This is a genomic window from Agrococcus sp. ARC_14, assembly GCF_022436485.1.
In the GTDB taxonomy this organism is placed as follows: domain Bacteria; phylum Actinomycetota; class Actinomycetes; order Actinomycetales; family Microbacteriaceae; genus Agrococcus.
Genome location: NZ_JAKUDO010000001.1, coordinates 1,062,618 through 1,285,094, shown reverse-complemented (window position 1 = coordinate 1,285,094; position 222,477 = coordinate 1,062,618). Strand labels below are relative to the sequence as shown.

Annotated in this window: 225 protein-coding genes, 3 tRNA genes and 1 pseudogene (2 of these 229 running past the window's edge); 88 read left to right on the top strand and 141 right to left on the bottom strand. The window is 70.9% G+C overall.

Annotated elements, in window-relative coordinates:
• Positions 1-1,543, top strand: partial view of an SMC family ATPase gene (locus tag MKD51_RS06440; protein WP_240239483.1) — the 3' portion only. It extends 1,430 nt beyond the left edge of the window; 1,543 of the gene's 2,973 nt are visible here — the last part of the coding sequence; the start codon falls outside the window, past its left edge; it ends in the stop codon at positions 1,541-1,543.
• 65 nt (positions 1,544-1,608) lie between these two features.
• Positions 1,609-2,775 carry an LOG family protein gene (locus MKD51_RS06435; protein WP_240239481.1) on the top strand — a complete coding sequence of 389 codons (1,167 nt, stop codon included), beginning with the start codon at positions 1,609-1,611 and terminating at the stop codon, positions 2,773-2,775.
• Between the two features lie 13 nt (positions 2,776-2,788).
• Here MKD51_RS06435 and MKD51_RS06430 read toward each other — a convergent pair whose 3' ends face one another.
• On the bottom strand, positions 2,789-3,493 hold the full coding sequence (locus tag MKD51_RS06430; RefSeq protein WP_240239472.1) for a hypothetical protein: 705 nt from the start codon (positions 3,491-3,493) through the stop codon (positions 2,789-2,791).
• Between the two features lie 99 nt (positions 3,494-3,592).
• Between MKD51_RS06430 and MKD51_RS06425 the strand changes: the two genes are divergently transcribed.
• Positions 3,593-4,078, top strand: coding sequence for a general stress protein (locus tag MKD51_RS06425; protein WP_240239470.1), 486 nt, complete (start codon positions 3,593-3,595; stop codon positions 4,076-4,078).
• A 59-nt stretch (positions 4,079-4,137) separates the two neighbouring features.
• On the opposite strand, the gene MKD51_RS06420 is transcribed toward MKD51_RS06425, so the two are convergent.
• Together MKD51_RS06420 and MKD51_RS06415 are read right to left on the bottom strand one after the other, a co-directional pair.
• On the bottom strand, positions 4,138-5,568 hold the full coding sequence (locus tag MKD51_RS06420) for a DHA2 family efflux MFS transporter permease subunit (RefSeq protein ID WP_240239468.1): 1,431 nt from the start codon (positions 5,566-5,568) through the stop codon (positions 4,138-4,140).
• Between the two features lie 158 nt (positions 5,569-5,726).
• Positions 5,727-6,134 carry a VOC family protein gene (locus tag MKD51_RS06415; RefSeq protein WP_240239458.1) on the bottom strand — a complete coding sequence of 136 codons (408 nt, stop codon included), beginning with the start codon at positions 6,132-6,134 and terminating at the stop codon, positions 5,727-5,729.
• Positions 6,135-6,232: 98 nt separating this feature from the next.
• On the opposite strand from MKD51_RS06415, the gene MKD51_RS06410 reads away from it, so the two are divergent.
• From MKD51_RS06410 to MKD51_RS06390, 5 genes are all read left to right on the top strand, one after another.
• On the top strand, positions 6,233-6,874 hold the full coding sequence (locus MKD51_RS06410; protein ID WP_240239456.1) for a TetR/AcrR family transcriptional regulator: 642 nt from the start codon (positions 6,233-6,235) through the stop codon (positions 6,872-6,874).
• On the top strand, positions 6,871-7,929 hold the full coding sequence (locus MKD51_RS06405; RefSeq protein ID WP_240239454.1) for an FUSC family protein: 1,059 nt from the start codon (positions 6,871-6,873) through the stop codon (positions 7,927-7,929). Before MKD51_RS06410 ends, MKD51_RS06405 begins: the two co-directional genes overlap by 4 nt.
• Positions 7,930-7,969: 40 nt before the next feature.
• Entirely contained in the window at positions 7,970-8,590 is a 621-nt protein-coding gene (locus tag MKD51_RS06400) for a CDP-alcohol phosphatidyltransferase family protein (RefSeq protein WP_240239452.1), read from the top strand.
• On the top strand, positions 8,587-9,045 hold the full coding sequence (locus MKD51_RS06395; RefSeq protein WP_240239450.1) for a hypothetical protein: 459 nt from the start codon (positions 8,587-8,589) through the stop codon (positions 9,043-9,045). Before MKD51_RS06400 ends, MKD51_RS06395 begins: the two co-directional genes overlap by 4 nt.
• A 66-nt stretch (positions 9,046-9,111) precedes the next feature.
• A complete protein-coding gene (locus MKD51_RS06390) occupies positions 9,112-9,786 on the top strand; it encodes a DsbA family oxidoreductase (RefSeq protein WP_240239448.1) in 675 nt (224 codons plus the stop codon).
• Here MKD51_RS06390 and MKD51_RS06385 read toward each other — a convergent pair.
• The 3 genes from MKD51_RS06385 to MKD51_RS06375 all read right to left on the bottom strand — a co-directional run bounded on the left by MKD51_RS06385 (position 9,725) and on the right by MKD51_RS06375 (position 13,459).
• Positions 9,725-10,531, bottom strand: coding sequence for a class I SAM-dependent methyltransferase (locus MKD51_RS06385; protein WP_240239446.1), 807 nt, complete (start codon positions 10,529-10,531; stop codon positions 9,725-9,727). The genes MKD51_RS06390 and MKD51_RS06385 overlap by 62 nt on opposite strands.
• 20 nt (positions 10,532-10,551) lie before the next feature.
• Positions 10,552-12,684, bottom strand: a complete 2,133-nt coding sequence (locus tag MKD51_RS06380) for a DEAD/DEAH box helicase (protein WP_240239444.1) — start codon at positions 12,682-12,684, stop codon at positions 10,552-10,554.
• A gap of 286 nt (positions 12,685-12,970) precedes the next feature.
• The gene (locus MKD51_RS06375; protein WP_240239442.1) at positions 12,971-13,459 is read right to left on the bottom strand and encodes an SRPBCC family protein; all 489 of its coding nucleotides are present in this window, start codon (positions 13,457-13,459) and stop codon (positions 12,971-12,973) included.
• 146 nt (positions 13,460-13,605) lie between these two features.
• Between MKD51_RS06375 and MKD51_RS06370 the strand changes: the two genes are divergently transcribed.
• Together MKD51_RS06370 and MKD51_RS06365 are read left to right on the top strand one after the other, a co-directional pair.
• On the top strand, positions 13,606-14,028 hold the full coding sequence (locus tag MKD51_RS06370) for an Hsp20/alpha crystallin family protein (protein WP_240239440.1): 423 nt from the start codon (positions 13,606-13,608) through the stop codon (positions 14,026-14,028).
• 7 nt (positions 14,029-14,035) lie between these two features.
• Positions 14,036-14,341: a biopolymer transporter Tol gene (locus MKD51_RS06365; RefSeq protein ID WP_240239438.1), complete on the top strand. Its 306-nt coding sequence runs from the start codon at positions 14,036-14,038 to the stop codon at positions 14,339-14,341.
• 48 nt (positions 14,342-14,389) lie between these two features.
• Here the strand turns inward: MKD51_RS06365 and MKD51_RS06360 are convergent, their stop codons facing one another.
• On the bottom strand, positions 14,390-14,839 hold the full coding sequence (locus tag MKD51_RS06360) for a YdeI/OmpD-associated family protein (protein WP_240239436.1): 450 nt from the start codon (positions 14,837-14,839) through the stop codon (positions 14,390-14,392).
• An 84-nt stretch (positions 14,840-14,923) separates the two neighbouring features.
• On the opposite strand from MKD51_RS06360, the gene thpR reads away from it, so the two are divergent.
• The gene (gene thpR / locus MKD51_RS06355) at positions 14,924-15,475 is read left to right on the top strand and encodes an RNA 2',3'-cyclic phosphodiesterase (RefSeq protein ID WP_240239434.1); all 552 of its coding nucleotides are present in this window, start codon (positions 14,924-14,926) and stop codon (positions 15,473-15,475) included.
• 47 nt (positions 15,476-15,522) lie between these two features.
• Positions 15,523-16,311, top strand: coding sequence for a TIGR02206 family membrane protein (locus tag MKD51_RS06350; RefSeq protein ID WP_240239432.1), 789 nt, complete (start codon positions 15,523-15,525; stop codon positions 16,309-16,311).
• 26 nt (positions 16,312-16,337) lie between these two features.
• Here MKD51_RS06350 and MKD51_RS06345 read toward each other — a convergent pair whose 3' ends face one another.
• The gene (locus MKD51_RS06345; protein WP_240239430.1) at positions 16,338-17,576 is read right to left on the bottom strand and encodes a saccharopine dehydrogenase C-terminal domain-containing protein; all 1,239 of its coding nucleotides are present in this window, start codon (positions 17,574-17,576) and stop codon (positions 16,338-16,340) included.
• 181 nt (positions 17,577-17,757) lie between these two features.
• Between MKD51_RS06345 and MKD51_RS06340 the strand changes: the two genes are divergently transcribed.
• The 4 genes from MKD51_RS06340 to MKD51_RS06325 are packed head-to-tail and all read left to right on the top strand — an operon-like array spanning position 17,758 to position 21,487.
• A complete protein-coding gene (locus tag MKD51_RS06340) occupies positions 17,758-19,272 on the top strand; it encodes an APC family permease (protein WP_240239428.1) in 1,515 nt (504 codons plus the stop codon).
• Positions 19,269-19,685, top strand: a complete 417-nt coding sequence (locus MKD51_RS06335; RefSeq protein ID WP_240239426.1) for a universal stress protein — start codon at positions 19,269-19,271, stop codon at positions 19,683-19,685. The genes MKD51_RS06340 and MKD51_RS06335 overlap by 4 nt, the downstream gene beginning before the upstream one ends.
• A 15-nt stretch (positions 19,686-19,700) precedes the next feature.
• Positions 19,701-21,041 (top strand): aspartate aminotransferase family protein, encoded by a 1,341-nt coding sequence (locus tag MKD51_RS06330; protein ID WP_240239424.1) that lies wholly within the window; start codon positions 19,701-19,703, stop codon positions 21,039-21,041.
• Complete coding sequence (locus tag MKD51_RS06325; protein WP_240239422.1) at positions 21,026-21,487, top strand: Lrp/AsnC family transcriptional regulator; 462 nt, start codon at positions 21,026-21,028, stop codon at positions 21,485-21,487. The genes MKD51_RS06330 and MKD51_RS06325 overlap by 16 nt, the downstream gene beginning before the upstream one ends.
• Positions 21,488-21,490: 3 nt before the next feature.
• Here MKD51_RS06325 and MKD51_RS06320 read toward each other — a convergent pair whose 3' ends face one another.
• Complete coding sequence (locus MKD51_RS06320; protein ID WP_240239420.1) at positions 21,491-21,874, bottom strand: VOC family protein; 384 nt, start codon at positions 21,872-21,874, stop codon at positions 21,491-21,493.
• A 146-nt stretch (positions 21,875-22,020) separates the two neighbouring features.
• On the opposite strand from MKD51_RS06320, the pseudogene MKD51_RS06315 reads away from it, so the two are divergent.
• A pseudogene (locus MKD51_RS06315) lies at positions 22,021-22,614 on the top strand (dihydrofolate reductase family protein).
• 6 nt (positions 22,615-22,620) lie between these two features.
• Here MKD51_RS06315 and MKD51_RS06310 read toward each other — a convergent pair.
• Positions 22,621-23,103, bottom strand: coding sequence for a GNAT family N-acetyltransferase (locus tag MKD51_RS06310; RefSeq protein WP_240239418.1), 483 nt, complete (start codon positions 23,101-23,103; stop codon positions 22,621-22,623).
• Between the two features lie 98 nt (positions 23,104-23,201).
• Between MKD51_RS06310 and MKD51_RS06305 the strand changes: the two genes are divergently transcribed.
• Positions 23,202-23,762 (top strand): DinB family protein, encoded by a 561-nt coding sequence (locus MKD51_RS06305; protein WP_240239416.1) that lies wholly within the window; start codon positions 23,202-23,204, stop codon positions 23,760-23,762.
• 10 nt (positions 23,763-23,772) lie between these two features.
• On the opposite strand, the gene MKD51_RS06300 is transcribed toward MKD51_RS06305, so the two are convergent.
• Positions 23,773-25,437, bottom strand: a complete 1,665-nt coding sequence (locus MKD51_RS06300; RefSeq protein ID WP_240239414.1) for an ABC-F family ATP-binding cassette domain-containing protein — start codon at positions 25,435-25,437, stop codon at positions 23,773-23,775.
• Between the two features lie 48 nt (positions 25,438-25,485).
• The gene (locus MKD51_RS06295) at positions 25,486-25,860 is read right to left on the bottom strand and encodes a peptidoglycan-binding domain-containing protein (protein WP_240239412.1); all 375 of its coding nucleotides are present in this window, start codon (positions 25,858-25,860) and stop codon (positions 25,486-25,488) included.
• A 134-nt stretch (positions 25,861-25,994) separates the two neighbouring features.
• Here MKD51_RS06295 and MKD51_RS06290 point away from each other — a divergent pair, with 134 nt between their 5' ends.
• Both MKD51_RS06290 and MKD51_RS06285 read left to right on the top strand, forming a co-directional pair.
• A complete protein-coding gene (locus MKD51_RS06290) occupies positions 25,995-26,339 on the top strand; it encodes a TraR/DksA C4-type zinc finger protein (RefSeq protein ID WP_240239410.1) in 345 nt (114 codons plus the stop codon).
• 69 nt (positions 26,340-26,408) lie between these two features.
• Positions 26,409-26,876 (top strand): hypothetical protein, encoded by a 468-nt coding sequence (locus MKD51_RS06285; protein WP_240239408.1) that lies wholly within the window; start codon positions 26,409-26,411, stop codon positions 26,874-26,876.
• Positions 26,877-26,962: 86 nt separating this feature from the next.
• On the opposite strand, the gene MKD51_RS06280 is transcribed toward MKD51_RS06285, so the two are convergent.
• The 6 genes from MKD51_RS06280 to MKD51_RS06255 all read right to left on the bottom strand — a co-directional run bounded on the left by MKD51_RS06280 (position 26,963) and on the right by MKD51_RS06255 (position 32,158).
• Entirely contained in the window at positions 26,963-27,613 is a 651-nt protein-coding gene (locus tag MKD51_RS06280) for a response regulator transcription factor (protein ID WP_240239406.1), read from the bottom strand.
• Positions 27,610-28,851, bottom strand: coding sequence for a histidine kinase (locus MKD51_RS16310; RefSeq protein ID WP_240239404.1), 1,242 nt, complete (start codon positions 28,849-28,851; stop codon positions 27,610-27,612). The genes MKD51_RS06280 and MKD51_RS16310 overlap by 4 nt, the downstream gene beginning before the upstream one ends.
• Before the next feature lie 11 nt (positions 28,852-28,862).
• Positions 28,863-29,717, bottom strand: coding sequence for an ABC transporter permease subunit (locus tag MKD51_RS06270; protein ID WP_240239402.1), 855 nt, complete (start codon positions 29,715-29,717; stop codon positions 28,863-28,865).
• A complete protein-coding gene (locus tag MKD51_RS06265) occupies positions 29,714-30,625 on the bottom strand; it encodes an ATP-binding cassette domain-containing protein (protein WP_240239400.1) in 912 nt (303 codons plus the stop codon). The genes MKD51_RS06270 and MKD51_RS06265 overlap by 4 nt, the downstream gene beginning before the upstream one ends.
• A 106-nt stretch (positions 30,626-30,731) precedes the next feature.
• A complete protein-coding gene (locus MKD51_RS06260) occupies positions 30,732-31,352 on the bottom strand; it encodes a GNAT family N-acetyltransferase (protein WP_277603923.1) in 621 nt (206 codons plus the stop codon).
• 71 nt (positions 31,353-31,423) lie between these two features.
• Positions 31,424-32,158, bottom strand: a complete 735-nt coding sequence (locus MKD51_RS06255; protein ID WP_240239396.1) for a LuxR C-terminal-related transcriptional regulator — start codon at positions 32,156-32,158, stop codon at positions 31,424-31,426.
• A gap of 130 nt (positions 32,159-32,288) precedes the next feature.
• Here MKD51_RS06255 and MKD51_RS06250 point away from each other — a divergent pair, with 130 nt between their 5' ends.
• The gene (locus MKD51_RS06250; protein WP_240239394.1) at positions 32,289-34,811 is read left to right on the top strand and encodes a hypothetical protein; all 2,523 of its coding nucleotides are present in this window, start codon (positions 32,289-32,291) and stop codon (positions 34,809-34,811) included.
• A 12-nt stretch (positions 34,812-34,823) separates the two neighbouring features.
• Here the strand turns inward: MKD51_RS06250 and MKD51_RS06245 are convergent, their stop codons facing one another.
• From MKD51_RS06245 to MKD51_RS06235, 3 genes are all read right to left on the bottom strand, one after another.
• Positions 34,824-35,198 (bottom strand): type II toxin-antitoxin system VapC family toxin, encoded by a 375-nt coding sequence (locus tag MKD51_RS06245; RefSeq protein WP_240239392.1) that lies wholly within the window; start codon positions 35,196-35,198, stop codon positions 34,824-34,826.
• Complete coding sequence (locus MKD51_RS06240) at positions 35,195-35,380, bottom strand: type II toxin-antitoxin system VapB family antitoxin (protein WP_240239390.1); 186 nt, start codon at positions 35,378-35,380, stop codon at positions 35,195-35,197. The genes MKD51_RS06245 and MKD51_RS06240 overlap by 4 nt, the downstream gene beginning before the upstream one ends.
• 95 nt (positions 35,381-35,475) lie before the next feature.
• Complete coding sequence (locus tag MKD51_RS06235) at positions 35,476-35,994, bottom strand: DUF1877 family protein (protein ID WP_277603922.1); 519 nt, start codon at positions 35,992-35,994, stop codon at positions 35,476-35,478.
• Positions 35,995-36,100: 106 nt separating this feature from the next.
• On the opposite strand from MKD51_RS06235, the gene arfB reads away from it, so the two are divergent.
• A complete protein-coding gene (gene arfB / locus MKD51_RS06230) occupies positions 36,101-36,541 on the top strand; it encodes an alternative ribosome rescue aminoacyl-tRNA hydrolase ArfB (RefSeq protein ID WP_240239379.1) in 441 nt (146 codons plus the stop codon).
• A gap of 10 nt (positions 36,542-36,551) precedes the next feature.
• Here arfB and MKD51_RS06225 read toward each other — a convergent pair whose 3' ends face one another.
• Positions 36,552-37,463 carry an SDR family NAD(P)-dependent oxidoreductase gene (locus MKD51_RS06225; protein WP_240239377.1) on the bottom strand — a complete coding sequence of 304 codons (912 nt, stop codon included), beginning with the start codon at positions 37,461-37,463 and terminating at the stop codon, positions 36,552-36,554.
• Between the two features lie 81 nt (positions 37,464-37,544).
• On the opposite strand from MKD51_RS06225, the gene MKD51_RS06220 reads away from it, so the two are divergent.
• On the top strand, positions 37,545-38,741 hold the full coding sequence (locus tag MKD51_RS06220) for a N(5)-(carboxyethyl)ornithine synthase (protein WP_240239375.1): 1,197 nt from the start codon (positions 37,545-37,547) through the stop codon (positions 38,739-38,741).
• 44 nt (positions 38,742-38,785) lie between these two features.
• Here the strand turns inward: MKD51_RS06220 and MKD51_RS06215 are convergent, their stop codons facing one another.
• The 3 genes from MKD51_RS06215 to MKD51_RS06205 all read right to left on the bottom strand — a co-directional run bounded on the left by MKD51_RS06215 (position 38,786) and on the right by MKD51_RS06205 (position 43,942).
• Entirely contained in the window at positions 38,786-39,673 is an 888-nt protein-coding gene (locus MKD51_RS06215) for a hypothetical protein (protein ID WP_240239373.1), read from the bottom strand.
• Between the two features lie 125 nt (positions 39,674-39,798).
• A complete protein-coding gene (locus MKD51_RS06210) occupies positions 39,799-42,885 on the bottom strand; it encodes a DUF6357 family protein (RefSeq protein ID WP_240239371.1) in 3,087 nt (1,028 codons plus the stop codon).
• A gap of 172 nt (positions 42,886-43,057) precedes the next feature.
• The gene (locus MKD51_RS06205; RefSeq protein ID WP_240239369.1) at positions 43,058-43,942 is read right to left on the bottom strand and encodes a hypothetical protein; all 885 of its coding nucleotides are present in this window, start codon (positions 43,940-43,942) and stop codon (positions 43,058-43,060) included.
• Positions 43,943-43,945: 3 nt separating this feature from the next.
• Between MKD51_RS06205 and MKD51_RS06200 the strand changes: the two genes are divergently transcribed.
• On the top strand, positions 43,946-44,671 hold the full coding sequence (locus MKD51_RS06200) for an ankyrin repeat domain-containing protein (RefSeq protein ID WP_240239360.1): 726 nt from the start codon (positions 43,946-43,948) through the stop codon (positions 44,669-44,671).
• A gap of 53 nt (positions 44,672-44,724) precedes the next feature.
• On the opposite strand, the gene MKD51_RS06195 is transcribed toward MKD51_RS06200, so the two are convergent.
• Both MKD51_RS06195 and MKD51_RS06190 read right to left on the bottom strand, forming a co-directional pair.
• Positions 44,725-46,197, bottom strand: a complete 1,473-nt coding sequence (locus tag MKD51_RS06195) for a hypothetical protein (protein ID WP_240239358.1) — start codon at positions 46,195-46,197, stop codon at positions 44,725-44,727.
• 441 nt (positions 46,198-46,638) lie between these two features.
• Positions 46,639-47,364: a molybdopterin-binding protein gene (locus MKD51_RS06190; protein ID WP_240239349.1), complete on the bottom strand. Its 726-nt coding sequence runs from the start codon at positions 47,362-47,364 to the stop codon at positions 46,639-46,641.
• Positions 47,365-47,546: 182 nt separating this feature from the next.
• Here MKD51_RS06190 and MKD51_RS06185 point away from each other — a divergent pair, with 182 nt between their 5' ends.
• Positions 47,547-48,386 carry a CPBP family intramembrane glutamic endopeptidase gene (locus tag MKD51_RS06185; protein ID WP_240239347.1) on the top strand — a complete coding sequence of 280 codons (840 nt, stop codon included), beginning with the start codon at positions 47,547-47,549 and terminating at the stop codon, positions 48,384-48,386.
• 40 nt (positions 48,387-48,426) lie between these two features.
• On the opposite strand, the gene MKD51_RS06180 is transcribed toward MKD51_RS06185, so the two are convergent.
• Positions 48,427-48,849, bottom strand: coding sequence for a hypothetical protein (locus MKD51_RS06180; protein ID WP_240239345.1), 423 nt, complete (start codon positions 48,847-48,849; stop codon positions 48,427-48,429).
• 82 nt (positions 48,850-48,931) lie between these two features.
• Between MKD51_RS06180 and MKD51_RS06175 the strand changes: the two genes are divergently transcribed.
• A complete protein-coding gene (locus tag MKD51_RS06175) occupies positions 48,932-49,747 on the top strand; it encodes a suppressor of fused domain protein (RefSeq protein ID WP_240239343.1) in 816 nt (271 codons plus the stop codon).
• Positions 49,748-49,769: 22 nt separating this feature from the next.
• On the opposite strand, the gene MKD51_RS06170 is transcribed toward MKD51_RS06175, so the two are convergent.
• Complete coding sequence (locus tag MKD51_RS06170; RefSeq protein ID WP_240239341.1) at positions 49,770-50,270, bottom strand: DUF6357 family protein; 501 nt, start codon at positions 50,268-50,270, stop codon at positions 49,770-49,772.
• Positions 50,271-50,361: 91 nt separating this feature from the next.
• Here MKD51_RS06170 and MKD51_RS06165 point away from each other — a divergent pair, with 91 nt between their 5' ends.
• Positions 50,362-50,925 carry an SMI1/KNR4 family protein gene (locus MKD51_RS06165; RefSeq protein WP_240239339.1) on the top strand — a complete coding sequence of 188 codons (564 nt, stop codon included), beginning with the start codon at positions 50,362-50,364 and terminating at the stop codon, positions 50,923-50,925.
• A 47-nt stretch (positions 50,926-50,972) separates the two neighbouring features.
• Positions 50,973-51,437 (top strand): hypothetical protein, encoded by a 465-nt coding sequence (locus MKD51_RS06160; protein WP_240239337.1) that lies wholly within the window; start codon positions 50,973-50,975, stop codon positions 51,435-51,437.
• 9 nt (positions 51,438-51,446) lie between these two features.
• Here the strand turns inward: MKD51_RS06160 and MKD51_RS06155 are convergent, their stop codons facing one another.
• The 6 genes from MKD51_RS06155 to MKD51_RS06130 form a co-directional block, all read right to left on the bottom strand.
• On the bottom strand, positions 51,447-51,740 hold the full coding sequence (locus MKD51_RS06155) for a hypothetical protein (RefSeq protein WP_240239336.1): 294 nt from the start codon (positions 51,738-51,740) through the stop codon (positions 51,447-51,449).
• 4 nt (positions 51,741-51,744) lie between these two features.
• On the bottom strand, positions 51,745-52,203 hold the full coding sequence (locus MKD51_RS06150; RefSeq protein ID WP_240239334.1) for a hypothetical protein: 459 nt from the start codon (positions 52,201-52,203) through the stop codon (positions 51,745-51,747).
• Between the two features lie 290 nt (positions 52,204-52,493).
• Positions 52,494-54,626: a PTS mannitol transporter subunit IICBA gene (locus MKD51_RS06145; protein WP_240239332.1), complete on the bottom strand. Its 2,133-nt coding sequence runs from the start codon at positions 54,624-54,626 to the stop codon at positions 52,494-52,496.
• Positions 54,511-55,329, bottom strand: coding sequence for a sorbitol-6-phosphate dehydrogenase subunit (locus tag MKD51_RS06140; RefSeq protein WP_240239330.1), 819 nt, complete (start codon positions 55,327-55,329; stop codon positions 54,511-54,513). The genes MKD51_RS06145 and MKD51_RS06140 overlap by 116 nt, the downstream gene beginning before the upstream one ends.
• Before the next feature lie 5 nt (positions 55,330-55,334).
• A complete protein-coding gene (hxlB, locus tag MKD51_RS06135; protein ID WP_240239328.1) occupies positions 55,335-55,919 on the bottom strand; it encodes a 6-phospho-3-hexuloisomerase in 585 nt (194 codons plus the stop codon).
• Positions 55,889-56,581 (bottom strand): ribulose-phosphate 3-epimerase, encoded by a 693-nt coding sequence (locus MKD51_RS06130; protein WP_240239326.1) that lies wholly within the window; start codon positions 56,579-56,581, stop codon positions 55,889-55,891. The genes hxlB and MKD51_RS06130 overlap by 31 nt, the downstream gene beginning before the upstream one ends.
• 125 nt (positions 56,582-56,706) lie before the next feature.
• On the opposite strand from MKD51_RS06130, the gene MKD51_RS06125 reads away from it, so the two are divergent.
• Positions 56,707-57,972, top strand: a complete 1,266-nt coding sequence (locus MKD51_RS06125; RefSeq protein ID WP_240239324.1) for an ROK family protein — start codon at positions 56,707-56,709, stop codon at positions 57,970-57,972.
• A 68-nt stretch (positions 57,973-58,040) separates the two neighbouring features.
• On the opposite strand, the gene ychF is transcribed toward MKD51_RS06125, so the two are convergent.
• The gene (gene ychF, locus MKD51_RS06120; protein WP_240239322.1) at positions 58,041-59,114 is read right to left on the bottom strand and encodes a redox-regulated ATPase YchF; all 1,074 of its coding nucleotides are present in this window, start codon (positions 59,112-59,114) and stop codon (positions 58,041-58,043) included.
• 239 nt (positions 59,115-59,353) lie between these two features.
• Between ychF and MKD51_RS06115 the strand changes: the two genes are divergently transcribed.
• The 3 genes from MKD51_RS06115 (at position 59,354) to MKD51_RS06105 (ending at position 60,825) form a co-directional block, all read left to right on the top strand.
• Entirely contained in the window at positions 59,354-60,034 is a 681-nt protein-coding gene (locus MKD51_RS06115; protein WP_240239313.1) for an FkbM family methyltransferase, read from the top strand.
• A gap of 102 nt (positions 60,035-60,136) precedes the next feature.
• Complete coding sequence (locus MKD51_RS06110; protein WP_240239311.1) at positions 60,137-60,532, top strand: hypothetical protein; 396 nt, start codon at positions 60,137-60,139, stop codon at positions 60,530-60,532.
• A gap of 47 nt (positions 60,533-60,579) precedes the next feature.
• Positions 60,580-60,825, top strand: a complete 246-nt coding sequence (locus tag MKD51_RS06105) for an acylphosphatase (RefSeq protein ID WP_240239309.1) — start codon at positions 60,580-60,582, stop codon at positions 60,823-60,825.
• Positions 60,826-60,872: 47 nt separating this feature from the next.
• Here the strand turns inward: MKD51_RS06105 and MKD51_RS06100 are convergent, their stop codons facing one another.
• Positions 60,873-61,304 carry a PPOX class F420-dependent oxidoreductase gene (locus tag MKD51_RS06100; RefSeq protein ID WP_240239308.1) on the bottom strand — a complete coding sequence of 144 codons (432 nt, stop codon included), beginning with the start codon at positions 61,302-61,304 and terminating at the stop codon, positions 60,873-60,875.
• A gap of 188 nt (positions 61,305-61,492) precedes the next feature.
• On the opposite strand from MKD51_RS06100, the gene MKD51_RS06095 reads away from it, so the two are divergent.
• The gene (locus MKD51_RS06095; protein ID WP_240239299.1) at positions 61,493-62,557 is read left to right on the top strand and encodes a Glu/Leu/Phe/Val dehydrogenase family protein; all 1,065 of its coding nucleotides are present in this window, start codon (positions 61,493-61,495) and stop codon (positions 62,555-62,557) included.
• 113 nt (positions 62,558-62,670) lie between these two features.
• Positions 62,671-62,856, top strand: a complete 186-nt coding sequence (locus MKD51_RS06090) for a hypothetical protein (RefSeq protein ID WP_240239298.1) — start codon at positions 62,671-62,673, stop codon at positions 62,854-62,856.
• A gap of 22 nt (positions 62,857-62,878) precedes the next feature.
• Here MKD51_RS06090 and MKD51_RS06085 read toward each other — a convergent pair whose 3' ends face one another.
• A complete protein-coding gene (locus tag MKD51_RS06085) occupies positions 62,879-63,460 on the bottom strand; it encodes a DinB family protein (protein WP_240239290.1) in 582 nt (193 codons plus the stop codon).
• Between the two features lie 136 nt (positions 63,461-63,596).
• On the opposite strand from MKD51_RS06085, the gene MKD51_RS06080 reads away from it, so the two are divergent.
• The 3 genes from MKD51_RS06080 to MKD51_RS06070 are packed head-to-tail and all read left to right on the top strand — an operon-like array spanning position 63,597 to position 65,895.
• Complete coding sequence (locus MKD51_RS06080; RefSeq protein ID WP_240239288.1) at positions 63,597-64,502, top strand: DMT family transporter; 906 nt, start codon at positions 63,597-63,599, stop codon at positions 64,500-64,502.
• 32 nt (positions 64,503-64,534) lie between these two features.
• A complete protein-coding gene (locus tag MKD51_RS06075; protein WP_240239286.1) occupies positions 64,535-65,074 on the top strand; it encodes a PadR family transcriptional regulator in 540 nt (179 codons plus the stop codon).
• The gene (locus tag MKD51_RS06070) at positions 65,071-65,895 is read left to right on the top strand and encodes an alpha/beta hydrolase (RefSeq protein WP_240239284.1); all 825 of its coding nucleotides are present in this window, start codon (positions 65,071-65,073) and stop codon (positions 65,893-65,895) included. The genes MKD51_RS06075 and MKD51_RS06070 overlap by 4 nt, the downstream gene beginning before the upstream one ends.
• Here the strand turns inward: MKD51_RS06070 and MKD51_RS06065 are convergent.
• From MKD51_RS06065 to leuC, 6 genes are read right to left on the bottom strand one after another with little or no spacing between them, the layout of a single operon-like run.
• The gene (locus MKD51_RS06065; RefSeq protein ID WP_346986693.1) at positions 65,892-67,046 is read right to left on the bottom strand and encodes a D-alanine--D-alanine ligase family protein; all 1,155 of its coding nucleotides are present in this window, start codon (positions 67,044-67,046) and stop codon (positions 65,892-65,894) included. The two genes, MKD51_RS06070 and MKD51_RS06065, sit on opposite strands and share 4 nt — an antisense overlap.
• 2 nt (positions 67,047-67,048) lie before the next feature.
• Positions 67,049-68,047, bottom strand: coding sequence for an NAD(P)H-dependent glycerol-3-phosphate dehydrogenase (locus tag MKD51_RS06060; protein ID WP_240239282.1), 999 nt, complete (start codon positions 68,045-68,047; stop codon positions 67,049-67,051).
• The gene (locus MKD51_RS06055) at positions 68,040-68,858 is read right to left on the bottom strand and encodes a lysophospholipid acyltransferase family protein (protein ID WP_240239280.1); all 819 of its coding nucleotides are present in this window, start codon (positions 68,856-68,858) and stop codon (positions 68,040-68,042) included. Before MKD51_RS06055 ends, MKD51_RS06060 begins: the two co-directional genes overlap by 8 nt.
• Complete coding sequence (murA, locus tag MKD51_RS06050; RefSeq protein ID WP_240240849.1) at positions 68,858-70,174, bottom strand: UDP-N-acetylglucosamine 1-carboxyvinyltransferase; 1,317 nt, start codon at positions 70,172-70,174, stop codon at positions 68,858-68,860. Before murA ends, MKD51_RS06055 begins: the two co-directional genes overlap by 1 nt.
• A gap of 41 nt (positions 70,175-70,215) precedes the next feature.
• Positions 70,216-70,824: a 3-isopropylmalate dehydratase small subunit gene (gene leuD / locus MKD51_RS06045; RefSeq protein WP_240239278.1), complete on the bottom strand. Its 609-nt coding sequence runs from the start codon at positions 70,822-70,824 to the stop codon at positions 70,216-70,218.
• Position 70,825: 1 nt separating this feature from the next.
• Positions 70,826-72,277, bottom strand: coding sequence for a 3-isopropylmalate dehydratase large subunit (leuC, locus tag MKD51_RS06040; protein ID WP_240239276.1), 1,452 nt, complete (start codon positions 72,275-72,277; stop codon positions 70,826-70,828).
• 159 nt (positions 72,278-72,436) lie between these two features.
• Here leuC and MKD51_RS06035 point away from each other — a divergent pair, with 159 nt between their 5' ends.
• Together MKD51_RS06035 and MKD51_RS06030 are read left to right on the top strand one after the other, a co-directional pair.
• Positions 72,437-73,441, top strand: coding sequence for a magnesium and cobalt transport protein CorA (locus tag MKD51_RS06035; protein WP_240239274.1), 1,005 nt, complete (start codon positions 72,437-72,439; stop codon positions 73,439-73,441).
• Between the two features lie 49 nt (positions 73,442-73,490).
• Complete coding sequence (locus tag MKD51_RS06030) at positions 73,491-74,480, top strand: malate dehydrogenase (RefSeq protein WP_240239272.1); 990 nt, start codon at positions 73,491-73,493, stop codon at positions 74,478-74,480.
• On the opposite strand, the gene MKD51_RS06025 is transcribed toward MKD51_RS06030, so the two are convergent.
• Complete coding sequence (locus tag MKD51_RS06025; RefSeq protein ID WP_240239270.1) at positions 74,477-74,692, bottom strand: hypothetical protein; 216 nt, start codon at positions 74,690-74,692, stop codon at positions 74,477-74,479. The two genes, MKD51_RS06030 and MKD51_RS06025, sit on opposite strands and share 4 nt — an antisense overlap.
• Positions 74,693-74,820: 128 nt before the next feature.
• On the opposite strand from MKD51_RS06025, the gene MKD51_RS06020 reads away from it, so the two are divergent.
• Positions 74,821-76,716 carry an FAD-binding monooxygenase gene (locus MKD51_RS06020; protein WP_240239268.1) on the top strand — a complete coding sequence of 632 codons (1,896 nt, stop codon included), beginning with the start codon at positions 74,821-74,823 and terminating at the stop codon, positions 76,714-76,716.
• 187 nt (positions 76,717-76,903) lie between these two features.
• Here MKD51_RS06020 and MKD51_RS06015 read toward each other — a convergent pair.
• A tRNA-Glu gene (locus tag MKD51_RS06015) sits at positions 76,904-76,979 on the bottom strand.
• A gap of 116 nt (positions 76,980-77,095) precedes the next feature.
• On the bottom strand, positions 77,096-77,986 hold the full coding sequence (locus MKD51_RS06010; RefSeq protein WP_240239266.1) for a diacylglycerol kinase family protein: 891 nt from the start codon (positions 77,984-77,986) through the stop codon (positions 77,096-77,098).
• Positions 77,987-78,068: 82 nt separating this feature from the next.
• Between MKD51_RS06010 and MKD51_RS06005 the strand changes: the two genes are divergently transcribed.
• From MKD51_RS06005 to MKD51_RS05995, 3 genes are all read left to right on the top strand, one after another.
• Positions 78,069-78,701 (top strand): MBL fold metallo-hydrolase, encoded by a 633-nt coding sequence (locus tag MKD51_RS06005; RefSeq protein ID WP_240239264.1) that lies wholly within the window; start codon positions 78,069-78,071, stop codon positions 78,699-78,701.
• Between the two features lie 40 nt (positions 78,702-78,741).
• Positions 78,742-79,500: a sulfite exporter TauE/SafE family protein gene (locus MKD51_RS06000; protein ID WP_240239262.1), complete on the top strand. Its 759-nt coding sequence runs from the start codon at positions 78,742-78,744 to the stop codon at positions 79,498-79,500.
• A 117-nt stretch (positions 79,501-79,617) separates the two neighbouring features.
• A complete protein-coding gene (locus tag MKD51_RS05995; RefSeq protein WP_240239260.1) occupies positions 79,618-80,328 on the top strand; it encodes a helix-turn-helix domain-containing protein in 711 nt (236 codons plus the stop codon).
• Between the two features lie 57 nt (positions 80,329-80,385).
• On the opposite strand, the gene MKD51_RS05990 is transcribed toward MKD51_RS05995, so the two are convergent.
• A complete protein-coding gene (locus MKD51_RS05990; RefSeq protein WP_240239258.1) occupies positions 80,386-81,873 on the bottom strand; it encodes an APC family permease in 1,488 nt (495 codons plus the stop codon).
• Positions 81,874-82,043: 170 nt separating this feature from the next.
• On the opposite strand from MKD51_RS05990, the gene MKD51_RS05985 reads away from it, so the two are divergent.
• The 4 genes from MKD51_RS05985 (at position 82,044) to MKD51_RS05970 (ending at position 86,750) form a co-directional block, all read left to right on the top strand.
• Complete coding sequence (locus MKD51_RS05985; RefSeq protein ID WP_240239256.1) at positions 82,044-83,042, top strand: helix-turn-helix domain-containing protein; 999 nt, start codon at positions 82,044-82,046, stop codon at positions 83,040-83,042.
• A 61-nt stretch (positions 83,043-83,103) separates the two neighbouring features.
• Positions 83,104-85,176, top strand: a complete 2,073-nt coding sequence (locus tag MKD51_RS05980; RefSeq protein ID WP_240239254.1) for a primary-amine oxidase — start codon at positions 83,104-83,106, stop codon at positions 85,174-85,176.
• 33 nt (positions 85,177-85,209) lie between these two features.
• On the top strand, positions 85,210-85,977 hold the full coding sequence (locus tag MKD51_RS05975; protein ID WP_240239252.1) for a molybdenum cofactor biosynthesis F family protein: 768 nt from the start codon (positions 85,210-85,212) through the stop codon (positions 85,975-85,977).
• Complete coding sequence (locus MKD51_RS05970; protein ID WP_240239250.1) at positions 85,974-86,750, top strand: SDR family oxidoreductase; 777 nt, start codon at positions 85,974-85,976, stop codon at positions 86,748-86,750. The genes MKD51_RS05975 and MKD51_RS05970 overlap by 4 nt, the downstream gene beginning before the upstream one ends.
• Before the next feature lie 63 nt (positions 86,751-86,813).
• Here MKD51_RS05970 and MKD51_RS05965 read toward each other — a convergent pair whose 3' ends face one another.
• From MKD51_RS05965 to MKD51_RS05955, 3 genes are all read right to left on the bottom strand, one after another.
• On the bottom strand, positions 86,814-88,217 hold the full coding sequence (locus MKD51_RS05965) for an aldehyde dehydrogenase family protein (RefSeq protein WP_240239248.1): 1,404 nt from the start codon (positions 88,215-88,217) through the stop codon (positions 86,814-86,816).
• Between the two features lie 23 nt (positions 88,218-88,240).
• Positions 88,241-89,761, bottom strand: coding sequence for a GMC family oxidoreductase N-terminal domain-containing protein (locus MKD51_RS05960; protein ID WP_240239246.1), 1,521 nt, complete (start codon positions 89,759-89,761; stop codon positions 88,241-88,243).
• A 146-nt stretch (positions 89,762-89,907) separates the two neighbouring features.
• On the bottom strand, positions 89,908-90,384 hold the full coding sequence (locus MKD51_RS05955) for an anthrone oxygenase family protein (RefSeq protein ID WP_240239244.1): 477 nt from the start codon (positions 90,382-90,384) through the stop codon (positions 89,908-89,910).
• Between the two features lie 166 nt (positions 90,385-90,550).
• On the opposite strand from MKD51_RS05955, the gene MKD51_RS05950 reads away from it, so the two are divergent.
• Positions 90,551-90,829, top strand: a complete 279-nt coding sequence (locus MKD51_RS05950; RefSeq protein WP_240239242.1) for a hypothetical protein — start codon at positions 90,551-90,553, stop codon at positions 90,827-90,829.
• Positions 90,830-90,891: 62 nt separating this feature from the next.
• On the opposite strand, the gene MKD51_RS05945 is transcribed toward MKD51_RS05950, so the two are convergent.
• Both MKD51_RS05945 and MKD51_RS05940 read right to left on the bottom strand, forming a co-directional pair.
• Positions 90,892-91,542 carry a response regulator transcription factor gene (locus tag MKD51_RS05945; protein WP_240239241.1) on the bottom strand — a complete coding sequence of 217 codons (651 nt, stop codon included), beginning with the start codon at positions 91,540-91,542 and terminating at the stop codon, positions 90,892-90,894.
• On the bottom strand, positions 91,539-92,705 hold the full coding sequence (locus MKD51_RS05940; protein WP_240239238.1) for a histidine kinase: 1,167 nt from the start codon (positions 92,703-92,705) through the stop codon (positions 91,539-91,541). Before MKD51_RS05940 ends, MKD51_RS05945 begins: the two co-directional genes overlap by 4 nt.
• Before the next feature lie 162 nt (positions 92,706-92,867).
• On the opposite strand from MKD51_RS05940, the gene MKD51_RS05935 reads away from it, so the two are divergent.
• Both MKD51_RS05935 and MKD51_RS05930 read left to right on the top strand, forming a co-directional pair.
• Positions 92,868-93,491, top strand: coding sequence for a hypothetical protein (locus tag MKD51_RS05935; protein ID WP_240239236.1), 624 nt, complete (start codon positions 92,868-92,870; stop codon positions 93,489-93,491).
• A 99-nt stretch (positions 93,492-93,590) separates the two neighbouring features.
• Positions 93,591-93,989: a heme-binding protein gene (locus MKD51_RS05930; RefSeq protein ID WP_240239234.1), complete on the top strand. Its 399-nt coding sequence runs from the start codon at positions 93,591-93,593 to the stop codon at positions 93,987-93,989.
• 45 nt (positions 93,990-94,034) lie between these two features.
• On the opposite strand, the gene MKD51_RS05925 is transcribed toward MKD51_RS05930, so the two are convergent.
• Positions 94,035-97,007 carry a cytochrome P450 gene (locus MKD51_RS05925; RefSeq protein ID WP_240239232.1) on the bottom strand — a complete coding sequence of 991 codons (2,973 nt, stop codon included), beginning with the start codon at positions 97,005-97,007 and terminating at the stop codon, positions 94,035-94,037.
• Between the two features lie 119 nt (positions 97,008-97,126).
• On the opposite strand from MKD51_RS05925, the gene MKD51_RS05920 reads away from it, so the two are divergent.
• Together MKD51_RS05920 and MKD51_RS05915 are read left to right on the top strand one after the other, a co-directional pair.
• Complete coding sequence (locus tag MKD51_RS05920; protein ID WP_240239223.1) at positions 97,127-98,050, top strand: LysR family transcriptional regulator; 924 nt, start codon at positions 97,127-97,129, stop codon at positions 98,048-98,050.
• On the top strand, positions 98,047-98,454 hold the full coding sequence (locus MKD51_RS05915) for an HtaA domain-containing protein (protein ID WP_240239221.1): 408 nt from the start codon (positions 98,047-98,049) through the stop codon (positions 98,452-98,454). The genes MKD51_RS05920 and MKD51_RS05915 overlap by 4 nt, the downstream gene beginning before the upstream one ends.
• Positions 98,455-98,510: 56 nt before the next feature.
• Here the strand turns inward: MKD51_RS05915 and MKD51_RS05910 are convergent, their stop codons facing one another.
• Positions 98,511-99,920 (bottom strand): MFS transporter, encoded by a 1,410-nt coding sequence (locus MKD51_RS05910; RefSeq protein ID WP_240239219.1) that lies wholly within the window; start codon positions 99,918-99,920, stop codon positions 98,511-98,513.
• Between the two features lie 169 nt (positions 99,921-100,089).
• Here MKD51_RS05910 and MKD51_RS05905 point away from each other — a divergent pair, with 169 nt between their 5' ends.
• Genes MKD51_RS05905 through MKD51_RS05880 form a run of 6 tightly spaced genes read left to right on the top strand, consistent with a single transcriptional unit; the run spans position 100,090 to position 106,619 of the window.
• Positions 100,090-101,622 (top strand): fumarylacetoacetate hydrolase family protein, encoded by a 1,533-nt coding sequence (locus MKD51_RS05905; protein WP_277603920.1) that lies wholly within the window; start codon positions 100,090-100,092, stop codon positions 101,620-101,622.
• Positions 101,619-102,320, top strand: coding sequence for a GntR family transcriptional regulator (locus MKD51_RS05900; RefSeq protein ID WP_240239217.1), 702 nt, complete (start codon positions 101,619-101,621; stop codon positions 102,318-102,320). Before MKD51_RS05905 ends, MKD51_RS05900 begins: the two co-directional genes overlap by 4 nt.
• Before the next feature lie 54 nt (positions 102,321-102,374).
• Positions 102,375-103,868, top strand: coding sequence for a 5-carboxymethyl-2-hydroxymuconate semialdehyde dehydrogenase (hpaE, locus tag MKD51_RS05895; protein ID WP_240239215.1), 1,494 nt, complete (start codon positions 102,375-102,377; stop codon positions 103,866-103,868).
• Positions 103,869-103,897: 29 nt separating this feature from the next.
• Complete coding sequence (gene hpaD, locus MKD51_RS05890) at positions 103,898-105,010, top strand: 3,4-dihydroxyphenylacetate 2,3-dioxygenase (protein WP_240239213.1); 1,113 nt, start codon at positions 103,898-103,900, stop codon at positions 105,008-105,010.
• Positions 105,007-105,825, top strand: coding sequence for a fumarylacetoacetate hydrolase family protein (locus MKD51_RS05885; RefSeq protein WP_240239211.1), 819 nt, complete (start codon positions 105,007-105,009; stop codon positions 105,823-105,825). The genes hpaD and MKD51_RS05885 overlap by 4 nt, the downstream gene beginning before the upstream one ends.
• Complete coding sequence (locus MKD51_RS05880) at positions 105,822-106,619, top strand: aldolase/citrate lyase family protein (protein WP_240239204.1); 798 nt, start codon at positions 105,822-105,824, stop codon at positions 106,617-106,619. Before MKD51_RS05885 ends, MKD51_RS05880 begins: the two co-directional genes overlap by 4 nt.
• A 138-nt stretch (positions 106,620-106,757) precedes the next feature.
• On the opposite strand, the gene MKD51_RS05875 is transcribed toward MKD51_RS05880, so the two are convergent.
• From MKD51_RS05875 to MKD51_RS05865, 3 genes are all read right to left on the bottom strand, one after another.
• Complete coding sequence (locus MKD51_RS05875) at positions 106,758-107,159, bottom strand: hypothetical protein (RefSeq protein WP_240239202.1); 402 nt, start codon at positions 107,157-107,159, stop codon at positions 106,758-106,760.
• Positions 107,160-107,384: 225 nt separating this feature from the next.
• On the bottom strand, positions 107,385-108,155 hold the full coding sequence (locus MKD51_RS05870; RefSeq protein ID WP_240239200.1) for an ABC transporter permease: 771 nt from the start codon (positions 108,153-108,155) through the stop codon (positions 107,385-107,387).
• Positions 108,152-108,940 carry an ABC transporter ATP-binding protein gene (locus MKD51_RS05865; RefSeq protein WP_240239198.1) on the bottom strand — a complete coding sequence of 263 codons (789 nt, stop codon included), beginning with the start codon at positions 108,938-108,940 and terminating at the stop codon, positions 108,152-108,154. Before MKD51_RS05865 ends, MKD51_RS05870 begins: the two co-directional genes overlap by 4 nt.
• Positions 108,941-109,049: 109 nt before the next feature.
• On the opposite strand from MKD51_RS05865, the gene MKD51_RS05860 reads away from it, so the two are divergent.
• Genes MKD51_RS05860 through MKD51_RS05845 form a run of 4 tightly spaced genes read left to right on the top strand, consistent with a single transcriptional unit; the run spans position 109,050 to position 112,326 of the window.
• The gene (locus MKD51_RS05860) at positions 109,050-110,252 is read left to right on the top strand and encodes a histidine kinase (RefSeq protein ID WP_240239196.1); all 1,203 of its coding nucleotides are present in this window, start codon (positions 109,050-109,052) and stop codon (positions 110,250-110,252) included.
• On the top strand, positions 110,249-110,887 hold the full coding sequence (locus MKD51_RS05855; protein WP_240239194.1) for a response regulator transcription factor: 639 nt from the start codon (positions 110,249-110,251) through the stop codon (positions 110,885-110,887). Before MKD51_RS05860 ends, MKD51_RS05855 begins: the two co-directional genes overlap by 4 nt.
• Before the next feature lie 46 nt (positions 110,888-110,933).
• Positions 110,934-111,779 carry an alpha/beta fold hydrolase gene (locus MKD51_RS05850; protein ID WP_240239192.1) on the top strand — a complete coding sequence of 282 codons (846 nt, stop codon included), beginning with the start codon at positions 110,934-110,936 and terminating at the stop codon, positions 111,777-111,779.
• Positions 111,772-112,326, top strand: coding sequence for a TetR-like C-terminal domain-containing protein (locus MKD51_RS05845; protein WP_240239190.1), 555 nt, complete (start codon positions 111,772-111,774; stop codon positions 112,324-112,326). Before MKD51_RS05850 ends, MKD51_RS05845 begins: the two co-directional genes overlap by 8 nt.
• A 7-nt stretch (positions 112,327-112,333) precedes the next feature.
• Here the strand turns inward: MKD51_RS05845 and MKD51_RS05840 are convergent, their stop codons facing one another.
• On the bottom strand, positions 112,334-112,726 hold the full coding sequence (locus tag MKD51_RS05840; protein ID WP_240239188.1) for a DUF1304 domain-containing protein: 393 nt from the start codon (positions 112,724-112,726) through the stop codon (positions 112,334-112,336).
• Positions 112,727-112,802: 76 nt separating this feature from the next.
• Here MKD51_RS05840 and trxA point away from each other — a divergent pair, with 76 nt between their 5' ends.
• The 3 genes from trxA to MKD51_RS05825 all read left to right on the top strand — a co-directional run bounded on the left by trxA (position 112,803) and on the right by MKD51_RS05825 (position 114,835).
• Positions 112,803-113,180: a thioredoxin gene (gene trxA, locus MKD51_RS05835; protein ID WP_240239186.1), complete on the top strand. Its 378-nt coding sequence runs from the start codon at positions 112,803-112,805 to the stop codon at positions 113,178-113,180.
• Positions 113,181-113,353: 173 nt separating this feature from the next.
• The gene (locus tag MKD51_RS05830) at positions 113,354-114,304 is read left to right on the top strand and encodes a cysteine synthase family protein (protein WP_240239176.1); all 951 of its coding nucleotides are present in this window, start codon (positions 113,354-113,356) and stop codon (positions 114,302-114,304) included.
• A 201-nt stretch (positions 114,305-114,505) separates the two neighbouring features.
• Positions 114,506-114,835, top strand: coding sequence for a helix-turn-helix domain-containing protein (locus tag MKD51_RS05825; protein WP_240239174.1), 330 nt, complete (start codon positions 114,506-114,508; stop codon positions 114,833-114,835).
• Between the two features lie 45 nt (positions 114,836-114,880).
• Here MKD51_RS05825 and MKD51_RS05820 read toward each other — a convergent pair whose 3' ends face one another.
• From MKD51_RS05820 to gltX, 8 genes are all read right to left on the bottom strand, one after another.
• Positions 114,881-117,454, bottom strand: coding sequence for an AAA family ATPase (locus tag MKD51_RS05820; protein ID WP_240239172.1), 2,574 nt, complete (start codon positions 117,452-117,454; stop codon positions 114,881-114,883).
• Positions 117,454-120,561, bottom strand: coding sequence for a type I restriction endonuclease subunit R (locus MKD51_RS05815; protein WP_240239170.1), 3,108 nt, complete (start codon positions 120,559-120,561; stop codon positions 117,454-117,456). Before MKD51_RS05815 ends, MKD51_RS05820 begins: the two co-directional genes overlap by 1 nt.
• Positions 120,558-121,757 (bottom strand): restriction endonuclease subunit S, encoded by a 1,200-nt coding sequence (locus MKD51_RS05810; RefSeq protein WP_240239168.1) that lies wholly within the window; start codon positions 121,755-121,757, stop codon positions 120,558-120,560. Before MKD51_RS05810 ends, MKD51_RS05815 begins: the two co-directional genes overlap by 4 nt.
• Entirely contained in the window at positions 121,754-123,322 is a 1,569-nt protein-coding gene (locus MKD51_RS05805) for a type I restriction-modification system subunit M (protein ID WP_240239166.1), read from the bottom strand. Before MKD51_RS05805 ends, MKD51_RS05810 begins: the two co-directional genes overlap by 4 nt.
• A gap of 242 nt (positions 123,323-123,564) precedes the next feature.
• Positions 123,565-124,377, bottom strand: a complete 813-nt coding sequence (locus MKD51_RS05800; RefSeq protein ID WP_240239164.1) for a GIY-YIG nuclease family protein — start codon at positions 124,375-124,377, stop codon at positions 123,565-123,567.
• Positions 124,378-124,461: 84 nt separating this feature from the next.
• Positions 124,462-124,533 (bottom strand) — tRNA-Gln (locus MKD51_RS05795).
• 122 nt (positions 124,534-124,655) lie between these two features.
• Positions 124,656-125,567, bottom strand: coding sequence for an NAD(P)/FAD-dependent oxidoreductase (locus tag MKD51_RS05790; protein ID WP_240239162.1), 912 nt, complete (start codon positions 125,565-125,567; stop codon positions 124,656-124,658).
• Positions 125,567-127,057: a glutamate--tRNA ligase gene (gene gltX / locus MKD51_RS05785; protein WP_240239160.1), complete on the bottom strand. Its 1,491-nt coding sequence runs from the start codon at positions 127,055-127,057 to the stop codon at positions 125,567-125,569. The genes MKD51_RS05790 and gltX overlap by 1 nt, the downstream gene beginning before the upstream one ends.
• Before the next feature lie 36 nt (positions 127,058-127,093).
• On the opposite strand from gltX, the gene MKD51_RS05780 reads away from it, so the two are divergent.
• Positions 127,094-127,771: a permease prefix domain 1-containing protein gene (locus MKD51_RS05780; protein WP_240239158.1), complete on the top strand. Its 678-nt coding sequence runs from the start codon at positions 127,094-127,096 to the stop codon at positions 127,769-127,771.
• Here MKD51_RS05780 and MKD51_RS05775 read toward each other — a convergent pair.
• The 6 genes from MKD51_RS05775 to MKD51_RS05750 form a co-directional block, all read right to left on the bottom strand.
• On the bottom strand, positions 127,740-128,066 hold the full coding sequence (locus MKD51_RS05775; RefSeq protein ID WP_240239156.1) for a helix-turn-helix transcriptional regulator: 327 nt from the start codon (positions 128,064-128,066) through the stop codon (positions 127,740-127,742). The genes MKD51_RS05780 and MKD51_RS05775 overlap by 32 nt on opposite strands.
• A gap of 57 nt (positions 128,067-128,123) precedes the next feature.
• Complete coding sequence (locus MKD51_RS05770) at positions 128,124-128,789, bottom strand: DUF937 domain-containing protein (protein WP_240239153.1); 666 nt, start codon at positions 128,787-128,789, stop codon at positions 128,124-128,126.
• A gap of 67 nt (positions 128,790-128,856) precedes the next feature.
• Positions 128,857-129,762 carry an ROK family protein gene (locus MKD51_RS05765; RefSeq protein ID WP_240239151.1) on the bottom strand — a complete coding sequence of 302 codons (906 nt, stop codon included), beginning with the start codon at positions 129,760-129,762 and terminating at the stop codon, positions 128,857-128,859.
• The gene (locus tag MKD51_RS05760) at positions 129,759-130,544 is read right to left on the bottom strand and encodes a fumarylacetoacetate hydrolase family protein (protein ID WP_240239149.1); all 786 of its coding nucleotides are present in this window, start codon (positions 130,542-130,544) and stop codon (positions 129,759-129,761) included. Before MKD51_RS05760 ends, MKD51_RS05765 begins: the two co-directional genes overlap by 4 nt.
• The gene (locus MKD51_RS05755; protein WP_240239147.1) at positions 130,544-131,632 is read right to left on the bottom strand and encodes a branched-chain amino acid aminotransferase; all 1,089 of its coding nucleotides are present in this window, start codon (positions 131,630-131,632) and stop codon (positions 130,544-130,546) included. The genes MKD51_RS05760 and MKD51_RS05755 overlap by 1 nt, the downstream gene beginning before the upstream one ends.
• Positions 131,629-132,696: a 3-isopropylmalate dehydrogenase gene (locus MKD51_RS05750; protein ID WP_240239145.1), complete on the bottom strand. Its 1,068-nt coding sequence runs from the start codon at positions 132,694-132,696 to the stop codon at positions 131,629-131,631. Before MKD51_RS05750 ends, MKD51_RS05755 begins: the two co-directional genes overlap by 4 nt.
• A 170-nt stretch (positions 132,697-132,866) precedes the next feature.
• Here MKD51_RS05750 and MKD51_RS05745 point away from each other — a divergent pair, with 170 nt between their 5' ends.
• Positions 132,867-133,124, top strand: coding sequence for a DUF6458 family protein (locus tag MKD51_RS05745; RefSeq protein ID WP_240239127.1), 258 nt, complete (start codon positions 132,867-132,869; stop codon positions 133,122-133,124).
• Position 133,125: 1 nt separating this feature from the next.
• On the opposite strand, the gene MKD51_RS05740 is transcribed toward MKD51_RS05745, so the two are convergent.
• Complete coding sequence (locus MKD51_RS05740; protein ID WP_240239125.1) at positions 133,126-134,649, bottom strand: MFS transporter; 1,524 nt, start codon at positions 134,647-134,649, stop codon at positions 133,126-133,128.
• 86 nt (positions 134,650-134,735) lie between these two features.
• Between MKD51_RS05740 and MKD51_RS16195 the strand changes: the two genes are divergently transcribed.
• Positions 134,736-135,275 (top strand): TetR/AcrR family transcriptional regulator, encoded by a 540-nt coding sequence (locus tag MKD51_RS16195; RefSeq protein ID WP_277603919.1) that lies wholly within the window; start codon positions 134,736-134,738, stop codon positions 135,273-135,275.
• 7 nt (positions 135,276-135,282) lie between these two features.
• Here MKD51_RS16195 and MKD51_RS05730 read toward each other — a convergent pair whose 3' ends face one another.
• Together MKD51_RS05730 and serA are read right to left on the bottom strand one after the other, a co-directional pair.
• On the bottom strand, positions 135,283-135,987 hold the full coding sequence (locus MKD51_RS05730) for an alpha/beta fold hydrolase (protein WP_240239123.1): 705 nt from the start codon (positions 135,985-135,987) through the stop codon (positions 135,283-135,285).
• Positions 135,988-136,032: 45 nt separating this feature from the next.
• On the bottom strand, positions 136,033-137,625 hold the full coding sequence (serA, locus tag MKD51_RS05725; protein ID WP_240239122.1) for a phosphoglycerate dehydrogenase: 1,593 nt from the start codon (positions 137,623-137,625) through the stop codon (positions 136,033-136,035).
• 123 nt (positions 137,626-137,748) lie between these two features.
• Here serA and MKD51_RS05720 point away from each other — a divergent pair, with 123 nt between their 5' ends.
• A complete protein-coding gene (locus MKD51_RS05720) occupies positions 137,749-138,213 on the top strand; it encodes a YbjQ family protein (protein ID WP_240239121.1) in 465 nt (154 codons plus the stop codon).
• A gap of 72 nt (positions 138,214-138,285) precedes the next feature.
• Complete coding sequence (locus MKD51_RS05715; protein WP_240239119.1) at positions 138,286-138,681, top strand: DoxX family membrane protein; 396 nt, start codon at positions 138,286-138,288, stop codon at positions 138,679-138,681.
• Between the two features lie 70 nt (positions 138,682-138,751).
• On the opposite strand, the gene MKD51_RS05710 is transcribed toward MKD51_RS05715, so the two are convergent.
• The 4 genes from MKD51_RS05710 to MKD51_RS05695 form a co-directional block, all read right to left on the bottom strand.
• The gene (locus tag MKD51_RS05710; RefSeq protein ID WP_240239110.1) at positions 138,752-139,111 is read right to left on the bottom strand and encodes a hypothetical protein; all 360 of its coding nucleotides are present in this window, start codon (positions 139,109-139,111) and stop codon (positions 138,752-138,754) included.
• Positions 139,108-139,515, bottom strand: a complete 408-nt coding sequence (locus MKD51_RS05705) for a hypothetical protein (RefSeq protein WP_240239108.1) — start codon at positions 139,513-139,515, stop codon at positions 139,108-139,110. Before MKD51_RS05705 ends, MKD51_RS05710 begins: the two co-directional genes overlap by 4 nt.
• Positions 139,516-139,612: 97 nt before the next feature.
• Positions 139,613-140,593 carry a DUF2332 domain-containing protein gene (locus MKD51_RS05700; protein ID WP_240239107.1) on the bottom strand — a complete coding sequence of 327 codons (981 nt, stop codon included), beginning with the start codon at positions 140,591-140,593 and terminating at the stop codon, positions 139,613-139,615.
• A 158-nt stretch (positions 140,594-140,751) separates the two neighbouring features.
• Positions 140,752-141,717: a TetR family transcriptional regulator gene (locus MKD51_RS05695; RefSeq protein WP_240239097.1), complete on the bottom strand. Its 966-nt coding sequence runs from the start codon at positions 141,715-141,717 to the stop codon at positions 140,752-140,754.
• A gap of 137 nt (positions 141,718-141,854) precedes the next feature.
• Here MKD51_RS05695 and MKD51_RS05690 point away from each other — a divergent pair, with 137 nt between their 5' ends.
• On the top strand, positions 141,855-142,730 hold the full coding sequence (locus MKD51_RS05690; protein ID WP_240239095.1) for an ATP-binding cassette domain-containing protein: 876 nt from the start codon (positions 141,855-141,857) through the stop codon (positions 142,728-142,730).
• Positions 142,727-143,545 carry an ABC transporter permease gene (locus MKD51_RS05685; protein ID WP_240239093.1) on the top strand — a complete coding sequence of 273 codons (819 nt, stop codon included), beginning with the start codon at positions 142,727-142,729 and terminating at the stop codon, positions 143,543-143,545. Before MKD51_RS05690 ends, MKD51_RS05685 begins: the two co-directional genes overlap by 4 nt.
• Positions 143,546-143,769: 224 nt before the next feature.
• Here MKD51_RS05685 and MKD51_RS05680 read toward each other — a convergent pair whose 3' ends face one another.
• From MKD51_RS05680 to ilvD, 5 genes are all read right to left on the bottom strand, one after another.
• Positions 143,770-145,251, bottom strand: coding sequence for an FAD-dependent oxidoreductase (locus MKD51_RS05680; protein WP_240239091.1), 1,482 nt, complete (start codon positions 145,249-145,251; stop codon positions 143,770-143,772).
• A 127-nt stretch (positions 145,252-145,378) separates the two neighbouring features.
• Positions 145,379-146,404 (bottom strand): ketol-acid reductoisomerase, encoded by a 1,026-nt coding sequence (gene ilvC, locus MKD51_RS05675; protein WP_240239089.1) that lies wholly within the window; start codon positions 146,402-146,404, stop codon positions 145,379-145,381.
• A gap of 56 nt (positions 146,405-146,460) precedes the next feature.
• Positions 146,461-146,979, bottom strand: coding sequence for an acetolactate synthase small subunit (ilvN, locus tag MKD51_RS05670; protein WP_240239087.1), 519 nt, complete (start codon positions 146,977-146,979; stop codon positions 146,461-146,463).
• Positions 146,979-148,766, bottom strand: a complete 1,788-nt coding sequence (locus MKD51_RS05665) for an acetolactate synthase large subunit (protein ID WP_240239079.1) — start codon at positions 148,764-148,766, stop codon at positions 146,979-146,981. Before MKD51_RS05665 ends, ilvN begins: the two co-directional genes overlap by 1 nt.
• Positions 148,767-148,799: 33 nt before the next feature.
• A complete protein-coding gene (ilvD, locus tag MKD51_RS05660; protein WP_240239077.1) occupies positions 148,800-150,497 on the bottom strand; it encodes a dihydroxy-acid dehydratase in 1,698 nt (565 codons plus the stop codon).
• A 116-nt stretch (positions 150,498-150,613) separates the two neighbouring features.
• On the opposite strand from ilvD, the gene MKD51_RS05655 reads away from it, so the two are divergent.
• Positions 150,614-151,486 carry a sugar phosphate isomerase/epimerase gene (locus MKD51_RS05655; protein WP_240239075.1) on the top strand — a complete coding sequence of 291 codons (873 nt, stop codon included), beginning with the start codon at positions 150,614-150,616 and terminating at the stop codon, positions 151,484-151,486.
• Positions 151,487-151,717: 231 nt separating this feature from the next.
• Here MKD51_RS05655 and MKD51_RS05650 read toward each other — a convergent pair whose 3' ends face one another.
• The 7 genes from MKD51_RS05650 to MKD51_RS05620 form a co-directional block, all read right to left on the bottom strand.
• A complete protein-coding gene (locus MKD51_RS05650; protein WP_240240845.1) occupies positions 151,718-153,322 on the bottom strand; it encodes a class I adenylate-forming enzyme family protein in 1,605 nt (534 codons plus the stop codon).
• Between the two features lie 2 nt (positions 153,323-153,324).
• Entirely contained in the window at positions 153,325-154,506 is a 1,182-nt protein-coding gene (locus MKD51_RS05645; RefSeq protein ID WP_240239073.1) for a cytochrome P450, read from the bottom strand.
• Positions 154,503-155,288 carry a glycosyltransferase family 2 protein gene (locus MKD51_RS05640; RefSeq protein WP_240239071.1) on the bottom strand — a complete coding sequence of 262 codons (786 nt, stop codon included), beginning with the start codon at positions 155,286-155,288 and terminating at the stop codon, positions 154,503-154,505. Before MKD51_RS05640 ends, MKD51_RS05645 begins: the two co-directional genes overlap by 4 nt.
• Positions 155,285-156,292 (bottom strand): ketoacyl-ACP synthase III, encoded by a 1,008-nt coding sequence (locus tag MKD51_RS05635; RefSeq protein ID WP_240239069.1) that lies wholly within the window; start codon positions 156,290-156,292, stop codon positions 155,285-155,287. Before MKD51_RS05635 ends, MKD51_RS05640 begins: the two co-directional genes overlap by 4 nt.
• 65 nt (positions 156,293-156,357) lie before the next feature.
• Positions 156,358-158,556: a YhgE/Pip family protein gene (locus MKD51_RS05630; RefSeq protein WP_240239067.1), complete on the bottom strand. Its 2,199-nt coding sequence runs from the start codon at positions 158,554-158,556 to the stop codon at positions 156,358-156,360.
• A complete protein-coding gene (locus MKD51_RS05625) occupies positions 158,553-161,483 on the bottom strand; it encodes an MMPL family transporter (protein ID WP_240239065.1) in 2,931 nt (976 codons plus the stop codon). Before MKD51_RS05625 ends, MKD51_RS05630 begins: the two co-directional genes overlap by 4 nt.
• Positions 161,483-162,040, bottom strand: a complete 558-nt coding sequence (locus MKD51_RS05620; RefSeq protein WP_240239063.1) for a TetR family transcriptional regulator — start codon at positions 162,038-162,040, stop codon at positions 161,483-161,485. Before MKD51_RS05620 ends, MKD51_RS05625 begins: the two co-directional genes overlap by 1 nt.
• A gap of 134 nt (positions 162,041-162,174) precedes the next feature.
• Here MKD51_RS05620 and MKD51_RS05615 point away from each other — a divergent pair, with 134 nt between their 5' ends.
• Genes MKD51_RS05615 through MKD51_RS05605 form a run of 3 tightly spaced genes read left to right on the top strand, consistent with a single transcriptional unit; the run spans position 162,175 to position 164,570 of the window.
• On the top strand, positions 162,175-162,399 hold the full coding sequence (locus MKD51_RS05615) for a hypothetical protein (RefSeq protein ID WP_240239061.1): 225 nt from the start codon (positions 162,175-162,177) through the stop codon (positions 162,397-162,399).
• A gap of 31 nt (positions 162,400-162,430) precedes the next feature.
• On the top strand, positions 162,431-163,291 hold the full coding sequence (locus MKD51_RS05610; protein WP_240239059.1) for a PfkB family carbohydrate kinase: 861 nt from the start codon (positions 162,431-162,433) through the stop codon (positions 163,289-163,291).
• Positions 163,292-163,346: 55 nt separating this feature from the next.
• Positions 163,347-164,570, top strand: coding sequence for a pyridoxal phosphate-dependent aminotransferase (locus MKD51_RS05605; protein ID WP_240239058.1), 1,224 nt, complete (start codon positions 163,347-163,349; stop codon positions 164,568-164,570).
• A gap of 6 nt (positions 164,571-164,576) precedes the next feature.
• On the opposite strand, the gene MKD51_RS05600 is transcribed toward MKD51_RS05605, so the two are convergent.
• The 3 genes from MKD51_RS05600 to MKD51_RS05590 all read right to left on the bottom strand — a co-directional run bounded on the left by MKD51_RS05600 (position 164,577) and on the right by MKD51_RS05590 (position 166,079).
• Complete coding sequence (locus tag MKD51_RS05600) at positions 164,577-165,311, bottom strand: hypothetical protein (RefSeq protein ID WP_240239056.1); 735 nt, start codon at positions 165,309-165,311, stop codon at positions 164,577-164,579.
• Positions 165,308-165,835, bottom strand: coding sequence for a hypothetical protein (locus MKD51_RS05595; RefSeq protein ID WP_240239054.1), 528 nt, complete (start codon positions 165,833-165,835; stop codon positions 165,308-165,310). Before MKD51_RS05595 ends, MKD51_RS05600 begins: the two co-directional genes overlap by 4 nt.
• Before the next feature lie 171 nt (positions 165,836-166,006).
• Positions 166,007-166,079: transfer RNA gene (locus tag MKD51_RS05590), tRNA-Lys, on the bottom strand.
• 70 nt (positions 166,080-166,149) lie between these two features.
• On the opposite strand from MKD51_RS05590, the gene bcp reads away from it, so the two are divergent.
• Positions 166,150-166,620, top strand: coding sequence for a thioredoxin-dependent thiol peroxidase (gene bcp, locus MKD51_RS05585; protein ID WP_240239052.1), 471 nt, complete (start codon positions 166,150-166,152; stop codon positions 166,618-166,620).
• A gap of 86 nt (positions 166,621-166,706) precedes the next feature.
• On the opposite strand, the gene MKD51_RS05580 is transcribed toward bcp, so the two are convergent.
• Positions 166,707-167,108 carry a hypothetical protein gene (locus MKD51_RS05580; RefSeq protein WP_240239050.1) on the bottom strand — a complete coding sequence of 134 codons (402 nt, stop codon included), beginning with the start codon at positions 167,106-167,108 and terminating at the stop codon, positions 166,707-166,709.
• Positions 167,109-167,247: 139 nt separating this feature from the next.
• On the opposite strand from MKD51_RS05580, the gene MKD51_RS05575 reads away from it, so the two are divergent.
• Complete coding sequence (locus MKD51_RS05575; protein ID WP_072314150.1) at positions 167,248-167,496, top strand: WhiB family transcriptional regulator; 249 nt, start codon at positions 167,248-167,250, stop codon at positions 167,494-167,496.
• A gap of 75 nt (positions 167,497-167,571) precedes the next feature.
• Here the strand turns inward: MKD51_RS05575 and MKD51_RS05570 are convergent, their stop codons facing one another.
• The 3 genes from MKD51_RS05570 to MKD51_RS05560 are packed head-to-tail and all read right to left on the bottom strand — an operon-like array spanning position 167,572 to position 170,949.
• Positions 167,572-169,083 (bottom strand): PAS domain-containing sensor histidine kinase, encoded by a 1,512-nt coding sequence (locus tag MKD51_RS05570; RefSeq protein WP_240239048.1) that lies wholly within the window; start codon positions 169,081-169,083, stop codon positions 167,572-167,574.
• A 4-nt stretch (positions 169,084-169,087) separates the two neighbouring features.
• Positions 169,088-170,341 (bottom strand): regulator, encoded by a 1,254-nt coding sequence (locus MKD51_RS05565; protein ID WP_240239046.1) that lies wholly within the window; start codon positions 170,339-170,341, stop codon positions 169,088-169,090.
• Positions 170,338-170,949, bottom strand: coding sequence for a hypothetical protein (locus MKD51_RS05560; protein WP_240239044.1), 612 nt, complete (start codon positions 170,947-170,949; stop codon positions 170,338-170,340). The genes MKD51_RS05565 and MKD51_RS05560 overlap by 4 nt, the downstream gene beginning before the upstream one ends.
• A gap of 106 nt (positions 170,950-171,055) precedes the next feature.
• Here MKD51_RS05560 and MKD51_RS05555 point away from each other — a divergent pair, with 106 nt between their 5' ends.
• Complete coding sequence (locus MKD51_RS05555) at positions 171,056-171,304, top strand: helix-turn-helix domain-containing protein (protein ID WP_240239042.1); 249 nt, start codon at positions 171,056-171,058, stop codon at positions 171,302-171,304.
• Between the two features lie 39 nt (positions 171,305-171,343).
• On the opposite strand, the gene MKD51_RS05550 is transcribed toward MKD51_RS05555, so the two are convergent.
• Entirely contained in the window at positions 171,344-171,913 is a 570-nt protein-coding gene (locus tag MKD51_RS05550) for a hypothetical protein (RefSeq protein ID WP_240239040.1), read from the bottom strand.
• Positions 171,914-172,068: 155 nt separating this feature from the next.
• Here MKD51_RS05550 and MKD51_RS05545 point away from each other — a divergent pair, with 155 nt between their 5' ends.
• Positions 172,069-172,482, top strand: a complete 414-nt coding sequence (locus MKD51_RS05545) for an Rv3235 family protein (RefSeq protein ID WP_240239038.1) — start codon at positions 172,069-172,071, stop codon at positions 172,480-172,482.
• 7 nt (positions 172,483-172,489) lie between these two features.
• Here MKD51_RS05545 and MKD51_RS05540 read toward each other — a convergent pair whose 3' ends face one another.
• Together MKD51_RS05540 and mca are read right to left on the bottom strand one after the other, a co-directional pair.
• Positions 172,490-172,801 carry a hypothetical protein gene (locus tag MKD51_RS05540; protein ID WP_240239036.1) on the bottom strand — a complete coding sequence of 104 codons (312 nt, stop codon included), beginning with the start codon at positions 172,799-172,801 and terminating at the stop codon, positions 172,490-172,492.
• Positions 172,801-173,655 (bottom strand): mycothiol conjugate amidase Mca, encoded by an 855-nt coding sequence (gene mca, locus MKD51_RS05535; protein ID WP_240239034.1) that lies wholly within the window; start codon positions 173,653-173,655, stop codon positions 172,801-172,803. The genes MKD51_RS05540 and mca overlap by 1 nt, the downstream gene beginning before the upstream one ends.
• A gap of 86 nt (positions 173,656-173,741) precedes the next feature.
• On the opposite strand from mca, the gene MKD51_RS05530 reads away from it, so the two are divergent.
• Together MKD51_RS05530 and greA are read left to right on the top strand one after the other, a co-directional pair.
• Complete coding sequence (locus tag MKD51_RS05530; RefSeq protein ID WP_240239032.1) at positions 173,742-174,134, top strand: DUF4307 domain-containing protein; 393 nt, start codon at positions 173,742-173,744, stop codon at positions 174,132-174,134.
• A 55-nt stretch (positions 174,135-174,189) separates the two neighbouring features.
• Positions 174,190-174,678 carry a transcription elongation factor GreA gene (gene greA, locus MKD51_RS05525; RefSeq protein WP_240239030.1) on the top strand — a complete coding sequence of 163 codons (489 nt, stop codon included), beginning with the start codon at positions 174,190-174,192 and terminating at the stop codon, positions 174,676-174,678.
• Between the two features lie 127 nt (positions 174,679-174,805).
• Here the strand turns inward: greA and ilvA are convergent, their stop codons facing one another.
• Together ilvA and MKD51_RS05515 are read right to left on the bottom strand one after the other, a co-directional pair.
• Positions 174,806-176,041, bottom strand: coding sequence for a threonine ammonia-lyase (gene ilvA / locus MKD51_RS05520; protein WP_240239029.1), 1,236 nt, complete (start codon positions 176,039-176,041; stop codon positions 174,806-174,808).
• The gene (locus MKD51_RS05515) at positions 176,038-177,183 is read right to left on the bottom strand and encodes an AI-2E family transporter (RefSeq protein WP_240239019.1); all 1,146 of its coding nucleotides are present in this window, start codon (positions 177,181-177,183) and stop codon (positions 176,038-176,040) included. Before MKD51_RS05515 ends, ilvA begins: the two co-directional genes overlap by 4 nt.
• Positions 177,184-177,253: 70 nt before the next feature.
• Here MKD51_RS05515 and MKD51_RS05510 point away from each other — a divergent pair, with 70 nt between their 5' ends.
• A complete protein-coding gene (locus MKD51_RS05510; protein WP_240239017.1) occupies positions 177,254-178,474 on the top strand; it encodes a crosslink repair DNA glycosylase YcaQ family protein in 1,221 nt (406 codons plus the stop codon).
• A 163-nt stretch (positions 178,475-178,637) separates the two neighbouring features.
• Here the strand turns inward: MKD51_RS05510 and MKD51_RS05505 are convergent, their stop codons facing one another.
• The 10 genes from MKD51_RS05505 to hisS all read right to left on the bottom strand — a co-directional run bounded on the left by MKD51_RS05505 (position 178,638) and on the right by hisS (position 188,068).
• Positions 178,638-179,186, bottom strand: coding sequence for a LemA family protein (locus MKD51_RS05505; protein WP_240239015.1), 549 nt, complete (start codon positions 179,184-179,186; stop codon positions 178,638-178,640).
• A gap of 106 nt (positions 179,187-179,292) precedes the next feature.
• On the bottom strand, positions 179,293-180,585 hold the full coding sequence (locus tag MKD51_RS05500) for a D-arabinono-1,4-lactone oxidase (protein ID WP_240239013.1): 1,293 nt from the start codon (positions 180,583-180,585) through the stop codon (positions 179,293-179,295).
• Positions 180,582-181,796, bottom strand: coding sequence for an alanine racemase (locus MKD51_RS05495; RefSeq protein WP_240239011.1), 1,215 nt, complete (start codon positions 181,794-181,796; stop codon positions 180,582-180,584). The genes MKD51_RS05500 and MKD51_RS05495 overlap by 4 nt, the downstream gene beginning before the upstream one ends.
• Positions 181,796-182,077: a hypothetical protein gene (locus tag MKD51_RS05490; protein ID WP_240239010.1), complete on the bottom strand. Its 282-nt coding sequence runs from the start codon at positions 182,075-182,077 to the stop codon at positions 181,796-181,798. Before MKD51_RS05490 ends, MKD51_RS05495 begins: the two co-directional genes overlap by 1 nt.
• A gap of 12 nt (positions 182,078-182,089) precedes the next feature.
• The gene (locus MKD51_RS05485) at positions 182,090-182,395 is read right to left on the bottom strand and encodes a TetR family transcriptional regulator (protein WP_240239009.1); all 306 of its coding nucleotides are present in this window, start codon (positions 182,393-182,395) and stop codon (positions 182,090-182,092) included.
• A 113-nt stretch (positions 182,396-182,508) separates the two neighbouring features.
• On the bottom strand, positions 182,509-183,843 hold the full coding sequence (locus MKD51_RS05480) for an NAD(P)/FAD-dependent oxidoreductase (RefSeq protein ID WP_240239007.1): 1,335 nt from the start codon (positions 183,841-183,843) through the stop codon (positions 182,509-182,511).
• Between the two features lie 52 nt (positions 183,844-183,895).
• The gene (locus tag MKD51_RS05475) at positions 183,896-184,420 is read right to left on the bottom strand and encodes a DUF501 domain-containing protein (RefSeq protein ID WP_240240843.1); all 525 of its coding nucleotides are present in this window, start codon (positions 184,418-184,420) and stop codon (positions 183,896-183,898) included.
• Between the two features lie 41 nt (positions 184,421-184,461).
• Positions 184,462-184,914, bottom strand: coding sequence for a septum formation initiator family protein (locus tag MKD51_RS05470; protein ID WP_240239005.1), 453 nt, complete (start codon positions 184,912-184,914; stop codon positions 184,462-184,464).
• Positions 184,915-184,986: 72 nt separating this feature from the next.
• Positions 184,987-186,267 (bottom strand): phosphopyruvate hydratase, encoded by a 1,281-nt coding sequence (eno, locus tag MKD51_RS05465; protein WP_240239003.1) that lies wholly within the window; start codon positions 186,265-186,267, stop codon positions 184,987-184,989.
• Between the two features lie 529 nt (positions 186,268-186,796).
• Positions 186,797-188,068, bottom strand: coding sequence for a histidine--tRNA ligase (hisS, locus tag MKD51_RS05460; protein ID WP_240239001.1), 1,272 nt, complete (start codon positions 188,066-188,068; stop codon positions 186,797-186,799).
• Positions 188,069-188,153: 85 nt separating this feature from the next.
• On the opposite strand from hisS, the gene MKD51_RS05455 reads away from it, so the two are divergent.
• On the top strand, positions 188,154-188,870 hold the full coding sequence (locus MKD51_RS05455) for a Pr6Pr family membrane protein (RefSeq protein WP_240238993.1): 717 nt from the start codon (positions 188,154-188,156) through the stop codon (positions 188,868-188,870).
• On the opposite strand, the gene MKD51_RS05450 is transcribed toward MKD51_RS05455, so the two are convergent.
• Positions 188,780-189,448, bottom strand: coding sequence for a TetR/AcrR family transcriptional regulator C-terminal domain-containing protein (locus tag MKD51_RS05450; RefSeq protein WP_240238991.1), 669 nt, complete (start codon positions 189,446-189,448; stop codon positions 188,780-188,782). The genes MKD51_RS05455 and MKD51_RS05450 overlap by 91 nt on opposite strands.
• Positions 189,449-189,543: 95 nt before the next feature.
• Here MKD51_RS05450 and MKD51_RS05445 point away from each other — a divergent pair, with 95 nt between their 5' ends.
• Positions 189,544-190,491: an NAD(P)-dependent alcohol dehydrogenase gene (locus MKD51_RS05445; RefSeq protein WP_240238988.1), complete on the top strand. Its 948-nt coding sequence runs from the start codon at positions 189,544-189,546 to the stop codon at positions 190,489-190,491.
• Positions 190,492-190,673: 182 nt separating this feature from the next.
• Here MKD51_RS05445 and MKD51_RS05440 read toward each other — a convergent pair whose 3' ends face one another.
• From MKD51_RS05440 to MKD51_RS05365, 16 genes are all read right to left on the bottom strand, one after another.
• A complete protein-coding gene (locus MKD51_RS05440) occupies positions 190,674-192,104 on the bottom strand; it encodes a PepSY-associated TM helix domain-containing protein (RefSeq protein ID WP_240238986.1) in 1,431 nt (476 codons plus the stop codon).
• Complete coding sequence (locus MKD51_RS05435; RefSeq protein WP_240238984.1) at positions 192,101-192,859, bottom strand: DUF1775 domain-containing protein; 759 nt, start codon at positions 192,857-192,859, stop codon at positions 192,101-192,103. The genes MKD51_RS05440 and MKD51_RS05435 overlap by 4 nt, the downstream gene beginning before the upstream one ends.
• A gap of 110 nt (positions 192,860-192,969) precedes the next feature.
• Positions 192,970-193,587 carry a hypothetical protein gene (locus MKD51_RS05430; protein ID WP_240238980.1) on the bottom strand — a complete coding sequence of 206 codons (618 nt, stop codon included), beginning with the start codon at positions 193,585-193,587 and terminating at the stop codon, positions 192,970-192,972.
• A 10-nt stretch (positions 193,588-193,597) separates the two neighbouring features.
• Complete coding sequence (locus tag MKD51_RS05425) at positions 193,598-194,272, bottom strand: MazG family protein (protein WP_240238978.1); 675 nt, start codon at positions 194,270-194,272, stop codon at positions 193,598-193,600.
• The gene (mfd, locus tag MKD51_RS05420; RefSeq protein WP_240238977.1) at positions 194,269-197,817 is read right to left on the bottom strand and encodes a transcription-repair coupling factor; all 3,549 of its coding nucleotides are present in this window, start codon (positions 197,815-197,817) and stop codon (positions 194,269-194,271) included. The genes MKD51_RS05425 and mfd overlap by 4 nt, the downstream gene beginning before the upstream one ends.
• Positions 197,814-198,287 carry a hypothetical protein gene (locus tag MKD51_RS05415; RefSeq protein ID WP_240238975.1) on the bottom strand — a complete coding sequence of 158 codons (474 nt, stop codon included), beginning with the start codon at positions 198,285-198,287 and terminating at the stop codon, positions 197,814-197,816. Before MKD51_RS05415 ends, mfd begins: the two co-directional genes overlap by 4 nt.
• A 49-nt stretch (positions 198,288-198,336) precedes the next feature.
• Positions 198,337-198,915, bottom strand: coding sequence for an aminoacyl-tRNA hydrolase (gene pth, locus MKD51_RS05410; protein ID WP_240238967.1), 579 nt, complete (start codon positions 198,913-198,915; stop codon positions 198,337-198,339).
• Positions 198,916-198,936: 21 nt separating this feature from the next.
• Positions 198,937-199,587, bottom strand: a complete 651-nt coding sequence (locus tag MKD51_RS05405) for a 50S ribosomal protein L25/general stress protein Ctc (protein WP_240238965.1) — start codon at positions 199,585-199,587, stop codon at positions 198,937-198,939.
• 234 nt (positions 199,588-199,821) lie between these two features.
• Positions 199,822-201,231, bottom strand: a complete 1,410-nt coding sequence (locus MKD51_RS05400) for a GntP family permease (RefSeq protein WP_240238963.1) — start codon at positions 201,229-201,231, stop codon at positions 199,822-199,824.
• 80 nt (positions 201,232-201,311) lie between these two features.
• Positions 201,312-201,896 (bottom strand): gluconokinase, encoded by a 585-nt coding sequence (locus tag MKD51_RS05395; RefSeq protein ID WP_240238961.1) that lies wholly within the window; start codon positions 201,894-201,896, stop codon positions 201,312-201,314.
• Positions 201,893-202,963 (bottom strand): zinc-binding dehydrogenase, encoded by a 1,071-nt coding sequence (locus MKD51_RS05390; RefSeq protein ID WP_240238959.1) that lies wholly within the window; start codon positions 202,961-202,963, stop codon positions 201,893-201,895. The genes MKD51_RS05395 and MKD51_RS05390 overlap by 4 nt, the downstream gene beginning before the upstream one ends.
• Before the next feature lie 22 nt (positions 202,964-202,985).
• Complete coding sequence (locus tag MKD51_RS05385; RefSeq protein WP_240238957.1) at positions 202,986-203,777, bottom strand: glucose 1-dehydrogenase; 792 nt, start codon at positions 203,775-203,777, stop codon at positions 202,986-202,988.
• Positions 203,777-204,832 (bottom strand): D-2-hydroxyacid dehydrogenase, encoded by a 1,056-nt coding sequence (locus MKD51_RS05380; RefSeq protein WP_240238955.1) that lies wholly within the window; start codon positions 204,830-204,832, stop codon positions 203,777-203,779. Before MKD51_RS05380 ends, MKD51_RS05385 begins: the two co-directional genes overlap by 1 nt.
• Positions 204,833-204,887: 55 nt before the next feature.
• Complete coding sequence (locus MKD51_RS05375) at positions 204,888-205,649, bottom strand: fumarylacetoacetate hydrolase family protein (RefSeq protein ID WP_240238954.1); 762 nt, start codon at positions 205,647-205,649, stop codon at positions 204,888-204,890.
• The gene (locus MKD51_RS05370; protein WP_240238953.1) at positions 205,649-207,049 is read right to left on the bottom strand and encodes an MFS transporter; all 1,401 of its coding nucleotides are present in this window, start codon (positions 207,047-207,049) and stop codon (positions 205,649-205,651) included. Before MKD51_RS05370 ends, MKD51_RS05375 begins: the two co-directional genes overlap by 1 nt.
• A gap of 115 nt (positions 207,050-207,164) precedes the next feature.
• The gene (locus MKD51_RS05365; RefSeq protein ID WP_240238951.1) at positions 207,165-207,962 is read right to left on the bottom strand and encodes an IclR family transcriptional regulator; all 798 of its coding nucleotides are present in this window, start codon (positions 207,960-207,962) and stop codon (positions 207,165-207,167) included.
• Positions 207,963-208,062: 100 nt separating this feature from the next.
• On the opposite strand from MKD51_RS05365, the gene MKD51_RS05360 reads away from it, so the two are divergent.
• Positions 208,063-208,965 (top strand): NAD(P)-dependent oxidoreductase, encoded by a 903-nt coding sequence (locus MKD51_RS05360; RefSeq protein WP_240238949.1) that lies wholly within the window; start codon positions 208,063-208,065, stop codon positions 208,963-208,965.
• A 73-nt stretch (positions 208,966-209,038) separates the two neighbouring features.
• Positions 209,039-210,481 carry an NADP-dependent phosphogluconate dehydrogenase gene (gene gndA / locus MKD51_RS05355; RefSeq protein ID WP_346986692.1) on the top strand — a complete coding sequence of 481 codons (1,443 nt, stop codon included), beginning with the start codon at positions 209,039-209,041 and terminating at the stop codon, positions 210,479-210,481.
• A 122-nt stretch (positions 210,482-210,603) separates the two neighbouring features.
• Here gndA and MKD51_RS05350 read toward each other — a convergent pair whose 3' ends face one another.
• Together MKD51_RS05350 and MKD51_RS05345 are read right to left on the bottom strand one after the other, a co-directional pair.
• Positions 210,604-211,287 carry a response regulator gene (locus MKD51_RS05350; RefSeq protein ID WP_240238947.1) on the bottom strand — a complete coding sequence of 228 codons (684 nt, stop codon included), beginning with the start codon at positions 211,285-211,287 and terminating at the stop codon, positions 210,604-210,606.
• On the bottom strand, positions 211,284-212,960 hold the full coding sequence (locus tag MKD51_RS05345; protein ID WP_240238945.1) for an ATP-binding protein: 1,677 nt from the start codon (positions 212,958-212,960) through the stop codon (positions 211,284-211,286). The genes MKD51_RS05350 and MKD51_RS05345 overlap by 4 nt, the downstream gene beginning before the upstream one ends.
• A gap of 163 nt (positions 212,961-213,123) precedes the next feature.
• Between MKD51_RS05345 and MKD51_RS05340 the strand changes: the two genes are divergently transcribed.
• Positions 213,124-214,560: a cation:dicarboxylase symporter family transporter gene (locus tag MKD51_RS05340; RefSeq protein WP_277603917.1), complete on the top strand. Its 1,437-nt coding sequence runs from the start codon at positions 213,124-213,126 to the stop codon at positions 214,558-214,560.
• Positions 214,561-214,617: 57 nt separating this feature from the next.
• Here the strand turns inward: MKD51_RS05340 and MKD51_RS05335 are convergent, their stop codons facing one another.
• The 8 genes from MKD51_RS05335 to MKD51_RS05300 form a co-directional block, all read right to left on the bottom strand.
• Entirely contained in the window at positions 214,618-215,172 is a 555-nt protein-coding gene (locus MKD51_RS05335; RefSeq protein WP_240238943.1) for a hypothetical protein, read from the bottom strand.
• 32 nt (positions 215,173-215,204) lie between these two features.
• Positions 215,205-216,461 carry an APC family permease gene (locus MKD51_RS05330; protein ID WP_240238941.1) on the bottom strand — a complete coding sequence of 419 codons (1,257 nt, stop codon included), beginning with the start codon at positions 216,459-216,461 and terminating at the stop codon, positions 215,205-215,207.
• Positions 216,462-216,525: 64 nt separating this feature from the next.
• Positions 216,526-216,654, bottom strand: coding sequence for a putative transporter small subunit (locus MKD51_RS05325; RefSeq protein ID WP_240238933.1), 129 nt, complete (start codon positions 216,652-216,654; stop codon positions 216,526-216,528).
• A 14-nt stretch (positions 216,655-216,668) separates the two neighbouring features.
• Positions 216,669-218,399 (bottom strand): sodium:solute symporter family protein, encoded by a 1,731-nt coding sequence (locus MKD51_RS05320; protein WP_240238931.1) that lies wholly within the window; start codon positions 218,397-218,399, stop codon positions 216,669-216,671.
• Between the two features lie 270 nt (positions 218,400-218,669).
• Positions 218,670-219,806 carry a methyltransferase domain-containing protein gene (locus MKD51_RS05315; protein WP_346986691.1) on the bottom strand — a complete coding sequence of 379 codons (1,137 nt, stop codon included), beginning with the start codon at positions 219,804-219,806 and terminating at the stop codon, positions 218,670-218,672.
• Between the two features lie 10 nt (positions 219,807-219,816).
• Positions 219,817-220,794, bottom strand: coding sequence for a ribose-phosphate diphosphokinase (locus tag MKD51_RS05310; RefSeq protein ID WP_240238929.1), 978 nt, complete (start codon positions 220,792-220,794; stop codon positions 219,817-219,819).
• An 11-nt stretch (positions 220,795-220,805) separates the two neighbouring features.
• The gene (glmU, locus tag MKD51_RS05305; RefSeq protein ID WP_240238928.1) at positions 220,806-222,248 is read right to left on the bottom strand and encodes a bifunctional UDP-N-acetylglucosamine diphosphorylase/glucosamine-1-phosphate N-acetyltransferase GlmU; all 1,443 of its coding nucleotides are present in this window, start codon (positions 222,246-222,248) and stop codon (positions 220,806-220,808) included.
• Positions 222,249-222,273: 25 nt separating this feature from the next.
• Positions 222,274-222,477, bottom strand: partial view of a glycosyltransferase family 2 protein gene (locus tag MKD51_RS05300; RefSeq protein ID WP_240238926.1) — the 3' end only. Its footprint extends 720 nt past the window's final position; 204 of the gene's 924 nt are visible here — the last part of the coding sequence; its start codon lies beyond the right edge, outside the window; the stop codon is at positions 222,274-222,276.

The window sequence follows — 222,477 nt, the reverse complement described above, 5'->3', positions numbered from 1 at the left end:
CGCGGCCGACGAGCTGCACCGGCTGCAGACCGCACGGATCGACGGCATGGCGGGCGAGCTGGCGGGCGCACTCGCAGAGGGCACGCCGTGCCCGGTCTGCGGCGCTGTCGAGCACCCCGCCCCGCACGCGCCCGCGCCCGACGCCGTCACTGCCGACGACGTCGCGGCGGCGCTGGAGCGCAGCGGGCTCGCGCTGACCGCGGCCGCTGCCGCGCACGAGGCGCTCGCCGAGCTCGAGCAGCAGCTCGCCAGGGAGCAGGGCCGCGCGGGCGATGCCGATCGAGGCGCGCTGCACGACGAGCTCGAGCTCGCGACGGCGGCGCTGCGCGCCGCAGAGGAGGCCGCCGCCGCCCGCGACGCCACCACCGAGCAGCTCGCCGAGCACGAGGCGGAGGCCCAGCGGCTCGACGCTCGACTCGCCGAGCTCGAGCGCAGCGCCGAGGCGCACAGCGTCGCGGCCGCCACGGCCAGCGCACGCCGCGATCAGGCGCGTGAGCGGCTCGCCCACGGACTCGGCGGCCACCCCGACGCCGCCGCGCTGCTCGCGGCCACCATGAGCGTGCGCGACGCGCTGCGCAGCTGGCTCGATGCGGATGCGGAGGCCGCGAAGGCGCTCGCAGAGCAGACGGCCGCAGCCGTCGCGGGCGCAGCGGCGCTGGCGGAGCACGCGCTGCCCGACCGAGCGGCGACGGCGGCCATGCGGCTCGAGCGCTCCCTTCGCACGGCGATGCGCGAGCGCATCTCGCAGCACGACGACGCGGTCGCGCGGGCGCGCGGCGTGCTGGCGCAACCAGATCTTGCCGACCTGGGCGATGCTCCGGATCTCGAGCCACTCGAAGAGGCGCTGCGCGAGGCCACGAGTGCTTCCGCCGAGGCGGCACGCACGGCAGCGGCGGGCGAGACGACCCGCCGACTCGCCGTTGGCGACCTCGCCGCCGCGAGGGAGGCCATCCGCTCGCTCTCCGAGGGCGCCGAGCACGCCGAGACGGTGCGCGCGCTCGCGCGGGCGCTCGACGGCAAGAACGAGCGCGCGCAGGACATCGAGACCTACGTGCTCGCGACTCGGCTCGCGACGATCATCGACGCGGCGAACGCGCGACTCTCGGCGATGACCCACGGACGGTTCACGCTGGTGCACGACGAGGAGCGAGCCTCCCACGGCCGGGCGAGCGGACTCGGCATCGCCGTCGTCGACGCGCACACCGGGCTCGCGCGCACGACCCGGTCGCTCTCGGGTGGCGAGACCTTCCTTGCATCGCTCGCGCTCGCGCTCGGCCTGGCGGATGTCGTGCAGGCCGAGTCGGGCGGCGTCTCGCTCGAGACGCTGTTCGTCGACGAGGGCTTCGGCTCGCTCGACCAGGACACGCTCGAGGCGGCGATGTCGACCCTCGACGAGCTGCGCGTCGGCGGCCGCAGCGTGGGCATCATCAGCCACGTGCAGCAGATGCAGGAGCGCATACCCTCGCGCATCCGGGTCGTGCCGGTGCCGGGCGGCGGCAGTCGCATCGAGGTGCACGCGACGAGCGGGGCCAGCGGCTCCTAGGTCGCGGTTGTCGATCACCACAGCGTCGGCGGTCGGCGCGGTCTCCGCTGGGTAGGCTCCCCCGCATGCGCGACTTCGATCAGCGACCGCAGCACGGCCGACGGCTCGACATCTCGACGCTCGCGGCGTTCGACCGCTTCGCCAGCAGGGCGACGAGCATGGCCGGTTGGCGGATCCAGGATCTCGACCTGCGTGAGCGCGGCGACGCGCTGGCGAAGCTGCACGGCGAGGGTGCGCTCGTCATGGGCTCCGACCTGCCCGCCGAGGCGAAGGAACGGCTCGTGCGCGATGGCGCGCTGATCTTCGACGACGTGCCCGACACGCCCTTCAACGCCTACCGGTCCTCCCTCTACACGCCCGACGACCTCGTCGCCGGGATCGAGAGCGGCTACCCGACGACCTTCGACGCGCGCGTCTACGCCTGGTCGCGCACCCGCCACCACGACGTCGCCGACACCCTCGCCGCGGCGCTCCACGACCACTCCATCGACGATGCGCTCGCCGAGTGGGTGCAGGGCAAGCAGATCGTCGGGATCATGGGCGGCCACGCGCTGCGCCGCGACTCGGACGAGTACCGGCAGGCTGCGCACCTCGCGCACGGCCTTGCCCGAGCGGGCAGGATCGTCGCGACGGGCGGCGGGCCCGGGGCGATGGAGGCGGGCAACCTAGGTGCCCGCGCGGTCGCGCTCTCCCCAGAGCAGCTCGACACGGCCATCGACGAGCTCGCCGCCGTGCCGTCGTTCCATGGCTCCATCCCGCACTGGATCGAGTCGGCGCGCGCCGTCGCCACGCGCGTCGGCGACGGCGTCTCGCTCGGCATCCCCACCTGGCACTACGGGCACGAGCCGCCCAACTCGTTCGCGACCTCGATCGCGAAGTACTTCCAGAACTCCGTGCGCGAGGACATCCTGCTGCGGGTCGCGAACGCGGGCATCGTCGTGCTGCCCGGCGGCGGCGGCACCGTGCAGGAGGTCTTCCAGGATGCCTGCGAGAACTCCTACGCAGATGAGGGCGCGTGGGCGCCGCTCGTGCTGCTCGGCGAGCGCTTCTGGAGCGAGACGATGCCTGCCTGGCCGCTGCTGCAGGCGGTCATGCGGGGCAAGCCGGGCGAGGCGGGCATCGCGCTGGTCGACACGGTGGCGGATGCGGTGGCGAAGATCGCGGCGTTCGAACCGGACGAGCGCGGCGGGGCGGGCGGCCTGCATGCGGCCGCGCCGGAGGATCGGCGCTAGGTCTCGTGACGTCCTACGGGCTCAACTCCCCCGCGATGCGGCGCTCGATGTCATGCGTCGTCGCGTCCGGCAGCGCGATCAGGCCGTCGAGCTCCTTGCGCGCTTGCTTGTATGCGCTCTGCCGCTCCGCGGGCGTCGAGGCCTCGCTCTCGGCGAGCGCCATCAGCCGCTGCGCCGTCTGCAGCCTGCCGCGCTCCGCGTCGCTGAACGCCGACTGCGCCCGCCGCTTCGCCTCGCGCACCGCCGCCTCGAACGCGACCTCGTAGTCGCGCACGGCCTCGCGATAGCGCTCCAGCGACCCCGCCGCCCGCAGCGCTTCCGGCGCCTCGGGCCGGAGCCCATCCGCCACTCGCTTCGCGCGGTGGAAGGTCTGCGTGAGCGGCTCCCGCATGTCGGTCATGAGCGGGTAGTCGATGAGCTTCGAGACATCGAGCTCGAAGTCGAGCCACCGGCGGTCGACCTCGTCGTGATCGGCGAGGATGCGCTCGATCTGCCGGTCGCGATCAGCCTGCTCCGCCTGCTGATCGGCCCGCGGCTGCTGGGCGGGAGCGCCCTCGACCGACCCCACCGGAGCACGCCGAACGCGCTCGAGCTCGATGCGGTCACGCCGCCGACGCTCGTTGTACTTGGCGACGCCGCCGACCCATCCGCCCACCACCGGGCCGATGATGAAGATGAGCCACCAGTAGCTGCCGGCGAACTGCAGGATCTCTTCCACGCCAGCAATCTATCGGCCGGCCTTGATGTGCCCCTGGCCGAGGCACAGCCCGCAGTGCCAGGATCGAGCCGACGCCCGCGTGGGCGAAGAGGAGCCGCCATGACCGACATCCAGAACCCCGAGCAGGCCCGCACGCAGCCGACGCCCCCGTCGACCACGATCGCGGAGTTCGACACCTACGAGCAGGCGCAGGCGCTCGTCGACAGGCTGAGCGACGCGAAGTTCCCCGTGCAGCACGTGCGGATCGTCGGCACCGGGCTGACGACCGTCGAGCAGGTGCTGGGCCGCATGACCTACGGCCGCGCCGCGCTCACCGGCGCGCTCGGCGGCGCCTGGTTCGGGCTGTTCGTCGGCCTGCTGTTCGGCCTCGTCATCGCCAACTCGTGGGTGTGGGTCATCTGGGCGCTCCTGATGGGCGCCGCGTTCGGCATGATCGCAGCAGTCGTGCAGCACGCCCTGACGGGCGGCAAGCGCGACTTCACGAGCATCCAGGCGCTGCGCGCCGAGCGCTACGGCGTGCAGGTCACAGAGGAGCACGCCGCCGAGGCCGTGCGCGTCATGGGGCAGCCGACGCCGACCGCGTGACGCACGCAGACGGGGCCGGGTGCGACACATCGCCCGGCCCCGTCTGCTGTCGGCAGCGCTCAGCGCACCTCGTCGGCGAGCGCCGACTCGTCGTGCTCGCGCTCATCCGGCACGTCGTCCGCGGGCTTCCGCAGCCAGAAGGTCGCGGCGACGCCCAGCACCCACAGCGCCGCAGCGCCCATGAACGCGATGCGCGCGCCCTCCAGCAGCGCCTCGCCGTTGGCCACGCCCTCGGCGACCAGCTGCGTCTGTCGCGTCGCCATGATCGTCACGAACGCCGCGGTGCCGGCGGCGCCAGCGACCTGCTGCACGGTGCTGATGGTCGCGGAGCCGTGGCCGTAGAGGTGCTTCGGCAGCGCCCCGAGCGACACGGTGAACAGCGGCGGGAAGGTGAAGGCGAAGCCGAGCATCAGCACCATCTGCATGATCAGCACCATCCACCAGGGCGTCGAGATGTGCAGCGTCGTGTAGAGCAGCAGCGCGGTGAGCACGACCAGCGCGCCGGGGATCACCAGCGGTCGAGGCCCGAAGCGGTCGTAGAGATTGCCGACCACCGGCCCCAGCAGGCCGGTCATGAGCGCGCCCGGCAGGGTGATGAGGCCGACGTGCAGAGGCTCGAGCCCCATCGAGTCCTGCAGCACGAGCGGCAGCATGATGAGCGTGCCGAACATCGCGGCCATCGCGATCGTCATGACGACGACGGATGCGGTGAACAGCGGGTGGCGGAAGGTGCGCAGGTCGAGCAGCGCGTCGTCGGTGCGCTGCAGTCGCAGCTGGCGCAGCACGAACGCGACCAGGCTGACGACGCCGACGCCGAGCGCGACCGGCAGCTGCCACGCCGGCAGCCCCTCAGCCCCGATCAGCGAGAGCCCGTAGACCAGGCCGCCGAAGCCGAGCGCGGCGAGCGGGATCGAGACGCCGTCCAGCCGCGGCCGCTGCGGCTGCGGGCTGCCGCCCAGGTTCCTCGCGCCGAGGAACAGGAACAGCAGCGCGAGCGGTGCGATGCCGAGGAAGATCCAGCGCCACGAGGCGAACTGCAGGATGACGCCGGAGACCGTCGGTCCGAGCGCGGGTGCTGCCGACATCACCATCGAGATGGTGCCCATGAAGGCGCCGCGGCGCGCGGGCGGAACGAGCTCCATCACCGTCGTCATGAGCAGCGGGAACACGAGCGCCGTGCCGGAGGCCTGCACGATGCGGCCGAGCAGCAGCAGCGGGAACGAGGGCGCGATGCCGGCGATCACGCTGCCGAGGATGAACGCCGCCATCGCGGCGACGTAGAGGGTGCGCTTGCTGAAGCGCGCCATGAGCCAGCCGCTCGTCGGGATGACGACGGCCATGGTCAGCATGAACGCGGTCGTCAGCCACTGCGCGGCGCGCTCGTCGATGGCGAGCACGGGATCCTGGATGAGGGTCGAGATGGCGACGTTCATCGCCGTCTCGTTGAGGATGACGACGAATGCCGACACCAGCAGGGTTGCGATGGTCACTGCGCCGCCCGGGGGGAGGCGCTGAGGCTCGGGCTTGGTCTGCGGCATGGGCCGCTCGTTCTGCGTTTCGGTCTGCATGATGCTCCGAGAAGGCGACGCGAACCCAGCGGGAGTGCTCCCGCTGGGTTCGCGTCGGTGCGTGAAGGTGGAGGCGCAGGTCAGCCCTGCGGTGCCTCCATGAAGAAGAAGTCGATGATGTGGCCGTCTGGATCGGTGAGCTGCCCGCCGTACATGCCCCACTCGTTCGCCTCGACCGGCTTGGAGAGGGTACCGCCTGCTGACGCGCCCGCAGAGGCGAACGCATCGACCTCCTCATTGCTTCCCAAGAGCACGGCGAGCAGATTCTCGAGCGTGCCCTGCGGGGCGCGCTGCTGGTCGCCGGTGAGGAACTCGTCGAACTTGGCATGCTCCAGCAGCATGATCGCTGCCTGGTCGTTCACGACCACGCAGCTCGTCGTCTCGTCGCTGAAGACGGGGTTCTTCGCGAAGCCCAGCGCCTCGTAGAAGGCCGTCGCCCTGGCGATGTCGGCGACCGCGTAGTTGGGGAAGATCATCTGCACTGCCATGACTGCTCCTCGTGCGTCCGTGCTGCCCTCGCGCGGGTGCGCGCGTGCGTGTGAACGGCGTTCACATTAGCGCACGAGCGAGCGTAGGCTCAAGGGCGATGGCGAGATCGGGCTACTTCCACGGCGATCTGCGTCGGGCGCTGCTCGACGCAGGGCTCGACGCTGCGCGCGCGGCGGGGCCGGAGGCTGTCAGCGTGCGCGAGCTCGCCAGGATGGTCGGCGTCGCACCCTCCGCGGTCTACCGGCACTTCGAGAGCCACGAGCGGCTCGTCTCCGAGCTGGCGCTGCGCGCGCAGGCGATGGTGGCGGATGCGATGGAGGCCGAGGTCGCGCTCGTGACGGATGTCGTCGGCCGCGCCTGGGCGGATGGCGTGCTCGCGGCCGTCGGCACCGGGTACATCCGCTTCGCGTGGCGCGAGCCCGGCCTGTTCCGGATCGCGTTCCGCACCCACGGCGACCTCGATGCCGCGCACGACGAACGAGGTCGCGGCAGCTGCGGTCGCACACCCTACGAGCAGCTCGAGCGAGCCCTCGACGCCCTCGTCGAGGTCGGCGAGCTCGCCGAGCAGGAGCGCGCCGGCGCCGAGGCGCTCGCCTGGTCGTCGGTGCACGGCTTCGCGCTGCTCACCGTCGAGGGGCCGCTGCGCTCGCTCGACGAGCAGACGCGCGAGCAGCTCGTGCTCCGCATCGTCGAGATGGTGCGTCAGGGTCTCGCGCAGCGCGCCGGGCCGGGCGCGTGAGCGCTGTGCGGCGCTCGCACCACGGCACGTTCCTGCGCGAGAGCCTGCTCGCCTTCGGGCCGCACGCCGGGGCGCACCGGGTCGCGATCCGGGCCTCCGTCTCGACGCTCGTGCCGCTCGCGGTGCTGCTGCTGATCGGCCGGCCGGAGTGGGCCCCCTGGGCGGCATTCGGCGCGTTCGCCGCGCTCTACGGGCGCAATCGCGTGCACCTGTCGCGGCTGACGATGCAGCTCACTGCGGCTGGGGTGCTCGTGACGATGGTCGGCCTCGGCTCGCTCGTCGCGATGCTGCCCTCCCCCGCCTGGCTGATGATCGCCGCGGGTGCGGTGCTGGCCGGACTCGTCTCCGTCGTCTCCGACGCCGAGGACTGGCACCCGCCAGGCCCGCTGTTCGCGCTCTTCGCCTTCTCCGGCTCCGCGTCACTGCCGGGCGGCACGCTCGCCGACGCGGGCCTCGCGACCCTCGTCGCCGCCGCATCCGCCGCCTTCGCCGTGCTCGTCGGCTCGGCGGGCACTGCGCTGCGGCGTGCCCGCGGGCTGCCGACGCCGCCCGGCGAGCTGACGCGCGACTGGACGCTGCGGGCCGGCCGCCGGGTGCAGCTGCGCCGCGTGGCGCGCTACGCGATCGGGGTGCTGCTGGCCGGCACGATCGCGGTGCTGCTCGGCATCGGCCACCCCTACTGGGCGATGGTGTCTGCGCTCGTGCCCGTCTCGACCGCCACGCTCGCAGCGGGCGTCGTGCGCGGCACGCACCGCATGCTCGGCACGACGCTCGGTGTGCTCGTCGCCGCCGGGCTGCTGGCGCTCCAGCCGTCTGCGCTCTGGGTGGTGGTGCTCATCGTCGCCTTCACGTTCGGGGCCGAGCTGCTGGTCGGCCGCAACTACGGCATCGCCATGATCTGCATCACGCCGCTCGCACTGCTGGCGGTGCACCTGGCGTCGCCGACGCCCGCGGAGGTGCTGCTCGTCGACCGGCTCGTCGAGTCGATCGTCGGCGCGCTCGTGGGCATCATGGTGGGCTTCGCGACCAGGAGCTGGAACCGGCAGCGGGCATAGCGGCGCCGAGCCCGACGGACGGCTGTGCTATCAAGAAGGCATGCCCCTCCTCTCGGCTCGCGACCGCGATCCGGGCGACCCCTTCTTCACGCGCGTCGCCACGCTGCCGAACGTCATCACGCTCGCGCGGCTGCTGCTGCTCGTGCCGGTGTGCTGGCTGATCGTCGTGGGCGCGCCCGGCTCGTGGCTGCCGACGATCCTGCTGGCGCTGTGGGCGGCGACCGACTGGATCGACGGCGTGCTCGCCCGCGCCCTGCGCCAGGAGTCGCGCCTCGGCGAGGTGCTCGACCCGATCGCCGACCGCGTCGGCATCATCGGCGTGACCCTCGCGCTCGCGATCGGCGGTGCCGTCGACTGGTGGATCCTCGTCGTGATCGCCGCGGTCGATGTCGCAACGGTGGTGTTCGCCGGTCGCGAGGCACGCGACGGCAGCATCCACGTCTCCTGGGTGGGCAAGGTGCGCACGGCGCTGCTGCTGACGGCGATCGTGGTGCTGCTGCTGGGGCACACGGTGCTCAGCTGGGCGACGCCTGTAGGGCTCACGCTCATGCTGCTGGGCATCGGCCTGCACGTGATCGCCGGAGTCGACTACATCCTGCAGGCGCGTCGCCAGCGACGGGTGCAGACTGGATCCGGTTCGCACGCAGAGGAGGCACGATGAGCGACTGGCTGGAGGATCGAGAGCGGATGGCCGCACTGGTCGAGGACGTCATGGCCGGCTGGCATGACTCCGTCGAGCGCATCGCGGGCGACGATGGAGACGACGACACGATCGTCGCGCGCGACGACGACAAGGTCGCGGCGATCCTGCTGCTCGATGAGGAGAACGTCGAGGCGATGGTCGACGCGGAGGCCGAGGGCGCGCTCGCGCAGTGGCTGCGGGACGAGCTGGCCGAGGACGCCGACCGCGACGACGACGACACCGACGAGGGCCCCGACGACGACCTCGAGGCGGCCGCCGACGCCTGGTTGGGCGCCGACGGCGACGTGGCAGCGGTCGATGTCGAGACCGCCGCGTCCGCCGATGCGGCATCCATCGACGTCGACGATGATGACGACCTCGACGACTGGGACGACCCAGAGGCCGACGCGCTCATCGACGAGCTGCCTGCCTGAGCCACACCCGCTGAACGCCATCCGCGGATCCGGAATCAGCCGGGGCGATGCCGCGTTGCCCCCAGCATGCAGATCGATATCTGGTCAGACATGGCGTGCCCGTGGTGCTTCATCGGCAAGCGCCGGTTCGAGCGGGCGCTGGGCGCCTGGGAGCACAAGGACGACGTCGAGGTGACGTGGCACTCCTTCCAGCTCGACCCGACGCTGCCGGAGCACTACGACGGCACGGAGGTCGAGTACCTCGCGAGCCGCAAGGGCATGCCGGCGGAGCAGGTGCGGCAGATGTTCGAGCACGTCTCGACGCAGGCGGCCGGCGAGGGCCTGCACTACGACTTCGACCGGCTCGTGGTCGCGAACAGCCTGCGCGCGCACCAGCTGCTGCACCTCGCGAAGGCCAAGCGCGCCGACGCGCCCGGGGCCGCTGACGCGGTGAAGGAGGGCCTGCTCTCTGCCCACTTCGAGCAGGGCGTCGACATCGGCAGCGCGGATGCGCTGGTCGCGATCGGCACAGCTGCTGGCCTCGACGAGCAGGAGATCCGCGAGGCGCTCTCGGACGAGCGCTACCTGCCATCGGTGCGCGCCGACATCGACCAGGCGCAGCAGCTGGGCGTGAACGGCGTGCCCTTCTTCGTGTTCGACATGCAGCTCGGGCTCTCCGGCGCCCAGCCGGCGGAGGTCTTCACGCAGGCGCTGGAGCAGGCCCGCGCCCTCTCCCTCGAGAACGCGTCGCCCCAGCCGTAGCTGAAGGCCGACGCGCGAGGTAGACCCACTCGCGACCGGGGCGATCGGGCGCGTCGCGCACGTCGAGCACCTCGAAGCCGGCGGCCACGAGCGAGCGCTCGATCGCCTCGCGCGTGCGGAATCGCAGCGTCGACACCGAGTCGATGCGATGGCCGTCGCGGTGGAACACGGTCGGCGAGACGAACGTGACGATCGGTCCGCCGGGCGCCGCCGTGTCGACCTCCGTCACCTCAACCCAGTCCTCGACCGGCCCCTCGTGCGGCACGTCGACGATCTGACGCGTGCGCTCCGGCGTCCAGTCGAGCCACGCCTGTCGCTCGGGCCTGCGCGCCTCGAACACCAGCGTGCCGCCCGGTCGCAGTCGATCGTGGGCCGCGACGAGCACCGCGTGCCAATCGGCGTCACCGAGGAACACCTGGGCGACGTTCGCCGTCATGGTCGCGACGTCCGCAGCCATCGTCGACAGCCCATCCGCCGTGCCCACGTGCCACTGCACGCGCTCGGCACCGGGCTTGCCGCGGGCGACGTCGACGGATGCGCGCGCCGGGTCGACGCCGACGACGCTGAGACCGCGCGCGGCGAGCATCAGCGCGAAGGTGCCCGTGCCACAGCCGATGTCGAGCACCGATCGCGCGCCGAGCTCGTCGTCGACCAGGGTCGCGTAGACCTCGAGGTCGCTGCGATCGGGGTCGAGCGGGTCATAGACGGCGGCCAGGCGCGGATCCTCGAAGATCGCGTCGGCCACCGTCTGCTCCCCGCTGTCCGCTAGGCCTGGTCGCGCGCCGCGACCGCGTCGTGCAGCATGCCGGTGACCGCCTCGAGCCGCAGGTCGCCGCTCGTGGGCTGGTCGCCCGCCGTGCCGTCGATCGCGCGGCCGACGAGGCTGGCCTTCGTGTCGAGCAGCTCGGCGATGCGGGTGTCGATCGTCTGCGCGGCGAGGATGCGCCACACGGTGACCGGCATGTTCTGGCCGATGCGGTGGATGCGGTCGATCGCCTGCGTCTGCTCGGCGTCGGTCCACGAGAGCTCGGCGAGCACCATGTCTGCGGCAGCCTGCAGGTTGACGCCGACGCCGGCGGCCATGAGCGAGCAGACGATGACCTGCACCGAGGCGTCGTTCGTGAACGAGTCGATCGCCTTCTGGCGCTGCGTCGGCGTCTGGTCGCCGCGGATCGAGACGGTCTTGATGCCGGCCTTCGCTAGCGTGGCCTCTGCCGTGTCGAGGACGTCGATGTGCTTGGCGAAGAAGACGACCTTGCCGACCGAGTGAGCGAGCTGCGCCGCGTAGTCGGCGGCGAGATCGGCCTTGGCGCGGCCGATGCGGCGGGCGAGCGCGAACACGTTCTCGCCGGTGCCGCCCTCCTGCGTCTCGACCTCGCTGCGGGCGATACGGCGGATGAGGTCGTCGTCGATGGTGCCGTCGTCATCTGCCGCGCGCTGCAGCATGGCGGCGTCGTAGCGGCGCAGCATGCGGTCGACGAGCTCGCGCTCCGCGGCGCGGATGGAGCGCACCGCCGACTCGTCGAGCTCGACGGGGATGTCGGCGATGCGGCGGGCGGGGATGTCGCTCGCGACGTCGATCTTGCGGCGGCGCACGATGCCCATGTCGATGACGGCCTGGCGGGCAGCGGGGTAGAAGCTGCGGTCCATGGGCGTGAGCCCGACCTCTTCGAGGTCTTCGGTGAGCTCGGCGTTCGGCTCCTTGTGGTCGATCCAGCCGAGGAACCGCCAGATGGCGCTGAAGTCTTCGATGTCGTTGATGAGCGGCGTGCCCGTCAGCGCCATCAGGAGCGGGTTGCCGATGCGCTCCCGCAGCGCCGCAGCGATCTGCAGCACGTGGCGCGACCGCTTCGAGCGCGTGTTCTTGATGAAGTGGGCCTCGTCGACGACCATGCCGCGGAAGCCGAAGCGCTCGAGCCAGCTCATGTGGCGGTCGAGCACCTCGTAGTTGACGATCACGACGTCGGCGAAGGCGTCGAGCGCGTCACCGTCGCCCTGCAGCACCGCGGCGCGGCGGCCCGGCACCCAGCGCTCGGTCTCGCGCGCCCAGTTGATCTTGACGACGCTGGGGGCGACGACGAGCAGCGGGAAGGCGTTCGCGGCCTGCGCCGCGAGCAGCGCCTGGGCGGTCTTGCCGAGGCCGGGCTCGTCAGCGAGCAGGAACGTGCGGTGGCCGTCCCTGGCCGACTGCACGAGCTGCGCCTGGTGGTGCATGAGCTCCTCGCCGCCGGGGGCGACGCGCTGCTTGGGCTCTGGCAGCGGCATGCACGCGGGCTTGCCGTCTGCCGCGACCTCGAACGAGAGGTAGAGCGGCGAGAGCAGGTCGAAGCCGGCGAGTCGGTCACGCTCGGGCTTGCGGCGGATGTGCGAGAGATCAGGCTCGAGGAACGGGTTGGCGAGCTGCACGCGGTGCACCGACGGCGGCACCACCTGCGGCGCCTGCGGCTCGCTCGACTCGGGCTCGGCGGCGGCCTCCTGCTCGGGCTCCGGCTCCAGTCCGGCAGCGAGCAGCATCTCGCGCTTGCGCTCCTTCACCGCATCGGTGATCGGGGCGCCATCGCCCAGCAGCGGCAGCAGCGTGGGCTCGCGGCTCGCTGCCTTCGCGAGGATGACGGCGATGCCGTCGAGCCGCTTGAGGTCTTCGGCGCGCTGCGCGTCGGTGAGGGCGGCGTCGGCGCGGACGCGAGCGCGCTCCTCGCGGGCGAGCATGGCGACGACCTGCAGCTTCACGCGGGTCGAGCGCGAGGCGGCGCCTCGCTTGACTCCCGCCTCGACCTGCCGGACGGCACGTGCGAGCTGCGGGATGAGTGCGTCGCGGTCACGCGACGTCGTCTCGGGGGATGTGTCCGACGGGTTGGTGTCCGTCTGGCGCGCATCGATGGTTGCGGCGTCTGCCACATGTCCTCCGTTCGAGGCGGGACCGAAGGAGAGGCCCCGGCGTTCGTGCTGCGGCGAGCGCCTCATGCAAAGCGGCGGATCGTCGAGCCGGCGGCGGCGGCTGCGGTGTGCGGGATGCCGCGATGCGGCACCGGCGGTGACCGGCGAGCTGACGCCTGTGCCCATGCTACCCCTCAGCGAGCCCAGGCGCTCGCCGGGCCACAGCATCCCAGCAAAGATGTGGGGATCTGCCTGTCAGCCGCGCGCGAGGCAGCCGATGGCCACATCTCTGTCGCGGGGCGAGCGCTCAGCCCTGGAGCAGCTCGGCGAGGCGGTCGATCGAGGCGAGCAGGTTCTCGGCCTGCGTGCTGCGGGCGCGCGCGAGCCGCTTCTCGTCGTGCAGCTCGCTCCAGTCGTAGGTGTGGGTCACGCGGGTGCCCGCACCCTCGGGCTCGAGCTCCCATCGCCACAGCTGCCCGATGGGAGGCGTGCCCTGCTCGGCTGGCTTCCAGGCGATGCGGCGCCCTTCCTCGAACTCCACCACGTGGTTCTCACGCACCGCACCCTTGTTGAGAGTCATCGAGAACACGTCGCCCACCGCGCGCACGCGCTGTCCCTCCGGTGCCTCGCCGAGGTTGTCGTTGCCGTCCCACGCCGGCTGCCGCGACGGATCGGCGATCTGCTCGAAGATGACGTCGGCAGGGGCCGCGATGACGCGGCTCGCCTGCACGACGCGGATCTCGGTGCTGTCGCTGCTCGTCCTGCCGCCCTGGCTGCTCTCGCTGGTGTCGCTCATGCCGCCATCGAAGCACGCGCGCGACCCGAACCGCCATCGGCACCGGTGATGGCGCATCCGCCCCGCCCTCCGTCGACCGCACGTTGCCCCGCCCTCCCGACCGGAGTAGACCTGGGGCAGGTGCACGCCTACGGAGGGAGCTCGTCATGACCGTCGACAGCGCACGGAAGCACCCGGTCTTCCCGCCCTTCACGGAATGGGTGGATGCGTTCGCGCTCATGGGCGGCTGGGACGGCAAGAGCCCGCTGCCCGGCATCCGCGTCGAGGAGGTCGTCGAAGATGACGCGTTCATCGTGCACGCCGAGCTGCCGGGGCTCGATCCGGCGCGCGACATCGACGTGATGATCGAGCACGGCGTGCTGCGGATCCATGCCGAGCGTCACCGCGATCAGCGCGAGCCGCAGCGCACCGAGTTCCGCTACGGCGCGCTCGCTCGCGACATCCGGCTGCCGCAGGGCGCACAGGACGACTCGATCACCGCCTCCTACGACGCCGGCATGCTCACGGTGCGCGTGCCGATCGAACCGCTGACGAAGCAGCTGCGGCACGTGCAGATCGAGCATCGCTGAGCGCGGCGTGCCTGAGGCGCAGCGCACTCCGGACGGCCGCTGGATCGCGGTCGGCGGTCGGCGCTGGCGCGCGGAGGATCCGACGCTCGAGCCCGAGACCGCGGCTCGGCTGCGCTCGCATCTCGGGCGGGCCAGGTCGGCCGTGCGGCGCGACGACGACGAGGTCGGCGTGCGCCGCGCGCGCGATCGCGTGCAGCTGGCGAAGGAGGGCCTCGGCGAGCGCGGCGACCCCTGGTGGGAGCTGACCGAATCGGCCCGCGCCGCCAGGGCCGACGACCGGCTCGCCCGTCTCGATCTGGCCGCGCCCCCGTGAGCAGGATCCGTCAGGGAGCGAGGCCCGCTCCCCCGACGGCGGGCAGGCTCAACCTGCAGCGCGCAGCTGCTCGAGCGCCTTCTCCAGCCGCCGCTGCCTCGTCTCCTCTGCCTTCGCCTCGGCGATCGCGCGCGCCATCTCCTTGCGCCTCGAGGGTGCGAGCGCTTCGAACGCCGCCTTCGCCCCGCTGTCGGTCGCGAGCGCTGCCTCGAGCTCCGGCGGCAGCTCCGTCAGCCGCTCCGCGGTGTCGAGCGCGATGTCCGCCTCGACCTCATCCCCGTACTCGATGCCGAGCTCTGCCCGCGCCGCCCTGCTGAGCCCGACCATGCTCCGGCCACCCATCTGCCCGATGCGCAGCCGCGCGGTGCGGTCGCCGATCGTGACGGTGACGGGCGCGTTCCTCGCGCCACCGAGCGACGACACCTGCGCTTCCGTGAGCGGGATCGACGCTGCCGGACCCTCCTGGATGATGGTGGTGCGGATGCGGACGACGCTCATGGGCGAGAGCCTACGGCGAGCGCGCGGTCCGGTCGATCCCCGGCCGAGCCCCCGCGCTGCGAGCGCAGCGCCTAGCGTTGCAGCATGGGACGACGGATGTTCGTGGCGGTCGTGCCGCCGGGCGACGTGCGGGAGGAGCTCGCCGAGTTCCTCGACCTGCGCGATGGGCTGCGCTGGACGCCCTCCGACCGCATGCACCTGACGCTCGCGTTCCTGGCCGACGTGCCGGAGCGCACCCTGGAACCGCTGGAGGAGCGGCTCGGGGCGGCCGTGGCTGCGCTCGAGCCGTTCGCCTGCTCGCTGGCGGGCGCCGGCGCCTTCCCGCACCCCGATCGACCAGCTGTGCTCTGGCTCGGCGTCGGCGAGGGTGGCGCCGGGCTCGAGCACGCTGCGCAGCGCGTGCGCGCCGCCGCCAACGCCGTCGGCGCCACCCCCGACGGCCAGCGCTTCCATCCGCACCTGACCCTGGCGCGACCGGCACGGGATCGCAGCGCCGTGCGCTGGCTGCGGATGCTCGACACCTACCGCTCGCGCACGTGGACGGTCGACGAGGTCGAGCTGATCGACTCGCAGCTGCTCGGCCGAGGACGACGGCCGCTGCATCAGACGACCGCGCTGCTGCATCTCGGGCGGTGAGCGGCAGCGCGACACCGCGATCCTCGGCGCCTGCATAGACTGCAGCTGTGCTGGCGACCGTCCCCTCGATCGGCCGCATGACGCCGTATGGCGCCGAGCACCTGCTGATGCTGGCGGTCGCGCTCGTGCTGCTCATCGCCCTGCCGCTGCTGGTGCGCCGCGTACGTGACATCCGGGCGCTCGAGGGCTGGCTGCAGCGCGCGGGCTGGGCGTTGCTCGCCATCACGGTGCTCTGGATGGCGTGGGGCATGCTGCCGTCGAACTTCTCCATCGAGGAGTCGCTGCCGTTCCACTTCTCGGATGCGCTGCGACTGGTCACGGCCATCGCGCTCATCACGCGGTCGGGGTGGGCCATCGTCGTCTCCTACTACTGGGGCCTCACGCTCAACCTCCAGTCGCTGCTCACGCCCGACCTCAACTACTTCCAGCTCGTGCCGCTCGAGTTCACGATGTACTGGCTGCTGCACATGGCCGCGCTGGTGGTGCCCGTGGTGCTCGTCTGGGGCCTGGGCTACCGGCCCACCTGGTTCGGCTACGGCACGGCCTTCGCGCTGACCGTCGCGTGGGGCGGCGTCGCGCTGGTCGCCAACGCGGTCACCGGCGCGAACTACGGCTACCTGAGCCGGGGGCCGGCGGGACCCTCGATCCTCGACGCGCTCGGGCCGTGGCCGGTCTACATCCTGTGGGAGGCGCTGCTCGTCGCCGTCGTGTGGGCCCTCATGACCCTGCCGTGGACGCTGCCCCGCGCGACCGCCGGTGCCCCGGTCGACGATCGACTCGGCCTCATCCGCCGCCGTTCGCCGCACGCGCTGGCGCGCCGCGACGTCCTCGGGTAGCCACGCGGCCCACGGCAGCCTGCACCCTACGCCGCGGGCTCCAGCTCCAGCTGGGCCCACGGGCTGCCGTACTCGCCGAGCAGGTCGAGGAACGGCTTCGGCGGCAGCGCCTCCGGTCCGAGCACCCCGGAGCCCGACCACACGCCCGTCGCGAGCAGCTCGAGGGCGATCACAGGGTTGATCGCCGTCTGCCACACGACGCACTGGTGCCCGTACTCCGCCATCGACCAGCCGTTGTCGACCACGTGATACAGGTAGGTCGAGCGCGGCCGGCCGTCGGTGCCGGTGCCACGTACCCAGACCCCGGCGCAGGTCTTGCCGGTCATGACCGGGCCGATCGTCGCCGGATCCGGCAGGCACGCTGCCACCACGTCGCGGGGTGAGACCTCGACGCCGCCGACCCGCACCTTCTCGGTGCTGTCGAGGCCGAGCGTGTGCAGCGTCTTGAGCACGCCGATGAAGTCGGCGCCGAGCCCGTACTTGAAGGTCACGCGCTCGCAGTCGAGCCAGCGCGGCATGAGCAGCACCTCCTCGTGCTCGACGTTGACGCACTCGACCGGTCCGATGCCCTCGGGGAAGTCGAACACCTCCGGCTCGCTGAACGGCTCGGTGGTGAACCAGCCGCCGTCGACCGTGCTGCGCGAGCGCTCCCAGATCACCGGCGGGTTGAGGCACTCCTCGATGGTGGTCCAGATCGAGAACGAGGGAGCGAAGATCTCGTTGCCGTCGTCGTCGTGCACCGCGAGGTTGGCGCCGTCGCGCGTTCCGAGCTCGGTGATGCTGCTGAAGAGCTCATCGGCGGCGTAGCGCGCGAGCACGTTCGAGAGTCCGGGCTCCACGCCGATGCCGACGAGCGCCAGTCGCCCTGCCGCCTCCCACTGCTCGGCCTGCGCGAACTGCTCGTCGCCGAGCTTGCGGCCCACCTTGCTGAACGGCTGCTCCGGGTGCCGCTGCGACAGGCTCATCGCCATGTCGAGGTAGTCGGCCCCTGCCGCGAGCGCGCCCTCGAAGATCGGCATGACGAAGCGCGGATCGACCGCGTTCATGACATGCGTGATGCCGTGCTCGCGACAGAGCGCAGCCACGGATGCGGGGTCGGATGCGTCCACCTGCGCTGCAGAGAAGCGGTCGTCGACCGCTGCGGCCCGCTGGGCACGCGCCTCGTCGTAGTCGGCGATCACGATGCGCTCGTAGAAGTGGCGCCGCGCCGCGATCGCGGCGAACGCGCCTCCGACGCCTCCGGCGCCCACCAGCAGGATCCGCATGTCGCTCCTCTCGAGCCGGCGTCGGCCCCGCGCGATGCGCGACGCTCCCGACGCTGGGTTCAGCGCGACTCTAGTGGAATCACGACGGAATCAGTAGTGTCAGCGGGCAAGGAGGACGGATGCGGCACCTCAGCATCGAGGAACGCACGGGATCCGCCGAACTGCGCACAGAGGAGCAGTCGTGACCGACCCCAGCACCACACCCGTGAAGGACGACCGACCACAGCTGAAGCCGAACGCCATCGGCTTCTTCGATGCGCTCGTCATCGGGCTCGCCTCCACCTCCCCCGCCTACACGATCGCCGCGATCATCGGCGGGCTCGTGCTCTACACCGGCGTCCACGCCCCCGGCATCATGCTGGCGAGCTTCGTGCCGATGCTGCTCATCGCATCCGCCTTCTACTACCTCAACACGGTCGACCAGGACTGCGGCACCACGTTCTCGTGGGTCACGCGAGCGATGGGGCCCTGGTTCGGCTGGATCGGCGGCTGGGCGATCACCATGACGGGCGTGCTGATCGTCGGCTCACTCGCCGAGGTCGGCGTGCGCTACTCGCTGCTCACCTTCGGGCTCGAGGACCTCGCATACGACCCCGTGCTCATCCGCGTCCTCACCGTCGTGCTCATCATCGTCATGACGGCCATCTGCGTGTGGGGCACCGAGATCTCAGCACGGCTGCAGAACGTGCTCATCGTCTTCCAGGTGATCTCGCTGCTCGTCTTCGCCGTCGTCGCGCTGTGGCAGGTCTTCACGAACACCTCCGCCTTCGACTCGATCACGCCGACGTGGGAGTGGCTGAACCCCTTCGGCGGCGGCTGGACCGGCGTGACGGCCGGCCTGCTGCTGGGCGTGTTCGCCTACTGGGGCTGGGAATCGGCGGTCAACCTCACCGAAGAGACGACGAACTCGTCGCAGGCGCCCGGCAAGGCGGCCATCTGGTCGACGATCGTGCTCGTCATCACCTACCTGTCGGTGACGATCGCCGTGGTGGCGCTCGCCGGCGATGCCTTCCTGGCCGAGACTGCTGACGAGGAGGATGCGATCTTCCAGGTGCTCGCGGCCGACACCATGGGCCCGTGGGCGTGGGTCGTGATGCTCTCGGTCGCGACCTCGGCGATCGCCTCGACGCAGACCACGATCATCCCCGCATCCCGCACCGGCCTCAGCATGGCGCGGCGCGGCGCGCTGCCTGCGATGTTCGGCCGCATCCACCCGCGCTTCCGCACGCCGGACGTCTCCACGTGGTGGGTCGCGGGCATCGCCATCGCCTACTACCTCGTCGTCGGCATCGTCAGCGAGACGGCGCTGTGGGACACGCTGACGGCGCTGGGCCTCCTGATCGCCTTCTACTACGCGCTCACCGGCATCGCGTGCGCGATCTACTTCCGCAAGCGGCTCACCACCAGCGTGAAGAGCTTCCTGCTCATCGGCGTCGGCCCCGTGCTCGGCTCGCTCATGCTCATCTGGCTGCTCGTCGCGGCGGTCGTCGACTACGGCAATCCCGAGAACTCGTACAGCGAGACCGCATGGTTCGGCCTGGGGCCGCCGCTGGTGATCGGCATCGGCATCCTGCTCACCGGCATCGTGCTGATGATCATCTGGTACTTCCGAGACCGACGATTCTGGGACGAGCGGCCGAGCACCGCCCCGATCGAGACGGTCGCGGCGGCGGCGAGCGAAGGAGCGCAGCAGTGAGCGTCGTCCTCGGCTACGACGAGTCGCCCGGCGCGAAGCAGGCGCTGACGACCGCGATCGACGTGGCGCGTCGCTACGGCGAGCAGCTCGTCATCGTCTGCGGCACGGCACCACCCGGCAGCCTGGGCGAGGAGTCGCGCAGCCACGAGGCGGCGCTGCAGCAGCTCGGCGGCGCCGCGGTCGCGCACGCGGTCGCCGAGGCGCAGGCCGCCGGCGTCGATGCCATCACGGCACTCGTCTCCGCGCGCCCGGTGGAGGCGCTGCTCGAGCAGGCAGAGGTGCACGACGCCACGGTCATCGTGGTCGGCACCTGGGGCGAGAGCCCGGTGCGCGGCGCGATCCTGGGCTCGACGCCCCACAAGCTGCTGCACCTGAGCAGACGGCCGGTGCTCTGCGTGCCGGCCGCCGACTGAACGGAGACGAGAACCATGACGACGCCCGCTGACCACCTCTGGATGCACTTCACCCGCATGGCGGATGCCGACACGGCACCCGTCATCGTCCGCGGCGAGGGCGCGTATATCTGGGACGACCGCGGCAAGCGCTACCTCGACGGCCTCGCCGGCCTCTTCGTCAACCAGCTCGGCCACGGCCGTGCCGACCTGGCGGCCGTGGCCGCCGAGCAGGCGCAGACGCTCGCCTTCTTCCCGCTCTGGTCCTACAAGCATCCCAGTGCCGTCGACCTCGCCGACAAGCTGGCGTCGCTCGCGCCGGGCGATCTCGACCGGGTCTTCTTCACGAGCGGCGGCAGCGAGGCCGTCGAGAGCGCCTGGAAGCTCGCGAAGAACTACTTCAAGCTCACCGGCAAGCCGATGAAGCACAAGGTGATCAGCCGCTCGATCGCCTACCACGGCACGACCCACGGCGCGCTCTCGATCACCGGCCTGCCACCGCTCAAGGCGCAGTTCGAACCGCTCGTGCCGTCGACCTTCCGGGTGCCGAACACCAACATCTACCGGGCGCCCATCCACGGCGACGACCCCGAGGCCTTCGGCCGCTGGGCCGCGGAGCAGATCGGGGTCGCGATCGAGCAGGAAGGCCCGGAGACGGTCGCCGCGGTCTTCCTCGAGCCGGTGCAGAACGCCGGCGGCTGCTTCCCGCCTCCCCCGGGATACTTCCAGCGCGTGCGCGAGATCTGCGACGAGCACGACGTGCTGCTGGTCTCGGACGAGGTGATCTGCGCCTTCGGCCGGCTCGGCACGATGTTCGGCGCAGAGCGCTACGACTACCAGCCCGACATCATCACCTGCGCCAAGGGGCTGACCTCCGGCTACGCACCGCTGGGCGCGATGATCGCGAGCGAGCGGCTCTTCGAGCCCTTCGCGCAGCCAGGCGCCTCCTTCGCTCACGGCTACACCTTCGGCGGCCACCCGGTCGCGACCGCCGTGGGACTCAAGAACCTGCAGATCTTCGAGGAGGAGGGGGTGCTCGAGCACGTGCGCGCCAACGAGGGAGCCTTCCGCGCAACGCTCGAGCGGCTGCACGACCTGCCGATCGTCGGCGACGTGCGCGGCGAGGGCTACTTCTACGGCCTCGAGCTCGTGAAGGACAAGGCCACCAAGGAGACCTTCGACGAGGCGGAGAGCGAGCGGCTGCTGCGCGGCTATCTCTCCACGGCGCTGTTCGACGCCGGGCTGTACTGCCGGGCCGACGACCGCGGCGACCCCGTCATCCAGCTCTCCCCGCCGCTCATCTGCGACCAGTCGCACTTCGACGAGATCGAGCAGATCCTGCGCGGCGTGCTGACTGAGGCATGGTCGCGCCTGTGAGCCTCCCCGATGCCCAGGACAAGGCGATCATCGCCGAGCTGCAGCGCGACGGCCGCGCGCCCTACGCCGCCATCGCCGAGGCTGTGGGGCTGAGCGAGACCGCAGTGCGCAACCGCGTGAAGCGGCTCACCGACAGCGGCGTCATGCAGATCGTCGCCGTCACCGACCCGACGCAGCTCGGATTCGCCCGCCAGGCGATGATCGGCATCCGCGTCTCCGGTGCCCTCGGGCCGGTCGCCGAGGCGCTCGCAGAGATGCCGGAGGTCGACTACGTCGTCATCACCGCCGGCAGCTACGACGTGCTCGCCGAGGTCGTCTGCGAGAGCGACGCGCACCTGCTCGAGCTCGTCTCCGACCGCATCCGCAGCATCGACGGCGTGCGCGAGACCGACACGCTCATGTACCTCAAGCTGCAGCAGCAGACCTACGCCTGGGGCGTGCGCTGAGCCTCACTCGCGATCGAGCTGCATGACGGCGATGACGTTGCCGGCCGGGTCGCTCGTCCAGGCGATGTCCGGCCCCATGTCTCCGCCGGTCACGATGCCGCGCGCATCCTGCTCGAAGTCCTCGTAGCGCAGCCACGTCGCGCCCCGGCCCGAGAGCTCGTCGACCGCGGCCGGCAGGTCGGCGACGCCGAGGTTCAGGATGGTGAACACGGCCGGCTCATGATCGTCCTTCGGGTAGGCCAGCACCGTCGCCCCGCCCGGCAGCGTGAGCTGCAGCATGCCGTGCTCCTCCGCCACCTCCAGCCCGAGCACCTCGTCGTAGAATGCCTTCGCCGCCGCGACATCTGGCACCGCGAAGCCGCTGAATCCCTGCGCGTAGTCCACCATCGGCCCACCTCCGTGCGCAGTATCGATCGCGCGGGGCGGATGCGCAAGGGGCGGATGCACGAGGGCGGATGCGCCGCGACGGTCCCACAGCTCTCGACAGGACGCGCGCATCGCGGCAGGATCGATGACGGATGCGAGGAGGCACCATGGGCATCGTGACCTGCGACATCGGCGTCTCGGTCGATGGCTTCGCGGCCGGGCCGAACCAGCGCCGGGAGGAGCCGCTCGGCGATGGTGGCGAGCAGCTGCATCGCTGGATGTTCGAAGCGGCCGACGAGCACCGGGCGGAGATCGACGCGGTCCTCGGCCATGGCGCCTACATCATGGGCCGCAACATGTTCGGCCCGCCGCGCGACGGCGGCTGGACGGAGCCGTGGACCGGCTAGTGGGGACCCGAGCCGCCGTACGGCGCACCGGTGTTCGTGCTCACGCACACGCCGCAGGAGCCCATCCCCATGGCGGGCGGCACCACGTTCCACTTCGTGACCGACGGCGTGGAAGCAGCGATGCAGCGAGCGCGCGAGGCCGCGGGCGATGCGACGATCGCCGTCGCGGGCGGCGCGAGCACCGTCGACCAGTGCCTGGCCGCTGGGCTCATCGACGAGCTGCGGCTGCACATCGCGCCGCTGGTGCTGGGTGCGGGAGAGCGCCTGTTCACGGCGTCGGGGCCGGTGGCGCTCGAGCCGATCTCGGCTCGCGCGACCCCACTGGTCACGCACATCACCTACCGCGTCGGGTAGCTCCGTTCAGGCCTGCTCGGTCGTACGCACCATGACCTGTTCGGGGTTCGGGTGCACCACGAAGCCGCACGCCGCATAGATCCCGTGCGCGTCGGCGGTCGTGAGCAGCAGCCGCTTCATGCGCAGCGGCGCGACGGCGTCGACGATCGTCTGCGCCAGCGCTGAGCCGACCCCCAGCCCGCGCGCGTCTCGATCGACGTAGACATCGCACAGCCAGCCGAAGGTGGCGCCGTCGGTGACGAGCCGGGCGTACCCGACCTGGGCGCCGTCCGCGGCGTAGACGCCGAAGTTGACGGATGCGGCGACGGCGCGCCGCAGCACGTCCATCGGGCGGCCCATCGCCCAGTAGGCATCCGTCGACAGCCAGGCGTGCACGCGCTCGAGGTCGAGCCGGTCGGGATCGGTGTCCACGACGAAGCCGTCGTGCAGCGGCGCCCGGATGTCGAGGCCGGGGATCGTCATCGCCCTGCCGGTGGTCTGCTCGCTCATGTGCGCTCCTCGGTGTGCCTCCGACGAGCGTAGGTCGCACCGAGCAGGCCACTCGCACTCCATTGACTCCCGGCATCCGTGCACGTTGACTGGTGCGCATGAGCGAGCAGCCGCAGCGATGGACACAGGCGACGGTCTACCCCGACATGTGGGTCAACCCGGATGACGACCCGCGCAACACCGATGGCGCGAGCCCCGACGGCGAGCGGCCGACGCTCGTGGAGTACCTGCACGACTACCGGCACACGCTGCTCATGAAGTGCGACGGCCTGAACCCCGAGCAGCTGGCGCGGCGCTCCGTGCCGCCGTCGACCATGTCGCTGCTCGGGCTCGTGCGGCACCTGGCGGAGGTGGAGCGCGACTGGCGCAGCTGGATCGTGTCCGACTCCGCTGCCGAGCCGCTCTACGGCCCGCACGATGCCGACTTCGACGGCGCCGTCGGCGAGCAGGCGGTCGTCGATGAGGCCTTCGCGGCCCTCCGGAACGAGCAGACGAAGACCGATGCTGTCATCGCCGAGCATCGCGATCTTGGCGAGCGAGTCGGCGAGAGCGGCAAGGCGATCAGGGAGATCATGGTGCACCGCATCGAGGAGTACGCGCGCCACTGCGGGCACGCCGACCTGCTGCGCGAGTGCGTCGACGGCAGAGTCGGGCAGTAGCGCTGACGCGTCAGCGCTCGAAGACCCGCCCGGCTTCGACGTGCCAGCGCCGATCCGTGCGCACCGTCTCGAGCATCCGCCGGTCGTGCGTCACCAGCAGCAGCGTGCCGTCATAGGACTCGAGCGCCTGCTCGAGCTGCTCGATGGCCGGCAGATCGAGGTGGTTCGTCGGCTCGTCGAGCACGAGCAGGTTGACGCCCCGCGCCTGCAGCAGCGCCAGGCCCGCGCGCGTGCGCTCCCCGGGTGAGAGCTCGTCGACGGGGCGGTGCACGTGATCGGCGCGCAGCCCGAACTTGGCCAGCAGCGTGCGCACCTCACCGGCGGCCAGCTCCGGCACGAGCGCCTCGAAGGCCGCCGCGAGCGGCTTGGAGCCCACGAGCAGCGAGCGCGCCTGATCGATCTCGCCGACGGCCACGCTCGCACCGAGGCTCGCGGACCCCTCGTCCGGCGCCCGCTGGCCGAGCAGCGCGCGCAGCAGCGTCGACTTCCCGGCGCCGTTGGGCCCCGTGATGCCGATGCGCTCTCCCGCGTTCACCTGCAGCGACACCGGCCCGAGCGTGAAGTCGCCCTGCTGCACGACCGCGCCGCTGAGGGTCGAGACGACCGAGCTCGACCGCGGTGCCGCCCCGATCGTGAACTCCAGCTGCCACTCCTTGCGCGGCTCCTCGACCTCGTCGAGCCTGGCGATGCGGCTCTCCATCTGCCGCACCTTCTGCGCTTGCTTCTCGCTCGACTCCGTCGCGGCCCGCCTGCGGATCTTGTCGTTGTCCGGCGACTTCTTCATCGCGTTGCGCACGCCCTGGCTCGACCACTCGCGCTGCGTCCTGGCGCGCGCCACCAGGTCGGCCTTCTTCTCGGCGAACTCGTCGTACTGCTCGCGCGCGTGGCGGCGGAGCGTCGCGCGCTCCTCCAGGTAGGCGTCGTAGCCGCCGCCGTAGACGCGATTCGAGTGCTGCGCGACATCGAGCTCCAGCACGCGCGTCACGCAGCGCGAGAGGAACTCGCGATCGTGGCTCACGAGCACCGCCCCGCCCCGAAGGCCCTCCATGAACGCCTCGAGCCGCTCGAGGCCATCGAGGTCGAGATCGTTGGTGGGCTCGTCGAGCAGCGCGATGTCGAATCGCGACAGCAGCAGCGCGGCGAGGCCGACACGCGCAGCCTGGCCGCCGGAGAGCGAGGTCATCAGTGCCTGGGCGATGCGGGCGCCCGGCAGCTCGAGCCCCAGCTCGGCGAGCACGATCGGGATGCGCTCCTCGAGGTCGGCCGCACCGCTGGCCAGCCATCGGTCGAGGGCGGATGCGTAGGTGTCGGCCGGGTCGGTGCCGGTCGCGGCGAGCGAGGGGTCGCCGAGCGCCGCCGCAGCGGCGTCCATCTCGCGCGTGGCCGCCGCGCAGCCGGTGCGACGAGCGAGGTGGTCGGCGACCGTCTCACCCTCGATCCGCTCGTGCTCCTGCGGCAGCCAGCCGACGAACGCGTCAGCGGGCGCGAGCGTCACCGTGCCGGCCTGCGGCTGCTCGATGCCGGCCAGGATCTGCAGCAGCGTCGACTTGCCCGCACCGTTGGCCCCGACCACGCCGACGACGTCGCCCGGCGCCACCGTGAGGTCGAGCGAGTCGAAGAGCGTGCGGTGGCCGTAGCCGCCGGCGAGGCCCTGGGCGACGAGTGTTGCGGTCATCCCGCAATCATCTCAGTGCCCGCCGCCCCGCGCCGCAGGGGCGGCCGCTCAGTAGGTGCGCGAGCGCTCGTGGAGGTGCCGCCAGGTCACCGGCCCCACGATGCCATCGGCCGTGATGCCGGCGATGTAGTACTGGAAGTCCACGACGGCGCGACGCGTGTTCGATCCGAACACGCCGTCGACGGCCACCGTCGGATAGCCCATCGATCGCAGCACGCACTGCAGGTAGGTCACGCGCCATCCGCGGTCGCCGTAGCGCAGCGTCTGCGTCGTCGACGACACGGAGTAGCAGACGGACGGCAGGGTCGGCCCGGGCCGTGTCGACGCCTCAGCGGGCGGCGCGGTGAGGGTCGTGCCCGTGAGCACGAGTGCGGCGGCAGCGGCGATCACGGCGCCTCGGCGCAGAGCGGTCGTCTTCGACATGAACGGTCCTCCTGGATGCGGTTCGACGGATGCGGCGCGGCCGAGAGCCCGCCACCCGCGGGAGTCTGGCACGCACCTATGCGTGCCACCTGGACGAGCCCTCAACGACCGATGCCGCGGACTATCCTTGCCGGATGCAGCCCGAGCCCAGCCGCGCCGAACGCATCGCTGCTCGCCGCGGCGAGGTGCTGCAGCAGCTCGGACAGGCAGATGCGCAGCTCGCCGAGCTGCGGTCGATGCGCGCGGGCATCAGCGACGATGACGAGCACGACCCCGACGGCGTCTCGCTGTCGTCGGAGTGGTCACGGCTCGAAGGCCTGCGGCAGACGCAGCTCGAGGCCCTCGCCGCGATCGACGAAGCGGCAGCGCGACTCGAGCGCGGCGAGGACACGACCTGCAGCGTGTGCGGTCGCCCCATCGCGCCAGCGCGGCTCGAGGCTCGCCCCGATGCCACGACCTGCATCGACTGCGCCCGCTGATCGCTCGACGGGCAGAACTGCCCGTCGCGAATGCTTGCCGCCGTCGCGCGAGCGTGCTGAGATGACGGCATGGTGATCTGGCGCGCGTGGGGCATTCTGGCGTTCTTCTATGGCGGACTGGCGATGATGCTGTTCGCGGGCCTCGCGAGCACCTTCCTGCCGGAGTCGATGCTCCCCTTCTCGATCTCGCTCGGCCTCGCGATCGCTGCCCTCGCGACCTGGTTCACGGGTCAGGCGATGAACGTGTCGCGCCCGCAGCGCAAGATCGACGCGTGGCGCGAGGCACGGGAGCAGCAGCTCGAAGCGCTGGTCTCCTCGGGACGGTTCCTGCTCGGTCCTGGCCAGCCGGCCCCTGCTTCCGCATCCGAGGCCCACGCGCAGAGCCAGCAGCTGCTGGAGCAGGAGCTGCGCCAGGCGCGGCGCGCTCGCAACATCCACACGTTCTTCTTCATCCCGATGCAGTTCTGGGGCTTCATCTTCGCGGCCGTCGCCGTGCTCGTGCTCGTGCTCGGCATCGTCGGCATCGCGCGCGGCTGACCGCGAGGTCGCGAGGCCCTGCCGCGTCGCCGCGCATCCAAGCATCACGCTCGAGCTCCGCTGGCCGCCGCAGGGGCCACGGCGCGTCAGCGACCGACGATCCCCAGCTCGTAGGCCAGGATCACGAGCTGCACGCGATCGCGTGCGTCGAGCTTGCGCAGCAGCCGGCCCACGTGCGTCTTGACCGTCGACGCCGACAGCACGAAGCGTGCCGCGAGCTCGTCGTTCGTGCACCCCTCTGCGATGGCGATGAGGAACTCGCGCTCGCGCGGTGTGAGCACCTCGAGCACGGTGTCGTCGCGCGTCGAGGGCACGCTCGACGTGAACCGCTCGAGCATGCGCCGAGTGACGGCGGGCGCGAGCGCCGCATCTCCCGCGTGGACGGCACGGATGGCGGCGATGAGCTCCGCGGGCCGCACGTCCTTGAGGAGGAAGCCGCTCGCACCCGCGCGCAGGGCGGCGTAGGCGTACTCGTCGAGGTCGAAGGTCGTGAGCACGAGCACCTTCGGCGGCGAGGCGGCTGCGCTGATCCGCTCGGTGGCCGCGATGCCGTCGAGACCCGGCATCCGCACATCCATGAGCACGACGTCGACGCCGCCGCGCGCGGCGAGCGCCACGGCCTCGGCGCCGTCGGATGCCTCACCGACCACCTCGAGCCCCTCCTCCGCCTCCAGCACCATGCGGAAGCCGAGGCGCACGAGCGACTGGTCGTCCACGACCGCGATGCGGATGGTCATGCAGCTCCTGCCTCTTCGAGCTCGACGACGACGCGCCAGCCCTTGGTCGCTCGCGGCCCGGCCTCGACCGCTCCGCCGAACATGGCGGCGCGCTCCCGGATCCCGACGATGCCGCGACCCGAGCCCGCCGTCGCCGCGGGCGCGCCGGAGCCGTCGTCGGTCACCTCCAGGCGCACGGCGGCGCCGCGCTCGTGCTGCACCATCACCTCCACCCGGTTGGCGTCCGAAGCGTGCCGCAGCACGTTCGTGAGCGCCTCCTGGAGGATGCGGTGCACCGTGAGCGCCAGCGGTTGGTCGTCGATCGCCGAGCCCGATGTCGTGAGCCGCACGGGCATCCCGGCCTCGCGGAACGACGCGACGAGCGCCTGCAGATCGCCGGAGCTCGGCTGTGGCGCGAGCTCGGCACCGTCGCCGGGCTCCCGCAGCACCCCGAGCAGCCGGCGCATCTCGGCGAGCGAGGCGCGCCCGGTCTCGGCGACGCCGCGCATCGTGCCGCTCGCACGCGCGGGATCGCGTTCGGCCTGCGCCGCGGAGCCCTCGGCCAGCGTGACCATGACTGTCAGCCCGTGGCTCACGACGTCGTGCATCTCGCGCGCGATGCGAGCACGCTCCGCCGCGACGGCGAGGCGCGCCTGCTGGTCGCGGTCGCGCTCGAGGTCGGAGGCGCGGGCGATGAGCTGGTCGACGTACGAGCGACGAGCGCGCGCCGAGATCCCGAGCAGCACAGCCACGACGTACGACGAGATCGCGAGCAGGTTCACGGTGAGGACGGGCCCGACCATCCCTGGTGCGAGCGCCGGCAGGATGATGGTCGCGAGCGCCGAGCACACCGCTGCGACCGCGAGTCCCACCCACGCGAGCGTGGCACGCGCGTATGCCCCGAGCGAGTAGAGCGCGACGTATATGGCGAGGAACGCTCCTGCGGAAGCCTCTGCGGGGATTGCGAGCAGCAGCGCGCAGACGACGGTCACGACGAGCGGCCGGCGGCGGCGCCAGAGCAGGGCGGCGCCGGCTGCGATCGCGACGGCGACCATCCAGAGCCCGCTCGTCTGCATCGACGCCTCGACGGAGGCGATCACGGTGCCGATCGCGACGATCGGCAGCTGCGCGGCGACCGCGAGCAGCCAGTCGACGAGCCGGGGATGCGCGAGACCGAAGCGGCGGAGCACGCCCGGCGGGCGAGGCACGGGCAAGCGGCCCACGGCGTCTCCGCCGGGGGCCGCTTGCGTCGTGCTCACGTCGGGAGAGCCTACGCGTCGCGCCGCATGAGGGCCGCGGCGGCGCCGAGGAGCGCGATCGCGGGCCATGCGACGGTCGCAGCCAGCGCGCGCCAGAATTCCTCACCCGGTTCCGTGCCGGGGAGCGACATCGTCATGCCGGCGTTCGGCAGCAGGTACGGGGAAGCCTCCTGCACGACCTCGAACGGGATGAGGCCGATCACCGCCGGGAGCACGAGCAGCACGCCGAGCGAGATGGCGATCGCGCCGGCGCCCGAGCGTACGAGCGCGCCGACCGCGAGCGAGAACACCGTGAGCAGTGCGAGGTACGTCGCCCCGCCGAGGATCGCGAAGGGCACGTCGAGCCCGACGCTCATCGCCTCCAGCTCGACCCCGAACGAGAGCGCGACGGCGATCGTGGAAGCGATGCCGATCGCAAGCGCGAGCCCGCTGGCGACGAAGGCGATGAGCCCGAGCACGAGCGCCTTCCCTCCGAGCACGGGCAGGCGCCGCGGCACCGCCGTGAGGCTCGAGCGGATCTGGCCGCTGCCGTACTCGCCCGTGATGGCGATGACGCCGAGCACGGCGAAGACGAGCTGCGAGACGAGGATGCCGGAGGCACCCAGGCTCGCGACCGGCACCTCGCTGAAGAGACCCTGCTCGATCGCGCCATCCGGTGCCGTCGCGAGTGTCGCGAGCGTCACGAGCGCGCCGAGTCCGGCCGTGATGACGACGGCGATCGCAATCGCCCATCCGATCGAGCGCACGCTCGTGAGCTTGACCCATTCGGAGCGCAGGACGCCCCGGAAGGTCACGCGATGCTGCGACTCGCGGAAGGTCGAGCGGCGCGCTTCGGAGTCGGTTGTCGTGGGTGTGGCGGTGGTCATCGGACTGCCTCCGTTCGGTACTCGACGGCATCGTTCGTCAGGGCCATGTAGCGCTCTTCCAGCGTCGCCCTGCGGGGTGTGAGCTCTTCCAAGCCGATGCCGTGCTCCACGGCGATCTCGGCGATGCGAGGCGCGGGCACCCCCGCGACCTCGACGGCGTCCGGCGAGACCTGCGTGACGGTCACGTCATCTGCGGCGAGCAGCTGCGGCAGTCGGTCGACCCCGGACCCGCGCACGTGCACGACGAGCGTCCCCCGTGACGAGAGCATCTCCTCGATCGACTGGTCGGCGAGCACGCGACCGCGGCCAAGCACCACGACGCGATCCGCGACCAGGGCCATCTCGCTCATGAGATGCGAGGAGAGCAGCACGGCCCGGCCCTCGGCCGCAAGCGTGCGCAGCAGCCCGCGCACCCACGCGACGCCCTCGGGATCGAGGCCGTTTACGGGCTCATCCAGGATGAGCGTGTGCGGGTCGCCGAGCAGCGCCGCGGCGATGCCGAGGCGCTGGCCCATGCCGAGCGAGAAGCCACCGACGCGCTTTCGCGCAACCGCCTCGAGACCCGTGAGCTCGAGCACCTCATGCACGCGGCGCTTGCCGATGCCGTGCGTCGCGGCGAGCCCGAGCAGGTGACGCTCGGCGGTGCGACCCGGATGCCAGGCCTTGGCGTCGAGGAGCGCTCCGACCTCGGTGAGCGGCGAGCGGAGCTCGCGGTACGGCACGCCGGAGACGGTGACGGATCCTGCGTCGGGGCGGTCGAGGCCGACGATCATGCGCATCGTGGTCGACTTGCCGGCGCCGTTGGGGCCGAGGAAGCCGGTGACGAGGCCCGGGCGGACCTCGAAGCCGACATCATCGACCGCGACCTTCGCGCCGTAGCGCTTCGTGAGGTGCTCTGCTGCGATCATGCCTCGAGCATCCCGCGAACGGTCGGCGCGGCGCGTCGGCCGAAAGGCGGATTCGCGCGACGCCGGCGTGGTACCCGGGTACCACGCCAGGGCGGGCCGGCAGCCCTCAGCGCGGGGCCCCCTGGCCAGGTCGCGTCGAGCCCGGGCGCGTTCCCGCATCCGCGTCGAAGATCCCGGATGCGGTCGGGGCGCAGTCGGGAAGGCTGACCGCGGTCGCCGGCGCCGCGATGGCGACCTCCCAGCGGATCTCGCCGTCGACCACCGTGCTCGTGGGCAGCATGCCCAATCGGGTCGCGATGCGCTGCGATGCCGCGTGTTCCGGATGGATGTGGGCGATGATGCGATCGACTCGCCGGCGGACGAGCGCTTCGACCAGCAGTGCCGCAGCACGTGCGGCGTAGCCGCGACCCTGCCATGGCACGCCGATGACCCAGGCGATCTCGGCGGGCGCCCCGCCCTCCGGGATGGTGGCCTGCACGTAGCCGATCGGCTCCTGTCGGGCGCCGAGCACCACGATGCTGTTGATCCACGTCTCCGTGCGATCCGCGGAGTGCCCTCTGGTCTGCACCGCGTAGCGGCGCTCCAGGTCAGCGACGGAGGGCGGCTCGCCGCCCGTGAATCGGTAGAGCGAGGCATCGGCGAGGACGACGGCCATGGCAGCCGAGTCATCCACCCGGAGCGCTCGGAGGGAGAGGGGCTCAGCACAGGTCTCGTCTCGATGGCGCATACGACGCAATGTAGTCGCAGACCGCTCGCGCAGGTCGCACCGCGTGATGGCGGGGCGGCGTGACCGCACGGTCAGCGGGGCAGGAGCCCGAGGTCCTTCGCGCGTTGCACCGCCACGAGCCGATCGTTGCATCGCAGCACGACGTACAGATCGCCGAGGTGCTTGCGCACCGTCCGCTCGGTGATGCCCATGCGGTGCCCGATCGACCGTGCCGTGTGGCCCTCTGCGAGATGGGTGAGGAGCACGAGCTCACGCGGCTTCACCGTCGCGGAGGGTTGCGCCTGCACGACGGGGCGGCGCGCTTCGAGGGCGATGAGCACCGGCAGCACTCGCTGAGCGACCTCCAGCTCTCGGTCGGTGAAGTCCGATCCGGTGCGCGTGAAGGTCCACCCCTCCCCGATGCCGAGTGCAGCCATGCGCGTCATGAGTCCAAGCTGATGTGCCCGGCCGAGCTCGCGATAGACCTCTTGGTACAGCGCGGTTGCGTGCCACTGCTCCTGCGACGCCACATCCGACATCCGGCGCGGAGATCGGTCCGTCGGAGACTGCTCGTAGCTGCGCACGCCCTGGTGGGTGTGGCCGAATCGAGCGAGCCCGGCCGCACGGACGCCGTTGACCTCCGGCGTCGCGCCGCGCACGATCGCGGTGCCCGCGATGAAGTCGACGCGAGCCCAGATGATCTCGTCCGCAGGCAGCACTCCGCCCAGCAGGCGAGCTGCCTGCGCGTCGTACTCGGCAGCGCCGGACAGCGCTTCGAGGTCGTGGGCGAGATCGATCACCGCAGCGGCCTTAGGCCCGATGGACATCGCGTTCCTCCCTGTCGGGTGAACCATGTCAAGTGGCGATTCCGACACTACCTCTCCAGCCTCGCCGCGAGAAGGATCGCCCTAGCTCGTCGCGGAGCGTGCGAGGAGCCTCGGTGAGGAGTGGTGGGACATGTACCTTTCGGTGGCATTCGCGGCGGGCGACGGCAGCCAGCTGGTCGCTGAAGGCGGAGGCGGCGGCGAGATCCTCGCCAACCGCGGCGGCATCGGACCATGGGAGACGTTCCGCCTCTTCAATCGCAGCCGGCCCGGCGCGGAGCTGCGGCACGGCGACTCCATCGCGCTGCAGGTGAGCGACGGGGGCTTCGTCGCCGCGAGCGACGGAGGCGTGCATGCCGCGCAGGCGTGGATCGACGCGGCAGCCGTGTTCACCCTGGAGCGCGTCGTGGGAGCCGGGCTCGTCGCCTCGGGTGACGCCGTCGCGCTCCGCGCCGCCGACGGCAGGTTCGTGGTCGCTGAGAACAACGGCGGCGGCGCCGTGCACGCGAACCGAGCGCGCCGTGGACCCTGGGAGACGCTCACCATCACGACGATGGGCCAGCAACTGGTGCGGCTTCGCTCGCGAGCCGGGAAGTTCGTCACCGCAGAAGACGGTGGAGGTCGGGAGGTCACCGCCAATCGTGATGCGATCGGCCTGTGGGAGACGTTCGCTCTCGTCAACTTCTCCCGAGCCTCCGATCGGTGCGCCGGGGGGGACACCGTCGCGCTGCGCACCTGGAGCGGCGCGTACCTGCGCGTGCAGAATCTCGGTGACGTCGATGCCGCCGGCAATCAGGCGCGCATGGACGCGTGCTTCCGTGTGGCGGCAGCCGGTGCCCGAGTGATCCGGCACCGCCAGCAGATCGCCCTCCAGTCGCTGCACACCAACAGGTTCCTGACGGAGCGGGCTGGCACGATCAACGCGCTCAGCCGGACCGGGACGGGGCTCGCGCTCTTCACCGTCGAGCTCGCCGATCACGAGGGCATCGACTTCGAATGGGTCCCCGACGGCACAGGGCTGGCCGGCCGGCCCTTCGACCCGCCACCTCCCCCCGTCCCTTCGCCCCGAGACGTGCTCACGCTGCACTTCTTCGAGCGGCCGGGCGAACCGGTCACCACCAGCGCACGGATCCGCAGCGCCCTCACGGGCCCCGCGCCGAGCCTCGACACCTGGTTGCGCGCGATGTCCGGTGGCGCGTTCCGCATCCGCGACGTCGGTGTCCACGGCCCCTTCCGCTCCACGCCGGTCCCCGCTGGCACCCCCGATGCCCATGCGGTGGGCCACAACCTACTGCTCAGCGGTGCCGAGGCCAGCGGCGTCCCGCTCGCAGCGATCGCCGAGGGCGGGATCATCGACAGCCGCCGCACCGCGCTCGTGCACATCAAGGCCGGCGCGATCGGCGGCCAGGTGCACGGTGGAAGCGCGACGTCCCGCTCGGGACTCCGGTTCGTCGGCCGGGATGCAGGAGTGGGCGTGAGCACCGACGTGAACGAGGCCTCCCGCGCGGTGCTCGCGCACGAGGCCTCTCACCTGATCCTCGATGTCGTCGACCGGTATGGGTTCCGCGTGCCGATTCGCGGCGATCTCATCGCGAATCGCACCTTCGTCGGCGACTGGGAGCCGTTCGTGATCGATCGTGTGGGCGGTGCGGGTCCCGTGGTCTCAGGCGATGCCGTCACCCTTCGCGCTCACGATGGCGGATACGTGTCCGTGGACGCCGCGCCACCGAATGTCGTCAACACGGAGGCGGCGCGCTCCGGCCGAGCGCAGCCCTTCACGATCGAGGGCGTGGCAGGCGGCGCGGTCGCCCACGGGGCAGCGATCGGGCTGCGCACGGCCGGCGGGCGCTGGGTCACCGCCGAGCTGGGCAGCGATGGTGTCGTCACCGCGAACCGGGTGGCGAGGGGCGCGTGGGAGACGTTCGAGGTGCAGAAGCGCGGAGGTGCCGGACGCATCTCATCCGGGGACATCGTGTCCTTCAAGAGCTCCGCAGGCCTGTTCGTCTCCGCGGAGACGGCTCGTCGCACGCCGGCCATCTCCCCCCAGGACCGGCAGCGCGGATACACCTGGGCAGGCACGACGGGCAATGGACAGGGAGGCAGCTTCGACAACGCCGATGCCAACTACAGCACCGTGATGCTCTCCGTCTACGACCGCATCCGTCTCGGCTGGGCGCGTCCCCGCTACCTGACACCGGACAACCGCGGCTGCTTCACGATCCGTCCGTTCCTCGACTCCCGTGCGGCACTGATCCTCTTCGACCCAGAGCATCCGCACGAGTGGTACACGGTCGAGAACCGTCAGCATCGCGAGAACCTCGATGAGGTCCGATCTTCCGGTCTCGTCATCTCCTGGATACAGGACGACCCGGGCTACTGGCAATGGTGGTTGAACCGGTCGAACGATCCGGAGGGTCCGGGGCTCAGCAAGCATCTGACGCCGGCGGTCATCTCCGCCGCCGCCCCCGGGGTGCCACCCAACATGCTCGCCCGGCCGGTCGTGTTCGACCACGCGTCCGTGACGAAGCGGAACGCCCCAGGCGCCGCCTTCACCGAGGGCGAGATCGTCCTCCCCCTCGGCAACGGCGACCCCTCGCGGTTCCACCTCTCGTTCCATGCCGGGGCATCCGGCAACGTCGCCCTCTGCCTTCGGTGATGACGGCAGTCCTCAGCGCGGATCCTGCAGCACCCCGATCCCCACCTCTCGGCACGCTGCCAACAGGCGCTTGTCTCGGGTCCAGAGCCGAGCCCCATCTACAAGCGCGACCGCTCCGAGGAGGTGCACGTCGACGGCGCTCAGCCCTCGTCCCCAGAGTCGGCGCGCATCGATCAGCGAGAGCAACTCACGATGCGAGAGTGTCGGCATCGCGTGCAGGCTCTCGAGCAGGCGCAGCAGTGTCTCCCGCCGCGCGATCGAGCCAAGCGCGAGCTCCTGGATCACCAGCGGATGGCAGCTGACCGCGTCGTCCTCGAGCAGGCCGACCAAGCCCGGCTCCGGCCGATGCAGGTGGTCGATCCAGACCGAGGTGTCGACCAGGATCACGCGGCGTCGCCTCGGCGACGACCACCGGCGGTGGCAGCCGGGTCGGCACCGCCGAGAGCCGCCAGCCGACGCGCGCTCTCCACGCGGATCAACGTCGTCAGACCAGCGCGCAACAAGGCCGACCGCTCGGTCTCACCCGTGAGCTCGCTTGCACGCGCGAGCAGCTCGTCGTCGATCGTCACTGTCGTCCTCATCACGCCCCCTTGCATCTTTCTTGGCATCATACGGTGACGCTTTTGATGCAGCAAGGTCGATCGACAGGACTGCGTGGCATGGGTCATCCGATCAGGTAGACCATCCCGCGGCCGTCGTCCGCGAGGGCCGTGGTGAACGCGCGCGCGACGCTGAGATACTGGCTCCCGTAGCGGGCTTCGTCCTCCGGATCCCTGCCGACGCCGGCGGCTTCGCGAAATCGCGCCTGCGCATCAGCATCGTCGATCGATTCGAGATCGCGCGCGATCTCGATCACCTCGACGGGTGTCAGCGCTCGCACCCAAGGGCTCCATCCCCACTCCTGCGGCGTCACCTGTCCCTCGAACATTCGGTACGCGGGCCTCGCCACGGCGTCGCCAGCTGCAGGAGCCGTGAGCCGCTGCAGCAGCGACCACGCTTTGTCGAGGTACAGCAAGTCCCGCTCGGGCAGGCTCTGCTCGAAGTTGGTGACGCCGCCCATGGAGCCCGGTTCCAGCCCCCACGCATCGGCGAGCGGATCGGCCGAGACCATGCCGCGAGGATCAGCCAGCGCCCGCTCAGTCATCGCCGGCTCGAATGCATATGCGTAGTACCTGATTCCCATGGGAGGAGTGTCACCGAGATTCGCTGACGACGAGGATGGTGGCGATCAGACTGTGGAGAACGTGCGGAGATCCCTCGCGAGCGCTGCGCCGCGAGACACTGATCTGGTGGACGAACTGCATGTGCCCCCTGGCCCCGGAGCGCCGCGCGGCCTGCGAGTGCCGGCGGCCGAGCTGGTCGAGCAGTTCTCCCGGTCATCCGGCCCTGGCGGTCAGGGCGTCAACACCGCCGATTCCCGCGTGCAGCTGAGTCTCGACCTGGGCACGACGAGCGCGCTGAGCGACGCGCAGCGCGCCCGCGTGATCGATCGGCTGGCCGGTCGGCTGACCGGCACGGTGTTGACGGTCAGCGCCTCCGAGCACCGATCGCAGCTGGACAACCGGCTCGCGGCAAGGAGACGCGTCGCGGCCCTGCTGCGCGACGCCGTGGTGCCCGTCGCCGCTCGGCGAGCGACCCGCCCGACGAAGGGCTCGCAGCGTCGACGGCTCGCAGGGAAGAGCCAGCGCTCCCAGACGAAGCAGAATCGCAGACCACCGACTCCAGAGTGACCCGGTGTCCTCACCGCGGCAGGTCGACGCCCGTCTCCCGCACGCACAGCGCCCACAGCGCATCCGCCGCCGAGTCGTCGCGCGCGAGCGGCGACGCCAGCTCCGGCGCGGGCTGGCCGCGCCAGCGCCGCCAGCCGTCTGGCCCGAGGTACGTCAGCGGCGGCAGCTCTGCGACTGCGGCGGCGAGCAGCGGCAGCGCTCCAGCCGCCGGCGGCTGGGCGATCGGCCGGGTGACCTCGGTGACGATGCGGTCGAGCAGCGCGACGCCCGTGACGTTCTGGATGTTCGTGTGCGACCACCCGGGATGCGCGAGCTGCACGTCGATGGCGCTGCCGCGCAGCTGCAGGCGGCGCTGCAGCGCACGAGCCCACAGCATGTCGCCGAGCTTGGACTGGGCGTAGGCGGCAGCCAGCGACCACCGGCGGTGCCGGAAGTGCGGATCACCCGCGTCGATGTAGCCCGCGCGATGCGCACCGGAGCCGACCACGACGATGCGGCTACGCACCCGCTCGGCGATCAGGCAGGTGAGCGCGAAGGGCCCCAGCAGGTTCGTGCCGAGCACCAGCTCGAAGCCGTCCCGGGTCTCGCGGCGGCGCGGGGTCACCGCACCGGCGTTGTTGACGAGCACGTCGACCGGCTCATCGAGTGCGTCGGCGAAGGCCCGGACGGATGCGAGGTCGGCCAAGTCGAGCGGCAGCACCCGCGTCTCGGCACCGCTCCCCCGCAGCTCGGCTTCGAGCGCCGCACCCCGCTCGGCGCTGCGGGCAGGCACGATCACTCGTGCGCCTGCGCTCGCCGCGGCACGCACCACCTCGCGGCCGATGCCGTTCGTCGCGCCGGTGACGAGCCATGTGCGGCCCGCCTGGCTCGGGATGCGGCCGGCGCGAAGGTCGGCCGGCAGAGTGGGCGTGTGCGCGTCCATGCTGCGAACGCTATCGGCCGATGGCGTCCGCGTACGATCAGGCATGGAGCTGACCCTGGTTCCCCAATGATGGGAGTACCGATGTCCGGCGCCGCTCAACCCCCCTCCGGCATCCCCACCCCGTCCTCCAGCAGCGCGCTGCTCACCCTCGGGCTGCTCGCGGACTCCTCGATGGAGAACGAGCAGCGGCTGCCGATCCACCCCCATCACCTCGACAGGATCGACCCGGACCTGCGCGCGCGGATGGTCGTCGAGCGCGGCTATGGCGCTGACTTCCAGCTCGAGCCCGGCTATCTCGAGTCGCGCGTCGGCAGAGTCGCGGATCGCTCCGAGGTGCTCGAGTCGGCTGAGGTGCTGCTGCTGCCCAAGCCGCAGGCGGCCGACGTGGCTGCGATCCCTGAGGGCCGCGTCCTGTGGGGATGGCCGCACTGCGTGCAGGACGCCGGCATGACGCAGACGGCGATCGACCGTCGGCTCACGCTCATCGCCTTCGAGGCGATGAACCACTGGAGCCGGCGCGGGGACTTCAGCCTGCACGTGTTCCACATGAACAACGAGCTCGCCGGGTACTGCTCGGTGCTCCACGCCCTGCAACTGGTCGGCTCCACCGGCATGTACGGGCCGCGGCGCAGCGCGGTCGTCATCGGATTCGGTGCGACGGCCCGTGGCGCCGTGACCGCGCTCAACGCGCAGGGCATCCACGACATCCAGGTGCTCACCCAGCGCGGCGTCGCGGCCGTCGGGTCCCCGATCCACGGCGTGCACATCTCCCAGCTGAACACCGACGAGGGCGAGATCCACCTGAGCGAGGTGCTCACGAAGGACGGCGACGTCCTGCTGCCGGAGTTCCTGGCATCGCACGACATCGTCGTCAACTGCACGCTCCAGGACGTCGCGGCGCCATTGACCTATCTGCGCACCGAGGACCTGGCAGGATTCGCCGCGGGCAGCCTGATCATCGACGTGTCGTGCGACGAGGGGATGGGCTTCGAATGGGCGAAGCCCACCGGGTTCGACGACCCGATGTTCACGGTCGGCGAAGGCGTCAACTACTACGCGGTCGACCACAGCCCCTCATATCTGTGGAACTCGGCCACCTGGGAGATCAGCGAGGCGCTGCTGCCGTTCCTTCGGACGGTCATGGAGGGGCCGGCCGCGTGGGAGCAGAGCCTCACCGTCTCCCGGGCGATCGAGATCGATGGCGGCGTGATCCGCAACCCGAGCATCCTGAGCTTCCAGGGCCGCGAGCCGGCCTATCCGCACGCGAGGACTGCCTAGGACTCCTCGCAGCTGCAGCGCCAGATGGCGAGTGCCATTCCGCATCACACCGGCGGCGGCTCGGGGAAGTCGATGCCGAGCCTCGCCTCGAGGCTCACGAGATCGGGCAGCTCCTGCAGCGCCCGAGCGCGGCCGATGACTCTCGGGTAGCTGAATGCGCCGACCTCCCAGTACGCGCCACAGCTTCGGCATCGCTGCACCTCGGCCATGAACCGCTCGCTCTCGCCGATCGTCACGGGCCGCCCGACGTGCGTCACCCAGTACGACGTGCAGACCTCGCATGCTCCCGGTCGAGGCTGTCTGACCTTCCACGCCCGCATCGCCTGCGATGCCTGCTCGCGGTATCGCGGCCCGCTGCGACCTCGGTAGAGATCGCGCGCACCGAACTCGCCGCCTCGCGGAGAGAAGAGGATGTCGTGGATGCGGATGGCGAGTGCGTCGAGGAACGCCTCCCCATGCAGCCGGTAGCCAGCGACCTCCTCCGCATCGAGCCGCATCAGCAGGGTGTTCTCCTCCTTGCTGCCGCTGCGCCGCGTGGCAAGGAGGAGGTCGACCCCGCGCCGCAGCAACGTCCACGACCCCGCTCGCGCGCTGACGACGGCCATCGGCGCATCCGCCGGCGCACCGAGCGTCGCCTCGAGATGCCGCACCCTCCCGGCCCGGCGTGCGAGCGCCTTCCCCTCGGCGTCCAGGCCGGCATACGAGGCCGCTCCCAGCCAACCGAGACGAGACGGCACCTCGTCCCACCACATCGCGTCGAGCACCGACGGGTCGACATGCGTGAAGCTCGGGGCGCCGCGGATCGCCAGCGCCCACTGGACCAGACGCGAGCAGTCCAGGCATTCGATGAAGTTGCTCATCATGTACTTCGAGTCGGCGGCGAACAGGTCGAGCAGGTCGTCGAGCGCGACGTCGCCAGCGATCTCGCGCATGCGACCTTCGGCGACCCGAGACTGCAGAGCCTTCGTCGTGGCCTGGATGTCGATGTCGTGCGGCGGCGTTCCATCGGACCGCACCAGAGCGGAGTCGCAGGTCGCGCAGGTGGCGGTCTCGACCATCAGGCGCCCTCCCCTGCGATGCTCTCGGCCGGGCCGGTGAACACCTGCATCGCCTCCGACCGCAGCCGGGGCGTGCGGATCTGGGCACGCAGCCTCGCGAGCGTGTCCTCGCTGCCGACAGCCATGCGCAGCGTGCTCAGGAGATGATCGCGAGCCCGCATCGCCTCGCGGCTCTCGTCGGCGTCGAGCGCGGCGACCCTGGCGAGCAGCGCCTCGACGCCACGATGATCGGCCAGCGGGCGGGGCCGCGATTCCGCGACGGCAGCCGCGACCAGGCAGTGCAGCTCGTCGACCTCGGCGAGCGCCCCTGCGGCCTCCCCGCCGAACAGCGTCACCAGGTCGTCGTAGCCGTAGGCCGGCGGCGCGAACGCATGCAGGCGAAAGGCATCGCCGATCCGAGCATCACGACAGGTCTCGAGGGCTGCCTCCCAGCCCTCTCGCATGGCGATGGCCGAGACCAGGCTGCGCTTCAGGCGTTGCATCTCGGCCCGGTCGCGGCCGGCGTCATAGTGGCTCCAGCCGCGAAGGAACGCAGTGGCACCGCCACGCGCGGCGTGGTACCTCGCGATCTCGCGCCAGCCGAGGTGCGGCCACGGGTCCGGAATCTGCGCGGCGACACGCTCTGCCGCCACGACGTCGTCGGCCAGCAGGCTCGCCTCGACGAGCCGCAGCCGCAGAGCCCTGACGACGAGGTCTCGATCCGTCGGCGCACGATCCATCCGCGCGGCCGCCTCGATCAGCCGCTCGCCATCGTCTCGAGTCAGGATTCCGCGGGTCACGAGATCGAGCAGCACGCGCGGCAGTCCGGTGTGCGCCATCGTGCGACGCCCATGACGGGTCGACGATGGCACGTACGGCCCGATCGGCGCGGCGACCGGGCCGGCCTCCGGCAACGCAGCCATGAGGCGATCGATGAGCGGCCGCAGATCTGCGGGCAGCGGGTATGGCGGCGACGCGACAGCGCGAAGGTCGGCCTCCGACCACGGGAAGGTCAGCGCCCGAACCGCGATCTCGATCAGACCCGACGTCTCAGGAGCGACGGGATGCTGCTGCGCGACCGGGGCTTCGAGCGCAAGGTCGGTGCGCGGGTCGGTGCGCACCCACACCTCGCCATCGGCGGCTCCCGGAGGGGTGTCGACGAGGTCGAGGCCGAGCTTCGCGATGGCGCGCAGCAGCTCATCGCGCGTCTCACCCGCCTCCTCGAGCGAGCAGCTGTCGAAGAGCACGTAGTGCACATCCCAGGCATCGTGATAGCCGGTCGTGGCCCACGCCAGACGGAGGACCTCGATGGCCCACGGGTCGAAGGACGCAGCAGTCAGCGCCTCGTCCACGGCCTGTGCTCGCTCGTGGTCGGCGGCGGCCGCGAATCCGCTCGCGATGGCGGCGTCGCTCCACCACTCGGTCACCCCAGAGACCGCGTCCGGAGAGAACGACTCGATCTCGAGGAAGGGCTCGAGCAGACGCTCGACGCCGGTGTCTGCGATGCCTCGCTGCTCCTCCTGCAGACGTGACACCACCCCATCCGCCATCGCGCATGGGCCAGCGAACGTGAAGATGCCGGTCGCGGGCGCGTCGCCAGCGAGCGCGAGCAGATCTGCCGGCACGCCCTCACGCAGCGCAGCCTGCGCACGGGCGTCGGATGCGGCGAGCGGGCTCGTGCGGTCGTTCGTCACGAGCAGGCCGCGGCCGTCGACGGCGAACCATGCGTCGACGCTGGAGCCGTCATCGGCGGCGTAGCCGTAGTGCGTGATGCCAGCTGTCGTCACTGGCTCGCTGCCGTCGATGCGGGTCAGGACGGCCAGCCGTCGACGCAGCTCGCGCGGATGCGTGCGCCGCAGCGTCGACTCATCCATCTCAAGCCGGAGCCGTGCGCCGAGCACCGCGGCCATATCGTCGAGCCACGGGCCGTGTCGGTCGAGAGCCGCGAAGCCGCCGCTGACGAACGTGCTCACCTGGGCCGTGTACTCGCCGAAGTCGCTGACGACGCGGTATCCATCCCGCCGTTCCGGCTCCATCTCGATCCGCACCGTGGTGTCGGCTGTGAGCAAGAGGCCGAGCATCTCGCTCCGCACCTCGTCCTCGATGGTGAACGACGTGTTGTCGTCGGAGCGCCGGTCGACGACGAAGTTCCAGAACGCCTCGTGCGCAGCGAGCTCGTCTCCCGGAGCCCACTGCTGCTCGTCGTCGGACTCATCGCCAAATGTCAGCGGACGACTGAGCGTGCCCTGTGCCGGGCCGGAGCCTGCAGGCACGAGCGGCAGCGTTGCCGTGCGACAGACGACACGGAACGTGCCCTCGGATGCGCCGAAGAACGAGCCGATGCTGTGATCCCTGACGAGCAGGCCGATGCCCAGCCGATCCGGCGGACCGAACGTGACCACCTCGGCGAAGTCGCGCCACTGCCCTCTCGAGTTGCCGCTGCAGACCCATGCGGTGCGCGGCGCACGCGCGAGGAACGGCTCGATCACCCTCGCGAGCAGTGCCGCGAGCGGCAGGTGGGCCCCGACCTCGACGGTCGTCGTACGCTCACCCTGATCGCCGGGGTGCGCGTCCCGGCGCCAGATCTCGACCTCGATCTGCTCGTCTGCCGCGTCTGCTTCGTCATCATCGGCGGGCGGTGTCCAGCTCAGGTCGAGCTCACGCAGGACGTACGGCCCAGCGACGCGGTCGGTCAGGCAGTAGGCGGCATAGACCTCGGCCGCCTCATCTGCGGTGAAGACCTCGTTCCGCCGCACGTTGATGCTGTAACGGCCGTCAGCCCATCGGATCTCCTCGGTCAGCGCAGCGGCGTCGTCTCCTGTCTTGCCGATCGCGTACTGGTGCGCAGTGCCGTCCGTGTCGACGAACCGCACCTCGACGCTCATCGCCTCCGCCGACCCGGCGGACTGCATGTACTCGTCAGCCGATGGGATGCCCTGCTCGAGATCGACGCCCACCGGTGCACGCCACACGCTGTACGACCAGAGTGACGATCCGTCCATCCGATGCAGCATCGCCATGATCTGGTCATTGCGAGGGCGCACGTTCTCGTCGATCGGGCGCCTGGTCGAGCCGTTCATCATCTCGACATGCGTGATGCGTGTCATCGCAGGGTCCGATGAGACGGGCGCGGTGTGAGCTGCACGCGTCTCAGTATCGTCGGTCGCGCCGGGAGCCCGCCGAGTGGACGGCGTCAGGCGTCGCGGCTGTGCTCGAACGCAGGCTGGGCGCCCGCGGATCGCCACGGTATTGCGCCCTCCAATGCGTCGTCGCCGAACCTCAGAGGAGCTCGGCGTCGATGCCCTTCGTGCGCAGCGTGTCCAACGTGGCTTCGTCGACGCCGATCAGCGTCATCGAGCGGAGCTTGGGCAAGAGGTCGACGTCGGCGAAGTCTGCCACGTCGAAGACATCGTCCTCGCCGTCCCACAGCGGCGCGATCTGCATGTAGATCTCGTTGCCGCCGTCCTGCTCGAGCTCGGTGATCTCAGTGAGGAGGGCCCGCGGAACCGGAAGCGCCGCGAAGTGCGCAAGCACCTCAGGGATCGGCGCGTGCCCCTCCGCATCGACGTCGAACTCGCGGTCGGAGTGTTCGGCGACGAAGTCGTGGAGGGAGAACGCCGGCGTGAGCAGCTCGGTCTCGTACATGAGGCTCTGCAGGACGAGGAGCTTGAAGTTGAGGTCGGCGAACTCGGCCGCCTCGACGACAGGGCCCGGCTCCGGCTTCGCCTTTGGCTTCGCAGCGGCAGGCTTCTGCTTCGCCGCTTGACGGGGAACCTTCTGCTCGACGGTGATCTCCTTCACGTGCTGGTCTGGGCCGGGCTCAGTGCGGCGCGCGAGGATGTATCCGTTGCCGAAATCGCGATTGGGATACGTGGGCCCCGTCGATCCGAACTCGGCGTCGAAGGGGCGGCCTTCGATCCGAACCTGGTGAGCGCCATCCTCCACCAGGAACTTCACACTGAGTGCGTGGACGCCGTCGTTGTGCTTTGCCGTCACCCTCGACTCGAACCAGGCCCAGAACCCCTCCGTCTTGCTCCTGTCGTACTTCTCGACCTCTTCGTCGAACAGCGCATCGAGTTCAGTGAGCAGGATCGGGTAGGTGTAGAGCCTGCCGTTGATCTCGATCCCATCGAGCCTGATATCCACGCTCAGCGTCGTCTTCACGTCGTGCCCACCTGCCTGCATCAGCCTCTTCGGATGCACCGACAATACGATGGCCATCGGCCGCCTTCCTGGGCGCCCCACACGGGATGGATCTGGACGGAGCACAGCGTGCAGGCGATATTCACCGAGATCGTGGCTGACGACGTCGACACCGTCCGGGCTCGGCTGGCAAAGGACCCTGGTTCAGTCTCGCTCGTGGCGTCGGGGACACCGAAGAAGTACGCAGGGCGGTCGCCGCTGATGGTCGCCCTGATCACTGGCAAGTTCGAAATCGCCGAGTTGCTGCTCGACCACGGCGCCGACGTCGACTTCTTCGACGGCACCAACCAGCCGCCGTATGCGAGGCCGGTGCTCCATGACGCGATCACTGCCGCCACACTGCGTGCACGGCCGAAGCGCGCCGACATGCGCGGCCCCGGCGACAGCACCGAGACCTCGTTCGCGATCCTGGGCCGCATGCTCGAGTCGGGCGCGAACATCGACGCCGTCTCCTCCAATGGCAACTCATCGCTGCACCGCGCCGCGATGGACGCCGCGCAGGTGCTGCCCTCGAAGATGCCTGCCGAGCAGCTCGACGAGGTGTTCACCCGCAATCTCGAGCGCATCTTCGATCTGCTCTTCACACACGGCGCCGATCAGCATCGGATCGAGCCCGTGCTCGAAACGTCGGTTGCCTGGCATTACAGGAACCACCTCGTCGGAGGCTTTCTGCGGATCGAAGCCGCGTAGCGCCGGTCAGCTGACCTCGAACCGGTACGCCGCCCCTGAGGAAAGCACTCCGCTCACCGCGGTGACGACAACTGGCGCCACTCGTCCATGTGATCCCGACCGAACATCCATGGTCGAACGGCGAGGCCATCAGGCACCTCGTCGGCGATGCTGACGACGATGCACGCGATCCTGCCGCGGGCGTCCGCGCGAACGTGCACCCAGCCCTGCTCGAAGGCCCAGAGGTCGTCGTGCTTCCCGTACTCGGCGGGTGCCCCGAACGGGATGTCCTTGCGCCTCGGGTCGGCCGGGAGCCCGTCGATGAAGCCCACGAAGCGCTCGCCGCTGGCGTCGAGCTCGACGGCGGCGACGACGTCACCTCGCATCCGCAGCCGCACGCCGCGAAGCCCCCGCACGTGCGCGACGAGCGGATTCGAGGACGCACGGCCCAAGATGTCGAGGAACAACGTGAAGTCCCCGGATCGCCACCGGTGGATGCCGTGCGAGATGCTGACGCCGCTGAGGACAGCCGTGATCTGCGTCGGGGCCTCCCCCTGCGGCCCGACCCCGTAGCCGATCAGCAGGTCTCGGTGACCGAAGCGGTGCAGGTCGGTGCCGCCGCTCGAGTCGACGGGAGCGCCGAGCGCGCGGTGCAGGTCAGCTCTCGTCGCCGGCCACGGAACGCCCGGCACCAGCTCGGCCGCGTGCCGGTAGCTCGGCTCGGTCGTGCCAGGGCTCAGCCCGAGGCGCACGCTCAGCACCCGGTCGTCCTGCACCTGCATCTCGACGCCGTCAGTGAAGACGAGCACGCGGCGGCCGAAGCTCGATGAGGCCATCCATCGCTGGCTGCGCTCGCCCGCGAGCTGCGCGGCAGCCTGGAATCGGCGTCCCTGCTCCGGCTCGCCGAGCGCTGCGAGGAACACTCCGATCGGTCCACCGGGTGGGGGCGGCGTGCGCACGCGCTCGAGTGAGACCTCGACGAGCCCGTCGCCCACGAACCCGAGGCGAATCCGCTCCCCTTCGATGGCGAACACGTCACCGGATGCGTCCACAGGGGCTCCTAGGATGACTCGCGCCTGCTTGCGATCGCTGCCCGCAGTGAGGCCCGCGATCAGCGCTGCCGGGCGCGGATACGCGCCGTCACCGACAAGCCGGAACGCGATGCTGCGCACACCATCGGCGTCGGTCGTCTCGCGCGCCGTGCCTCCGGCGAGGCCGCGCGAGAGCTCTGCTCGCTCGCCGTCGAGCGGCTCACCGAGCGCGTCGACATGCCACCAGAGCTCGCCCGCGAGCTTCGGAGGCAGCATCCGAGCTCTGCGCGGGAACCACTGCTCCGGACGGAACCGGGCTCCACCCGGATGGAACAGGAGCAGGTCGTCGTGCTCGCCCCGCCAGCACTCACCGAGGAAGGAACCGGTCATCCACCCTGCGGCGAGGGTCGAGAGGTACTGCTCGTCCGTCAGCGCGAACAGCGCGTCTGCGGAGCCGTGGCCGACCTGCTGGTCGACACCGACCCAGGCGCGCCCCGTCGACAGCTCAATGCCCATGCTCGGACTCTCGGCGACCTGCACGAAGCGTCGCGGGTCAGGACGGTCACGATCCTTCTGCCTTGCCATGCGGCTCCCCCTGATGCGCTCGATCGATGATCGGCGATGCGGGCGTCCACCTGAGCCACGACACGCTCGCTGCGCGCAGCGAGTGCCGTGAGCGGACCGTCAGCGCGGCCGCGCGCTGCAGGTGACCGCGGATCCGTGATCGGTCACGCGATCATTCTCCGGCAGCGCGAACACCAGCCTGCCGCAGCAGGAGACGACGAAGCTCCCTGCGGCCGGGCAGCGATGCACCTCCCCCGACCGTCTCGCGTGATCCGCCTGCCGAGTGCTCGCGCTCATCGAACCGCGTCCTTCCCGCCGTACCCTCGACGACGCTCCACATGCGAGACGTCACGAGCGCTGGAATCGTCACAGATCGGGCATGGCGATCCCAGGTCAGGCGAGCGAGCGGCGCAGCTCCTCCAGCTGCGCCACTGCAGCATCGATCGCCGCCGGATCGGTGCCGCGGACGACGATGTTCGTGCCGTAGAGGTGCCCGTCTGCGAACGGGTAGGAGCCGAGGCTGAGGCCAGGGTGCTGCCCAGCGAGCTCGCGCAACGGGGAGGCGATGCGCCCCTCGCCGACCTCGAAGCGCACTTCGCGCGAGACCACCGGCGCGCCCGCGCTGAGGCTGGGCAGCAGGGCATCGAGCATCGCGACGAAGATGCTCGGCACGCCTGCCATGACGTGCACGTTGCCGATGCTGAAGCCGGGGACGCCGCTGATGCCGTTGGCGATGAGCGTCGCGCCGTCGGGGATGCGCGCCATGCGCAGGTGGTCGTCCGTCAGCCTGCGGGCGTCTCCGACCGCGGCGGCGACCATGGCGCGGGCGTCTTCGCGCACGGCGATGCCGACGTCGAAGGCCGCCGCAACCGCATCCGCCGTGATGTCGTCGTGGGTCGGCCCGATGCCGCCGGAGGTGAACACGTGGTCGACGGCGCCGCGCAGCGCATGCAGCCCCTCCACGATCGCGCGGTGGTCGTCCGGCACGACGCGGATCTCGACCAAGTCGATGCCGACCTGCACGAGCCGGCCCGCCAGATGGTAGGCGTTGGCCTCGCGCGTGCGGCCGGAGAGGATCTCGTCGCCGATCACGAGGATGGCTGCCGTCGGGTTCGTCATGCACCCAGGATGCCGGAGGCGCGGCGGTTCAGGCGACCCGCGGATGCGGTGCACGGTGCGTCCGGCTCACTCGCGGGAGTGAGGCACGACGGCACCGCAGCGTGACGCGGGCACGGGCAGGGCCTCCGTACGGTCGCCGACGAGCGCGGAGCTGGTCCGTGCCGCAGCGTAAGGATCCGGACATGTCTCTGCTCAAGCAGCTCCTCCAGCTCGCCGTGGTCGTGGGCGTCGCCGTCCTCGGCGGCAGCCTCACGGCCGCAGTCGCCGACTCCTGGCTCCTCACTCTGGTGGTCGGCATCGCCTCGGCGACCGCGACGCTCACCGCCTGCGTGCTGATCGTGCGGGCCACTGAGCGACGGCCGGTCACCGAGCTGGCACGGGAGGGAGCCGGTCGGGGGCTCGCGCGCGGCGCGCTGCTGGGCACGGCGATGTTCACCTCGGTCGTCGCGGTCATCGCGCTGCTCGGCGGATACCACGTCGAGGGCTGGGGATCGGCGACCGCGGCGCTCGGGGTCATGGGCGCCATGATCAACGTCGCCGTCGTCGAGGAGCTCGTCATGCGGGGCCTCCTGCTGCGCATGATCGAGCAGCGCGCGGGCACGTGGGTGGCGCTGGTGGTCACTGCGGTCGGCTTCGGTGCCCTGCACCTGCTCAACCCCGACGCCACCCTGTGGGGCGCAGTCGCGATCACGCTGGAGGCGGGCGGGCTGCTCGGCGCCGCCTACGTGTTCACGCGCAGCCTGTGGTTCGCGATCGGCCTGCATGCCGCCTGGAACATCGCCCAGTCGGCGATCTTCAGCACGGCGACCTCCGGCAACGGCACGCCGCTGGCGCTGCTCGACGCCACGACCTCCGGCCCGGTGCTGCTGTCGGGCGGGGCGTTCGGCCCCGAGGCGAGCGCGGCGGCTGTCCTCGCAGGCCTGTCGGTGACGATCGTGCTGCTGATCGCCGCACACCGCCGCGGCCACTGGGTGCCGATGCCACGACGCGCCGCGCGCACGGCAGCGACTGCAGCACGGTGATCCAGGGATCCCGATGCCTGCGCGCTCGCGAGGACGCCTGTCAGCGCTGCTTCGCGCGCATCCTCGCCCCGTGCTGCCGTTCCACGTCGGCCTGCTGCTCGGCAACGGTGGTCACCGTCGCGGGATCGACGGGCTCGAAGGTGTCGACGAGCCCTTCCACCTGTCCGTCCGTCTGCCGGTAGGCCCGCTGCCCGCCGCCCTGGTCGCGCGCCATGCCGCTCGGCCAGACGCCCAGCTGCGCACCGGCGACGCCGATGCGCCACCCGTGCGGCTCCAGCTGCTCGCGCAGGAGGCAGAGCGCCTCGAACGCGTCATCGGCGAGCGCCTCGACGGTGTCGAGCTCGGCGCATTCGATCGATACCGTCCAGCGGTAGTCGGAGGTCAGCTGCCATGCGATGGAGCCTGCATGCACCTCACCATCGTTGCTCAGCTGCACGGCCTGCGGGCTCTGGAGAATGCGCACGCTCTCGACTCTACGACGCACCGCGGCGCGACCTCACGGCATCCACCCATGTTCACGCTCCCCCATCCTGTTGACTCACGGGATGGACGACAGCACAGCGTTCCCCGCCCACGTCTTCGACGCGCTGGGGGCCGACCCGCTCATGCACGCCGAGCCGATCGGCGGCACGATCCGGGTGGTGGAGAAGCGGCCGTCCGATGGCCCGATCGTGATGATGACCATTGGCGCCTCGCTGCTGCCGACCGATTCCGGCGAGCGCGTCGAGCTCGCGGTCGAGACGATCGAGGGCCAGCACGGTGCGGCGATCATCGCGATGAAGATCGTCTGCGACGACATGGCAGCAAACCGTCGTGTGCCTCCGGTCGCTGCGCCGTGGCGCAACAGCGAACCCTTCCTCACGGGCACTCGCATCTCGGCGATCATGGTCACGCCGTCGCGCTGGGGCGACTCGTTCGATGAGGTGCGGTCAGCGGAGGGCGCGGTCGTCGGACATGTGCGGATGCTGCGCCTGCTCACGGATGCGGAGGCGTCGTTCGCGCGGGTCAACGGCTGGGAGGCGCTCGTGGCTGCGGCCGGCTCGGTCGACGCGCTGCTCGACGTCACGAGGGCCGATGCCGTCGCCGGAGCCGGACTGCCCGGCGATGCACCCGTCTTCCTCTCGAAGATGCACGCCGATCACCCGCCTCGCTGGGTCACGTTCACCGGCAATGACCTCGAGTCGTTCACGGGGCTGGAGTCCGACGAGTACATGGAGGATGCAGCCAATCGCGAGATCTGGTCGTACTCCTCGTTCAGCGCGCGCTACCCGTGGGTCGAAGGGTTCGTCAACGCGGCCAGACCGGGGCAGACCGCGCTGTTCACCGACCGGTCGGGCGCATACGCGCTCGAGGACGACTAGCGCCAGTCTGCTATCGCATGCCTCATCGGGCCAGCCATCTCGGTGTGCCCATCAGCGGTTCCGCTCGGTCCCGCTGCGCGTCGTATGCGCGCGCCAGTCCCCAGTGCGAGGCCGCGTGCGCGGACTGCGCGGAGGCGAGAAATCTCCCCTGCTCGAGCAGCTCGACGTTCGCGCCATGGGCGATGAGATGGAGCGCGTTCCACCTGGTGCGCTCGAACAATGTGTCGACCTCGCCCTGCGAGCCGAGCAGGATGCGCTCGAGCAGTGTGGCCGCCGCATGCGCGTCGATCGGGTCGCGGATCCCTGCCGCTTCGCACAGTGGCAGGAGCGCGGCATGCAGCAGCACATGTCGGGGCAAGCTGCCGCGCATCGCGGCGACGTCGTGTTCGCGGACGGGGAAGGTGAATGTGCGCGGGTCGTGCAGGGCGTCGGCACCGCCGGCGACCTCCAGCAGAAGATCGCCGCCGTCGTCCCGGACCACGCGAGGAAGCCACCCCTGCAGAGCGAACACGACCTCACGCATGTCGCAGCCTCGGCTTCGCCATCGCGTCAGTCTCGCAGGTGGGCAGGGTGTGCGTCCGCGACTCGCAGGGAACGGCCCCTAGTCTCGAGCCGTGGACATCGACACCGCATGGGACATCATCGAGCGCGTGCTGCATGACCGGTTGCCGGAGGTCGCCAGCACCCTCCGCGGGCCCGTCAGCGACGATGACCTCGAGCGTCTCGCCGGCACCGTGGGGCAACAGTTGCCCGCGGATTTCGTGGCGAGCCTGCGCCGTCACGACGGCCAGGACAATCCGACCGCCCTGCTCGACCTGTTCGACCACTTCACGCTGCTGAGCGCCCCGGCGATGATCGAGACCTCCGACATGCGCGTGAGCGCGCTCGGCGACGATGTCGACGATGTCATCGGCTGGATGCTGCCGGAGCGGGTCCGACCGATCATGAACTGCCGCGGATGGGTGCAGTTCACTGCCGCGGAGAGCCAGGGCTACGCGCTCGACCTCGATCCGCTCCCGGCGGGCGAGCGGGGCCAGGTCATCTTCCTGCCGGTCGACGGACCCACCCCGGCTCCCGAGTTCCCCTCCTACGGAGCGTGGTTGTCCTCGCTGGCGGAGAAGCTCGATGCGGGCGCGTTCACCATCGACGACACGCTGGGCCTCTGGCTCGACGCCTGAGCGCGCGGCCCCGGCGCACCGTCAGGAGCGCCGGATACGTTGCTGCGATGAACACTGATCCCTCGGACCAGGCAGATCCCACCCGCGGCGCATTGGAGCCGAGCCCGGAGGCGGTGGCCGAGATCGACCGGCTCGACCAGGTCTGCCGCGCCCGGCCGGGCGAGATCGAGCCCCAGATCGAGCTGTGGCGGGCGGTGACCGCCCTGGAGTTCTGGGTCGGCATCAACCGAGGCACGCCGGAGGCGCCTCGCCCCTACATGCTGGCGGCCGAGGCAGGCCCGATGCTCTGCGTCTTCAGCAGCGCGACCCGCGCGAAGGAGGCCGCCGAGGCCAACGGCCTCATCGCTCCCGGCGAGCCGGTCGCGCTGTTCATCGTGCCGTTGCCTGCGGCGCTGGACTGGGCGATGTCGTTCGGCGAACACGGCGTCGTCGCGGTGACCATCGACTACCCGCGTCTCGGCTCCTGGTGCCCGCTGCCGAACCTCGCGAAGCTGCGGCCGGGCAGCGGGTAGGCAGCGCGGCTAGCGGCGATCGTTCCTCGCGCTGTGGAGCGTGGTGCGCAGCGCGTCGACCGCCGAGGCCATCGTCGCGGTGCCGACGTCGTGGAAGGAGCCCATGCCGCCGGTGTAGAGCCCCAGGGCCTGCCGGGCGCTCTGCTGCAGCGATTCGGCGTCTGCGACGTCTTCGAAGAGCCCGCCCAGCCAGTCGGCGGATGAGGCTCGCCGTGCGTCTCCGTCCGCCGCGCAAGCGGCGCGCAGCTGCGCGATCGCGCGCCGCACGTCGTCAAGCTGCGCCTGCCACCGAGCCGTCGTCATCCCGTCACCACCAAGAGCGCGCAGACGTCCGCAACCGCGCCACCGCGTCACGAAGCCTCCCACTGTCCTTGGGGCGCCCCACGGTGCGTCCGCCGCTCCCCCGATAGGCCCGAACTGCACGATCGAACACTTCGGCGGGAAGCTGCAGCGGAGTCGCGGCCAGATCTTCCTGTGCCAATCTGCCGGCGATCTCAGCCTGCGCGGTCCGCATCCCGCCGCGCTCTCGCACCGCGCGACGCATCCGGTCGCCATCCGCTGTCAGGCGCAGACACCAGTCCGAGTCGACCTCGGCGAGGCCCGACCCGATCAGGATCGACCATGCCGTCTCCATGCGCTCCCGATCAGGGACATCCGCCTGCAGCATGTCCCAGCCGGACACCAGGGATCGAAGCCCCTTCGGGCGTCCGGGGGCCTGCAGCAGCGTCAGCACCGTGGCTGCATCGCCGATGTCGCGACGGTTCATGCTCACCACGCTAACGGTGTTCCCGGGAGAGCCAGACCTCGTCGGACCGCCAACCTGAATCTCGGGGTCACACCGACCGGGCCGGCGAACTGCGCGGGTTCCGGCTGCTCCTTCCGAGGCAAGGACGGCAAGGGACCCGGATGGTGGCTCCGCAACTCACCGAGCAACCCATGCCAGGGAGCAAGCATCTGGTGCACTCCGCCCGACAGGAGGCTGGAGCATCGGCGCTGTCGCAATGCACCGAGGCTGCGGAGATCGGATCGAAGCAGTGACGCCTCGACAGGAATCCACTACTCGAGTAGCAGCGAGATCACCTCGTCGACAGTCGTCGCCGCACGCAGTCGCTCGACGGACGCATCGTCGGTGAGTCGTTCGGCGATCGCACTGAGGATCGGCAGGTGCTCCCCTTCGCGGCCCGCTATGCCGAAGAGCACGAAGACGGTCTCTCCGTCGAAGTCGACACCTGCAGGCACCTGCACGACCGACACTCCCGAGCGCATGATCTCCGACTCAGAGCCGCTCATGCCGTGAGGAATCGCAACATGGTTCCCGACGTACACCGACATCTGACGATCGCGCTCATGCATCGATGTGATGTAACGCTCGGTGACATATCCCTCGCGCACGAGGATCGACCCTGTGGCTTCGATCGCCTCCGACTTCGTCGCGTACGCAGCGCCGAGGGTGACGTTCGCGCGGGCGAGTACGCCACTGGCACGCAGCCCCTGTTCCGGCTCCAGCAGGCCCACCATGGCGGGCTCGGCTGCCCTGGGGTTTGCGTGTGCAATGGGCGCATCGGCGGCGACGGAGGTCTGCTCAAGCAGCGCAACGATCTCGTCGTACTGCTCGCTCTGCATGAAGTTCGTGATCGTCAAGAAGCGCCTCTTGCCATCATCGTGCAGCTGTCGCGCGCGCCCTACTAGCTGGGTATGGGTCACGACGAGGTCGGCGTCGACCGGAATCTCTTCGATCTTGGCGTTGGTGACTTCGACATCCAGCATGCGCTTGCGCACCTTCGACTTCAAGATCGACGCACCCATAGCGCTTGACCCCATGCCGGCATCACACGCGACCACGACCTTGCGGATCGGTCCCGGCGTCCTGTGCTCGAGCGCGGCCGCGTTGTGACGAGCGCGCTCCTCGTCGGTGCCGTCTTCGAGTTCGGCGGTGTCCTCATGACTCTTCCGCTCTCCACGCAGCAGTGCCCAACCGATGACGAAGGACACAGCCATGCCGCCGAAGAAGCCGACGAGGTTGCCAAGGATCGCACCTGCGGGCGACAGCGCCATCATGGCGAAGAAGCTGCCGGGCGACGGCGTCGCAACGGTGCCGCCGCCGAGCAGCTGCAGCAGAAACAGCGACGTCGCCATGCCGCCCATCGTCGCGAACACCAGCTTCGGCTTCATCAGCACGAACGGGAAGTAGACCTCTCCGATGCCGCCGACACCTGCGATGAGCGCTGCCATCGGTGCAGTGCGCTTCGCCATCCCGACGCCGAACAGGCTGATCGCAAGCAGCGTTCCGACCGACGGTCCGGGGTTGGCATCGACAAGGAACAAGATCGAACGGCCTTGCTCGGCGACCTGCTCGATGCCAAGCGGGCCCATGATCCCGTGGTTGATGGCGTTGTTGAGGAACAACACCTGCGCCGGCGCCACGAGGATCGCCACGAGCGGGAGCAGTCCGAGCTCGAGAACCCAGTTCACGCCCGCCGACAGCGCCGTCAACACAACACCGAACACGGGACCGATGCCGAGGTAGCCTGCGACGGCGAGCAGCAGACCGAGGATGCCCATCGAGAAGTTGCTGATGAGCATCTCGAAGCCGGGCTTCACCTTGCCGTCGAACAGGCGGTCGACCTGTTTCATGAGCCACGCGGCGAGCGGCCCCATGACCATGGCGCCGATGAGCATCGTCACGTCGGCACCGACCACGACGCCCATGGTTGCGAGAACGCCGATCGCCCCGCCGCGGGCCCCATGCACCATGCTGCCACCCGTGAAGCCGATGAGCATCGGCAGTGCGTAGGTCATGATCGGACTGACGAGCTCAGCCAGATTCTCGTTCGGGAACCATCCCGTCGGGATGAACAACGCCGTGAGCAGACCCCATGCCACGAAGGCACCGAGGTTTGGCATCACCATGCCGCTGAGGAAGTTGCCGAACCGCTGGATGCGCACGAGCACATGCGAACGGCGCGGTGAACGCGCGTCGGAACCGAGGGCGTCGGTGGCGGTGGCGGTGGCGGTGGGAGCCTGCTTCATTGCATCGTCCATGTGCTGTCTCTCGTCGAGGCGATCTATCGCGTCAACGCGACTTGCCGCCGGTGATGTTGATGGTGGTGCCAGTGATGTAGCTGGAGTGATCGGAGACGAGATAGCCGACGAGGTCGGCGACCTCGTGGTGCTCCCCGACGCGGCCAAGTGGGATCGTGCGCGCATAGGTGGCATCGATCGCTTCGAGCTCGTCGACGTTCATGCCACGCGTGTAGGCGAGCGCACGATAGTTCTCGTCGTTGTTCATGTTGGTGCGCTTGTTGATGCCGGGAGCAATGCCTACGACACGGATGCCCTGGGGGCCGAGCTCCTTGGCCCATGAGCGTGTGAAGCCGTTGAGCGCTGCCTTGGTTGCGGCGTAGATGCTCTGCCCTTTCGAGCCCTCGACGCCAGCCTCCGAGGAGATGTTGACGATGACGCCGCCGCCCGCCTCGGCCATGCGCCGGGCGACCGCCTGCGCACACAGGAACGGCCCCTTCTGGTTGACGGCCGTGATGAAGTCGAAATCCGCCTCGGTAGCCTCATAGCCGGGCTGTTCGCCTCGCACGTCGATGAGAAGACGGGGACGATTGACGCCCGCGTTATTGACGAGTGCATCGATGCGGCCAAAGGTCGCGATCGTCTCCCCCACCATACGCTCGACGCTCGCTGCATCCGTGGTGTCGCAGGCGATGGCAGACACGGCCAGATCCTTGGTCACCTGTTCGGGCCGCACGTCGGCCACCACAACGGTCGCGCCGTTGCGCGTGAGCGATCTCGCGATCTCCGCTCCGATCCCGGAGGCTCCGCCCGTGACGATGACGACCTTGTCGGCAAGATCGATCCAGCCGTTGCTCGCGGTGATGGTCATGCAGCTCACTCCAGGTTCGCGTGGTGCCGCCACAGGTCGTGCAGTGGCGTGCCGGATCGTTCGACCAGCATGAGTGCGATCGCGTCGCCAAGGAGCAGCAGGCACTGCTCGAACAAGCTCGTCATGGGCTGGGTCGAGGGAACCTCGCCCGGAAGCCCGAGCTTGGTCTGGACGGGCAAGCGGACGAAGAGAGCAGCGTGCTCGCGCATCGTGCTGTTCGGGTTCGCGCCGATGTGTGCAACTGCCGCTCCGAGTTGCTTGGCCTTTGCTGCGATCGCGACCGGGAACACACTCTCGCCGCTGCCAGATCCGACGATGAGCAGGTCGGCTGCTGTGATGGCGGGCTCCGTGACCTGGCCGACGACGACGGTGTCGATGCCGAGGTGAGCCAGACGCTTGGCAATGCCCTCGAGCGCGAGCTTGACCCGACCCACGCCAACGACGAAGACGCGGTCAGCTGCCAGGATGGCGTCGACCAGCGCCTCGACGTCTTGCGCGTCGACTCTCGACATCGCATCGCTGATCTCGCTGACGATGCGCGCCTGCGCAGCATCGAACTTCATCTGATCCCTCCGCCGGCGGCGATGCACTCGTCAAGGCGAGCGCGATTCTGCGCGAGCGTCGCATCCTTCGCGAAGAGGCTCGTGCTGCCGAGCACGAGGCTCGTCGCGCCGGCACGCACGAGGTCCGGCACGGTCGCGAACGAGACGCGACCATCGACCTGGACGTCGGCCGCAAGCCCCTGGTCGTCGATCATCCGGCGAAGTCGCGCCACCTTCTCGGTGGCGTACGGCACCTGCTTCTCAGCGGCGTTCGTGGCGTAGCCAGGATTGATGAGCATGAGGCAGACCGAGTCGACCAGCGGCAGTACAAACTCCAGCAGGGCGAGTGAGGTCGCTGGGTTCAGCGCGATGCCCACCTTCGCGCCTGCTGCACGGGCAAGGCCGATGAGGCGATCAACGTGCAGCGTCGTCTCGATGTGGAACGTCACCGAGTCAGCGCCGAGCGCGAGCATCTCCGCGACGAACCACTCATTGTCGGTGGTCATGATGTGCGCGTCGAACGGAAGCGTCGTGATCTGCCGCATGCGGCGGATCGTCTCGAGGCCCAGCGGCATGCTCGGACTAAAGCGGCCATCGAGCACGTCGACGTGGAGCGCGTCGACGCCGGCGGCCTCGACCTCGGCCATCGAACTCTCGAGGTTCGCGAGATCCGCGCACATGATCGATGCCGCGTACTGGATGCGTGCCACTGCAGAGAGTCCCGTCGTCGTCGACGCGTTGCTGGAGTTGCAACCGCGTGCCTCCAATGACGCTAAGCGACGTCATAGTGCATCTTCAACGACAGACTTTTGTTGCAGTATGTCATTATTGGCGGGTGTCCAGCACCCTGCCCAACCTGACATGGCCCTTATTGCCTGAAGGCAGCGTCGCCGCAGAGCACGCCGCGAGCAGCATCGCGCTTCGCGTCGCGTGCGCAGGAACGACGAACAAGGCGGAGCTGGTGCGGGCTTCTGGCATGCCTCGCTCGTCCGTCAGCGCGCACGTCGACTGGCTGCTGCACCGCGGTGTTCTCGCGCACGCACAGCAACGCCCGCGCTCTGGTCGGGGCCGACCCGCCGAGACTGTGGAGCTCAACCGCGATGCGGCTCACATCCTCGCTGTCGACATGGGGACGCAGGCGACGACCGCTGCGGTCGTCGATCTGCGCGGGCACGTCGTTGCCCGACGTCGCGTCTACCTCCCCACGTCGGGGCCGCCAGATGTCGCCCTCGACCGCCTGGCAGCGCTGCTGGGGGAGCTCCGTGACGAGGTGGCGATTGCACGACCCGTCGCGTTCGCACCGCGGCACGTCGCGGCCATTGCATTTCCGGCCAGGATCGATTCGCGCACGCAGGCGCCGCTGCGGCCCACCGTCCTGCCGTCGTGGGACGGGTACGACGTCGTCGGGCGACTCGAACAGCTCCTGGGTTGCCCGGTCCTGCTCGAGAACGACTGCGCCGTTCGCGCCATAGCCGAAGCCGGACTCCTGGGGCCTGAAGCGCTGCCGTTGCTGTCGGTGCAGCTCGGGACCGGCATCGGAGCGGGGATCGTCGACGGAGCAGGCGAGATCTACCGGGGCGCGAACGGTTCGGCTGGCGACGTCGGCCACATCCCGTGCGTCGCCGGCGGCGACACGCTGTGCGCTTGCGGGTCACGCGGATGCGTCGAGTCCGTGGCAGCTGTTCCGGCGATGCTGGCCAGGCTCCGCGCCATCGGGATCACCGACGACGACAGTGAACTCGAGGGGTCCGATCTCCTCGCCCATCTACTACGCAGACAGGACCCGAGAGCCACCCAGGTCGTCCGCGAGAGCGCAGAGATGCTTGGGGAGGTCGTCTCAGCCCTGTGCAATGTGCTCAACCCTCGACGTGTGGTCATCACGAGCGGACTCTCGAGCGTCACGCACGATCTCCTCGCGGGCGTGCGCAGCGTCGTCTACGCACGAACCCGCGCGCTTGCCACCAAAGACCTCGTCGTTGACTACAGCAGCATGGCTCCCGACCTCGGCATCGCTGGCGCGTACCTCCTGGGCCGGCGTCACCTCTTCGAGCCTGAACACCTGAAGCAGTTCCGAGCCGCCGAAGCCGCTCGAGACCGTTGACCAGGTCGCTTTCGCAGCGCTTGTGAGGCCAGGGCGCTGACGCGGGCGCACCCGCGGATCTCGATGAACTACACGTTGAAGCGGAACTCCACCACGTCGCCGTCAGCCATCACGTAGTCCTTGCCCTCGATGCGCACCCGCCCGGCTGCCTTCGCATCCGCCATCGTGCCGTGCGCATCCAGATCCTCGAACGAGACGACCTCTGCCTTGATGAAGCCGCGCTCGAAGTCGGTGTGGATGACGCCGGCGGCCTGCGGCGCCGTGTCGCCCTTGTGGATGGTCCAGGCGCGCGACTCCTTCGGACCAGCCGTCAGGTAGGTCTGCAGACCGAGCGTCTCGAAGCCGATGCGGGCGAGCTGGTCGAGGCCCGACTCGTCCTGGCCGAGCGACTGCAGCAGCTCGAGCGCCTCCGCGGGGTCGAGGTCGACGAGCTCCGACTCCACCTGCGCGTCGAGGAAGACAGCCTTCGCGGGCGCGACGAGCGCTGCCAGCTCGGCCTTCCTCGCGTCGTCCGAGAGCACTGCCTCGTCGACGTTGAAGACGAACAGCACCGGCTTGGCGGTCAGCAGGCCGAGCTCCCTGATGGGCGTGGTGTCGAAGCCGGCCTGCGACAGTGTCTTCCCTGCGTTCAGGATCTCGTTCGCCTCGACGGCGGCCGCCAGCGTGGAGGCGTCGACCTTCTTGCCCTTGACCTCCTTCTCGAGGCGCGGGATCGCCTTCTCGAGCGTCTGCAGGTCGGCGAGCATGAGCTCGGTGTTGATGGTCTCCATGTCGGAGGCGGGGTCGACCGCGCCGTCGACGTGCACGACGTCGCTGTCGCTGAATCCACGCACGACCTGTGCGATCGCATCCGCCTCACGGATGTTCGCAAGGAACTTGTTGCCCAGCCCCTCGCCCTCGCTCGCGCCCTTCACGATGCCGGCGATGTCCACGAACGAGAGTGCGGCGGGCAGGATGCGCTGCGAGCCGTGGATCTCGGCCAGTCGCGTCAGGCGCGCATCCGGCAGCTCGACCACCCCGATGTTGGGCTCGATCGTTGCGAACGGGTAGTTCGCCGCGAGCACGGAGTTCTTGGTGAGAGCGTTGAAGAGGGTCGACTTGCCCACGTTGGGGAGTCCGACGATGCCGATGGTGAGTGCCACGACAGACCAGCCTAGCGAGCGGCTCGCCGTGCCACGGACGCCGGTGCCGTGGGAATCGACAGCGAGTCTGGATAGGGTGCCGTCACGGCACAGCGGCCGCTGTGATGATCTCGGGGGGCGCAGTGCGCGATGGCATGACAGCAGTGAGCGAGGTGGCCCCGCCACGACGCGGTGGTCGGATGTCCTGGCTCGCCGCCGGTCTGCGCAGCGCGGCATCGCGGCGAATCGTTGAGCCAGAGGTGCTCGGACTGCAGCACCTGGTGCGACCGGGCGACGTGTGCCTCGACATCGGTGCCGCATACGGCATGTACAGCTACCCGCTGGCCGAGCTGGTCGGAGTGCACGGGGCCGTGCACAGCTTCGAGCCGCAGCGCAACGCGCACTGGCTGCTCCGCGCAGGACGCGTGCTGGCGGGCGCCGATCGGATCCACCTGACGCGATCCGGCATCGGCCGCGTGGCCGGCGAGTTCGAGCTGATGGTGCCGATCAGGTTCGGCTTTCCGATCCACGGGCATGCGCACCTGCACGATGGACTCGTGACACGACCGCAGAAGCAGCGGTGGCACTCGCGCACCAAGCGCATCCGCGTCCCCGTGACCACGGTGGACGAGGTCTGCGCACTGCGCGGCATCGAGCGGGTGCACTTCATCAAGGTCGACGTCGAGGGGTTCGAGCCGAGCGTGATGCAGGGTGCGGCATCCGTGATCGAACGCGATCGACCCAGCCTGCTGCTCGAGATCGAGGATCGACACCTCGCACGGTATGAGACCACCGCTGCAGACTTCAGCGCCAGCCTGCGCGCTCTCGGCTACTCGATGCACACCTGGCGGGGCGGTCGATGGGAGCCGACGGAGCGAGTCGTCGTCGGCATTCGCAACTACCTGTTCGCCACCGACGAGGCGTGGAACCGAACCGCCTGAGCGGGCGACGCCGGGGGTTGTCGGTCGCGACGGGCGCGCGTAGCGTCGCGATCACAGCGACGAGCGGCGACGGGCCCTCGCGACGGCAGAGGGGCGATGCACATGGCCGACGAGCAGCACACGGACCCGGACTTCGACCGCAGGCAGGGCGACCCGGTCTTCCACGAGCAAGCGCCCGCCGACAGCGGCTCTGCAGGCTCCTTCGCCACCCGACACAACGAGTTCCCGCCGGGTGAGGGTCACGACGCCGCCGCGCACGACCCGAGCACGGGCGCGCCGGTGCACGGCGACGGCACGCCCAACGCGGAGCTGCCGGCCCAGTGGGCGCAGGGCGGTGACGCGGACCAGGATGGCGCCTCCGGCCTGGACCCGGCCGCCCAGGAGACGCAGGAGGGCGAGATCGCGCACGGCGAGCATCATGCCGGCGGCCAGGCCCGCGAGGCGCACCCCGAGCCGGCCCAGCACGCCGACCCGGCGCCCGGGGAGCCCGAGCGCTGAGCAACCACACCCCTGGCGCGACCGACCGCATCCGCCGCCGCTTCGTCGTGCACGGCAGCGTGCAGGGCGTCGGGTTCCGCATGGCCGCGGCCGCCGAGGCACGTCGGCTCGGCCTCGCGGGCAGCGCACGCAATCGCTTCGACGGCACGGTCGAGGCAGAGGTGGAAGGTGCGGCGGATGCGGTGGCCAACATGGTCGCGTGGCTCTCGCACGGTCCGACCTCAGCGCGGGTCGAGCGACTGGACGCCGACGACATCGAGCCACGCGGCGACGAGGGATTCCGGATCGCCTGACGCACGTGCGGCGCGCGGAGCGCGAGCCGAGTCCGCGCGGGTGTGGCCTAGGAGATGCGCACGCGCGTCGGGCGGATGCGCAGCTGCAGTCGCTCGGCACCCTGGTCGTCGGCGGTCCACGCGACGCCGTGGTAGCGCGGCCAGATGCGCTGCACGAGCGTCGACTCGGGGTCGGGCACGAGCTCGGCGAGCCCGCGCACCTCGATGAAGCGCTCCGGCTCTTCGCGGTCGACGACCAGCACCGTGACGCGCGCGTCGCGCAGCGCATTCTTCGTCTTGCGGAGTCGTCGCTTCACGGGGATCACGACCAGCCCATCGACCAGATCGACCCAGGTCGCCGTCACCTGCGGCGAGCCATCGGGCTCGAGCGTCGCCACCGAGGCGATGTGCGCGCCGAGCAGCAGGTCGCGGTGCGACTCCGGGATGGACTCACCGCCCTCGGCGGGATCGGTCCGGTCGGTCTCCTGCGCGTTCGACATCGTGACTCCTCACGTCGTCCACGATCCTCGCACGCCGGTCGAGCTGCGCACTTGCGCGCACGCCTTCCGCACGGGACTGCGCACCTCGCGCAACTTGCGCGAGCCTGCTTGCGCGCATCGCGCATCCCCACCAAGATCGATGCAGCCGCGCGACCCGCGGCATCCCAGCACTCAACGAGGAGAGCACCATGAGCGCCATCCCTGAGTTCACGCACGAGCGCGTCCTGACATCGCAGGGCGCCCGCAGCGGGCTCGTCATCACCGTCGCACTGCATTCGAGCGCACTCGGGCCCGCGCTCGGCGGCTGCCGCATGTGGACCTACCCGACCTGGGCGGACGGGCAGGCGGATGCGCTGCGGCTCTCCGCGGCGATGACGCTCAAGAACGCCGCAGCCGGCCTCGACGCAGGTGGCGGCAAGTCGGTCGTCGCGCTCCCCATGGGCGAGCACGTCGACGGCGACCGCCGCCGGGCGGCGCTGCTCGACCTCGGTGACCTCGTCGAGGCGCTCGACGGTCGCTACCGCACGGCGGAGGATGTCGGCACGACCGAGCACGACATGCTCGTCGTGCGCGAGCGCACCGCGCATGTCGTCGGCCTCCCCGCCGAGAACGGTGGTGCCGGGGAGCCGGCCGGCGCCACGGCGCTCGGCGTCTACTCGTCGGTCGCGCCGACGCTCGAGGCCGCGTTCGGCTCGGAGCAGATCGAGGGCCGCTCCTTCGTGATCTCCGGTCTCGGCCAGGTGGGCGGCCGCCTCGCGCGCATGCTCGCCGGCCACGGCGCCGAGCTGATCGTGACGGACATCGATGCCCGCAAGCAGCAGCTCGCCACCGAGCTAGGCGCCCGCTGGATCGCCCCGGAGCAGGCCCTCACGACCCCGGCCGACGTGCTGGTGCCCGCAGGTCTCGGCGGCATCCTCACCGACGAGGCGATCGACGCCCTGCCCGTGCGCGCCGTCGTCGGCCCGGCCAACAACCCGCTCGCCGAGCGCTCCGGCGCCGCGCGGCTGCAGCAGCGCGGCATCGTCTACGCGCCCGACTTCGTGGTGAACGCCGGCGGTGTCATCCACCTGCAGGGCACAGCAGACGGCCTCGACTGGCCGACGATCGCCCAGCGTCTCACAGGCATCGGTGACACCCTGCGCGGCGTCTTCGCGGCAGCCCGCGAGCACGGCAGCACCACGCTCGAGGCTGCCGAGGCGATCGCCAACGCCCGCATCGACGCGGCCCGCGCGCGCCAGACCGTGAGCGCCTGACGCATCCGCGGAGGGTCAGAGCACGCCTTGATCTGACCCATGGCGCGACCGCGTGGGCGGGCGTACGGTCGAGTCAGGCGCGGCGACGGAGCCGTGCCGGAGGAGGCACGGCCATGAGCGATGAGCAGCGCACCCACGAGCCGCAGCCGACGCATCGGCGCCACAGCAGCGCGCAGGACGAGGGCGTGATCGCGAGCGGAGCGCACGGCGGGCATCACGTGCAGCAGCCGACGGTCGGCGAGGATGCGAAGGAGAATCCGGCGGAGGGCTGGGACCCGGAGTCCTCGGCGCAGGCCTGACCCAGCGCTCGTCGGCGGGCGGCTACTCCCCTGCGGCCTCAGCTGTCGCGCGCAGTCGCGCCACGTATGTCGCCCACCACGCGGCGTCGCCGTCTGGCAGGTTCGAGACGCCGTCGCGCAGGCCCGTGCGGCCGTCGATGGTCTCGCGCAGGATGTCGGCGTGGCCCGCGTGCCGGGCGATCTCGGCCGTGAGGTGCACGATCAGCCGCCCCATGGTCGTCTCGCCCCGATCACCCCACCATGCCACGTGCGCGGGTGCCTCGAGCGGCAGCGCCTCGAGCGTCGCGTCGGCGTGCGCCCACGCGCGGTCCCAGAACGCCAGCACGCCCGCCATCGTCTCGTCGGGGCTCGCCCACATGTCGGCGTTCGGCTCGGCGTCCTCCTCCGTCCACGGCATCCGCTCCGGGAAGGGGCGCCCGACGCACTCGCCGAGGTAGCCGGCCGAGACCGAGGCCACGTGCTTGACCAGGCCGAGCAGATTCGTGCCGGTCGGCGTCATCGGCATGCGCGCGTCGCGTTCCGAGACGCCATCGAGCTTCCAGCGCAGCGTGTCGCGCTGCAGCAGGAGGTAGCGGATCAGCATGGCCTTGTGGTCTTCACCCATGCGAGGCATCCTGCCACCTCGACGATCGACCAGCCGCGCCGCTCTCCGGGGCGCGAGGGCGGCGTGGCGGGATCTCGACGGCCTGCGACCGTACACGGCCTCACGGCTGTCACCGGTGACACCTAGGCTCGTGCTCATGACCGACGCCCCGCCCCGCGAACGGCTGCTCGTCATCGGCGCCGTCGTGGTGGCAGTGCTCTCGTGGGCGTCGGCATTCCTCGTGATCAGGGCCGTCGCGAACGACTTCGACCCGGGGGCGCTGACGCTCGGCAGGCTCGCCGTCGCCGCGCTCGCACTCGGCGCCGTGCAGCTGGTGCGCGGCGCCTGGGTGCCGCCGACCCGCCGCGAGTGGCTGCTGCTGGGCGTCTTCGGCGTCTCGTGGTTCCTCATCTACAACCTCGCGCTGAACGCAGCAGAGCACGAGCTCGACCCCGGCACCGCGGCGCTGCTCGTCAACGTCGCGCCGCTGATCGTCGCGCTGGTGGCCGGCACGCTGCTCGGCGAGGGGTTTCCGCGCTGGCTCATCATCGGCGCGATCGTGGCGTTCGGCGGCATCGCGCTCATCGGCGTCGCGACGGCGAGCGGCGCGCTGAGCGTCGTGGGCGTGGTGCTCGCGCTCGTCGCCGCCGTCACCTACGCGATCGCGGTGCTCGTGCAGAAGCCGCTGCTGCAGCGGCTCCCCGGCCTGCAGGTGACCCTCATCGGCGTGGCGATCGGCGTAGCCGGCAGCCTGCCGTGGAGCGGATCGCTCATCACGCAGCTCGCCGTCGCGCCACCCGCGGCGACCGCGGGCCTCGTCTACCTGGGGCTCGTGCCGACGGCGGTCGCCTTCCTGGCCTGGGCGTACGCGTTGCGCCGCATGCCGGCGGGCAAGCTCACCACGACGACCTACCTCGTGCCCGTCATCGCGACCGTCGCGGCCTGGCCACTGCTGGGCGAGGTGCCACCGCCGCTCGCGCTGCTCGGCGGCCTGCTCTGCCTCGCCGGCGTGGCGCTCACGCGGCTGCCGACGGGTGTCAGGACGCGTGACGCTGCTAGTTGACAAGTCTCCTAGCACCGTGCTCGACTGAGCACGTGATCCTCTCGCGCATCATCCTGGGCCTCCTGGCCATGGCCCCGATGTCGGGCGCCGACCTCAAGCGGCACTTCGACACGACCGTGCACCACTTCTGGGCAGCCGACAAGGCGCAGATCTACCGCACCCTCGCCGCGCTCGTCGACGAGGGGCTCGCCAGCGTGACCGTGGTGCCGGGCACCACCGCCCCCGATCGCCAGGAGCACCGGCTCACCGACACCGGGCTTGCAGCGCTCGTCGCCTGGCTCGGCGCCGATCTGGAGCGCCAGCCCGAGCGCGACGCATTCATCGCTCGCCTCTTCCTCGCCGAGAGCCTCGACGAAGACGGTGTCGCCCGACTGGTCGCTCGTCGCCGCCAGGCCGCGCTCGAGCAGCTCGCGGCGCTCGAGGCCCTGGAGGCCGCGACGCCGGCCGCGCGCACCCGCGGCGAGCGCCTGCGGCTCGCCACCCTCGACCACGGCCTGCGCCACACTCGCACCGAGCTCGACTGGCTCGACAGCCTCGATGCCATCGCCGCTGCCGAAGGAGCACAGCGATGACCATCCACTTCTCCGAGCTGCACCCGGCATCCGTCTCCTCCCCCACGACCGCCGACGCCGCAGCGCCCCGCCCCGTCGTGCTGCTGCACGGCGGCAACGTCGCCAACTGGATGTGGGAGCCGCAGCTGCCCGCGCTCACCGACCGCCTCGCGATCACGCCCCACCTGCCCGGCTTCGGCGCCCGCACCGCCGAGCCCTGGCCGGGCCTGCCTGCCGCCGCCGACGACATCGCCGCGCGCATCCGCTCGCTCGCCGGCGGCGATCCCGTCGACCTCGTCGGGCTCTCGCTCGGCGGGGTGCTCGCGCTGCACCTCGCGGCCCGCCATCCAGACCTCGTCGCTTCGGTGCTCACGAGCGGTGCCGCGGTCGAGCGCGTCGGCGGGATGGCGCGCGCGACCTCCGCCCTGCAGCTCGCGCTCTGGGAGCAGCGCTGGTTCTGGAAGGCGCAGGCCGTCGCGTTCGGCCTGCCGGAGGACTCGCACGAGCCCTACGTCGAGCACGGACTCTCGGTGCGGCGGGAGACAGCGCGCGCCATGCTCGCCGAGGTCTATGCCGGCGGGGTGCCGAGCGGCCTGGGTGCCGTGCGGGCGCGGATGCTGCTGGTCGCAGGAGAGCGGGAGCCTCGCGTCATGCGGCGCTCGCTCGAGACCCTCCGGCGGACCGTGCCGCACGCCGCGACGCGCATCGCCCCCGGTATGCACCACATCTGGAACGTGGAGGACGCCGCGCACTGGAACGAGATGCTGCGCGACTGGCTCGACGGCCACGTGCACGACTGGCTGGCGCCGGCTGAGCCCCGTGGGGCCGGACTTCGCGACTAGCGATCTGCCTGCAGCCCCAGCTCGATCAGCTCGGTGATGAGCTCGCCGTAGCCGATCCCCGAGGCCTGCCACACGACCGGGAACATCGAGATCGAGGTGAAGCCGGGCATCGTGTTCACCTCGTTGAGCACGATGCCGTGCTCCGGTGAGACGAAGAAGTCGACGCGCGCGAGGCCGGAGCCATCGATCGCCTCGAACGCGTGGATGGCTGCCTGCTGCAGCGCCTGGACCGTGGCGTCGTCGAGATCGGCAGGGCACTCGGTGCGCGCCGTCGACAGGCCCCGGTACTTCGCGTCGAAGTCGTAGAAGGTGCCCTCGTCGAGCACGATCTCGCCCGGCAGCGAGGCACGCGGACGATCGCCGTCGTGCCCGCCGAGCACGCCGACCTCGATCTCGCGGCCCGAGACTCCCGCTTCCACGAGCACACGGGTGTCCTCTGCGAGCGCGAGCGCCATCGCGGCGTCGAACTCGACGATCGTCCCGACCCGGCTGACCCCCACCGAGGAGCCGGCGCGCGCGGGCTTCACGAACACAGGCATCGGGAAGTCGCCCAGGCGTGCCCGCACAGCCTCGCGGTCGGTCGCCCACTCGTGGCGCGACACCGTCATCCACGGTGCGACCTTGATGCCCGCGTGCTCGATGACGGTCTTGGCGAAGTGCTTGTCCATCGCGACCGCGCTGGCGAGCACGCCGTTGCCGACGTAGGGCACGTCCATCAGGTCGAGCATGCCCTGCACCGTGCCGTCCTCGCCGAAGCGGCCGTGCAGGATGGGGAACACGATGTCGACGTCGACCAGCTGGCGCACGGCACCGGAGGCATCCGTCACCGTGATCGCCCGCGAGGTGCTCGAGTCGGGCAGCAGCACGGCCTCGCCGCCGGTGACCTCCGGCACGCGCTCGAGCGCGAGCGCGGCGGGGTCGTCGGCCTGCAGCACGAAGCGGCCCTCGCGGGTGATGCCGATCGGCACCACCTCGAAGCGGTCGCGGTCGATGTGCTCGAGCACGCTGCCAGCGGTCGCGCACGAGATGGTGTGCTCGCTCGAGCGGCCGCCGAACAGCAGCGCGACTCGGGTCTTGCGGGTCGGCTCGGCGTCCTGCGCAGGCACCTGCTGCACAGGCTCAGCGCGCTCCGGCTGGTCTCGCTCTGGCACGGTCACTCCTCGATCGGCTCGTCGTCGGTCGTCAGGTGTGGTGCGATGTCGCGCGGGTCCATGCCGCCGTCGAGCACCAGCTTCACCTGCTCGAGGATAGGCATCCGCACCCCCTTGGCGGCTGCGAGCTGTGCGACGGGGTCGACGGATGCGAGGCCCTCTGCCACCTGCTCCATGCGGGCGACGACGTCGGTGCGGGAGTAGCCCATGCCCAGCAGGCGGCCGGCGGTGAAGTTGCGCGAGAGCGGTGATGCGCAGGTCGCGATGAGGTCTCCGAGGCCGGCGAGGCCGGCGAGCGTCTCGCGCTCTGCGCCGTGCGCGACGGCGAAGTCGGTGACCTCCGCGAGGCCGCGGGTGATGATCGACGCCTTCGTGTTCTCGCCGTAGCCGACGCCGTCGACGATGCCGATCGCGAGCGCCACCAGGTTCTTCAGCACGCCGCCGAACTCGGTGCCGATCACGTCGGTGTTGATGAAGGAGTGGAAGTAGTCGTTGCGGGCGCGCTTCGCGACCGCGCGCGCCGTCTCGGCGCTCGTCGAGGAGACCACGGCCGCCGTCGGATGCTCCTGCGCGATCTCGAGCGCGAGGTTCGGGCCCGAGACGACCGCGATGCGTGCGCTGTCGAGCTGCAGCTCCTGGGCGATGACCTCGCTCATGCGCATGCGCGACTCCGCCTCGACGCCCTTCATGAGGCTCACGATCGGAACGCCAGGCTCGATCGCCTCACCGTGCTCACGCAGCAGCTGACGAAGCTGCTGGCTGGGCACCGCGAGATAGACCTGGGATGCGCCGGCGAGCGCGAGGCGGATGTCGCTCGTCGCGCGCAGGGTCGCGGGCAGGGTGATGCCCGGCAGGTAGCGCGTGTTGCGACGGGCCTCGTCGATCTCGCGCGCGGCCTCCGGCCTGCGCGCCCACAGCACGGTGTCGGCCCCGCCGTCTGCGAGCGCCTTGGCGAACGTCGTGCCCCAGCTGCCTGCGCCCAGGACGACGGCGTCAGCCATCCTTCGGCTCCGGTGCGTCACCGGTGCCCGCGGCCGCGTCGGTCCCGCCGCCGGGGCCATCGACGAAGCGGCCCGTGGCCGCCTGCCCGTGGGCGGATGGGTCGTGGCGCTGAGCGGGCGGGGTCTCGCCGCGCAGCTCGCCCAGGAGCCCCGCGATCGCATCCATCACGCGGTCGGTCGCTGCGTTCATCGCCCGCTGGTCGGTGCGCCCCGCGAACTCGGAGAGGTCGACGGGCGGGCCGAAGAGGATCTGGATGTGCTTGCGGGGAAACGGGCGGATGCCCTTGCCGTAGCGCGGCATGAGGTGCTGCGTGCCCCAGTGGGCCGCCGGGATGAGCGGCACCCCTGCCTCGAGCGCCATGCGCACGGCGCCCGTCTTGCCGCGCATGGGCCACAGCTGCGGGTCTCGGGTGAGCGAGCCCTCCGGGTAGATGATCACGCCGAGCTCGTCGCGCACCAGGGTGCGCGCGGCATCCATCGCCTGCCCGTGCGCGCTCGGCCGACCGGTGCGCTCGACGGGGATCTGGCCCGCCGCCTTGAGGATGCGCCCGACCACCGGGATCTCGAACAGGCTCGCCTTGGCCATGAAGCGCGGCACCCGGCCCGACTTCCAGATGGCGATCGCCATCACGATCGGGTCGATCTCGCTGTAGTGGTTCGGCGAGAGCACGAACGCGCCCGTCGTCGGGATGTGCTCGTGGCCGCGGATGTGCAGCTTCGCCATCGCCATCATCGGTGGGATGACCGCCGCGGCGAGCCCGCGGTAGACGCCGCTGAGCTCGCCCTTCGGCGGGCGGCCGGGCAGCGCCATCAGCCCTCCACGTCGAAGTCTGCGCCCAGCGTCTCCAGCTTCTCGATGAAGCGCTCGTAGCCGCGGGCGATGATGCCGACGTTCGAGATGCGGCTCGTGCCCTCTGCCGTCAGCGCGGCCACCAGGTGGCTGAAGCCGCCCCGCAGGTCGGGCACCGTGATGTCAGCGCCGTGCAGCTCGACGGGGCCGGCGATGACGGCGGAGTGCTCGTAGTTGCGCTGCCCGAAGCGGCACGCGTGGCTCCCGAGGCAGTCGGTGTGGATCTGGATGCGCGCACCCATCTCCACGAGCGCCTCCGTGAACCCGAAGCGCTGCTCGTAGACCGTCTCGTGCACGATCGAGATGCCGTTCGCCTTCGCGAGGGCCACGACGAGCGGCTGCTGCCAGTCCGTCATGAAGCCGGGGTGCACATCCGTCTCCACCACCACGGGCTTCAGGTCGCCACCGGGGTGCCAGAAGCGGATGCCATCGTCTTCGATCTGGAAGGCGCCGCCTGCCTTGCGGTAGACGTTGAGGAAGGTCGTCATCTCGGGCTGGCGTGCGCCCTCGAGGAAGATGTCACCGCTGGTCGCGAGCGCCGCGCAGGCCCAGGAGGCGGCTTCGTTGCGATCGAAGAGCGCCGTGTGGCTGTAGCCGACGAGCTTGTCGACGCCCTCGATGCGGATGGTGCGGTCGGTGTCGACCTGGATCTCGGCGCCCATCTTCTGCAGGATCGCGATGAGGTCCATGATCTCGGGCTCGACGGCGGCGCCGGTGAGCTCGGTGCGGCCCTTCGCGCGGACGGCGCCGAGCAGCACCTGCTCGGTCGCGCCCACCGAGGGGTACGGCAGGTCGATCTTGGCGCCGTGCAGCCCGTTGGGCGCCGTCATCCGGATGCCGCTGGGCAGCTTCTCGACGACCGCGCCGAAGTTGCGCAGCACCTCGAGGTGGAAGTCGATCGGGCGATCGCCGATGTGGCAGCCGCCGAGGTCGGGGATGAACGCCTCGCCCAGCTGGTGGAGCAGCGGGCCGCAGAAGAGGATGGGGATGCGGCTGGAGCCGGCGTGCGCGTTGATCGACGTCTCGTGCGCGGTGCGCACGTTGGCCGGGTCGAGCCGCAGCGTGTCGCCGTCGCGCTCGACCGTGACGCCGTGGAGCTCGAGCAGGCCCTGCACGACGCGGACGTCGCTGATCTCTGGCACGCTGCGCAGCTCGGAGGGCCCCTCGCCCAGCAGCGCCGCGACCATCGCCTTGGTGACGAGGTTCTTGGCACCCTTCATCTGGATGCGCCCCATGAGTGGCTTGCCGCCGCGCACCGTGATGCGGTCGACGTTCATGCCGACGGCTGCGCCGGCGCTCTTGCTGAACTCTGTCAGGTTCACTGGGTTCCTTCCCTGACGGGCTGCGTCGTGGGCATCCATGCAGGACGGTCGGCTTCGAAGGCCGTGATCGCGGCTTCGTCTCGGAGTGTCAGAGCGATGTCGTCGAGGCCCTCGAGCAGGCGCCAGCGAGTGTAGTCATCGATCTGGAAGTCGTGGGTCGCGCCCGCGGCGGTCGCGGTGCGCGCCTCGAGGTCGACCGTGACCTCTGCGCCGGTGGTCTCACGCGCTGCGGCCCAGAGCGCCTCGAGGGAGGCCTCCGAGATCTGGCCGACGAGCAGGCCCTGCTTGCCGGCGTTGCCGCGGAAGATCTCGCCGAAGCGCGGGCCGAGCACGGCCGTGAAGCCGAAGTCGCGCAGCGCCCACACGGCGTGCTCGCGGCTCGAGCCGGTGCCGAAGTCGTGCCCGACGACGAGGATGCCGCCGTGCTTGTAGGGCTCCTGGTTGAGCACGAAGTCGGGATCCTGCCGCCACGAGTGGAAGAGGGCGTCGTCGTAGCCGGTCTTCGTGACGCGCTTGAGGAACACCGCGGGGATGATCTGGTCGGTGTCGACGTTGGAGCGCTCCAGCGGCACGATCGTGCCCGTCAGGCTGCTGATCTTCTCCATCTCAGGCCTCCTCGACCGTCGTCGTCGCATCCGCGACGTGGTGCTCGCCATGCTCGAGATCCCACGGGCTCGAGAGGGTGCCGCGGATCGCGGTCGCCGCCGCCACCAGCGGCGAGACCAGGTGCGTGCGGCCACCCTTGCCCTGGCGGCCCTCGAAGTTGCGGTTCGAGGTGGATGCGCAGCGCTCGCCGGGCGCGAGCTGGTCGGGGTTCATGCCCAGACACATCGAGCAGCCCGCGAAGCGCCACTCCGCGCCGAACTCCTTGAAGACCGTGTCGAGGCCGAGCGCCTCTGCCTCGAGCCGCACCCGTGCCGAGCCCGGCACGACCATGACGCGCACCCCATCCGCCTTCTTCTTGCCGCGGATGATGTCGGCGGCGGCGGTGAGGTCCTCGACGCGCGAGTTCGTGCAGGAGCCGATGAAGACGGTGTCGACCGGGATGTCCTTGAGCTTCGTGCCCGGCTGCAGATCCATGTACTCGAGCGCACGCTCGGCGGCGGCGCGGTCGTTCGGGTCTGCGAACGACTCGGGAGCCGGCACCTCGCCGGAGAGCGAGGCGCCCTGACCGGGATTCGTGCCCCAGGTGACGAAGGGCTCGAGCTCGTTCGCGTCGAGGAGGATCTCTGCGTCGAAGACCGCGTCGTCATCGGTCGGGAGTGACTTCCAGTACTCGACCGCGGCATCCCAGTCGGCGCCCTTCGGTGCGTGCGGCTTGTCCTTGACGTAGGCGAAGGTGGTCTCGTCGGGCGCGACCATGCCGGCGCGGGCACCCGCCTCGATCGACATGTTGCAGATCGTCATGCGGCCTTCGACCGAGAGGGCGCGGATGGCGCTGCCGCGGTACTCGAAGACGTAGCCTGCGCCGCCGCCGGTGCCGATCTTCGCGATCACCGCGAGGATGATGTCCTTGGCGGTGACGCCCGGGCGCAGCTCGCCCTCGACGTTGATCGCCATCGTCTTGAAGGGCTTGAGCGGCAGGGTCTGCGTGGCCATGACGTGCTCGACCTCGCTCGTGCCGATGCCGAAGGCCATCGCCCCGAAGGCGCCGTGCGTCGAGGTGTGCGAGTCGCCGCAGACGACCGTGATGCCGGGCAGCGTGAGGCCCAGCTGCGGGCCGACCAGGTGCACGATGCCCTGCTCCTTGTCGCCCAGCGAGTGGATGCGCACGCCGAACTCGGCGGCGTTCGTGCGCAGCGTCTCGATCTGCTTGCGGCTGGTCGGATCCTGGATGGGCTTGTCGATCTCGAGGGTCGGCGTGTTGTGATCCTCGGTCGCGACCGTGAGGTCGGTGCGGCGCATCGGGCGACCGGCCTGGCGCAGCCCGTCGAAGGCCTGCGGGCTCGTGACCTCGTGCACGAGGTGGAGGTCGATGTAGATGAGATCGGGCGCGCCGTCCTCGCCCTTCACCACGACGTGGTCGTCCCACACCTTCTCAGCGAGTGTCTTGCCCATATCGATCTCCCCACACGGACGGGCCCGAACTGCCCGTCTGCAAAGTCTACGCGGGGGTGCAGTCCCGCTCCTCTGCAGGCGAACAGCCCGGCGCGGCCGCGCATTCCGCCTGCTGCGCCTATATTGCGAGCGTGACCGACTTCCGCGAAGGCCCCCGCGATGCCCATCGCTGACGCATCCGTCTGGGCCGGCGGCGCCCGCGTGGTCGAGGATGTGGCCTTCGACCGCGTGTTCGAGACGGCGTCCGAGCGCGGCGGGTTCGCCTGGATCGACCTGGTGGAGCCGAGCGAGCAGGAGCTGCGAGCGGTCGCCGACGAGCTCGACCTGCATCACCTCGTGGTCGAGGATGTCGTGGCGCGCGGCCAGCGGACGAAGCTGGAGACCTACGGAGCGCTGGACTACTGCGTCGTGCATCGGGTGCTGCATCGGGGCGACGAGCTCGTCGACCGCGAGGTGCACGCCATCGTGACCGACCGCTGCATCGTGACGATCTCGTGGGGCGGCAGGCGTGGACTCGCGCGCGTGCGGGACCGCGTGCGGGCCGGCATGGGCGCGCTCGAGGCCACGCCGCAGACGGTGCTCTACGCCGTGCTCGACGAGGCCGCCGACGAGCTCGACGTGCTGGCGAGGGAGGTGCACGAGCAGATCGAGGGCGTCGAGGATGTCTTCTTCGGCCAGGAGCATCCGCCGACCGTCGACATCTATCGGGCGATGCGTCGGGTGCTCGCGCTTCAACGTGCCGCGGAGCCGATGAGCGCTGTGGTCGGCCGGATGGCCGAGCGGATCGGCGAGGAGCACCTCGAGCTGCGGCGCCACCTCCGCGATGTCGACGACCACGCGCGCCGCACCGCGGCCAGGCTGGCGGGCGACCGCGACCTGCTGGCGAGCATGCTGCAGCTGGCGTCCGCGCGCGTGGCCGAGCGGCAGAACGACGAGATGCGAGCCATCACCGAGCAGCAGATCCTGCAGAACGAGCAGATGAAGAAGATCACCTCATGGGCGGCGATCATCTTCGCGCCCACGCTGATCGCCGGCATCTACGGCATGAACTTCACGCACATGCCAGAGCTGCACTGGCTGCTCGGCTACCCGTTCGCGGTCGCGCTCATGGTCGTCTTCGCCGGCGGCCTCTTCCTGGCGTTCAAGCGGCGGCACTGGCTCTGAGCGCGCGACCGCCCTGGCGACGCGTCGCCGCACGCGCCAGGATGGGGGCATGACCGCACCCATCACCGTCGCCGTCACCGGCGGCGCAGGCCAGATCGGCTACCAGCTGCTGTTCCGCATCGCCGCAGGCGACATGCTCGGGCCCGAGCAGCCCGTGCGGCTGCGCATCCTCGAGATCCCCGACGCGCTGCCCGCGCTCGACGGCGTCGTGATGGAGCTGCACGACGCGGCGTTCCCGCTGCTGGCGTCGGTGGACACGACCGCGGATGCGGCGGTCGCCTTCGAGGGGGCCGATCACGCGCTGCTCGTGGGCGCGAGGCCGCGCAGCAAGGGGATGGAGCGCGGTGATCTGCTGGCGGCCAACGGCGCCATCTTCGCCGCGCAGGGACGCGCGATCCAGGAGCACGCGAGTGCCGGCATCCGCATCACCGTCACGGGCAACCCGGCCAACACGAACGCCCTGATCGCGGCGGCTGCGGCGCCGGACATCCCGCACGAGCGCTTCTCGGCGCTCACGCGCCTCGACCACAACCGGGCGATCGCACAGCTGGCCGCGAAGACCGGCGCGGCCGTGGCCGACATCCGCCGCATGATCGTGTGGGGCAACCACTCGGCGACGCAGGTGCCCGACGTGACGCACGCGCTCGTCGCCGGGCAGCCGGCGGTCGACCTGGTGGAGCGCGCCTGGGTGACGGGCCAGTTCGTGCCGACGGTCGCGAACCGCGGCGCGGCGGTCATCGAGGCGCGCGGCGCGTCGTCCGCGGCATCCGCGGCCTCGGCGACGGTCGACCACGTGCGCTCATGGGCGCATGGCACGGCGGCAGACGACTGGACCTCGATGTCGGTGATCTCGCGGGGCGAGTACGGCGTGCCGGAAGGGCTCGTCTCCTCGTTCCCCGTGACGACCGCGGGCGGCGAGTGGTCGATCGTGGAGGGTCTGGCCCTCGATGCCGACGTGCGCGCCCAGCTCGACGCCTCGGTCCAGGAGCTCTCCGGCGAGCGCGACGCGGTGCGCGAGCTCGGCTTCCTCGACAGCTAGCGGAGGATGTCGCCGAGCCAGCCGCGACTGCCGCGCTGGCCACCGCGCTGCCCGTTCTGCTGACCGGCGCGCTGCTGCACCGTGCGCAGCACCTTGTCGGCGATGCGGCCGACCGTGTCGGACGAGCCAGACGGCTGGAGGCCGAAGCCGGGGTTCTGGCCGGGGACGGGCGCAGGCTGTGCCCCGGCCATGCGCGAGACCTCACGCGCCACGCACGTCCTGCTTGTCTCATCCGCCTGGTGACCGTATGCTCGAGAGCAATAATCGAAGCGACTGTTCATATAACGAACGCGCACCGACGATGACGTCAGTCGTCTCACACAGGAGTGAGGAAGCAGCCGTGCAGTTCCACCACCACGGATACGTGTCCACCGACCCGCGCGTGCAGCCCGCCGCCGGCATCGGACTCGACCGGCCCGAGCATCTCCCCGACGAGGTCGACGTGCTGATCGTCGGCACCGGCCCCGCGGGCATGATCACCGCCGCGCAGCTCGCCCAGTTCCCCGATGTCAACGTGCGCATCATCGAGCGCCGCCCCGAGCGGCTCGCGATCGGCCAGGCCGACGGCATCCAGGCCCGCAGCGTCGAGACGTTCCAGGCGTTCGGCTTCGCGGAGGCCATCACGGCAGAGGCCTACTGGATCACCGAGATGGCGTTCTGGAGCCCCGACGCCGCGGACCCCGCGCGCATCGTCAAGACCTCGAGCCCGCTCGACGATCCCGCAGGCATCAGCGAGTTCAAGCACCTCATCGTCAACCAGGCGCGCGTGCTCGACCACTTCGCGGCAGCAGCCCTGAACGCGCCGGGGCGCGTGCGGCCGGACTACGGATGGGAGTTCCAGAGCCTCGAGGTCGACGACCATGGCGAGTTCCCCGTCGTCGTGCAGCTGCTCGGCACCGCGCACGAGCAGGAGGGTCGGCAGCGCACGATCCGCGCGAAGTATGTGGTCGGCGCCGACGGCGCCCGCAGCGGCGTGCGCCGCTCGATCGGCTGCACGCTCACCGGCCAGTCCGCCAACCACGCGTGGGGCGTCATGGACGTGCTCGCCGTCACCGACTTCCCCGACATCCGCACGAAGTGTGCGATCCAGTCCGCCTCCGGCGGCAACATCCTGCTCATCCCGCGCGAGGGCGGCTACCTCTTCCGCATGTACGTCGACCTCGGCGAGGTGTCGGAGGGCAGCGACGGCGCGGTGCGCACGACGCCCATCGAGGAGATCATCCGCAAGGCGAACGACATCATCGCGCCCTACACGCTCGACGTGAAGCACGTGGCCTGGAGCAGCGTCTACGAGGTCGGTCATCGCATCACCGACCGCTTCGACGACGTGCTGCCCGAGGACCGCGGCAGCCGCACACCGCGCGTGTTCATCACCGGCGACGCCTGCCACACCCACAGCGCCAAGGCCGGCCAGGGCATGAACGTGTCGATGCAGGACGGCTTCAACATCGGCTGGAAGCTCGGCCACGTGCTCGACGGACGCGCACCGGAGAGCCTGCTCGACACGTACTCGGGCGAGCGCCAGGTGGTGGCGCAGAACCTCATCGACTTCGACAAGGAGTGGTCGACGCTGATGGCGAAGCCGGCGAGCGAGTTCGAGAACCCCCAGGCGGTCTCCGACTTCTACACTGCGACGGCCGAGTTCCCCGCGGGCTTCATGACGCAGTACGAGCCCTCGCAGATCGTCGGCGATGCCAGCCACCAGGAGCTCGCGACCGGCTTCCCGATCGGCAAGCGCTTCAAGTCGGCTCGCGTCGCGCGCGTCGCCGACACGAACCCGCTGCACCTCGGCCACCGCCACACGGCCGACGGGCGCTACCGCCTCTACGTCTTCGCCGACGCGGCGACGCCGGCAGAGGCATCCGCCACCCGTGCCCTCGCCGACTGGCTCGAGACCTCGCCTGAGTCGCCGATCGCAGTCCACACGCCCGCGGGGCGCGATTCGAGCGCGCTGCTCGACGTGACGGTGATCTACCAACAGGGCCACCACGACGTGGTCATGAATGACGTGCCGGATGCGTTCAAGCCGATCGTCGGACCGTTCCGACTCGTCAACCTCGAGAACGTCTTCGCGACGCTGCCGGACGATGACATCTTCGACGTGCGCGGCATCTCGCGCGCCGGCGCGATCGTGGTGGTGCGGCCCGACCAGTACGTCGCGGCCGTGCTGCCCCTGACGGCCACGACGGAGCTCGCAGCCTACTTCCGCGGCGCGCTGCTGCCGGCCGCGCCGTAGCGGCGGCGGGCCCGCCCGGCCACGCGCCCGGCACCGCCTCGCGCGTGGCCGCCCGCGCGCCGGCCGACAGCGGGCGGGTTGTTGCAGTTCTGCCCCACCGCGGCTACAACAACCCGCCTCGCTGTGCGCGCGAGCGGGGCCGGGAACGACAGAGCGCCCCCGGTCGCGAGACCGGAGGCGCTGCTGGTGGTGACCCCAACGGGATTCGAACCCGTGTTACCGCCGTGAGAGGGCGACGTACTAGGCCGCTATACGATGGGGCCGTGCTGCGCATCTTGCTATCGCAACCTGGATAGTTTGCCACACGCTTCGGCCCAGGGCCAAATCGGATCGGCGGCGCGTCGCATCAGCGAGGGCTCGCGCCGCGCCCGGACGTCGATCAGACCGCGTGCAGCACCTGCAGGGCGCCCGGCATGACGCTGCAGCGCGCCGGCAGCCTGCCGACGATCTCTCCGTCCGCGCACACGATCAGGTGCTCGTCGCTCGCCAGCTCGGCGGTCTCGCACTCGACGATGTGGATGCGCGGGTCGGCCTCGTGGCGGCCGCGCAGGACCTTGCCCAGCAGCCAGAGGAAGCGCGGGTAGGAGAGCTCGTCTGCGAGCACGGCCGTGAGCCTGCCGTCACGCAGATCGGCGCTGGGCGCGATCGGGATGCCACCGCCGAGGCTGCGATTGTTCGAGATCGCCGCGAGGAGCGTTCGCCGGGTCTGCTCGGCACCCCCGCCGAGCCTGACCGCGACGGTGCGGTGCCTCGGGCGCAGCAGCGTCGCGAGGATCGCTGCCTGAGATCGCAGCCTGCTGGGCACCTTCGTGAACCGAGACGAGCGCACCGTGACGTCGGCGTCGAAGCCGATGGAGACGATGCCGGCCGCGAGCGTGACGCCGTCCGGGTGCTCGATGCGCACGAGGTCGATGCGATCTGGCTCGCTCGCCAACGCCGCCTCGAGCGTCTCGATGGCGTGCGCTGTCGAGCCGAGCTCCAGCGTCCTGGCGATGTCGTCGCCGCTGCCGGTGGGCACCACGAGCAGACGCTTCGAGGTGCCGCCGACGATGTTGACCCCGAGGTGCACCATGCCGTCCCCACCGACGACGACGAGCACATCCGCCTGGATCATGGCGAAGCGCGTCTGCTCCAGCCGGCCGGCGAAGTCGACGGCGGCGACGTGCTGCACCTCGTGGCCGAGGTCGGCGAGGCGGGCGGCGACGAGCGCGCCGACCGGCTCGGAGCGCCCGATGCGGGCGCCGGGATTCGAGGCGACGACCACGTGCACGGAGCAGAGCCTATGCGCGTCCCGGCCGCAACGGACACGCGCGACTCGCCACGTCGGCGCGGCACCCCATATCGTGGAGCGCATGCGAGTGACCAAGCGAGAGCACGCGTGCATCGTCCTCGATGACGAAGGGCAGCAGCTCATCATCGACCCGGGCAACCAGACGGGCCCTGTCTCGGCGGCCGGCCTCGTCGCCATCGTCATCACCCACGAGCACGCTGACCACTGGGATGCCGAGCACCTGACGGCGCTCCGCGCAGCCAACCCGAACGTGCCGATCTACGGCCCCGCCGGCGTCGCCGCGGCGGCCGAGGGCTTCGACGTCACCGTCGTCGAGGCGGGCGAGCGGGTGACCGCGGGCCCGTTCCGGCTGCGCTTCTTCGGCGGCGAGCACGCCGAGATCCACCGCTCCTTCCCGCTCGTCGACAACCTCGGCGTGCTCGTGAACGAGCGCTTCTACTACCCGGGCGACTCCTACGCGACGCCCGACGTGCCGGTCGAGCTGCTTGCGACCCCGGCGGGCGCGCCGTGGCTGAAGATCGGCGACGTGATGGACTTCGTGGTCGAGGTCGCGCCCCGGGCGACCTTCGCCGTGCACGACGCCCCGCTCTCGGAGATGGGGCTGGGGATGGCCCACGCCCGCATCGAGGGCGCGGTCGCGGAGGGCGGCGGCGAGCACCACCGCCTGACGCCGGGCGACTCGATCGAGTTCTGATCCGCGGCGCTGATCGCGCGCGGGCAGCGCAGGAGCCCGCGTGATCGATCCGCTCACGCTACTGCTCTACGCGGCGGCGCTCTTCGTGGCGAGCGTCGCGCAGCGCGTCGTGGGCCTGGGCTTCGGCCTCGTCATGGGCCCGGTCTCGGCGATCGTCGCCGGACCGATCGCAGCCGTGCCGCTCAACTGCATCTTCGGGATCGTCGCCTGCGGGCTGATGATCCCCGGCGTCTGGCGCGACATCGACTGGCGTCGCATGGCCTGGCTGCTCGCGCCCGCGATCCCCGCCAGCATCGCGGGGCTGCTCATCGCACGGATGGTGCCGACGGATGCGCTGCGCATCGCGATCGGCATCATCGCGATCCTGGGCGTGCTGGTCTCCGTCGTCTTCCATCGCAGCCGGCACACCCTCGACGGGCCGACCACCCGCATCGCGACGGGCGTCGCGATCGGCGGCTTCAACGCGGCCGTCGGCGTCGGGGCACCGCTGGTGGGGATGTACTCGCTCGTCAGCCGCTGGGAGCCGCGCGTGATGGCCGCGACGATGCAGCCCTTCTGGGTGGGCCTGAACGTCACGACGCTCGTCGAGCGGCAGCTGCTGGTGCCGGATGGGTTCCCGGAGTGGCCGTGGTGGGCGTGGCTGGGCGCGAGCGCGGCGACCGCGATCGGCACGCTCTTCGCGCATCGGATCGCCCATCGCGTCTCGGCCACCGCCGCGCGCACGACGATCATCGTGCTCTCGATCGTCGGGGGCGCGGTCGTCATCGTGACCGGCATCGTCGGCCTGCTCGCCGGCTGAGGCCTCCGATGGGTTCCGCTATCTGAACACGCTGTTCTATGCTCGAGCGAACGCATCCGCACAGATGCGGCGAGAGACGGACGCGGCCGAGCACGGACGCGGCCAGAGAGAGCGATGATGCCCGAGACGCCCGCCAAGCCGGAGACCACCGGCTCGCAGACCCTCTCCCGCGGCCTGACCGCGCTGTCGCTCCTCGCCGATCACGGCAGCCAGACGATCCAGTCGCTCGCCGCCCTGCTGGGCGTGCACCGCTCGGTCGCCTACCGGCTGGTGCGCACGCTCGAGGAGCACCGCCTCGTCGTGCGCGATGCCGCGGGGCTCCTCTCGCTCGGCCCGCAGCTCGTCATCCTCGCCCGCGACGTCGAGCACGACCTGCAGTCGGCATCCCTCCCCCACCTGCAGCAGCTCGCCGACGAGCTCGGCATGACCGCCTTCCTCACGGTGCGCGACGGCGACGACGCCGTCACCCTCGTGACGGCCGTGCCCCGCGGGGTCAACGCATCCGTCGCCCAGCATCCCGGCCACCGGCACCCGATCGCACTGGGCGCCCCCGGCATCGCGCTGCAGGCCATGCTCAGCGACGCCGCGTGGCGCGAGCTCGGGCACGACGAGCCGATGCACCCTGCGGTCGAGGATGTGCGCACGCAGGGCTTCGCCGTGAGCGCGAACGAGGTCATCCAGGGCATCACATCGGTGGGCGCACCGATCAGGGCACGCAGGTCGACGGATGCGTCGGTCGCGGTGGTCACGGTCGGCGAGCCCGACACGGCGCAGCTGGGTGCCGCCGTGCAGCGGGTCGCAAGGGCGATCGAGGCCGACCTGCGCTAGCTGCGCTCGAGCCGGCCGGACCGCACCCGCGGATGCGCCCCGGCCCGCAGGCGTCGTTCAACCCTGCGCCGGCACCTCGTCCAGCCGCTCGATGTCCTCGTCGAGGCCCCGGTAGACCGCTGGCTTCCGGGAGCGCAGGTACGCCGCGTAGACGACGCCGCCCACGACGGCGAGCACCAGCAGCCACGGCATGAGACGGACGTAGAGCGCCTCGGATCCGGCGACCAGGGTGAAGTTGAGGACTGCGCCGATGCTGAAGCCGAGCAGGGCCAGGAACCCGAGCCCCGGCGCGATCAGCGTGCTCCACAGTCGCGGGTCCGAGCGCCTCCGGAAGTGGACGACGACCGCCAGCGCCGCGATCGTCTGCACGATCATGATGGCGAGCGTCGCGAATCCGAGTCCCACCGGCACGAGCGTCAGCACGGGAGGCAGCGGGGCGCCGTCGGGACCGGTCTCGACGGCGAGCGCGAAGATGCCGGCGATCACGACCGCGAAGAGCAGGTTCGCGAGCTGCGCCCGCTCGGGAGCGCCGTTGCGGTTGGTCTTCGCGAGCCATCGCGGCAGCACGCGTGCCCGGCCGAGCGCGTACAGGTAGCGGGCGGCAGAGTTGTGGAAGGCGAGCTGCGCCGCGAACAGGCTCACGACCAGCAGCACGAGTGCCACCATGCCGAGGAACGGGCCCAGGTAGGTGTCGAGCAGCACGAGCGTCATGTCACCGGCGGCGAGATGGTCGAGGGCGGCCTGCTGCGCGTCGCGCACGCCGACGGCGCTGACGATCGCCCAACCGGTGATCGCATGGATGACGCCGATCGCGATGATGGCCGTGTAGGTGGCGCGCGGGATGGTCTTGCGGGGCTCGCGAGCCTCTTCGCTGAACAGCGCCGTCGCCTCGAAGCCGATGAACGCCGTCGCGACCATGAGGAACGCGATCCAGATCGAGCCGCCCACGAGGATCTCGGGGCTGAGCGCCAGCGTGAAGGCTTCGAGGCTGAAGCCGGTCTGGATCAGGACCGAGATGGCGAACACCAGCAGGATGAGCGTCTCGAGCACCAATGCGACGCCGAGCACCGCGGCGCTCATGTGGATGCCCGAGCGTGCCAGGAGGAAGACGATCGCGAACAGCACCAGCCCGGCGATGAACCAGTGCACTTCGAATCCGAAGAGCGCTGGCAGCACGACCGCGCCGGTGAAGAAGCCGATGGTGCCGAGCGCCCCGGCGACGAAGAAGTTGTACCCGAGGGTCGCGATCAGGCCGGTGACAAGACCGGCGGTGCGACCGAGGCCACGCACCGCGATCGCGTAGAAGCCGCCGGCGTTCACCAGCTCCTTCGACATCTGCGCGTAGCCGATCGCGAACAGCAGCAGTGCGATCGCGACGACGATGACGGCGACCGGGATGCCGCCGCCGTTGCCGAACCCGATCGCGAGCGGCAGCACGACGATCGCGACGGTGAGCGGTGCGACGGCGGCAAGGACGAGGAACACGACTGCCGAGACGCCGAGCTGGTTCGACTTCAGGACGCCATGCTGTGCTTCCGTGTCCATGAGACTCCTTCGTGCGATGGACGGATGGTGACTCATCGTGCTCCGGTGGCGGGCGCGACCGTTGCCTGCGAGCGCTGATGCGTTGACTGTCGGTGCGAGGACCGTGCGGGCCGTCGGCGCCGGGCTACGCTGGGCGCACGGCCGCAAAGGGGCGGCCTCTGGAGGACCCGGTGACCGACATCTTCGACTTCCCGCCGCTGGAGGCGCCGTACGTCGACATCGCGCAGTGGCGACGCGACACGACGGAGAACTTCGTGCCGCTGGACGTGCACCCGCTGGGCAGTCATCCGTTCCGCGCCCGGGCCAGCCGCGTCGACGTCGGTTCGGTCTCCGTCTTCCGCATCGAGCACACCGCGAGCATCGTCGCCCGCACGCCCGCTCTGGTCCGCCGCGGAGACACCGACCTCATCAAGGTCAGCCTGCAGCTCTCAGGCGAGGAGCTCATCGAGCAGGACGGCAGGGTGGCGCTGCTGCACCCCGGCGACCTGGCCATCTATGACACATCCCGCCCGTACACGCTGCGCTTCGACGGCACCACGAGCCTGGTCGTAATCACCTTCCCGCACGGCTACCTCGATCTGCCGCGCGACGAGCTGGCCGCCGTCACCGCGACCGCCTTCCCGCTCGAGTCGCCGATGGGGCGAGTGGTGAACCCGTTCCTCGTCGGCCTGGCGCAGAGCCTCGTCGAGCTGCCCGCCGAGCAGGCCCAGCGCCTGGCGCGCACCGGCCTCGACCTGCTCATGACACTGATCCGCACGCAGCTCAAGGAGGGCGTGCCGCGCGATCCCCGCCGGCAGCTGCTGCACGAGCTGCTCGGCACGATCGACCAGCTGCTCGGCGATCCTGACCTCTCCCCTGCGCAGGTCGCTGCCGTGCACTTCATCTCCACCCGCCACCTGCACGCGGTCTTCTCCGAGCGGGGCATCACCGTCGCCGGTTGGATCCGCGAGCGCCGCCTCGAGCACATCCGTCGCGACCTCACCGATGCGCAGCTGGCGGATCTGCCGATCGCGCGCATCGCATCGCGCTGGGGGCTCGTCAACCCGGCGCACTTCTCGCGCCTGTTCCGCGCCACCTTCGGCCAGAGCCCCACCGAGTATCGGGCGGCGGCCTCCCCCGAGCCGGCCGGGGTGCCGCGCGAGCAGGCGGCGGCAAGCGCCCTGCGCTAGCAGGCAACACCTCGGCCCAGACCGCCGCCTAGCGTGGAGTCACGCTGGACGAGGAGGTCCCATGCCCGACACCACGCACACGCACGGCGCGCGCGACTCGCACCTGACCGAGGCGACGCATCCGCTCGACGCCCTGACGCCCGGCGAGATCGACCGCGTGCGCGCGGCGCTCGACACGGCCGGCGAGCTGCAGTCCGACACGCGCTTCCCGCTGCAGGTGCTGCTCGACCCTCCGAAGGCGCAGCTCGCGGCGTGGCAGCCGGGGCAGCCCCTCGGCCGGCGGGTGCAGACGACGCTGCTCGACACCGCGACCGGCCGCGTGCGCGAGGCGACCGTCGCGCTCGACGACATGCGCGTCGAGGCCGTCGAGACGCTGCCGACCGCCGAGGCTCCCTACGGGCAGCCGCCCTATCTGTTCGAGGAGTACGAGGTCGTCGACCGGGTGGTGAAGGCGGATGCCGGCTGGCGCGAGGCGATGGAGGCCCGCGGGCTCACCGAGTGGGAGCGGGCGCTCGTCGTGCCGCTCGCGCCCGGCCAGTTCGGCGAGGCAGACGAGGTCGGCAAGCGCATGATGCGCTCGCTCACGTTCATGTCGCCTGCCGAGGGCGACAATCCGTGGTCGTTCCCGGTCGAGGGACTCGTGCTGATGGTGAACGTGACCGAGCAGCGCGTCGTGAAGCTGATCGACGAGCGGCACGTGCCGATCCCCGTGCTCGAGGGCGCGAACTACGACGACGCTGCGGTCGGCGAGCGCCGCACCTCGCTGAAGCCGCTCGAGATCACGATGCCCGAGGGGCCGAGCTTCTCGGTCGACGGCGGCGAGGTCACGTGGGAGCAGTGGCGGTTCCGGGTGGGCTTCTCGATGCGCGAGGGCCTCGTGCTGCACCAGCTGGGCTGGCAGGACGGCGACGAGCTGCGACCCGTGCTGCATCGCGCGAGCGTGCCCGAGATGGTGGTGCCGTACGGCGACACGAGCGAGAGCCGGCGCTGGATCAGCTACTTCGACGCCGGCGAGTACAACCTCGGCAAGAATGCCAACTCGCTGCAGCTCGGCTGCGACTGCCTGGGCGCCATCCACTACTTCGACGCGCACGTCGCCGCTGACACCGGCGAGGCCATCACCATCCCGCGCGCGATCTGCATGCACGAAGAGGACGACGGGGTGCTCTGGAAGCACCGCGAGCTCGACGGCGAGACGACCCACGGGCGACGATCGCGTCGGCTCGTGATCTCGTACTGGGCCACGGTCGGCAACTACGACTACGGCTTCTTCTGGTACCTCTACCTCGACGGCTCCATCCAGTTCGAGGCCAAGGCGACCGGCATCGTCTTCGCCGGCGCCGACGAGCCGGGCAGCATCCAGCCGCACGCGACCGAGATGGCACCGGGACTGTTCGCGCCCATCCATCAGCACATCTTCTGCGCGCGCCTCGACTTCGACATCGACGGCACCGACAACTACGTCGACCAGGTCGATCTGGTGCGCATGCCGATGGGTGCGGTGAACCCCTGGGGCAACGCCTTCGGCTACCGACGTGATCGCGTCGCCGAGGCGAGCGGGCTGCTCGGCGATGGTGCGCTGGGCCGCACCTGGCACGTCGGCTCGTCCAGCCGCACGAACGCGGTCGGACGCCCCACCGAGTTCCAGCTCATCCCCGAGGCGCGGGCGACGCTGATGGCCGACCCCGACGCGACGGTCTCAGCGCGCGCGGCATTCGCCACGAAGCACCTGTGGGTGACGGCGCACCGCGACGACGACATCTACCCGGCAGGCCGCTACCCCAACCAGCACAGCGGCGGCGCGGGGCTCCCCGCCTCGGTCGAGGCCGGGGGCGCCGTCGACGGCGACGATCTCGTGGTCTGGCACGCGTTCGGCCTCACGCACATCCCCCGCCCCGAGGACTGGCCGATCATGCCGGTCGACGCCGCGGGCTTCTGGGTCAAGCCCTACGGCTTCCTCGACCGAAATCCGGCCCTCGACGTGCCTGAGGCGGGTCGCGGATGCGGCTGCGCCGGCGACTCGTGCACGTGCGGTCACGACCGAGGGCACGACGGGCACAGCGGGCACCGGGCCGAGCAGGGCCATGACGGCCACGACGGCGATGACGGCGATGACCACGTCGCGGTGCGCTGAGCTGCGCGGCGCGGCGACGATGAGGAGGCAGCGATGAGCGAGTTCATCTCGGTCGGGGATCTCGGGCGCGGCATGGAGGTGCACGGCGACGTGCTGCCCGGGGTCGACAGCCTGGCGGGCCGCGTGCTGGAGCTCGAAGGCGAGCGCGTCGCATTCGGCGATGACGGCACGGCCGACCTGGGTGGAGCGCGCGGGAGCGTGCACGTCACCTCGATCCGGCCCGGCGTGCTGCTCGCCAGGCAGCTCTCGGGCGACCGAGGCTTCGAGCTGCTGGTGCTCGCGGACGGCGGCTTCACCCGTGTGTCGGTGCTGCTGCCCGACGCGGCGACGGCGCGGGAGAGCGCCTGGACGCGCGTGCAGCGCGGCGACGAGCCGACCGGGGTGCGCGCCGTGTTCCGGCACGGCGAGCTCGAGGAGGGCGGGCGGGTCCATGCCCCCACGCGCGAGCTGGTCGGCATGCGCAACCGCTACACGTACTCCCCGACCGAGTCCTACGAGCACATCTACCTCTCGGAGCATCGCTACACCTGGCACTGCCTCTCGGGCGTCGAGGCAGGGCTGGCGGACACCGACGCGTGCGACGCCATCCGGGTCGCAGACGGCCTCGTGCTGTTCGTCTGGCGGGAGAAGATCGTGCCGACGCTCGGCGCCGTGCTGATCGACCTGCAGGAGCTGCGCACCGACGGCGCCATCTTCGGCGACGATGCGTTCGAGGCCGGCAGGGCGACGGCCTTCCCGGTCGGCAGCCGCTTCGAGATCGCGAACACGACCTCCTACCTCGTGGAGGGCCCGCAGGGATGAGCTGCGCGATCGTCACCGGCGGCGGCACCGGCATCGGCCGTGCCGTCGCCCAGCAGCTCGCCCGTGAGGGCTGGGCCGTCATCATCACCGGTCGCCGAGCGGAGCCGCTCGACGAGACCGCGGCGCTCGCACCGGAGCGCATCCGCGCCGTCGTGGCCGACGCATCCGACACTCAGGCGATGGATGCGGTCGTGCGGGCCGCGCTCGAGGTCGGTCCGCTCGGCGCGCTCGTCACGAGCGCCGGCGGGCACGGGTACTCCTCGGTCGCCGAGACCACCGACGAGGAGTGGGCGTCGTCGCTGCAGGCGAACCTGTCGACCGCGTTCGTCGCCTGCCGGGCGGCGCTGCCGGCGCTGGCCGACGGCGGCGGCTCGATCGTCATCGTCTCGTCGCTCGCGGGGCTGCGCGCGGCGCCCGAGACCACCGGCTACACCGTCGGCAAGCACGCGCTGCTGGGCCTGATGCGGCAGATCGCCCGCGACGGCGGCCGCAGCGGCGTGCGCGCCAACGCCGTCTGCCCAGGGTGGGTGCGGACGCCCATGGCCGACGCGGAGATGGCCGTCCTCGTCGAGCAGGGGCGCGCCGCGACCGTCGACGAGGCGTACGCGATCGTCACGCGCGACGTGCCGCTCGGCCGGCCGGCAGAGCCCGAGGAGGTCGCAGCGCTCGTGAGCTTCCTCGCCGGCCCGGCGAGCTCCTACCTGACCGGCTCGACGATCCTGGTCGACGGTGGCGCACACATCGTGGACGTGCCGACGCTCGCCTTCCAGTAGCGCGCGACCCCTCCGGCCGGTGGCGGAGCGGGCACCTCCGTCGTGCCCGCTCCGCGCATCCGCTCAGCCGTGGATGACCTGCGGCACCCCCATCGCCTTGAGTCCCTCGACGCCGAACTCGAGGCCGTAGCCCGAGCCCTTCACGCCGCCGAACGGCGCCATCGGGTGGATCGTGCCGTGCGAGTTGATCCAGACGGATCCGGCCTGGATGCGGGCGGCGACCTCCCGGGCGCGCTCGGTGTCTGCAGACCAGACGCTGGCACCCAGGCCCGCCTCGCCGCGGTTCGCACGCTCGACGGCGTCGTCGATGTCGCGGTACTTGAGGATCGGCAGCGCAGGCCCGAACTGCTCCTCGGTCACCAGGTCTGCCTCGTCGTCGAGCCCGTCGATCAGCGTCGCCGGGTAGAACCAGCCCGGTGCCTCGCGATCGGGCTCCCCGCCGACCAGCACGCGGCCGCCGCGCGCCTTCGCGTCCTCCACGAGCCGGTCGACGACGCCGAACTGCTGCTCGGTCGTGAGCGGCCCGAGCACGTTCTGCTCATCGGCGCCCGGGCCCATCGGCATGGCGCCGACGACGGCGGAGAGCTCGCGCACCACGTCGTCGTAGACGTCCTCGTGCACGTAGAGCCGCTTGAGCGCCGCGCAGGTCTGGCCGGTGTTGATGAACGCGCCCCAGAACAGCCCCTCCGCGATCGCCTTCGGGTCGACATCCGGCAGCACGATGCCGGGATCGTTGCCGCCCAGCTCCAGCGTGAGACGCGTGAGGTTGTCGGCCGAGGCGCGCATGATGGCCGCGCCCGTGCGTGCAGAGCCGGTGAAGGTGACCTTGCCGAAGGCGGGATGCGACGAGAGGGCCTCGCCGAGCTCCCGATCGCCGGCGAGCACCGTGAACAATCCCTCTGGCAGGTGACGGTTCACGAGATGCGCGGTGGCGAGCACGCTGAGCGGCGTGTACTCGCTCGGCTTCATGACGACGGCGTTGCCCATCCGCAGCGCGGGCGCGAACTGCCAGGTGGCGATCATCGCCGGCCAGTTCCACGGGCCGATCGCGCCGACGATGCCGATCGGCCGGTAGTAGATCGTCGCCTTCGCCTCGCCGTCGTCGACCACGACCTCGGGTTCGAGCTGCGTCGCGATCGTCGCGCGCAGCCAGCCGACCACGGCACCGGCCTCGAATCGCGCGCCCGGGCCGCTGAGCGGCTTGCCCTGCTCGCGCGCGATGAGCTGTGCGAGCGCCTCAGCGTTCGCCTCCACCTCGTCGGCGGCAGCGCTCAGCGCGGCGCGCCTGCCTTCGTCGCCGAGCGCGGCCCACGCCGGCTGGGCGGCGCGAGCGGCCGCGATGGCGCGCTCCAGGTCGTCCGTCGTCGAGATGGGCGCGTGGGCGAAGGTCTCGCCGGTCGCGGGGTCGACGACGGGCGAGCCGTCCTGTGCGCTGACGGCTGCCAGCAGGCTCTCGATGGTCTCCATGGTCGCTCCTTCTCCTGTCGGTGTCATCGGCTCGACGTGAGGACGTCGGCCGCGCGCTCGCCGATGAGGATCGACGGCGCATTGGTGTTGCCGCTGGGCACGCTGGGCATGATCGACGCATCCGCGACCCGCAGGCCCTCGACGCCGTGCACCGCGAGGGTGCTCGGATCGACGACCGCGCCGTCCCCGGTGCCCATCCGACAGGTGCCCACCTGGTGGTGGTAGGTCGTCACCCATTCGCGCATGTGCGCATCGAGGGCCGCGTCGTCGAGCTGGCCTGCCGGTCGCGGCAGCACGAGTCGCGCGCCCCACTCCTCGGCGAGCTGCGACTGCGCCCCCACGTCGAGCATCTGCTGCATCGAGGCACGCAGGCTCGCGACGTCTTCTGGGCGATCGAGGATGCGCGGGTCCATGAGCGCGGGCTCGCGCGGGTCGTTCGAGGCGAGGCGCAGGGTGCCGCGGGACTCCGGCCGGATCAGGCCGGCCTGGAGCGTGAAGCACGTGCCGGTCACGTCGTCGCCCGGCGGTGCCATGGCGACGGAGAAGCAGATCGGCTGCGTGTCGGGGACGTCGAGGCCCTCGCGGAACCGCGTGAAGGAGTGCACCATCGCCACCGGCTCGTACTCGACCCGCGTCGGGATCGGCTTGGCCGTCGTCTCGTACACGAAGGGCACCAGCAGGTGGTCGTGCAGGTTCTCGCCCACGCCGGGCAGGTCGAGCACGACCGGCACGCCGACATCCTCGAGGTGCCCGGCCGGCCCGATGCCGGAGTGCAGCAGGATGCGGGGCGTGTCGAGCGCGCCGGCGCAGAGCACGACCTGGTCGGCACGCACCTGCTCGAGCACGCCATCCACCTCGACCTCGACCCCGACGACGCGACCGCCCTCGACGAGCAGGCGGTGGACCCACACTCCCGTGCGCAGCGTCAGCGCTGGGTGCTCCTGCACGGGCTGCAGATAGGCGCGCCAGGTCGAGAGGCGCACGTCGCCGCGAGTGGTGAGCTGCATCCAGCTGACACCTTCGATGTCGGCGCCGTTGTAGTCGGGGTTGGCCGGCACTCCTGCTGCGACGAAGGCGTCGTGGATGGATTCGAAGACGGGGTTGCGCTCGTAGCGGTCGGTCACCTCGAGCGGGCCGTCGACACCGCGCAGCGCGCTCGCTCCGCCCGAGAACGACTCGAAGCGGCGGAAGACCGGCTCCACGGCATCCCAGCCCCAGCCCGTCGCGCCCTCGCGCGCCCAGCGGTCGTAGTCGCCGTGTGCGCCGCGCACGAAGATCGACGCGTTGAGCGAGTGCGAGCCGCCGAGCACCTTGCCGCGCGGCCAATGGATCCTGCGGCCGTGCGCGTGCTCCTGTGGCGTCGTGAAGTAGCCCCAGTCGTCGGGGCTCAGCCACAGCTCTCCGAGCCGACCGAGGTCGTCGATGGTCGGCTTGTCGTCAGCGCCTCCGGCCTCCAGCACCGTGACGCTCGCGCCCGCGTCGAGCAGCCGACGTGCGATGACCGATCCGGCGGAGCCTGCGCCCACGACGATGATGTCCGACATGTTCCCTCCCGCCGCCGCTCTCCGTCGAGCGACTGCCGCCAGCCTCACAGCGGGCGCATCCGGCGGGCTAGCCTCTCCCGGCTGCTCGCTTGCCGATGCGTGCACGGCGCCCACCGCGGAGCGCGGCGGGACCATCCGACGCGGGCTCAGCCGACGGCGAGCGCGATCGCCAGGCAGACGACGACGGCGGCCGAGAGCACCGCGCGCACGTGGTTCCAGCGCGCCCAGCGGCGCTCGCCGAAGGCTGCGCGCACCGCCGTCGCGTCGATGGCACCGGCGTCTCCTGCGGCCTTCAGCGCGTCGTTGCGCGGCACGTTGACGGCGCCGGTGATCACGATCACGACCGCCTGCAGCGCGGCGGCGGCGATCGCCCACGCGAGCACTGCCGCGTCGCCCAGGTGCAGCAACGCGCTGGCGACGGCGAGCACCAGGGTGCCCAGGAACCCGCCGCCGATGAAGAGCGGGTTCACGATCGCGCGGTCGAGCGCCTGGAAGGCCGCGACGAAGGTGCGGTCGTCGACGCGGCGCAGGCCCGGCATGATCGCGTTCGAGTAGAGGAAGAACACCCCTGCGCTGAGCCCGGCGGCGAGCACCGCGAGCACCAGGATGACGGTACCGAGCATCCGCTCCTCCTCTGATCGTGGCGTGGCCGCGATCGACGATACGCGAGGGCTACGCCGTCCGGCGTACAGCGGATGCCGCCCGCGAGCGGATGGCACGGTGCCCGCCGCGGAGCACGCTGTGAGCACAGCCCGCAGAGCGCGGGTCTCGACCATCGAGGAGGACATCATGCTCGCAGCCATCGAGACTGCAGCCGTCGGCACAGCGCTTGCCGCGCATGACGGCATGGGACCCTGGGCGGGCGGAGGATCTCCGTTCTGGATCTTCCCGCTCGCCTGGCTCCTGATCGTCGCAGCGGTGATCGCACTGGTCTGGACGGGCCGTCGTCGCCGCGATCGCCAGGCAGGTCGCCTCGCCGGAGAGCAGGCGCTCGCCGAGCGCTTCGCCAGCGGCGAGATCGAAGCCGAGGAGTACCGAGCGCGCCGAGAGGTACTGCGCCAGCCGTAGCCGACACCGGTCGCGGACGGCATCGGCCGCGGACCGAACCGGCGCGGAGGGTGCGCCGGCCGTCAGCGAAGTCCCGACTCGTAGGCGAACACGACGAGCTGCGCCCGATCGCGAGCGCCGAGCTTGATCATGGCTCGGCTGACGTGCGTGCGTGCCGTCGCGGGGCTGAGCACGAGGTGCTCGGCGATCTCCTGGTTGCTCATGCCCTCGGCGACGAGCACGACGATCTCGCGCTCGCGCTCGGTGAGCTGGTCGAGCTGCGGATGCGGCTGCAGCCGCCGCGGGCTGCGGTCGATGAACGCGCCGATGAGGGTGCGCGTCACAGAGGGCGCCAACAGCGCGCCGCCGTCGGCGATCGTGCGGATCGCCTCCAGCAGCGCCACGGGCGCCGTGTTCTTGAGCAGGAAGCCGCTCGCCCCCACTCTGATCGCGTCGAAGACGTACTCGTCGAGCTCGAAGGTGGTCAGCACCAGCACCCGCGTCTGCGCCAGCTCGGGCGACGCGACGATCCGGCGGGTCGCCTCCAACCCGTCGATGCCGGGCATGCGGATGTCCATGAGCACGACGTCAGGGCGGGCGGACCTCGCCTGCTCGACCGCCTCGAGGCCGTCGGCCGCCTCGCCCGCGACCCGGAACCCATCCGTCGCCTCGAGCAGCGCGCGCAGCCCCATCCGCACGAGCTCCTGGTCGTCGACGAGCAGCACAGAGATCATGCGCCATCCTCCTGGTCGTCCTGCGGCCGCGCGGGCACCGGCAGCTCCGCCTGCACCCGGAAGGTGCCACCCGGCGCCGGCCCGGCCTCGAGCGCGCCGCCCAGCTGCAGCGCCCGCCGCCGCATGCCGTCGATGCCGAAGCCGGGCGCGAACGCTCCCGGCTCGCCAGCACGGTTCGTGACGGTGATCCCGATGCGGCCATGGGCGTGCTCGATGCGCACGCTCGCACTCGGTGCGGTGCCGTGCTTCGCGACGTTCGTGAGCGACTCCTGCACGATCCGGTAGGCCGCCAGATCGACGGCGCCCGGCAGCTCCCGCGCCGCACCGACGCTCTCGATGCCGACCTCGATGCCGGCCGCGCGCATCCGCTCGACCAGCCCGTCCAGCCGCGCGAGACCGGGCATCGGAGCGCGCGCGTCGGCGCCGGGATGCATCGTCGCGAGGGTGGCGCGCAGCTCGTCGAGCGCCTCGCTGCTCGCCCTGCTGATCATGGTGAGCGCCTCGTGCGCCTGCTGCGGCTTCGCGTCGCGCAGGTGCAAGGCGATGTCGGCCTGCAGCTGGATGGCGGCGAGGCCGTGGCCGACGACATCGTGCACCTCCTGCGCGAGCCGCAGCCGCTCGGCGTCGACGAGCCGGCGATCGGCCGCCTCGCGCTCGCGGCCTCGGGCCTCGGCGACCTGCCTGCGCGCGATGCCGATGGTGCACGGCACGCCGACCCAGCCGGCCGCGGGCAGCAGGCCGAACCCCGCCTCGAGCCCCACGGGATCGACGAGCGCGTGCACCAGCAGCGCGACGAGCGCCGCGGCGCTCCAAGCGAGCGCGACGAGCGGCGGTCGGTGGCGCGCGATCGTGTAGACGGCGATCGCGGCGCACAGCAGGATCGGCCCGTAGGGGTAGCCGATGGCGAGGTAGACGGCGGCAGCGCCGACCGAGACGACGAGCGTGACCTCCGGCCAGCGGCGGCGCACCGCGATGGCGGCGGCGGCGAGCACGACGAGCACGATGGCGCCGGCGTCGACCGTCGTCTCGGCCGGCCGGAATCGCTCGAGGAAGCGCAGCGAGACGAGCCCGATGACCAGCAGCGCGAGCGCGAGCAGCGCATCGCGCCACCAGTGCTGAGCCGTGCGGGCGACCACGGGTGGCCGCATCGACTCGACGTCCACTGCTGCCCCCTCCGCTATCGCGGATCCCACCTTCGCACAGGCCGGGCCCGCGCACGCGGGTCGCTGTGCGCATCCGCTCCTACGCTCACTGACGTACGCCACGGCGCAGGTTGACGCCCCACGGCGGATGCGCTGCCCGGTCGCACGGGCGAGGCTCGAGGCATGAGCACTCCAGCGAACGCCGCAGCGTCGTCTGCCAGAGCTTCGAGCGCCGCTGCTTCGAGCGTCGCAGCATCGAACGCCGCAGCAGCCACCACCCGTGCACGAGCCCGGCCGTGGCTCACGCCCCGCTGGCGCAAGGCCGTGCTCGTGCTGCACATCCTCGGCGCGGGCGCGTGGATCGGCATCGAAGTGATCTTCGCCGTGCTCGTGCTGGTCGGCTGGCTGAGCCCGGATGCGCAGCTGGCGGGGCTCGCGTTCCAGGCGCTGGGCACCTTCGTCGTGACGCCCATGCTCACCGCTGGCCTCGTGACGCTGGCGACCGGCCTGCTGCTGGGCCTCGGCACGCAGTGGGGCCTCACGCGCTTCTGGTGGGTGTTCGTGAAGCTGGTGCTCACCGTCGTGATGGCCGTGCTGATCGTCGTGGCGCTGCAGCCAGACATGCCGGCGGTCGTCGCGCAGGGTGAGGCGATCGCGGCCGGCGCCGCCCCTGGCGCCGAGCTGCGCACGCTGTTCTTCCCGCCAGCGGTCTCCCTTGCGGCGCTCACGTTCGCGACCACGCTCGCGGTCGCGAAGCCGTGGGGGCGGATGCGCGGCGCCGGTGGGCGGTCACAGTCGCGCTGGTGAGCGGCGCAGATCCCGGCGTGACGCGCGCCGCCCGCCGCGCGAGACTGGAGGTCGGCGCCGTCGCCACTGGCGCGCGCCTCGGATAGAGGAGGAACCATCGTGTCTCTGAACCTGAACGACGCCCGCCGCGTGATCGCCGCAGCGGAGGCGCACGCCCACGAGCTCGGCCAGCCCATGAACATCGCCGTCGTCGACGCAGGCGGCAACCTCATCAGCCACGTGCGCCAGGACGGCGCGTGGATCGGCAGCATCGACATCTCGATCAGCAAGGCGTGGACCTCGCGTGCCTTCGACATCTCGACGAAGGATCTGGGCGACAACGCGCAGCCGACGCAGCAGTTCTTCGGCATCCACACCACCAACGGCGGCAAGGTGGCGATCTTCGCGGGCGGCATCCCGCTGCTGCAGGACGGCGCGGTCGTCGGTGCGGTCGGCGTGAGCGGCGGCTCCGGCGAGCAGGACCACGGCGTCGCGGAGGCGGGCGCGGCAGCCCTGTAGGCGCAGCGCGGGCGGAGGGACTCGAGTCGGGCTCCTCCGCCTCGCTCAGAGGACGACTGCGAGCGCCTCGGCGAGCACCCCGTCGGCCCACTCGGCGGCGGCCTCTGCCGCCGGCACGGGACCGCCGGCGTCATGCCTGCCGTACTCCCCGATACGCACGGCACCGCATGCGGTGAGCGCCTCATCGATGAGCTCGCTGCCGCGCGAGTAGGTCTTCGCATAGCTGCGGTCGCCCATGCCGAACACCGCGAAGCGCAGGCCGGTGAGATCGGGTCGGTCCGCGAGCGCCGCGTGGAAGGGGCGCGCCGAGGTCGGCACCTCGCCATCGCCGTAGGTCGAGCAGATGAGCAGGTGGAGTCGGGATGCGTCCACGTCGTCGGGCGCGATGTCGGCGAGATCCTGCACCTCGACATCCGCTCGGTCGGCGAGCGTGCGCCGCAGCTCCTCGGCGACGAGCTCGGCACCACCCGACTCCGTGCCGAACAGCACCGTCACCGGCAGGCCTCCACCACCCGAGGCATCCGCGTGCTCCGCGATCTCCGGCAGCGGGATGCCCTCGTCGGTCGCCGCCTCGAGCATCGACGCGAGGTCGCGCAGCTTCGCGCGCGAGCGACCCGGCGCCGCGCCGAGCCGCTCGCGCATGTCGATGCGCCGCCAGCCGTCGAAGGCGGTCTCGCCCTCCCGCGGTGGCAGGCCTGCCGCCCCGACCACGATCGCACCCGTCTCGATGTCGTCGGCGATCGTGCGGGCGAGCTCGCGCGCATCCGTGCGCTGATCCGGGATGGTGCCGCGCGGCCCGCGCCGCAGCCAGCCGGCGGTGTACAGCCCGGCGGCCACCCGACCGTCTGCGTGGCGGCCCGGCTCGGCGAGCGCCGCGGCGTCACCGGCGAAGCCAACCGCGGTCACGACCGAGTCGGCCGCGAGCGCGACCTCGCCCGCGGCGCCCTGGAACACCATCCGCTCGACGACGCCATGGCCCTCGACGCGCAGCGGCGTCAGCCCGAACCACCAGTGCACCTCGATGCGGGGCGCGTCCCCGGATGCGGTGGGCCCGTCGGCGAGGCCGCGTACCGCATCGGCCCTGGCATCCTTGCCGGGCTCGACCTGCTCGAGGGCGGCCCCGTGCACACGGTGCTCCACCCCGCCGAGGCCCGCGAGCTCCCGCACCATCACGGGGTCGAACTTCGCGGCCGTCGGCGTGCTCCTCCCCACGACGTGGATGGTGCGCAGCCTGCCGGCGAGCAGCTCGCGCGCCGCGTCATCGACGTCGGTGCCGTCGAGCTCGCGCTCATCGCGGGCCAGCAGCCGCACGACGTCCATCGCCACGTTGCCGTGCCCGACCACGACCGTCGTCGCGCCGAGCGACGGCGCCGCACCCTCGTCGGGGTGCGCGTTCAGCAATCGGGTGACGCGCCCGGCGCCGTGCACGCCCACAAGATCGCAGCCCGGCAGCCCGAGCGGGCGGTCGACGCGCAGGCCGGTCGCGAGCACGACGGCGTCGTAGGCGGCGCGCAGCTCGGCGAGCGCGACGCCGTCGCCGACGCGGGTGTTGCCGCGGAAGCGCACGCCCTCGTGCTGGAAGAGCCGATCGAACTGGCGCGCGACGGCCTTCGTGCCGTGGTGATCGGCGGCGACGCCGGAGCGGATCAGACCGTAGGGCACGGGCAGCGCGTCGAAGACGTCGAGCTCCGCGAGCGGGAAGCGGCGGCGCAGCGCCTGCGCGGTGAAGCTGCCTGCCGGTCCGGAGCCGACGATGGCGATGCGCGGCTTCGGGGCGTCGGCGGCCGGCGGGGTCTCGGCGACCGGCGCGGCCGCGGCGCTCGACGTCACCGACGACCAGCGCACGGGCAGCCTCAGCATGCCGCGGAAGACCCATCCGCCGATCTCCGCCGGCTCGTCGGGCACGAGCTCGAGCCCCTGCAGCCGCTCGAACAGCATCGGCAGCGCCACGTCGGCGATCTCGGAGCGCGCGACCCAGGCGCCGAGGCACACGTGCACGCCCTTGCTGAAGGCCAGATGCGGCTTGACCTCGCGGCGGATGTCGAAGGCGGATGCGTCGTCCCACACGCGCTCGTCGCGGTTGGCCGAGAGGATGCAGATGCCCAGCCGCGCGCCCGCAGGCAGGCGGACCCCGACGAGCTCGACCTCACGCGTCGTCTGGCGGGAGTAGAGGCCGATCGGGGCGATCCAGCGCAGCGTCTCGTCGAAGGCGGCATGCCAGAGGCTCGGGTCGGCCTCGACCGCGCGCCGCTGCTCGGGGTGCGACAGCAGCCCCCAGGCTGCGACGCCGAGCACGTCGCGCGGCTCGTTGAGGCCGCCGCCGATCGTCATCTTGACGTTGGCGCGGATGCGCTCCATCGGCATCTCGTAGTCGGGGATGCGCAGCAGCTGCGAGAGCAGCGACTCATTCGGGTTCGCGGCGTGCCATGGCAGGATCTCGTCGAGCACGGCGTCGACCTCGTCGAAGGAGCGCGTGCCCTTCGCCCACACCGCGGGGTCGTCGGCGTAGTTCCCGGTGGCATCGATGAGGGTCTGCGACCAGCGCTGCATGTCCTGCTGCGTGGCGTTGTGCAGGCCCAGGATCTGGCGCAGGCTCTCGGCGGCGAAGGGAGCGGCGAAATCCCAGATGAGGTCGGCACCCGGCCCCTTCGCGATCATCGCTGCGAGGCAGCGCTCGGCCGTCTGCTCGAACACTCCGCGCCAGTGCCGCTTGACGACGCCGGGCCGCAGCGTCGGCTGCCAGGCCTTGCGTTCGAGGTAGTGCTCCGGGTCGTCGCGGCGCAGCATCGAGTGCCCCATGGCGCGGATCTGCAGGGAGCCCTGCTCGTTCGCCGAGAAGGTCGCCTGATCGAGCTCGGTCTCGTGCACGGCGGCGTAGGAGGTGATGAGGAATCGGCCCACCTGTGGCACCCAGTGCACGCCGCCCTCGGCGCGCAGGCGCTCGTAGATCGGGAAGGGGTCGCGGTAGAGATCCGGGATCGTCACCCAGTCGGCGACGGGAGCTTCGTTGCTCGGCATGACACGTCCTCGTGGTCGGCGCAGCCGATCGGCATCGGCGCGCTGCCCTCGAGTCTCCTCCCGCGACTACTGTGAGAAAAGCGGATAGATCGACACAACAACCACGGAGCACCCGAACAATGGATCGTCTCGACTCCCCCGGCTTCACGTTGCGGCAGCTCTCGTTCCTGGTCTGCGCCGCCGACGAGGGCACGGTCGCCGGCGCTGCGGCACGACTGCACGTCTCACCGTCAGCAATCTCCGAGGCGCTCAGCGAGCTCGAGCGCGGCCTCGGCACCCAGCTCACGGTGCGCCGCCGAGCGCGCGGGCTCACGCTCACGAGCACGGGGGCGGATGTCGTGACTCGCGCCCGCGCGCTGCTCGCGTCGTCCCGCGAGCTCGAGACCTCGCTGCGGGGCGCCCCTGGCGAGCTCGTCGGGCCCATCACGATCGGCTGCTACCCGACGCTCGCGCCGACGATCCTGCCGCCGCTGCTGCAGGGCTTCGGCCGCGAGCATCCGCGCGTCGAGCTCGCGATCCTGGAGGCGACGCACGACCGGCTCGAGGGCAGGCTCGAGGCGGGGCAGATCGACGTCGCGTTCGTCTACGACACCCTCATCCCCGGCGAGCCGCGGCGGTCGAAGCTGTTCGAGCTCCCCGCGCACGTGATCGTCGCCGGCGACGACCCGCTCGCATCCGCCCCCTCCGTCACCCTCGAGGAACTGGTCGCACGCGACCTCATCCTGCTCGACGCGCCGCCGTCGAGCGAGCACACGCTGTCGCTGTTCGCGGCACGCGGGCTGACGCCGCGCGTGCGCCATCGCGTGCAGAGCTATGAGGCCGTGCGGGCGCTGGTCGGGCGCGGTCTCGGCTACGGCATCCTCGTGCAGCGGCCCGCGAATCCCGCGAGCTACGAGGGCTACCCTGTCGCCATGCTCGAGATCGCGCCCGCCGTGCCGCCCGTCGGCGTCGACGTCATCTGGCCGGTCGCGCCCGAGCCGACCGCGCGCACGCGCGCCCTCATCGACTTCGCCACGGCGCTCCCCTGGCCGCAGCCGCGATGAGCGCCGGCGCGCTCGTCTGGGGCATCAAGGCCTCGCTGCTCGGCTACGTGCGGGGGATGTCCGACGGAGTGGTCGAGGCGGCCGGCGGTGCAGAGGCGACCGAGGGCGGCTTCCGATTCCCCGCCATCGGCGCGGGTGCCTTCCGCGGCTCAGTCACGCTCACGGGCCATCACGGCATGATGCGGGTGGTCGTCGCCGACCCCGCCATCGTCGAGACGGAAGAGGGCTGGGCGGTGGAGATCGCCGACCCCGACGACCGTGCCGTGCGCCTGCGCTTCGCGACCATCGCGGCGTTCGACGGCCGGCAGGCGTCCGGCACCGCGCTCACCGCGGAGGGCGCCGACCTGTTCTTCGGGCCGTACACGGCCGGCACCGCGCTCGACGACCCGCGCATCGGCGACTGAGCGACGAACGCACGAGGGGGCCCGCCAGCCGGCGGACCCCCTCGTGTCGGTTCGAATCAGCGCTCGACGTGCGCGGCGCGGTCGACGGGCGAGGCCTCGACGAACTCGTCACCCTTCTTCCAGGTGTCCCACTTGCCGGAGTGCTCGAACTCGATCGACAGCGGGATGCCGGTGCGGTCGCGCAGCAGCAGCGTGCCGATGACCGAGAGCACCACGGTCGCCAGCAGGTAGCCGACGATCACCCAGGTGGTGCCGGTCGCCTGCAGGAGCGCCTGCGCGATGGTCGGCGCGAAGGCACCGCCGATCACAGCACCGATCGCATAGGCGATCGAGACGCCCGAGAAGCGCACCGAGGCCGGGAACGACTCCGCGTACCAGGCGGCCTGCGCGCCGTAGGTCAGGCCCAGCCCGACACCCAGGATGATGGTCGCCCACGCCACACCGGCGACGCCCGTCTGCACCAGCACGAACAGCGGCACGATGCCGATCGCCAGCACGACCCAGCCGATCAGGTAGAGCGGCTTGCGGCCGATGCGGTCGGAGGCCCATCCGGCCACGAAGGTGAACACCAGCCACGAGAGCGAGCCTGCGAATGCGGCGAGCTGCACGCCCACCGGATCGAAGCCGTAGCCCGGCGGGACGCCGTCCACGGGGCGCGAGGCGAGGCCCTGCACGTAGCCGCCGGTGGTCATGTAGCCGGTGGCGTTGTTGGCCATGAAGACAAGCGCCGCGAACGCGACGATCGCGCCGTACTTCCTGAACACCTGGATGATCGGCGCCGACTCCTGCTGCGCCGTCTGCTTGATCTCCTGGAAGACCGGCGACTCCTCGACCGAGCGGCGCACAATGAAGCCGACCAGCACGAGCAGGATCGAGACGAAGAACGGGATGCGCCAGCCGATCTCGAGGAACGCGTCACCAGGGAACATGGCGCGGACGGCCGCCAGGATGCCGGTCGCGAGCAGCATGCCGATCGGCACGCCTGCCTGCACGAACGAGCCGTAGAGGCCGCGACGGTGCGCCGGTGCGTGCTCGATGGCCATGAGCACCGCGCCGCCCCACTCGCCACCGGCCGAGAGGCCCTGGAGGATGCGGAGCAGCATGAGGAGGATCGGCGCCATGATGCCGATCGCCTCGTAGGTCGGCAGCGCGCCCACCAGCGTCGTGGACGCGCCCATCAGGAGCAGCGTGATGACGAGCATGGGGCGGCGACCGACCTTGTCGCCGAAGTGGCCGGCGAGGAAGGCGCCGAGCGGGCGGAACAGGAACGAGATGCCGATCGTGATCAGCGAGATGATCTGGCCGAGGCCCTCGCCCGCCGGCTCGAAGAAGAGCTGCGCGAAGACCAGGTTGGCCATGAAGGCGTAGATGAAGAAGTCGTACCACTCGATGGTGGTGCCGACGACGACCGCTGCGAGGACCTTGTTGCGCTCGCGAGTGCTTGTGTGCGTCGTGCTCTGAGACACGCTGACTCCTTTGTCAGGGACAGGGCCATCGCGGCCCAGGGACTGCGAGGAACATATACGATTTCGTGCACGACCGTCAAGAGCCGCGGCTCAGGCGTGTCGGAGCCTCGACGACATCTCGTCACAGGGACGCTTGCACGACGTATCCGGAATCGTATACGATGCCCGCATGGATGCATCGTCGCACCGGATCACCGGCGCCCCCTCGTCTGCCGTCGCCGCGTGGAAGCTGCTCGGCAGCCAGCCGCCCAAGGTCTTCGCCATGCACATCGGCTACCGCGCCCGGGCCGAGCAGAAGGGCCGCACGCCAGAGGCACCCGGCTACTTCATGAAGCCCGCGACCTCTCTCTCGACCGGCGGCGAGCTCGTCGTCCCCGCCGGCACGGAGATCTTCGGCTTCGAGGGCGAGATCGCGGTCGTCATCGGCACCGCCGCCCGTGCCATCAGCGCGGCGGATGCGTGGAGTCACGTCGCACACGTCACCGCCTCGAACGACCTCGGGGTCTTCGACCTGCGCTGGGCCGACAAGGGCTCCAACATCCGTTCGAAGGGCGGCGACGGCTTCACACCCATCGGCCCTGCGCTGCTGGACGCCTCGCGCCTCGACCCGAGTGCGATCGAGGTGCGCACCTGGCTCGACGGCGAGCTCGTGCAGGCCGACTCCACGTCGACGCTCGTGTTCTCGCTGGCAGAGATCGTCAGCGATCTCTCACAGCTCGTCACGCTCGAGCCCGGCGACGTCATCCTCACCGGCACCCCCGCGAACGCATCCACCTTCTCCCCCGGCCAGACCGTCGAGGTCGAGGTGAGTGCGACCACGCTCGACGGCGAGCAGGTCTCGACCGGCCGCCTCGCCTCCACCGTGCGGGTCGGCGAGCAGCCGCTGCCGCCGTACTCCGCCCAGCCGAAGCCGACCCCGGAGCAGTGGGCCGACGCATCCGGACGCCCTGCCTCCGACTTCCAGCCTGACGCCGACACCCAAAAGGCCGAGGCACCCGTGCTCGACGACGAGCTGCGCGAGCAGCTCTCGCGGGTGGCGCTCGCGACGCTCTCCTCCGGCCTCCGCAAGCGCGGCCTCAACAACGTCTCGATCGACGGCCTGCGCCCCACGCAGCCAGGCAAGCGCATCGTCGGCACCGCACGCACGCTGCGCTACGTCCCGAACCGCGAAGACCTCTTCACGAGCCACGGCGGCGGCTACAACGCGCAGAAGCGCCTGTTCGACGACCTGCACCCCGGTGACGTGGTCGTCATCGAGGCCCGTGGCGACAACCGCTCCGGCACGCTCGGCGACATCCTGGCGCTGCGCGCCCGCCACCTCGGCGCGACCGGCATCATCACGGACGGCGGGGTGCGCGACCTCGACGTCGTGACCGAGATCGGTGTGCCGACCTATCACGCGGGCGGCCACCCCGCGGTGCTCGGCCGCCTCCATGTGCCGTGGAGCTTCGACGAGACCGTCGCGTGCGGCGGTGCCACCGTGCAGCCGGGCGACATCATCGTGGCCGACGGCGACGGCGTGCTCGTCATCCCGCCCGCGCTCGTGCGGGAGCTCGTCGCTGAGTCGCTCGAGCAGGAGCGCGCAGAGGAGTTCATCGCCGAGCAGATCGACGCCGGTGAGCGCATCGACGGCCTGTTCCCCATGAACGCGCAGTGGCGGGCGAAGTACGAGGCCTCGCAGCGCCAGCAGGATGGCTCGTGAGCACGCGGCGCAGGGATGCGGCGGCCACGGACACCGGTGGCACGATCGCTCCCTCGAAGTCGCAGCGGGCCTACCAGCTGCTGCACGACCGCATCGTCGACGGCAGCTACTCCCCCGGCTACCGGCTCGTGCTCGACGCGATCGGCCGTGAGCTCGACATGAGCGTCGTGCCCGTGCGCGAGGCGATCCGCCGCCTGGAGGCCGAGGGACTCATCACCTTCGAGCGCAACATCGGCGCGCGGGTGGCAGAGATCGACGAGCTCGAGTACCACGACACGATGGAGACGCTCTCCTTCGTCGAGGGAGCCGCGATCTCGCTCGCAGCCGGCCTCTACTCGAAGTCGGATGTCGATCAGGCGCGCGCGATCAACGAGCGGATGCGCGAGTCGCTCGCCGCCTTCGACCCGGTGCAGTTCACGGCCCTCAACGAGGCCTTCCACCGCCGGCTCAGCGACGTCTGCCAGAACGGCGTGCTCGGCGACGTGATCGACACCTGCTGGAAGCGCCTGTCGCGGCTGCGCCAGTCGACCTTCTCGTTCGTGCCGAGTCGCGCGCTGCCCTCGGTCGACGAGCACGAGGCGATCCTCGGCCTGATCGAGTCCGGCGCCGACCCGCGCCGCATCGAGCTCGCGGTGCGCGCGCACCGGCTCGCGACGCCCGACGCCTTCCTGCACCGCGTGCACCCCGACAAGCCCTGACCACGACCGACGCTGACCGTGACCGACCCTGACCACGACCGACAAGGAGCCACCATGGCGAACCAGCCCGCAGGCATCCCCGACCTGATCCCCCACTACATCGACGGCGAGCGCGTCGCCTCGGTCGACGGCGAGACCTTCGGCGTGCTGAACCCGGTGACGAACGACGACTACACCGTCGCCGCCTCCGGCAAGCAGGCCGACATCGACCTCGCCGTCGCCGCAGCCACGCGTGCCTTCGAGGAGGGCCCGTGGCCGCGCATGAAGAACCGCGAGCGCGCCCGCATCCTCAGCCGCATCGCCGACATCGTCGAGTCGCGCGACGCCGAGCTCGCGCAGTTCGAGTCGTGGGACTCGGGCCTGCCGATCACGCAGGCCAAGGGCCAGGCGCAGCGCGCCGCCGAGAACTTCCGCTTCTTCGCCGACCTCATCGTGGCCGGACGCGACGACACCTACAAGGTGCCCGGCAGCCAGGTGAACTATGTGAACCGCAAGCCCAAGGGCGTCGCCGGGCTCATCACGCCATGGAACACCCCCTTCATGCTCGAGTCGTGGAAGCTCGGCCCGGCCCTGGCATCCGGCTGCACCGTGGTGCTCAAGCCCGCCGAGTTCACGCCGCTCTCCGCCTCCCTGTGGGCGGGCATCTTCGAGGAGGCGGAGCTGCCCAAGGGCGTCTTCAACCTCGTCAACGGCTTCGGCGAGACGGCGGGCGACGCGCTCGTCAAGCACCCCGGCGTGCCGATCATCTCGTTCACGGGCGAGTCGTCGACGGGCCAGACGATCTTCGGCAACTCGGCGAGGAACCTCAAGGCGATGTCGATGGAGCTCGGCGGCAAGAGCCCCGCCGTGGTCTTCGCCGACGCCGACCTCGACGCCGCGATCGACTCCACCCTCTTCGGCGTCTTCTCGCTGAACGGCGAACGCTGCACCGCCGGCAGCCGCATCCTCGTCGAGCGCTCCATCTATGAGGAGTTCCTCGAGCGCTACGCCGAGCGTGCCAAGAACATCGTGGTCGGCGACCCGCAGGACCCGAAGACCGAGGTCGGCGCGCTCGTGCACCCCGAGCACTTCGACAAGGTGATGTCCTATGTCGAGATCGGCAAGCAGGAGGGCCGCCTGCTCGCCGGCGGCGGTCGCCCTGAGGCGTTCCCCGATGGCAACTTCGTCGCGCCGACGGTGTTCGCCGACGTGAGCCCGGATGCGCGCATCTTCCAGGAGGAGATCTTCGGCCCGGTCGTCTCGATCACGCCGTTCGACTCCGACGAGGAGGCGCTCGAGCTCGCGAACAACACGCGCTACGGCCTCGCCGCCTACATCTGGACGAACGACCTGCGGCGCGCGCACGTGTTCGCGCAGGACGTCGAGGCCGGCATGGTGTGGCTCAACAGCCACAACGTGCGCGACCTCCGCAGCCCCTTCGGCGGCGTCAAGGCCTCCGGCCTCGGCCACGAGGGCGGCTACCGCTCGCTCGACTTCTACAGCGATCAGCAGGCCGTGCACATCACTCTCGGCGACGTCCACACGCCCCGCTTCGGCGCATCCGCCTGACCTACCCCGACTTCGAAGGAGAAGCCCCCATGAGCGAGACGACCGCCACCACCCCCATCCCGACGCCGTCGGTGCCCGCCCCAGACATCGTGCGCTGCGCCGCGATGGATCTCGTGGTCACCGACCTCGAGGCGAGCCGCAAGTTCTACGTCGACCTGCTCGGCCTGCACGTCACCGAGGAGGACGACGAGGCGATCTACCTGCGGTCGTTCGAGGAGTTCATCCACCACAACATCGTGCTGCGCAAGGGCCCGGTCGCGGCGGTCGCGGCCTTCGCCTACCGGGTGCGCACGCCGGAGGACGTCGACGCTGCCGAGGCCTATTACAAGGAGCTCGGATGCCGCACCGAGCGTCGCGCTGACGGGTTCCAGAAGGGATTCGGCGACAGCGTGCGCGTCGAGGACCCACTGGGCTTCCCCTACGAGTTCTTCTACGCCACCGAGCACGTCGAGCGGCTCACGCAGCGCTACGACCTCTACAGCGCGGGCGAGCTCGTGCGCCTCGACCACTTCAACCAGGTCACGCCGGATGTGCCCCGCGGCCGCGCCTACCTCGAGGATCTCGGCTTCCGGGTCTCGGAGGACATCCAGGACGACCAGGGCGTCACCTACGCGGCCTGGATGCACCGCAAGCAGACCGTGCACGACACGGCGCTCACCGGCGGCGACGGCCCGCGCATGCACCACATCGCGTTCTCGACGCACGAGAAGCACAACATCATCCAGATCTGCGACAAGATGGGCGCCCTGCGCATCTCGGACCGCATCGAGCGCGGCCCCGGCCGCCACGGCGTCTCGAACGCGTTCTACCTCTACATCCTCGACCCGGACGACCACCGCGTGGAGATCTACACGCAGGACTACTACACGGGCGACCCCGACAACCCGACCGTCACCTGGGATGTGCACGACAACCAGCGGCGCGACTGGTGGGGCAACCCGGTCGTGCCCTCCTGGTACACCGAGGCATCCCTCGTGCTCGATCTGGACGGCAACCCGCAGCCGGTCATCGAGCGCACCGACTCGAGCGAGATGGCGGTCACCGTGGGCGCGGACGGCTTCTCGTACACGCGCGCGCCGGGCGATGCCGTCGCGGGCGAGCCGGCTGAGGAGATCGGCTTCAAGATGGGCAACCAGGTATGAGCCCGGCCCACGCGGCTCGCCCCGCGAGGGGTCTCGACGACGCGACGGTCGCGGCGATCGCCGATGAGCTCGCAGCGGCCACGAGCTCGCGCGGCACGATCGAGCGGATCTCAGCCCGCTACCCGGCGGCGACGATCGAGGACTCCTACGCGGTGCAGCGCATCTGGCGCACGCGCCGCGAGCAGGCCGGCACACGCATGGTGGGCCGCAAGATCGGGCTCACGAGCAAGGCGATGCAGTTCGCGACCGGCATCAGCGAGCCCGACTACGGGGTGATCTTCGCCGACCAGACCTATCGTTCCGGCGCGACGGTCGAGCACGCGCAATGGTCGAACGTGCGCGTCGAGGTCGAGCTGGCCTTCGTGCTGCGCGCGCCGCTCGAGGGCGATGGCCTCACGATCGAGCAGGTGCTCGACGCCACCGAGGTCGTCGTGCCGGCGCTCGAGATCCTCGACTCGCACATCGAGCTTGAGGGCCGCACGATCGTCGACACGATCAGCGACAACGCGGCGCTCGGCGCCATCGTCGTCGGCGAGCACGAGATCGGGCCGCGCGACCGCGACCTCTCCTGGGTGGGCTCGCTGTGCCTCGTGAACGACGAGATCATCGAGACCGGCGTCTCCGGCGGCGTGCTCGGCAACCCGGCGCTGGGCGTCGCCTGGCTGGCTGGCAAGCTCGCGCAGCACGGCGACCGGCTGGAGGCGGGCGAGCTCATCCTCGCGGGCTCGTTCACCCGGCCCGTGTGGGTCAAGCCCGGTGACGTCGTGCGCGCCGAGTACCAGGACATGGGCACGGTGGAGGTGACGTTCCGATGAGCACCTTCCGCGACGCGCTCGCCGAGGCGCAGGCTCCGCTCGTGGGCCTCTGGAACGCATCCGGCAGCCCGGTCGCCGCCGAGATCATGGCCGGCTCTGGCGCCGACCTGCTGCTGGTCGACGGCGAGCATGGGCCGATCTCGATCTCCGAGATGCTGCCGATCCTGCACGCCGCATCCGCCTACCCCGTCACGACCATCGTGCGGGTGCCGTGGAACGACCCGGTGATCATCAAGCAGGTGCTCGATCTGGGCGCGCAGAACGTGCTCGTGCCGATGGTCTCGAGCGCCGACGACGCCCGTGCCGCGGTGCGCGCGGCTCGCTACCCGGGCGCTGAGGGCGAGCGAGAGGGCGCGCGTGGCATCGGCTCGGCGCTCGCGCGCTCGTCGCGCTGGGGCCGCATCGCCGGCTACGTCGCCGATGCCGACCGCCAGGTGTCGGTGACCGTGCAGATCGAGACCGCGGATGGGGTGGCGAACGCCGCGTCGATCGCCGCCGTCGACGGCGTGGACGCCGTGTTCATCGGGCCGGCTGACCTGGCGGGATCGATGGGCTACCCCGGGCGCCCTTCGGAGCAGGCGGTGATGGATGCGGTGGACGCCGCGATCGACGCGGTGCGCTCCGTGGGCACGCCGGCGGGGGTGAACGCCTTCGCGGAGGCGGATGCCGACCGCTGCATCGCGCGCGGGGCCTCGTTCGTGTTCGTCGGGGCGGACGTGACGCTCATGGCGCGCGGCTCGGAGGCGGCGGTGGCGCGGCTGAAGCGGGCGCAGGCCGAGACCGACGCGTACTAGCGCCGAGCAGTGCGCATGCGCGGAGCGGTGCGGGTGAACCGGGCAGCGCGCCCAGTGGGGCACTTGCGCCCGACTGGGGCCCGCGTGCCAGCCCCAGTCGGGCGCAGCAGCCCCAGTCGGCGGCAGTGCGCGGCGCGATCAGCCGCGCGGCGCGCGCGTCGACCAGAGCGCCCACGCGATGAGCACGGGCTGGAAGAAGAGGCGGCCGAACCGGCGCCCATCCGTGTCGAGGCCGAAGGCGTTCCTGCGGTGCAGCCACTGGGCGATGTTGCCGGGGAAGACAGCCGCGAAGAAGCCGGCGGCGATGACGCCGACCGTCGACCGGTGCTCGCGTGGCGCCAGCGCGATCGCGCTGCCGAGCGCGATCTCGACCACGCCGGACCCGACCACGACCTGGTCGACGTCGAACGGCGACAGGTCGACAGCCGTCTGCGGCACCTGCGCGCGGAAGTCGCGCCTGCCGAGCGTGAGGTGGCTGATGCCCGCGAACACCAGCGCGGCGCCCAGCAGCACCCGCCCGCCCGTCTGCAGCCTGCTCATCCTGCGCACCAGCAGAGCTCGCGCACGACGGCGTCCGGCACGATCCCACGGATCATGGCCTGCTCGATCGACACGGGCGCCTCCTCTGCGTCGATGCCAGCATCGCACGCACCAACTCTGCCCGCCACAGGTAGCGCCGCGCGCGAGAGGTGCCGCTGCGCGAGCACCGCTCGGGCGCGAGGGCACCTCTCGCGGCTCGGCGGGTGAGGCGGGCGGGCTCGCCGGCTACTCCCAGCGGAAGAGCAGCGCTGCCACGACGCCCCCGATCGCGACGGTGGCCCCCAGCACCAGGAGCGAGGCCGGCTCCACCGGCGCGCCGGCCCAGGCATTCGCCAACGCGTCGACGGCGGCGCCCCACGGCAGCCAGGGTGCGGCGTCCTGCATCGGCTCGGGCAGCGCATCCGGGCCCCCGAACATGCCGCCCATCGCTCCCAGGCCCAGGAAGAGCACGAGCCCGATGGCGACGGCACTGTTCGGCGTCGGCGCGATCGCCGCGACGAGCATGCCAAGCGCGCACATGGCTGCCATCACCAGCGCCCCGACACCGAGCACGGTGAGCGGTTCCATCGGCGGCCGCGCCCCCAGTGCGAGCCCGCCGACCGCGAGCGCGAGCGCGATGCCGAGCACGGCCTGCGCCACGGCCACGATCGCCTGCGCGACGAGCACGAGCGCGGGCGAGGCCGGCGTGACGCCCAGGCGCCGCAAGATGCCCATGCGCCGATACATCGCGAGGAAGCTCGGCATGTTCACGACACCGATCATCGTCATCACCATCGTCAGCACGAGCGGCAGCACGAACAGCTCGAGCCCCGTCAGACCTGATGCGCCGGCGCTCTGCGAGGCAGCACTGGCGCTCATGATGAGGATGAGCAGCGGCATGCCGAGCGGCACGATGAGCCCTGCGGTGTCGCGCGCGACCGACTTGGTCTCGCTCACGACGAGCATCCAGAGCGCGGCGGCGCCGGGACGACGGACGGGGATGCTGGCGGCGGTCATGCTGCCTCCTCGGGCTCGAGCATGCGGCCGGTGAGAGACAAGAACGCGCCGTCGAGGTCGGCGGCGCCGGTCTGCGCGACGATCTCGGCAGGCGTGCCGGTCGCGACGACGCGGCCGGCGTCGAGCAGGGCGATGCGGTCGCAGAGCCGCTCGACCTCCTCCATGGCGTGACTGACGAGCAGGATCGTCGCGCCATCCGCCTGCAGCTGCTCGACCATCGACCACATGCGGCGACGGGCGCGGGGGTCGAGCCCCGTGGTGAGCTCGTCGAGGATCACCGCACGCGGCCGCCCTGCGAGCGCCAGCGCGATCGACAGCCGCTGCTGCTGCCCGCCAGAGAGACGCTCGAAACGGGTGCGTCGCTGCTCAGCGAGGCCGACGAGCTCGAGCAGCTCTTCGGTCGAGCGGGGCGACGGGTAGAAGCTGCGGTAGAGGTCGAGCAGCTCGTCGACGCGCAGCGAGAGGTGCAGGACCGCATCCTGCAGCTGCACGCCGAGCACCTGGCGCACCCGTGCTCGGTCTGCCCTGGGGTCGAGGCCGAGCACGCGGATCTCTCCCGCGTCGGGCGAGCGCAGCCCGGCGATCATCTCGACGGTGGTGGATTTGCCGGCGCCGTTGACGCCGAGGATGCCGAGGGTCTCGCCCGCGGCGATGCGCAGGCTCACGCCGTCGACGACGGCGCGCCCGCGGTAGCGCTTGACGAGGCCGGCCGCGACGATGCCGTCGCCCCGACCGCGCCCGTCTGCCGGCATGTCGGTGGGACCGGATGCTGATGCTGAGGTCATGCTTCGACGCTAGATATCCGGATGGGTCGACACAGGTGCCGCGAGTCACTCGCCGCGACCGTGACGATCGGCAGGGGCGCCGCAGCACGAGCGATCGTAGGCTGGCGACGTGCCCTCCTCGTCCGACGCCGCCCAGCGGGTCGACGGCGCATCGGCGGACGCACCCGCGCCAGAGACGGCGCCCCGCGGCCGGGCCGCGCGCGCGGTGCTGCGTGATGCCGACCTCTGGGCGGGAGTCGCGACGCTCGTCGCCGCGCTGCTGGTCGCATCCCCCGGCCTGTTCGGCATCGTGCCCCTGCGGGTGCCCTACCTCGTCTGGCTCGCGCTGCTGCTCGTGCTGCTGGTGGCGCTGCTCGCCACCGCGACGCTCCATCGCGACCGTCCCCGTCTGGCCGCCTTCGCCACGGCGGTGCTCGCCTCCTGGGCGGTCGTGCTCACCGCGGGCGGCGGCGGCTTCCTGCTGGTGCTGCTCGTGATCGTCGCCGCACTCGGCCCCTACGCCGTGCCGATCGCCGTCACCGCCGCGGTGGTGCTGCTGAACACCGCGATCGCGGCCATCTCCACCTCGGGCAACTCGGGCAGCTCGCCCCAAGCGGTCGAGACGGTGATCGTCGCGGGCTTCTACCTGCTCATCCAGTCGGCTGCCGTGCTCAGCTCGCACGCGCTGCTGCAGGAGCGCGAGACTCGCCGCAGACTGACCGCCGCGCACGTCGAGCTGCGCGCCGCCACGCTCGAGCGCGCCGAGGCCGCGCGCACCGCCGAGCGGCTGCGCATCTCGCGCGACCTGCACGACGCCATCGGCCACCAGCTGACGGTGCTGACGCTGCAGCTCGAGACCGCCAAGCACGTGGACGGCGAGCTCGCCCGTGCGCACATCGAGCGCGCCGGCGAGCTCGCACGCTCGCTGCTCGCGGAGGTCCGATCCACGGTCGGCGCGCTGCGCATCGAAGCACTCGGCCTGGAGGCAGCGCTGCGCGAGATGACCGAGGATCTGCCCGGTCTCGAGGTCACCGTCGACGTCGCGCCCACCGTGGCGGTCGACGACGTGGAGCGCGCCGCGCTCATCCGCGCCGCGCAGGAGATCGTGACCAACACCATCCGTCATGCCGAGGCCACCTCGCTGCACCTCGTCGTCGCCGTCGACGCGCACGGCACGGTGCTCAGCGGTCGGGACAACGGGCGCGGCGCTGCCCGCGTGCGACTGGGCAATGGCCTCGACGGGCTGCGCGAGCGCTTCACAGCGCTGGGCGGCGAGGTGCAGTTCGACGGCGGCGACGGATTCGTCGTCACGGCTCGGGTGCCGGCCGCATGACGCGCGTCGTGGTGGTCGACGACCAGACGCTGATCCGGCAGGGCATCCGAGGGCTGCTCGGCGTCGCCGGGATCGAGGTGGTCGGCGAGGCCGCCGATGGCGGCGAGGCGATCGCGGTGATCGAGGCGACCCTGCCGGATGTGGTGCTGCTGGATGTGCGGATGCCGCGGTTCGACGGCCTCTGGGCCCTCGAACGGATGCGCGAGCTCGGCATCGAGATCCCGGTGCTGGTGCTCACGACCTTCGACGATGATGCGCAGGTGCTGGACGCAGTGAGAGCCGGAGCGCGCGGCTACCTGCTGAAGGACGTCACACTCGAGCAGCTCTCGAGCGCTGTCGAGACGCTCGCCGATGGCGGCACGGTGATCGCGCCGGCGCTGACCGACCGGCTGCTGCAGGCGATCCGGGCGCGACCGGCGACAGCGGCAGCCCCGCCTGTGCAGGAGCTCACGGATCGCGAGCTCGAGGTGCTTCGGCTGCTCGCCCAGGGCATCCCGAACCGCGAGATCGCCGGAGCGCTCTTCCTCGCGGAGGGCACGGTGAAGAACCACGTCTCGTCGATCATCATGAAGCTCGGCGCCCGGGATCGCACCAGCGCCGTGCTGCGCGCGCTGCGCGACGGCGTGCTGCGCTGAGGCATCGACCCTTGCCTCCTCTGGCTAATGCCGTTAGCCTGAGTGCATGACCGCACCGACCGCATCCGCCCGCCTCGAGTTCGAGGGCATCGAGCTCGCCTACGACGTCGCCGGTGACCCAGACGCCGCGGGGCTCGTCGTCCTCCTGCCCGGCATGGGCGACCTGCGCAGCGCCTATCGCCACCTCACGCCGCTCCTCGTGGCGCAGGGCCTGCGCGTCGCGGCGCTCGACCTGCCGGGGCACGGCGACTCCGGCGTCTCGCCCGTGCCCGTCAGCCAGACGCAGATCGCGCGTTCCGCGGCCGCACTCGTCGAGCTGCTGGGCGGTCCGACGATCGTCGTCGGTCACTCGTTCACGCCCGACAGTGCGCTGCTCGCCTCGCAGCTCGCCCCCGAGCAGGTCGTCGGCGCCGTCGCGATCGGCCCGTGGGCCACGACGCCGCGCCAGGCCTGGCCGATGCGCGCGCTCTCGCGGCTGGTCGCGAGCACACCGAGCCTGTGGTCGCTCTTCTACCGCTCGCTGCACAAGGCTCCACCCGCCGACCTGGCAGAGCACCGCAGGCGCATCGTCGCCTCGCTGCGGAGGCCGGGCGGCACCGAGGCGCTCGTGACGATGGCGGCGGGCACGACCAAGGATGCTGTCGGCGCGCGCGCGAGCCAGCTCGCGCCGGTGGCGATCGTGATGGGCGATGCGGATCCCGACTTCCGTGATCCCTCCGCGGAGGCGCAGACCTACGCGGATGCGGTATCGGGCACTGCGGCTGACGTCGCCGTGCACATGGTCGCCGGCGCCGGCCACTACCCGCACGGCGAGCGGCCCGCCGAGACCGCGGAGGCCGTGCTGGCGCTCGCGCGCCGCGTCGGCTTGGCGCTCGGGGCGCCGCGTGCCTAGGGCCGGCCTCTCCCCCGCCGCGCTCGTCGAGCTGGCGATCGCCGAGCTCGACGAGTCGGGCGGCGAGCCGCTCTCGCTCGGCGCCGTCGCGACGCGGGCCGGCGTGAAGACTCCGTCGATCTACAAGCACGTCGCCGGCCTGCCGGCGCTCGAGGCGCTCGTGGCCGCGCACATCTACGACGACCTCGGCGATGTGCTCGAAGCAGCGCTCGGCGAGGGTGACAGCGAGGCACGGGGGGCGGATGCGGTGCGCGCCTTCCTGCACGCCTACCGGTCGTTCGCGGTGCGGCACCCTGGGCGATACCGCTGGCTGCCGGTGCAGCCGAGCGGCCATCCGGTGCTCGAGGCGGCAGCCGAGCGCGTGCTGACGATCGCCGGGCGCGCCGTGGAGGGCGAGCGCGGCGACGAAGCCATCCACGCGCTCCGCGGTCTGCGCGCGGTCGCCCACGGCTTCGCGACGCTCGAGGCGGCCGGCGGCTTCGGCATGCCCGCCGACGTGGACGCATCCTTCGAGCACCTCGTGGAGGCGGTCGCGACCGCCCGCTGAGGTCAGCTCACGCCGCGAGCGTGACGATCGCAGCGATGACCGCGATCAGCGGGAACAGGCCCTGCATGCCCGCGGCGCGCGCCTTCGAACGGTCGCTGCCGACGAGATAGAGCGCTGCCCCGAGCATGATGGCCGTGGCCGCCAGGATCACGGCGAGCCCCGCATCCGCCGCTCCCGCGAGCAGCACGAGCACACCCACGAGCGCGACGATCCCCAGGAGCAGGTTGTAGACGCCCTGGTTCGCGGCGAGCTGCTTCGACTGCGCCGCCTGCTCTGCCGAGGTGCCGAACACGCGACGCGTGGCTGGGTGCTCCCACCGCAGCGTCTCGAGCACGAAGATGTAGCCGTGCACGAGCGCCGCGAGCACGGCGGCGATGCAGACGACGACCGTGAGATCCATGTGCGGAGTCTATGGCGTGCCCTCGTCGCCGCTCGTGCGCTCGACCCGCCCGTGCGCCTGGCGATAGCCTGGATCGATGGCTTCGACCGAGATCACCAAGGACACCCTCGAGCAGACGATCAACGACGGCGGCATCGTGCTGCTCGACTTCTGGGCGGCGTGGTGCGGCCCGTGCCGCATGTTCGGCCCCATCTTCGAGCAGGCCTCCGAGCAGCACGACGACATCGTGTTCGGCAAGGTCGACACCGAGGCGGAGCAGGAGCTCGCCGCCGGGTTCCAGATCACCTCGATCCCGACGCTCATGGCGTTCCGCGATGGCGTGCTCGTCTTCTCGCAGCCCGGGGCGCTCCCCGAGGCGCAGCTCGAGCAGCTCATCGGCGCCGTGCGCGGCCTCGACATGGCCGAGGTGCACGCGAAGGTCGCCGAGCAGCAGGCCGCCACGAGCCAGGCCTGAGCGGCCCGTCGCGACCGGTGGTCGCGTAGTGCTCTCGCCTGAGCCTGACGGGCATCCGGCTCCGCGTCGGGCCGATCCGACCCTGTCGACCCGCCGCTCCCCGGAGTAGATTCCGAACTGCACGGCTCGATCGTCGGCGCGACGCCCGCTGACCGCGCGGATGCGAGGTGCGCATGGCAGCCCACGGAATCCGTGCGTCGACGCTGGAGGCGATCGGCGGCACGCCGCTCGTGCGGCTGCGGCGGCTCGTGCCCGAGGGTGGCGCGACCGTGCTGGTGAAGCTCGAGGGAGGCAACCCGACCGGGAGCTACAAGGACCGCATGGCGCTTGCGATCGTCGAGGGCGCCGAGCGTCGCGGCGAGTTGCGGCCAGGTCAGCGGCTGGTGGAGTTCTCGGGCGGCAGCACCGGCTCATCGCTCGCCTTCGTCTGCGCCGTCAAGGGCTATCCGCTGTCGATCGTCTCCTCCGACGCGTTCTCGCAGGAGAAGCTCGCGACCATGCGGGCGTTCGGCGCCGACCTCACGATCGTGCCGAGCGACGGCGGGCGCATCACCCCCGAGCTGTTCGTGCGGATGCGGCACGAGGTCGACCGCGTCGTCGAGCGCGACGGTGCGCACTGGGTCGATCAGTTCCACAACGCGGATGCCCTGGTCGGCTACGCCGCGATGGGTCGCGAGATCCTCGAGCAGACGCGCAGCGATGGCATCCGCATCGACGCGTTCTGCGCCGGCGTCGGCACCGCGGGCATGCTGGTCGGCGTGGCATCGGCGCTGCGGCAGCAGGCGGAGCACGTGCGGGTCGTCGCGCTGGAGCCTGCGTCCTCCCCCATGCTCACCGAAGGCCGCGCGGGGCCGCACCGGGTCGAGGGGGTCGCGACCGGCATCGTGCCGCCGATGCTCACACCCGACACCTACGACGACGCCCGCGCGATCGAGGAGGCGGATGCGCGCGCCCTCGCCCTGCCGCTCGCGCAGCAGGAGGGGATCTTCGCCGGGACGTCGAGCGCGCTCAATGTCGCGGGAGCCCTGCAGCTGGCGATAACGCTCGGCACCGGCGGCACCGTCGTCACGGTCGCGACCGACACGGGCCTGAAGTACCTCGCTGGCGACCTGTTCCACGCGTGAGGAGGGCTGCCGCCGCGGCCCCAGTCGACTCCGGAGACGACGAAAGCCCCCGCTTAGCGGGGGCTTCTCACTGCTGGCGTACTTGACGTCTGCTCGAACCATGGCATAACTGGGTTTAACCCTAGTCAGCTGCGAAAGCTGGCGGTGCTCGGTGATCGAGAGAACGGTTCGAGCAGGGCCGGGTCGTACCGGGCGCAGGCATTGACGAAGCGATTCGCACAGGCGACGCTCGCGGAGATCGTGCGCCGAGCAAAGGCAGGTGAGAGCGCACGGTCACTGGCCAAAGCGTTCGAAGTTGCGCCGTCCGCGTTGACGAAGCTCCTGCGCGACCACGACGTGACGCCGACGAAGCGCATCGTGACCGACCACGAAACGGCTGCCTTGACTCAGGCATACGAGGCCGGAGCCACCATGCGACAGCTCGAAGCGAAGCACGGGCTTTCACACGGCGCAGTCTTCAGGGCGCTGCATCGCTCAGGTGTGGAGATGCGGGCGAAGGCACCGCAGAGGAAACTGCCGCCGGTGGAGTGATCCTCCGATCACCGAGCGGGAGTCGCTGAGTGCTCTTGGCGAGCATCAATTCCGATAGCGCTTGATTCGATCATGCCATCCCTTGAGCCATGAGACTTCGTCGCCGAGCTCGTCAATCGTTGGCGCCACGTAGTTCTCTTCGGGCGCATTGTCATGTCGTGCCGCCCAACTCGATGTCTTCGCATACGCGGCCTGGAACTCGTCATGGTCGTCCTGCGTGAACAAGGGAAGGATCTTGAGCATGTTCGGGTGCACTTCGTTGGTTCCACGATCGACGAGCTCGTTCACGATGTGCAGATTCACCGCACGCTCAAGGGTCTCCGAAAGTCGACCCGCGATCTGAGCGGTCCGCTCCGTGTAGTCGTCCTCCGACAAGCTTCCGCGCTCCCGCTTCAGTTGCGCGAGGTCTGCTTCGAGCTTGTTGACGCGTTCAGGGATATCCCTCGCAGCCCAAGGGAGTTGGTCAACGACAAGACCAGGCCGCGCCCCGCCCATGCGCTGGATCGAGCGCGTTGCTACCGCAACCGACTTGCTCTTCGCCTCCTTGTTCAACGCGTGTACGAACGTGATCTCGTGCGTGAACACGATTACCTGCCGCTGGCTCGCCAACTCGACAAGGCGCTGCGCAACCTTTGATCGTCGCTCGGCGTCAAGCGATGAGACGGGATCGTCGAACACGACACTGGAGAGCGACTCATCTAGCGCTACTTCGGTGAGAAATCCCGCCAACCCGAGTGCAGTCTGCTCTCCTTCGCTAAGCACCTCATCGACGCCTGCGTCGCGTCGTGAGCCGAGTAGGCCCGGTTGGTGTTCGAGTGCCGCACTGCGACCACGTCCGGTTCGATTGAGAGTGACGCGGCGCAGTTCCAGACGCTCGGTCTCTCGTGTGAAGTGGTCCCGAACTTCCGCGGTCACGTATGTCTCGGCCAGTTCTCCACGCTTCGTGGTGACCGCGTTAGTAGCGGCAAAGCGACGCACGTCTTCGATCTTCTTGCGCTCTGCGAGCCGCGCCACCTCAGTCTCGATAGCCGTCTTCGCTTCGCTGAGCGTCTTGGCGTCCTGGAGTTCGACCACCATCTTGCTCATTGCGCTAAGTGTTTGAGCGAATGTCGAAGCGTCAATTTCCTGCGCCTGCGTCGTCAGCGCTTGAGCTCGCGTTGTGGCTCGGCCGCGGATCGAGTCTGTGAGCACATTGAGATCGACGCCTTCTATTCCATCGAGCCACGCAACCGCAACTGTAGCCGTGCGAGTTCCGGCCTCGAACCAATCGAGCACCACCTGGATTTCCTCGCCACCGTCCTGCAGCCGATTAATCGCCGTAGAAACCGTTAGCGGCAGCGTCTGAAGTTCAGCGAGATCGTCTCTCCACGTCGCGAGTGCCTTAGCGGCCGTATCCGCGTCGCTTGAGGTCATGTCCGTAACAAACGCCTCGAACCGACATAGCCGGTCAGCGGCCCGCTCGTTCAACGGCTGCTGGCAGAGCACACAAACTGCGCCATCACGTGTGAACGGAAAGTCGTGCTCGTGATATCCGTCGACCAACGAGAACTTGCGCGCTGCTTCCCAGAGCGCGCGCCAGGCCTCCGAGCCCACGCTGGCGAGTGGCTCAGAGTCGAAGGTTCGGGCTGACGCAATCCGGGCGGCTTCCCGGAGTTGAACAGTCCTCTGTTGCAGTTCCCTCAGTGTGCGCAGTGCATCATCACCGAGTACGGCCTCCAACGCGCGGGCGTGAACCTCGACCGTCGACCAATCGCGCCCAAGAGATGTGAGCCTCTCCTTTTCCTTGTTGGGGTCGCTGCCCTTGAGTCGCGCCTCCTCGGCGAACTGCTTCGCAAGCCGCGCGTCATGATCGTCAGCCAAGTTGGTGGCCCCTGAAATCACCTCTTTTGAGGTGGAGGCTGAGATACCGGCTAGGAATGTGGAGCCTGAGGTTCCTGGGTGGAGCACTGGAAGCTGCGGTCGCTCCGCCTGATTCGCGCCCAGTCGGCGACTGAGTTCAGCAGCAACCGCCTCACAGGCATCTGACAGTTGGTCCAGGATCGTAAGTGCAGACGGCCGGTAGTTGACCTCCGACGCCGTCGTGACATATGCGTCACCGCAGTCCTCGTCGTAGAACCGGATTCTGGACAATTCGGTACTCTGCGGCTCACCGAGATTCCATGCTTTGGCGTTGACACCGACCTGATAGTCGAGCCTCGCCGCCTGTGCGGTGTCGATATCCGAGAAGACGTCACCGAGGAGGCGCGCCGCTTTGACACGAGAGGTGACGGCTTCACGGATCAGTCGAGCGTAGCCAGACTTCCCGCTGGCGTTGTTGCCGAAAGCGATGGTCAAGCCGGCGGCACCAAACGAGAGCGCTTGGCCGCCGGTGAGCGCGTTGACGCCCTCGACGCCCGAGACCTGAAGGAGGCTGATGGGATCGCCCGCTGCCGTGGAGCCAGGGATGTCCGCGACTTCGATGTTCGTGGCAACGGGGTAGCTTCCCGCAATCAGATGGTCCGCAATGTTCGATACGTCCTCAACCGACAACGTCTCGTTGCGGCAGAAGCGCGCGACAGCGTCCTTTTGCCAATCTGGGCGCGCATCCAGCCAACTCGCCAAATCCTCGTTGAGCGTCACTACTCTCCTCCTGCGCTGAGTCCAAAGAACCGCTCGAAGAATCGCGACAATGCTTCAACAACGGACTTCTTCTTGCCACCGTGTCCACCGTCAGATGCGAAGCGCGAGACGGGCGGCAGGATCTTCGTGATTGCCGTACCTGTAGTGCGGAGCTGCCCGTCGCGGAACGCAGACTCGATGAAGGCACGCGTCTGTTCCGGTCGGAGTTTCTCTTCGGCGATGATCGCCTCGAGCTCGGCTTCTCGCTTGGCTGCAACGTAGGCCTGCCACTGCACGTCGACGGCACCGTCAATCGACACGTTGTCGACGAAGTCCTCGACGAGGTCGCGCTTGCTGCGGAGTGTCGGGCTGGCATCAACGGCACACGAGATCTGGGCGCGGATTTCCTTGTCATCGCCGTCGCCACGCTCGGCGCGGAGCTTCTCGACAAGCATCAGGATGTAGTCGACGTTGATCTCAACCTGCTTGATGAGCTCGATCTCGAATACGACGTCGTCGTTGATCAGTTCCTTGTCCCCGTTGCGGTCCTTGCGGAACTCGGCATAGAGGTCGAGGTAGACGCTGCGGTAGTCCTGGGCCTGTCGCTCGGTGAGCGGATCCTGTCCCTCGAAGTCGTCGAACGAGGTGAGGATGTTCTGCAGCCGCAGGATGGCCCCGAACAAGCCAATGAAATCCTTCTGCGCCTCCTCACCCACGATCTGGTGCCCAAGCGGGAAGCGCTGGATGAGGTGAATGACCTTCTCGGCGTACTCGCCGTAATACTCCTGATAGGGCTTCAGCAGAACGACGCCACGCGCGTCCTTGTTGCCGAACAGTTCGAGGGCAGCGTTGGTTTGGTCTTCCAGGTTTCGGAAAGCGACGATGTTGCCGTAGGTCTTGACCGAGTTGAGGATGCGGTTGGTGCGCGAGTACGCCTGGATGAGGCCGTGGGCGCGGAGATTCTTGTCGACGAACAGCGTGTTGAGCGTCGTGGCGTCGAAGCCGGTCAGGAACATGTTCACCACGATGACCAGGTCGATCTCGCGGTTCTTCATCCGCTGGGATAGGTCCTTGTAGTAGTTCTGGAACTTGTCGGCGCTGGTGTCGTAGCTGGTGCCGAACATGTCGTTGTAGTCCTGAATCGCGTCTTCTAAGAAACCGCGCGCATCGGCTGACAACGCGTCGGTGTCGAAGGCCTCGTCGTCGAGGATGTCGTCATCGACAGCGTCGTTTGCCCCGTAGGAGAAGATGATGCCGACCTTCAGGCGGCGATCAGCAGTCAACTCTTCTTGCTGCATCTGGAACTGGTTGTAGTAGCGACGCGCGGCATCGATGGATGCGGTTGCGAACAGTGCGTTGAAGCCGCGGACGCGCTTCTTCTCCCGCAAGGCTTCGGCGCGCCTGCGCGTACGCACTGACTCCGTGACGTTGGTGACGACCGCGTGCTCGTAGCTAGAGGCGCGCTTCGTCTTCTGGTCAAAGTGCTCGAGGGTGTACTTGACGATCTCGCGGATGCGCCGCGGGTCGAGGAGCGCCTTCTCGGCATCGATGGCCGACACCTGCTTGTCCTCCGGGTTGCCGACCTTGACCGTGTTGATGTAGTCGATGCGGAAGGGGAGCACGTTCTTGTCGGTGATCGCGTCGACGATTGTGTAGGTGTGCAACTTCTCGCCGAAGGCCTGCTCGGTGGTCTTGAGGCTTGGGTTCCCGCCGCTGCCGGCGTTGGCCGCGAAGATCGGCGTACCGGTGAAACCGAACAGGTTGTAGTGCTTGAACGCGCGGGTGATGTCGCTGTGCATGTCTCCGAACTGCGAGCGGTGACACTCGTCGAAGATGATCACGACGTGGCCGGAGTAGATCTCGTGGCCCTTGTTGGCGCGAATGAAGTTCGACAGCTTCTGGATCGTCGTGATGATGATCTTGGCGTTCGAATCCTCGAGCTGCGCCTTGAGGATCGCGGTCGAGGCGTTCGAGTTGGCGGCGCCCTTCTCGAAGCGGTCGTACTCGCGCATCGTCTGGTAGTCGAGGTCCTTGCGGTCCACGACGAACAGCACCTTGTCGACGCTCGGGAGCTTCGATGCCAGTTGTGCGGTCTTGAATGATGTCAGCGTCTTGCCTGACCCGGTGGTGTGCCACACGTAGCCGCCCGCGTCGACCGTGCCGAGCTTCTTGTAGTTCGTGGCGATATCAATGCGCTGCAGGATCCGCTCGGTCGCCACGATTTGGTACGGACGCATGACGAGCAAGTCGCGATCAGCCGTGAGGACGCAGTACTTCGTGAGGACGTTGAGCAGCGAGTGCTTCGCGAAGAACGTCTTGACGAAGGCCGTCAGTTGCTGAATCGGCTTGTTCTGCGCGTCTGCCCACCAGGAGGTGAACTCGAAGCTATTGCTCGTCTTCTTCTTCTTGCTGCCGCCAGCCTGCTTCTTGCCCTCATCGATGTGCCGGCCGCGGGTCGTGTTGGAGTAGTACTTGGTGAGCGTGCCATTCGAGATGACGAAGAGCTGGACATACTCGAAGAGCCCGGAGCCCGCCCAGAAACTGTCCCGCTGGTAGCGGTTGATCTGGTTGAACGCCTCACGGATGTCGACGCCACGACGCTTGAGCTCGATGTGGACCATCGGGAGGCCGTTCACGAGCACCGTCACGTCGTAGCGGTTGGCATAGTTGGCACCGCCGTCGCCACGGCCCAACTCGTACTGGTTGATGACCTGCAGCCGATTGTTGTGAATATTGGTCTTGTCGACCAGCGTGATGTTCTTCGTCGAACCATCGTCACGCTTCAAGATCTGGATGTGATCCTCTTGGATCCGCACCGTCTTCTCCACAATGCCGTCGTTCTGGCCGGCGACCTTCGTCGTGAAGAACGCCTCCCACTCGGTGTCACTGAAAGTGATGCTGTTCGCCGCTTCGAGCTGGGTGCGCAGGTTCGCGACGAGCTGCGCTTCCGACGTGATCGGAAGATACTCGTACGCCTGCGATTGCAGCAGGCGGATCATTTCGCGCTCGAGGTCAGCCTCGGACTGGTACGCAGTTGTCTGATGTGCGTCGGGGACGTACTCGGCGACGACCGTGCTCTCGTTCGAGACGGCGATCGGGTCGTACTTGCGTGAAGTCGGATCACTCATGCGGCTGCCTCCTCAAAGGTGAGTAGCTTGTCGCGGAAGTACTCGTACTGCTTCCGACGAGCAGCTAGCTCCGCAGGGAGGCCAACGCTGAGGTGGTTCACAAGAGCATTAAACTTGTCAAGAATTGAACCAATACGCACTTGCTCGTCTAGCGAAGGGACGTCGACTACAAGTTGGTTGAGTGTGCCCACCGCCAGCCCCGGCTGTGCAGACTTCGAAGCGTATTGATTTAGATTCATGCTTTTGAGCAGGTGAAAGGCCCATCTGATGTCGACGCCATCTTGCGGCGTGACAACGACAGAGTGCTCAGTGGCGTAGAAAGCACCGCTGGCACGTTTGACGTTCCCACAAAGGGCGCCTTGCCGACCAATCAGCACAAGATCGCCCTGTTGGTTTGGTTCCGCGACGTACCCTCGCAGGCCCCCTCCACCGAAACACGGGATGGAGTGCACATTGTCCGGCTCTGGGAAGATATCTGACGCCGCGATGAACTTCCCGGCACGCAGATCGAACAGGTCGTCCAGCCGTGCGCGACGCGATTTGGCCACATCGGTTACCAAGAGATTTTCACGGTAGTGCTCATACTGGTGGCGGCGGGCTTCCAGCTCCGCTTCCAGCTTCGCTTCCAGCTCCGCTTCTAGCTGAGTGAACTGATCCAATATTCTCACGATCTGGTGCTGCACCTCGAGAGGCGGTACGGGGATTCGTACCTGCATGAATCGTGGTTTGGAGATATTAATGCGGGTCACACCGCTAGCGGTACGTCGGATCTGCGATCGGATCGATTCGCCTCGGAACAAATGCTTCGCATAGCCGGGAAACAGGAGTTCTGGATCGTTAAATCGAAGCGCGAAGCAGAAACTATTGAGGTACAACGGCTCAATTGGTTCGTCCATTACGACAGAGGACATGCCGACTTCCGCGAGCGACTCCGAGGAACCAGTGATCACCACGTCTCCCTTTCGTAGTTGATTCTGCCTTTCTCTCGGTGCTACCTTCACGAAATCACCACTCGACTGGTCAACCGAGAGGTTGGCGAAAGCATTTTTGTACGAGACGTATCGCGCATTACCGTCGGAGAAATCTGCCTTGGTCTTTCCCGACAACCCCGGGACCGTCGCTGCGATGTCGCCGAGCAATTTAGAACTCACCCCGCTTGGAGCGAACCGCTCAAGAAGATCGTCGATGCGACTCACTTCGAGCCCTCTAGATTGGCCACGATCTGATCAATGGATACGCGGAGTTCTGCCTGGCGCGCGACGATCCGCGCAATCTCAGCGTTGAGCTCCGTGATGTCGACAACTTCGCGGGTATCTTCCTGCTCGACATAGGAAGACACGGCGATGTTGTAATCATTGGCGGCTATGTCCTCGTTTGAGACGAGCCTCGCGAAGTGGTCATCGTCTTCTCGTGCCTCAAAGGTCATCAAGATGTTCTGCTGGTTGTCGGGCGTCAGCTTGTTCTTGTTACCGGTGCGCTTGAACTCGGTCGAACCATCGATGAAGAGGACGCTATTGTCGGTCTTGGATTTCTTGAGGACGATGATGCAAGTGGCGATGGTCGTGCCGAAGAAGAGGTCCGGCGGGAGCTGGATGACGGCGTCGACGTAGTTGTTGTCGATGAGGTACTTGCGGATCTTTTGCTCCGCTCCCCCGCGGTACAGCACGCCAGGGAACTCGACGATGGCTGCTGTGCCGTTGACGGCCAGCCAGCTCAGGATGTGCATCGCGAAGGCCAGGTCGGCCTTCGACTTTGGTGCGAGCACACCGGCCGGAGCGAAACGCTCATCGTTGATGAGGAGCGGGTTTGCGTCACCGTCCCACTTGATCGAGTACGGCGGATTGGACACGATCGCTTCGAAGGGCTCGTCGTCCCAGTGCGCCGGATCCATGAGCGTGTCGCCATGGGCGAGGTTGAACTTCTCGTAGTTGACGTCGTGCAGGAACATGTTGATCCGCGCGAGGTTGTAGGTCGTCAGGTTGATCTCCTGGCCGTAGAAGCCCTGGCGGACGTTCTCCTTGCCCAACACCTTCGCGAACTTCAAGAGCAGAGAGCCGGAACCCGCCGCAGGGTCGTAGACCTTGTTCACGGCCTTCTTGCCGACGACAGTGATGCGGGCGAGCAGCTCCGAGACTTCTTGTGGCGTGTAGTACTCACCACCAGACTTGCCGGCGTTCGCGGCGTACATCTGCATTAAGTACTCGTAGGCGTCGCCGAACAGGTCGATGGAGTTGTCCTGCAGCTCACCGAGCGGTAGCTCGCCGATGGCATCAAGGAGCTTCACGAGCTTCTCGTTGCGCTTGGCGACAGTGCTGCCGAGCTTGTTGCTGTTGACGTCGAGATCGTCAAAGAGGCCCTTGAGGTCGTCCTCGCTGCCGGTGCCGAGCGCCGATCCTTCGATGTTCTTAAAGACGCGCTCGAGGGTCTCGTTCAAGCTTTCATCCGTCGCCGCGCGCTTACGAACGTTCGCGAACAACTCGGACGGAAGGATGTAGAAGCCCTTCTCTGCCACCGTCTCGGTGCGCCCGAACTCCGCTTGGTCATCGTGCAGCCCTGAGTAGTCGAACGAGGCCTCGCCAGCGTCCTGCTCACCCTTGTTGATGTAGGCAGTGAGATTCTCGGAGATGAAGCGGTAGAAGAGCATGCCGAGCACGTAGCTCTTGAAGTCCCAGCCGTCGACGCTGCCTCGCAGATCGTTGGCGATACGCCAGATCGTCTTGTGCAGCTCGGCGCGTTGGGCTTCTTTGGTGATCGGCGGCATGTGCTGTTCTCCTTCACGCTGAGGGCGTGCGCTACGCAGCGCTGGGGCTCGCTCTCACCGTAGCCGCGTCTACTGACGCATCGTCAGTTCGGCGCGCGGGCGACATTACGCGCCCACGCATCTGAGCCATCGCTCGTCTACGGCGCACTCGGCTCTCCTGTAGCTCGCGGCGACGACCAAGTGCATGTCCGGATGGCTGACTACAGTCGGGCGCGGCGTTTTGCGGTTCGCGAGCGCAGGGCTCAATTGCGGTTCAGCCCGTGCGCGCGCGAGCCGAGCGCAAGTTTGAAATGACCCTCGGCTTCGTCGATCTCACTGCCAGGAGTCGAAGGATCGAAGACGCGCAGTAGCGAATAGCGGAACGTCGAGGGCTCGAGACTCTTGAGCTCGACGTTGCCACCGTGACCATTGGTCGCGTACGCGGCCCAACGTTGACGAATGCTCTCCGCGCCATCTGCCTTGCCGATGTACTGACGACCATCGCGAGTATCGACGATGAGGTAGATGCCCAGGACTGCGGCCAGGGCTGTGCGCCACGACGCATACCGGGGTTCGCGCATGACGGCCTGCAGTCGCGCATGACTCAGCACCAGACGATCGAAGCCGGGGAAGGGCACCGGCTCCGCGTCTGCGATGCCCACGACAGGGTACGTCTCGGCTGTCTGTCCCTTCAACCACCATGTCCGTGGCGATCGCCAACCGATGACGAGACGTCGTCGCAGCTCGGTCATCAGCTCGGCCTCAACTACATCGAACACACGACGGTGTCCGTCGTTCGACACTTCACCGAGGTTCTCGAGCACACTCCACAGCCGTGCCTGATCCCCGCCCTCGCGAGTGAAAACGATCCAGAATCGGGCCGGAACACTGGGAAAATGCCGAGGCGAAACAGATTGATTTTGCGTGTACGCGAGGATCTCAGCGTCAGTTGAATCCGCATGGATGCCTGGAAAGCCCGTATCCCCGTGTTCACGGACATACGCGTGACGAATGACGAGAGCGTCAGCGACATCGATGCCTGCATCCCGCAGAATCGGCCCAAGAGTCAGCACCATGTCCAGTCATCAGCTCCTGTATGTCAGACTGCCGAGCCGAGGTCGGAAACGACGAAAGCCCCCGCGACTGCGAGGGCTTTACTGCTGGGGTACCTGGACTCGAACCAAGAACAAAGGTACCAGAAACCTCCGTGTTGCCAATTACACCATACCCCAATGGTCGCGCACCGAAGCAAGCGAGCCAAGAGTCGAGTGTACCTGAGGCGGGGGCGGAGCGCCAATCGCGCGGTGGCTCATCTCGATACGGGCCTGCGGCCTGATCGATGACCGTGGTGGGGCTACAGGCCGCGGGCGATCAGGTCGCGGTTGACGACCGAGGCCGCGACCGTGCCGGCGCCCGCCGCGACCGCCAGCTGGCGGAAGCCCGGCGTGATGTCGCCCGCAGCGTAGACGCCCTCGACGGAGGTGCGCTGCGTGCGGTCGACCGTCACCAGCCCATCCTCGTCGAGCTCGAGGCCCAGCTGCTCGGCGAAGTCGAGCTGCGGATGCCACCAGGGGCGCACGAAGCCGCCGGTGCGGATGCTGCGCTCGCCATCCTCCAGCACGATCGCCTGCATGCCGTCGCGGTCGCCCTCGATCGCCGCGATCGGCGCGCGCACCAGGGCGACCCCGTGCTCGGCCAGCCGTGCCTCGCCCGCCTCGTCCACCGCATCCGATCCGTTCGTGAAGACGGCGAGGTCGTCGGTGTGCCGGCGGATGACCATGGCGCGGTCGACGAGGTCGTCGGTCTCGCCGATGAGGGCGAGCGCCTGGCCGCGCTTGTCGTAGCCGTCGCAGTCCATGCAGGAGTGCAGGCTCGTGCCGTACCAGGGGCGCACGTGCTGCGAGAGCGGCAGCGTCTCACTCAGGCCGGTGGCGATCAGAACCGCACTCGCGCGCGTCTCGCTCTCGGCGCGGGATCCGGGCTGCTCGGCCTGCACGGCGAAGCCGCCGTCGATCGCTGCGATCTGCCGCACGAGCGTGCGCTCATGCGTGACGGTCGGATAGCGCAGCACCTCGTCGCGGCCGAGCGTGCGCAGCTCGAGCGGCGAGGCGCCGTCGCGCGTGATGAAGCCGTGCGACTGCAGCGTCGCAGCATGGCGCGGCCGGTTGGAGTCGAGCAGCACCACCGTGCGCTGCTGGCGCGCGAGATTCAGCGTGGCGGCGAGACCTGCCGGACCGGCGCCGATGACGACGACGTCGGTCTCCATCAGACGCTCGCGGCCAGCCGCTCGATGCGGGCGAGCGTCGCGTCGCGGCCCAGGAGCTCCATCGACTCGAACAGCGGCGGCGAGATGCGGCGGCCCGAGACCGCCACCCGCAGCGGCGTGAACGCGAGGCGCGGCTTGAGCCCGAGGCCGTCGATGAGCACCTCGCGCAGCGTGGCCTCGATCGACGCCGTGTCGAAGGACTCGAGCTCGGCGAGCGCGCGACGACTGCCCTCGAGCACCGCGTGCGCATCCTCGCTCAGGCTCGCCACCGCATCCGCGTCGTGGTGGATGTCCTCCGTGTCGAGGAAGAGGAAGCCCAGCATGTCCTCGGCCTGGCCGATGAGCTGCATGCGCTCCTGCACGAGCGGTGCGGCCTGCACCAGCAGCGCGCGCTGCGCCTCGCTCGGCTCGCCGCCGAAGATCTGGCCGAGGTAGGGCTCGAGGCGCCGCGCGAAGTCGTCGGCCGCGAGCAGGCGCACGTGGTCGCCGTTGATCGACTCGGCCTTCTTCGGGTCGAAGCGGCTCGGGTTCGGGTTGACGTCCTCGACGTCGAAGGCGGCGATCAGCTCGTCTCGCGTGAAGACGTCGCGGTCGGGGGCGATCGACCAGCCGAGCAGCGAGAGGTAGTTGAGCAGCCCCTCGGGGATGAAGCCGGCCTCGCGCAGCAGGAAGAGGTTGGACTGCGGGTCGCGCTTCGAGAGCTTCTTGTTGCCGTCGCCCATCACGTAGGGCAGGTGACCGAAGCGCGGGATGGCGGTCGCGACGCCGATGTCGGCGAGCGCTCGATAGAGCGCGATCTGGCGCGGCGTCGACGAGAGCAGATCCTCGCCGCGCAGCACATGCGTCACGCCCATGAGCGCATCGTCCACGGGATTCACGAACGTGTAGAGCGGGGCGCCGTTCGGGCGCACGACCACGAAGTCGGTGAACGAGCCGGCCGGGAACGTGATCTCGCCGCGCACGAGGTCGTCGAAGGAGAGCTCCTCGTCGGGCACGCGCAGGCGCAGGCTCGGCACGCGGCCCGCCTCGCGGTGGGCCTGGCGCTGCTGCTCGGTGAGCTCGCGCTCGAAGTTGTCGTAGCCCTGGCGCGGGTCGCGGCCGGCCTCCACGTTGCGCGCCTCGATCTCCTCAGCGGTCGCGAACGACTCGTAGAGGTGGCCGGATGCCGTCAGGCGCGCGATGAGGTCGGTGTAGATCTCGCCGCGCTGCGACTGCCGGTAGGGCTCGTGCGGGCCACCGGTCTCGACGCCCTCGTCCCAGTCGATGCCGAGCCAGCGCATGGCCTCGAGCAGCTGCTCGTAGGACTCCTGGCTGTCGCGGGCAGCGTCGGTGTCCTCGATGCGGAAGACGAGCTTGCCGCCGTGGTGGCGCGCGTAGGCCCAGTTGAACAGGGCGGTGCGGATGAGTCCGACGTGCGGGGTGCCGGTGGGCGAGGGGCAGAAGCGGACGACGACATCGCTGCCGGTGGCCGTCGAGAAGGGGGCGCTCATGATGGCTCCATCCTAGGCGTGGGACAATGGCCGACGATGCCCGCTCCCGATCCGATCACCGACCTCGTCGGCCGCCTCGAGCGTGCTGTCGTGGCCACCGGGCGACGCCGCCGGGAGCTCGCTCGCGAGATCGAGGGCGACCTCCGCGAGGATCTCGCCGCGCGCATCCAGGCCGGTGCGCCCGCGCACGCCGCAGCCGCATCCGTCGTCGCCGAGTTCGGCGATCCGCGTGCGCTCGCCGCAGAGCTGTCGATCGAGCTGCTTGCCGCTCGCGGCAGGCGCTACGCCGTCCGCACGGCGGCCGCCGCCGTCACGCTCGTGGCCGCCTGGGTCATCGGCATGACGACGCTCGTGGGGCTCGGCTTCCGCGTCCGTGCAGAGGACGAGTGGATGCTTCAGGTCTCGCACGCGCTCGACGTCGCCGGGCCGCTCGTGGTCGGTGCGGCGGTGCTGGGCTGGATCGCCATCCGGCGCTGGGGCTCGCTCGCCGCGCTCGCAACTGTCGCCGCGCTGCAGCTCGGCTTCGCGGTCGTGCTCGTTGCTGGGGCGCTCGCCATGGCCGTCGCGGGTGCGGTGCCCGCTGCGGGCACCGCGGTGCTCGTCGTGCTCGTGACGCTGACGGTGCTGCTGGGCACCGGGCTCGCCGCCTCCTCGGCGGGTGTGCTGCTGGGGTGGGGAGCCATCAGGCTCGAGCCGCTCCGAGCACGCTCGTGATGAGCGACGAGGTCGTCGCCCACTCGCTGCGCTCGGTCGCGAGCGCCTTGGCGCCTGCGCTCGTCAGCCGGTAGACCCGCTTCGAGCGACCGCTGGACTCCCACTCCCCCTCGATGTGGCCGCGGCGCTCGAGCCGCTTGAGCGCCGGATAGACGGTGCCGCTCGGGAAGTCGAGCACGCCGCCGGAGCGCTCGCGGATGCGCTCGACAGCGCCGTAGCCGTGCACGGGGCCGTCGGCCAGCACCGCGAGCAGCATCGCGTCGACGTGGCCGCGGAGCGCGTCAGGGGAAGCCATGCGGTCAGTCTAGCGGGAGCCTGCCTGCATATGCAGACAGTCTGCAGTCAGCCTTGCTCAGCGGCGGCCGCCGCCGAGCAGGCCGCCGAGGATGTCGCCAAGCCCGCCGCCCTTGCCCGAGCCGCCCAGGATGCCGCCGAGCAGGTCGTCGAGCCCGAAGCCGCCGTCCTGCTGCTGTGCCTGAGCCTGAGCCTGGCCCTGGCCCTGGCTCTGCTGGTTCGGCACCGGGATCTTCTGCTCAGCGCCCGGCGAGCCCTGCCCGAAGGGCGAGTCGAAGCCGCCGCCCGAGGAATCCTGCTGCTGCGTCGGGGCTGCGGGCTGCTGCCCGCCCGCCTGACCGAAGAACCTGTTCGCGATCCAGGCGATCACGATCGGGGCGACGATGGGGAGGATCTTCTTGATGATGTCGCCGAGCGCCGAGCCGCCACCGGCGGCACGCGCGATCTGGTCGGTGTTGTCGCCGAAGACGTTCTGCACGATCTTCATGCCGTCGGCGGGGTCGATGTCGCCGCCGAGGCGTTGGTCGAGGTTCCCCTGGTGGGCGCCGAGCGCACCGGCGAGCGACTGCGCACCGGAGGGGTCGTGGGCGTTGGCCTGCATGCCGCCGACGAGGGCGGGCACGATCGCTTCGATCGCCTGCCGCGCCTGGTCCTCATCGACGCCGGCCTGCTGAGCGATCTGCTGCACGGGCATCTGCCCGATCAGCTGCTGGATCTCCGACATGACTCCTCCTCGAGTCCCGGGGCGGGCGATGCCGCCGCTGCCACCGATCGTAGAGGTTCCCCGCAGGTCAGCGCAGCAGCACGAGCGCAGCGGCGCCGATGATCGGCCCATCACCGCTGAGCGCGCTTCGCACGACCCGGACGCCACGCGCGTAGTCGAGCGGAGCACGTGCTGCAAGGGCCGCCGCGACCAGCTCGACGTAGTCCTCCGAGACGTTCGAGAATCCCCCGGAGATCGCGATGAGCTCGAGGTCGAGCAGCGTCGAGGCGTCGGCCAGCGCTTGTCCCACCGCGAGCGCGGAGCGCTCGATGGCTGCTCGCGCGACGTCGTCGCCAGCGGCTGCCGAGCGGCCGAGCTCCTCGCCCGTCTCGCCCAGCCAGCCTTGCTCTCGCGCCCAGCGCACGCTCGCGGGGCCGGCGGCGATCTCCTCGAGCGTGCGCTCGCCCACGTGCGTCTGACCGAGGTGGCCGGCGTTGCCGGATGCTCCGCCAAAGGGCATCCGGCCCAGCACGATGCCGCCCCCGACGCCGGTCGAGACGACGATCGACAGCGAGGCGCGCGTGCCGACCGCGGCGCCGAGCCACGACTCGGCGAGCGCGAGGCATCCGCCATCGTGCCCGAGCAGCACGAGCGGGTCGGAGTCTCCCGTGGCAGCGCCGACCGCTGAGGCCACGGCACCGACCAGGCCGAATCCGCGCACACCCGGCATGTTGACGGGATGGATCACACCCCGGTCGAGATCGATGGGGCCGGCGCTGCCGATGCCCGCGCCGACGAGCTCGGCGTCAGCGGGCAAGTCGGCGAGGGCCCCCGACACGACCGCGGTGATGGCGGCGCTCAGGTGCTCCGGCGAGACCGCCGGACCTGTCGGCCGACGACTCCGGCTCGTGGCCAGCAGCCCCCCGCGCTCATCGATCAGGGCCGCCTCGATCTTCGTGCCGCCGAGATCGATCGCGAGCGCGAAGCGGCTCACGCCCCGCCGGACGTGCGCGCCTGCGCCACCACAGGATTGCGCAGCGTGCCGATGCCGGGGATCTCGACCTCGACGGTCTGACCGGCCGTGATCGGGCCGACGCCGTCCGGCGTGCCCATGAGCACCACATCCCCGGGGAGCAGGGTCATGGATGCGGTGATCCAGGTCAGCACGGTGGGCGCGTCGAAGATCCAGTCGGTCGAGGGGCCGTCCTGCTTCACCTCGCCGTCGACGCGCGTGATGATGCGCAGCGCATCCCAGTCCGGCTCGGTCTCGATGGCCGGGCCGAGGGGGCAGAAGGTGTCGAAGCCCTTCGCGCGCGCCCACTGGGGCTCGCGCCGCTGCAGATCGCGGGCGGTCACGTCGTTGGCGACGGTGACGCCGAAGACCGCGCCGAGCGCGTTCTCGGGCGTCAGCCTGCGTGCGACGCGACCGATGACGAGCGCGACCTCGCCCTCGAAGTGCACGTCCTCAGACTCGGGCGGCAGCACGATCGCGTCGCCCGGACCGATGACCGAGGTGTTGGGCTTGAGGAAGACGAGCGGCTCCGTCGGCACCTCGTTGCCCAGCTCTGCGGCGTGCTTGGCGTAGTTGCGGCCGACCGCGACGACCTTCGAGCGCGGGATGACCGGCGCCAGCAGGCGGACGTCGCTGAGCGGGAGGCGCTGCCCGGTCGTGTCGAAGCCCATCACGATCGGGTCGCCGACGAGCTCGACCAGGGCGTCGTCGTCGACGACCCCGTAGCCGATGCGGTCACCGTGGGCGAAGCGAGCGACCCGCATCAGCGTGCCTCGGTGAGCTGCACCATCCAGCCGTGCGGGTCTGCCGCGCGGCCGTACTGGATGTCGGTGAGCTGCGCGCGGAGCGCCGTCGCCACCGGGCCCGCCGGGGCATCCGGGTCGCCGATGGTCTCCTCGGGGCTGCGCAGCGCAGCGATGGGCGTGAGCACCGCGGCCGTGCCGCACGCGAAGGCCTCGGTGATCGAGCCGTCGGCGACACCGTCGCGCCACTCTGCCAGCGTGACCGGCCTGCGCTCGACCGCGTGGCCCGCATCCGCCGCCAGCTGCAGCAGCGAGTTGCGGGTGACGCCGTCGAGGATCGAATCGGAGTCGGGCGTCACGAGCGTGCCGTCGGCCTTCACGAGCACGACGTTCATGCCGCCGAGCTCCTCGAGGTCGGTGCCCTCCTCGTTGAGGAAGAGCACCTGCGCGCAGCCGTTCGCGACCGCCTGCTGCGTCGGCAGCAGGCTCGCGGCGTAGTTGCCGCCGCACTTCGCTGCGCCCGTGCCGCCGCGCCCCGCACGGTTGTACTCGCGCGAGAGCCAGATCGAGATGGGCTTGACGCCGCCCGCGAAGTAGGGGCCCGCTGGGCTGGCGATCACCATGAAGCGCACGGTCTGCGCGGCGCGCACGCCGAGGAACACCTCGTTGGCGATCATGAACGGCCGCAGGTAGAGCGAGTTCTCGCCGCCCTCCGGCACCCACGACTCGTCGACGGCGACGAGCTGCCGAACGGCCTCGACGAAGTCGCCCTCCGGCAGCTGCGGCAGCGCGAGCCGCTCGGCGGAGCGCTGCATGCGGAGCGCGTTCTGGTCGGGCCGGAACGTCCAGACCGAGCCATCAGCGCGGCGGTAGGCCTTCATGCCCTCGAAGATCTCCTGGCCGTAGTGCAGCACAGCCGAGGCGGGGTCCATCTGCAGCGGGCCGTAGGGCTCGACACGGGCGTCCTGCCAGCCGCCGTCGACGGTCCAGTCGATGGAGACCATGTGGTCGGTGAAGTGGCGGCCGAAGCCGGGCTCGGCGAGCACGCCGGCGCGGGCGTCGTCTGCGGCGGGCTGCTCGTTGCGAGTCAGCGTGAACTCGAGGGTCATGCCTGCTCCTTGGAAGCGGTGATGCGGTCGACGACGGCGTCGCCGACCTGGCTGGTGCTGCGGCCGGCGCTGCTCGCCAGGTCGCGCTCGTCGATGTCAGCATCCACGGCGTCGCGGATGCGCTGTCCCGCCTCGGGGTGTCCGGAGTGCTCGAGGAGCAGTGCGGCGGAGAGGATCGCGGCGGTCGGATCTGCGATGCCGCGGCCGGCGATGTCGGGCGCCGACCCGTGCACCGGCTCGAACATGCTTGGGAACGCGCCGGAGGGATTGAGGTTACCGGATGCGGCGAGGCCGATGCCGCCGCCGACGGCGCCTGCGAGGTCGGTGAGGATGTCGCCGAAGAGGTTGTCGGTCACGATGACGTCGAAGCGGCTTGGCTTGTCGACCAGGAAGATGGTGGCGGCGTCGACGTGCAGATAGTCGACCGCGACCGTCGGGTGCTCGGCGGCGACGGCGTCGACGATGCGCTGCCAGAGGCCTCCCGCGTGCACGAGCACGTTCTTCTTGTGCACGAGCGTGAGCTGCTTGCGGCGCTGCTCGGCGAGCTCGAACGCGAAGCGCACGACCCGCTCGACGCCGAAGGCGGTGTTGACGCTCGTCTCGTTGGCGATCTCGTGCTCGGTGCCGGTGCGCAGCGAGCCGCCGTTGCCGACATACGGCCCCTCTGTGCCTTCGCGCACCACGACGAAGTCGATCTCGCCCGGATCGCGCAGCGGGCTCTCGATCTTCGGGTGCAGCCGCGTGGGGCGCAGGTTGACGTGGTGATCGAAGGCGAAGCGCAGGCGCAGCAGCAGGCCGCGCTCGATGATGCCGCCTGCGAGGCGCGCATCTGCCGGGTCGCCGCCGACGGCGCCGAGCAGGATCGCGTCGTGCTGCGCGAGCGAGGCGAGGGTGGCGTCGTCGAGGATCTCGCCGGTGTCGAGGTAGTGCGTCGCGCCGAGCTCGTACTCGGTCTCGACCAGCTCGACGCAGTCGAGGGCGGCGCGCATGGCTCGCCTGGCCTCGCCGATGACCTCCGGCCCGATGCCGTCTCCTGCGATGACCGCGAGGCGCAGCTGCTCCACACTTCCTCCTTGTGGCGCTCCAGCGCGCCCGTCGACTGGCGGCGCTGCACCCGCGCAGACCGCGCTGCCAGCCTAGTCGCGAGCATGCCGTGATCGACGTGCGGCCGTTGCAGGGGTACATTCTCCAGCAGCGGCGGCCCCCAGCGTCGTCCCGACGAACGGAGAGCATCGTGAGCATCGGCTTCGGCATCTTCCTCATGGCCATCGGCGCGATCGTCGCGTGGGCAGTCCCGGCACTCTGGCAGGTGGAGGGCGCCAACTGGGCCCTGATCGGCTACATCCTGCTGGGCGCCGGCGCGCTGGTGACCATCATCGGCATCATCATGGGCGCACGTTCCGGCCGCACCTCGCAGGTGTCGCGCTCGCGCGTCGACCCCGACAACGGCACGCGCGTCGAGCGCACCGAGCGCCGGGACGACGTGGTCTGAGCTAGGCCTTGCGCAGTGCGCGCAGAGCGACGACGACCGCGACAGCCATGAGCGCCGCACCCGTGAGCGAGGTCGCGAGCGCGCCGGAGTCGAACGCTGCCTTCGCTGCCTCGGCGACACCGGCACCGAGCTCGCCCGGCAGGCGCTCCGCCACGTCGAGCGCGCCCGCGAGCGTCTCCCGCGCGGCAGCCGCGTCAGCCGCACCGACCCCGGTGGGCAGCGCGATCGAGGAGCGGTAGACGGCGCTGACGACGCCGCCGAGCACCGCGGTGCCGAGCACGGCGCCGAGCTCGTACGCCGTCTCGGAGAGCGCGCTCGCCGCTCCCGCCCGCTCCGGCGGAGCGGTCGAGATGACGATCTCGTTCGAGAGCGTCTCGGCTGCTCCGACGCCGGCACCGAGGAGGCCGTAGGCGATCGCCACGATCACCGGAGAGAGAGCGTCACCGGCCAGCGCGACGAGCAGGTAGCCGGCCATCGAGCTCGCGAGCCCGATCGCGACGGCCCTGTTCGTCGGCATCCAGCGCACGAGCCGCACGACCCCGAGGCCGGTCACCACCATGGCGATCGTGCCGGGCACGAGCAGCAGGGCTGCGTCGAGGGTCGAGAGGCCCTCCACCAGCTGCAGGTGCTGGGTGAGGAAGAAGAGGGCGCCGACCAGGGCGACGACGCTCAGCAGGTTGATGACGATCGCGCCCGAGAATGCCGGGATGCGCAGCAGATCGATGTCGAGCATCGGCTTCGCGATGCGCTGCATCCTGCGCACGAAGGCCCAGCCCGACGCGATGGCGATCGCAGCAAGGCCCAGCGCGATGAGGTCGGGCCCGTCGACCGCGACGTGCTTGATGCCGGCCGCGAGCGAGCCGAGCGCTGCGATGGAGAGCGCGATGCCGATCGGGTCGATCCGGCCTGGGCTGGGGTCGCGGCTCTCGCGCACGAGCAGCGGTGCCAGCACGAGCAGCGGCAGCAGCACGGGCACCGCCATCAGGAACACCGAGCCCCAGGCGAAGTGCTCCAGCAGCAGCCCGCCGAGCGTCGGCCCGAGCGCGCTGCCGACCGAGAAGGCCGTCGCCCAGACGGCGATCGCCAGGCGCCGCTGCTCTCGGTGCAGGAAGGTCGTGCGGATGAGCGACAGCGTTGAGGGCATGAGCATGGCGCCGAAGAAGCCCAGCGCAGCGCGGGCCGCGATCAGTGTCGCGGCGGTCGGCGCGAAGGCCGCGAGCACCGAGACGAGTGCGAAGCCGGTCGCCCCGATCAGCAGCAGCCGCCGCCTGCCGAAGCGGTCGCCCAGGCTGCCCATCGCCACCAGCAGTCCGGCGAGCACGAGCGAGTAGGCGTCGATGATCCAGAGCTGCTGAGCGGTATCAGGCTCGAGGTCGAGCGAGATCTGCGGCAGCGCGAAGCTGAGCACGGTGTTGTCGACCGCGACCAGCAGCACCGGGAGCATGAGCACGACGAGCGCCGCCCACTCTCGACGTCCGGCGCGAAGTGCCGTCGCCTCGTCCGTCTGCTGCTGGCGGGTGTCCATGGCCACTCTTCCGATCGGGGCCGACGTGGATGTCGACCCTTTACTGTACCGTCCGGACGGTTTCGTGGCAACGCTATGCTCGACCCATGGCAAGAGAAGGTTCCGGCAACGCTCGCGAGCAGCTGCTCGACGCGTACGAGGGCATCCTCATCGAGGAGGGCGAGCGGGCCGCGACCGTGCAGGCCGTCGCCGACCGCGCTGGCGTGTCCAAGGGCGGCCTGCTCTATCACTTCGGCTCGAAGGCCGAGCTCGAGGCCGGCCTGATCGAGCGGTTCCGCGAGCTCGGCGCCGCCGACGTCGAGGCGCTGCGCGGTGCCGATGACATCGTCGGCACCTTCCTGCGCACCTCCGTCGCCGAAGGCTCCGTGCTCGACCGCGCGACCGTCGCGCTCATGCGCGTCGCCCAGGCACCGACGGGCGTGGCCGCGCGCGTCGCCCTGCAGCAGCTCGACGACGGCTACGCGGCCGCGCTCGCCACGCGGCTCGGCGACGAGGACCTCGCGATCGCCATCGTGATGATGTCGGACGGCGTCTACCTGCGATCCGCGCTCGGCGCCATCGAGCCCGCGCGAGCGGCGGACGAGGTCGAGCGGCTCGTGCGCGTCGCCCGGCGCCTGGGCGCCTGAGGGCGGCTCAGCCGGCCTCGGCGATGATCGTGGCGAGCTCCGCCGGCTTCGACCACATCGGCCAGTGGCCGGTCGGGCGATCGACGAGCGTGAGCGCGCGATGCTCGAGCAGCCCGGCCAGGAACGGCATGCCCTGCTCGGCATAGGCGCGATACTCCTCCGCAGGGAAGGCCGTGCAGACCACGATGCCAGGCACGTCGAGCCTGCGCTCGTCGTGCAGCTGCGCTGCATCGCGCACCGCTCCCGCGGGCTCCGGCACCGCGCGGCGCTGGAACTCGGCCAGCTGCGCATCGGTCAGATCGCGCATCGAGCCCTGCTCGAGCTCTTCGTCCCACGCCTGCGACAGCGGCATCTCCTCGCCCTCGAACGACGCGTCCATCGCTGCGCCGTCCACCACGGGCGCCGTGTCGACCCAGACGGAGCGGACGATGCGATCGGGCACCCGATCGATCGCGACCGTCGCAGGGATCGCCGCGCCGCTGTGCGCGACGAGCACGGTCGGGCCATCGCCGATCGCCTCGATGATCGCCGCGACCTGCTCCTCGAGCGTCACCTCGCCACGCGCGGGATGATCGGGCTCGAGCCCGGGGAGGGTGAGCGGGACGACGTCACGGCCCTGCGCGCGCAGCAGCGCGGCGACCTCGTCCCACGCCCAGGCGCCCAGCCAGAAGCCGGGAACGAGCACGATGCGGGCGGATGCGGTGGTGTCCATGCGCGCGAGGCTACTGCTCACCGCTGACAGGCACGCTGGAGCGGCTCAGAGCTCCCGGATCTCGATCTGCCGGATCGTGGTCGCCTCGATCGACGCCCCCAGCTGCTCGACGAGCTCGTCGGGCGCCGCCTGATCGATCGTGATGATCGACAGCGCGTCGCCGCCCGCCTCGGTGCGAGCGATCTGCATGCCGGCGATGTTGATGCCGGCCTCGCCGAACGCCGAGCCGTAGGTCGCCACGATGCCGGGCCGGTCGACGTACTCCATCACGACGAAGTGCTGCGCGAGCGGCACCTCGACGGACTGCCCGTTGACGCCCACGATCTTCTCGATCTGCTTCGGTCCCGTCAGCGTGCCCTCGACGCTCACGCGCCGGCCGTCGCTCATGGCGAGCACGACCTCGACGACATTGCGGTACTCGTCGCTGCGCTCGTCGGCGCTCAGCGCGCTCGTCACGCCGCGCGACTCGGCGATCACCGGCGCGTTCACGAACGTCACCTGCTCGCTCACGATCGATGAGAAGAAGCCCTTGAGCGCCGCCAGCCGCAGCACCTTCACGTCGTAGCCGGCGAGCTCGCCGTGCACGGCCACGTCGACCGACTCCACCGGGCCCCCGGCGAGCCCGGCCGCGAACTGGCCGAGGCGCTCCGCCAGCGGGATGCCTGGGCGCACGTACTCGTCGATGATGCCGCCTGCGACGTTCACCGCATCCGGCACCAGATCGCCCGCGAGCGCCAGCCGCACCGAGCGGGCGACGGCGACGCCGGCCTTCTCCTGCGCCTCGTCGGTCGAGGCGCCGAGGTGCGGCGTGACCTGGATGTTCGGGGCGCTCGTGAGGGCGTCGTCCTTCGGGGGCTCGGAGACGAAGACGTCGATGCCCGCGCCTGCGATGGCGCCCGTGCGCAGCGCCTCGGCGAGCGCAGCCTCGTCGATGATGCCGCCGCGCGAGGCATTGACGATCCGCAGGCTCGGCTTCGCGAGCGCGAACTGCGCCCCGCCGATCAGCCCGACGGTCTCGGGCGTGCGCGGGATGTGGATGGTGATGAAGTCGCTCTCGGCCATCAGCTCGTCGAGGCTGCGCAGCTCGACGCCCAGCTGCGCGGCGCGGGCAGGGCTCACGAAGGGGTCGAAGGCGATGAGCTTGGTGCCGAAGGCCGCGAGACGCTCGGCGACCAGCACGCCGATGCGGCCCAGGCCCACGATGCCGACCGTCTTCTCGTAGAGCTCGACACCCGTGAACGCCGAGCGCTTCCACTCCCCGCGCTTGAGCGATGCATCCGCCGCCGGAATGTGCCGGGCGAGGCCCAGCAGGTGCGCGATCGCGAGCTCTGCTGCAGAGACGATGTTGGAGGTCGGGGCGTTCACGACCATCACGCCGGCCTTCGTGGCGGCGGGGATCTCGACGTTGTCGAGGCCGACGCCCGCGCGGGCGACGACCCGCAGCTTCGGGGCGTGCGAGAGCGCCTCGGCATCGATCTTCGTGGCGCTGCGCACGAGCACGGCGGATGCGTCGGCGAGCGCCGCGAAGAGCGCCTCACGGTCGGTGCCGTCGACGTTGCGCACGTCGAAGTCGGGGCCGAGAGCATCGACGGTGGCGGCCGAGAGCTCCTCGGCGATCAGGACGACGGGCTTGGACATGCGGGACTCCTCGCGGGGTGGGGGCAGGCAGCGCACGTCGTCGTGCCAGGGTTCCAGCCTAGCGATGGGCGGGTGCGGCACCGGTCGCGGCTGTCATCCAGCGCAACAGGGGAGGATGCCTCCATGCTCATCGTGACGACGAACGAGATCCCCGGGTTCCGCATCCTGGCCGTGCAGGGCGAGGTGATGGGGCTCACCGTGCGCAGCCGTGACGCCGCGACGAACTGGGTGGCAGGCTGGCGCTCGATGGCCGGCGGCGAGATCCCCGAGTTCACGCAGATGCTCTACGAGGCGCGGATGCAGGTGATGGGACGGATGGTCGACGAGGCGCAGCGGCGAGGCGCCAACGCGATCATCGCCATGCGGTTCGACGCGAGCGAGATCGCGACGCAGTGGACGGAGATCTGCGCCTACGGCACGGCGGTCGTGGTGGAGGCGATCCCGAGCGGCCAGGAGGGCGCGACGCCGCAGTCGGCAGACCTCGCCCGGCAGCACGCCCAGCACACCGGGCAGTTCCCGGCACCGGCTGACGTGCCGCCGGTGCCGCCCGGCACGCCGGACCCCTTTGGGATGCCGCCGCGGCCCTGACCGGCGGATCCGCGCACCGGCCGGGCCGCAGCGCGGTCGGTGCGACGGTGTCGATGCGAGAGGATGGAGGCAATGGACGCCTTCGCAATCGTGCAGCTCGTGCTGCGCATCATCCTGGCCGTGGTCTTCATCGGCATGGGTGCGACGCACTTCGTGCCTCGCGTGCGGCGCACGATGGCGGCGATGATCCCCGCGGGTCTCGCCGGCCCCGACCGCCGCTGGGCGCGGCCGTTCGTGACGATCTCCGGTGTCGCGGAGATCCTCGGCGGCATCGGCCTGCTCGCTCCCTGGTGGGGCCTGCGCTTCGCCGCGGGCGTCGGGCTCATCGCGCTGCTGATCGCGGTCTTCCCGGCGAACGCCGAGGCTGCGAAGGATCCGAAGCGGTTCGGTGCCGTCGCCATGCCGCTCGTGCCGCGGCTGGTCGGGCAGATCGTGCTCGGTGCGCTGCTGCTCGTCGCGGTGATCTAGGGCGACCGCAAGGCACGTTGCTCCGCCGAGCTGCAGGCGGCCGGCGGCCGGCTGCCTGCTGCCGCGCGTGCTACCCGCCCAGCGCGGTGATGGCGATCTGGCGCGCGAACTGCTCGGCGAGCAGGCTCAGCTGCGCGCTCACGCCGAGCGCGACCAGCAGGATCCCCGCCTTCGGCACCAGCCGCATCCGCCGCCCGATCCACAGCGCGGCGAGGAACAGCAGCCCCGGCAGGGCGACACCGGCGATGAGCAGCCACCACGGGGTCGCGCCCTGGATGTCGCTGCCGAGATAGAGCAGCGGCAGCTGCTGCAGGTTGGCGACGCCCTCGACGGTGTCGTAGCCGAAGGCGAGCGCGAAGAGCAGCGCCACGATCCAGCTGTCGCTCGGGCGCTCTTCGCGCGGCGCGCGGGTGCTCGGCGCGGCGGTCATGCGAGCACTCCGACCGCGAGCGGCCACGGGGCGGTCACCACGAAGCCGGCCAGCCACCAGAGCGCGCGGCGCGGCAGCGGAGCGAGGCGGTCGACGACGAACCACCACAGCAGCGGCGCGATCACAGCCAGCAGCTCGCCGAGCTGGTACATCGCCATGCCGAGCAGGCTCGGCTGCTGCACCGGGTTGTTGATGACGATGATGATCCAGCCGACGGCGGCCGCAAGGGCGAGCACCAGCATGAGCCAGCCGAGCGGGCCGCGGGGTCGCGCCTCTGGTGAGACGGGGGCGGATGCGGCAGGCTGCGCCGCGTCGTCCTGGTCGGTCTCGACGCTGTCGATGACCGACAGCCGATCCAGGTCGTCGTCACCCTCCCAGCGGAGTGCGTCCTCGTCGCGGCTCATCGGATCGAGTCTACGCTCCCGGGGATTGTCGAGTTGGAGCACGATTGTCGCGCCATTCGTGCTCCAACCTGACAATCTGCCCGCGGCAGCGCGCGGGCTAGCGCGGGATGTCGTCGATCCAGGTGATGGATCCGCCGTGCGGGTCGGTGATCGCGAGCGGCTGAGCGTCGCGGCGCAGCACGAAGTCGCCCGGCTGTGCCCATGGCGCGGGCGGGCCGATCTCGAGCGTCGCTCCCTCGTTGGCCACCCAGGTCACCGGCAGCTGCCCCATCAGGTCGGCGAAGGCGGCGCGCTCGAACGCCGGCACGTAGGCCAGCACCGCCGAGTGCCAGACGACGACGGTCGGCGCCTGCTGCGCGGCCTCCTCGACGAGCGCGCGCGTGTCCGTGCTGAGGTCCCCGCGGCGCAGGTGCGCTCGCTCCCGCCTGGCGATCGCGATCGCGGTGCGCACCCGGTCGACGCGCACGCCGTCGACGCCACCCGTCGCATCCGGCCACACCAGGGCCTCGAGCCACGCCCTGGTGTCGGGCTCGTCAGGGTCGAGCGGCTGCAGGTCGAGGCCTCCGCGCCACGCGATGCTCGGCAGACGATCCGGCAGCGGCGTCGACGGCGAGGCCTCAGTCTCGAGCAGCGGCAGGCCGGCGTCGCCGACGTACTTGCCGGCGCCGAAGCGGTAGCGCCATCGATCCGGGTAGAGGCAGAGCCCTGCGGAGGCACCGACCTCCACGAGCGCGATCGGCCCGCGCAGGTGTGCGATCGCGGGCAGCAGCGTGGCCATGCGCCGCGCCTCGTTGGTCTGCGTCATGCGCGCGAGCATCGTCGAGCGGATGGTGTTCCAGCTGCCCGCGAACATGTCGCGCACGTCGGCCCAGGGCTGCAGCGGCACGCCCTCGAAGCGGGCGGCGGCGAACAGCAGGTTGGGCTGGCGCTTCACGGGCTCGAGCTCGGCGATGGCTGCGCAGAGCACCGCATCGTTCCCGACGCCGCGGGCCCACTCGGCGTAGCGCGGCGAGCGGTCGTCCGCCTCGACCTGCGCCCAGCGCAGGTAGGCATCGCTGACCTTCTTCTCGTCGCTCACGCTCTCCACCCGCCCTACCTTGCCACCCTTGGGGGTCTCGTGACGCGTGCGGCCTGAGCCGCGCGCTCCTCGACCGGCGAGGGCGACCCGGTCCGCGCGCTCCTCGACCAGCGAGGCAGCCCGGTCCGCGCGCTCCTCGGCCAGCGAGGCGACCCGCCTCAGACCCGCTCGGCCCGCTCCGCCGCCTTCGCGAGCTCCTTCGTGCTGTCGCGGCGCTTCCGCAGCACGGCCTCCTGCTTGTAGAGCTCCTTCACGCGCTGCTCGGCAGCCTTGCGCGCCGCCACGCCGGCGGTGAGCTCCGCCTCGGCGCGAGCAAGCTGCTGCGCAGGCGTCTCCGGCGCCGCGGCGGCCGGTGGCTGCGGCGGCGCATCCCGGCCCGCGAACATCGCCTCGATGCCCTCCAGCCAGATGTGGATGCCGATCGCGAAGTCCTCCGGCGTGACGTCGGCGAACGCATCCGGCTCCCCCGTCGCGCTCGGCGGCGTCTCGCCGAAGAACAGCCCGCTCTCGATCAGCGGCGCGAGCGACGGGAACTCGGCGCGCGTCGCGACCTCGCGCACGAGCGCCTTCGTCGCCTCGCTCACGACGGCGCCCTCGCCGGAGATGTCGCGCTCGATGGTGGCCATGCCGCGCAGGTAGGTCGACAGCGACATCAGCAGCGCGAGCCGCTCGGGCTCGGTGGTCGGCAGGTCGCGCATCGCGTGCAGCGCCAGATCGGCGAGGCGCATCTGCCTCGGCATCAGCAGCGTCTCCATGCTGAGCGGGATCTCGAGCACCCACGGATGCGCCCGGTACCCCTCGAAGAGCCACGCGATCCACGCGGCGACCGCTTCGCGCCACTCCCCGCTCGTGTCGGGCGCCGCTCGATCGGCGAAGGCGGCATCGAGCATCAGCCGGTGCAGCTCATCCTTCGTCGCCACGTAGCGGTAGATCGCCATGGTCGTGAAGCCGAACGCCTGCGCGACGCGCTGCATCGTGACGGCGGGCAACCCCTCGGCGTCGGCGATCTCGATGGCCGTCTCGACGATGCGCTCGTGGCTCAGCTCGCGCTTCGGGCCGCGCTGCGGCGAAGCCGCCACGCCCCATGCGAGCGCCACGACCCTCGACACGTCGTCGTCTGCCATCTGCCCTCCAGGGATCCGTGCCTCCACGGTATGCCAAGCATACTGTGTTGCACGCATACTGTTTACGATGCATACTGTCTGCGACGCACACAGATAAAGCGGATGCGTCGCAGGACACCCCAAGGAGAGGAGCGCCCATGGCGCCGACCATCGAGGCGATCGCCCTCGGCAAGACCTACGGCAAGGAGCACGTGCTCGACCGTCTCGACCTCGCGGTCGAGGGCGGCGTGCTGGCGCTGCTGGGCCCCAACGGAGCGGGGAAGACCACCCTCGTCTCGATCCTCACGACGCTCGTGCGCCCTGACAGCGGCACCGCACGCGTGCTCGGCCACGACGTGGTGCGCGACGCTGCCGCTGTGCGCTCGCTCGTGCGGGTCACCGGCCAGGCGAGCTCGCTCGACGAGCTGCTCACCGGTCGCGAGAACCTCGTGCTGCTCGGCAGGCTGCTCGGGCTCGGACGGCGCGCGAGGCCACGCGCCGACGAGCTGCTCGAGCGGCTCGACCTCACCGCGGCGGGCAGCCGCTCCGTGCGCGGCTACTCAGGCGGCATGCGGCGACGCATCGACCTGGCCGCCAGCCTCATCGCGCCCAATGGCGTGCTGTTCCTGGATGAGCCGACCACGGGCCTCGACCCCACCAGCCGCGCGCGGGTCTGGGAGGACGTGCGCGAGCTCGCCCGCGCCGGCACCACCGTGCTGCTCACCACCCAGACGCTCGACGAGGCCGAGGCGCTCGCCGATCGCATCACCGTCCTGAACCACGGCCGCATCGTGGCCGACGGCACCGCCGATGAGCTCACCGCCAAGGTGGGCGGCCAGACGGTCGTGCTGCTCGACCCGGCCGGCGACGTGATCGGCACCGCCGATACCGACGGCACCCCCGCATCCGTCGCCCGTGCGCTGACGATGCTCGACCCAGGCGAGACGCAGGGCACCCGCATCGAGCTGCGCTCCCCCACCCTCGACGACGCCTTCGCGGCGATCACCGGCACCCGAGAGGAGGTTGCGGCATGACCACCGCGACCCGCACCCCGACCATCACCACGGCGACAGAGCCGCGACCGGCCGCACGGCGCGGCGTCTCAGCGCTGCGCTCGAGCGGCGTCTTCATCGGCCGAAGCCTGCTGCACAGCATCCGCGACGGCGAGGGCCTGCTCATGGCCATCGCGCTGCCGGTGATGCTGATGCTCGTCTTCACGGTCGTCTTCGGCGGCGCCATCCAGGGCGACGGCGGCTACATCGACTACGTCGTGCCGGGCATCATCCTCACCTGTGCGGGCTTCGGCGCCGCCTCGACGGCAGTCTCGGTGAGCCGCGATATGACCGCGGGCGCGATGCTGCGCTACCGAACGATGCCGATCGTCGCAGCGACCGCGATCGTCGGCCACGTGGTCGCGAGCGTCGTGCGCAACCTGGTGGCGACCGCGGTCGTCATCGGTGTCGCGCTCGCGATCGGGTTCCGACCGACGGCGGATGTGTGGGGCTGGCTGGGCGCTGTCGGGGTCGTGACGCTGTGGATCCTCGCCGTGACCGCCGTGTTCGCACTCATCGGGCTCGTCGCCGGCAGCCCGGAGGCCGCGAACGGCTACGGCTTCGTGATCCTGTTCCTGCCCTACCTCTCGAGCGCCTTCGTGCCGATCGACACGATGCCGGAGTGGCTGCGCGGGGTCGCCGACCACCAGCCGGTGACGCCCATCATCGAGACCATCCGAGCGCTGCTCATCGGCGGCGACGGCAGGGCGCTCGAGGCGGTGCTGTGGTGCGTCGGCATCGTCGTCGTCGCCGCGGTGCTGGCCGCGTGGCGCTTCCCGCGCACGCGCGTGCGGTAGCCCGCAGGCCGAGGAGGCCGCCGGCGACACCGCAGGTCGAGGAGGCCGCCGGCACCACCGCAGGCCGAGGAGGCCGCCGGCACCACCGCAGGCCGAGGAGGCCGCCGGCACCACCGCAGGCCGAGGAGGCCGCGACCGAAGGTCGCAGCCGTCACGAGACCGGAGCAGCGCGCCGTCGCTCCCCGGTCTCGTGACGCGTCGCGCTGCGCGCGGCGCTCCTCGACCTACGCGCGCACCGCTCGCAGCGGGCACGCCGCCGGGCCCTCGAGCCGCGCACCATCCGGGGCGAACCTCGAGCCGTGCGCCGTGCAGTCCCAGCTGCGCGCATCCGGGTTCCAGCGCACGAGCGCTCCGACGTGCGGGCAGAAGGCCGACACCTGTCGAGTCTTGCCGTCGACCGTCGAGGTGCCGACGAGCCGCAGGCCATCACGACCCAGCCTGCCTTCGCCCTCCGGCGGCGCGGCAGCGGGCGCCATGGCATCCCGCCAGGCGGCGAGATCGGCGCGCGCCGTGGCCGCGACGGTGCCCGCGACCCGGCCGAGCGCCGCCGGGGTCGTCCCGCGTCGTCGGAGCGTGCGCGCCCATTCCGGTTCTTCGCCTGCGATGCGACCCGCCAGCGCGAGCGCGCTCATCGCGCCGCCGGTCATGCCCCACTTGTCGAAGCCGGTCGCCAGCAGCACGCGGCCGCCCGAGCCCGGCCGCGCGCCGATCCACGGCAGACGATCGGGCGTCCGGTAGTCCTGCGCGCTCCACTGGTGCGTGCGCTCTGCGTCGGGCCAGTGCCGAGCGACCCAGGCGTCGAGCTCTGCGACCAGCGCGCGCGGGTCTGCGTGGCGCCCGACCGGATGGCCGACGCCGCCCGCGACGAGCAGCGTCTCCCCGCCGACCATCGCGGTGCGCAGCGAGCGGCTCGGCGCATCGACGCTGAGCGCCATCGGAAGCGACTCGGGGCCTTCCGGCAGCGCCGCCGTGCGATAGGCGACTGCATAGGAGCGGTGCGCCTCCAGCAGTGCGGCCGTGCCCCTCGCCGGCACAGGGGACCCGGTGGCGAGCACGACCGTGCCCGCGCGCCAGTGCCCCGCATCCGTCTCGATCTCGACCGCGTTCCGCTGGGCCCGCACCCGGCGGACGGCCGCGCGCACGATGACGCCGCCGTGCTCGCGAAGCGCATCGGCGAGCGCCGCCAGCAGCACCATCGGCTGCAGCTGCGCCTGGTCGGCGAGCTGGATCGCGCCGGACGTCTCGAAGGGCAGCAGCGCCGCACCGCCCCGTTCGACGGGCAGACCGAGCCGCTCGGCAGCCTCGAGCTCGCGGTCGATCGAGCGCGCGCCATCTGCGGTCGAGGCGTACGAGACCGCGGTGCGCCGCTCGGCCGGCTCGCCCCGCAGCTCGAGCATCTCGAGCAGCATGGTCTGGCCTGCGAGCGAGCCGTCGACGAACGCCTGCGCCGCGTCGGCGCCCGCGAGGCCGAGGATGCGGTGCAGCCGATCGCCCTGCAGCAGGCTCAGCTTGGCCGTCGTGCTGCCGGTCGCGACCGAGCCGACCCCGCGGGCCTCGAGCACGACGAGGCTCGCGCCCTGCGCGGCCAGCCGCGCGGCGGTCGCAAGGCCCGTGATGCCCGCGCCGACCACCGCGACGTCGGGCTTGCGCTGCGCCGCCTCGTCGAAGCGGATCGTCGGGCCGGTCGCCTGCCAGAGGGAGCTCATGTACCCCACGCAACGCGGCGAGTGGCGGATGCGCAAGGGCGCGGATCCCGGTGGGATCCGCGCCCTTGCGCCCGGTCTCGTGACGCGAGCGCCTCCGGCGCGCGCTCCTCGACCTACGGAACGCGGGTCAGCGCTGGGCGCTGCCGTCGACGTAGTCGGCGTCCGGCTGCTCCCACGCGAACAGCCCGCGCAGCTTCTTGCCCGTCGCCTCGATCGGGTGGCCCTCCGCCTTGGCACGGAGCTCCTTGAACTCGGGGCCGCCGGCATCCTGGTCGGCGATGAAGCGCTCGGCGAAGGCACCCGACTGGATGTCCTTGAGCACCGCCTGCATGTTCTCCTTGACGCTCGGGTCGACGACGCGCGGCCCGGAGACGTAGTCGCCGTACTCGGCCGTGTCGGAGACCGACCAGCGCTGCTTGGCGATGCCGCCCTCCCACATGAGGTCGACGATGAGCTTGAGCTCGTGCAGCACCTCGAAGTAGGCGATCTCCGGCTGGTAGCCGGCCTCGGTGAGGGTCTCGAAGCCGTACTGCACCAGCTGCGAGACGCCGCCGCACAGCACGGCCTGCTCGCCGAACAGGTCGGTCTCGGTCTCCTCGGTGAAGGTGGTCTTGATGCCGCCGGCGCGCAGGCCGCCGATGGCCTTCGCGTACGACCATGCCGCCTGCCAGGCCGAGCCCGACGCATCCGACTCGACGGCGACGATGACGGGCACGCCGCGGCCGGCCTCGAACTCGCGGCGCACGGTGTGGCCCGGGCCCTTGGGCGCGACGAGCACGACGTCGATGCCCTCCGGCGCCTCGATGTAGCCGAAGCGCACGTTGAAGCCATGGCTGAAGACGAGCGTCTTGCCGGCGCTCATGTGCTGCGCGACCTCGTCGTTGTAGATGTGGCGCTGGTACTGGTCGGGTGCGAGCAGGACGACGACGTCCGCCCACTCGGCGACCTCTGCGGGCGTGCCCACCTCGAAGCCGGCCTCGGTCGCCTTCTGGCGGCTCTTCGACTCCGGCTGCAGGCCGACGCGCACCTCGACACCCGAGTCGCGCAGGTTCTGCGCGTGGGCGTGGCCCTGCGAGCCGTAGCCGATGATGGCGACCTTCTTGCCCTGGATGATGCCGAGGTCGGCACCGTCGTCATAGATGACCTCAGTCATGGTGTCTCCTTCTGTTCGATCGGATGTTCTGGGTTGCGCTGCGTCGGTCGGCCGCGTCAGGCGCGGTCGGCCTTGAGCACACGCTCGCTGATGGACTTGCCGCCGCGGCCGATGGCCAGCAGGCCCGACTGCGCGATCTCCTTGATGCCGTACGGCTCGAGCAGCCGCAGCAGCGCCTGGCACTTGGGCGAATCGCCCGTGACCTCGATCACGAGCGCGTCGGTGGTGACGTCGACGACCCGAGCGCGGAACAGCGTCGCCGCCTCCAGGATCTGCGAGCGCGTCGCGTTGTCGACCCGCACCTTGATGAGCAGGTGCTCGCGCTGCACCGACTGGCCCGGCTCGAGCTCGACGATCTTCACGACGTTGACGAGCTTGTTCAGCTGCTTCGTGACCTGCTCGAGCGGCAGCTGGTCGACGTCGACGACGACGGTGATGCGGCTCAGACCCGGCACCTCGGTCTTGCCGACGGCGAGCGAGTCGATGTTGAAGCCGCGACGGGCGAAGAGCCCGGCGACGCGGGTCAGCAGACCCGGCTTGTCCTCCACGAGGAGGGACAGGACGTGCGTGGTCATCACTCCTCCTCCCACACCGGGCTGTGATCCTTGGCGTACTCCACGAAGGAGTTCGAGACGCCCTGCGGCACCATCGGCCACACCATCGCATCCTTCGACACGATGAAGTCGATCACCACCGGGCGGTCGTTCGTCTCGAGCGCGAGCTTGATGGCCGGGTCGATCTCCTCCGGCTTCGTGACGCGGATGGAGAGGCAGCCGTAGGCCTCGCCCAGCTTCACGAAGTCGGGGATCATCTTGGCGTCGGCGCCGGTCTCGAGGTCGGTGAAGGAGTGGCGGCCCTCGTAGAACAGGCTCTGCCACTGCCGCACCATGCCGAGCGACGAGTTGTTGATGATCGCGACCTTGATGGGGATGTCGTTGAGCGTGCAGGTGGCGAGCTCCTGATTGGTCATCTGGAAGCAGCCGTCGCCGTCGATCGCCCACACGACGCGCTCGGGCTCCGCCACCTTCGCGCCCATCGCTGCAGGCACCGCGTAGCCCATCGTGCCCGCGCCGCCGGAGTTGAGGAAGGCGTTCGGGCGCTCGTACTTGATGAACTGCGCCGTCCACATCTGGTGCTGGCCGACGCCGGCGGCGTAGATCGCCTCCGGTCCGGTGAGCTCGCCGATGCGCTGGATGACGTGCTGCGGCGCGAGCCTGCCGTCGCTGGGCTCCGAGAAGCCGAGCGGGAAGCGCTCCTGCAGCCCCTGCAGCCGCTCCCACCAGTCGGTGAGGTCGGGGCGCTGGCTGGCGGCCAGCTCCTGGAACGCGATCGACAGGTCGGAGAGCACGTCGCGCACGTCGCCCACGATCGGCACGTCCGCGGTGCGGATCTTCGAGATCTCGGCCGGGTCGACGTCGACGTGGATGACCTTCGCGTTGGGCGCGAACTCGCTCACCTTGCCGGTGACGCGGTCGTCGAAGCGGGCGCCGAGCGCCAGGATCAGGTCGCACTCCTGGAACGCGAGCACCGCGGGCACGGCGCCGTGCATGCCGGGCATGCCGAGGTGCTGCGGGTGCGAGTCGGGAAACGCGCCGCGGGCCATGAGCGTCGTCACGACAGGGGCGCCGGTGGCCTCGGCGAAGTCGAGCAGCTCCTTCGACGCCTCGGCGCGGATGACGCCGCCGCCGACGTAGAGCAGCGGTCGCTGCGACTCGGAGAGCAGCTGCGCGGCTGAGGTGATCTGCTTGCCGTGCGCCTTCGTCACCGGGCGGTAGCCGGGCAGGTCGACCTTGTCGGGCCAGACGAACGGCGCCGCGTTCTGCTGCGCGTCCTTCGTGATGTCGACGAGCACGGGGCCCGGCCGGCCGGTGGAGGCGATGTGGAAGGCGGCCCGCAGCGCGGCGGGCACCTCCGCCGGGTCGGTGACCTGGAAGGTGTGCTTCGTGATCGGCATCACGATGCCGGTGATGTCGGCCTCCTGGAACGCATCCGTGCCGATCAGGTGGCTGAACACCTGGCCGGTGATGGCGACCATGGGGACGGAGTCCATGTAGGCGTCGGCGATGGCGGTGACGAGGTTCGTCGCGCCCGGGCCGCTGGTGGCGAGACAGACGCCGACCCTGCCGGTGGCAGCCGCGTAGCCCTCAGCCGCGTGGCCGCCGCCCTGCTCGTGGCGCACGAGGATGTGACGGATGGCCGTCTGCTGCATGAGCTCGTCGTAGAACGGGATGATGGCGCCGCCGGGGATGCCGAAGACGTCGGTCACCCCGAGCAGCTCGAGCGACTTGAGGACGGCTCCCGACCCGGTCAGGATCGGCGGTTCGGCGGTGCGCGGGGGCGCAGGCCGTGGGGTGATGGTCATGGCTCTCCTGGGCTCGAGTGGCCTGGGCGTGCGTCAGCCGGTGACAGCGCCGGTGGCGGCGGAGTGCACGAGCTTGGCGTACTTGGCGAGGACGCCGCGCGTGTAGCGCGGGGGCAGCGGCTCCCAGCCCTCACGCCGGGAAGCGAGCTCTGCCTCGTCGACGATCAGGTCAAGCGAGCGAGCGGCGATGTCGACCTTGATGCGGTCTCCGTCGCGCACGAAGGCGATCGGACCGGAGTCGACCGCCTCAGGGGCGATGTGGCCGATGCACAGGCCGGTTGTGCCGCCTGAGAATCTGCCGTCGGTCAAGAGTAGTACATCCTTGCCGAGGCCAGCGCCCTTGATGGCGGCGGTGATGGCGAGCATCTCGCGCATCCCGGGGCCGCCCTTCGGGCCCTCGTAGCGGATCACGACGACGTCCCCAGCTTGGATCTCGCCGTTGGTCAGCGCATCCATCGCAGCGCGCTCGCGGTCGTAGACGCGCGCGGGCCCCTCGAAGACCTCGGCGTCGAAGCCTGCGGTCTTGACGACGGCGCCGTCGGGGGCGAACGTGCCCTGCAGGATCGTCAGGCCGCCGGTGGCGTGGATGGGGTCGTCGAGCGTGCGCACCACGGTGCCGTCGATCGGCTGCGGGTCGAGCTCCGCCAGGTTCTCGGCGAGCGTCCTGCCCGTGACCGTGAGCACGTCCCCATGCAGCAGGCCTGCGTCGAGCAGCGCCTTCATGACCACCGGCATGCCGCCGACGCGGTCGAAGTCCTGCGCGACGTAGGCGCCGAAGGGCTTGACGTCGGCCAGGTGCGGCGAGCGAGCGCCGACGCGGCGGAAGTCCTCGAGCGTCAGCTCGACCTCAGCCTCGTGCGCGATCGCGAGCAGGTGGAGCACGGCGTTCGTCGAGCCGCCCAGCACCATCGCGACGGTGATGGCGTTCTCGAACGCCTCCTTCGTGAGGATGTCGCGGGCGGTGATGCCCTTTCGCAGCAGCTCGACGACGGCCTCGCCGGAGCGGCGGGCGTAGAAGTCGCGGCGTCGGTCGGCCGACAGCGGCGTCGACGAGCCCGGCAGGCTCATGCCGAGCGCCTCGGCGACGCAGGCCATCGTGTTCGCGGTGTACATGCCGCCGCAGGCGCCCTCACCCGGGGCGAAGCCGCACTCGATGCGGTGCAGATCCTCTGCCGAGATCTTGCCCGCCTTGTAGGCGCCGACGGCCTCGAAGGAGTCGATGATGGTCATCGACTTGGGGATCGTGCCGTCCTCGAGCTTCGCAAAGCCGGGGGCGATCGAACCGGCGTAGACGAACACGCTCGCCAGGTCGAGGCGTGCCGCGGCCATGAGCATGCCGGGCAGCGACTTGTCGCAGCCGGCCAGCAGCACAGTGCCGTCGAGGCGCTCGGCCATCACGACGGTCTCGACGCTGTCGGCGATGACCTCGCGTGAGACGAGCGAGAAGTGCATGCCCTCGTGGCCCATCGAGATGCCGTCGGAGACCGAGACGGTGCCGAACTGCAGCGGGTAGCCGCCGCCGGCGTGCACGCCCTCCTTCGACGAGCGCGCGAGGCGATCGAGCGAGAGGTTGCAGGGCGTGATCTCGTTCCACGAGCTCGCGATGCCGATCTGGGGCTTCTCCCAGTCGCCGTCGCCCATGCCGACGGCGCGCAGCATCCCTCGGCTGGTGGTGGCCTCCACGCCGTCCGTGACGGCACGCGAGCGCGGCTTGATGTCGATCTCTGGCATGAGGCGATCCTACGCCGATCAGACATGTCGGATTCGGGACCCCCTGCCCGGCCGCGCCGCACCGTGTTCGACGTGCGGATGCGCGACGTTCACCGGAAGGGTCTACCGTCGTCAGCATGATCCAGGTCGGCCTCAGCACGATCTCCGTCTTCCCCAAAGGGGTCGAGGACGGCTTCCGACTCTCGCGCGAGGCGGGCTACGACGGCGTCGAGGTCATGGTGACCACCGACGCGAAGACCCGCAGCCCCGAGAAGCTGCTCGAGCTCTCGGAGCGCTACGAGCAGCCGATCATGGCCATCCACGCGCCGGTCGTGCTGCTCACCACCTTCGTGTGGGGCCGCGACCCGTTCACCAAGCTCGACCGCTCCGCCGAGCTCGCCGTCGCTGTCGGAGCGCCCACCGTCGTCGTGCATCCGCCCTTCCGGTGGCAGGGCAAGTACGCCAGGACGTTCACGGATGCGGTGCGCGAGACCGAGCAGAAGCACGGCGTCGAGGTCGCGGTCGAGAACATGTTCCCCTGGGCCGCGGGTGGCATCGACCGGCAGGCCTACCTGCCCGGCATCGACCCGAGCGAGATGGACGTCGACCACGCGACGCTCGACTTCTCGCACTGCGCGCTCGCGAAGCGCGATTCGATGGAGCTCGCGCTCGACCTGGGTGAGCGGCTGCGACACCTGCACCTGACCGACGGCGTGGCCGCCGAGGAGGGGCGCGTGTTCGACGAGCACCTGCTGCCCGGCCACGGCAACGAGCCGGTCGCCGAGGTGCTGCAGATGCTCGCGCAGCAGCAGTGGACGGGCCAGGTGGTGGCCGAGATCAAGACGCGCCAGGCGCGCTCGGAGCGCGACCGGCTGCGACTGCTGGTCGAGACGCTGGAGTTCGCGCGCGAGCACCTGGGGCAGAACGCTCCGCCGGCTGAACCGACAGCGGCCGAGCCGGAGTCCGTCTCGTCGAGCCCCGCGCCCTCGGGCTCCGACGCCCCCGCCTGACGCGATCCCCGCGCCCCTCGCGCTCCCCGCGCCCGCCGCGACCGCCGCGACCGCCGCGCGGGAAACCGGTACCGAATGGTCGCTTTCGGGCGCTCTCTGCGGCCATTCGGTACCGGTTTCCGGCTCGTGGGCAGCGGATGGGCATCGGCGGGCGCAGAGCGGGGTCAGCGGGCGGGCGGCAGCGGGTCAGCGGGCGAGGCGGCCCGGGGTCTACGGGCGGGGCGGCTGCGGTCAGCGGGCGGGCGGCCGCGGGTCGTCGGCGCGCAGCTCGTCGCGGCCCGGCGATGCAGCGGCGGCGCCCACCAGCCCCGTGACCAGGGCGACGAGCGCCGGCCGGTCGGGCTTGCGCATCCGCCCGCGTCTGGGCAGCGCGCCGATCGCGACGACGAGGTCGGGCAGCGCGCCGTGGTCGATGAGGCCGGGCAGCGCAGCGGCGACGCGACGGGCGAGCGGATGCGCGGGGTCGGCCGGGAGGTCCTCCGGCGCCCCATCGGGCACGATCGCGACGACGATGCGGTCGTCGCCGATCGCGTCGGGCACGCCGACCATGGCCGCGTCGGCGACGCCGGGCAGCGAGGCGATGATCGGCTCGTACAGTCCGACGTAGATGTTCTGCGTGCCGCGCAGCAGCATGTCCTTCTTGCGGCCGAGCAGCGTCAGGCGGTCGCCGTCGATCCTGGCGAGGTCGCCCGTGCGCACCGCGTCGAGCTGCTGCGGCAGCTCGTGCAGGTAGGCGCGGGCGAGTCCGGGGCCGGCGAGCACGAGCTCTCCGTCTTCGATGCGGGCGTCGACCGAGGACGCGATCGTGCCGACGTAGTCGCCGTCGCCTGAGGCGTGCAGCTTCTCGGCGCCGTCGGCGATCGCGACCGGCAGGATCTCGCTCATGCCGTAGACGCAGCGCACCCGCGCGTCGGGGAAGCGGGTGAGCGCGCGCTCGATGAGCGGCGGCAGCACCGGCGCGCCGCCGAGCGCGATGACGCGGAGCCTGGCGTCGTGCGCGGGCGCCGGCCGCTCGTCGAGCAGGCGCAGGATGGCGTCGAGCCCGGCGGGCGAGGCGAAGACGGTCTCCGCCGCGTCGAGCAGCGGCAGGTAGCGCTCCGGTGAGGCCGCGGGGTCGAGCCCGGCGGGCGGCAGCGTCCAGTGGCTGCCGGCGATGAGCGCCGGGATGCCGATCATGAGCTGGTCGGTGAGCACCGCCATGCCGGGCTCGAGACCGAGGCCCGAGCGGATGTCGGCGAGGCCGGCGCCGAGCGAGGCGAGCGTGTGCAGCACGGTCTTCGGAGTGCCCGTGGTGCCGGAGGTGAAGATGAGCAGCGCGTCTGCGGAGGGGTCGGCAGGCGGCAGCTGCCGAGCCGCCGTGCGCGCGAGCGCAGCGAGTCGCAGCGCACCACGGGGGGCGCCGGGCAGCCGCGGGCCGGTGACGATGTGGCGGGCGTCGGGGAGCAGCTCGCGGTAGGCGGGCAGGTCGATGCCGCGGCTGCGGGCGATGCGGCGCAGGCCAGGCGCCGAGACGAGGTGCAGGAGCGACTCGGCGGCCGTCCACTGCGGCTGCGCGAGCGCGAGCCTGGCGGCGAGCAGCTCTGGCCCCGCGCCCAGGTCGACGAACGCGATCTGCCCGCCGGCTCGGCAGACCGCGAGCGCCAGCACCACGGCGTCGATCGACGGCCGCACCGAGAACGCGACCCGATCGCCTGGCCGCATGCCCGCATCCGCAAGCCCTGCCGCGATCCGCTCGATGCGCGCCCCCAGCTGGCCGAAGGCGATCGTGCGGTCGCCGAAGGTGAGCGCAGGGCGCGGGGCGTGCTCACGGGTGGCGGCGAGGACGGCCTCGAGCATGCTCACGGGCGAGCCTCCAGCACGAGTCGGGCGTACCCGGGCAGCAGCTGATGCCGGGCGGGGGCGCGCTCCACGACGCGGATCGCACGACCGGCGGCCTCGACGCGGCGCAGGGCTGCGAGCGCCAACCGGATCTCGGCCATCGCGAGCGGCGCCCCGATGCAGAAGTGCGCGCCGGCGCCGAACCACAGCTGCTTGAGGCCGACGGCACGATCGGAGGCGGGGTCGAAGCCGCCCGCGGCGCGGTCGGCCGCGTAGGTGGCGATGATGATGCGATCGCCGGGCGCCACCGCGACCGGGCCGATCGAGCGCCGCGCGAGCGTGGAGCGCAGCATGACGGGCGTCGGCGTCGTCCAGCGCAGGCCCTCGGCGGTCGCACGCTCCGCCGCCTCGTCGTCGCTCGGCTCGCCCAGCGTGCCGCTGTCGGCGAGCAGCGCGACGATGCGCGGGATCGCCGCGGCGATCGTCTCGGTGCCCGTGAGCACGAAGGCGCCGACGGCCCCGAGCGCCTCATCCTCGCTGAGGCCGAGCCCGCGCAGTCGGCCCGGCACGGTCGACTCGTCGCCGCGGAAGGCTGCCGCCGCGTGCTCGCCGAGCGCGTCGAGCACGGCCCGTGCGCTGCGCACCTGCGCCGCGGTGAGCGTGGGCCTGCTGAGACGCACCATCCCGGTGATGCCGGCGATCTGGCGGAAGAGCCGGTCGTCGACGGCAGAGCGCTCGAGCCCGACGAGCAGCGCGATGGCCGCGCTCGCCGACTGCCGTGCATGCGCGGCCAGGTCGACGCGCTCGCCGGCCAGCAGCCGTCGCTCGAGCTCCGCAGCGCCTTCCCCGAGCGTCTCCTGCACGAGCGGCTCCACGAACGCCGGCGAGAAGATCGGCGCGAGCCTGCGGCGCAGCGAGCGATGATCCTCGCCGTGCATGTTCACGAGCACGCGGGCGCCCAGCACCGGCGTCCAGAGGTCGCTCGACGCGCCCTTCCCCTGCTTCGAGAAGCCCTCGCCATCGAGCAGCACCTGACGCACGAGCGCGGCGTCCTTCACGACCACGCCGAGCCCCGGCACCCGCCGCACGGGCCCGGGCACCGCCTGCACCAGCGGGAAGGCGATCGGGTGCACCGCGCGCATGAGCCTCGCATCGCGGCGCACCGCGAGCGCCAGTCGCTGCCGGCGATCGAGCGCGCTCATCGGATGTCCACGTGCTCCGGCCGGTAGGCGTGATCCTTGTACCAGAGCAGCGTGTTCTTGAGCCCCCACGCCTGCACCCGCCGCGAGGAGCCGCGCACGATCACGTCGTTGCGGCGCGCGTAGCTGCCCGTCAGCCGCCGCACCGCGTTCACGATCGCGCGATCCTCGTGCAGGTCCTCGATCGCCGTGCGCGGGAACCCGCCGCACGCCTCGTACATCGCCGCGGTGATCGCCATGTTGCAGCCGGCCGCCATGACATACGGGCCGAGGAACTCGGGGCCGTTGTTCGACGGCCGCACCACCCCGTAGGCATCCGCGACCCGCACCGCGCCGCGCAGCGCGGTGCGCGTGATCGGGCCGAGCCCCTCATCGAGGCGCGGCACGAGCAGACCGGCGACGAGCTCGAGGCCGAGCCCGCCATCGGACTTCGGCGACAGGGCATGGCGGATGCGCGCCGTCCAGTCGAGCCGCGGGAGGCAGTCGGCGTCGGTGCGGGCGAGCATCGTGGCGCCGGCGGCGATCGCGGCGCGCATCCCGGTGTCGGCGGCGGCGCCGGTGCCCTTCTGCGGCTCGTGGATCACGCGCCAGCGGTCGAGCCCGCGCGCGGCGGCGAAGGCCTCGATGACCTCGCGCGAGCCGTCGCTCGAGCCGTTGTCGACGAAGACCACGTCGATGTCGGCGTCGCGCTGCGCGGCGAGCTGCCGCAGGGTCGGGCCGATGCCTGCGGCCTCGTCGAAGACCGGCACGACGACCGCGAGCCTGCCCGGCGCGCTGCCGCTCACAGTCGCACCGCCGCGGCTCCCAGGCTGATGCCTCCGGCGAGCCCGACGAGCAGCACGAGGCTGCCTTCGCCGACCAGGCCGCGATCGAGCGCCTGCCGCAGCTGGACCGGCAGCGTCGCCGAGGCGAGGTTGCCGTGCTGCGCGACCGTGGGGAGGATCATCTCGACGCCGAGGCCGAGCCGGTCGGCGATGGGGCCCAGGTGCGGCTCGGCGACCTGGTGCATGAGCACGAGGTCGAGATCGGCGAGCGCGATGCCGTTGCGCTCCAGCAGCCCGGTCACCAGCTCGGGGCCGAGCGCCATGAACGCGCGCTGCAGCGCACGGCCGTCGATGTCGAAGTAGGTGGCATCGGGATCGCGCGGCCGCATCGAGCCGCCCATCGGGAGCGTGCCGATGCTCCAGTGGTGCGAGGCGGCGGAGAAGGCCAGGTCGACGATGCCGCGCTCGGCGCTCACGTCGGACGCCTCGAGGATGAGCGCGGCGCCGGCGTCGCTCATCGTGTAGCCGGGGAACGAGCGCACGAACTGGTGCCGGTCGGCCACCTGCCAGCGCACGGCGCTCGTCGGTGTCTCGCCGCTGGCGACGAGCACGCGTCGCGCCTGACCCGAGACGATGAGGCCGTGCGCGACCTGCACCGCGTTGAGCACCGAGTTGCAGGCGTTCTTGACGTCGAAGACGGGCACGCCGAGGCCGAGCTTGGCGCTCACGATGTGCGCGGTGGCGGGCTCGATGAGGTCCTGGCTCGCGCTCGAGAAGATGAGCAGGTCGACAGGCTCTGGCGAAGCCTCGATCGCCTGCCTCGCCGCGAGCACCGCGAGGTCAGATGCCTGCTCGCCCTCCTCACGCTCGTGCACCCGATCCACACCCGTCATGCGGCGGATCAGCCCGACCGGCAGCTCGACTCCCGGGTTGCCCTCGCGCAGTCGGCGCTCGGTCTCCTCCGTGGTGCGGATGCGTGGCGGCAGATGCGTGCCGACAGCGGCGATGGCGGAGGTGAGCGGCACGAGCGCGAGCGTAGCCCGCGTGCCGCACGCGCAGGCTGGGAGCGCGCCGGTCTCCCCCGGCGCGCTCAGGCGGCTGCGGGCGCGAGCGCGTCGAGCGCCCTGATCCGCTCCCCCGTCGCGCGACGCCTGGCGGCACGCACCCCGAGGTAGGCCGCGAGCAGACCCACGGCCGCGAACAACAGCAGCATCGCCACCGAACCACCCACGCCGCCGGTGCCGGCCGCGAGCGCCTGCAGCGCATCCACCGCGTGCGTCATCGGCAGGACGGGAGCGATCGCAGCGAAGCCCTCGCCCAGCACGGCGCGCGGCACGAGGCCGCCTGCTGCGACGGCCTGCAGCGCCAGCAGCACGATCGAGACGACCGCGCCCACCGGCCCCCACCAGGCGACGAGCGCCGTGTGCAGCAGCGTTGCGACGCCGGCGAACAGCAGCGCGACGCCGAACGTCGCGGGGATCGACGCCGCGGCGACACCGCCGATCGCATGCACGACGACCGTCGCGAGCACCGCCTGCAGGCCCACGATCCATGCCGAGCGGATGAGCAGCGTCGACAGCACGCGACCGTCGGACTCCGCGGATGCGAGCGTGCGGCGAGCACCGCGCAGCAGCACGAGCACGAGGGCCAGCGCGCCGAGCCACAGGCCGATCGGCACCGCGATCGCGGCGACCCTCGCCTCGCCGCTGGGCACGGCGTTCTGCTCCTCGAGGTCGAAGCCGATCGGATTCGTGGCCACGTCCGAGAGATCGGCAAGCTCGCCGTCGCTCAGCTGCGGCATCTGGGCGATGCCCTCCCGCAGGCCCGCACCCAGCTCGCTGCCGCCCTCGCCGAGCTGCACGGCACCGGTCTGCGCCGAGCGCGTGCCGGCCGCCAGCTGCACCGCGCCCGACTCGAGCTCGCCAAGACCCGCGGCGAGCTCGCCGGTGCCGTCGGCCAGCTGCTGCGCGCCCGTGACGGATGCGCCGAACTCGCCGTCGAGCTGCCCCAGCCCGCCTGCGAGCTGCGATGCACCGTCGCGCAGCGCGGGCGACCCCGCCGAGGCCTGCCCGGCGCCGTCCGCGAGCTGCGATGCGCCCTCGCGCAGGCCGGCGCCGCCGGCGATGAGCTCACCGGCGCCCGCCTCGAGCTGGCCGAGCCCGGCGGTGGCCTCGCCGAGGCCCGCAGCGAGCTGCCCTGCGATGTCCTGCTGGTCGAGCTGGTCGAGTCCGCCGGCGAGCTGCCTGGCAGCCGCGAGCGCCTGCGGGTCTGTCCCCGGGTCGGCCTCGAGCGCTGCGAGGAGCTGCGCCGCACCGGTGCTCGACGAGCCGATCGCGTCCTCGAGCTCGCCGATGCCGCCGGCTGCGACGGCCCCCTCGAGCCCTGCGCTGATCTGCGAGCTCGCCTGCTGCACGCCGCCGGCGAACTGATCGACACCCGCCGTGTACTGGTCGACGCCATCGCTCAGCTGCGCTGCGCCACCGGCGAGCTGGTCGACGCCGCCCGTGTACTGGTCGACGCCATCGGTCAGCGCAGCGCCGCCCTCGGCGAGCTGCCCGATGCCGGCGTGCGCCGTGCTGAGCCCGCTGGCGAGCTGCCCGCCACCGTCGGCCACCTGCGTCGCGCCGTCCTGCGCGGTGCCCGCGCCGTCGGCGAGCTGATCGATGCCGGTCGCGATCTCGCCCAGGCCCGAGCCGAGCTCCTCGCCGCCCGTGCCCAAGGCATCCGCGCCATCTGCCGCGGCGCCCAGCTGCTCGGCGATCGTGCCCATGCCGCCGTAGATGCCAGAGATGAAGCCGTTCGTGACCACATCGCCGAACGACGACATGACCGACTCGCCCATCTCGGTCGCGAGGCTCGTCGCAAGGCCGCTCGAGGTGGCGTCCGTGACGATGCGGATGCCCGCCTGCTGCGGCTCGTCGCCCTGCAGGCTCAGCACCCGCTCCGAGAAGTCTGCGGGGATGGTGACGGTCGCCTGCACCTCGCCGGCAGCGAGCGCGTCGGCGGCATCCTCATCGTTCAGGATCCGGAACGCGAACCCATCCGCGTCGTCGGCGACGAGGTCGGTGACCACCTGGCGGCCGGCGAACATGGTCGACTCGGTGCCGTCCTCGGCGGTCGTCGTGACCATCTCGTCGAGGTTGACGACCGCGGCGGGCACGTCGCGCTCGCCGTCGGCGGCGGGGCCGAACGACCAGGCGGCGAGCGCGGCGATCGCGAACGGCGTCGCGGCCGCGGCGGTCAGCGCGACGGCCTTCTTCAGCCCGGTGGAGGTGAACACTGCGGTCATCGGTCTGCTCCCGTGGTCGCGAGCTCCCCTGTGGGAGTCGCGTCGATGTCGAATGTGCTGCCCGCGGCGGCGGCCGCTGCGGCGGCCTCGGCGGCGGATGCGGCGTCGGCAGCCGCGCGGTCCTCCTCGGCCGCGTCGGCGGGCGCGAGGTCGAGCGCGGTGCGGCCGTGCGCCTCCGGCGCCGGCTCGCTGGTGACGATCGTGACGTCGTCTCCGCCCAGGCGCGCGGCGATCGCCGCGGCACCGTTGGGGGCTCCGGTCGCCGCATCGATCCAGATGAGGCTCGGGCCACGCTCGACCGCGATGCTCAGCAGCACGGCGGCGCGCTCGATCGGCGCGAGGCGCGACAGCGGCGCTGCCGCGTCGATCGCGATGCCCGCCGCAGCGCCCGCCCGCTCCACCAGCGCGGCTGCCCGCCGGTCGAGCACCGGCCCGACGGCGAACGGCGAGCGCAGCGCGAGGGCAGCACGGGCCGCCTGGTGCGCCGACTCCATGTGGCCATCCAGGTCGATGAGCGCGATGCGGTCACGCAGCGTGCCCGCGTCTCCCGGCAGCGCGGCACCGCCGAGGTGCGCGCGGCCCACAGCGCCGATGTCGCTCAGCAGCGCGTGCGCGAGCCGCTGCCGGTCGGCGAAGCCGCCGTCGAGGCGCACGACCGCGCCGCGCTGGGCCGTGATCGTCCAGGACGCGCTGCCCGGGGCGTCGTGCCCCAGCTCGGGGCGCAGGCGCTCGAGCGCGAGGTGACCGCCCGCATCCGCAACCCACGAGAGCGCGGTGCGGTGCCTGCCGAGACGCTCGCCCTCGACATCCATGTCGGGCAGCGCCCGGTCGAGCCACTTCGGCAGCCACCAGGCTCGCTCGCCCATGAGGGTCATGAGCGCGGGGATGAGCGTCATGCGCACGAGGAAGGCGTCGATCGCGACGCCGAACGCGAGGCCGAAGGCGATGGCCTTGATCATCGCCATGCCCTCTGGCACGAACGCGAAGAAGACGAAGAACATGATGAGCGCCGCCGCCGTGACGACGCGGGCGTTGGCCGCGAAGCCGTGCCGGACGGCGCTGCGGGCGTCATGCCCGTGCGCGTAGGCCTCGCGCATGCCGCTGACGAGGAACATCTGGTAGTCCATCGCGAGCCCGAACAGCACCGACATCGTCAGCACGGGCATGAACGACAGGATCGGCCCGGCCTCGAAGTGCAGCAGCTCTGCGCCCCAGCCCCACTGGAAGATCGCGACGGTCGCGCCGAACGCGGCGAGCACCGAGAGCACGAAGCCGAGCGCCGCCGTGAGCGGCACCAGGATCGAGCGGAAGACGAGCAGCAGGATGAGCACCGAGAGCGAGACGACCACGATGCCGAAGGGGATGAGCGCGTCGGCGAGCCGCTGGGACAGGTCGATCTGCACCGCCGTCATGCCGGTGACGGCCATCGGGGTGCCGTGCTCCTCCTCGATCTGCGGGGCGATGTCGCGCAGCGCGTGCACGACCTCGACGGTGACGGGATCGGCGGGGCCGGTCTCGGGGATCACCTGCACGATCGCGGTGTCGAGCGTCTCGTCGGGGAAGGCACCGGCGATGGTGGCGACGCCCGGCACCTGCTCGAGCTCGTCGGCGACCTCCTCGATGACGCCCATCACATCGGTCACCTGGGTGATGTCGAGCATCACGACGAGCGGGCCGGTGGTGCCGTCGCCGAAGGCGTCCTGCAGCACGTCGTTGGCGATCCGCTGCGTCGAGCCGGCCTCCTCGCGGCCGTTGTCGGGCAGCGCCAGCTGCAGCGAGGCCACCGGCAGCGCCGCGACCACGGTGACGGCGACGACGCCGAGGATCGCGAGCAGGGGCCGCTTCGACACCTGCGTCACCCAGCGCATGCCGAGCGTCGGCTGCACGTCGACGTCGCGCAGCGCCAGCCGGTGCGCGCGGCCGCCGGCCTTGGGCCGCAGTCGCTCGCCCGCGAGCGCCATGATCGCCGGCAGCAGCGTCGTGGCGGCCGCGATCGCGATCGCCACCGAGGCGGCGGCGCCGATGGCCATCACCGACAGGAAGGGGATGTTGACGATCAGCAGCCCGACGAGCGCGACGATCACGGTGATGCCGGCGAAGACGACGGCGGTGCCCGAGGTGCCGACCGCGAGCGAGCCCGATTCGATCACGCCCATGCCGCGGGCGAGCTGTGATCGGTGCCGAGAGAGGATGAAGAGCGCGTAGTCGATGCCGACCGCGAGCCCGATCATGAGCGCCATGAGCGGCGCCGAGTTCGACACGGTCACGAGCGCCGAGGCGCCCAGCACGCCGGCCATCGTGATGCCGACACCGACGAGCGCGATGAGCAGCGGCATGCCGGCCGCCAGCAGCGACCAGAACGTCACGAACAGCACGACGCCGGCGAACACCACGCCGAACACCTCGACGATCGTCACGCCGACCGACTGCGACTGGAAGACCTGACCCGCGAACTCGACCTGCAGCCCATCCGCACGCAGCGCATCCGCAGTCGCCACCACGTCGTCGAGCGTCGCGGGCCGCTCGCCGCCGGCGGGGTCGAACTGCACGAGCGTGTAGGCCACCGTGCCGTCGTCCGAGAGCTGGTCGCCCGCGAAGTCGCTCCACGGGTCGACCGACTGCGCGACGAAGCCGATGTCGGCGATCTCGGCCGCCTGCGCCTCGATCGCGTCACGGTGCGACTCGACGCCATCCTCCGCCTGGATGACGACCTGCACCGACGAGCCCGCCACCTGCGGGAAGACGCTGCCGAGGTGGTCGAGCGCCTCCTGCGACTCGGTGCCGGGGATGTCGAACGACTCCTGCATGTTGGGCCCGAGGGCCATGGCACCGCCGAGCACGCCGCCGAGGGCGACGATCCAGGCGATGATCACGAACCAGGCACGGCGCATGGATGCGGCGCCGACGCGGGAGAGCCAGGTGGCCATCAGACGTTCTCCTCAGGGGTGCAGAGCTCGATGAGCGTCTCGATGAAGATGTCGCGCATCTCGGCATGGCTGGGATGCTCCGGTGCGCTGTCGATCGGGTCGGCGAGGATGAACGCCACCCCGGCGAGGCCGATCGAGAGGCGCGTGAGCATGCGCGTGGTGGGCGCCTCTTCGACGAGCGTGCTGGCGATGCGGTCGACGATCGCCCTGCCGCGGTCGATCGCGGGCACGTCGTGCAGCGCGCCGCGCTGGGTGACGAAGATGGAGACCGCCGCCGAGTGCTGCATGAGCGTGTCGACGAAGCGCGTGACGAGTGCTGGGGCAGCGGCCGCCTTCTCTGCATGCAGCTCGGGCAGCGCCGCGACGAGCGTGCCGAGCGCGTCGATGGCCGGCTGCATCGCGGCCTCGAGCAGCGCCTCCTTCGAGTCGAAGTGGTAGAGCACCGACGACTTCGAGGTGCCGACATCGTCGGCGATCTGCTGGATCGAGCTGCCGAGGTAGCCGAAGCGAGCGAAGCGCTCGAGCGCGGCCTGGAGGATCTCGTCACGAGTGGTCACGTGACACCACTCTACTGACCGATCGGTCAGATGTCGACCGATCGGTCAGGATTCATGTCGGATGCGGGACGTCACGACCCGCAGTGTTCCAGCCCAGGTTCGCGCCGCTAAGTTGGAGGGGACGAGGAGGCGACATGCGGAAGTACCTGTTCAATGCGGGCGTCATCAGCGCGATCGCGAGCGGCATCGGTGTCGCGAAGGCGACCCGACAGGGCCCTCGCGACTGGCGGCTGGCCATGCTCTGGGCGAGCTGGGGCATCGGTGTCGCCCTCGCCTTCGGCGCAGTCAAGCAGCGCGAAGAGGCCATCCGGCAGGAGGAGCTCGAACGCGAGCTGCACAAGGCGGCCAAGCGCAAGTGAGCCGCTCGGCGCCCTGCACGACGGGCCGTGGGTGAACGACGTCGTCGTCATCGGCGACGCGCTCGTCGATGAGGTCGGCGGCGCGTCGATCGTCGGCGGCGCGGCGCTCAACGTCGCGGTCGGGCTGCTGCGGCTCGGCGTGCCCTCGCTGCTGATCGCCATGGTCGGCGACGACCCGGCCGGCACGCTCGTGCGCGAGCACTGCGCGGCGCACGGGGTGGAGCTGCTGGCGACGGCAGCGCCGCACGGCACTGCCGTCGCGAGCGCCGTGCGCGATGGCGACACCATGCGCTACGACTTCAACGCCGCCGGCACGCGGCGCTTCGTCGACCTGACCGGGCTCGAGCCCGTGCTCGAGGCCGCTCGCCTGGTGGTCGTCTCCTGCCTCGCGCTCGAGCATGACGCCCAGCTCGCGCCGCTGCTGGCGCTGTCGCGCTCGCGCGAGCGGCTGCTCATCGACCCCAACGCCCGGCCCGGCTACCTGCAGGCCGAGGGCGCACGGGAGCGCTTCGCCGCCGGGCTCGATCGGCTGGCGGCCCGCGCACTGCTCGTGAAGCTGAGCGACGAGGATGCCGAGCTCGTCTACGGCGAGGACGCCAGCGAGACCGCCTCCCGCTGGCTCGGCGCTGGCGCCGGCGCGGTGGCGATCACGCGCGGCCCGGACGGTGCCCGCATCGCGACCGCCCACGGCTGGGTCGACGCCCTCGTGCCGCAGCTCGCGGCGCCCGTCATCGACACCATCGGCGCCGGCGACAGCGTGCTCGCCTCCCTCACCGCATCCGTGACCCTTGGCGAGCATGCAGACGGATGGGCGGCCCCGCTCGAGCGCGCGATGGCCGTCGGCGCCGCCACCACGCGAGCCGCCGGAGGGCTGCTGCAGCTGCCGGGATGACGTGCAGGTGCCACCCTCGCCCAAGTGGCGCGGGTGGCGCGCCTAGCATGGTGCAATGGCGCTCAAGTCCCTGGATCAGTCCTCGAAGCTCAAGCACGTCCTCTACGAGATCCGCGGTCCGGTCGCCGCCGAGGCCGCGCGGCTCGAGGCCGAGGGACACCGGATCCTGAAGCTCAACATCGGCAACCCGGCGCCGTTCGGCTTCGAGACGCCCGACACCATCGTGCAGGACATGATCGCGAACCTGCCGCTCGCCGAGGGCTACTCCGACTCGAAGGGCATCCTCTCGGCTCGTCGCGCCGTCGTGACGCGCTACGAGGGCGTCGAGGGCTTCCCGCAGCTGACCGTCGACGACGTCTTCCTCGGCAACGGCGTCTCCGAGCTCATCACCATGACGATGCAGGCGCTGCTCGACTCGGGCGACGAGGTGCTCATCCCGGCGCCCGACTACCCCCTCTGGACCGCCATGACCTCGCTCGGCGGCGGCACCCCCATCCACTACCTGACGGATGAGGCGAACGGCTGGGCGCCGGACCTCGAGGATCTCGAGTCGAAGATCACCTCGCGCACGAAGGCGATCGTCGTCATCAACCCCAACAACCCGACCGGTGCCGTCTACACGCGCGAGTCCCTCGAGGGCATCGTCGCGCTCGCACGCAAGCACTCGCTGTTGATCCTCGCCGACGAGATCTATGACCGCATCCTCTACGACGACGCCGAGCACATCTCGATCGCGACGCTCGCGCCCGACCTGCTGACCTTGACCTACAACGGGCTCTCGAAGACCTACCGCGCCGCCGGCTTCCGCGCCGCGTGGCTCGCGATCACCGGGCCGAAGGATCACGCGGCGGGCTTCCTCGAGGGGCTGACGCTGCTCGCCTCGACGCGGCTGTGCCCGAACGTGCCCGCGCAGTACGGCATCCAGGTGGCGCTCGGCGGCCACCAGTCGATCGAGGAGCTCATCCTGCCGGGCGGGCGGCTGCTCGAGCAGCGCGACGCCGCGGTGCAGGGGCTGCGGCGCATCCCGGGCGTGAGCGTCGTGAACCCGAAGGGCGCGCTCTACGCGTTCCCGCGGCTCGATCCCGAGGTGCACGAGATCCGCGACGACCGGCAGTTCGCGCTCGACCTGCTGCGGCAGCAGAAGATCCTCGTCACCCACGGCACCGGCTTCAACTGGCCCTCGCCCGACCACTTCCGCATCGTGACGCTGCCCTGGAAGCGTGACCTGGAGGACGCGGTCGAGCGGATCGGCAACTTCCTGGCGTCGTACCGGCAGTAGCGTCGCCTACAGCGCTGCGCCGAGCTGCTCGTGCATGGGGCGTGCGAGCGCCTCGGTGTCGCGATGTGCGTCGGCCCACGGGTCGGGTGCGTCGAGTGCGCGTGTGAGCGCGCGCAGCCGCTTCGCATCCGAGCCGGCGAGCGACCCCAGTATCCCGTCCACCCCCTCGAGGCAGGCGAGCAGTGTGATCGCGACTGCGACATGGCGGTGCCGGTCGCGTGCGTCGCCCAAGAACGCGGCACCCTTCAGCACGAGCGCGCCGTGCAGGTTCGGCACGCTCATCACGATGGTCTTCCCTCCGACGCGCACCGCAGCGTCGACGGTCCTGCGCAGCGCTTGCGTCCCTCCGGCGATCCGGAACACCTCGCGTCCGCCATAGCGGGGCCGATGCGCGGGCGCGAGCCTGTCGGCGACCATCATGTCGACGACGTCCTGACCACGGGTGAAGCGATACGCGTGCTGCTGGGACTCGTCTGGCAGGTAGTCGATCGCACGCAGCCTGGCGGCCGCATCGACAAAGGTGATGACACCGGTCTCGAGGTGCAATGCCGCATCGACATCCGTCGTCGGGCGGGTGAGAGGCACGCCCGCTGCGATCGCATGCAGCTGCACCATCAGCCCGCCGACGAGTGTCCATGATCCTTCCGGCAAGGCATGTGCCATCTCGAATGCCTGGGGCCACGGACGCTTCCAGCCGCCCACCGGCTCCTGCACGACCACCGTCGGTCGGTCGGCGCTCACAGCGCCTCGATCTTCGAGCGCAGCCACCGTTCGGCGGCCGCGCTCTCTCGGGAGCCGCCGAAGGCGTAGAGGCCGAGCACCTCCACCACGCGTCCCTCGTCGTCGATCAGCAGCACGTCTCCCTCGCCGTCTGGAACGAGTCTCTGCTTGCGCGCGCCTGCCCTCGCATCGTTGCGTGCGCGAACCGCGATACCGCCGGTCGCGCTCAGGCCGAGCTCTGCGGCGAGTGCGCTGTCGAGCTCAAGGCGCTCTCCCACCGACCGCCAGAGGCTCAGCCGGCCCGACAGCAGGTGGTACGCGAGCTCGCTGACGCTGCCCGCTCGCAGCCTGGACTTCAACCGGCTGCGCTCGGAGCCGCCGATCAGAGCCGTGGAGCCGTGTTCGATCAGCTCCTTCGCCGCCAACCGGGTGCGGTCGCTCCATCGGCGACCCCGTGCGCGCATGCGCTGAGAGGCCATGATGGCGCGGTCCGATACTGCAGTGGCGCCGGCCACCTCGACCGCCACGACAACACCGCTGCTCACTGCGCGATCCATCTGCCGCCGGGAGATTCCGAGCCGGTCGGCGGCCTGAGCGACGGAGTGGAGCATGGCTTATATAGTCCCAATTCAGACTATTTATGTCAATGTCGCCCTGGCACTGGGCGCACGCGAGCATGAAGAAAGCCCGGCGCACCGCGCCGGGCTTTCTCTCTGTACACCTCCCCGGACTCGAACCGGGAACCGATTGATTAAGAGTCAACTGCTCTGCCAATTGAGCTAGAGGTGCATGGCTTCTCAGCCGAGGATCAAGAATAGCAGACGATCGCGGGCGACTGCGCACTGCTTGGATGGAGCGGATGACGCATCTCGAGCCCGGCATGACCGCCCCCGACTTCACGCTGCCCGACCAGGACGGCCGCCCCGTGACCCTCTCGGGGCTGCGCGGCCGCAAGGCGATCGTGTACTTCTACCCGCAAGCGCTCACGAGTGCCTGCCAGCAGCAGGCCTGCGACTTCCGCGACCGGCTGCCCGACCTCTCGGCGCACGGCTACGCCGTCCTCGGCATCTCCCGCGACCCGCTCGAGCGCCTCGCCCGGGCGCACGAGCAGGATGGCCTGACGTTTCCGCTGCTGAGCGACGAGGACCTCGCCGTGCACCGCGCGTGGGACACCTTCGGCGAGAAGAACAGCTACGGCCGTGTCGTCCTCGGCGTGCGACGCTCGACCTTCGTGCTCGACGAGCAGGGTGTCATCACGCACGCCTTCTACAACACGAAGGCGAAGGGGCACCTGGAGATGCTGCAGAAGCGGTTGGGGTTCTCGGGCTGACTCCGGTCTCGTGACGCCTGCGGTCCTGCGGACCGCGGGCTCCTCGACCTGCGGCTTGGGCGCGCGGCCATCGAAACCTGTGCGAGCTACGCGGACTCTGGGTTCAGCCAGAGGGTGACGCTCTTGCGAAGTACGAGCGCGAAGACCGTGACGCCGAGCGCAGCGAGGATGAGTGCGAGCCAGACCGGCCCCTCTCCCCCGTCGAACGTGCCGGCGGCGACGCCGATCTGCAGCACCTGCCATACGACGGCGGCCGCGCGCGTCCACGACTTGCCGTCGAGCATCCCCTTGCCTGCCTGCAGCAGGAAGAACGCCACGCCTGCCGCGAGGGCCGCGAGGAAGATGCCCCCAGCGATGTGCTCCGGCGGGTCTCCGAGCGCCGAGATCGCCGTCCAGACGGCGACGGCGAGCATGCCGAGCGCCTCCAGCAGCAGCAGTGCGCCGGCCCATGTGGCCGTCGCGGGACGGACCCTGGCGTGATCGCTCACAGAAGAAAACCCTTGCCTCTCGTGGGGGGGCTGTGGAAGCATGGAACGTCGGGCGGCACCGGTGCTGCGCCCTGAGACTTCTGCGCCGCGGATACCGCGAAGCGCGACTTCCCCCCTCCAATGTACAAGGAGCACATGTATGGATTGGCGTGATGACGCTGCCTGCCTCACGGTAGACCCCGAGCTGTTCTTCCCGGTCGGCAACACCGGGCCGGCGCTCGAGCAGATCGAGAAGGCGAAGGCCGTGTGCGCGACCTGCCCGGTCACCGAGATGTGCCTCCAGTACGCACTCGAGACGAACCAGGACTCGGGTGTCTGGGGAGGCTTGTCGGAGGACGAGCGCCGAGCGCTCAAGCGCCGCGCAGCGCGCGCCCGCCGCGCCGGCTGACACCACACGCATCCCAGCGGGGTCGCCTTCTGGCGGCCCCGCTGTCGTGTGCACGGGTGACCCCGCACGCCGCGATCAGACGATCTCGTCGTCCTCGCGGATGTACGACAGCGGCACCTTCACGGTGACCTCGGTGCCCTCGACGGCACGAGCTCCCCAGTCGATCGAGCCTGAGAGCTCGCCCGTCACCAGGGTCTTGACGATCTGCGTGCCGAGCCCCGAGCCGACACGGCCGGGCGGGAGCCCCGAGCCGTTGTCGCACACGCGCACCGTCAGCCAGGCGTCGTCGCGCGCGGCAGTGATGCGCACGAGACCGTCCTGGCGGCCCGCGAGTCCGTGCTCGACCGCGTTCGTCACGAGCTCCGTGAGCGCGAGCGCGAGCGGGGTCGCGTAGCCGCTCGGCAGCACCCCGAACGAGCCCTGGCGCTCGGTGCGCACCTTCGCGCCGTGGATCGAGGCGAGCTCGCTCGTGAGCTTCATCGAGCGGTCGAAGACCTGATCGAAGTCGACCGACTGGCTCAGCCCCTCCGAGAGGGTGTCGTGGACGACGGCGATCGACGAGACGCGGCGCTCGGCGTTCTGCAGGGCGGTGCGCGACTCCTCGCTCTTGGAGCGTCGGGACTGGATGCGCAGCAGTGCAGCGACGGTCTGCAGGTTGTTCTTCACGCGGTGGTGGATCTCGCGGATCGTCGCGTCCTTGGTGATGAGCGTCTGCTCCTGCGCGCGCAGGTCGGTGACGTCGCGCACGAGCACGAAGGCGCCGAGCCGTGACGAGCGCTGCCGCAGCGGCACGGCTCGCAGCGTGAGCGTGACCAGTCGCGTCTCGATGTCGGTGCGCCACGGCGCCCTGCCTGTGACGACCAGCGGCAGGGCTTCGTCGACCTCGTGCGACTCGTCGATGAGGTCGGTCGTGACCTCGGCGAGCGACTCGCCCTCGAGCTCGCCGCGGAAGCCGAGGCGGGTGAAGGCCGAGAGCGCGTTGGGACTCGCGAAGGTGACCGTGCCCGCATGGTCGAGCCTGATGAGGCCGTCGGATGCGCGGGCCGCGCCCCGGCGGGGAACGGACGGAGCCGCCTGGTCGGGGAAGTCGCCGTCGGCGATCATCCGGAACAGCTCGTCGGCGCACTCCTTGAAGGTGCGCTCCAGGCGACCAGCGCTGCGCGTGTCTGCGTGGTTCGCGTGCCGCGTGATGACGGCGATGGGCTGCCGCACGAGCGCGGTCGAGGGCTCGACCTCTCGGCGCCGCACCGGGATGGCGCGCACCTTGGCGTCGGACTCGACGCCCCACTCGGGCGAGTCGGCATCGAGCGTGACGCCCTCTTCGAAGGCGCGGCCGACCTGCTCGCGCCAGGCGTTCCGCACCGGCTGGCCCACGATGTCGCGGTAGAAGAGCGTCGCAGCGCCTGCTGGTCGTGCGTGCTGCACGGCGATGTAGCCATCGTCGTCGCCGGTCGCGAGCCACAGCACGATGTCGCCGATGGCGAGGTCGGCGAGCAGCTGGAAGTCGGCGACCAGCCGATGGAGCCAGTGCACATCGTGGTCATTCAGCACGCCGTAGCGCTCGGCGATCGACGTCAGGCTCGTCACCAGATCAGCGTAGCGCGGGCAGCCATCGGCGCTTGGGCCGCTCGGCTGCGCGCAGCGATGCTCGGCTCGCCGGGGCCGCGGCCGGGACGAGGCCGGTCGCGAGCTCCTGCACGCGCCGTCGCAGCCGCGAGCGGCCCGCGACATCGACGAGCGGCCGCCCTTCGAGCAGCGCTGCGTCGGCGGCCCGGGCGTCGAACGGCCAGCAGGCCTCTGGCGTGACGGCGGCGAGCCTGCGCAGGGTCTCCTGGACGGCCCGCTCCGGCGCGATGCCGATCGCGGCGGCGCGCACCTTGTTCACGACCACGCGCACGCTCGCCTGCGGCACGAGCTCGCGCAGCTCTGGCAGTGCGCGCACGAGCCTGGCGATGCCGACGGCGTCGCCGCCCGCGATCACGACCACCTCGTCGGCCGCCTCGAGCGCCGCGAGCGTCGCCGCGTGCCTGCGCGGGGCGAACAGGTCGCTCGAGATCTCCTCGTCGCGTTCGAGGCTGGCTGCGACATCGACGACGGTCGTGTCGGCCCAGTCGCGGCAGCGGTCGAGCACCTCGGCGACCCGGTCGCCACCCAGCTCTGGCCAGCGGCTTGCTCGGCCGATGCCCGTCAGCACCCGCACCGTGCCGCCCATGGTCGGCACTTGCTGGCTGATGCGATCGAGCTCGTCGACGGTCAGGCTCCCGGCCCTGGCGAGCCGCGCCGCGGCCGCGAACCCCGGCGACTCGTCGAGCAGGCCGAGCGCGGGCGCGATCGAGGCGCTGGTCGTGTCGGCGTCCACGAGCGCGACCCGCTGCCCGAGGAGCACGAGCTCCGCGGCGAGTGCGATGGCCGCGGTCGAGCGACCGGGAGCGCCGGCCGGACCCCAGACCGTGACGACGCGCCCGCGCGCGTGCGCGGGCTCGCCCGCCGCATCCGCCGACGGTCGTGCCTGCGCCTCGATGCCCGCGAAGCCGTCGCTCCAGGCGACCGCATCGACGCCGAGCGCCTGGGCCCTGGCGCGCTCGGCCGCGTCGTCGGCGAGCGCCAGCAGTCGCATCCCGCGCTCGTCGCAGGTGTGCACGAGGTCGCGACTGACGTGCCGCTCGTCGGCGACGACGAGCACGAGGTCGATGGGCGGATCGGCATCGACCGGCCGGGCGGCGAGCCGCTCGATGAGGTCGGCGGCGGTCGCAGCGCGGATCGCGACGCGGTGGCCGTGGCGGGCCGCCTCGCGGACGATCGCATCCTCTCGCTCGAGCGGCGCGGAGACCGCGATGCCGATCACGGTGCGGCCTCTGCAGGCTGCGCGAGCGGCACGACGCTCAGCACGTGCTCGTTCGACATCGCCGCCAGCAGCAGCGACGTCTCGGCGCTCGGCACCAGCAGCTCGAGCTGCTGGGCGGAGGAGGCGAGGATGCCCTCGTCCTCGACGACGCCCACCACGATCGCCTCGTCGACGAGCACCGCAGGCGCCTCGAAGCCCTCCTCGGTCGGTGCCGCCGTCCAGACGTCGACGAGCGAGCCCGCGCGCACCGAGCTCGGCAGCGCGCCTTGGAGGTCGATGACGACAGCGGCGCGATCCTCGCTCGCTGCCGCCCCCAGCGCGCGGAGCGGCAGCACCTCGCCCTCGCCGACCGTCGAAGCGACGACCATGCCCACGGGGTCGGCCGACGCATCCAGGTATCGATCCTGCGACTGCGGCAGGCGTACATCGACCTGCTGCACGTCGCCGACCGCGACGATGTCGCCGGGCAGCAGCGTGCGGGTGGCGGCCCAGGCGGTCTCGGTGCGCGCGGACTGCTGCACCACGAACCACACGCCGGCGAGCGAGGCGATGACGAGGACGACCCCGATCACGAGCCTCGGATCCATCCATGTGCGGCGTGCAGCCATGACTCCTCCTCGTCGACGGACTCAACCTGGCAGGTCGCGGCGACACGTCGCTGAAGTTCTCCACAGCCTCCGCTCGTGCCAGCCCGGACTGGCCCACAATGGGGCCATGTCGATGGAACCCCGACGCTTCCTCGCGGTCGCCGATGTCGCCGACGTGCTCGGCACGACGCCGAACGCCATCGTCGAGCTGCTCGAGGCCGGCGAGCTGCGCGGCGTGCGCGTGCGCGGCGCGTGGCGGGTCGCAGACGACGAGGTGCAGGCCTGGATCGATCGCGAGCTCGAGGTGGAGCGCCGCCGCGGGCTGTGGCGGCAGGCGCAGTCGGCAAGCATCGCCGACCTGTTCGGCGACCGCTGAGGCGAGGTCCGCAGCGCGGCACCGACGGCCGCGTTCGCGTCAGGGCAGCCGCACCCAGTCGAACGCAGCGAACGGCACGACGCGCCACGAGCGCACCGCTCCCCGTCGCGGCCGCTCCCCGGGCTCGTGCACGGCGAGGTCGAGGTGGTCGCGGCCGACGCGATCGATCGTGCCGGCGACCGGCATCGGGCCCTCGAGGATGACGGACGCGCGCCGTCGCGCGAGATCGCGCAGCGCGAACGCGAAGCTCAGCCGCGCCTGCAGGTCGCCGGCCTCCTTCGCCGGCAGCACGGATGCGGCGGCGCCATCGCCGTCGAGCTCGATGCCGACGATCGCGTGCAGCGGCACGATCGCGCCTGTCTCTGCCGGTGCGCCCTCGAGCACGAGGCCATTGAGCCAGTCGCGCCCGAGCGCCATGCGCTGCAGCCGCAGCCGGCTGCCGGCGCGCAGCGTCAGGTCGAGCAGTCGAGGTGCCGCGGCGATGCGATCGCGCAGCTCGAGCCTGCCGATGCGGAAGCGCTCCTCCTCGCCCGCCAGGTCGCGCTGCTCGGCGCCCAGCTCGGCCTCGAGCTGGCTCTCCAGGTCGTCGAACAGATCCTCGAAGCGCACGCGGGCGAATCTAACCGCCACCGGCAGAGCTGCGTGCAGAGTTCTCCACAGGGCAGAAGTCCCCATCCCGCGGCCCGCGCCGGACCGACTACCTTCTCCCCCACGGCGGTGCCGCCTCGGACCGCAGACCGCGGATGCGGGTGCGAGGAGACAACGTGCGCGAGACGAGACGACGGATGACGGCGGTCGACGCCGAGGAGTTCTTCGACTTCCAGCCCTGCTCGTCAGCGGGCCTGCCCGACCCGGATCCCTTGATCGAGAATCTCGCCACCGGGGTCATCGAGATCCTGCTGGGCGTGCGCGAGGTGCAGCAGATCGCGCGCTGGGTGACCGAGTCGACCTATGAGCTGCTGACGCAGCGGGCGCTGACGGCCAAGCGGGCCAGAGCGCTGCAGCTGCAGCGCACGGTGCCGGGGTTCGAGATCAGCAGCGTGCGCACCTGCCATACCGCCGACGGTGTGGTCGAGGGCGCGGTGGTCGTGCGCTCCGCAGGTCGCACGCGCGCCGTGGCGATCCGGCTCGAAGGGCTCGACGGGCGTTGGCGGGCGACCGCCATCGGGGTGCTCTAGCGGCGAGCTACGCCCGAGGCGGCTGCGCGCCGCCGGGTTCGTCGGTGATGGAGGGAGTGCCTTCGGCTGACGCGGCTGTGTCCGACGCGGCACCCTCGACTCCCGCATCCGCACGTGCCGGGCGCTGCGCGGCCGCGACCTCCGCGAGCAGACGCTCCCGAGCGTCGGCGCGGTCGTTGATGCGGCGCACGCGGCGATTGAAGTCCCACAGCAGCAGGATCACGGCGACTGCGACGAGCGCTGTGACCGCGAAGCCGATGACGCCAGGCGTCACCTGATTGGGATCGTACGGCAGCTCCTGGACGAACAGTGCGTGCATCAGTCCTCCTCGACGCCCGCGAACAGGTCGTCCTCCTGCGGCTCGCCCTGCACACGCGATCGCACCAGCTCGTAGTCGTCGGTCGGCCACACCTGCCGCAGCAGCTCGTTCGGCCAGAAGAAGAAGCGCGACTCCGGGTCGACCTGGCTCGCGTGCGCCCGCAGGGCGACATCGCGCGCATCCAGGTGCGCGCCGACGTCGATGCGCGTCGTCATGGTGTCGCCGCGCGTCCCCAGTCGTTCCGCCCATTCACGCATGAACGGCAGCCGGTCGTCGTCTGGGCTGGTGGCCTCCAGCGCCGTCAGCAGCGCATGCAGCCGCGCGCCGCTCATGCTGCGGTCGAAGTAGAGCTTCTGCACCTCCCACGGCTCACCGAGCTCGGGCAGTCCTGCTGCGGCGTGCTCGACGGCCCACATCGTCACCTCGTGGCAGCGGATGTGGTCGGGATGCGGATAGCCGCCGGTCTGGTCATACGTGACGACCACCTGGGGCATGAGGCGGCGGATGAGCCGCACGAGCGGGCGGCCGGAGATCTCGAGCGGGATGGTGGCGAAGGAGAGTGCGCGCAGCGGCTCGCCCTCGTCCGGCATGCCCGAGTCGACGTAGCCGAGCCACGCGTGCCCGATGCCGAGCGCGGCCTGCGCCGCGGCCATCTCGAGCCTGCGCACTCCCGTCATGTCGCGAGCGGCTCGGTGTCCGAGCTCGAAGCGCTCGTTGAGCACGCTGCCGCTCTCGCCACCGGTGCAGGAGACGACGGTGACGTCTGCGCCCTCCGCCGCGTAGCGCGCGAGCGTCGCCGCCCCCTTGCTCGACTCGTCGTCCGGGTGCGCATGCACTGCGAGCAGTCGTCGCACGGCCTCTCCCTCCCGCCAGCGCAACGCCGCGCCGATGGCACGACGGATAGGCTGGAACTCTCTTCATCTTCCCACGGACAGGCCACATGACCGATCTCGAAGCGCGCTACGGCCGCACGCGGTCGCGCACCCGGCGCGAGAAGATCCTCGGCATCGCGGTGGGCGTTGCCATCCTGCTCGCCGCGACGATGTGGGTCTGGTGGGTGGGCACCGATCCTGCGTCCACCCAGCTGCAGACGCGCACGATCGGCCACGAGATCGTCGACGACGCATCGGTCGAGGTGATCTTCGAGGTGTCGGTGGATGCCGGCACACCGGTGGAGTGCGCGGTCGAGGCGCTCAACCAGGCCTACGGCATCGTCGGATGGGTGCAGCTCGAGCTGCCGCCCGCAGAAGCCTTCACGAGCACGCATGTCGTGGACGTGCGCACGAGCGAGCTGGCGACCACAGGATTGGTCTCGGAGTGCTGGGTGCCATAGCATGCCAGTTGAGCCGGCCCACTCGGGGCCGGTTCTGTGCATATCAGGAGACGACATGAACGGCACCACGGAGACCTGGCTGACCCAGGAGGCGCACGATCGCCTGCAGGGCGAGCTGGAGCACCTGCAGGGGCCCGTCCGCACCGAGATCGCCAAGCGCATCGAGGAAGCCCGCGACGAGGGCGACCTCAAGGAGAACGGCGGCTACCACGCAGCCAAGGACGACCAGGCTCAGATCGAGGCCCGCATCACGCAGATCACGCAGCTGCTGCGCAACGCCACCGTCGGCGAGGCGCCCCAGGCCAGCGGCGTGGTCGAGCCCGGCACGGTCGTCACCGCGACGATCGCCGGCGACAAGGCCACCTTCCTCGTGGGCAACCGCGAGATCGCCGAGGACGGCGACGAGCTCGACGTCTACAGCGAGGCGAGCCCGCTCGGCAGCGCCATCATGGGGCTGAAGATCGGCGCGAAGGCCTCGTACGAAGCCCCGTCCGGTGCGACCATCGAGGTCGTCATCACCGACGTCCAGACCTACCGGGGCTGAGCGCTGGAGCTGAAGCGCAGACCCCTTCGGGTCTGCGCCGCGACGCCAGCTCCGGCGGCCGTCTCGGCCGCCGGTCACCCCGAGACATGAGAATGCCCCGCGACAACCGCGGGGCATTCTGCTGTCCCTAGAGCACGACCGGCTCGTATCCGGCCCGGCGCAGCGCCTCGAGCACACGCTCGGCGTGCTCGGGCCCGCGCGTCGTGACCGAGATGTCGATCGAGACGTCGGCGATGGAGGTCCAGGCGTCGTGCTGCGAGTGCAGCACCTCGACCACGTTCGCCTGCTCGTCGGAGACGATCTGCGCGATGATCGCGAGCTGCCCGGGGCGATCCGGCAGCGCCATGCGCACCTTGAGGTAGCGCTGCGAGGCCGCGAGGCCCCTGCCGATCACGCGCTCCATGAACAGCGGGTCGATGTTGCCGCCGGAGACGATCGCGACCGTCGGGCCGTCGGATGCGACCAGTCCCGTCATGATGGCGGCGGTCGTGACCGCCCCGGCCGGTTCGACGACGAGCTTGGCGCGCTCGAGCAGCACGATGAGCGCGCGCGCGATGTCATCCTCGGACACCGTCACGATCTCATCGACGGTCTCGCGGATGATCGAGAACGGCAGGGTGCCGGGGCGGGCGACCGCGATGCCGTCGGCGATCGTCGACTGCGTCACGATGGTGGTGGGCTCCCCCGCCTCCAGCGACGTGACGTAGGAGGCTGCCCGCTCTGCCTGCACACCGATGATCCGCACCGTGCGGCCGTCGCGCGCTGCGCGCTGCCGGATGGCGGAGGCCACCCCGGCCGCCAGCCCGCCGCCACCGATGGGCACGACGACCGTGGTCGCATCCGGGACCTGGTCGAGGATCTCGAGACCGAGCGTGCCCTGGCCCTCGATGATGTCGGCGTGGTCGAACGGCGGCACGAAGGTGGCGCCGGTGCGCTCGACGTGCTCGATCGCTGCGGCCAGCGCGGTCTGGAACTCGAGGCCGCGCAGCTCGACGGCAGCGCCGTAGTCGCGCGTGGCCTGCAGCTTCGGCAGCGCGACGCCGACCGGCATGAAGATGGTGGATCGCACGCCGAGCTCGGTGGCCGCGAAGGCGACGCCCTGCGCGTGGTTGCCTGCGGAGGCCGCCACGACGCCGCGAGCGCGCTGCTCTGGCGAGAGCTTCGCGAGCATGTTGTAGGCGCCGCGGATCTTGTAGGCCCCGGTGCGCTGCAGGTTCTCGCACTTGAGGTGCACCTCGGCGCCGAGCATGCCGCTCAGGTAGCGCGAGAGCTCCATCGGGGTCTCCTGCGCGATGCCCACGAGCCGCTCGCGGGCGGCCTCGAAGTCGGCCAGCGTCGGCCCTGGCAGTGCGGATGCGCTCATGCGACGACGTCCTTGACCGTGGGATTGGGGTTGGTGCGCCACGACTCCGTGGCGATCGTCTTCACGAAGTTGTTGAGGAAGGCCACGACCGGCACCGCGAACAGCGCGCCCGCGATGCCCGCGATGGTCGATCCTGCGGCCACGGCGAGCACGACGGCGAGCGGGTGCACCTTCACCGCGGTGCCCATGATGATCGGCTGCAGCACGTGGCTCTCGACCTGCTGCACGAGCAGCACGATGCCGAGCATGATGACCGCCGGCAGGAGGCCGAAGGAGATGAGCGCGACGAGCACAGCGATCGCGCCCGTGACGACCGCACCGATGATCGGGATGAACGAGCCGAGGAAGACCAGGATCGCGATCGGGATCACGAGCGGCATGCCGCCCTCGAAGAACAGGCCGAGGATGAACGCGCCGAGGCCGATGCCGACCGCATCGATGAACGCCACCAGCACCTGCACGCGCACGAAGTTGCCGAGCGTCACCCAACCGGCCCTCGCGGCGCCGTCGGTGGCGGGGCGGGCGTTCGACGGCAGCAGGCCCAGGAGCCAGCGCCAGATGCCGCGGCCGTCGGCGAGCGTGAAGATGAGCGCGAAGACCGTCAGCAGCAGGCCGGCGGCGAAGTGGCCGACCGAGGAGCCCACCGTGAGCGCGCTGGAGAGGATCGACGAGAGATCGTCGCGCAGCGTGCCAAGGATGTTCGTGCCGAAGTCGCGCACATCCTGCTCGGAGATGTCGAAGGGCAGCGAGAGCACCCATGCCTGCGTCTCGTTCCAGAAGGTGATCGCGCGCTCCTGCAGCGCCGGATACTCGGCGCGGATCTGCGAGACCGCGAGCCAGCCGAGCCCGCTGACCACCACGATGAGCGCCACCAGCGCGAGCGCCACCGCAAGCCCGCGCGGCCAGCGATGCCGCACGAGGGCGTCGACCGCCGGACCCAGGAGCGCCGTGAGCAGCGCAGCGACGAGCACCGGGATGACGATGAGGCTGAACTGCATGATCAGCCAGATGACGACGGCCGCGGCCGCCGCGATCGCGACGAAGCGCCACGACCAGGCTCCGGCGATCCGCATGCCGCGCGGCACGTCGGCGGCGGGCGCCGTGGTGGCCGGCTTCTCCTGCGGACGTCTTGCGAACAGCATTGCCCGATCCTACGTCCCGCACCCTTGCGCTGCCGCCATGCGTGGGCGGTCGTTGCTAGCCTCACGACTCGTGACGTCACGCAGGATCTCGCCCGCACAGGCCCGCCGCATCGCCATCGCCGCATCCGGTCTCGACGGCGCCGTGCCCGGCGAGCGCGGCCGCACGGGCATCCGCACCCTCGAGCGCGCGATCGCGAGGCTCGGCCTGCTGCAGCTCGACTCGGTCAACGTCTTCGAGCGCAGCCACTACCTGCCGCTGCTCGCGCGCCTCGGCCCCTACGACCGCACCGTGCTCGACCGGCTGCTGCACCACGACCACGGGCGCGGCCTGGGCGGCTACACCGAGTTCGTCGCACACGAGGCGGCGGTCATCCCCGTCGACGACTGGGCGCTCTGGCGCTGGAAGCGCGAGCAGCCCATGCGCCCCAGCACCGAGCAGTGGGCCACCGAGCACGCCGGGCTCGTCGACGACGTGCTCGCCGAGTTCGCCGAGCGCGGGCCGATCCGCCCGAGCGAGATGGAGCATCCAGAGCATCAGCGCATGCAGGGCGGCTGGTGGAACAAGTCGGATGCCTACTGGGCGACCGCGGTGCTCTTCCGGCGGGGCGAGCTGGTCACCATCGGGCGCACGCGCTTCGAGCGGCGCTACGCGGCAGCGGGCTCGGTGCTGCCGGAGGACGGGCAGGCGCGCATCGATCGCGCCGATGCGCACCGCGAGCTGGTGCGCAGAGCTGCTCGGGCTTTCGGCATCGCGACCCTGGATGACCTGGCCGACTACTACCGGCTGAAGATCGCCGATGCGCGCGTCGCGGTCACCGAGCTCGTCGACGCCGGCGAGCTGGAGCCGGTCGAGGTCGACGGGTGGGGGCGCCCCGCGTTCCTGACGGTCGGCACCCGGGTGCCGCGACGCATCCGATCGACCGCACTGCTGTCGCCGTTCGACCCGCTCGTCTGGTTCCGGCCGCGCGCCGAGCGGATGTTCGGGTTCGCGTACCGCATCTCGATCTACACGCCCGCGCCGCAGCGCGAGCACGGCTACTACGTGCTGCCGGTGCTCGTCGACGACGAGCTGGTCGGCCGCGTCGACCTCAAGAGCGACCGCAAGGCGGGAATCCTGCGCGTGCAGCACGCGACGATCGAGCCCGGCAGCGCCGATCGCGCAGGCGAGCTGGCCGCGCGGCTCGTGCCCGCACTCGCCGAGGCCGCCGGCTGGCAAGGGCTCGACCGCGTCGAGGTGACCGGGCCGGGTACGTGGGCGGCGGAGGTGGCGGCGGCGCTGCGCGCACGCTAGGGCGCGGGTCGCAGTCGCGGTCGCAACCCAGCGGGTCGGCGAGGCTTCGAGACGCGTGCGGGGCAGCGAGGCTTCGTGACGCGTGCGGCCCGGAGGGCCGCGCGCTCCTCAGCCTTGAGTCCTCCGCGCTCGACGCGACTTCGTCGCGTTGAGCGCTGCGGACTCAAAACTGGATGCGGGGCGGCTCGGCGACGGCGCCGGCGTTGTCCACCTCGAAGAACTCGCGGGGTGCGGCAACAACCTTCGCGAATGCCGACGTCGGGAAGCGCCGCGCCTTCGCGTTCAGCTCGCGAGCGCTCGTGTTGTAGTCGCGGCGTCGTGCCTGCGCCTCGTCGTCGAGCGCGGCGAGCGCAGCTCGCGCCTCGGCAGCATCCGAGCCCGCCGGCTGCGATCCGGCTGCCTGCACGAGCGGGCGCAGCACCCGCTGCACCTCGGCCTCCGCCTCGGCCTTCGTCGACGGGAACATCGCCTGCTCGAGCGCGGTGAACGCATCCGCCACCGTGCCCCGTTGCTGCTCGGTCGCCGAGGCCAGCAGCGGCTCGGCGACGCTCTTGCGGCGCTCGAGGCTCGCGGTCAGCGACGACCAGCGCTCGTCGACGGTCGCGCTGAGCCGGCGCATGGATGCGCGCGACGCGAGCGTGGCGATGAGCCCGATGAGGCCGAGCACCACCAGGGCACCGGCGATGATCCAGACGACGAGCAGGGGGTCCATGGCTCCAGCCTAAGCGCCGCTCGTGTCGAGCGGCTGGAGGATCGGGTCGTGCACGTCGCGCTGCAGGACGCACCGGTCTGGCGCGCGAGCGCGACGACCAGCAGGCTCAGGCGCCCAGCACCCTGCGCGTCCAGTCGCTCGCGAAGGTGCGCTCCGGGTCGAGCTCGTCGCGCACGGCCAGGAACGTGGCGAAGCCAGGCACCCGCTCCGCGAGCTGTGCCGCACGCAGCGAGTGGTGCTTGCCCCAGTGGGGCCGACCGTCGTGCGCCAGCAGGATCGGCTCGACGAGCTCGAACAGCGGGCGCGGGTCCTCGCGCCACCATCGGTGCGCTGCGATGTAGGCGGTGTCGCGGCCGTTCGCGGTCGACAGCAGCGCGTCGTCGGCCCCGATCGCACGGATCTCGAAGGGGAACGTGGGCACCAGCCGCGCCCGGCGGAGCGCACTGTCGATCTCGCGCAGCGCCTCGGGCAGCGCCTCCACCGGGATGCCGTACTCGAGCTCGCGGAAGCGCACGGTGCGCTTGGCCACGAAGACCTGGTGGCTGGGCTCGACGAAGCGACCGCGCGACATGCTGCGCGCGGAGAGCTCGTTGACCGCACGCGCACTGGCCGGTGCGAGCGCGCCGAGGGTGAGCAGCGCCCGGTGGCCGATGTCGTTGAGCAGGCGCTCATCGATGAAGCGCCCGACCGCAGAGCGCGGAGCGAGCGGGCCGTCGACGCGCGTGTTCGACTTCGTTGCGGCCAGGGCGGTGGCGGCGAACCAGAAGAACTCGAAGTGGTCGGTGCGCTGCAGCAGGCCCATCCAATCCTCCAGCACCGCCTCGAGCTGCACGGCGGTCTCGATCGCCTCGAGCGCGAACGCCGGCACGCACTGCACCGTCACGTCGACCAGCACGCCCAGAGCGCCGAGGCCGAGCCGCACCGCCGGCAGCAGCTCCGGCCGCTCGGTCTCGCTGATGCGCAGCACCGAGCCGTCGGCGGTCACGAGCGTCGCCGCGACGACGGAGGCGCCGATGGACTGATGACGGATGCCGGTGCCGTGCGTGCCGGTGGAGATGGCGCCGGCGATGGTCTGCCGATCGATGTCGCCGAGCGTGTCGAGCGCGAGGCCGCGTTCGGCCAGCAGCGCTGAGAGCTCGCGGATGGTCGTGCCTGCCAGCACCGTGACGCGCCGCAGCTCGGGGTCGAGCGAGACGACGCCGCGCAGGGCCGAGACCGTCAGCTGCGCCTCGTCGGAGCGCGCTGCCGCCGAGAACGAATGACCGCTGCCGAGGGGACGCACAGCACCGCCGCGCTGGCGCACCTGCTCGAGCGCCCGGCGCACCTCGTCGATGGTCGTGGGAGCATGCACCCAGCGCGGGTCAGCGCGCTGCGAGCGCGCCCAGTTCGTCCATGTCACAGCAGCTTCCTCCCCTCCCCACGGTACGTGGGAAGCGCGGCGACGACCTGATCGCCCGCCACCAGGTGCAGCAGGTCGGTGCGTTCGCACAGCTCGCCCGCCTTGGCGTGACGCAGCCAGACCCGGTCGCCGATCCGCAACCGGTCTGCGGTCTCGCCCAGCACGGGCGTCTGCACCTCGCCAGGCCCCTCGCCAGGATCGAGCGCGAGCCCGTCCGGCCAGACGATGACCGGATCGCGGTCGATGCCGCGCGGGCCCGAGGAGACCCAGCCCCCGCCGAGCAGCGTGACGATGCCCGGACCGGGCCTGCGCACGACCGGGAGCGCGAACGCGAGCGCGGGCGCAGGGGCGAAGCCGCGGTAGCCGTCGAACAGGCGCGCACCGAACAGCCCGCTGCCCGCGCCGATCTCGGTCACGGCGGGATCGGCGGCCGTGACCTCGATCGAGCCCGTGCCGCCGCCGTTCACGAACTCGAGCGGCGCGACCTCGCGCACGGCCGCCACCGCCGCCGTGCGGCGGTCGAGCAGGTCGGAGACCGACATCCGCTGCATCGCCCGGATCATGAACGCCGGATTGCTCCCGCGCCGTCGGCCGCTCTGCACGCCCGCGACCTGCGCCTCGTACGACATCATGCCGACCAGCCGGAACCCGGCACGGTCGGCGACGGTGCGCGCGAGCTCGCCCAGCTGCTTCGGCGTGCGCAGCGGCGAGCGCAGCACGCCCACCCGCCAGCGCCCCATCTCGAGGGCGGAGTCGAGCTCGAGCGCCACCCGGATCTCTGGATGGCCGGGGATCGCCGCGTCGATCGCGTCGAGCTGCTCGACGCTGTCGATCATGATCGTCACGCGCTCGAGCGCGCGCTCGTCGCGCGTGAGGGCGGCCAGCGCCGCACGATCGGCGGTCGGGTAGCCCAGCAGCACGTCGTCGACGGTCTCCGACAGCCAGAGCGCCTCGGGCAGCGTGGCGGCGAGCACGCCGCGCCAGCCAGGGGTCGCCAGCACAGCCTCGATCACCGCGCGGCTGCGCACCGACTTCGTCGCGAGCCGCAGCATCGTGCCGTCAGCGCGCGCGACCATGTCGCGGGCATTGGCCGCGAGCGCCTCGAGCGAGAGCGCCGCGAAGGGGCCGTCGATGCCTGCGGTCGCCGCGTCCATCCGTTCCCAGTGGCCGGCGGCCGACCACGACTCGGCGGTCAGCAGGTCGAGCGCCATCAGCGCTCGCCGAGCACTGCAGCCGTCAGCAGCGGCGCAGTGACCTCGGCGAAGCGACGGGATGCGTCGACGTCGCCGGTGCGCAGCAGGTGGTAGGTGAGGCCATCGGTGACGTGCAGCACCAGCTGAGCGAGCTCGTCCAGCGGCGTCGCAGGCTCGACGTCGATCTGCGCGCACATCGTCGTGATGACGGTGGAGATCAGCTCGACGTAGCGCGCCTGCACGGCGGCCGGCAGGTGCGCCAGCGATGGCGTGCGCTTGCAGTACGCCATGATCTCCATGATCGCCAGCTCCTACTCGGGATGCGCGACGAAGCGGTCGATCCAGTCGTGCAGCACGGCGCGCACCGCCTCGAGCGGCGCAGAGTCCGTGCCGAACGGGATGGGCAGCTCGCCGACCCTGGGCAGCACCACGTAGGCGTAGGCCTCGCCGATCATCTCGTCGCGCGACTCGAAGACGTAGTGGAACGTGGCGAGCGGCACATCCGCCTCCGCGACGATGGCACGCACCGTCGCGGCGTGCATGCCCTCACGGGCGATCACCCGCAGCCCGGCCTCCACCAGATCCTTGCGCCGAACCTCGGCAGGCTTCCGCGCCACACGCGCTCCGATCCTCATCGAACTTGGACGATCGTCCGTGTTCACCATACGACAGCGCCGCGCCCCATCCGAGGAGGGCGCGGCGCTGTCGAGGCGATCGGTGCGTGCTGCGGCTACGCGTCGACCTTGGGCTTCGGGCGCGACGCGAAGGTCTCGAACGCGACGCGCGGGCGCTCGCGATCCGAGATCTCGACGATGTCGCGGCCCAGCCAGAACTGGTTCCACCAGTCGCCGAAGACGCGCAGCTTGCGCTCCCACATCGGCATCGCGAGGCCGTGGTAGCCGCGGTGAGCGACCCAGGCGATCGGACCCTTGATGGCGAGCTTGCCCTTCTGGAACACGCCGTTCCAGAGCCCGAGGCCCGCGACGGCGCCCTGGTTGTCGTGGATGTACTCGCGCGGAGCCTCGCCGCGCAGCACGGCGACGATGTTCTTCGCCAGCAGCTTCGCCTGGCGCACGGCGTGCTGCGCGTTCGGCACGCAGAACCCGCCCGGGCCGGGCGTCTTGGACTTGTCGGGAACGGCCGAGACGTCGCCTGCCGTCCAGGCATCCGGCACGACCTCGCCGTCCTTCGCGACCTGGAGCGTCGCGAGCGCGGTGATGCGGCCGCGGTCGTCCAGCGGCAGGTCGGTCGCACGCACGACCGGGTTGGCCATCACGCCTGCAGTCCAGATGATGAGGTCGGAGCCGAAGCGCTCGCCCGTCGAGAGCTCGACGACGCCATCGACGGCGCCCTGCAGCTGCGTCTCGAGGTGCACGTCGACGCCGCGCTTGCGCAGATCCTCGACGACCCAGAGCGCGGTCTGCTCGCTGACCTCGGGCATGATGCGGCCCATGGCCTCGACGAGGTGGAAACTGACCTCGTCGAAGGTGATCTCGCGGTAGCGCGAGAGCAGGTGCGTGGCGAAGTCGCGCAGCTCGGCGATCGTCTCGATGCCGGCGAAGCCACCGCCGACGACCGTGACCGTCAGCAGGCGGTCGCGCTCCGGGCCCTCGGGGAGCGCCGCGGCCTTCGCGAAGTTCGAGATCAGGCGGTCGCGCACGGCGGCGGCCTCCTCGATGGTCTTCATGCCGATCGCCTCGTCGGCGACGCCCGGGATCGGGAACGTGCGCGAGACGGAGCCGGCGGTCACGACGATGACGTCGTAGTCGAGCGTCGACTCCTCGCCGAGCTCCGGCTGGATCGTCGCGACCTTGTTCGCGTGGTCGACGTTCGTCACCTTCGCCTGCACGATGCGCGTGCGCTTGAGGTGGCGGCGCAGCGGCACGACGATGTGGCGGGGCTCGATCGAGCCTGCCGCGACCTCCGGCAGGAACGGCAGGTAGGTCATGTAGGGCAGCGGGTCGACGATGGTGATCTCCGCCTCGGAGCCGCCGAGCTGACGCTCGAGCCCTCGGGCGGTGTACAGGCCGGCGTAGCCGCCTCCAACGATCAGGATCTTGTTCACAGACGCACTTCTTCCCCGGTATCAGATGTGGATACCGGGATTCTATCGCGGCCTAGGATTCCGACGGCTCGCCCGCGCGGGTGACCCCGGCGGCATCCCCAGCGCCCAGCCGGCTGCCGCGCTGATCCTGCGGGCACGCGCACACCGACGGCGACCAGTCGCCCAGCTCGAGGGCCAGGTCGCCGATCGGGTTCACGCCCTCCCCGGCCGCGAGGGACTGCGCCAGCACCGCGTGCAGGCACTTCACCCGTGTCGGCATGCCGCCAGCGCTGATGCCGGCGATCTCCTCGACGTGCCCGTGCGCCTCACGGTCGGCGAGGTACGCCGCATGTGCCGCGGCATACGCATCCGCCACCCCCGGCTCCTCGAGCCGCAGCTGCAGCTCGGCCATCGTGCCGTCGGCCTCGAGGCGAGACGCGGATGCGGTGGCTCCCGGATGGGTGAGGTAGTAGAAGGTCGGGAACGGGGTGCCGTCGGGCAGCCGCGGGCTCGTCACCACGACGGTGGGGGCGCCGCAGGCGCAGCGTGCGCCGATGCCGAGCACGCCGCGCATGGTGCGCCCCAGCTGCAGCGCCATGATCTCGAGGTCACGCTCCGTTGCGGGGTCGATCGCTGCGCTCACTGCGGCTCCGGGGCGGTGCCGATGGAGGTCGGCGCCTGATTGGTGAGCCCTGCGAGCAGGAACGAGTTGGCCGCGGCAGCCGTCCAGTCGCTGCTGGGTGCCTCGAGCGTCGCGGAGGGCACCTCGCTCGACGCGGTCTCGAGCGCGGAGCGGTTGTCGAGCAGCACGAAGCTCGTCTCATCCGGGTACACGAAGAAGAGCCGGTCGCGGGCCTGCGCCTCGATGTAGGCGGGATCCTCCCAGCGGGCCGACTCGGTTTCGAGCGACTCGAGGTTCGCCTGCTGATCGGCGACCTGCGCCTCGAGCGCGGCGATGTCTCGGCGCTGCTCGAGCAGCAGGCCGACGGTGGGTGCGAGCACGACGGCTCCTGCCACCACGAGGCCGACGACGATCAGCAGCAGCCACGAGACGCGCAGCTGCCCGAGGGCGACGTCAGACGAGGAGGGCACCCGCCGATGCTACCGGCGAGTGCCCTCCTGCGACGGTCGAACCGCCTGTCATGCGCTGATGCGGCGAGCGCCTCAGCCCTCGAAGCGCGGGTAGACGCCGGCGCCGGCGTACTCCGCCGCGTCGCCGAGGTCCTCCTCGATGCGCAGCAGCTGGTTGTACTTCGCGACGCGCTCGCTGCGGGCAGGGGCGCCGGTCTTGATCTGGCCGCAGTTCACGGCGACCGCGATGTCGGCGATCGTGGTGTCCTCGGTCTCTCCGGAGCGGTGCGAGATCACCGAGCCGTAGCCGGCCTGCGTCGCGATGCGGATCGCGTCGAAGGTCTCGGAGAGCGTGCCGATCTGGTTGACCTTGACGAGCAGCGCGTTGGCGGCGCCGCGCTCGATGCCATCGACCAGGCGCTCGGGGTTGGTGACGAACAGGTCGTCGCCGACCAGCTGCACGCGGTCGTCGAGGCGCTCGGTGAGCGCTGCCCAGCCGTCCCAGTCGTCCTCATCGAGCGGATCTTCGATGGTCACGAGCGGGTAGGAGTCGACGAGGTCTGCGAAGTAGTCGGTCAGCTCGGCGCTCGTGCGGTCCTGGCCCTCGAAGCGGTAGACGCCGTTCTCGAAGAACTCGCTCGCGGCGACGTCCATGCCGAGGGCGATGTCGGTGCCGGGCGTGAAGCCAGCCTTCTCGATCGCCTGCACGAGCAGGTCGAGCGCCTGGCGGTTGCTGGGCAGGTCGGGGGCGAAACCGCCCTCGTCGCCGAGGCCCGTCGCCAGGCCCTGCTCCTTCAGGATGGCCTTCAGCGTGTGGTAGGTCTCTGCGCCCCAGCGCAGCCCCTCGCGGAACGACTCCGCGCCGATCGGCAGGATCATGAACTCCTGCACGTCGACGCCCGTGTCGGCGTGGGCGCCGCCGTTGATGACGTTCATCATCGGCACCGGCAGCAGGAAGGCGTTCGGCCCGCCCAGGTAGCGGAACAGCGGCAGCTGCGATGAGTCGGCGGCTGCCTTCGCGACCGCGAGCGAGACGCCCAGGATGGCGTTGGCGCCGAGGTTCTTCTTGTTGTCGCTGCCGTCGAGCTCGATGAGGGCCGAGTCGATGAGCCGCTGGTCGTCGGCGACCATGCCCTCGATCGCCTCGGCGATCTCCTCGTTGACGGCGTCGACGGCCTGCTGCACGCCCTTGCCGAGGTAGCGGGCGCTGTCGCCGTCGCGCAGCTCGTAGGCCTCGAAGGCGCCGGTCGAGGCGCCAGAGGGGACGGCGGCGCGACCAACGGCGCCGTCGGAGAGCAGCACCTCGACCTCGACGGTCGGGTTGCCGCGGGAGTCGAGGATCTCGCGCGCCTGCAGGGTGTCGATGAGTGCCACGGGTGCTCCTTGTGTTGAGTGAACGCGGTCGCGGTGGTCGGCCGATTCGAGCCTAGCCCTCAGCGCATCCGTGCCACACCGGCGTTCACCGGCCGTTCGCCCGACGCCCCGCTCTGGTCATCCGTTGGCGCCTCCCAACATCGATTGGCGGCTCCCCGCATCCATTGGCGGCTCCCCGCATCCATTGGCGACTTCCGGCATCCATTGGCGACTTCCGGCATCCATTGGCGGCTTCCGGCATACATTGGCGGCTTCCGGCATCCATTGGCGGCTTCCGGCATACATTGGCGGCTTCCGGCATACATTGGCGGCTTCCGGCATCCATTGGCGGCTTCCGGCATCACATCGGGGGCGGTCGCACACTCCGCCATTCGATCCCGCAGGGCGCCATTCGATCCCGCAGGGCGCCACTCGATCCCGCAGGGCGCCACTCGATGGCGCGAGGCGCCACTCGATCCCGCAGGGCGCCACTCGCTGGTTCGAGCGAGCACGCCAATGCGGCAGTGCCCATGGATCGGGACGGGAGGGGTCAGGCGATGGGCTTGATCTCGAGCGCCGCGGCGGTGTCGCCGGGGCGCACGAATGCGAAGTGCGTGGCTCCGGATGCGGCCAGCTGCTCCAGCAGGCCCGTCACGTTCTTCGTGCGGCGCTGCATGCGCACCGTCTGGCCTGCCGCCACGAGCTCGCGCTTGATCGCGAGCGCCTCCGAGGGCTCCACGGACTTGTCGAGCAGCAGCGCGACGGTCTCGCCGCCCTGCTCCTCCGGCAGGCTCACGAGGTCGACGAGGCGCTCGAAGCCGAGGGAGATGCCGACCGCCGGCAGCTCCTGACCCAGGAAACGGCCGACCATGCCGTCGTAGCGGCCGCCGCCGCCGATCGAGAAGGGCAGCTCCGGGTGCGCGATCTCGAAGATCGGGCCCGTGTAGTAGCCCATGCCGCGCACGAGCGTGGCATCGAACTCGAGCCGGATGCCGACATTGGCCGCCAACAGCTCCCGCACGGGCTCGAGCAGGGCGACGTCGAAGCCCTCGAGCGGCGTCGCGCCGGGTTCTGGGGCAGCTGCATCGGCGACCTCCGGCCGATCTGCCACGAGATCGCTGATGGCGTCGAGGGTCTCGAGCAGCCGACCGCCGTCGAGACCGCGGGTGCCGAGCTCGTCGCTCACGCCCTCACGACCGAGCTTGTCGAGCTTGTCGACCGTGATGAGCGCGCCATCGTGCTGGTCGGCGGGCACGCCTGCGTGCTCGAGCGCGGCGAGCAGGATGCGGCGGTCATTGATGCGGATGAACGCGTCGGGGATCCCGAGCCTGGTGAGCGCATCCCCCGTCGCCGCCAGCACCTCGAGCTCCGCCGCGATGCCGGGCTCGCCCGCGATGTCGATGTCGCACTGCATGAACTGGCGGAAGCGGCCCCGCTGCGGGCGCTCGGCACGCCAGACGGGCGCGATCTGGATGGCGCGGAACACGGGCGGCAGGCTCGCGCGGTGGGAGGCGATGAATCGCGCGAGCGGCACCGTGAGGTCGAACCGCAGGCCCAGGTCTGCCAGGTCGAGCGGCGCTTCGGCCGCGCGCAGGTCGTCGGTCGTGAGGCCACGACGCATGACGGCGAAGGCGAGCTTCTCGTTGTCGCCGCCGAGGCCGGCGTGCAGGCGCGCGGCGTCCTCGACCACCGGCGTCTCGATCTCCTCGAACCCGTGGTGCTCGTAGGCCTGCCGGATCACGCGCAGCACCCGCTCGCGCACGCGCTTCTCGGCCGGCAGGAAGTCGCGCATGCCGCGCGGCGGGTTCACCTGGGTTGCCATGGCACCATTCTCGCGCACGAGACGCGCGTGATCTGCCGACCCCGCATCCGCACGCATCCGGCATCCGCCTGGCACCATGAGGATCGTGCGACGACGGTGGCCCTTCCACGACCGCGCGGTGCCCGTGGTCTCCTGGCGCATCGCGATCGTGCTGATGGCCGTGCTCGCCGAGGCCTGGAACATCAAGAACATGCTCGCCTCGGGCGAGCGGGCGAGCGAGCACTTCGCGTACTTCACGGTGCAGGCGAACCTACTCGTGATCGTCGTGATGCTCTGGATGCTGCTGGTGCCGCAGGCGCGCAGGCCCGGGTGGTTCGATCACCTGCGCGGCGCGGCGACGGCCTACATCGTGCTGACCGGGCTCGTCTACGCGGTGCTGCTGGCTCAGCCCGACGAGGTGTGGTCGTGGTCGATCGAGTTCACGAATGCGGCGCAGCATCGGATCATCCCGTGGCTGGTCGGGCTCGACTGGCTGCTGGTGCCGACAGCCGGCCGGATCCGCTTCGGGCGCGGCATCTGGTGGATGCTCTACCCGATCGCCTACCTGGTCTGCTCGTGGCTGCGGGGCGCCCTCGTCGACGGCTGGTACCCGTACCCGTTCCTCGACCCGGGCGAGCACGGCGGATGGGCTGGCCTGGCGTGGCCGACGGGACAGGTGCTGCTCGCCTTCCTGGTCGGCATCCTCCTGGTGGCCGGGATCGGCAGGCTGCGCTACCGGGAGTCGGCGGCGCGCTCCTCGGCGAGCTTGGTGGCGAAGCCGTCGAGCACGAGCTCGAGTCCCCACTCGAACTCGTCGGCGTAGCGGTAGTCCTTGCCGGTCACGAGCTCGGCCACGAGCTCGGCGAGGGCCGGGAACTGCTCGGCGGGCAGCTGCATCTCCTCGATCATCTCGTCGGCACCGCCCGGCTCGAACGGGAGCTGCTGCTCGGCGCCCACGAAGCCGGAGACGTAGGCGTCGAGCACCGAGAAGGCGTGCGCGGCCAGCCGCACCGAGAAGCCGCCGGCCCGCAGCGCGGCCTGCACCGCCTCGTGACCCCTGAGCAGGGCGAGGCCTGGCGAGCGGCGCGACTCGAGCAGCGAGAGGCCCCACGGATGCGCGCCAAGGGCCGCGCGGGAGGAGTGCGCCCTGGCGTGCAGACCGGCGCGCCAGTCGCCGTCGGCGGTCGGGGCCTCGATCTGCGCCATCAACCAGTCGGCGAGGAGGTCGAGCAGCGCCTCCTTGCCCGCGACGTGGTGGTAGAGCGACATGGCCTCGACGCCGAGCTCGCGCCCGACGCTGCGCATGCTGACGCCGACCAGACCGTCACGATCCGCGACGGCGGCTGCGGCGACCACGATGCGGTCTGCGCTGAGCGACTGCTTGACTGCCGCCTTCGGCATCCTCGCCTCCTCCGACCTCGCCATGACCCTTGTGGGACTTACGAGTGTAAGGGTACGCTCTCGATGCCCCAGTCTTACACCCGTAAGGAGTTTCCATGCGTGCCGTCGTCGTCGAGCAGTATGGCCCCCCAAGCGTCGCTCGGATCAGCGACCTTCCCGCACCGGAGCCGCGCGCCGGGCAGGTGCTCGTGCGTGTCGTCTCCGCCGCGGTCACCGCAGGCGACGCGCGCATCCGAGCCGCCCGATTCCCGGCAGGCATGGGCGTGCCCGGCAGGCTCGCGCTCGGGCTGCGCGGGCCGCGCAACCGCGTGCTCGGCATGGTCGCCTCCGGCACCGTGGAGGCGCTCGGTGCCGATGTGACGGGCTTCGCCATCGGCGACGAGGTCGCCGGCATGGCCGGTGCGCGGATGGGCGCCCACGCCGAGCTGCTTGCGATCGAGGCCTCGCGGCTGGTGCACAAGCCCGCGGGAGTCTCGCCCGACGCGGCCGCCGCTGCGATCTTCGGCGGCACGACGGCAGCGCATTTCCTGCACGACGTCGCGCGGCTGCGCGCGGGACAGGACGTGCTCGTCGTCGGCGCCTCGGGCGCGGTCGGCACCAGCGCGGTGCAGCTCGCGGCCCTCGCCGGTGCGACCGTGACGGGAGTCACGAGCGGCCGCAACGCCGAGCTCGTGCGGCGGCTCGGGGCCGACGAGATCGTCGACTACACGAACAGCGATCCCGCAGCGCTCGGTCGTCGATTCGACGTCATCCTCGATGCGGCTGGCACCTTGACGCCGCAGACCGCCAGGGCGCTCGTGCGCGAGGGCGGCACCGCCGTGCTGGCGGCCGCCGACCTGCGGCAGATGCTCAGCGCGCGAGGCCCGGTCACGGCGGGCACCGCGCCCGGCGGCGCTGCCCTCGTGGAGCGGCTGATGCCACTGCTCGAGCGCGGCGAGCTCGACCCGGTGATCCAGGAGTCGATGTCGCTCGACGAGATCGCGCGCGCCTACGAGATCGTCGACTCGGGCCACAAGGTCGGCAACGTGGTCGTGCGGCCGTAGGCGCCACCCGGCACCGAGCACAACGCAAGCCCGCGCAGACGAGCCAGTGCCCGCAGGCGGCGGGAGTCCGCGCGGGTGCCAGTCGTGCCTGACGGGCTTGCGTTGTGCGGCAGCTGCGGCAGCTGCCGCAGCTGCCGCGGCTGCTCATGGCGCCGAGGGCACGGCAGCCGCGACCCGGCCGCTCACACGCGGCTGCGGGTGCGCGCCGCGACCAGCACTCTGTCGATGACGACGAAGCCGAGCAGGCCCCACCCGACGAGCGGCAGCAGCAGTCCGACGGCGGCACCGACCGCCACGACCGCCACGATCCCCCACCACGGCGCGCGGGCGAGCGCGCCTGCCTTCGGCGGAGCGCCCGGCCTGCCGTACGGGCCCCGGCGCCACCACATCCGCATGCCCAGCGCGACCATCGTGGCGATGCCGAGCGCCAGCGCCGCGAGCACCAGCTGGTTCGGCAGCCCGAACATCGATCCCATGTGCAGGTCGATGCCCCAGCGCGCGAGCTTCGAGATCAGCCCGAAGTCGGCGAAGTCGACGCGGTCGACCACCTCGAGCGTCGCACCGTCGACCGAGACGGTGTCGACCTCCGTCGGGAACGACCGCTGGATCTCCTGCACAACCCACGCAGACTGCGCGTCGGCTGGCGGCCGGATCTCGACGAGCCCGACGTTCACGTTCTCGGTGCGGGCAACCGCGAGCACCTCGTCGAATCGCGCCGGATCGACCTCGGCGGCGGCGGTCGCGGCCCCGTGGTCCGAGTGCGGATCCGCGTCGCCCTCGGCGCCCGCGAGCGCGGTCGACACCGTCGGCGTCGACCAGCCCAGCGCGGATCGCAGCTCGGTGACGTTGGCACCGGCGAGCTGCGACCAGGTGATGCCCGTCATCGAGAGGAAGAGCGCGCCGAGCGCGAGCCAGATGCCCAGCGAGGCGTGCCACGTGTGCAGCCGGCGGACCCCGGTCGCGCCGAGGTCCGGCCGCACGAGGTCACGCCTGCGACGGCCGGTGCGCCACCTGCCGATCCAGAGGCCGACACCCGCGAGCACCACGATGCCGAGCCAGCTCGCCGCGAGCTCGGAGTAGAGCCGGCCGACGTCGCCGAGCCCCAGACCGCGATGGAAGTGGTCGATGGCCGTGCGCAGCGGCAGCGATCCGCTGGTGCCGTAGACCGTCATGTCGCCGCGGATCGCACCGCTCACCGGATCGACGAAGATCGCGCGGCTCTCGCTGTCGACCAGCCCGTCTTCGGCGAACAGCACCCGGGTCGTGGCGCCGGCCTCCGGTGCCGGGCGCAGCGCCGACAGCGAGGCATCCCCCGCCTCCTGCTGCGCGAGCCGCACCTGCTCGGCGAGCGGCAGCGGCTCGCCCTCGGTCGGCGCCGTGAGCGCCTCGCTGTAGAGCACCTGCTCGGCGGAAGGCGCCAGCGCATAGGCCGCGCCGGAGAGCGCGGCGACCAGGATGAACGGCCCGACCAGCACGCCGGCGAGCCAGTGCAGCCGGCGCAGCAGCGGCGTGAGCCACGGCCCGGATCGACCGGGCGCAGGCTCGCCTCCCGGCCGATCGGCCGGAGGCCGCTCTGGCGGCGCCTCTGCGGATCGGGAGCCGGTCGCGGTCATCGCCCGTGCGCCTGCCGGCGCAGCGACACCACGGCGAGCACAGCGGCAAGTGCCGCCAGCACGACGGCGGCGATCGAGAGCGGCACTGCGGCGCTCATGCCGGCATCCTCCGCCGGTGCCGACGCGGTCGCATCGTCAGCGGCAGCACCCTCCGCGTGGCCCTCTGCGGCGTGGTCGCCCTCGGTCCCAGCCTCGGCCGCGGCCTCGCCGTGCCCGGCCTCCCCGTGCGCATCCGCCGTCTCGCCGATCGTGATCACCGGTGCCGGCAGCTCCGCCTCGGGATCGGCGTCGCCCCACAGCGTCTCGCCCGTCTCGCAGACCTGCAGCGCCGGGAACGCGAGCACGGTGCCGTCGGCCGCGCCCTCCGGCAGGGTCACCTCGACCTCGAGCGTCTCGCGCACGCCGTCGGGCATCGGCTCGTCCGCGGTGAAGACCACGGTGCGGGCGCCATCCTGCAGCGCCGAGGCGACATCCCAGCCGGGATTGGCGATCAGGGCGACGGAGGTGACCTCCTCGGGGATCGTCACCTCGACGGCAGTCGTCGGCGAGCCGTCGCAGCCGTGGCTGAACGAGAACGCGAGCTCCGAGTCGGCCCCAGCCTCAGTCGAGGTGGGCGTGACGTGCACGTGCGCGTTCGCGGCGACGGGCGCGACGAGCACGAGTGCGGCTGCGCCGATGCCGGCTGCGATGCCGGCGACGACGCGAGTGCGGGTGCGCGTGGGAGTGGATCGTGTGGGTGTGGTGGACGTGTGCATTGCAAGCTCCTGCTGCTGGTGCGCGGCGCGTGGGCCGCGCAGTCGTGTGAAGGGCTGGCCGCATGAGCGGTCGCCAGAGTAGTTCGGATGCCGAAGGCATCCGGATGGGGTCAGACGACCAGGAGCGGCGGGCCGCGGGTGCCGTGCGCGCAGCGGAGCACATCGAGCGCGCGGCGGAATGCGGGACGGACGGCGGTGACGGATGCGCGGCGGCGCGCAGGTGCGGCGGTCCAGACGAGCACGGCGACGACGCGTCGCAGCGACATGGCATCGAGACAGGCCTCGACGGCGCGCGGCACGAGCCGCAGCAGCGCGAGCGTGACGGCACCGGCGACGACGTGCGCGAGCGGCATGCCCGCGTGCTCGTGGAGGGCGACTGGCTGGAGGGCGACGGCAGCGTCGTGCGCGTGGGAGCCGTGCGCGTGGGCGCCGTGCGCTGCGGAGCCCGCGGCCTGCGGCAGCGAGTACAGGCCGTGCTGCACCAGCTGCGCGGCGGTGACGGCGACGGCCTGACGGGCGAACGAGCCGCGAGTGCCCAGCACCGGTGCCAGCACGAGCAGCGTGACGACGAACGCGGTCGCGAGCAGCAGCGGGTCGGGCGCTGCTCCCCCGCCGAGCGAGTGCGCGAGGCCGGTGACGACGGTGGTGGCGGCCGAGACGACGAGCGAGGCCGCGAGCGCGCGCTGGCGGCGCGCCAGCGCGCTCGCCCGCATCGCCTCCGTCGCCATAGCCATCACCCTAGGTGCGCGGCCCGGCGGGATGATGGGCGGCGTCCCGCGCCGTCTCCCGCGCGCGCAGCTCGCCGTCGAGCTGGCGGATCGCGCCGCGGAGCGCCCGCTCGGCGTCGAGCCCGCGAGCTGCCGCGCCGCGGACCACGCCGAGCAGCGCGGCGCCGAGGGCCTCCTCGGTGTCCGGCGCCGACCCATCCGCCGACGTCTCGGTCGTCGGCTCGAGACCGGCGCGCTGCGCGCGGCGCAGCACCTTCTCGGCCCTCGCGAGCGCGGGCAGGCTCACCGGGATGCCGTCGAGCGCGCTGTCGCGCTCCGGCTTCTCGGCGCGCTTGATGGCATCCCAGTTCGCGACCACCTCGGCCACGCCGTCGACCGCGGTGTCGGCGAAGACGTGCGGATGCCGGCGGCGCAGCTTCTCAGTGAGGGTGGCGGCGATGTCGTCGAGGTCGAAGCGGCCATCGGCGCGCGCGATGTCGGCGTGGAAGACGACCTGCAGCAGCACGTCGCCGAGCTCCTCGCGCAGGTGCGCGTCATCGCCGCTCTCGATGGCCTCTGCGAGCTCGTGGGCCTCCTCGATCGCATAGGGCGCGAGCGAGACGTGCGTCTGCTCCGCGTCCCACGGGCAGCCGCCGGGGCCACGCAGCCGCGCCATCACGGCGACGAGATCGTCGAGCGCGCTCACGCGCTCTGCTCCTCGGGCTCGGCCACCGGCTTCGGTGGCGGGAAGATCGCCGTCAGCAGGGCGTCGACCCACTCGATGAGCTCGGCGTCGGGCAGCGCATCGGCCTGCGTGCCGGCCAGCCTGCCGCCGCCTGCGGTGGGGATCGGCACGACGATCGTCTTGGCGGTCGCGTTGAGCTTGGCATCCGGGTACATGCGACGCAGCCGCAGCTGCACCGAGTCGGCGAGCTCGGCGGGGCCGACCCGCAGGTTCGGGCCGACGGTGATGACCTCCGAGAGCCGCGCAGCCTGCGCCTTGCGGCGCAGCCGGGCGATCGCGATGAGCGCGGCGACCTGCGACGGCGGCTCGCCGTAGCGGTCGCGCAGCTCGTCGAGCACGTGGTCGATCGCGCCGTCGTCGCGCGCCGAGGCCGCGGCCGAGAGCTTCTGGTAGGCCTCCAGGCGCAGGCGCTCGGAGTCGACGTAGTCCTCGGGGATCACCGCGTCGACGGGCAGCTCGAGGCGGAGCTCGCGTGGCCCCTCGTCCTTCTCCCCGCGGAAGACCGCGACGGCCTCCCCGACCATCCGCAGGTAGAGGTCGAAGCCGACGCCGGCGATGTGGCCGGACTGCTCGCCGCCCAGCAGGTTGCCTGCTCCGCGGATCTCGAGGTCCTTCAGCGCCACCTGCATGCCGGCGCCGAGCTCGTTGTGCACCGCGATGGTCTCGAGCCGGTCGTGCGCCGTCTCCGACAGCGGCTTCTCGCCGTCGTAGAGGAAGTAGGCGTATGCGCGCTCGCGACCACGGCCGACGCGGCCGCGCAGCTGGTGCAGCTGACTGAGGCCGTAGCGCTCGGCGTGGTCGACGATGAGCGTGTTCGCATTGGGGATGTCGAGGCCGGTCTCGACGATCGTGGTGGAGACGAGCACGTCGTACTGCTTCTCCCAGAAGTCGACGATGACGCGCTCGAGCGCCGTCTCGTGCATCTTGCCGTGCGCGACGCCGATGCGGGCCTCCGGCACGAGCTCCGCCAGCTGGGCCGCCACCCGGTTGATCGACGAGACGCGGTTGTGCACGAAGAAGATCTGGCCCTCGCGCAGCAGCTCACGACGGATCGCGGCGGCCACCTGCTGCTCGTTGTAGGCGCCGACGAAGGTGAGCACCGGGTGCCGCGCCTCCGGCGGCGTCGCGAGCGTCGACATCTCGCGGATGCCGGTCACCGCCATCTCGAGCGTGCGTGGGATGGGCGTCGCTGACATCGAGAGCACATCGACGTTGGTCTTCAACGACTTGAGCCGCTCCTTGTGCTCGACGCCGAAGCGCTGCTCCTCGTCGATGATCACGAGGCCGAGCTCCTTGAAGTGCACGTTCTCCGAGAGGATGCGGTGGGTACCGATGACGACGTCGACGGTGCCGTCGGTGATCCCCGCGATCGTCTCGCGCACCTCCTTGTCGGACTGGAAGCGGCTGAGCGCGCGCACCTGCACGGGGAAGCCGGCGAAGCGGGCCGCGAAGGTCTCGAAGTGCTGGCGCACCAGCAGCGTCGTCGGCACGAGCACCGCGACCTGCGTGCCATCCTGCACGGCCTTGAAGGCGGCGCGCACGGCGACCTCGGTCTTGCCGTAGCCGACGTCTCCGGAGAGCAGGCGATCCATCGGGACCTCGCGCTCCATGTCGCGCTTCACCTCGTCGATGGTCGTGAGCTGATCCGGCGTCTCCGCGTAGGGGAAGGCATCCTCGAGCTCGCGCTGCCAGGGGCTGTCGGGCCCGAAGCGCCGACCCTTCGACGCCATGCGCTTCGAGTAGAGCTGCACGAGCTCGACCGCGATCTCGCGCACGGCCTTGCGTGCCTTCGCCTTCGACTGCTGCCAGTCGCTGCCGCCCATCTTCGACAGCTGCGGTGCCTCGCCGCCGACGTAGCGGTTGAGCTGGTCGAGCTGATCGGTCGGCACGGAGAGGCGGTCGCCGGGGTGGCCGCGCTTGGATGCGGAGTACTCGATCACGAGGTACTCGCGAGTGGTCTTCACCGGGTTGCGGCCGCCGGAGGAGACCGTGCGCTGGGTCAGCTCGACGAAGCGGCCGACGCCGTGCGTCTCGTGCACGACGTAGTCGCCGGCCTTGAGCTGCAGGGGGTCGACGACCGAGCGGCGGCGGCCGGCGAGCTTGTGCGGCTGGCGGGCGTCGACGCCGACGGCGCGGCCGAAGAACTCGGCCTCGCTCACCAGCTCGATGCGCTCATCTGGCAGCAGGAAGCCGTGCTCGACCGAGGCCTGCGTCACGTGCACGACACCGGGCTCGAGCTCGACGGGGAGGGCGTCGACGACCCTGGCACCCACCTCGTGCTCGCCGAGCACCTGCGCCGCGCGATCCACCAGGCCGTGGCCGGCAGCGGTGACGACGATGCGCCAGCCCTCGCGAGCATGCTCGCGCAGGTGCGCGACGGCGCCGTCGGCGACGCCCGTGAAGCTCGGCACCGGCTGCCCCTCGACTGCCGTGACCGTCTCGTCGGCCGCGAGCACCGAGAAGGTCCACCAGGGCGCGTCGACCGCTGCGCGCAGCTCGTCGAGGCTCAGGAAGCCGCTCGAGAGGTCGACGGGCGCCAGCCCGCCTGCCGTCGCTGCGCTCCAGGAGGCCTCGAGGAACTCCTGGTTCGTCTCGTTGAGGCTCGCGACCCGGTCGCGGATGCGCTCCGGCCCGAGCACCACGACGCCGGCGCCCGGCAGGTAGTGCGTGATGGGCACGAGCCGCTCGAGCAGGGCGGGGGCGAGCGACTCCATGCCCTCGACGGGCATGCCCTCTGCGATCTTCTCCAGCATCTGCCGGATGCCGGGGAACTCGGGCGCCAGCTGGCGCGCACGCGTGCGCACCGCCTCCGTCAGCAGCAGCTCCCGGCTGGGTGGCAGCACGATGCGCTCGACGGGGTCGGGGTCGGAGCGCTGGTCGGCGACGTGGAACCAGCGCATCTGGTCGACCTCGTCGCCGAACAGCTCGATGCGGACGGGGTGGTCCTCTGCCGGGCTGAACACGTCGACGATGCCGCCGCGCACGGCGAACTCGCCGCGCCTGGTGACCATGTCGACGCGCGCGTACGCGAGGTCGACGAGCTGCCTGGAGAGCGCCGTCAGGTCGACACCGCGGGCACCGGCGACGAGCTCGACGGGCGCGACGTCGAGCAGGTTGTCGGCGACGGGCTGCAGCGCAGCGCGCACCGAGGCGATGATGACGGTCGGCCTGGATGGGTCGCGCTCGGCGACGGCGCGCAGCGTCGCGCCGCGCTGCCCGACGGTCTCGGCCGAGGGGCTCAGCCGTTCGTGCGGCAGCGTCTCCCAAGCCGGCAGGTCGAGGATCTGCGCCTCCGGCAGCCACGCGCGCAGGTCGTCGCGCACCGCCTCGGCCTCACGCCTGGTGGCGGTGACGACGAGCAGCGGGCGCTCGTGCGTGCTGGCGAGCGTCGCGACGACCGGCGCGCGCATCGCCTCGATGCCGGTGAGGGCACCGCCGACGCTGGCCTCGACGACCGGCTCGAGCGCGCTGCGCTGCAGCAGCTCGAGCAGTGGCTGGAGGCTCACGAGGTGAAGACGACTGCACCTGCGCCGTCGAGGACCTCGAGCTGGAAGCCGGCGGACTCGTCGGCGATGGGCGGCATGATCGCGCCGAACACCGGTGGTGCGCCCTCTCCGGACGCCTCGCCCCTGACGAGCTCGACATCCTCGCCGAACCAGTGCATCACGGCCCGCTCAGCGCCCTCGGGGCCGATCACGAGCACGACCTTCGCCTCGTTCTCGCCCGAGAGGCAGTAGATCGGCTCGGCGCTCAGGCAGGTGCCGACGCGGAAGCCATCCGCGTCCTCGACGATGAGGTCGGTCATGCCCGACTCCGTGCTGCGGTCCCACCACAGCTCGTGCCCGTCGAAGGAGGCAGACAGCGTGTAGCCGTTCGGGCCCTCGGGTGCACGGGTCTCGCTGTCGGCGGGGGCGCATCCGACGAGCGCCAGCGTCACCGCGATGACAGCGGCGGCAGTGGTGGCGATACGACGCACGGGACCTTCTTTCGATCGGCACTTCATGCTAGCGGCGCTCATCCGAGAGCTAGGACGGGGAGTGGACGCTCTGCTGCGCGGCCAGGAATCCGTCGGCGATGATGCGCTCGACGGCGTCGGCGCCGAGCTGCACCAGCAGCTCCGCCTCGGGCTGCTCTGCCTTCGCGAAGGGCTTCAGCACGAAGTCGGCGGCGTCCTGCCTGCCGGGCGGTCGGCCGATGCCGAGGCGCACGCGCAGCACCTCGGGCCCGCGCGCAGCGATGATGTCGCGCATGCCGTTGTGGCCGCCGTGCCCGCCGCCCTGCTTGAGCCGGATCTCCCCCAGCGGCAGGTCGAGCTCGTCGTGGAGCACGATCACGTGCTCCACGTCGACGCCGTACCAGTCCATCAGCTTCGCGACCGGGCCGCCCGAGCGGTTCATGTACGAGAGCGGGAAGGCCGTCACGACCTTCGGACCCCCGACGACGCGCGACTCTGCCACCAGTGCATCCGCGCGGCCGTGCTTCTTCGGGTTCGCGCCTGCTCGCCGTTCGAGCTCTGCGGCGACCAGCTGGCCGATGTTGTGGCGCGTGCGCGCGTAGTCGGGCCCGGGATTCCCGAGCCCGACCACGAGCCACGTCTGCGCCATGCCGGCTCCGTCGATGGAGGACTACTCCGAGGCGCCCTCGGTGGACTCCTCGGCGGCCTCCTCGGCTGCCGCTGCCGTCTCGCCCTCTGCGGCCGCGGCGTCCTCGTCCTCGAGCTGAGGCGCGGCGGGGACCACGATGCCGACGACGAGCGTGTCGGGGTCGGTGAGGAGCACTGCACCCTTGGGGAGCTCGATGGCGCTGGCGACGATGTGCGCGCCCTCCTCGAGGCCCTCGATCGAGACCGTGATGGAGTTGGGGATGTGGAGCGCCTCGACCTCGATCGACAGCGAGGTCGACTCGTGGTTGGAGATGGTGCCGGGGGCCGACTCGCCCTCGAGATGCACGGGCACGTCGACGGTGACCTTCTCGCCGCGCTTGACGATCACGAGGTCGATGTGCTCGATGGCGGGCATGCCCTGGAGCACCGGGTTGCGCTGCACGTCCTTCACGAGGGCGAGCTGCGACTTGCCGGCGATCTGCAGGTCGATGATGGCGTTCGAGCGGCGCACGAGGAGGTAGAGCGCGTGTGCGTCGACCGTCAGGTGCTGCGGCTCGGTGCCGTGACCGTAGAGGACCGCGGGGACCTTGCCGACGGCGCGCAGCTTGCGGGCAGCGCCCTTGCCGAAGGATTCGCGGATGTCGGTCTCGAGCTTGTCGTACTCAGTAGCCATGGAAGTGCTCCTTGTGGGCCGCAGCCCGTCGTCTTGTCGACTCGAACGCTCATGCGTGAGGACCAGGTCTGCTGCTCCCACCGCGTCGATCACGGATGCTCGTGCATCCCTCGCCGAAGTTCAGCCTCTTACTCTAGCGCAACGGCGATCGAGCAGCGGCCGCAGGCCGCGTATCGAGATCGTCCCCATCTCGATACGACGGCTGCGCCGCCTACTCGATGACCGCTGGGCGTGTCAGCCGAACAGGCCTGCGATCAGGTAGATCGCGAACGAGAGCACGAAGCCGACGATCGCCATGAGGCCCTGCGCCACCGTCCAGGTCTTCAGCGTCGTCTTGACGTCGAGGCCGAAGAACTTGCTGACGAGCCAGAAGCCCGAGTCGTTCACGTGGCTGAAGCCCACGGAGCCCGCTGCGGTCGCGAGCACGATGGCGGCCACCTCGACCGGGTTGAAGCCGCCGTCGACGACGACGCCCGCCATCAGCGACGCCGCGGTGGTGAGCGCGACGGTGGCCGAGCCCTGGGCGATGCGCACGATGAGCGCGATGAGGAAGGCCGCCACGATCACCGGCATGCCGATCGAGTTGAGCGACTCGGCGATCGCGTCGCCGATGCCGGTGACGCGCAGCACGCCGCCGAACATGCCGCCGGCGCCGGTGACGAGCACGACGGCGCAGATCGGGCCGAGCGCGCTGTCGGCGACCTTCTCGATGAGGGAGCCGGACTTGCCCATCCCCCAGCCGAGCAGCCACATCGAGACGATCACGGTGATGAGCAGGGCGATCGGGGTCTCGCCGAGCACGCGCAGCAGCGCGATGACCGGCTGAGCCTTGAACGCGTCCGGGTCCTCGGTCGTGGCGGCGAACATGTTGAGGCCGGTGTTCAGCAGGATGAGCACGAGCGGCAGCACGAGCAGCGCGATGATCTTGCCGAACGAGGGGTTCGACTCCATCTCGCGATCCTCATCGGGCGTGCCGTCGAGGATCGTGGGCACCGCGATGTCGTACTTGCGGCCGACGTAGCCGCCGAACAGCACGCCCACGAGGTACCAGACGGGGAGGGCGACCACGAGGCCGAGGATCAGCACCAGGCCGACGTCGGCGCCGAGGATGGCGGATGCCGAGACCGGGCCCGGGTGCGGCGGCACGAAGATGTGCATGGAGCTGAAGGCCAGCGCCGCGGGGAACGCGACGGTCAGCAGCGATCCGCCGAGCCGGCGTGCGACGGCATAGATGATCGGCATCATGACGACCAGGCCCGCGTCGAAGAAGATCGGGAAGCCCATCAGCAGGCTCGCGATGCCGACGGCCATCGCGGCGCGCTGCTCGCCGAACACCGAGATGAGCTTGTCGGTCAGCACTCTCGCGCCGCCGGAGGTCTCGATCATGCGGCCGAGCATCGCACCGAGCGCCACGAGCAGCATCACGTTGCCGAGCGTCGGGTTGAAGCCGAAGGCGATCGCGGCGATCAGCTGGTCGAAGGGGATGCCGGCCGCGACCGCGGTCAGCAGGCTCGTGATCATCAGCGCGAGGAACGCGTGGATCTTGAACGCCATGATGAGCACGAGCAGGAGCGCGATCGATGCTGCCGCGAGCAGCAGCAGACCTCCCGTGCCGAGATCCCAGTTCAGGACGAGGTCTTCCATGGATGTCTCCAGAGTGTGCGTGTGCGGTGCGGAGGGGTGTCGCGGTGCGCGACGGTGGTGTCGCGGTGCGCGACGGCAGGTCAGGCCGGTTGGACGTCGATCGTGCCGGTGATCGTAGCGCTCTCGGAAGGCTCGACAGGGCGCCCGGCGGCGCGACCCATGAGGATGCGGGTCACCTCGTCGACGATCGCGGCGGGAGGCTGCTCGATGGAGATCGCGATGCCGCGCTCCCACTCGGCCAGCGGCTCGAGGGTGTCGATCTGGCTGTCGAGCAATGTGCTCGGCATGTACTCGTGGTCGCGATGGGCAAGGCGGTCGGCAAGCAGATCCTTGTCGCCGACGAGGTGCACGAACACGAGCGACGCGTCGCTCGAGCGCAGCAGCTCGCGGTACCAGCGCTTGAGCGCCGAGCAGGCGACGATGGTGACCCGGCCCTTGGCCGACCCGTCGGCGATGGTCTGGCCGATGATCTTGAGCCAGGGCACGCGATCCTCATCGGTGAGCGGCGTGCCGCTGGCCATCTTGTCCTTGTTGGCCTTCGGGTGCAGGTCGTCGCCGTCGATGAAGTCGATGTTCAGTCGCTCGGCGAGGGCCGAGCCGATCGTCGACTTGCCGGATCCCTGCACGCCCATGATGATCATCGACGGATATCGCGTCTCGCTCATCGCCCAGCTCCTTCGCCGTCCGCCGCTGGGAACGTCAGCAGCACCTTCGAGGATACGGATGCATCGCGCGCGAGGTCGAGGGCGCGCAGCCCCTCGGCGATCGGCAGCTCGTGGCTGATGACCGCCGCGGCGTCGAGCGAGCCGTCCGCGAGCGCCACCAGCACCTCGTCGATCTCGTCGTTGAAGCGGAACGAGCCGACCAGGGTGAGCTCGCGCGTGATGGCGCTCGCCATCGGCACGGCGATGTCGCCGGCGCGCTGCAGGCCGAGCATGACGACCGTGCCGCCGCGGCGCGCGCCGCTGATCGCTGCGGCGAGGCCCGGCACGGTGCCCGACGACTCGATGACGACGTCGGCGTGCACGGCCGCGATCCCCTCCGCATCCGTGGCGTCGACCGCGCGGGCGCCCAGGCGCTCTGCGAGCGCGCGCGGGTGCTCGTGCAGGTCGGTCGCGACGATCTCGCTCGCGCCGTGGTGCTTCGCGACCGCGATCGCGAGCGCGCCGATGGGGCCGGTGCCGATGACGAGCACGCGTCGGCCCGCGATCTCGCCCGCCTGTCCGACGCCGTGCCACGCGACAGCGGCAGGCTCGGCGAGCGCCGCGAGGCGGAGATCGAGGCCCTCGGGGATGACGCGGAGCATGCGGGCAGGCAGGGCGACGCGGCTGGCGAAGGCTCCGTGGGTGTGCGGCATGCGTGCCGCGGAGCCGAGGTAGGTGCCAGCGGGGCTGAGGTTCGGGCGGTCGGCGGGGAAGGGCGCGGAGCCGTCGTCGACGGGCGTCGCCGGGTGCACCGCGACGCGAGAGCCGACCGTCGGCCCGCTGCCGTCGACCGCCGCCGTCAGCACCGTGCCGACGATCTCGTGACCGAGCACCATGGGCTCACGCAGGATCGACTGCCCGGCGGCGCCGTGCAGCCAGTAGTGCAGGTCAGAGCCGCAGATGCCGCCGTAGGCGATCGCGACGACCGCCTCATCGGCCGCGGGCACGGGCTCGGGCAGCGCCTCGACCCGCACATCCTCCTTGGCGTGGGCGACGAGCGCCCAGTTGCCGGCAACGTCCTCGGTCATCTCTGCTCCTGTCTGCGGCCGGTCAGACGACCGCGGTCATGCCGCCGTCGACGTAGATCGTCTGGCCGTTGACGAATGCGCTCGCGTCGCTGGCGAGGAAGACGAGCGTGCCGACGAGATCCTCGACGGCGCCCCAGCGGCCCGCCGGGGTGCGCTGCGCGACCCAGGCCGAGAACTCGGCGTCGTCGACGAGCTTCTGGGTGAGCTCGGTGGCGAAGTAGCCGGGAGCGAGCGCATTGACGCTGATGCCGTGCGGCGCCAGATCGGCGCACAGGCCCTTCGTGAGCATCACGATCGCGCCCTTGGTGGCGCTGTAGGGCGCGATGGACGGGCGGGCGAGCTGCGACTGCACCGAGCCGATCGAGACGATGCGACCGGAGCCGCGCTCGATCATGCCCTTCGCGACGCGGCGCGAGAGCAGGAACGCGCTGGTGAGGTTGGTCGCGAGCAGGTCGTGCCAGTCGTCGTCCGAGAACTCGGCGATGGGGTTGCGGCGCTGGATGCCGGCGTTGTTGACGAGGATGTCGGGCGTGCCGAGCCGCGCCTCGACGTCGGCCAGCCCCGAGTCGACCGCCGAGGCATCCGTCACGTCGAAGATCGCCACGTGCGTCTCGCGGCCGGTCGAGTCGGCGATCTCGGCAGCGGCGCGCTCGGCCTTGGCGCGGTCGCGGCCGTGCACCACGACCGTGGCGCCCGCCTCGGCGAGCCCCTGCGCGAGCGCGCGGCCGATGCCCTGGCTCGAGCCCGTGACCAGCGCGACCCTGCCGGTGAGGTCGAACAGGGCGCTGCCCGTGCGAGCGGTGTCGGCGGCCATCAGTAGAACTCCTTGGTGCTCATGACGTTGTGCAGCGGCTGGCCGTCGAGCAGGCGGGTCGCGTTGGCGGCGAAGAGCTCGGCGATGCGGCGCGGCTCCTGCACCGAGAGCGCTGCCGTGTGGGGGCTCAGCAGCACGCTCGGGTGCTCCCAGATGCGGCTGTCGGTCGGCAGCGGCTCGACGGCGGTGACGTCGAGCGCCGCGAAGCCGATGCGGCCGTCGTCGAGCGCGTCGAGCAGCGCCGGCTCGTCGACCACGGCGCCACGGCCGACGTTGACGAGGATGGTGTCGGGCTGCACGGCGCCGAGCACTGCCTCGCCGATGAGGCCGGTGGTGTGCGTGGTGCCGGGCAGGGTCGTGACGATCGCATCGACCTGCGCCGCCGCCTCGACCAGCTCGTCCATGGGGACGAGGCGGTCGACGTGCTCCACGGGCTTGCCGCTGCGGGTGGTGCCCCAGACGGTCGCGCCGAGCGCCGAGAAGCGCTCGGCGACGACGGCGCCGATGCCGCCGAGGCCGACGACCAGCACGGTCATCTCGCTGACGTGGCGCATCAGCCGGCGCCCGTCGCCCCAGGTGCGAGAGGCCTGGTCGGCCTCGAGCCGACGCAGACCCTTGGCCCCCGCAAGCACACCGAAGACGGCCCACTCGGCGAGCGTCGAGGCGTGCATGCCCGCACTGGTGGTGACGACCACGCGCTCGAGCTCCTGCTCGGTCAGCTGGGCGTTCTTGACCTGGCCGCCGCCGCCCGCGGCCGTGGTGTGCAGCCAGCGCAGGCTCGGGTTGGCACGCACGGTGCGGGCGAGCGCGGCCGGTGAGACGTCCGGAAGGCCGAACAGCGCATCCGCCCCGTCGATCATCGTGTCGAAGGCTTCCTGCTGCTCTGGGCTGCGCTGCCAGGCGGGGTCGCCCTCCCAGTCGCCCGTCCACCGCCACGGGCGAGTGAGCGCGGGATCGCGCAGCAGCTCGATGCGGGGCTCGAGCGTGACGATCCGCTCGGCGGACGCGTCGTCGAGGCTCACCGCGACGGCGACCTTGAGGGTGGGCTCAGACATGGGCATCTCCTGACTGGTCAAGGCTATCGAGCGGCGGGATGCCGCTGTGGCGTGTTCAGCGCAGCGGGGTCTCGAGGCGCATCGCACCGACGACGACCACGGCAGTCTGGCCCGCGGAGGCCTCGTGGTTCGAGAGCGGTGCTCCGGCCATGATGACGTCGCCGGGGCCGAGTCGCACCCACCGGGCGACGTAGGCGATCGCCTCGCGCACGGGCACGGGCATCGCCTGCGCGCTCGTGTCACGCACGCGCTCGCCGTCGAGCTCGAGGGCGAGCTCCAGGTCGTCGATGGATGCGTCGGTGTCGATCCACGGGCCGAGCGGCGTCGATCCCTCTCCGCCCTTCGACTCGAAGTTGCGCGGGTCGAGCACGGCGCGGTCGGGATACGAGATGTCGTTCACCGCGGTGACGCCCAGCATGAACTCGTGGGCATTCGCCTCGGTCACGACGGGTGCCGTGGGGTCGCCGGTGTCGCGGCCGATGACCACCGCGATCTCGGCCTCCACCACGAGGCGCCCGGCGTCCCGGCGCACCCGCACCGGCTCACCGTGCGCCACGACGGTGCGCGGGCTCTTCAACCATGCCTGCACGGGCGAGGGATGATCGGAGGCGCCGCGGTTCTGCGCGATGCCGACGAGCACGGTGGGCACGGCGGGCGGCAGCAGCACCCTGTCGGTCGCGGCGATCGGCGTGCCCAGGTCGGCAGGGTCCCGACCCGCTGCGAGCGCGACGTAGGGATCCTCGATCGGCACCAACGCATCCGCATCGACCCGCACGTGCTGCGGCTCGCCGCCCACCACGGCCCTCGCGATGCGCATCAGACGCGCGCCGGCTCGGGCTTCGTGTGCGCGTCGCCGGTCTCGTCGCCCGAGATGCGCACGGCGTCCTCGTAGCGCAGCAGGTCACGACCGCGGGTCTCTGGCACCAGGAAGGTCGAGGCCGTGGTGATGAGGGCCAGGGTCGCCATGTAGATGGCCGGCAGCAGCCAGTCGCCGTCGGAGACCGCGAGCAGGTAGGCGCCGAGCACGCCCGCGAGGCCGCCGGCGAGCACCGCCGAGATCTCGCGCGCCATCGCGACGCCGAGGTAGCGGTGGCGGTTGCCGAAGAGCTCGGGCAGCATCGCGCACTGCGGGCCGAGCATGGAGTTGACGCCGACGCCGATGCCGATCGCGACCACCGCGATGACCAGCGGCGCGCTGCCGAGCTGCAGCGCCCACCACGCCGGGAAGGCGTAGACGAGCATGAACAGCGCGCCGAAGCGGTAGACGGCACGGCGGCCGAAGCGGTCGGAGAGGTGGCCGGTCAGCGGGATCGTGCCCATGCCGATCAGCGAGCCGATCGTCACGCCCCAGGCGGCCAGCGAGCCGTCGACCGTCACGGCGGCGGTGGTCGTCGCGAACGAGAGCGCGAGCGTCTGGAACATGTAGGAGCCGCCGTTCTCGGCCATCCGCAGGCCGATGCCGACGACGACCCCGGGCAGACCCCTGGTGAAGATCTCGCGGATCGGGCGCTCGGCGATCTGCTCGTGCTTCTCGAGCTCGACGAAGGTCGGCGTCTCGCGCAGCCGGAGCCGGATGAAGAGCGCGACCAGGATGAGCACGAACGAGGCGAGGAACGGCACGCGCCATGCCCAGCCGAGGAACACCTCGTCGGGCAGCGAGGACAGCAGCGAGAAGACCAGTGCAGCCATCAGGGTGCCGAGCTGGATGCCGATGAACGGCAGCGAGGTGAAGAAGCCGCGGCGCTTGACGGGCGAGTACTCGGCCATCAGCACGGTCGCGCCCGCCTGCTCCGCGCCGGCGCCGAAGCCCTGCAGCAGGCGCAGCAGGGTCAGCAGGATGGGCGCCCAGATGCCGATCGTCTCGAACGTGGGCAGCAGGCCGATGAGCGTCGTCGCGCCACCCATCAGCAGGATCGTGACGACCAGCACCCACTTGCGGCCGAGGCGGTCGCCGAGGGTGCCGAAGAAGAGGCCGCCGAGCGGACGAGCGAGGAAGCCCACGCCGAACGAGGCGAGTGCCGCCACGACGCCGAGCTCCGGCGGCAGGTAGGAGAAGAAGAGCCCGTTGAAGATGAGCGCCGACGCCAGCCCGTAGAGGGCGAAGTCGAAATACTCGAGGGCGCTGCCCACGCTCGACGCGAGGGTCGCGCGGCGGAGGTTGGCCGCGTACTCCGGATCATCGGTGTGCGCGGGGTGCTGCGGGGTGGTCTGGCTCACGGTCCATCTCCTTCGACAGTCCTGCTGGCTTCGTTGCTTCTGGCGAAGGTATCAGCCGGTTGGACACCGTACAACCCACTGAACGATGCGTGCGGCGTGTCCCGTGGGGCGCGGCTCAGCCGCTCCGACCGCCGAGCGGGTTCGTGAGCGCCAGCACGACCGCCTGCAGCCCCGCGGCGACCTCGACGATGCGCGCGTCGTCGACGTGCTCGGCCGGCAGTGCCGCGCCCAGGGCGAGCGGCGGATCGGCGGGCGCCCAGGGGTCGAGTGCCACAGCGACCCCGACGATGCCCCCGAACGAGCCGCCGCGGTCGACTGCGTAGCCCCGCTCGCGTGCCTCGGCCAGCTGCAGCAGCAGCTCGTCCACCGTCGTGATGCTCTCGGGGGTCAGCCGCGGGAAGGGCGCGGCGTCCTGCAGCAGCGACCGCACGGCGTCGTCGTCCATGCGCGCCAGCAGCGCGACGCCCGTTGCGCTGAGCGCCGCCGGCAGCCGGGAGCCCAGCGGCGTGCCGAGCCGGTAGGGCGAGCGTCCCTCGTGGCGGGCGAGGTAGAGGGCATCCTCGCCATCGAGCATCGCGATCTGCACGACCTCGCGGTGCAGCTCCGGCGAGGCTGCGACGACGCGGTAGAACTCCCGCACCTGGTTGAACTGCTGCGCATAGGCGCCGCCGAGCTCTGCCGTGCGACGCCCCAGCCGGTAGCCGCCCGCCTCCCGCTCGATCACCGCGCCGTCCTCGAGGGCGGCGCACAGATTGGCGGTGGACGACTTTGCGATCCCGAGCGCTCTGGCGATGTCGCTCAGCGTCATCGGCACGCCCTCCGCCTCGGCGAGGAGGGAGAGGATGCGCAGCGCGCGTGAGACCGCGGGTGCCGGATCGCGGTCGCCCTTCGCAGTCGAGGTGGTGTCAGTCATGGCCGCTCCTTCGCGGTCGAGGTCGATGCGCCACCACCCTACGTCGCATCCAACCGCCTGGACACTGTTCGACATGCTGGCCCTGCGCTAGCCTGCCGCCATGAGCACCCAGATCCAGCACGGAATGCGCGCAGAGACCATCGGCGTGATCGGCCTCGGCGCGATGGGCGAGCCGATGGTGCGACGGCTGCTCGCCGAGCAGCGCGCGGTCGTCATCACGGGTCGCTCCCCCAGGCCCGCGCTCGTCACGGCAGGTGCCACCTGGGGCCAGACGCCCCGCGAGCTCGCGACAGGTGCGAGCGCGGTGCTGTCGATGCTGCCCGACCTGCCGCAGCTGGAGGAGGCGCTGGGCGGACCGGACGGCCTGCTCGCTGGCCTCGCTGACGACGACGAGCTGCTGCTGCTCGTCGGCTCGACCTCCTCGGCACCCGCCGTGCGCGCGTTGGCGGAGCGTCTGGGCGACGAGACCGCAGGCCGCGTGCGCGTGGTGGACTGCCCGGTCTCCGGCGGCGTCGACGGCGCGATCGCCGGCACGCTCTCGATCATGCTGGGCGGCCGAGCGGATGACTCCGCGCGGGCTGCTGCGCTGCTCGCGCCCTGCGGCACGCCCGTGCACCTCGGGCCGATCGGTGCCGGCGAGGTGGCGAAGGCCTGCAACCAGCTCGTCGTCGCGGCGACCATCACGGCGCTGGGCGAGGCGACCGTGCTGGCCGACCGATCCGGGCTCGACCTCGACGCGCTCTGGACGCTGCTCGGCGGCGGCTACGCGGGCTCCAACCTGCTGGCGAGCCGGCGCGACAAGCTCGTCGCCGGCGACGACTCCCCCTCGGGCATCGCGCGCTACATGATCAAGGACCTCGGCTTCGCAGCCGACATCGCCGCGGCGACAGGCACAAGCCCCGCGCTGCTGCCGACGCTGCGCGCCTTCTTCGACGAGATCGTCGAGCGCGGCCACGGCGAGCGCGACATCACCGTCGCTCGCCGCGTCATCGCCGAGCGTTGACCCGCCCGCCCGCCCGACGCATCCGCCGCTCGGTAGCCTTGGCATCAGACCCCGACGTCCAGGAGGACAGCCCGTGACCACCGCCAACATCGCCGTCGTCGGCCTCGCCGTGATGGGCTCGAACCTCGCCCGCAACCTCGCCAGCCGCGAGGGCAACACGGTCGCGGTCTACAACCGCACGACCTCCAAGACCGACGACCTGCTCGCCGCGCATCCCGAGGCCGGATTCGTCAAGGCGGCGACGATGCAGGAGCTCGCCGACTCGCTGCAGGCGCCTCGCACCGCGATCATCATGGTGAAGGCCGGCACGGCCACCGATGCCGTGATCGATGAGCTCGCCTCGGTCTTCGAGCCCGGCGACATCATCGTCGACGGCGGCAACGCGCTGTTCACCGACACCATCCGCCGCGAGGCCGCGGTGCGCGAGACGGGCATCCACTTCGTCGGCTGCGGCATCTCCGGCGGCGAGGAGGGCGCGCTCAACGGCCCCTCGCTCATGCCCGGCGGCACGGTCGAGTCGTACGAGACGCTCGGCCCGATCCTGCGCTCGATCGCCGCGGTCGCCGAGGGCGAGCCGTGCGTGACCCACATCGGCACCGACGGCGCCGGCCACTTCGTGAAGATGGTGCACAACGGCATCGAGTACGCCGACATGCAGCTCATCGCCGAGGCCTACGACCTCATCCGCCGCGGCACCGGCAAGTCCCCGGCCGAGATCGCCGACGTGTTCGACGAGTGGAACACGGGCGAGCTCGAGTCCTACCTGATCGAGATCACCGCGCAGGTGCTGCGGCAGGTCGACGCCGCCACCGGCACGCCGCTCGTCGACGTGATCCTCGACGCCGCGGGCGCGAAGGGCACCGGTGCCTGGACGGTGCAGACCGCGCTCGACCTGGGCGTGCCCGTCTCCGGCATCGCCGAGGCCGTCTTCGCCCGCTCACTGTCGTCGAAGCTCGACCAGCGCGCCGCCGCCACCGACCTGCCCGGACCGGCAGAGGCATGGCAGGTCGACGACGCGGATGCGTTCATCGAGGACGTGCGGCGGGCCCTGTTCGCGTCGAAGATCGTCGCGTACTCACAGGGCTTCGACGAGATCGTCGCCGCCGCCCAGGAGCACGACTGGGACATCCAGAAGGGCGAGGTCGCGCGCATCTGGCGCGCCGGCTGCATCATCCGCGCGCGCTTCCTGAACGACATCACCGACGCCTACGCCGCAACGCCCGAGCTGCCTGCCCTCATCCTCGCGCCGTACTTCCGCGAGGTGATGGCCGCGACGCAGGAGGCCTGGCGCCGCGTGGTCGTCGCGGCAGCGCGGGCGGGCATCCCCTCGCCCGCGTTCTCGTCGTCGCTGGCCTACTACGACGGCCTGCGCGCCGACCGCCTGCCCGCGGCACTCGTGCAGGGCCAGCGCGACTTCTTCGGCGCCCACACCTACCGCCGCATCGACCGCGAGGGCACCTTCCACACGCAGTGGTCGAGCGACCGCACCGAGATCGAGGCTGTCGACACGCACTGACGCGCGGGCATTCGCCGCGCCGCGCTGCACGCCGCTGGCGCACGCCAGATTGTCAGGTCTGTGCTCGATTGTCGCGACGATCCTGCACAGACCTGACATTCTGCGCTGGCGCGCAGAGGACGTCAGGCGGGGCGGGCGTACTCGAGCTCAGGGCGGCCGCGGGCGCCGTAGCGTGGCGCGCGCTCGGCGTCGCCCGTCGCGGCCAGGTGCTCCAGGTAGCGGCGAGCGGTCACGCGCGAGAGCCCGAGGTCGGCGGCCACCTCCGCCGCGGAGCGCGCGACGCCGTCGGCGAGCAGCGCCGCGACCGCGTCGAGCGTCTCGGCGGAGAGTCCCTTCGCGAGCCCCGGCGCGTTCGTCGTGCGCAGCGCAGCGATCGCCTGGTCGACCTCCTGCTGCGTGACCCTGCCGGTGCCGTCGACCCGCTCGTGATACGCGCGGAAGCGCTGCAACCGCTCGGCCAGCGCCGAGAAAGCGAACGGCTTGATGAGGTACTGCACGACCCCGACGGCGATCGCGTCCCGCACCGTCTCCAGGCCCCGCTCGGCCGTCACGGCGATGACGTCGACCAAATGGCCCTCAGCGCGCATCCGCCTGCAGACGTCCAGGCCGTGGCCGTCGGGCAGCTGCATGTCGAGCAGCACGAGCTGCATGGGCGCGCCCGCGGCGGCGGCCTCGCGCATGGCGACGAGCGCCGCGGCCGCGGTGTGCGCCACCGCGGCCACCTCGAAGCCCTCGACGCGTTGCACGTAGGCGACGTGCGCCGCAGCCGTGCCGCGCTCGTCCTCGACGATCAGCACCCGGATCATGAGGCACCGCCCGGGCGCGGCAGCGTCGCCGTGACGACTGCGCCGGCCCCGGCCCCGACCGCGCCCGCGCCGAGCTCGCCCGCGCCGTCCGCGCTGGCGCCATCCGCGCCCGCGTCGAACTCGATGGTGCCGCCGAGCCGCTCGAGCGTCTCGCGCACGATGCTCAGCCCGAAGCCGCGGCCGTGCGCGCCCGCCGGCTTCGTCGACCAGCCCGGCGCGAAGGCTCGCTCGCGCTGCTCGGCCGGCAGGCCCGCACCGCTGTCGCTCACCTGCAGCACGATCGACTCGTCGACCTCGTCGAGGTAGACCTCGACCCATGCCTGCCCGCCGCCCGCCGGCGCCCGCGCGGCCCGATCCGCGGCCGCGTCGATCGCGTTGTCGACGAGGTTGCCGAGCACCGTCACGAAGTCGACCGGGTCGATGCCGTGGGTGCCGGGGGCCAGGTGCGTCTCGACGTGCATCTCGACGCCGCGCTCGTGCGCCTGCGCGGCCTTCCCGAGCAGCAGCGCGGCGATCACCGGCTCCTCCTGATCGCTGACGACGCGATCGGCAAGCCGCTGGCCGAGGTCGCGCCCCGCTGTCGCCACCTCGAGCGCCCGCTGCGGCTCGTCGAGCTCGATGAGGGTCGCGACCGTGTGCATCCGGTTGCCGAACTCGTGCGTCTGCGCCCGGAGCGCGCTCGCGAGGGTGCGCACCGCATCCAGCTCTCCCGTCATCTGCTGCAGCTCGGTGCGGTCGCGGATCGTGAGGGTGGTGGTGGCCGGCTGGGCTGCCGCGTGCCGCTCGACGACGAGCCAGCGGTCGCCGACGCGCACCTGGCCCTCGCCCTCCAGCACAGCACGCACACCGGGCGGCAGCGGCGCATCCGGACCGATCGGCGTCGCGATCTCCCCGACGCCGAGCAGCGAGCGCGCACGGTCGTTCGCCAGCACCACGCTGTCGCCCTCGATCAGCACGAGCCCATCGTCGACAGAGTGCAGCGCCGCCTCGTGCGCGGCGAAGAGCCGTGCGAGCTCTTCCGGCGCCTTGCCGCCGGTGGCCCGCTCGAGCCTGCGCGCGAGCAGCCAAGCGCCCAGCGCCGCCAGCAGCAGCGCACCCACCAGCAGCGCGCCGACCACCAGCAGGCGCGCGACGACCAGCGAGCCGACGCGCTCGATCGTGACGCCAGCCGCGACCAGCCCGACCACCCGGCCGTCCTCGACGATCGGCGTCACGGCGCGCATCGACGGGCCGAGCGTGCCCTCGAAGACCTCCGTGAAGGTCTCTCCCGCGAGCGCCGGCGCGGTCGTGCCGAGGAACTCGTGCCCGATCTCGTCAGGGTCCGGATGCGTGTAGCGCGTGCCGTCGACGTGCATGACGGTGACGAAGTCGAGCCGCGTCGCCGCCCGCACATCCTCCACGTAGTGCTGCATCGCTGCCGACGCGGCGGCGATCGCACCCTCGCGGTCGTCGGGGTAGGCCTCGAAGGCCGAGGCGACCGCCTGCCGCACGGTGGGCGTCGCCGCCATGGCGAGCGCGAGCTCCTCGCTCGCGAGCGCCGCCTCGTGCTCCTGCTCACGCTGGGCGTCGAGCGCGAGCAGCGCGAACGCGGCGATCGCCGCCGCCGCCAGCAGTGCCGCGGTCTGCACGAAGACGCGCGTGGCGATGCTCGCCGACCGCCACCACCGTCGCATCGCACCGCCCCATCCGCTCGGCCCCGTCGGCCCCATCCGCTCGCACCGGTCCCGCTCGCGCTGTGAACACTATGCACGAAACACGCTCCGCTCGCGGGTCGGGGCCCAGGCTGACTGCTCGGAAGCGTCGCGCAGTGGCGACGCCCGATGCGAGGAGCACAGCATGGCAACGACGCCCAGCACCGACGGCCGACGACTCGGCCGACTCCGCAGGATGGACAAGACCCACTGGCTCTACATCGCGGTCATCATCGCGGTGGTGCTCGGCACGATCATCGGGCTCGTCGCACCAGAGGTCGGCGAGTCGCTCGCGCCGATCGGCAAGGGCTTCGTGGCGCTCATCAAGATGATGATCGCGCCGGTGATCTTCTGCACCATCGTGGTCGGCATCGGATCGATCGCGAAGGCCGCGACGGTCGGCAAGGTCGGCGGCCTGGCCCTCATCTACTTCCTCGTCATGTCGACCTTCGCACTGGCGATCGGCCTCGTGGTCGGCAACTTCGTGCACCCCGGCGAGGGCCTGAACATCGCGGGCGCCACCTACGAGACCGAGGGCGAGGCCGAGTCGACGACCGACTTCCTGCTCGGCATCATCCCCACGACGCTCTTCTCGCCGCTGACGGGCGAGTCGGTGCTGCAGACGCTCTTCGTGGCGCTGCTGGTGGGCTTCGCCGTGCAGGCGATGGGTGAGCGCGGCAAGCCGATCCTCAACGTCGTCAAGCAGCTGCAGACGCTCGTCTTCCGCGTGCTGACGATGATCCTCTGGGTCGCCCCGATCGGCGCGTTCGGCGCCATCGCCGGTGTCGTCGGCTCGACCGGATGGGGTGCGGTCGTCGCGCTCGCGACCCTCATGCTGGGCTTCTACGCCACCTGCATCGTCTTTATCGTGGTCGTGCTCGGCACGCTGCTGCGGGTGGTGACGGGCGTCAACATCTTCCGCCTCATGCGGTACCTGGGCCGCGAGTACCTGCTGATCGTCGGCACCTCGTCGTCCGAGTCCGCACTGCCCCGGCTGATCGCCAAGATGGAGCACGCCGGCGTCTCGAAGCCCGTGGTCGGCATCACCGTGCCGACGGGATACTCGTTCAACCTCGACGGCACGGCGATCTACCTGACGATGGCGTCGCTGTTCATCTCGACCGCGATGGGCATGCCGATGTCGATCCCCGAGCAGATCGGCCTGCTGGTGTTCATGATCATCGCCTCGAAGGGCGCGGCGGGCGTCACGGGCGCGGGCCTGGCGACGCTTGCTGGCGGCCTGCAGACCTACCGGCCGGACCTCGTCGACGGCGTCGGCGTGATCGTGGGCATCGACCGCTTCATGTCGGAGGCGCGTGCGCTCACGAACTTCACCGGCAATGCCGTCGCGACGCTGCTGATCGGCACCTGGACGAAGCAGATCGACATGGACCAGGTGCGCGGCGTGCTCGCGGGCGAGCGGCCCTTCGACGAGCGCACGATGCTCGCCGACGAGCACGGTGCGCTGCCCGGCGATGAGGGCCCGGCCGCGATCGAGGCCGAGCCGATCGAGCGCGGCGCGCTCGACGCCGAGCGGGATCGACGCACGACGGATGCGGTGGAGCGCATCGAGCGCCGGTGACGAGAGCCACGACCTAGGGCCCGGGCTCCGCATCCGCGGGGCTCGGGCCCGCTCTCGTCAGTCGGCGACGATCGCCCCGCCCACCACGTCGACAGCGAGCGGCTCGGCGAGCCACACCTCCTCCTGAGCGTGCACGTGGTCGATCGGTCTGATGCCGCCGGAGGCGACGATGCTGTACGCCCCATCGTCCAGCGGCGCGCCGACATCGCCCGACTCCCCAGGGCACGAGCCCAGCTCGGCCGCGAGCGTGCCGCGCAGCCCCGAGAGGTCGCGCCAGGCATCCGCCATCACGATGCCGACGACCCTGCCAGCGCCGTCGACCACGCGCAGGCTCGTGCGACCGAGCTCGTGCTCGCCGTGCTCGCCGCCCGCCGCCTCGACGGCGATCGCGAGGCGCATGCCCGACGCGTCGGTCATGCTGAGCTCGGCCGTGAACGAGGTGTCGCCGGTCGCCGCGGGGACCGCCTTGCCGCACTCGCCGACGAAGGGTTCGAGCTGCTCGATGCTGCGTGGCGTGAGCTCCGGCACGGGCGGCGTCTGGCAGGCTGCGAGGCCCAGCGCGCTGCCGAGCAGCAGGACAGCGGTCGCGAAGCGGGCGGATCGGGTGCGCACGTGGGGAGCGTATGCCCGGTCGCTGGGAGCCGTCAGCCGCGGCCGCGCAGGACCGCTCGCGCGGCGAGACCGAGCATCAGCCAGGCGGCGGCACCGAGCACGCCCTGCCAAGGCAGGGTGAGCACGACGACCAGGCACGCGAAGGCCCCGAGCCACGGGATCCAGGCGGGCAGCCACATGCCGGCCCGGCTCGTGGCGCGCATCCGGATCGCCGACAGATGGGCGACGGCGTAGTAGGCGAGCACGCACGTCGAGGAGAAGGCGACCAGGCTGCCGGCTGGCAGCAGCAGCGCGGCCACGATCGCGACGAGCGCCACGGCGGCCTCGGCGATCACGGGCGTGCGAGTGCGCGCGGCGACGTGCGAGAGCGGGCCGGGCAGGTCGCGGTGTCGGGCCATCGCGAGGCTCGTGCGGCTCAGGCCCGCGAGGATGCCCATGAGCGAGCCGAGGCACGCGAGCGCGCCCGCACCGAGCACGATCGCGTGCAGCACGGGGTTGCCGACGAGATCGGCCAGCGGGGTGGTCGAGCTCGGGAGCGCCGGACCGAGCCGGGCGCTGGTCGCCCAGCCGACGGCCACGTAGAGCGCCAGCACGACCGCCAGGCCCAGCACGATCGCGATCGGCAGCGTGCGGCGGGGGTCGCGCACCTCCTCGCCGAGCGTAGCCATGCGGGCGTAGCCGGCGAACGCGAAGAAGAGCATGCCCGCGGCGGTGAGCCAGCCCAGCGGGCCGCCGGAGCCCGGTGTGCCCTCCGCCCCACCGATGTAGGCGAAGTCGCCGGCACCCGGCGCGAACGGCAGCCCGAGGGCGACCCAGCCGAGCACGGCGAGCACGACGACGAGCACGATCGCGACGATGCCGGTGGACACCCACGCGGTCACGCGGACGCCGAGCATGTTCAGCCCCGCGAGCGCTGCCACCGCGGCCGCGGCGACCCAGGAGGCATGCTCCGGCCACAGGTGCTGGCCTGCGATGACGGCGATCGCGGCGGCCGAAGCGGTCTTGCCGGTCAGGAACATCCAGCCGGCCGCGAAGCCGACGCGCTCCCCCACCTCGGCGCGGCCGTAGGCGTAGGCACCGCCCGAGACCGGGTGCTCCATCGCAAGCTGCGCGGTGGAGAGGGCGTTGAGCACGGCGATGGCGGCGGCGAGCGCGATGGATGCCGGCAACCACGGCCCGGCGAGCGCCGCAGCCGGCGCCCAGACGAAGAACAGGCCAGCGCCGATCATGGCGCCGAGCCCGATCGCGATCGCGCCGGGCACGCCGATGCGGCGCTCGAGCTGGGTCATGCGCACGACGCTATCCGGGCAGCATGAACACCCGCTGTCGCGCCGCGCCTGCGTGCGCTGCCGATCAGATGATCGGCCTGCCCTCTCGCTTGGCCTCACGCATCTCACGGAAGAATGCGCGGCAGATGACGAACAGCACGCCCGCGACGATCACGGGCCAGACGAGGAAGTAGATGGTCAAGGCGATGGTCATGGAAGCTCCTCGTGTCAGTCTCGTGCTCGGGCTGCAGCGGCGGCAGCGCCGCCCTGGTCGTCGAGACCATCGGTCTCGGTCTCGGCCTGGCCCGCCTGCGGCGTCACGGGGTCGAAGTCGCCCGTCACGTCCTTGATGGTCGAGAAGTCGAATCGCTGCTTCGAGCGGAACGACATCAGGGAGCACACCAGGTAGGAGACCGCATAGGCGAGGAGGGAGGCCGACAGCACCGTGTAGTCGCGCAGGTAGAACAGCGTGATCGGTGCGGCAGCGAGCGCACCCACGATGCCGACGATGACGCCCGTGCGCAGGCCGAAGAATCCGAATGCCATGATGCCGAGCACCACACCGATGCCGATCGTCGAGAGCACCTCGAAGGGCAGCGCGAGCACGCCCGTGAGCGAGATCCACTCGAAGCGCACCGGGATGAACACCACGAGCGCGGCGATCACCGACGCCGTGAACGCGAGATTGGTGACCTTCTTCCAGTAGAACGAGGCGATCACCGGGAACACCAGGCAGCCCCAGAGCGCGCCGACGAACACCAGCAGATCCAGGATGTTGAACTGGCTGGTCGCGAAGAACAGCGCCGCGCCGGTCGCGACGATCATCGTCAGTCGCCCGACGAGCAGCATCGTCTTCGGGTTGGCCTTGTCCTTGCCGACCGATTGGCCGTAGACATCCGTCATGACGATCGATGACAGCGCCGCCAGATCGGAGTCGGCGGTCGAGGACAGCGCGCCGATGATCATCAGGAACGCGAGCGCGAGCAGGATCCACGGCAGGTAGGTCGCGGCCATCTGCGGGATGAGGTTGTTGACGTCGCCGTCGATCGGCTGGATGCCCAGGTAGAGCGCCATGACGCCGAGCATGCCGATGCCGATCACGGTGGCCCCGTAGCCGATGGTGGCGGTGATGAAGGTCGGCTTGATGAGATCCTCACGCACCGCGAACAGCCGCTGGGCGATGGTCTGGTTGCCGATCGCATAGGCGAGCACCGCGGCGATGTAGGGCGCGCCCTGGTTCATGAACGCATCCGACGACAGGAAGTCCTGCTGTTCGGGCGTGACGTTGCCCGCGGCCACGCCGGCCTCGAACATCGCGGGACCACCCGCGGCGAAGAAGATGACCGGGATCACCACGACAGCGGCGCCCAGCATGCACACGACCTGTGCGAAGTCGGTGAGCACCGATGCGCGGAAGCCCGACCAGAGCGTGTAGAGCAGCACTCCGGCGGCGATGATGAGGATGCCGGCACCGAAGCTCAGCGGCGACAGCATGGCGATCAGCGCGCCGCCGGCGATGAAGTTCGACGTGAGCGAGATGAGCGAGCCGAGCACGTTGGAGCCGGCGAGCATGAGCTGCGAGGAGCGGCCGTGGCGCGCGTACATGACCTCGGCGAGGGTGTGCGCTCGCGGTGCCACCTTGCGGATCCGCTTGCCGAAGGGGTAGATGAACAGGATCATCAGCGCGCCCCACAGCCCGTAGTGGATGGGGCCGGAGATGCCGTAGGTGTAGCCCGCCGTGGCGGAGGCGTACATCGAGGACGCCCAGATCCAGGTGGCGGTCATCGATGCGGCCGAGATGCCGAAGCCGATCTTGTTGCCGGCGGTCATGTAGCCGTCGGCGTTCTCCTGCTTGCGGCCGATGCCCAGTGTCATCAGCAGCGTGCCGCCGTAGAACACCACGAGCAGCACCGCGACGGCGACGATTCCCAGCTGTACGAGCTCCTGCGCAGGCGGCATCCAGTTCCTCTCCTTCGGCGGCGAGGATCGATCGGCGGGCACGCCGGACGTCCTGCCGCGCTGACGGTTCGCATCGAGCCTGGCTCGATCTCGCGGGCACTGCCCGCGGGGCTCCACCGACCCTGCTCACGCGGGTCTGCGATGTGCCTTCATACGACCCGAGCGAGGCATCCAAGCGTCGGTGCTGACCACGGGCCAGTCCCTTCACTGTCGCAGCAAAGCCCGCCCATGGCGAATCGAGAGGCTCGCAGGCTGCGCTTCGAGGGCCGCTCAGCGCCGCTGGAGCTCGACGAGCACCTCGGCGTGCTCGGTGTGCGGAAACATGTCGAACACCCGCCCCCGCACGGGCTCGAAGCCCGGCATCGCGGCGAGGTCGCGTGCGAGCGAGACGGGGTTGCAGCTCGAGTAGACGACACGACTGACGGCGGATGCGTCCAGTCGCGAGGCGAGCGGGCCGATGCCCCGGCGTGGCGGGTTCACCACCACGAGCTCCGGCGCCCGCGCGCCCTCGAGGTCGACGCCATGCGCGCCGACCTGCAGGGCGTCGCCGACCGTGAACGACGCATCCGCCCCCATGTCCGCAGCGGTCTCGCGCGCCGCATCGATCGCCTCGGTCGTCACCTCGACACCCGCGACCGAGCGGCCAGCCCGCGCGGCGTGCAGCGCGAAGCCGCCGACGCCGCAGTAGAGGTCGAGCATGCTCGCCGGGTCGGCCTCGTCGATCCACTCGGTCGCCTGCCGGTAGAGGGCGGATGCGACGGCGGTGTTGGTCTGGAAGAAGCTGCGCGGGCGCAGCCGCAGACCGATGCCGTTGATGCGCATCACGAGCACGCCTGCGCCCGCCAGCAGCACCTCCTCATCGCCCTCGAGCACGGCCTTGTGCTCCGGCTGCAGGTTGGCGGAGACGCTCGCGAGCGGCAGGCCGTCCAGCAGCGGCAGGTGCTTGCGGATGCGCGGCAGCGCCTCGCTCGATCGCAGCACGATGCGCAGCGCCAGCTCGCCGTCGGGTGAGGAGGTGAGGATGAGGTGCTTGAGCTCGCCACGCCTGCCCGGCACGTCGTACGGCGTGATGCGGGCATCGCGGATGAGCTGCTCGAGCACCGGCATGGCGTCGACGATCGGCTGCTCGTGCAGCGGGCACGCCTGCAGGTCGATGCCGGTGCCATCGATGGCGAGGATGCCGATCGTGGGCTCGGCGAGGCTGCCTGCGACGGCCATCTTGGCCTTGTTGCGGAACCCGCCGACGGCGCTCGCGTGCGGCGCATCCCACGGCATCGCGGGCAGCAGCGCCTCGATGCGCGACTGCTGCTCGGCGAGCTGCCGCGCGTAGGGCGTCTCGAGCAGGGTGCAGGAGCGGCAGCGCCAGGCGTCGAAGTAGGCGCACTGCAGCTCGCCGGCCGCGATCATGGGAACCTGATCAGGCGGCGCCGTCGAACAGGCTCGTGACCGAGCCGTCCTCGAAGACCTCGGTGATGGCGCGGGCGAGCAGCGGCGCGATCGAGAGCACCTGGAGCTTCTCGAACCTCTGATCCTCGGACAGCGGCAGCGTGTCGGTGACGACGACCTTGTCGATGACGTCGGCGTTCAGGATCTCGCTCGCCGGGTCGGAGAAGATCGCGTGGGTCGCGGCGACGATCACGTTCGTCGCTCCCGCAGCCTTCAGCGCCTCCGCGGCCTTCACGATGGTGCGGCCGGTGTCGATCATGTCGTCGACGAGCAGGCACGTGCGGCCCTCGACCTTGCCGACGATCTCGTGCACCGAGACCTGGTTCGGCACCAGCGGGTCGCGGCGCTTGTGGATGATCGCGAGCGGGGCGCCGAGCTTGTCGCTCCAGACGTCGGCGACGCGCACGCGGCCCATGTCGGGCGAGACCACGGTGAGGGTGTCGGCGTCAACCGTGTGCCGGAAGTGCTCGAGCAGCACGGGCATCGCGAACAGGTGGTCGAAGGGGCCGTCGAAGAAGCCCTGGATCTGCGCCGCGTGGATGTCGATCGACATGATGCGGTCGGCGCCGGCCTTCTTGAACAGGTCAGCGACCAGGCGCGCGGAGATCGGCTCGCGCCCGCGGCCCTTCTTGTCCTGCCGCGAGTACGGGTAGTAGGGCATGACGACGGTGATGCGCTTGGCCGAGGCGCGCTTGAGCGCGTCGACCATGATGAGCTGCTCCATGAGCCACTCGTTCACCGGCTTGCAGTACGACTGCATGATGAAGACGTCGGCGCCGCGCACCGAGCCCTCGAAGCGCGCGTAGATCTCGCCGTTCGCGAAGGTGCGGCTGTCGACATCCATCAGGTCGGTGCCGATCTCGGCTGCCACGGCGCTCGCCAGCTCCGGGTGCGACCTTCCGGTCGCCAGCACGAGGTGCTTGCGGTTCTTCGCGACGATCGATCCCACTCGGGTGCCTCCTAGGCCTCAGGTGCATCATGCTTGGCCGCCGCGGCTGCGTCGGCTGCCTTCGACCCGGGTCGATGCGCCTCGACCCAGCCCGTCATGTTGCGCTGCGGTGCGACCGAGATCGCCAGCGCACCCGGCTCGACATCCTTGCGGACGACGGCGCCGGCTCCGGTCTTCGCACCCGCACCAATCCTAACCGGGGCGACGAAGCTGTTGTGGACGCCCGTCTGCACCTGGTCGTCGATGACCGTGCGGTGCTTGCTCACGCCGTCGTAGTTGGCGGTGATGGCGCCGCCGCCGACGTTCACGCCCTCGCCAATCGTCGCGTCGCCGATGTACGACAGGTGCGGCACCTTGCTGCCGGCTCCGAGCTGTGCGTTCTTCAGCTCGACGAAGGTGCCGACCTTGCCGCCGTCGCCGATGACCGAGTTCGGGCGCAGGTAGGCCCACGGACCGACGGATGCGCGGGCCCCGATCACCGACAGGGTCGCGTCGGTGCGCTTCACGACCGCGTCCTCCCCCACCTCGGTGTCGACGAGCGTGGTGTCGGGGCCGATCGTGGCCCCTGCCGCGACGACGCTCGCGCCGTGCAGCTGCGAGCCAGGCAGGATCGTGACGTCCTCGCCGAGCGTGACGTCGACGTCGATCCAGGTGGATGCGGGGTCGACGACGGTGACGCCGGCGCGCTGCCAGCGGCGGATGATGCGGTCGTTGAGCTCGTGCGCCGCGGCGGCGAGCTGCACGCGGTCGTTGATGCCCCAGATCGCCCAGCTGTCGGAGGCGGGCACGGCCTGGATGCGGCCGCCGGACGCCTGGATCCGCACCGCCGCATCCGTCAGGTACATCTCGCCCTGCGCGTTGTCGCGGTCGATGGTGCCGAGCGCCGCGCGCAGTGCCGCGGCATCGAAGACGTAGATGCCGCCGTTGACCTCGTCGATGGCGCGCTCTGCCTCGCTCGCGTCCTTCTGCTCGACGATGCGCACGAAGGTGCCTGCCTCGTCGCGCACGATGCGGCCGAGGCCGGTCGGGTCGGCCAGGTGGGCGGAGAGCAGCGTGAGCTGGTTGGCCTCGCGCTCGTGGCGCTCGATGAGGCGGCCGAGGGTGTCGGCGTCGATGAGCGGCACGTCGCCGGAGAGCACGACCACATGCCCCTCGAAGTCGGCGATCGCCTCGAGGCCCTGCTCGACGGCGCGGCCGGTGCCGGGCACGTCGTCCTGGTCGGCGATGAGCACGTGCGGCGCGAACTCGAGCACGGCTGCGGCCATGCGCTCGCGCTCGTGGCGCACGACCGCCACGATCGAGGTGGGGTGCAGCTCACCGGCGGTGCTGAGCACGTGGGCGATGAGCGGCCTGCCCGCCAAAGGGTGCAGCGGCTTCGGCGTGCGGCTCTTCATGCGGGTGCCCGCGCCAGCGGCGAGCACGATCACGGCGACCTGGGGCACGGACTCTCCCATCGGATGCGTACGGTTCGGACTCAGGCTACCTGCGCTGGGAGGGCGGCGGTCCCTGCCTGCCGCCCCAGCCGTCGCGCATCCCGCGCAGCATCGCCCGGGCGTTGGGGATGCGCGGAGCGGCGAAGGCGGTCATGCGGCCGAGCTTGAAGAGCATGCGCGGCACATCCTGCGCCGTCCACACGCGCGGGGTGCCGGGGCGGCGCCAGAGCGCCACGCGGTTGCGCGTCAT

What these genes read in the sequence shown, in the direction of transcription:
- MKD51_RS06435 (WP_240239481.1), top strand. Translation starts at nt 1,609, where the DNA reads ATGCGCGACTTCGATCAGCGACCGCAGCACGGCCGACGGCTCGACATC.
- MKD51_RS06425 (WP_240239470.1), top strand. Translation starts at nt 3,593, where the DNA reads ATGACCGACATCCAGAACCCCGAGCAGGCCCGCACGCAGCCGACGCCC.
- MKD51_RS06415 (WP_240239458.1), bottom strand. Translation starts at nt 6,134, where the DNA reads ATGGCAGTGCAGATGATCTTCCCCAACTACGCGGTCGCCGACATCGCC.
- MKD51_RS06410 (WP_240239456.1), top strand. Translation starts at nt 6,233, where the DNA reads ATGGCGAGATCGGGCTACTTCCACGGCGATCTGCGTCGGGCGCTGCTC.
- MKD51_RS06400 (WP_240239452.1), top strand. Translation starts at nt 7,970, where the DNA reads ATGCCCCTCCTCTCGGCTCGCGACCGCGATCCGGGCGACCCCTTCTTC.
- MKD51_RS06395 (WP_240239450.1), top strand. Translation starts at nt 8,587, where the DNA reads ATGAGCGACTGGCTGGAGGATCGAGAGCGGATGGCCGCACTGGTCGAG.
- MKD51_RS06390 (WP_240239448.1), top strand. Translation starts at nt 9,112, where the DNA reads ATGCAGATCGATATCTGGTCAGACATGGCGTGCCCGTGGTGCTTCATC.
- MKD51_RS06375 (WP_240239442.1), bottom strand. Translation starts at nt 13,459, where the DNA reads ATGAGCGACACCAGCGAGAGCAGCCAGGGCGGCAGGACGAGCAGCGAC.
- MKD51_RS06370 (WP_240239440.1), top strand. Translation starts at nt 13,606, where the DNA reads ATGACCGTCGACAGCGCACGGAAGCACCCGGTCTTCCCGCCCTTCACG.
- MKD51_RS06360 (WP_240239436.1), bottom strand. Translation starts at nt 14,839, where the DNA reads ATGAGCGTCGTCCGCATCCGCACCACCATCATCCAGGAGGGTCCGGCA.
- thpR (WP_240239434.1), top strand. Translation starts at nt 14,924, where the DNA reads ATGGGACGACGGATGTTCGTGGCGGTCGTGCCGCCGGGCGACGTGCGG.
- MKD51_RS06345 (WP_240239430.1), bottom strand. Translation starts at nt 17,576, where the DNA reads ATGCGGATCCTGCTGGTGGGCGCCGGAGGCGTCGGAGGCGCGTTCGCC.
- MKD51_RS06330 (WP_240239424.1), top strand. Translation starts at nt 19,701, where the DNA reads ATGACGACGCCCGCTGACCACCTCTGGATGCACTTCACCCGCATGGCG.
- MKD51_RS06325 (WP_240239422.1), top strand. Translation starts at nt 21,026, where the DNA reads ATGGTCGCGCCTGTGAGCCTCCCCGATGCCCAGGACAAGGCGATCATC.
- MKD51_RS06320 (WP_240239420.1), bottom strand. Translation starts at nt 21,874, where the DNA reads ATGGTGGACTACGCGCAGGGATTCAGCGGCTTCGCGGTGCCAGATGTC.
- MKD51_RS06310 (WP_240239418.1), bottom strand. Translation starts at nt 23,103, where the DNA reads ATGAGCGAGCAGACCACCGGCAGGGCGATGACGATCCCCGGCCTCGAC.
- MKD51_RS06305 (WP_240239416.1), top strand. Translation starts at nt 23,202, where the DNA reads ATGAGCGAGCAGCCGCAGCGATGGACACAGGCGACGGTCTACCCCGAC.
- MKD51_RS06300 (WP_240239414.1), bottom strand. Translation starts at nt 25,437, where the DNA reads ATGACCGCAACACTCGTCGCCCAGGGCCTCGCCGGCGGCTACGGCCAC.
- MKD51_RS06295 (WP_240239412.1), bottom strand. Translation starts at nt 25,860, where the DNA reads ATGTCGAAGACGACCGCTCTGCGCCGAGGCGCCGTGATCGCCGCTGCC.
- MKD51_RS06290 (WP_240239410.1), top strand. Translation starts at nt 25,995, where the DNA reads ATGCAGCCCGAGCCCAGCCGCGCCGAACGCATCGCTGCTCGCCGCGGC.
- MKD51_RS06285 (WP_240239408.1), top strand. Translation starts at nt 26,409, where the DNA reads ATGGTGATCTGGCGCGCGTGGGGCATTCTGGCGTTCTTCTATGGCGGA.
- MKD51_RS06280 (WP_240239406.1), bottom strand. Translation starts at nt 27,613, where the DNA reads ATGACCATCCGCATCGCGGTCGTGGACGACCAGTCGCTCGTGCGCCTC.
- MKD51_RS06270 (WP_240239402.1), bottom strand. Translation starts at nt 29,717, where the DNA reads ATGACCACCGCCACACCCACGACAACCGACTCCGAAGCGCGCCGCTCG.
- MKD51_RS06265 (WP_240239400.1), bottom strand. Translation starts at nt 30,625, where the DNA reads ATGATCGCAGCAGAGCACCTCACGAAGCGCTACGGCGCGAAGGTCGCG.
- MKD51_RS06260 (WP_277603923.1), bottom strand. Translation starts at nt 31,352, where the DNA reads ATGCGCCATCGAGACGAGACCTGTGCTGAGCCCCTCTCCCTCCGAGCG.
- MKD51_RS06255 (WP_240239396.1), bottom strand. Translation starts at nt 32,158, where the DNA reads ATGTCCATCGGGCCTAAGGCCGCTGCGGTGATCGATCTCGCCCACGAC.
- MKD51_RS06250 (WP_240239394.1), top strand. Translation starts at nt 32,289, where the DNA reads ATGTACCTTTCGGTGGCATTCGCGGCGGGCGACGGCAGCCAGCTGGTC.
- MKD51_RS06235 (WP_277603922.1), bottom strand. Translation starts at nt 35,994, where the DNA reads ATGGGAATCAGGTACTACGCATATGCATTCGAGCCGGCGATGACTGAG.
- MKD51_RS06225 (WP_240239377.1), bottom strand. Translation starts at nt 37,463, where the DNA reads ATGGACGCGCACACGCCCACTCTGCCGGCCGACCTTCGCGCCGGCCGC.
- MKD51_RS06220 (WP_240239375.1), top strand. Translation starts at nt 37,545, where the DNA reads ATGTCCGGCGCCGCTCAACCCCCCTCCGGCATCCCCACCCCGTCCTCC.
- MKD51_RS06215 (WP_240239373.1), bottom strand. Translation starts at nt 39,673, where the DNA reads ATGCGCGAGATCGCTGGCGACGTCGCGCTCGACGACCTGCTCGACCTG.
- MKD51_RS06210 (WP_240239371.1), bottom strand. Translation starts at nt 42,885, where the DNA reads ATGACACGCATCACGCATGTCGAGATGATGAACGGCTCGACCAGGCGC.
- MKD51_RS06195 (WP_240239358.1), bottom strand. Translation starts at nt 46,197, where the DNA reads ATGGGCATTGAGCTGTCGACGGGGCGCGCCTGGGTCGGTGTCGACCAG.
- MKD51_RS06190 (WP_240239349.1), bottom strand. Translation starts at nt 47,364, where the DNA reads ATGACGAACCCGACGGCAGCCATCCTCGTGATCGGCGACGAGATCCTC.
- MKD51_RS06185 (WP_240239347.1), top strand. Translation starts at nt 47,547, where the DNA reads ATGTCTCTGCTCAAGCAGCTCCTCCAGCTCGCCGTGGTCGTGGGCGTC.
- MKD51_RS06175 (WP_240239343.1), top strand. Translation starts at nt 48,932, where the DNA reads ATGGACGACAGCACAGCGTTCCCCGCCCACGTCTTCGACGCGCTGGGG.
- MKD51_RS06170 (WP_240239341.1), bottom strand. Translation starts at nt 50,270, where the DNA reads ATGCGTGAGGTCGTGTTCGCTCTGCAGGGGTGGCTTCCTCGCGTGGTC.
- MKD51_RS06160 (WP_240239337.1), top strand. Translation starts at nt 50,973, where the DNA reads ATGAACACTGATCCCTCGGACCAGGCAGATCCCACCCGCGGCGCATTG.
- MKD51_RS06155 (WP_240239336.1), bottom strand. Translation starts at nt 51,740, where the DNA reads ATGACGACGGCTCGGTGGCAGGCGCAGCTTGACGACGTGCGGCGCGCG.
- MKD51_RS06150 (WP_240239334.1), bottom strand. Translation starts at nt 52,203, where the DNA reads ATGAACCGTCGCGACATCGGCGATGCAGCCACGGTGCTGACGCTGCTG.
- MKD51_RS06140 (WP_240239330.1), bottom strand. Translation starts at nt 55,329, where the DNA reads ATGACCATCACCGCGAGCAACGGCTGGATCGATCTTGCCGACAAGGTC.
- MKD51_RS06110 (WP_240239311.1), top strand. Translation starts at nt 60,137, where the DNA reads ATGGCCGACGAGCAGCACACGGACCCGGACTTCGACCGCAGGCAGGGC.
- MKD51_RS06100 (WP_240239308.1), bottom strand. Translation starts at nt 61,304, where the DNA reads ATGTCGAACGCGCAGGAGACCGACCGGACCGATCCCGCCGAGGGCGGT.
- MKD51_RS06095 (WP_240239299.1), top strand. Translation starts at nt 61,493, where the DNA reads ATGAGCGCCATCCCTGAGTTCACGCACGAGCGCGTCCTGACATCGCAG.
- MKD51_RS06090 (WP_240239298.1), top strand. Translation starts at nt 62,671, where the DNA reads ATGAGCGATGAGCAGCGCACCCACGAGCCGCAGCCGACGCATCGGCGC.
- MKD51_RS06085 (WP_240239290.1), bottom strand. Translation starts at nt 63,460, where the DNA reads ATGGGTGAAGACCACAAGGCCATGCTGATCCGCTACCTCCTGCTGCAG.
- MKD51_RS06080 (WP_240239288.1), top strand. Translation starts at nt 63,597, where the DNA reads ATGACCGACGCCCCGCCCCGCGAACGGCTGCTCGTCATCGGCGCCGTC.
- MKD51_RS06070 (WP_240239284.1), top strand. Translation starts at nt 65,071, where the DNA reads ATGACCATCCACTTCTCCGAGCTGCACCCGGCATCCGTCTCCTCCCCC.
- MKD51_RS06060 (WP_240239282.1), bottom strand. Translation starts at nt 68,047, where the DNA reads ATGGCTGACGCCGTCGTCCTGGGCGCAGGCAGCTGGGGCACGACGTTC.
- MKD51_RS06055 (WP_240239280.1), bottom strand. Translation starts at nt 68,858, where the DNA reads ATGGCGCTGCCCGGCCGCCCGCCGAAGGGCGAGCTCAGCGGCGTCTAC.
- murA (WP_240240849.1), bottom strand. Translation starts at nt 70,174, where the DNA reads ATGAACGTCGACCGCATCACGGTGCGCGGCGGCAAGCCACTCATGGGG.
- leuD (WP_240239278.1), bottom strand. Translation starts at nt 70,824, where the DNA reads ATGGAGAAGATCAGCAGCCTGACGGGCACGATCGTGCCGCTGGAGCGC.
- leuC (WP_240239276.1), bottom strand. Translation starts at nt 72,277, where the DNA reads ATGGGCAAGACACTCGCTGAGAAGGTGTGGGACGACCACGTCGTGGTG.
- MKD51_RS06035 (WP_240239274.1), top strand. Translation starts at nt 72,437, where the DNA reads ATGCCCATCGCTGACGCATCCGTCTGGGCCGGCGGCGCCCGCGTGGTC.
- MKD51_RS06030 (WP_240239272.1), top strand. Translation starts at nt 73,491, where the DNA reads ATGACCGCACCCATCACCGTCGCCGTCACCGGCGGCGCAGGCCAGATC.
- MKD51_RS06005 (WP_240239264.1), top strand. Translation starts at nt 78,069, where the DNA reads ATGCGAGTGACCAAGCGAGAGCACGCGTGCATCGTCCTCGATGACGAA.
- MKD51_RS05995 (WP_240239260.1), top strand. Translation starts at nt 79,618, where the DNA reads ATGCCCGAGACGCCCGCCAAGCCGGAGACCACCGGCTCGCAGACCCTC.
- MKD51_RS05990 (WP_240239258.1), bottom strand. Translation starts at nt 81,873, where the DNA reads ATGGACACGGAAGCACAGCATGGCGTCCTGAAGTCGAACCAGCTCGGC.
- MKD51_RS05980 (WP_240239254.1), top strand. Translation starts at nt 83,104, where the DNA reads ATGCCCGACACCACGCACACGCACGGCGCGCGCGACTCGCACCTGACC.
- MKD51_RS05975 (WP_240239252.1), top strand. Translation starts at nt 85,210, where the DNA reads ATGAGCGAGTTCATCTCGGTCGGGGATCTCGGGCGCGGCATGGAGGTG.
- MKD51_RS05970 (WP_240239250.1), top strand. Translation starts at nt 85,974, where the DNA reads ATGAGCTGCGCGATCGTCACCGGCGGCGGCACCGGCATCGGCCGTGCC.
- MKD51_RS05965 (WP_240239248.1), bottom strand. Translation starts at nt 88,217, where the DNA reads ATGGAGACCATCGAGAGCCTGCTGGCAGCCGTCAGCGCACAGGACGGC.
- MKD51_RS05960 (WP_240239246.1), bottom strand. Translation starts at nt 89,761, where the DNA reads ATGTCGGACATCATCGTCGTGGGCGCAGGCTCCGCCGGATCGGTCATC.
- MKD51_RS05955 (WP_240239244.1), bottom strand. Translation starts at nt 90,384, where the DNA reads ATGCTCGGTACCGTCATCCTGGTGCTCGCGGTGCTCGCCGCCGGGCTC.
- MKD51_RS05950 (WP_240239242.1), top strand. Translation starts at nt 90,551, where the DNA reads ATGCTCGCAGCCATCGAGACTGCAGCCGTCGGCACAGCGCTTGCCGCG.
- MKD51_RS05945 (WP_240239241.1), bottom strand. Translation starts at nt 91,542, where the DNA reads ATGATCTCTGTGCTGCTCGTCGACGACCAGGAGCTCGTGCGGATGGGG.
- MKD51_RS05935 (WP_240239236.1), top strand. Translation starts at nt 92,868, where the DNA reads ATGAGCACTCCAGCGAACGCCGCAGCGTCGTCTGCCAGAGCTTCGAGC.
- MKD51_RS05925 (WP_240239232.1), bottom strand. Translation starts at nt 97,007, where the DNA reads ATGCCGAGCAACGAAGCTCCCGTCGCCGACTGGGTGACGATCCCGGAT.
- MKD51_RS05920 (WP_240239223.1), top strand. Translation starts at nt 97,127, where the DNA reads ATGGATCGTCTCGACTCCCCCGGCTTCACGTTGCGGCAGCTCTCGTTC.
- MKD51_RS05915 (WP_240239221.1), top strand. Translation starts at nt 98,047, where the DNA reads ATGAGCGCCGGCGCGCTCGTCTGGGGCATCAAGGCCTCGCTGCTCGGC.
- MKD51_RS05905 (WP_277603920.1), top strand. Translation starts at nt 100,090, where the DNA reads ATGGATGCATCGTCGCACCGGATCACCGGCGCCCCCTCGTCTGCCGTC.
- hpaE (WP_240239215.1), top strand. Translation starts at nt 102,375, where the DNA reads ATGGCGAACCAGCCCGCAGGCATCCCCGACCTGATCCCCCACTACATC.
- hpaD (WP_240239213.1), top strand. Translation starts at nt 103,898, where the DNA reads ATGAGCGAGACGACCGCCACCACCCCCATCCCGACGCCGTCGGTGCCC.
- MKD51_RS05885 (WP_240239211.1), top strand. Translation starts at nt 105,007, where the DNA reads ATGAGCCCGGCCCACGCGGCTCGCCCCGCGAGGGGTCTCGACGACGCG.
- MKD51_RS05880 (WP_240239204.1), top strand. Translation starts at nt 105,822, where the DNA reads ATGAGCACCTTCCGCGACGCGCTCGCCGAGGCGCAGGCTCCGCTCGTG.
- MKD51_RS05875 (WP_240239202.1), bottom strand. Translation starts at nt 107,159, where the DNA reads ATGAGCAGGCTGCAGACGGGCGGGCGGGTGCTGCTGGGCGCCGCGCTG.
- MKD51_RS05870 (WP_240239200.1), bottom strand. Translation starts at nt 108,155, where the DNA reads ATGACCGCCGCCAGCATCCCCGTCCGTCGTCCCGGCGCCGCCGCGCTC.
- MKD51_RS05865 (WP_240239198.1), bottom strand. Translation starts at nt 108,940, where the DNA reads ATGACCTCAGCATCAGCATCCGGTCCCACCGACATGCCGGCAGACGGG.
- MKD51_RS05855 (WP_240239194.1), top strand. Translation starts at nt 110,249, where the DNA reads ATGACGCGCGTCGTGGTGGTCGACGACCAGACGCTGATCCGGCAGGGC.
- MKD51_RS05850 (WP_240239192.1), top strand. Translation starts at nt 110,934, where the DNA reads ATGACCGCACCGACCGCATCCGCCCGCCTCGAGTTCGAGGGCATCGAG.
- MKD51_RS05840 (WP_240239188.1), bottom strand. Translation starts at nt 112,726, where the DNA reads ATGGATCTCACGGTCGTCGTCTGCATCGCCGCCGTGCTCGCGGCGCTC.
- trxA (WP_240239186.1), top strand. Translation starts at nt 112,803, where the DNA reads ATGGCTTCGACCGAGATCACCAAGGACACCCTCGAGCAGACGATCAAC.
- MKD51_RS05830 (WP_240239176.1), top strand. Translation starts at nt 113,354, where the DNA reads ATGGCAGCCCACGGAATCCGTGCGTCGACGCTGGAGGCGATCGGCGGC.
- MKD51_RS05815 (WP_240239170.1), bottom strand. Translation starts at nt 120,561, where the DNA reads ATGAGTGATCCGACTTCACGCAAGTACGACCCGATCGCCGTCTCGAAC.
- MKD51_RS05805 (WP_240239166.1), bottom strand. Translation starts at nt 123,322, where the DNA reads ATGCCGCCGATCACCAAAGAAGCCCAACGCGCCGAGCTGCACAAGACG.
- MKD51_RS05800 (WP_240239164.1), bottom strand. Translation starts at nt 124,377, where the DNA reads ATGGTGCTGACTCTTGGGCCGATTCTGCGGGATGCAGGCATCGATGTC.
- MKD51_RS05790 (WP_240239162.1), bottom strand. Translation starts at nt 125,567, where the DNA reads ATGGAGACCGACGTCGTCGTCATCGGCGCCGGTCCGGCAGGTCTCGCC.
- gltX (WP_240239160.1), bottom strand. Translation starts at nt 127,057, where the DNA reads ATGAGCGCCCCCTTCTCGACGGCCACCGGCAGCGATGTCGTCGTCCGC.
- MKD51_RS05780 (WP_240239158.1), top strand. Translation starts at nt 127,094, where the DNA reads ATGCCCGCTCCCGATCCGATCACCGACCTCGTCGGCCGCCTCGAGCGT.
- MKD51_RS05775 (WP_240239156.1), bottom strand. Translation starts at nt 128,066, where the DNA reads ATGGCTTCCCCTGACGCGCTCCGCGGCCACGTCGACGCGATGCTGCTC.
- MKD51_RS05770 (WP_240239153.1), bottom strand. Translation starts at nt 128,789, where the DNA reads ATGTCGGAGATCCAGCAGCTGATCGGGCAGATGCCCGTGCAGCAGATC.
- MKD51_RS05760 (WP_240239149.1), bottom strand. Translation starts at nt 130,544, where the DNA reads ATGCGGGTCGCTCGCTTCGCCCACGGTGACCGCATCGGCTACGGGGTC.
- MKD51_RS05755 (WP_240239147.1), bottom strand. Translation starts at nt 131,632, where the DNA reads ATGACCCTCGAGTTCACGCTGACTCGCAACGAGCAGCCCGCCGCAGAC.
- MKD51_RS05740 (WP_240239125.1), bottom strand. Translation starts at nt 134,649, where the DNA reads ATGGACACCCGCCAGCAGCAGACGGACGAGGCGACGGCACTTCGCGCC.
- MKD51_RS16195 (WP_277603919.1), top strand. Translation starts at nt 134,736, where the DNA reads ATGGCAAGAGAAGGTTCCGGCAACGCTCGCGAGCAGCTGCTCGACGCG.
- MKD51_RS05730 (WP_240239123.1), bottom strand. Translation starts at nt 135,987, where the DNA reads ATGGACACCACCGCATCCGCCCGCATCGTGCTCGTTCCCGGCTTCTGG.
- serA (WP_240239122.1), bottom strand. Translation starts at nt 137,625, where the DNA reads ATGTCCAAGCCCGTCGTCCTGATCGCCGAGGAGCTCTCGGCCGCCACC.
- MKD51_RS05720 (WP_240239121.1), top strand. Translation starts at nt 137,749, where the DNA reads ATGCTCATCGTGACGACGAACGAGATCCCCGGGTTCCGCATCCTGGCC.
- MKD51_RS05715 (WP_240239119.1), top strand. Translation starts at nt 138,286, where the DNA reads ATGGACGCCTTCGCAATCGTGCAGCTCGTGCTGCGCATCATCCTGGCC.
- MKD51_RS05710 (WP_240239110.1), bottom strand. Translation starts at nt 139,111, where the DNA reads ATGACCGCCGCGCCGAGCACCCGCGCGCCGCGCGAAGAGCGCCCGAGC.
- MKD51_RS05705 (WP_240239108.1), bottom strand. Translation starts at nt 139,515, where the DNA reads ATGAGCCGCGACGAGGACGCACTCCGCTGGGAGGGTGACGACGACCTG.
- MKD51_RS05695 (WP_240239097.1), bottom strand. Translation starts at nt 141,717, where the DNA reads ATGGCAGACGACGACGTGTCGAGGGTCGTGGCGCTCGCATGGGGCGTG.
- MKD51_RS05690 (WP_240239095.1), top strand. Translation starts at nt 141,855, where the DNA reads ATGGCGCCGACCATCGAGGCGATCGCCCTCGGCAAGACCTACGGCAAG.
- MKD51_RS05685 (WP_240239093.1), top strand. Translation starts at nt 142,727, where the DNA reads ATGACCACCGCGACCCGCACCCCGACCATCACCACGGCGACAGAGCCG.
- MKD51_RS05680 (WP_240239091.1), bottom strand. Translation starts at nt 145,251, where the DNA reads ATGAGCTCCCTCTGGCAGGCGACCGGCCCGACGATCCGCTTCGACGAG.
- ilvC (WP_240239089.1), bottom strand. Translation starts at nt 146,404, where the DNA reads ATGACTGAGGTCATCTATGACGACGGTGCCGACCTCGGCATCATCCAG.
- ilvN (WP_240239087.1), bottom strand. Translation starts at nt 146,979, where the DNA reads ATGACCACGCACGTCCTGTCCCTCCTCGTGGAGGACAAGCCGGGTCTG.
- MKD51_RS05665 (WP_240239079.1), bottom strand. Translation starts at nt 148,766, where the DNA reads ATGACCATCACCCCACGGCCTGCGCCCCCGCGCACCGCCGAACCGCCG.
- ilvD (WP_240239077.1), bottom strand. Translation starts at nt 150,497, where the DNA reads ATGCCAGAGATCGACATCAAGCCGCGCTCGCGTGCCGTCACGGACGGC.
- MKD51_RS05655 (WP_240239075.1), top strand. Translation starts at nt 150,614, where the DNA reads ATGATCCAGGTCGGCCTCAGCACGATCTCCGTCTTCCCCAAAGGGGTC.
- MKD51_RS05650 (WP_240240845.1), bottom strand. Translation starts at nt 153,322, where the DNA reads ATGCTCGAGGCCGTCCTCGCCGCCACCCGTGAGCACGCCCCGCGCCCT.
- MKD51_RS05645 (WP_240239073.1), bottom strand. Translation starts at nt 154,506, where the DNA reads ATGAGCGCGCTCGATCGCCGGCAGCGACTGGCGCTCGCGGTGCGCCGC.
- MKD51_RS05630 (WP_240239067.1), bottom strand. Translation starts at nt 158,556, where the DNA reads ATGACCGCAGTGTTCACCTCCACCGGGCTGAAGAAGGCCGTCGCGCTG.
- MKD51_RS05625 (WP_240239065.1), bottom strand. Translation starts at nt 161,483, where the DNA reads ATGGCCACCTGGCTCTCCCGCGTCGGCGCCGCATCCATGCGCCGTGCC.
- MKD51_RS05615 (WP_240239061.1), top strand. Translation starts at nt 162,175, where the DNA reads ATGCGGAAGTACCTGTTCAATGCGGGCGTCATCAGCGCGATCGCGAGC.
- MKD51_RS05605 (WP_240239058.1), top strand. Translation starts at nt 163,347, where the DNA reads ATGGCGCTCAAGTCCCTGGATCAGTCCTCGAAGCTCAAGCACGTCCTC.
- bcp (WP_240239052.1), top strand. Translation starts at nt 166,150, where the DNA reads ATGACGCATCTCGAGCCCGGCATGACCGCCCCCGACTTCACGCTGCCC.
- MKD51_RS05575 (WP_072314150.1), top strand. Translation starts at nt 167,248, where the DNA reads ATGGATTGGCGTGATGACGCTGCCTGCCTCACGGTAGACCCCGAGCTG.
- MKD51_RS05560 (WP_240239044.1), bottom strand. Translation starts at nt 170,949, where the DNA reads ATGGCTGCACGCCGCACATGGATGGATCCGAGGCTCGTGATCGGGGTC.
- MKD51_RS05555 (WP_240239042.1), top strand. Translation starts at nt 171,056, where the DNA reads ATGTCGATGGAACCCCGACGCTTCCTCGCGGTCGCCGATGTCGCCGAC.
- MKD51_RS05540 (WP_240239036.1), bottom strand. Translation starts at nt 172,801, where the DNA reads ATGCACGCACTGTTCGTCCAGGAGCTGCCGTACGATCCCAATCAGGTG.
- MKD51_RS05530 (WP_240239032.1), top strand. Translation starts at nt 173,742, where the DNA reads ATGACCGATCTCGAAGCGCGCTACGGCCGCACGCGGTCGCGCACCCGG.
- greA (WP_240239030.1), top strand. Translation starts at nt 174,190, where the DNA reads ATGAACGGCACCACGGAGACCTGGCTGACCCAGGAGGCGCACGATCGC.
- ilvA (WP_240239029.1), bottom strand. Translation starts at nt 176,041, where the DNA reads ATGAGCGCATCCGCACTGCCAGGGCCGACGCTGGCCGACTTCGAGGCC.
- MKD51_RS05515 (WP_240239019.1), bottom strand. Translation starts at nt 177,183, where the DNA reads ATGCTGTTCGCAAGACGTCCGCAGGAGAAGCCGGCCACCACGGCGCCC.
- MKD51_RS05505 (WP_240239015.1), bottom strand. Translation starts at nt 179,186, where the DNA reads ATGGACCCCCTGCTCGTCGTCTGGATCATCGCCGGTGCCCTGGTGGTG.
- MKD51_RS05495 (WP_240239011.1), bottom strand. Translation starts at nt 181,796, where the DNA reads ATGGCGCTCGACCTGCTGACCGCCGAGTCGTGGTCGGCCGCCGGCCAC.
- MKD51_RS05490 (WP_240239010.1), bottom strand. Translation starts at nt 182,077, where the DNA reads ATGGAGATCATGGCGTACTGCAAGCGCACGCCATCGCTGGCGCACCTG.
- MKD51_RS05475 (WP_240240843.1), bottom strand. Translation starts at nt 184,420, where the DNA reads ATGGCGCTGCAGCTGGGGCGCACCATGCGCGGCGTGCTCGGCATCGGC.
- hisS (WP_240239001.1), bottom strand. Translation starts at nt 188,068, where the DNA reads ATGGCAACCCAGGTGAACCCGCCGCGCGGCATGCGCGACTTCCTGCCG.
- MKD51_RS05450 (WP_240238991.1), bottom strand. Translation starts at nt 189,448, where the DNA reads ATGCCGAAGGCGGCAGTCAAGCAGTCGCTCAGCGCAGACCGCATCGTG.
- MKD51_RS05445 (WP_240238988.1), top strand. Translation starts at nt 189,544, where the DNA reads ATGCGTGCCGTCGTCGTCGAGCAGTATGGCCCCCCAAGCGTCGCTCGG.
- MKD51_RS05440 (WP_240238986.1), bottom strand. Translation starts at nt 192,104, where the DNA reads ATGACCGCGACCGGCTCCCGATCCGCAGAGGCGCCGCCAGAGCGGCCT.
- MKD51_RS05435 (WP_240238984.1), bottom strand. Translation starts at nt 192,859, where the DNA reads ATGCACACGTCCACCACACCCACACGATCCACTCCCACGCGCACCCGC.
- MKD51_RS05430 (WP_240238980.1), bottom strand. Translation starts at nt 193,587, where the DNA reads ATGGCGACGGAGGCGATGCGGGCGAGCGCGCTGGCGCGCCGCCAGCGC.
- pth (WP_240238967.1), bottom strand. Translation starts at nt 198,915, where the DNA reads ATGGCGCAGACGTGGCTCGTGGTCGGGCTCGGGAATCCCGGGCCCGAC.
- MKD51_RS05405 (WP_240238965.1), bottom strand. Translation starts at nt 199,587, where the DNA reads ATGGCTACTGAGTACGACAAGCTCGAGACCGACATCCGCGAATCCTTC.
- MKD51_RS05400 (WP_240238963.1), bottom strand. Translation starts at nt 201,231, where the DNA reads ATGGAAGACCTCGTCCTGAACTGGGATCTCGGCACGGGAGGTCTGCTG.
- MKD51_RS05395 (WP_240238961.1), bottom strand. Translation starts at nt 201,896, where the DNA reads ATGAGCGAGACGCGATATCCGTCGATGATCATCATGGGCGTGCAGGGA.
- MKD51_RS05390 (WP_240238959.1), bottom strand. Translation starts at nt 202,963, where the DNA reads ATGACCGAGGACGTTGCCGGCAACTGGGCGCTCGTCGCCCACGCCAAG.
- MKD51_RS05385 (WP_240238957.1), bottom strand. Translation starts at nt 203,777, where the DNA reads ATGGCCGCCGACACCGCTCGCACGGGCAGCGCCCTGTTCGACCTCACC.
- MKD51_RS05380 (WP_240238955.1), bottom strand. Translation starts at nt 204,832, where the DNA reads ATGTCTGAGCCCACCCTCAAGGTCGCCGTCGCGGTGAGCCTCGACGAC.
- MKD51_RS05375 (WP_240238954.1), bottom strand. Translation starts at nt 205,649, where the DNA reads ATGCGCATCGCGAGGGCCGTGGTGGGCGGCGAGCCGCAGCACGTGCGG.
- MKD51_RS05365 (WP_240238951.1), bottom strand. Translation starts at nt 207,962, where the DNA reads ATGACTGACACCACCTCGACTGCGAAGGGCGACCGCGATCCGGCACCC.
- MKD51_RS05360 (WP_240238949.1), top strand. Translation starts at nt 208,063, where the DNA reads ATGAGCACCCAGATCCAGCACGGAATGCGCGCAGAGACCATCGGCGTG.
- MKD51_RS05350 (WP_240238947.1), bottom strand. Translation starts at nt 211,287, where the DNA reads ATGATCCGGGTGCTGATCGTCGAGGACGAGCGCGGCACGGCTGCGGCG.
- MKD51_RS05345 (WP_240238945.1), bottom strand. Translation starts at nt 212,960, where the DNA reads ATGCGACGGTGGTGGCGGTCGGCGAGCATCGCCACGCGCGTCTTCGTG.
- MKD51_RS05340 (WP_277603917.1), top strand. Translation starts at nt 213,124, where the DNA reads ATGGCAACGACGCCCAGCACCGACGGCCGACGACTCGGCCGACTCCGC.
- MKD51_RS05330 (WP_240238941.1), bottom strand. Translation starts at nt 216,461, where the DNA reads ATGACCCAGCTCGAGCGCCGCATCGGCGTGCCCGGCGCGATCGCGATC.
- MKD51_RS05325 (WP_240238933.1), bottom strand. Translation starts at nt 216,654, where the DNA reads ATGACCATCGCCTTGACCATCTACTTCCTCGTCTGGCCCGTGATCGTC.
- MKD51_RS05320 (WP_240238931.1), bottom strand. Translation starts at nt 218,399, where the DNA reads ATGCCGCCTGCGCAGGAGCTCGTACAGCTGGGAATCGTCGCCGTCGCG.
- MKD51_RS05315 (WP_346986691.1), bottom strand. Translation starts at nt 219,806, where the DNA reads ATGATCGCGGCCGGCGAGCTGCAGTGCGCCTACTTCGACGCCTGGCGC.
- glmU (WP_240238928.1), bottom strand. Translation starts at nt 222,248, where the DNA reads ATGGGAGAGTCCGTGCCCCAGGTCGCCGTGATCGTGCTCGCCGCTGGC.